At 70.8% G+C, this 230,686-nt stretch carries 187 protein-coding genes, 1 tRNA gene, 4 pseudogenes and 1 riboswitch (2 of these 193 cut by a window edge); of the genes and pseudogenes, 130 read left to right on the top strand and 62 right to left on the bottom strand.

Features of this window, described 5'->3' with window-relative positions; genetic code table 11:
- Positions 1 to 530, top strand: partial view of a threonine--tRNA ligase gene (gene thrS, locus OG842_RS06035; protein ID WP_266728130.1) — the 3' end only. The gene continues 685 nt to the left of window position 1, outside the view; only the last 530 of its 1,215 coding nucleotides appear in the window; its start codon lies beyond the left edge, outside the window; it ends in the stop codon at positions 528 to 530.
- A gap of 108 nt (positions 531 to 638) precedes the next feature.
- On the opposite strand, the gene OG842_RS06030 is transcribed toward thrS, so the two are convergent.
- Complete coding sequence (locus OG842_RS06030) at positions 639 to 1,394, bottom strand: IclR family transcriptional regulator (RefSeq protein WP_266728128.1); 756 nt, start codon at positions 1,392 to 1,394, stop codon at positions 639 to 641.
- Between the two features lie 493 nt (positions 1,395 to 1,887).
- On the opposite strand from OG842_RS06030, the gene OG842_RS06025 reads away from it, so the two are divergent.
- The 6 genes from OG842_RS06025 to OG842_RS06000 all read left to right on the top strand — a co-directional run bounded on the left by OG842_RS06025 (position 1,888) and on the right by OG842_RS06000 (position 8,022).
- The gene (locus OG842_RS06025) at positions 1,888 to 3,525 is read left to right on the top strand and encodes a sensor histidine kinase (RefSeq protein WP_266728126.1); all 1,638 of its coding nucleotides are present in this window, start codon (positions 1,888 to 1,890) and stop codon (positions 3,523 to 3,525) included.
- On the top strand, positions 3,522 to 3,929 hold the full coding sequence (locus OG842_RS06020) for a roadblock/LC7 domain-containing protein (protein WP_093896207.1): 408 nt from the start codon (positions 3,522 to 3,524) through the stop codon (positions 3,927 to 3,929). The genes OG842_RS06025 and OG842_RS06020 overlap by 4 nt, the downstream gene beginning before the upstream one ends.
- The gene (locus OG842_RS06015) at positions 3,926 to 4,297 is read left to right on the top strand and encodes a DUF742 domain-containing protein (RefSeq protein WP_266728124.1); all 372 of its coding nucleotides are present in this window, start codon (positions 3,926 to 3,928) and stop codon (positions 4,295 to 4,297) included. The genes OG842_RS06020 and OG842_RS06015 overlap by 4 nt, the downstream gene beginning before the upstream one ends.
- Entirely contained in the window at positions 4,278 to 4,892 is a 615-nt protein-coding gene (locus OG842_RS06010; RefSeq protein WP_266728122.1) for a GTP-binding protein, read from the top strand. The genes OG842_RS06015 and OG842_RS06010 overlap by 20 nt, the downstream gene beginning before the upstream one ends.
- A gap of 64 nt (positions 4,893 to 4,956) precedes the next feature.
- Positions 4,957 to 6,507 carry a cytochrome P450 gene (locus OG842_RS06005; protein WP_266728120.1) on the top strand — a complete coding sequence of 517 codons (1,551 nt, stop codon included), beginning with the start codon at positions 4,957 to 4,959 and terminating at the stop codon, positions 6,505 to 6,507.
- A gap of 168 nt (positions 6,508 to 6,675) precedes the next feature.
- Positions 6,676 to 8,022, top strand: coding sequence for a 6-phospho-beta-glucosidase (locus OG842_RS06000; RefSeq protein ID WP_266728118.1), 1,347 nt, complete (start codon positions 6,676 to 6,678; stop codon positions 8,020 to 8,022).
- Here the strand turns inward: OG842_RS06000 and OG842_RS05995 are convergent.
- The 7 genes from OG842_RS05995 to OG842_RS05965 form a co-directional block, all read right to left on the bottom strand.
- Positions 8,004 to 10,061 carry a hypothetical protein gene (locus OG842_RS05995; RefSeq protein ID WP_266728116.1) on the bottom strand — a complete coding sequence of 686 codons (2,058 nt, stop codon included), beginning with the start codon at positions 10,059 to 10,061 and terminating at the stop codon, positions 8,004 to 8,006. The genes OG842_RS06000 and OG842_RS05995 overlap by 19 nt on opposite strands.
- Positions 10,058 to 11,251: a VWA domain-containing protein gene (locus tag OG842_RS05990; protein ID WP_266728114.1), complete on the bottom strand. Its 1,194-nt coding sequence runs from the start codon at positions 11,249 to 11,251 to the stop codon at positions 10,058 to 10,060. Before OG842_RS05990 ends, OG842_RS05995 begins: the two co-directional genes overlap by 4 nt.
- Positions 11,248 to 13,617 carry a DUF5682 family protein gene (locus OG842_RS05985; protein ID WP_266728112.1) on the bottom strand — a complete coding sequence of 790 codons (2,370 nt, stop codon included), beginning with the start codon at positions 13,615 to 13,617 and terminating at the stop codon, positions 11,248 to 11,250. The genes OG842_RS05990 and OG842_RS05985 overlap by 4 nt, the downstream gene beginning before the upstream one ends.
- Positions 13,617 to 14,744, bottom strand: coding sequence for an ATP-binding protein (locus OG842_RS05980; protein ID WP_266733452.1), 1,128 nt, complete (start codon positions 14,742 to 14,744; stop codon positions 13,617 to 13,619). Before OG842_RS05980 ends, OG842_RS05985 begins: the two co-directional genes overlap by 1 nt.
- A gap of 2 nt (positions 14,745 to 14,746) precedes the next feature.
- Entirely contained in the window at positions 14,747 to 18,340 is a 3,594-nt protein-coding gene (locus OG842_RS05975) for a DUF4132 domain-containing protein (RefSeq protein ID WP_266728110.1), read from the bottom strand.
- A gap of 286 nt (positions 18,341 to 18,626) precedes the next feature.
- On the bottom strand, positions 18,627 to 19,070 hold the full coding sequence (locus tag OG842_RS05970) for a hypothetical protein (RefSeq protein WP_266728108.1): 444 nt from the start codon (positions 19,068 to 19,070) through the stop codon (positions 18,627 to 18,629).
- Positions 19,064 to 19,522 (bottom strand): ATP-binding protein, encoded by a 459-nt coding sequence (locus OG842_RS05965; protein ID WP_266728106.1) that lies wholly within the window; start codon positions 19,520 to 19,522, stop codon positions 19,064 to 19,066. The genes OG842_RS05970 and OG842_RS05965 overlap by 7 nt, the downstream gene beginning before the upstream one ends.
- Positions 19,523 to 19,729: 207 nt before the next feature.
- On the opposite strand from OG842_RS05965, the gene OG842_RS05960 reads away from it, so the two are divergent.
- From OG842_RS05960 to OG842_RS05945, 4 genes are all read left to right on the top strand, one after another.
- A complete protein-coding gene (locus OG842_RS05960) occupies positions 19,730 to 20,590 on the top strand; it encodes a helix-turn-helix domain-containing protein (RefSeq protein WP_266728104.1) in 861 nt (286 codons plus the stop codon).
- Complete coding sequence (locus OG842_RS05955; protein ID WP_266728102.1) at positions 20,590 to 20,826, top strand: DUF397 domain-containing protein; 237 nt, start codon at positions 20,590 to 20,592, stop codon at positions 20,824 to 20,826. Before OG842_RS05960 ends, OG842_RS05955 begins: the two co-directional genes overlap by 1 nt.
- Positions 20,827 to 20,947: 121 nt before the next feature.
- Positions 20,948 to 21,757 carry an SAM-dependent methyltransferase gene (locus tag OG842_RS05950; protein ID WP_266728100.1) on the top strand — a complete coding sequence of 270 codons (810 nt, stop codon included), beginning with the start codon at positions 20,948 to 20,950 and terminating at the stop codon, positions 21,755 to 21,757.
- Between the two features lie 177 nt (positions 21,758 to 21,934).
- The gene (locus OG842_RS05945) at positions 21,935 to 22,384 is read left to right on the top strand and encodes a YchJ family protein (protein ID WP_266728098.1); all 450 of its coding nucleotides are present in this window, start codon (positions 21,935 to 21,937) and stop codon (positions 22,382 to 22,384) included.
- Positions 22,385 to 22,411: 27 nt separating this feature from the next.
- Here OG842_RS05945 and OG842_RS05940 read toward each other — a convergent pair whose 3' ends face one another.
- Together OG842_RS05940 and OG842_RS05935 are read right to left on the bottom strand one after the other, a co-directional pair.
- Positions 22,412 to 24,487 carry an MDR family MFS transporter gene (locus OG842_RS05940; RefSeq protein ID WP_266728096.1) on the bottom strand — a complete coding sequence of 692 codons (2,076 nt, stop codon included), beginning with the start codon at positions 24,485 to 24,487 and terminating at the stop codon, positions 22,412 to 22,414.
- 58 nt (positions 24,488 to 24,545) lie between these two features.
- Positions 24,546 to 25,373: a hypothetical protein gene (locus OG842_RS05935; protein WP_328512108.1), complete on the bottom strand. Its 828-nt coding sequence runs from the start codon at positions 25,371 to 25,373 to the stop codon at positions 24,546 to 24,548.
- Positions 25,374 to 25,453: 80 nt separating this feature from the next.
- Between OG842_RS05935 and OG842_RS05930 the strand changes: the two genes are divergently transcribed.
- Positions 25,454 to 26,707 carry a cytochrome P450 gene (locus OG842_RS05930; protein WP_328512107.1) on the top strand — a complete coding sequence of 418 codons (1,254 nt, stop codon included), beginning with the start codon at positions 25,454 to 25,456 and terminating at the stop codon, positions 26,705 to 26,707.
- Between the two features lie 73 nt (positions 26,708 to 26,780).
- Here the strand turns inward: OG842_RS05930 and OG842_RS05925 are convergent, their stop codons facing one another.
- Together OG842_RS05925 and OG842_RS05920 are read right to left on the bottom strand one after the other, a co-directional pair.
- On the bottom strand, positions 26,781 to 27,044 hold the full coding sequence (locus OG842_RS05925) for a hypothetical protein (RefSeq protein ID WP_266728090.1): 264 nt from the start codon (positions 27,042 to 27,044) through the stop codon (positions 26,781 to 26,783).
- Positions 27,045 to 27,257: 213 nt separating this feature from the next.
- Positions 27,258 to 28,472 carry a helix-turn-helix domain-containing protein gene (locus OG842_RS05920; protein WP_266728088.1) on the bottom strand — a complete coding sequence of 405 codons (1,215 nt, stop codon included), beginning with the start codon at positions 28,470 to 28,472 and terminating at the stop codon, positions 27,258 to 27,260.
- An 830-nt stretch (positions 28,473 to 29,302) separates the two neighbouring features.
- On the opposite strand from OG842_RS05920, the gene OG842_RS05915 reads away from it, so the two are divergent.
- The 17 genes from OG842_RS05915 (at position 29,303) to OG842_RS05835 (ending at position 47,098) form a co-directional block, all read left to right on the top strand.
- Complete coding sequence (locus OG842_RS05915; protein WP_266728086.1) at positions 29,303 to 30,235, top strand: hypothetical protein; 933 nt, start codon at positions 29,303 to 29,305, stop codon at positions 30,233 to 30,235.
- Positions 30,236 to 30,599: 364 nt separating this feature from the next.
- On the top strand, positions 30,600 to 31,286 hold the full coding sequence (locus OG842_RS05910) for a hypothetical protein (RefSeq protein ID WP_266728084.1): 687 nt from the start codon (positions 30,600 to 30,602) through the stop codon (positions 31,284 to 31,286).
- 299 nt (positions 31,287 to 31,585) lie between these two features.
- A complete protein-coding gene (locus tag OG842_RS05905) occupies positions 31,586 to 33,037 on the top strand; it encodes a DUF6801 domain-containing protein (RefSeq protein ID WP_328512106.1) in 1,452 nt (483 codons plus the stop codon).
- A 601-nt stretch (positions 33,038 to 33,638) separates the two neighbouring features.
- Positions 33,639 to 34,634 (top strand): ABC transporter ATP-binding protein, encoded by a 996-nt coding sequence (locus OG842_RS05900; protein ID WP_266728080.1) that lies wholly within the window; start codon positions 33,639 to 33,641, stop codon positions 34,632 to 34,634.
- A complete protein-coding gene (locus tag OG842_RS05895) occupies positions 34,631 to 35,491 on the top strand; it encodes an MlaE family ABC transporter permease (protein WP_266728078.1) in 861 nt (286 codons plus the stop codon). Before OG842_RS05900 ends, OG842_RS05895 begins: the two co-directional genes overlap by 4 nt.
- Positions 35,492 to 35,494: 3 nt before the next feature.
- Entirely contained in the window at positions 35,495 to 36,298 is an 804-nt protein-coding gene (locus tag OG842_RS05890) for an MlaE family ABC transporter permease (RefSeq protein ID WP_266728076.1), read from the top strand.
- Positions 36,298 to 37,611: an MCE family protein gene (locus tag OG842_RS05885; RefSeq protein WP_266728074.1), complete on the top strand. Its 1,314-nt coding sequence runs from the start codon at positions 36,298 to 36,300 to the stop codon at positions 37,609 to 37,611. The genes OG842_RS05890 and OG842_RS05885 overlap by 1 nt, the downstream gene beginning before the upstream one ends.
- Positions 37,608 to 38,639, top strand: coding sequence for an MCE family protein (locus OG842_RS05880; RefSeq protein ID WP_266728072.1), 1,032 nt, complete (start codon positions 37,608 to 37,610; stop codon positions 38,637 to 38,639). Before OG842_RS05885 ends, OG842_RS05880 begins: the two co-directional genes overlap by 4 nt.
- On the top strand, positions 38,636 to 39,655 hold the full coding sequence (locus OG842_RS05875) for an MCE family protein (RefSeq protein WP_266728070.1): 1,020 nt from the start codon (positions 38,636 to 38,638) through the stop codon (positions 39,653 to 39,655). The genes OG842_RS05880 and OG842_RS05875 overlap by 4 nt, the downstream gene beginning before the upstream one ends.
- A gap of 1 nt (position 39,656) precedes the next feature.
- Entirely contained in the window at positions 39,657 to 40,766 is a 1,110-nt protein-coding gene (locus OG842_RS05870) for an MCE family protein (protein ID WP_266728068.1), read from the top strand.
- Positions 40,763 to 41,914, top strand: a complete 1,152-nt coding sequence (locus OG842_RS05865) for an MCE family protein (protein ID WP_266728066.1) — start codon at positions 40,763 to 40,765, stop codon at positions 41,912 to 41,914. Before OG842_RS05870 ends, OG842_RS05865 begins: the two co-directional genes overlap by 4 nt.
- Positions 41,911 to 43,170: an MCE family protein gene (locus OG842_RS05860; RefSeq protein ID WP_266728064.1), complete on the top strand. Its 1,260-nt coding sequence runs from the start codon at positions 41,911 to 41,913 to the stop codon at positions 43,168 to 43,170. Before OG842_RS05865 ends, OG842_RS05860 begins: the two co-directional genes overlap by 4 nt.
- Complete coding sequence (locus OG842_RS05855) at positions 43,167 to 43,688, top strand: hypothetical protein (protein ID WP_266728062.1); 522 nt, start codon at positions 43,167 to 43,169, stop codon at positions 43,686 to 43,688. The genes OG842_RS05860 and OG842_RS05855 overlap by 4 nt, the downstream gene beginning before the upstream one ends.
- Positions 43,685 to 44,314, top strand: coding sequence for a hypothetical protein (locus OG842_RS05850; RefSeq protein ID WP_328512105.1), 630 nt, complete (start codon positions 43,685 to 43,687; stop codon positions 44,312 to 44,314). The genes OG842_RS05855 and OG842_RS05850 overlap by 4 nt, the downstream gene beginning before the upstream one ends.
- A gap of 88 nt (positions 44,315 to 44,402) precedes the next feature.
- A complete protein-coding gene (locus tag OG842_RS05845) occupies positions 44,403 to 44,900 on the top strand; it encodes a hypothetical protein (protein ID WP_328512653.1) in 498 nt (165 codons plus the stop codon).
- A gap of 208 nt (positions 44,901 to 45,108) precedes the next feature.
- Positions 45,109 to 45,861, top strand: a complete 753-nt coding sequence (locus OG842_RS05840) for a hypothetical protein (RefSeq protein WP_266728058.1) — start codon at positions 45,109 to 45,111, stop codon at positions 45,859 to 45,861.
- A 22-nt stretch (positions 45,862 to 45,883) separates the two neighbouring features.
- Positions 45,884 to 47,098, top strand: coding sequence for a lytic transglycosylase domain-containing protein (locus tag OG842_RS05835; RefSeq protein ID WP_266728056.1), 1,215 nt, complete (start codon positions 45,884 to 45,886; stop codon positions 47,096 to 47,098).
- Here OG842_RS05835 and OG842_RS05830 read toward each other — a convergent pair.
- Entirely contained in the window at positions 47,081 to 48,148 is a 1,068-nt protein-coding gene (locus tag OG842_RS05830) for an ATP-dependent DNA ligase (protein ID WP_266728054.1), read from the bottom strand. The genes OG842_RS05835 and OG842_RS05830 overlap by 18 nt on opposite strands.
- A 97-nt stretch (positions 48,149 to 48,245) precedes the next feature.
- Here OG842_RS05830 and ligD point away from each other — a divergent pair, with 97 nt between their 5' ends.
- The gene (gene ligD / locus OG842_RS05825; protein ID WP_401874962.1) at positions 48,246 to 49,256 is read left to right on the top strand and encodes a non-homologous end-joining DNA ligase; all 1,011 of its coding nucleotides are present in this window, start codon (positions 48,246 to 48,248) and stop codon (positions 49,254 to 49,256) included.
- The gene (locus tag OG842_RS05820; RefSeq protein WP_401874374.1) at positions 49,253 to 50,332 is read left to right on the top strand and encodes an ABC transporter permease; all 1,080 of its coding nucleotides are present in this window, start codon (positions 49,253 to 49,255) and stop codon (positions 50,330 to 50,332) included. The genes ligD and OG842_RS05820 overlap by 4 nt, the downstream gene beginning before the upstream one ends.
- A 12-nt stretch (positions 50,333 to 50,344) precedes the next feature.
- On the opposite strand, the gene OG842_RS05815 is transcribed toward OG842_RS05820, so the two are convergent.
- Both OG842_RS05815 and OG842_RS05810 read right to left on the bottom strand, forming a co-directional pair.
- Positions 50,345 to 52,579 (bottom strand): OmpL47-type beta-barrel domain-containing protein, encoded by a 2,235-nt coding sequence (locus OG842_RS05815; RefSeq protein ID WP_328512104.1) that lies wholly within the window; start codon positions 52,577 to 52,579, stop codon positions 50,345 to 50,347.
- Positions 52,576 to 55,068, bottom strand: a complete 2,493-nt coding sequence (locus OG842_RS05810) for a ThuA domain-containing protein (protein WP_328512103.1) — start codon at positions 55,066 to 55,068, stop codon at positions 52,576 to 52,578. The genes OG842_RS05815 and OG842_RS05810 overlap by 4 nt, the downstream gene beginning before the upstream one ends.
- Positions 55,069 to 55,262: 194 nt before the next feature.
- Between OG842_RS05810 and OG842_RS05805 the strand changes: the two genes are divergently transcribed.
- Positions 55,263 to 56,384 carry a multicopper oxidase domain-containing protein gene (locus OG842_RS05805; RefSeq protein ID WP_328512102.1) on the top strand — a complete coding sequence of 374 codons (1,122 nt, stop codon included), beginning with the start codon at positions 55,263 to 55,265 and terminating at the stop codon, positions 56,382 to 56,384.
- Positions 56,385 to 56,439: 55 nt separating this feature from the next.
- Here OG842_RS05805 and OG842_RS05800 read toward each other — a convergent pair whose 3' ends face one another.
- Complete coding sequence (locus tag OG842_RS05800; protein WP_266728044.1) at positions 56,440 to 58,716, bottom strand: DEAD/DEAH box helicase; 2,277 nt, start codon at positions 58,714 to 58,716, stop codon at positions 56,440 to 56,442.
- 96 nt (positions 58,717 to 58,812) lie between these two features.
- On the bottom strand, positions 58,813 to 59,595 hold the full coding sequence (locus tag OG842_RS05795; protein ID WP_266728042.1) for an IclR family transcriptional regulator: 783 nt from the start codon (positions 59,593 to 59,595) through the stop codon (positions 58,813 to 58,815).
- A 195-nt stretch (positions 59,596 to 59,790) separates the two neighbouring features.
- Here OG842_RS05795 and OG842_RS05790 point away from each other — a divergent pair, with 195 nt between their 5' ends.
- The 7 genes from OG842_RS05790 (at position 59,791) to OG842_RS05760 (ending at position 65,649) form a co-directional block, all read left to right on the top strand.
- Positions 59,791 to 59,901 (top strand): putative leader peptide, encoded by a 111-nt coding sequence (locus OG842_RS05790; RefSeq protein WP_323185704.1) that lies wholly within the window; start codon positions 59,791 to 59,793, stop codon positions 59,899 to 59,901.
- Between the two features lie 145 nt (positions 59,902 to 60,046).
- Entirely contained in the window at positions 60,047 to 61,054 is a 1,008-nt protein-coding gene (locus tag OG842_RS05785) for an ABC transporter substrate-binding protein (RefSeq protein WP_328512101.1), read from the top strand.
- A gap of 21 nt (positions 61,055 to 61,075) precedes the next feature.
- Positions 61,076 to 62,092, top strand: a complete 1,017-nt coding sequence (locus OG842_RS05780; protein ID WP_266728038.1) for an ABC transporter substrate-binding protein — start codon at positions 61,076 to 61,078, stop codon at positions 62,090 to 62,092.
- Entirely contained in the window at positions 62,089 to 62,919 is an 831-nt protein-coding gene (locus OG842_RS05775) for an ABC transporter permease (RefSeq protein ID WP_266728036.1), read from the top strand. Before OG842_RS05780 ends, OG842_RS05775 begins: the two co-directional genes overlap by 4 nt.
- Positions 62,916 to 63,671, top strand: coding sequence for an ABC transporter ATP-binding protein (locus OG842_RS05770; RefSeq protein WP_266728034.1), 756 nt, complete (start codon positions 62,916 to 62,918; stop codon positions 63,669 to 63,671). The genes OG842_RS05775 and OG842_RS05770 overlap by 4 nt, the downstream gene beginning before the upstream one ends.
- Positions 63,672 to 64,571, top strand: a complete 900-nt coding sequence (locus tag OG842_RS05765) for an ABC transporter substrate-binding protein (protein ID WP_266728032.1) — start codon at positions 63,672 to 63,674, stop codon at positions 64,569 to 64,571.
- A 4-nt stretch (positions 64,572 to 64,575) separates the two neighbouring features.
- Positions 64,576 to 65,649 carry an LLM class flavin-dependent oxidoreductase gene (locus OG842_RS05760; protein WP_266728030.1) on the top strand — a complete coding sequence of 358 codons (1,074 nt, stop codon included), beginning with the start codon at positions 64,576 to 64,578 and terminating at the stop codon, positions 65,647 to 65,649.
- Between the two features lie 110 nt (positions 65,650 to 65,759).
- Here the strand turns inward: OG842_RS05760 and OG842_RS05755 are convergent, their stop codons facing one another.
- Both OG842_RS05755 and OG842_RS05750 read right to left on the bottom strand, forming a co-directional pair.
- Positions 65,760 to 66,068, bottom strand: coding sequence for a hypothetical protein (locus OG842_RS05755; protein ID WP_266728028.1), 309 nt, complete (start codon positions 66,066 to 66,068; stop codon positions 65,760 to 65,762).
- Positions 66,053 to 66,631, bottom strand: a complete 579-nt coding sequence (locus OG842_RS05750; protein WP_328512100.1) for a hypothetical protein — start codon at positions 66,629 to 66,631, stop codon at positions 66,053 to 66,055. Before OG842_RS05750 ends, OG842_RS05755 begins: the two co-directional genes overlap by 16 nt.
- Positions 66,632 to 66,892: 261 nt before the next feature.
- On the opposite strand from OG842_RS05750, the gene OG842_RS05745 reads away from it, so the two are divergent.
- The 3 genes from OG842_RS05745 to OG842_RS05735 all read left to right on the top strand — a co-directional run bounded on the left by OG842_RS05745 (position 66,893) and on the right by OG842_RS05735 (position 68,560).
- Entirely contained in the window at positions 66,893 to 67,693 is an 801-nt protein-coding gene (locus OG842_RS05745; RefSeq protein ID WP_328512099.1) for a VOC family protein, read from the top strand.
- A 73-nt stretch (positions 67,694 to 67,766) separates the two neighbouring features.
- Entirely contained in the window at positions 67,767 to 68,015 is a 249-nt protein-coding gene (locus OG842_RS05740; protein ID WP_124720677.1) for a WhiB family transcriptional regulator, read from the top strand.
- Positions 68,016 to 68,059: 44 nt separating this feature from the next.
- Positions 68,060 to 68,560: a tetratricopeptide repeat protein gene (locus OG842_RS05735; RefSeq protein ID WP_328512098.1), complete on the top strand. Its 501-nt coding sequence runs from the start codon at positions 68,060 to 68,062 to the stop codon at positions 68,558 to 68,560.
- Between the two features lie 73 nt (positions 68,561 to 68,633).
- On the opposite strand, the gene OG842_RS05730 is transcribed toward OG842_RS05735, so the two are convergent.
- The 3 genes from OG842_RS05730 to OG842_RS05720 form a co-directional block, all read right to left on the bottom strand.
- A complete protein-coding gene (locus OG842_RS05730) occupies positions 68,634 to 69,608 on the bottom strand; it encodes an acyl-ACP desaturase (RefSeq protein ID WP_266728020.1) in 975 nt (324 codons plus the stop codon).
- A gap of 304 nt (positions 69,609 to 69,912) precedes the next feature.
- Positions 69,913 to 70,104: a hypothetical protein gene (locus tag OG842_RS05725; RefSeq protein ID WP_266728018.1), complete on the bottom strand. Its 192-nt coding sequence runs from the start codon at positions 70,102 to 70,104 to the stop codon at positions 69,913 to 69,915.
- Positions 70,105 to 70,113: 9 nt separating this feature from the next.
- Positions 70,114 to 70,965 (bottom strand): Scr1 family TA system antitoxin-like transcriptional regulator, encoded by an 852-nt coding sequence (locus OG842_RS05720; protein WP_328512097.1) that lies wholly within the window; start codon positions 70,963 to 70,965, stop codon positions 70,114 to 70,116.
- Positions 70,966 to 71,179: 214 nt separating this feature from the next.
- Here OG842_RS05720 and OG842_RS05715 point away from each other — a divergent pair, with 214 nt between their 5' ends.
- Positions 71,180 to 71,584, top strand: coding sequence for an ATP-binding protein (locus OG842_RS05715; protein WP_266728014.1), 405 nt, complete (start codon positions 71,180 to 71,182; stop codon positions 71,582 to 71,584).
- A 56-nt stretch (positions 71,585 to 71,640) separates the two neighbouring features.
- Here OG842_RS05715 and OG842_RS05710 read toward each other — a convergent pair whose 3' ends face one another.
- The gene (locus tag OG842_RS05710) at positions 71,641 to 72,057 is read right to left on the bottom strand and encodes an SsgA family sporulation/cell division regulator (RefSeq protein ID WP_328512096.1); all 417 of its coding nucleotides are present in this window, start codon (positions 72,055 to 72,057) and stop codon (positions 71,641 to 71,643) included.
- A 177-nt stretch (positions 72,058 to 72,234) separates the two neighbouring features.
- Here OG842_RS05710 and OG842_RS05705 point away from each other — a divergent pair, with 177 nt between their 5' ends.
- Entirely contained in the window at positions 72,235 to 73,335 is a 1,101-nt protein-coding gene (locus OG842_RS05705; RefSeq protein ID WP_328512095.1) for a WD40/YVTN/BNR-like repeat-containing protein, read from the top strand.
- 49 nt (positions 73,336 to 73,384) lie between these two features.
- On the opposite strand, the gene OG842_RS05700 is transcribed toward OG842_RS05705, so the two are convergent.
- Positions 73,385 to 73,684 carry a YciI family protein gene (locus OG842_RS05700; protein WP_266728008.1) on the bottom strand — a complete coding sequence of 100 codons (300 nt, stop codon included), beginning with the start codon at positions 73,682 to 73,684 and terminating at the stop codon, positions 73,385 to 73,387.
- Between the two features lie 140 nt (positions 73,685 to 73,824).
- Between OG842_RS05700 and OG842_RS05695 the strand changes: the two genes are divergently transcribed.
- Entirely contained in the window at positions 73,825 to 74,487 is a 663-nt protein-coding gene (locus OG842_RS05695; protein WP_376319820.1) for an endonuclease V, read from the top strand.
- A gap of 68 nt (positions 74,488 to 74,555) precedes the next feature.
- The gene (gene mmpA, locus OG842_RS05690; RefSeq protein ID WP_266728004.1) at positions 74,556 to 74,699 is read left to right on the top strand and encodes a morphogenic membrane protein MmpA; all 144 of its coding nucleotides are present in this window, start codon (positions 74,556 to 74,558) and stop codon (positions 74,697 to 74,699) included.
- Between the two features lie 37 nt (positions 74,700 to 74,736).
- Here the strand turns inward: mmpA and OG842_RS05685 are convergent, their stop codons facing one another.
- Positions 74,737 to 75,687: a peptidoglycan-binding protein gene (locus OG842_RS05685; protein ID WP_266728002.1), complete on the bottom strand. Its 951-nt coding sequence runs from the start codon at positions 75,685 to 75,687 to the stop codon at positions 74,737 to 74,739.
- 228 nt (positions 75,688 to 75,915) lie between these two features.
- Positions 75,916 to 77,106 carry a saccharopine dehydrogenase family protein gene (locus OG842_RS05680; protein ID WP_266728000.1) on the bottom strand — a complete coding sequence of 397 codons (1,191 nt, stop codon included), beginning with the start codon at positions 77,104 to 77,106 and terminating at the stop codon, positions 75,916 to 75,918.
- Positions 77,107 to 77,308: 202 nt separating this feature from the next.
- Here OG842_RS05680 and OG842_RS05675 point away from each other — a divergent pair, with 202 nt between their 5' ends.
- The 4 genes from OG842_RS05675 to OG842_RS05660 all read left to right on the top strand — a co-directional run bounded on the left by OG842_RS05675 (position 77,309) and on the right by OG842_RS05660 (position 83,111).
- Positions 77,309 to 78,442 carry a CaiB/BaiF CoA transferase family protein gene (locus OG842_RS05675; protein ID WP_266727998.1) on the top strand — a complete coding sequence of 378 codons (1,134 nt, stop codon included), beginning with the start codon at positions 77,309 to 77,311 and terminating at the stop codon, positions 78,440 to 78,442.
- A 64-nt stretch (positions 78,443 to 78,506) separates the two neighbouring features.
- Positions 78,507 to 79,649: an acyl-CoA dehydrogenase family protein gene (locus OG842_RS05670; RefSeq protein WP_328512094.1), complete on the top strand. Its 1,143-nt coding sequence runs from the start codon at positions 78,507 to 78,509 to the stop codon at positions 79,647 to 79,649.
- A gap of 35 nt (positions 79,650 to 79,684) precedes the next feature.
- On the top strand, positions 79,685 to 80,899 hold the full coding sequence (locus OG842_RS05665) for an acetyl-CoA C-acetyltransferase (protein ID WP_266727994.1): 1,215 nt from the start codon (positions 79,685 to 79,687) through the stop codon (positions 80,897 to 80,899).
- Between the two features lie 40 nt (positions 80,900 to 80,939).
- Positions 80,940 to 83,111 carry a 3-hydroxyacyl-CoA dehydrogenase NAD-binding domain-containing protein gene (locus OG842_RS05660; RefSeq protein ID WP_266727992.1) on the top strand — a complete coding sequence of 724 codons (2,172 nt, stop codon included), beginning with the start codon at positions 80,940 to 80,942 and terminating at the stop codon, positions 83,109 to 83,111.
- A 34-nt stretch (positions 83,112 to 83,145) separates the two neighbouring features.
- On the opposite strand, the gene OG842_RS05655 is transcribed toward OG842_RS05660, so the two are convergent.
- Positions 83,146 to 83,877: a MerR family transcriptional regulator gene (locus tag OG842_RS05655; protein ID WP_266727990.1), complete on the bottom strand. Its 732-nt coding sequence runs from the start codon at positions 83,875 to 83,877 to the stop codon at positions 83,146 to 83,148.
- A gap of 129 nt (positions 83,878 to 84,006) precedes the next feature.
- On the opposite strand from OG842_RS05655, the gene OG842_RS05650 reads away from it, so the two are divergent.
- From OG842_RS05650 to OG842_RS05635, 4 genes are all read left to right on the top strand, one after another.
- Entirely contained in the window at positions 84,007 to 84,483 is a 477-nt protein-coding gene (locus OG842_RS05650; protein WP_266727988.1) for a macro domain-containing protein, read from the top strand.
- 100 nt (positions 84,484 to 84,583) lie between these two features.
- Positions 84,584 to 85,690 (top strand): helix-turn-helix transcriptional regulator, encoded by a 1,107-nt coding sequence (locus OG842_RS05645; protein WP_266727986.1) that lies wholly within the window; start codon positions 84,584 to 84,586, stop codon positions 85,688 to 85,690.
- A gap of 131 nt (positions 85,691 to 85,821) precedes the next feature.
- The gene (locus tag OG842_RS05640; RefSeq protein WP_328512093.1) at positions 85,822 to 88,512 is read left to right on the top strand and encodes a M4 family metallopeptidase; all 2,691 of its coding nucleotides are present in this window, start codon (positions 85,822 to 85,824) and stop codon (positions 88,510 to 88,512) included.
- A gap of 161 nt (positions 88,513 to 88,673) precedes the next feature.
- The gene (locus OG842_RS05635) at positions 88,674 to 89,306 is read left to right on the top strand and encodes a TetR/AcrR family transcriptional regulator (RefSeq protein ID WP_266727982.1); all 633 of its coding nucleotides are present in this window, start codon (positions 88,674 to 88,676) and stop codon (positions 89,304 to 89,306) included.
- Here the strand turns inward: OG842_RS05635 and OG842_RS05630 are convergent.
- Positions 89,224 to 90,210, bottom strand: a complete 987-nt coding sequence (locus tag OG842_RS05630) for an oxygenase MpaB family protein (protein ID WP_266727980.1) — start codon at positions 90,208 to 90,210, stop codon at positions 89,224 to 89,226. The genes OG842_RS05635 and OG842_RS05630 overlap by 83 nt on opposite strands.
- A gap of 294 nt (positions 90,211 to 90,504) precedes the next feature.
- Between OG842_RS05630 and OG842_RS05625 the strand changes: the two genes are divergently transcribed.
- Positions 90,505 to 91,422 (top strand): oxygenase MpaB family protein, encoded by a 918-nt coding sequence (locus OG842_RS05625; protein WP_266727978.1) that lies wholly within the window; start codon positions 90,505 to 90,507, stop codon positions 91,420 to 91,422.
- Here OG842_RS05625 and OG842_RS05620 read toward each other — a convergent pair.
- A complete protein-coding gene (locus OG842_RS05620; protein ID WP_328512092.1) occupies positions 91,385 to 92,434 on the bottom strand; it encodes a LacI family DNA-binding transcriptional regulator in 1,050 nt (349 codons plus the stop codon). The two genes, OG842_RS05625 and OG842_RS05620, sit on opposite strands and share 38 nt — an antisense overlap.
- A 147-nt stretch (positions 92,435 to 92,581) precedes the next feature.
- Complete coding sequence (locus OG842_RS05615; RefSeq protein ID WP_266727974.1) at positions 92,582 to 94,075, bottom strand: M1 family metallopeptidase; 1,494 nt, start codon at positions 94,073 to 94,075, stop codon at positions 92,582 to 92,584.
- 448 nt (positions 94,076 to 94,523) lie between these two features.
- Between OG842_RS05615 and OG842_RS05610 the strand changes: the two genes are divergently transcribed.
- The 6 genes from OG842_RS05610 to OG842_RS05585 all read left to right on the top strand — a co-directional run bounded on the left by OG842_RS05610 (position 94,524) and on the right by OG842_RS05585 (position 103,775).
- A complete protein-coding gene (locus OG842_RS05610; protein ID WP_443063967.1) occupies positions 94,524 to 96,479 on the top strand; it encodes a Xaa-Pro dipeptidyl-peptidase in 1,956 nt (651 codons plus the stop codon).
- 132 nt (positions 96,480 to 96,611) lie between these two features.
- On the top strand, positions 96,612 to 98,375 hold the full coding sequence (locus OG842_RS05605; RefSeq protein ID WP_266727972.1) for a BCCT family transporter: 1,764 nt from the start codon (positions 96,612 to 96,614) through the stop codon (positions 98,373 to 98,375).
- A gap of 82 nt (positions 98,376 to 98,457) precedes the next feature.
- Positions 98,458 to 100,095, top strand: a complete 1,638-nt coding sequence (locus tag OG842_RS05600) for an ABC-F family ATP-binding cassette domain-containing protein (protein ID WP_328512091.1) — start codon at positions 98,458 to 98,460, stop codon at positions 100,093 to 100,095.
- A 257-nt stretch (positions 100,096 to 100,352) separates the two neighbouring features.
- Complete coding sequence (locus OG842_RS05595; protein WP_328512090.1) at positions 100,353 to 101,828, top strand: chlorohydrolase family protein; 1,476 nt, start codon at positions 100,353 to 100,355, stop codon at positions 101,826 to 101,828.
- Positions 101,825 to 102,484: a GntR family transcriptional regulator gene (locus tag OG842_RS05590; RefSeq protein ID WP_266727966.1), complete on the top strand. Its 660-nt coding sequence runs from the start codon at positions 101,825 to 101,827 to the stop codon at positions 102,482 to 102,484. The genes OG842_RS05595 and OG842_RS05590 overlap by 4 nt, the downstream gene beginning before the upstream one ends.
- A gap of 82 nt (positions 102,485 to 102,566) precedes the next feature.
- Positions 102,567 to 103,775, top strand: coding sequence for an amidohydrolase family protein (locus OG842_RS05585; protein WP_328512089.1), 1,209 nt, complete (start codon positions 102,567 to 102,569; stop codon positions 103,773 to 103,775).
- A 69-nt stretch (positions 103,776 to 103,844) separates the two neighbouring features.
- Here OG842_RS05585 and OG842_RS05580 read toward each other — a convergent pair.
- From OG842_RS05580 to OG842_RS05570, 3 genes and pseudogenes are all read right to left on the bottom strand, one after another.
- A pseudogene (locus OG842_RS05580) lies at positions 103,845 to 104,203 on the bottom strand (oligopeptide/dipeptide ABC transporter ATP-binding protein); the annotation flags it as partial.
- 14 nt (positions 104,204 to 104,217) lie between these two features.
- Entirely contained in the window at positions 104,218 to 106,626 is a 2,409-nt protein-coding gene (locus OG842_RS05575; RefSeq protein WP_328512088.1) for a Tex family protein, read from the bottom strand.
- A 146-nt stretch (positions 106,627 to 106,772) separates the two neighbouring features.
- Positions 106,773 to 107,636: an SCO6745 family protein gene (locus OG842_RS05570; RefSeq protein ID WP_328512087.1), complete on the bottom strand. Its 864-nt coding sequence runs from the start codon at positions 107,634 to 107,636 to the stop codon at positions 106,773 to 106,775.
- A gap of 134 nt (positions 107,637 to 107,770) precedes the next feature.
- Here OG842_RS05570 and OG842_RS05565 point away from each other — a divergent pair, with 134 nt between their 5' ends.
- Both OG842_RS05565 and OG842_RS05560 read left to right on the top strand, forming a co-directional pair.
- A complete protein-coding gene (locus OG842_RS05565) occupies positions 107,771 to 108,766 on the top strand; it encodes a GlxA family transcriptional regulator (RefSeq protein WP_266727956.1) in 996 nt (331 codons plus the stop codon).
- Positions 108,767 to 108,794: 28 nt separating this feature from the next.
- Positions 108,795 to 109,430 carry a DJ-1/PfpI family protein gene (locus OG842_RS05560; RefSeq protein WP_266727954.1) on the top strand — a complete coding sequence of 212 codons (636 nt, stop codon included), beginning with the start codon at positions 108,795 to 108,797 and terminating at the stop codon, positions 109,428 to 109,430.
- 17 nt (positions 109,431 to 109,447) lie between these two features.
- Here OG842_RS05560 and OG842_RS05555 read toward each other — a convergent pair whose 3' ends face one another.
- A complete protein-coding gene (locus tag OG842_RS05555; RefSeq protein WP_266727952.1) occupies positions 109,448 to 110,206 on the bottom strand; it encodes an enoyl-CoA hydratase/isomerase family protein in 759 nt (252 codons plus the stop codon).
- 80 nt (positions 110,207 to 110,286) lie between these two features.
- Here OG842_RS05555 and OG842_RS05550 point away from each other — a divergent pair, with 80 nt between their 5' ends.
- Complete coding sequence (locus OG842_RS05550) at positions 110,287 to 110,910, top strand: HdeD family acid-resistance protein (RefSeq protein ID WP_266727950.1); 624 nt, start codon at positions 110,287 to 110,289, stop codon at positions 110,908 to 110,910.
- 135 nt (positions 110,911 to 111,045) lie between these two features.
- Positions 111,046 to 111,501 (top strand): ATP-binding protein, encoded by a 456-nt coding sequence (locus OG842_RS05545; RefSeq protein WP_266727948.1) that lies wholly within the window; start codon positions 111,046 to 111,048, stop codon positions 111,499 to 111,501.
- Between the two features lie 39 nt (positions 111,502 to 111,540).
- On the opposite strand, the gene idi is transcribed toward OG842_RS05545, so the two are convergent.
- The 3 genes from idi to OG842_RS05530 all read right to left on the bottom strand — a co-directional run bounded on the left by idi (position 111,541) and on the right by OG842_RS05530 (position 114,715).
- The gene (gene idi / locus OG842_RS05540) at positions 111,541 to 112,134 is read right to left on the bottom strand and encodes an isopentenyl-diphosphate Delta-isomerase (RefSeq protein WP_266727946.1); all 594 of its coding nucleotides are present in this window, start codon (positions 112,132 to 112,134) and stop codon (positions 111,541 to 111,543) included.
- A 148-nt stretch (positions 112,135 to 112,282) separates the two neighbouring features.
- Complete coding sequence (locus OG842_RS05535) at positions 112,283 to 113,551, bottom strand: bifunctional class I SAM-dependent methyltransferase/N-acetyltransferase (RefSeq protein WP_266727944.1); 1,269 nt, start codon at positions 113,549 to 113,551, stop codon at positions 112,283 to 112,285.
- A 222-nt stretch (positions 113,552 to 113,773) separates the two neighbouring features.
- Positions 113,774 to 114,715, bottom strand: coding sequence for a cation diffusion facilitator family transporter (locus OG842_RS05530; protein ID WP_266727942.1), 942 nt, complete (start codon positions 114,713 to 114,715; stop codon positions 113,774 to 113,776).
- Between the two features lie 438 nt (positions 114,716 to 115,153).
- Here OG842_RS05530 and OG842_RS05525 point away from each other — a divergent pair, with 438 nt between their 5' ends.
- The 19 genes from OG842_RS05525 to OG842_RS05435 all read left to right on the top strand — a co-directional run bounded on the left by OG842_RS05525 (position 115,154) and on the right by OG842_RS05435 (position 136,266).
- Positions 115,154 to 116,923, top strand: a complete 1,770-nt coding sequence (locus tag OG842_RS05525; RefSeq protein ID WP_266733446.1) for a DUF5941 domain-containing protein — start codon at positions 115,154 to 115,156, stop codon at positions 116,921 to 116,923.
- Entirely contained in the window at positions 116,920 to 117,672 is a 753-nt protein-coding gene (locus tag OG842_RS05520; protein WP_266727940.1) for a phosphocholine cytidylyltransferase family protein, read from the top strand. The genes OG842_RS05525 and OG842_RS05520 overlap by 4 nt, the downstream gene beginning before the upstream one ends.
- The gene (locus OG842_RS05515; RefSeq protein WP_266727938.1) at positions 117,660 to 118,721 is read left to right on the top strand and encodes an iron-containing alcohol dehydrogenase family protein; all 1,062 of its coding nucleotides are present in this window, start codon (positions 117,660 to 117,662) and stop codon (positions 118,719 to 118,721) included. Before OG842_RS05520 ends, OG842_RS05515 begins: the two co-directional genes overlap by 13 nt.
- Entirely contained in the window at positions 118,699 to 119,478 is a 780-nt protein-coding gene (locus OG842_RS05510) for a CDP-alcohol phosphatidyltransferase family protein (protein ID WP_266727936.1), read from the top strand. The genes OG842_RS05515 and OG842_RS05510 overlap by 23 nt, the downstream gene beginning before the upstream one ends.
- A gap of 8 nt (positions 119,479 to 119,486) precedes the next feature.
- A complete protein-coding gene (locus tag OG842_RS05505) occupies positions 119,487 to 120,359 on the top strand; it encodes a glycosyltransferase family 2 protein (protein WP_266733445.1) in 873 nt (290 codons plus the stop codon).
- Between the two features lie 110 nt (positions 120,360 to 120,469).
- Positions 120,470 to 121,399 carry an ABC transporter permease gene (locus OG842_RS05500; RefSeq protein ID WP_266727934.1) on the top strand — a complete coding sequence of 310 codons (930 nt, stop codon included), beginning with the start codon at positions 120,470 to 120,472 and terminating at the stop codon, positions 121,397 to 121,399.
- Positions 121,392 to 122,177 (top strand): ABC transporter ATP-binding protein, encoded by a 786-nt coding sequence (locus OG842_RS05495; protein WP_266727932.1) that lies wholly within the window; start codon positions 121,392 to 121,394, stop codon positions 122,175 to 122,177. The genes OG842_RS05500 and OG842_RS05495 overlap by 8 nt, the downstream gene beginning before the upstream one ends.
- A gap of 447 nt (positions 122,178 to 122,624) precedes the next feature.
- Positions 122,625 to 123,545, top strand: coding sequence for a squalene synthase HpnC (gene hpnC, locus OG842_RS05490; RefSeq protein ID WP_266727930.1), 921 nt, complete (start codon positions 122,625 to 122,627; stop codon positions 123,543 to 123,545).
- Positions 123,546 to 123,574: 29 nt separating this feature from the next.
- Positions 123,575 to 124,495, top strand: coding sequence for a presqualene diphosphate synthase HpnD (gene hpnD, locus OG842_RS05485; protein ID WP_328512086.1), 921 nt, complete (start codon positions 123,575 to 123,577; stop codon positions 124,493 to 124,495).
- Between the two features lie 118 nt (positions 124,496 to 124,613).
- Positions 124,614 to 126,002: a hydroxysqualene dehydroxylase HpnE gene (gene hpnE / locus OG842_RS05480; protein ID WP_266727926.1), complete on the top strand. Its 1,389-nt coding sequence runs from the start codon at positions 124,614 to 124,616 to the stop codon at positions 126,000 to 126,002.
- The gene (locus tag OG842_RS05475; RefSeq protein ID WP_266727924.1) at positions 125,999 to 127,102 is read left to right on the top strand and encodes a polyprenyl synthetase family protein; all 1,104 of its coding nucleotides are present in this window, start codon (positions 125,999 to 126,001) and stop codon (positions 127,100 to 127,102) included. Before hpnE ends, OG842_RS05475 begins: the two co-directional genes overlap by 4 nt.
- A 109-nt stretch (positions 127,103 to 127,211) precedes the next feature.
- Positions 127,212 to 129,212 carry a squalene--hopene cyclase gene (gene shc / locus OG842_RS05470; protein WP_266727922.1) on the top strand — a complete coding sequence of 667 codons (2,001 nt, stop codon included), beginning with the start codon at positions 127,212 to 127,214 and terminating at the stop codon, positions 129,210 to 129,212.
- Entirely contained in the window at positions 129,212 to 129,871 is a 660-nt protein-coding gene (locus OG842_RS05465; RefSeq protein WP_266727920.1) for a phosphorylase family protein, read from the top strand. The genes shc and OG842_RS05465 overlap by 1 nt, the downstream gene beginning before the upstream one ends.
- 5 nt (positions 129,872 to 129,876) lie before the next feature.
- Positions 129,877 to 130,896 (top strand): adenosyl-hopene transferase HpnH, encoded by a 1,020-nt coding sequence (hpnH, locus tag OG842_RS05460; RefSeq protein WP_266727918.1) that lies wholly within the window; start codon positions 129,877 to 129,879, stop codon positions 130,894 to 130,896.
- Between the two features lie 4 nt (positions 130,897 to 130,900).
- The gene (gene ispG, locus OG842_RS05455) at positions 130,901 to 132,067 is read left to right on the top strand and encodes a flavodoxin-dependent (E)-4-hydroxy-3-methylbut-2-enyl-diphosphate synthase (RefSeq protein ID WP_266727916.1); all 1,167 of its coding nucleotides are present in this window, start codon (positions 130,901 to 130,903) and stop codon (positions 132,065 to 132,067) included.
- 26 nt (positions 132,068 to 132,093) lie between these two features.
- A complete protein-coding gene (gene dxs, locus OG842_RS05450; RefSeq protein ID WP_266727914.1) occupies positions 132,094 to 133,995 on the top strand; it encodes a 1-deoxy-D-xylulose-5-phosphate synthase in 1,902 nt (633 codons plus the stop codon).
- Entirely contained in the window at positions 133,992 to 135,389 is a 1,398-nt protein-coding gene (locus OG842_RS05445) for an aspartate aminotransferase family protein (protein ID WP_266727912.1), read from the top strand. Before dxs ends, OG842_RS05445 begins: the two co-directional genes overlap by 4 nt.
- A gap of 67 nt (positions 135,390 to 135,456) precedes the next feature.
- Positions 135,457 to 136,065 carry a helix-turn-helix domain-containing protein gene (locus OG842_RS05440; protein ID WP_266727911.1) on the top strand — a complete coding sequence of 203 codons (609 nt, stop codon included), beginning with the start codon at positions 135,457 to 135,459 and terminating at the stop codon, positions 136,063 to 136,065.
- Between the two features lie 33 nt (positions 136,066 to 136,098).
- Positions 136,099 to 136,266 (top strand): DUF6126 family protein, encoded by a 168-nt coding sequence (locus OG842_RS05435; RefSeq protein WP_266727909.1) that lies wholly within the window; start codon positions 136,099 to 136,101, stop codon positions 136,264 to 136,266.
- A 9-nt stretch (positions 136,267 to 136,275) separates the two neighbouring features.
- Here the strand turns inward: OG842_RS05435 and OG842_RS05430 are convergent, their stop codons facing one another.
- On the bottom strand, positions 136,276 to 137,091 hold the full coding sequence (locus tag OG842_RS05430; protein ID WP_266727907.1) for a tyrosine-protein phosphatase: 816 nt from the start codon (positions 137,089 to 137,091) through the stop codon (positions 136,276 to 136,278).
- Between the two features lie 225 nt (positions 137,092 to 137,316).
- On the opposite strand from OG842_RS05430, the gene OG842_RS05425 reads away from it, so the two are divergent.
- The 3 genes from OG842_RS05425 (at position 137,317) to OG842_RS05415 (ending at position 141,835) form a co-directional block, all read left to right on the top strand.
- The gene (locus OG842_RS05425; protein ID WP_266727905.1) at positions 137,317 to 139,413 is read left to right on the top strand and encodes an alpha-galactosidase; all 2,097 of its coding nucleotides are present in this window, start codon (positions 137,317 to 137,319) and stop codon (positions 139,411 to 139,413) included.
- A gap of 297 nt (positions 139,414 to 139,710) precedes the next feature.
- A riboswitch (cyclic di-AMP (ydaO/yuaA leader) is annotated at positions 139,711 to 139,867 on the top strand.
- Positions 139,868 to 139,870: 3 nt separating this feature from the next.
- Positions 139,871 to 140,803 (top strand): M23 family metallopeptidase, encoded by a 933-nt coding sequence (locus tag OG842_RS05420; RefSeq protein ID WP_266727903.1) that lies wholly within the window; start codon positions 139,871 to 139,873, stop codon positions 140,801 to 140,803.
- A 189-nt stretch (positions 140,804 to 140,992) separates the two neighbouring features.
- Positions 140,993 to 141,835 (top strand): SGNH/GDSL hydrolase family protein, encoded by an 843-nt coding sequence (locus OG842_RS05415; protein WP_266727901.1) that lies wholly within the window; start codon positions 140,993 to 140,995, stop codon positions 141,833 to 141,835.
- Between the two features lie 49 nt (positions 141,836 to 141,884).
- Here OG842_RS05415 and OG842_RS05410 read toward each other — a convergent pair whose 3' ends face one another.
- From OG842_RS05410 to OG842_RS05385, 6 genes are read right to left on the bottom strand one after another with little or no spacing between them, the layout of a single operon-like run.
- Entirely contained in the window at positions 141,885 to 142,763 is an 879-nt protein-coding gene (locus tag OG842_RS05410; protein ID WP_266727899.1) for an STM4011 family radical SAM protein, read from the bottom strand.
- Positions 142,764 to 142,771: 8 nt separating this feature from the next.
- A complete protein-coding gene (locus OG842_RS05405) occupies positions 142,772 to 144,136 on the bottom strand; it encodes an STM4012 family radical SAM protein (protein ID WP_266727897.1) in 1,365 nt (454 codons plus the stop codon).
- A complete protein-coding gene (locus OG842_RS05400; RefSeq protein ID WP_266727895.1) occupies positions 144,133 to 144,948 on the bottom strand; it encodes an STM4013/SEN3800 family hydrolase in 816 nt (271 codons plus the stop codon). Before OG842_RS05400 ends, OG842_RS05405 begins: the two co-directional genes overlap by 4 nt.
- A gap of 58 nt (positions 144,949 to 145,006) precedes the next feature.
- Entirely contained in the window at positions 145,007 to 146,161 is a 1,155-nt protein-coding gene (locus OG842_RS05395) for an STM4014 family protein (protein ID WP_266727893.1), read from the bottom strand.
- Positions 146,142 to 147,113 (bottom strand): STM4015 family protein, encoded by a 972-nt coding sequence (locus tag OG842_RS05390; RefSeq protein ID WP_266727891.1) that lies wholly within the window; start codon positions 147,111 to 147,113, stop codon positions 146,142 to 146,144. The genes OG842_RS05395 and OG842_RS05390 overlap by 20 nt, the downstream gene beginning before the upstream one ends.
- 6 nt (positions 147,114 to 147,119) lie before the next feature.
- A complete protein-coding gene (locus OG842_RS05385) occupies positions 147,120 to 148,076 on the bottom strand; it encodes an STM4015 family protein (protein WP_266727889.1) in 957 nt (318 codons plus the stop codon).
- A 191-nt stretch (positions 148,077 to 148,267) separates the two neighbouring features.
- Here OG842_RS05385 and OG842_RS05380 point away from each other — a divergent pair, with 191 nt between their 5' ends.
- Both OG842_RS05380 and OG842_RS05375 read left to right on the top strand, forming a co-directional pair.
- Positions 148,268 to 148,594, top strand: coding sequence for a hypothetical protein (locus tag OG842_RS05380; protein WP_266727887.1), 327 nt, complete (start codon positions 148,268 to 148,270; stop codon positions 148,592 to 148,594).
- A 132-nt stretch (positions 148,595 to 148,726) separates the two neighbouring features.
- Complete coding sequence (locus tag OG842_RS05375) at positions 148,727 to 149,728, top strand: DUF6745 domain-containing protein (protein WP_266727886.1); 1,002 nt, start codon at positions 148,727 to 148,729, stop codon at positions 149,726 to 149,728.
- A 77-nt stretch (positions 149,729 to 149,805) separates the two neighbouring features.
- Here OG842_RS05375 and OG842_RS05370 read toward each other — a convergent pair whose 3' ends face one another.
- The 3 genes from OG842_RS05370 to OG842_RS05360 all read right to left on the bottom strand — a co-directional run bounded on the left by OG842_RS05370 (position 149,806) and on the right by OG842_RS05360 (position 154,968).
- On the bottom strand, positions 149,806 to 150,396 hold the full coding sequence (locus tag OG842_RS05370) for a TetR/AcrR family transcriptional regulator (protein ID WP_266727884.1): 591 nt from the start codon (positions 150,394 to 150,396) through the stop codon (positions 149,806 to 149,808).
- A gap of 126 nt (positions 150,397 to 150,522) precedes the next feature.
- Positions 150,523 to 154,251, bottom strand: a complete 3,729-nt coding sequence (locus tag OG842_RS05365; RefSeq protein WP_266727882.1) for a S8 family serine peptidase — start codon at positions 154,249 to 154,251, stop codon at positions 150,523 to 150,525.
- Between the two features lie 153 nt (positions 154,252 to 154,404).
- Complete coding sequence (locus OG842_RS05360) at positions 154,405 to 154,968, bottom strand: carboxymuconolactone decarboxylase family protein (protein WP_266727880.1); 564 nt, start codon at positions 154,966 to 154,968, stop codon at positions 154,405 to 154,407.
- 148 nt (positions 154,969 to 155,116) lie between these two features.
- Between OG842_RS05360 and OG842_RS05355 the strand changes: the two genes are divergently transcribed.
- Together OG842_RS05355 and OG842_RS05350 are read left to right on the top strand one after the other, a co-directional pair.
- Positions 155,117 to 155,557 (top strand): PPOX class F420-dependent oxidoreductase, encoded by a 441-nt coding sequence (locus tag OG842_RS05355; RefSeq protein ID WP_266727878.1) that lies wholly within the window; start codon positions 155,117 to 155,119, stop codon positions 155,555 to 155,557.
- Positions 155,558 to 155,656: 99 nt separating this feature from the next.
- Positions 155,657 to 156,898: an MBL fold metallo-hydrolase gene (locus tag OG842_RS05350; RefSeq protein ID WP_266727877.1), complete on the top strand. Its 1,242-nt coding sequence runs from the start codon at positions 155,657 to 155,659 to the stop codon at positions 156,896 to 156,898.
- A gap of 167 nt (positions 156,899 to 157,065) precedes the next feature.
- On the opposite strand, the pseudogene OG842_RS05345 reads toward OG842_RS05350, so the two are convergent.
- Positions 157,066 to 160,835 (bottom strand): annotated as a pseudogene (locus tag OG842_RS05345) (S8 family serine peptidase).
- Positions 160,836 to 161,334: 499 nt separating this feature from the next.
- Here OG842_RS05345 and OG842_RS05340 point away from each other — a divergent pair.
- From OG842_RS05340 to OG842_RS05305, 8 genes are all read left to right on the top strand, one after another.
- A complete protein-coding gene (locus tag OG842_RS05340) occupies positions 161,335 to 164,736 on the top strand; it encodes an outer membrane protein assembly factor BamB family protein (protein ID WP_266727876.1) in 3,402 nt (1,133 codons plus the stop codon).
- 73 nt (positions 164,737 to 164,809) lie between these two features.
- The gene (locus OG842_RS05335; protein WP_266727875.1) at positions 164,810 to 166,099 is read left to right on the top strand and encodes a hypothetical protein; all 1,290 of its coding nucleotides are present in this window, start codon (positions 164,810 to 164,812) and stop codon (positions 166,097 to 166,099) included.
- Between the two features lie 19 nt (positions 166,100 to 166,118).
- Complete coding sequence (locus OG842_RS05330) at positions 166,119 to 166,385, top strand: hypothetical protein (protein ID WP_266727873.1); 267 nt, start codon at positions 166,119 to 166,121, stop codon at positions 166,383 to 166,385.
- Positions 166,386 to 166,785: 400 nt separating this feature from the next.
- The gene (locus tag OG842_RS05325) at positions 166,786 to 168,777 is read left to right on the top strand and encodes a sensor histidine kinase (RefSeq protein ID WP_266727871.1); all 1,992 of its coding nucleotides are present in this window, start codon (positions 166,786 to 166,788) and stop codon (positions 168,775 to 168,777) included.
- A gap of 7 nt (positions 168,778 to 168,784) precedes the next feature.
- Positions 168,785 to 169,219 (top strand): roadblock/LC7 domain-containing protein, encoded by a 435-nt coding sequence (locus OG842_RS05320; protein ID WP_266727870.1) that lies wholly within the window; start codon positions 168,785 to 168,787, stop codon positions 169,217 to 169,219.
- A gap of 2 nt (positions 169,220 to 169,221) precedes the next feature.
- Complete coding sequence (locus OG842_RS05315) at positions 169,222 to 169,593, top strand: DUF742 domain-containing protein (protein ID WP_124720608.1); 372 nt, start codon at positions 169,222 to 169,224, stop codon at positions 169,591 to 169,593.
- A gap of 256 nt (positions 169,594 to 169,849) precedes the next feature.
- Positions 169,850 to 170,509 carry a GTP-binding protein gene (locus tag OG842_RS05310; protein WP_443064055.1) on the top strand — a complete coding sequence of 220 codons (660 nt, stop codon included), beginning with the start codon at positions 169,850 to 169,852 and terminating at the stop codon, positions 170,507 to 170,509.
- 20 nt (positions 170,510 to 170,529) lie between these two features.
- A complete protein-coding gene (locus tag OG842_RS05305; protein WP_266733442.1) occupies positions 170,530 to 171,093 on the top strand; it encodes a GAF domain-containing protein in 564 nt (187 codons plus the stop codon).
- Between the two features lie 12 nt (positions 171,094 to 171,105).
- Here OG842_RS05305 and OG842_RS05300 read toward each other — a convergent pair whose 3' ends face one another.
- The 5 genes from OG842_RS05300 to OG842_RS05280 all read right to left on the bottom strand — a co-directional run bounded on the left by OG842_RS05300 (position 171,106) and on the right by OG842_RS05280 (position 179,200).
- On the bottom strand, positions 171,106 to 173,016 hold the full coding sequence (locus OG842_RS05300; protein ID WP_266727868.1) for a DUF2264 domain-containing protein: 1,911 nt from the start codon (positions 173,014 to 173,016) through the stop codon (positions 171,106 to 171,108).
- A 37-nt stretch (positions 173,017 to 173,053) separates the two neighbouring features.
- Positions 173,054 to 175,423, bottom strand: coding sequence for a polysaccharide lyase 8 family protein (locus tag OG842_RS05295; protein WP_443064054.1), 2,370 nt, complete (start codon positions 175,421 to 175,423; stop codon positions 173,054 to 173,056).
- Positions 175,424 to 175,503: 80 nt separating this feature from the next.
- Positions 175,504 to 176,904 carry a M60 family metallopeptidase gene (locus tag OG842_RS05290; protein ID WP_266727864.1) on the bottom strand — a complete coding sequence of 467 codons (1,401 nt, stop codon included), beginning with the start codon at positions 176,902 to 176,904 and terminating at the stop codon, positions 175,504 to 175,506.
- A 152-nt stretch (positions 176,905 to 177,056) separates the two neighbouring features.
- Positions 177,057 to 178,151: a LacI family DNA-binding transcriptional regulator gene (locus OG842_RS05285; RefSeq protein WP_266727862.1), complete on the bottom strand. Its 1,095-nt coding sequence runs from the start codon at positions 178,149 to 178,151 to the stop codon at positions 177,057 to 177,059.
- A 62-nt stretch (positions 178,152 to 178,213) separates the two neighbouring features.
- Complete coding sequence (locus OG842_RS05280; RefSeq protein ID WP_266727861.1) at positions 178,214 to 179,200, bottom strand: hydroxyacid dehydrogenase; 987 nt, start codon at positions 179,198 to 179,200, stop codon at positions 178,214 to 178,216.
- Between the two features lie 340 nt (positions 179,201 to 179,540).
- On the opposite strand from OG842_RS05280, the gene OG842_RS05275 reads away from it, so the two are divergent.
- The 5 genes from OG842_RS05275 to OG842_RS05255 all read left to right on the top strand — a co-directional run bounded on the left by OG842_RS05275 (position 179,541) and on the right by OG842_RS05255 (position 186,919).
- Positions 179,541 to 180,554: an ABC transporter permease gene (locus OG842_RS05275; RefSeq protein WP_266727859.1), complete on the top strand. Its 1,014-nt coding sequence runs from the start codon at positions 179,541 to 179,543 to the stop codon at positions 180,552 to 180,554.
- Positions 180,555 to 180,636: 82 nt separating this feature from the next.
- Positions 180,637 to 181,497: a carbohydrate ABC transporter permease gene (locus OG842_RS05270; protein WP_266733441.1), complete on the top strand. Its 861-nt coding sequence runs from the start codon at positions 180,637 to 180,639 to the stop codon at positions 181,495 to 181,497.
- Positions 181,498 to 181,569: 72 nt separating this feature from the next.
- Positions 181,570 to 183,243 (top strand): extracellular solute-binding protein, encoded by a 1,674-nt coding sequence (locus OG842_RS05265; protein WP_266727857.1) that lies wholly within the window; start codon positions 181,570 to 181,572, stop codon positions 183,241 to 183,243.
- On the top strand, positions 183,240 to 184,706 hold the full coding sequence (locus OG842_RS05260) for a M1 family metallopeptidase (protein ID WP_266727856.1): 1,467 nt from the start codon (positions 183,240 to 183,242) through the stop codon (positions 184,704 to 184,706). The genes OG842_RS05265 and OG842_RS05260 overlap by 4 nt, the downstream gene beginning before the upstream one ends.
- Complete coding sequence (locus OG842_RS05255) at positions 184,703 to 186,919, top strand: right-handed parallel beta-helix repeat-containing protein (RefSeq protein WP_266727854.1); 2,217 nt, start codon at positions 184,703 to 184,705, stop codon at positions 186,917 to 186,919. Before OG842_RS05260 ends, OG842_RS05255 begins: the two co-directional genes overlap by 4 nt.
- Before the next feature lie 48 nt (positions 186,920 to 186,967).
- Here the strand turns inward: OG842_RS05255 and OG842_RS05250 are convergent, their stop codons facing one another.
- Entirely contained in the window at positions 186,968 to 187,993 is a 1,026-nt protein-coding gene (locus OG842_RS05250) for a LacI family DNA-binding transcriptional regulator (protein ID WP_323185797.1), read from the bottom strand.
- Between the two features lie 247 nt (positions 187,994 to 188,240).
- On the opposite strand from OG842_RS05250, the gene OG842_RS05245 reads away from it, so the two are divergent.
- The 3 genes from OG842_RS05245 to OG842_RS05235 are packed head-to-tail and all read left to right on the top strand — an operon-like array spanning position 188,241 to position 191,013.
- Positions 188,241 to 189,104 carry an ABC transporter permease gene (locus OG842_RS05245; protein WP_266727850.1) on the top strand — a complete coding sequence of 288 codons (864 nt, stop codon included), beginning with the start codon at positions 188,241 to 188,243 and terminating at the stop codon, positions 189,102 to 189,104.
- Positions 189,105 to 189,142: 38 nt separating this feature from the next.
- Complete coding sequence (locus tag OG842_RS05240; RefSeq protein WP_266727848.1) at positions 189,143 to 190,159, top strand: ABC transporter substrate-binding protein; 1,017 nt, start codon at positions 189,143 to 189,145, stop codon at positions 190,157 to 190,159.
- Positions 190,156 to 191,013: an ABC transporter ATP-binding protein gene (locus OG842_RS05235; protein ID WP_266727846.1), complete on the top strand. Its 858-nt coding sequence runs from the start codon at positions 190,156 to 190,158 to the stop codon at positions 191,011 to 191,013. Before OG842_RS05240 ends, OG842_RS05235 begins: the two co-directional genes overlap by 4 nt.
- Positions 191,014 to 191,082: 69 nt before the next feature.
- Here OG842_RS05235 and OG842_RS05230 read toward each other — a convergent pair whose 3' ends face one another.
- The 4 genes from OG842_RS05230 to OG842_RS05215 form a co-directional block, all read right to left on the bottom strand.
- Positions 191,083 to 191,934, bottom strand: a complete 852-nt coding sequence (locus OG842_RS05230; RefSeq protein WP_266727844.1) for a sugar phosphate isomerase/epimerase family protein — start codon at positions 191,932 to 191,934, stop codon at positions 191,083 to 191,085.
- A gap of 15 nt (positions 191,935 to 191,949) precedes the next feature.
- Positions 191,950 to 195,432 (bottom strand): ThuA domain-containing protein, encoded by a 3,483-nt coding sequence (locus OG842_RS05225; protein ID WP_266727842.1) that lies wholly within the window; start codon positions 195,430 to 195,432, stop codon positions 191,950 to 191,952.
- Positions 195,433 to 195,667: 235 nt separating this feature from the next.
- Complete coding sequence (locus OG842_RS05220; RefSeq protein ID WP_266727840.1) at positions 195,668 to 196,570, bottom strand: transketolase family protein; 903 nt, start codon at positions 196,568 to 196,570, stop codon at positions 195,668 to 195,670.
- 37 nt (positions 196,571 to 196,607) lie between these two features.
- Entirely contained in the window at positions 196,608 to 197,318 is a 711-nt protein-coding gene (locus OG842_RS05215) for a transketolase (protein ID WP_266727839.1), read from the bottom strand.
- A 126-nt stretch (positions 197,319 to 197,444) separates the two neighbouring features.
- Between OG842_RS05215 and OG842_RS05210 the strand changes: the two genes are divergently transcribed.
- Positions 197,445 to 197,518 (top strand) — tRNA-Pro (locus OG842_RS05210).
- A gap of 277 nt (positions 197,519 to 197,795) precedes the next feature.
- Here the strand turns inward: OG842_RS05210 and OG842_RS05205 are convergent.
- Entirely contained in the window at positions 197,796 to 198,236 is a 441-nt protein-coding gene (locus tag OG842_RS05205) for a nucleotidyltransferase domain-containing protein (protein ID WP_266733439.1), read from the bottom strand.
- Between the two features lie 41 nt (positions 198,237 to 198,277).
- Here OG842_RS05205 and OG842_RS05200 point away from each other — a divergent pair.
- Positions 198,278 to 198,466: pseudogene (locus OG842_RS05200) on the top strand (hypothetical protein); the annotation flags it as partial.
- Here OG842_RS05200 and OG842_RS05195 read toward each other — a convergent pair.
- Positions 198,439 to 199,669: pseudogene (locus tag OG842_RS05195) on the bottom strand (ISAzo13 family transposase); the annotation flags it as partial. The pseudogenes OG842_RS05200 and OG842_RS05195 sit on opposite strands and share 28 nt — an antisense overlap.
- Before the next feature lie 193 nt (positions 199,670 to 199,862).
- Between OG842_RS05195 and OG842_RS05190 the strand changes: the two are divergent.
- Positions 199,863 to 199,994, top strand: a complete 132-nt coding sequence (locus OG842_RS05190; RefSeq protein WP_266727837.1) for a hypothetical protein — start codon at positions 199,863 to 199,865, stop codon at positions 199,992 to 199,994.
- A gap of 217 nt (positions 199,995 to 200,211) precedes the next feature.
- Here the strand turns inward: OG842_RS05190 and OG842_RS05185 are convergent, their stop codons facing one another.
- On the bottom strand, positions 200,212 to 200,556 hold the full coding sequence (locus OG842_RS05185; protein ID WP_266727835.1) for a GNAT family N-acetyltransferase: 345 nt from the start codon (positions 200,554 to 200,556) through the stop codon (positions 200,212 to 200,214).
- Between the two features lie 22 nt (positions 200,557 to 200,578).
- Positions 200,579 to 201,502: a pirin family protein gene (locus OG842_RS05180; protein WP_266727834.1), complete on the bottom strand. Its 924-nt coding sequence runs from the start codon at positions 201,500 to 201,502 to the stop codon at positions 200,579 to 200,581.
- Positions 201,503 to 201,599: 97 nt separating this feature from the next.
- Between OG842_RS05180 and OG842_RS05175 the strand changes: the two genes are divergently transcribed.
- The 20 genes from OG842_RS05175 to OG842_RS05080 all read left to right on the top strand — a co-directional run.
- Complete coding sequence (locus OG842_RS05175) at positions 201,600 to 202,091, top strand: carboxymuconolactone decarboxylase family protein (RefSeq protein WP_266733437.1); 492 nt, start codon at positions 201,600 to 201,602, stop codon at positions 202,089 to 202,091.
- Between the two features lie 585 nt (positions 202,092 to 202,676).
- Positions 202,677 to 204,542 (top strand): phage tail sheath family protein, encoded by a 1,866-nt coding sequence (locus OG842_RS05170; RefSeq protein ID WP_266727832.1) that lies wholly within the window; start codon positions 202,677 to 202,679, stop codon positions 204,540 to 204,542.
- Between the two features lie 55 nt (positions 204,543 to 204,597).
- Positions 204,598 to 205,122: a phage tail protein gene (locus OG842_RS05165; RefSeq protein WP_266727831.1), complete on the top strand. Its 525-nt coding sequence runs from the start codon at positions 204,598 to 204,600 to the stop codon at positions 205,120 to 205,122.
- Positions 205,123 to 205,256: 134 nt separating this feature from the next.
- Complete coding sequence (locus OG842_RS05160; RefSeq protein ID WP_266727829.1) at positions 205,257 to 206,012, top strand: T4 family baseplate hub assembly chaperone; 756 nt, start codon at positions 205,257 to 205,259, stop codon at positions 206,010 to 206,012.
- Complete coding sequence (locus tag OG842_RS05155; RefSeq protein ID WP_266727827.1) at positions 206,005 to 206,769, top strand: hypothetical protein; 765 nt, start codon at positions 206,005 to 206,007, stop codon at positions 206,767 to 206,769. Before OG842_RS05160 ends, OG842_RS05155 begins: the two co-directional genes overlap by 8 nt.
- Positions 206,770 to 206,856: 87 nt before the next feature.
- Positions 206,857 to 207,828, top strand: a complete 972-nt coding sequence (locus tag OG842_RS05150; RefSeq protein WP_266727825.1) for a DUF4255 domain-containing protein — start codon at positions 206,857 to 206,859, stop codon at positions 207,826 to 207,828.
- Between the two features lie 33 nt (positions 207,829 to 207,861).
- Positions 207,862 to 209,946, top strand: a complete 2,085-nt coding sequence (locus OG842_RS05145; RefSeq protein WP_266727823.1) for an ATP-binding protein — start codon at positions 207,862 to 207,864, stop codon at positions 209,944 to 209,946.
- The gene (locus OG842_RS05140) at positions 209,937 to 210,242 is read left to right on the top strand and encodes a hypothetical protein (protein WP_266727821.1); all 306 of its coding nucleotides are present in this window, start codon (positions 209,937 to 209,939) and stop codon (positions 210,240 to 210,242) included. The genes OG842_RS05145 and OG842_RS05140 overlap by 10 nt, the downstream gene beginning before the upstream one ends.
- Entirely contained in the window at positions 210,239 to 216,805 is a 6,567-nt protein-coding gene (locus tag OG842_RS05135; protein ID WP_328512085.1) for an eCIS core domain-containing protein, read from the top strand. Before OG842_RS05140 ends, OG842_RS05135 begins: the two co-directional genes overlap by 4 nt.
- A gap of 36 nt (positions 216,806 to 216,841) precedes the next feature.
- Entirely contained in the window at positions 216,842 to 217,546 is a 705-nt protein-coding gene (locus OG842_RS05130) for a hypothetical protein (protein ID WP_266727817.1), read from the top strand.
- The gene (locus OG842_RS05125) at positions 217,543 to 218,217 is read left to right on the top strand and encodes a hypothetical protein (protein WP_266727815.1); all 675 of its coding nucleotides are present in this window, start codon (positions 217,543 to 217,545) and stop codon (positions 218,215 to 218,217) included. Before OG842_RS05130 ends, OG842_RS05125 begins: the two co-directional genes overlap by 4 nt.
- Before the next feature lie 60 nt (positions 218,218 to 218,277).
- Positions 218,278 to 218,646, top strand: a complete 369-nt coding sequence (locus tag OG842_RS05120) for a hypothetical protein (protein WP_266727813.1) — start codon at positions 218,278 to 218,280, stop codon at positions 218,644 to 218,646.
- On the top strand, positions 218,639 to 219,778 hold the full coding sequence (locus tag OG842_RS05115; protein WP_266727811.1) for a hypothetical protein: 1,140 nt from the start codon (positions 218,639 to 218,641) through the stop codon (positions 219,776 to 219,778). Before OG842_RS05120 ends, OG842_RS05115 begins: the two co-directional genes overlap by 8 nt.
- A gap of 43 nt (positions 219,779 to 219,821) precedes the next feature.
- The gene (locus tag OG842_RS05110) at positions 219,822 to 220,355 is read left to right on the top strand and encodes a phage baseplate assembly protein V (protein WP_266727809.1); all 534 of its coding nucleotides are present in this window, start codon (positions 219,822 to 219,824) and stop codon (positions 220,353 to 220,355) included.
- A 22-nt stretch (positions 220,356 to 220,377) separates the two neighbouring features.
- Positions 220,378 to 220,731 (top strand): hypothetical protein, encoded by a 354-nt coding sequence (locus OG842_RS05105; RefSeq protein ID WP_266727807.1) that lies wholly within the window; start codon positions 220,378 to 220,380, stop codon positions 220,729 to 220,731.
- Positions 220,728 to 221,114: a GPW/gp25 family protein gene (locus tag OG842_RS05100; protein WP_266727805.1), complete on the top strand. Its 387-nt coding sequence runs from the start codon at positions 220,728 to 220,730 to the stop codon at positions 221,112 to 221,114. Before OG842_RS05105 ends, OG842_RS05100 begins: the two co-directional genes overlap by 4 nt.
- Positions 221,111 to 224,254, top strand: coding sequence for a putative baseplate assembly protein (locus OG842_RS05095; RefSeq protein ID WP_266727803.1), 3,144 nt, complete (start codon positions 221,111 to 221,113; stop codon positions 224,252 to 224,254). Before OG842_RS05100 ends, OG842_RS05095 begins: the two co-directional genes overlap by 4 nt.
- Positions 224,251 to 228,042: a putative baseplate assembly protein gene (locus OG842_RS05090; RefSeq protein ID WP_266727801.1), complete on the top strand. Its 3,792-nt coding sequence runs from the start codon at positions 224,251 to 224,253 to the stop codon at positions 228,040 to 228,042. Before OG842_RS05095 ends, OG842_RS05090 begins: the two co-directional genes overlap by 4 nt.
- Positions 228,042 to 230,183 carry a hypothetical protein gene (locus OG842_RS05085; protein WP_266727799.1) on the top strand — a complete coding sequence of 714 codons (2,142 nt, stop codon included), beginning with the start codon at positions 228,042 to 228,044 and terminating at the stop codon, positions 230,181 to 230,183. The genes OG842_RS05090 and OG842_RS05085 overlap by 1 nt, the downstream gene beginning before the upstream one ends.
- Before the next feature lie 86 nt (positions 230,184 to 230,269).
- On the top strand, positions 230,270 to 230,686 hold the beginning of the coding sequence (locus tag OG842_RS05080) for a DUF6519 domain-containing protein (RefSeq protein ID WP_266727798.1). The gene runs 1,200 nt beyond the window's last position; 417 of the gene's 1,617 nt are visible here — the first part of the coding sequence; it begins with the start codon at positions 230,270 to 230,272; the stop codon falls past the right edge of the window.

The following is a 230,686-nucleotide window of genomic DNA, read 5'->3' as shown; positions in this document are numbered from 1 at the left end:
AGATCGATGTCCAGGTCGTCGACGGGTCCGGCCGGGAGTTCACCCTCTCCACCGTCCAGATCGACTTCCATCAGCCGGGCCGGTTCGACCTGCACTACATCGGCGCCGACGGTGCGAAACACCGGCCGGTCATGATCCACCGCAGCATCATCGGCAGTGTGGAGCGAGCCGTCGCCCATCTGATCGAGGTGCACGGCGGGGCCTTCCCCGCCTGGCTCGCCCCCACCCAGCTGGCGATCCTCCCGATCTCGGACGCCGAACTGCCGGACGCCGAGGCGCTCGCCCGGCAATGCGCAGACCTGGGGTTGCGGGCCGAGATCGCCGGACCGGGACGCGGCACCCTCGGCGCCCGCATCCGGGAAGCCCGACTGGTGCCCTGCCAGGCGGTCATCGGGGCGAGGGAAGCCGCCGGGGGACAGGTGGCGCTGCGGCTGCGCGACGGGGCCCGGCTGGAGCCACGGCCCGCGGACGGCGTTCTCGCACGGATCGCCGCCCTGGTGGAGGCGCACGCCATCGAACTCCGGATGTAGCCACCCGGGCGGAAGGCGGGTCACCGCAGCGGACCGCCGGAGCGGGACGGCGCACTCCGGCGGTCCGCTCCGGCGCGCGCTCGCCCGTGGCCGAGCGGCCGGGACCGGTCAGACCTCGCCCAACAGTGCGGCGGACAGGTGGAGTTCTCCGGCGCGGCGGACGAGCGCCGTGTCGTCGCCGCGATCGGCGGGTGCCGATGCCATCAGGGCGAGCCGGTCACGCCGGCTCGCCCCGGTCAGCGGTACGGCCACGGTGTTCATGCCCCGGACCGACTCCCCGCGGCTGAGTGCGTATCCGGCGGAGCGGATCTCCTGGAGCTCGGCGAGCAGCGCGGAGCGCGAGGTGACGGTGGACGGCGTGGCCGCGGGCAGCTCCTCGTGCGGGTAGAGCGAGCAGACCTGTTCCGGCGCCATGCGGGAGAGCAGCAACTTCCCGCCCGACGTGGCGTGGGCGGGGTGCGTGCTGCCGGGTTCCGGCATCACCCGTACCGGCTGCGCGGACTCGCGGCCGTCGGTGACGATGATCCGGTCACCGATCAGCGCGGTGCACTGCACGGTCTCGCCGGTGCGCAGCGCCGCGTCGTCCAGCACCGCCGCGAGCCGTTCACGGTCGGCCGGGCCGAATCCCGCCGGGCTGCCGAGCCGGACCAGCTCCGGCCCGGCCGAGTAGCCGCGGCCGGAGAAGTCCCGCGTCGCGAAGCCCCGTCCTTCCAGGGTGCTGAGGACCCGGTGCGCGGTGGACCGGCCCACGGAGAGCAGTTCGGCGGCCTCGGAGACGGTGAGCGTGTCGTGGATGAGGAAGAGCTGCATCAACCGGAGCCCGGTGTCCAGCGATTCGATGGTGTAGCCGCGATTCGAGCCCATGGTGTGTCGGTTCCCCTTCGGTCCAGGTGCGCTCGGCGGTGCGCGGGATGCCGGTCCGTACCGTCCGTCAGTTCGGTGACCGCACCGTCCACCCGCCACCGAGTCATGAATGCGCTGCTTTCGATCCGGTTCGATCACATGTGCGTCTGTCCTGCATCAAGGGACGGATGCGCATGCACGGCAGGGTCAAAATCCCCGAACTCGCTTGAAGTAACCGTATGTTGTCCCGTTCTCCGGTACGAGCATCTTGTCCTGGTGTCGAATCACTTCTGCTGTAACTCCTTGTGCATGCATGACGGCGGTGCGTGCAAAAACTCGTGAGTGTATTACCGCTGGAGCGCTCGCGCAGGGGGTTGGGTGAATGTGCCGAAGCACTGATTCGATCTGACTAAGCTCACGCGCAGTGAAGTCGAGTTGATATGAATTCGAGCGCTTGTTCCCGACTGCCCCTGCAAGTGTGCATACCTCCCGAATCAACCGCCAGAGGTCTTAGATGGTTCGTGTTGAATCACCGCCGATCGACCGAGAACCCTCCGTCGCTCGCGCCGTGCTGCTGCCCGTGTTCCTGATGGGCGGCGCCACCGCCGCCGCGGCGGCACTGGTCTCCACGGCCGCGCGGATACCAGTCGTCTGGTGCGGTGCCGTCGCCACCGTCGTGGTAGCCGCCCTGAGCGTCCAACTCGCCCGCCGGGCACGCGAACTGCGTGCCCAGCGCGCGGTGTACGAACGGCGCTTCGCCGACCTGGAGCGGCGCATCGCCACCCATGACGACGAGACCGTGCGGATCAGCAAGGAGCTCCTGCCGGCCGCCATCCACCGTCTGCGCGTGGGCAATTCGCCCGAAGAGGTGCTCCGCGACGTCGTCGACGCGGACGAGCTGTACCGCGACCTGCCCGACGCCCAGCGCACCCTCGTCTACACGGTGCTGCACATCATCGACAACGAAGAGGCGATGCGTGACTCCGCGCAGCGCGCCTTCGTCAACGTCGCCCGGCGCGTCCAGGCGATCGTCCACCGCCAGGCGAGTGAACTGCGCGAGATGGAGGAGCACCACGGGCGCAACCCCGACGTCTTCGACGACCTGCTCCGCATCGACCACGGCACCGCGCTGATCGGCCGCCTCGCCGACTCCATCGCGGTACTCGGCGGCGCCCGTCCCAGCCGTCAGTGGCCCAAGCCCGTACCGCTGTTCAGCGTGCTGCGCGGCGCCATGTCGCGGATCCTGGAATACCCCCGCGTCGATCTGCACTCGATCGCCAAGGTCGCCATCATCGGCACCGCCGTCGAGCCGCTCATCCACGCCTGCGCCGAACTCCTCGACAACGCCACCCGTTACTCGCCCCCGCAGACCCGGGTGCACGTCACCGCCGTCGAGGTGCAGACCGGCATCGCCATCGAGATCGAGGACGGCGGCGTCTCGCTCAGCGAGGAGGCCCGCTCGCGGGCCGAGAACATGCTCGCCAGGGCCCAGGCCGGCTCCAACATGAACGACCTCGGCGAGTCCCCGCGCCTAGGCATGGCCGTCGTCGGCCGGCTCTCGCGGATGTACGACCTCCAGGTCTCGCTGCGGCAGTCCGCGTACGGCGGTGTCCGCGCCGTGCTCATCGTGCCCCGCGCCATGATCACCACCGGACCCGCTCCCGGCATCGCCCACGGCATCGGTGCCACGTCGAGGCCCACCAGCGACATCGACCAGGAGGCGATGAAGCACGTCGTGCCGGCCCGCCGCCGCAAGCCCCGTACCCCCGTGGCCCAGCGACCCGCCACCGGGCCGGTCGCACCCGCCACCCGGCCGGCCCTTCCCGCAGCCGCCATGGAGGACGACGTCCCCGTGGTGACCGAATGGACCGCGGGCGGGCTCCCGCAGCGCCGCAGCCGCGGCAGGGCGCCCCTCGGCTCGCACAACCTCCCGGCCCAGCCCGCCGACCCCACCGCGGGCCAGCGCAACGGCTACACCAACGGCCACGCCAACGGCCACACCAACGGTCACGGGCCCGGCGGATCCGGCGGCAAGGAACAGCCGCCCGGACTCTGGCTGGAGGCCTTCACCAACGCGGTCAACGGTGTGCCGCAGGACCCGAAGACCGACGAAGACTCTGACGATGCGTGGGACAAGGGAGACCTGAAGTGATCCAGCAGCGGGGAAACATGGACTGGATGCTCAAGGAACTGGCCGACGACGTACCGGACATCCACCAGATCGTGGTGCTCTCCGCCGACGGTCTGCGCATCGCCCGGCACGGCGGCGACCCCGATGTCGCCGACCGCCTCGCGGCGGCCTGCGCCGGACTGCAGAGCCTGGCCGCCGCCGTCGCCTCCGAGATCCCCTACAGCGACGGGCTCATGCGGCTGGTCGTCATCGAGGTCACCGGCGGCTTCTTCTACCTGATGGCCGCCGGAACGGGCGCCTACCTCGCGGTGCTCGCCGGTGAGACGGTCGACGCGGGCCTCGTCGGCTCGCGGATGCGGGACATGGTCGTCAGGATCGGTGCCCACCTGACGAGTCCGCCGCGCCATGACGGGCAGGCCGGATGAGCTCTCCCCGACGAGAACGCCGAAAGGCCGATCCGGCACTGAGCGATCCGGAACGGCTGTACGTGATCAGCGGCGATCCCGACGGCAGCGAGAGGGCGCAGCTCGACCTGGTCACGATGATCGTCGCCCAGGCAGAGCCGTCACCGACGGTCCAGCCCGAGCAGGCCGTGATCCTGCGGCTCTGTCAGGCACCGTTATCCGTCGCCGAGATCTCGGCATACCTCGGTCTGCCCTTCAGCGTGGTGACCTCGCTCCTCACCGAACTCCTCGCTGCCGAGCTCATCGAATCGCGCGCACCCATCGTCCGCGCCACTCTCCCGGACAGGTCCCTTCTCGAAGCGGTGATGCATGGACTTCAGAAGCTCTGACGCGATCACCGGCCCCCGGCACGAGGACGTCCTTCCCACCACGGCGACAGCCGCGGTGAAGGTCGTGATCGTCGGCGGGTTCGGGGTCGGCAAGACGACCATGGTCGGTTCCGTCAGCGAGATCCGGCCGCTGACCACCGAGGAGACCATGACCCAGGCCGGTGTCGGCGTGGACGACAACTTCGGCGTGGAGAGCAAGACCGCCACCACCGTCGCCATGGACTTCGGCCGGATCTCCATCAGTGAGGAGCTGATCCTCTATCTGTTCGGCACCCCGGGCCAGGAACGGTTCTGGTTCCTGTGGAACGGGCTGTTCGAAGGTGCCCTCGGGGCGGTGGTCCTCGTCGACACCCGGCGCCTCGAAGTCAGCTTCGACGTCATCGGGAGACTGGAGGAGCGCGGCGTGCCGTTCGTCGTCGCCATCAACACCTTCCCCGGTGCCCCGAAGCACCCCGTCGAGGCGCTGCGGAGCGCCCTGGACCTCCCCGACGAGGTCCCGATGATCGACTGCGACGCCCGACTGCGCGGCTCCAGCCGCGATGTGCTGATGACCCTGATGCGCTATCTGCACAGTCTGGCCCTCCCGCTCGCCTGACCGTAGCACCACCCCCTCGCGCATCCCCGTCCGTCCGGTACTTGGCCTGATCCCTGGAGCGATCGTGACAACCCCATTCCACTACGAGCCCGGAGCGGCCCCCGGGCCGGTTCCGCCCCCCGAATGCCCGGCCCACGGCCTAGGCATCGGCCCCGGCGGAGTGCGCCGGTTCTACGGCCCGGAGGCCGAACGGGACCCCCACGGGCTCTACGACAAGCTGCGCGCCGAACACGGCACCGTGGCCCCCGTGTTGCTGCACGGGGACGTACCCGCCTGGCTGGTCCTCGGGCACAGCGAGAACCTGCACATGACCCGCACCCCCTCGCAGTTCTCCCGCGACTCCCGGCGGTGGCGGGCCCTGCAGGACGGCAGCGTCGCCCCGGACCACCCGCTGGCCCCGATCTTCACCTGGCAGCCGGTGTGCGTGTTCGCCGACGGGTCCACCCATGAGCGTCTGCGCGGCGCGGTCACCGACAGCATGGGCCGGATCGACACCCGCGGCGTCCGCCGCCACGTCAACCGCTACAGCAACCGGCTCGTCAACGACTTCTGCCAGCAGGGCCGCGTCGACCTGGTCGCCCAGTTCGCCGACCGGCTGCCGATGATGGTGATGTGCGCGATCATCGGCATGCCCGAGGAGTACAACGACCGGATGGTCCAGGCCGCCCGCGACATGACCCGCGGCACGGCGACCGCCGTCGCGAGCAACGCCTATGTGCTCGACGCGCTGACCCGGCTCGTCCAGCGCCGCCGGCGCGAACCCGCGGACGACTTCGCCACCTGGCTCACCGAGCATCCCGCCGGGCTGAACGACACGGAGGTCAGCGAGCATCTCCGGCTGATCCTCATCGCCTCCTACGAGGCGACCGCCAACCTGATCGCCAACGTCCTGCGGATGGTGCTCACCGATCCGCGATTCCGGGCCAGGCTCAGCGGCGGTCACATGACGGTCCCCGAGGCGGTCGAGCAGACGCTGTGGGACGAGCCGCCGTTCACCGCGGTCTTCGGCCGCTGGGCGGTCGGTGACACCGAACTCGGCGGCAAGCAGATCAAGGCCGGCGACGCGCTGATCGTCGGCATCGCACCGGCCAACTCCGACCCGGTGGTCCGGCCCGATCCGGGCTCCGACATGGCAGGCAACCGCGCCCACCTCGCGTTCAGCGGCGGCCCCCACGAATGCCCCGGACAGGACATCGGACGGGCCATCGCGGACGTCGGCGTGGACGCCCTGCTGATGCGGCTGCCCGACCTCGAACTCGCCGTCGAGGAGAGCGAGCTGAGCTGGGTCGGCAACATCATGGGCCGGCACCTGGTGGAACTGCCGGCCGACTTCGCCTCCCGCCCGCCGCAGGACGACAAGGAACCGCCGTCCATGGGCAGGCCCAACCTGCCGCGCCAGGACTGGGAGGTCCAGTCGACGGTCCGGCACACCGCACCCACACCCGGACGTGTCTCGGCCACCGCCCCGATGAGTACGACATCCACGGCCACCGCCGTCGACGACTCCGGGAGCCCCGCCGCCGCGTCCGCCGTCGGCGGGATCCCGCAGCAGCGCGGCGAGTCCGCGCCGGCGAGGCTGTGGCGGGCCGTCTCCCGGTGGTGGGGCGGCAACTGACCCGACACGCCCTCCGGGAGTGAAGGCGGCACCGGCGTACGGCCCGGTGGCGGAGGACCTCCGGGTCCGCGGCCACCGGGCCGTACGCCGTACCCGGCCACCGGGTGAACGCCGCCGCCCGAGGTCGCTCGGCCCGGGACCGGGCCCGCCCCCGTACCATGCACAAGCGTGAAGCTGACAATTCTGGGCGGCGGCGGATTCCGGGTTCCACTCGTGTACGGGGCGCTGCTCGCCGATCACGCCGAAGGCCGTGTGTCCGCGGTCACCCTCTACGACACCGACGCCGACCGGCTCACCGCCGTGGCCCGGGTGCTCGGCGAACAGGCCGCCGGCGTCCCGGACGCACCCGCCGTCACCGCCACCACCGAGCTCGACGAGGCGCTGCGCGGCGCCGACTTCGTCTTCTCGGCGATCCGCGTCGGCGGCCTCGAAGGCCGGGCGGCCGACGAACGGGTCGCTCTCGACGAGGGCGTACTCGGCCAGGAGACCGTCGGCGCGGGCGGCATCGCGTACGGACTGCGCACCGTGCCCGTCGCCGTCGACCTCGCCCAGCGCATCGCGCGGATCGCCCCCGAGGCCTGGGTCATCAACTTCACCAACCCGGCGGGCCTGGTCACCGAGGCCATGTCCCACTACCTGGGCGACCGGGTCATCGGCATCTGCGACTCGCCGGTGGGGCTCGGCCGCCGCATCGCCCGGGTGCTCGGCGCCGACCCCGACCGGGCCCGGATCGACTACGTCGGGCTCAACCATCTGGGCTGGGTCCGCGGACTGTACGTCGACGGCCGGGACGAACTCCCGAGGCTGCTCGCGGACCCGGAACTCCTCGGCTCCTTCGAGGAGGGCAGGCTCTTCGGCACCGACTGGCTGCGGTTGCTGGGCGCCGTCCCGAACGAGTACCTGCACTACTACTACTTCAACCGGGAAGCGGTCCGCGCCTACCAGGACGCCGAGCAGACCCGCGGCGCCTTCCTCCGCGAGCAGCAGGAGGGTTTCTACACCCGGATGAAGGACCCCGCCACCCCCGCCCTGTCCGCCTGGGACCGCACCCGCGCCGAGCGCGAAGCCACCTACATGTCGGAGAACAGGGAGGTCGCCGGGGTCGGCGAGCGGGACGAGAGCGATCTGGAGTCCGGCGGCTACGAGCAGGTGGCGCTCGCCCTCATGCGGGCCGTCGCCCGCAACGAACGGACCTCGCTCATCCTCAACGTCCGCAACCGCACCACGCTCCCGGTGCTCGACGCGGACGCCGTCATCGAGGTGCCGTGCCTGGTCGACGCCAATGGCGCCCACCCCGTTGCCGTCGACCCGCTGCCCTACCACGCCGTCGGGCTGGTCACCGCGGTCAAGGCCGTAGAGCGCGCGGTGCTGGACGCGGCGGCGAGCGGCTCCCGCAGCACCGCCGTGAAGGCCTTCGCCCTGCACCCGCTGGTCGACTCGGTGACCGTGGCGGGACGCCTCGTCGACGGCTACATCAAGGTCCATCCCCAACTCGCCTATCTGAACCGTCCGTAGCGGCTCCGGAGCTGTTGCGGTGTCGTGGACTCCGTTCCCGAGGAGCGGAGCTCGCTGCTGACCAGGAGGTGGAGCTGGGCGTCCAGCCACGCCCCGGAACGGGTCGCGAGGGCCTCCTCGGCCGGCCGGGCCCCGTCGTCCAGTGCCGCGACGAAGGCGCGCAGCAGCATCGCGGCGCGCGTCAGGCCGGTGCGGGACAGTGCGGTCGCCGCTTCGTCGATCCGGGCGCGGGCGGGGACGTTCAGATGACGCAGCCCGCTGTGCGGCACCGCCGACATGGCGGATATCGCCTCCTCCAGCGCCGCCGTCAGCGGATCGGACGGCCGTCGTACGACCGCCGCCAGGGCCGTGGCGCCGTCACCGGCGGCGAGATCGGGCACGACCGTCCCCGCCGGGGTGAGCACCCCGAGCGGATCGATCCGCACGCCACCACCGGAGCGGTGCAGCGAACCGCTGATGTGCGTGGCGCCGCCCTCCAGCGCATCGGCCAGGGCGTCCAGCGCGCCGGGGCACTCCGGGCGGTACTCCGACACCACCAGCGCCCGGCTGCCCGACGCGTCGCGCACCACGGCTTCGAGCCGCTGCTCGGCGGGGTCGTAACCGACGCTCTCCACCTCGGACAGCGCGACGACATGGACGGCCTCCGCCTCGACCCGCGGCCGGATCAGCCGCGGCGGCCTGCTGCTCCAGCCTTCCGTCAGGGCGGTCAGATCCCGTACCAGCAACGGCTCGGGAAGTTCCGTCCAGGCGGCGCCGACCGGGGTGATGGTCGTCGTGCCGAGCCGGCCCCTGGAGACCGTCAGCGCATGGCTCGGGGTGCGCCGGACGCTCTCGCTGACCAGGCTCCCGGTGGCCAGCGAGGCCAGCGGGGTGGCGAGGACCCGACGGGTGGCCAGCCGGTGCGCGGAGAGCTCCTTGCCATCGGGGGCCGTCCAGGTCTTGCGCAGTACGAGGACGGTGCCCGCGCCGGGGTGGGCGAAGTACACCTCGGAGACCAGGGACTGACCGCTGCCGTGGACGCGGCAGCCGAGCGAGATCAGCCGGACCCGGCGCAGCGGGGTGTCCCCGGCCTCGCGGCTGCCGAGCACGCCGGGATGCGCGGCCGCCCGCCGCCGGGCGTGCACCTCGGTGAGCAGGGCGGCGACCGACTCGGGGCGGTACTGGGCGGTGCGGTCGGCGTACGCCGTGAGCTGGTCGGTCAGCTCGGCGATCGCACCCGCCGGCCAGTGCATCGACCCGGCGGTCAGCGCGGCACCGGCACGCGCGAGGGCTCCGCCGTGCACGGGTCCGACGTGGGCCACGCCCTCCGCCAGCAACTCGTCCACCAGTGCGAGTGCCGCGTCGAGCGCGGGCAGCGCAGTGGACGGCGCGGCGGCACGGCCGCCGACCTGGACGGGTACGGAACGCTCGTCGGTCCGAGTGGCGTCGGCGGCCCGGAACGCCCACACCGCGAGCGCCAGCACCTCACCGCGCAGCGCGGCGGCCGCGTCCGTCAACGCGTAGGCGATCTCGCCGGGGACCGGGAAACGCACCGTGCAGGTGGGGAGTTCGACCCGGGGCTCGGGGTGATCGGGGGACGGGCGGTGCACGACGGCGGCATAACCCCGGTCGAAGGTGCGCCGGGCCGAGGCGACCGGACGGGTGCCGACGGCGTCGGTGAGCGCGTCGTCGTCGGTGCTGCCCGGGGACCAGTCGGTGAACGCGGCGGGGGCGCTGTCCGGATCGGCCTCGGCACCGCGCTGATGGGCCAGGACCAGGGCGATGAGATGGCGGCACACGCCCGGTGCGGCGCAGCTGCAGTCGCCCTCGTCCAGACCGGTGCCGGGCGGCAGCGACGTGGTGGTGCCGTCGTCGAACCTGGCTCGCACCGTGGTGTCCGGATCGGTCGTGAGCACGGGCACCGTCCCCGCGTCCAGCTCCTTCGTGGCACGTTTGACCAGGCCGCGGTTGGCGAGTGCCGCGAGCGTATCCGGGGTGAGGGCGAGCAGATCGGGGCGCACGGCGGCGCCGTTCCCCGCAGCGGTCACCGGCCCGGTCATCGGCCCAGCCTCTCGGCGACGAACTCGGCGAGCCGGCCCGGCGTCATCGCCCCGACGTGGGCCCCCGCCGCGGCGAGCTTCCCGGCCGTCACCCGGTCGTACTCCGGGTCGGCGTCCTCGTCGAGCGCGGCCAGCCCCAGCACGGTCGAGCCCTGCTCCACCAGCCCCCGCACCGCCCGCACCAGCCGGTACGGGTCGCCGCCCTCGTAGAAGTCGGTGATCAGCGCGACGACGGTGCGACGCGGGTTCTCCACGAGACCCGCGCCGTACTCCACGGCCCGTGCGATGTCGGTGCCGCCGCCCAGCTGGACCCGCATCAGCAGCTCCACCGGATCGGTCACGTCGGAGGTCAGGTCCACCACCTGGGTGTCGAAGGCGACCAGATGCGTCTTGAGACCGGGCAGGCCCCACAGACACGCGGCGGTCACCGCGGAATGGATGACCGATCCGGCCATCGAGCCCGACTGGTCGACCAGCAGGATCAGCTGCCACTGCGTCACATGGCGTCGGGTACGGGAGTGGAAGTGGGCGCGCTCGATGAGCAGGCGCCGTTCGTCCGGCTGGTAGTGGGCGAGGTTGGCCTTCACCGTCTGCCGGAAGTCGAAGTCCCTCGCCAGCGGGACCCGGCTGGGCTTGCGGGAGCGGGTGCCGTGGAACGCCCGGCGGATCTCCGGCCGGAGCCTGTCCAGGAGCTGTTTCACCACCGACTCGACGATGCGCCGGGCCAGTCGCAGCACCTGTGGGTTCATCAGATGCTTGGTCCGCAGCACGGCGCGCAGCAGCGTCTGGCTCGGCTCGACCCGCTCCAGCACCGCGGGGTCGGTGACGATCTCCTGGATGCCGTACTTCTCGACGGCGTCCCGTTCCAGGCGTTCGATGGTCTCCTTCGGGAAGAGCCGGTGGATGTCGTCGAGCCAGTCGACAGCGGTCACCGGTGACGGTCCGTCGCCGCCCGTCCGGGGAGCCGAACCGGAACGGCGCACCCCGCGGCGGGTGAGCTCGGGGTCGCGGCCGTAGAGCCAGTCGAGTGCGGCGTCCCGGCCGGCGTCGGCCGGACCCAGCTGTCCGGTGTGCCGCTCGGCGGCGGCGCCGAGGACCAGGCGCCAGCGCTCCAGCCCCGCGTCGGGAGCCGTGCCGGACCCCTCCTCGGGCCCGGGTGCCCGGCCGGGTGCCTGTTCGGGCGTGGTCATGGGGTGGCTTCCAGTTCGTAGCGGGCCAGCAGTCGGGACACGGACTCCTCCAGAGCGCGGGCCCGGGCGATCAGCAGGGGATCCGCGGTGGTCCGCAGCAGGGAACGCGAGGAGCCGCGCACCCCGCGCCGTTCCAGCAGACGGGCGGCGATCCGGTCCCGCTCGCGCGGCGGGAAGAACGCGAACGCCTGACGCAGCGCGGGCAGTCCGGACAGGAACTCGTCGTCGGACAACGCACCGACCAGGCCGTCCAGCACATCGATCAGCGACTCGGCCCCACCGCCCGGCCCATCGCCGTCGTCGTCGCCCACCACGCCCGTCACCTCGTCGCGGGCGAGTGCGAACAGTCCGGCCAGCCAGTCGCCGAGCGCATCCGCACCGGCCCTCGCCACCGCACGCACCGCCTCGGCCGGATCCCCGGACACGCCCGGGGATCCCGGGACCCGGCCGAGGGACCGGGCCAGCCCGAACGAGGCCCCGCGCAGATCGACCGGCGCCTGCGGATCCTCGGAGATCCGCCGCGCGACCCCGGTCGCGACCTCCCGGGTGACGGAGAGCGACTCCGGTGCGTGCAGCACCGCGTCACGCACCGCGACCACGGCCCGAAGCCGGGGGAAGTCCACCCCCGACGAGCCTCGCGCACCCTCCAGCAGCCACAGCAGCCGCACCGTCGCCCCGTCGACCACTGCCGCGAGCAGCGGACCGCGCGCCATGCCGAACACCCGGTCGTGGCGCCACAGACCGAGAGCCGTGGCGAGTATCTCCCCGAGCGGGCCGCTGGCCTGCAACTCGCGTACGCAGGAGGAAAGTTCGCCGAGCAGCTGCTCCGAGAAACCGCCCATCCCGCACAGCACGGCGTCGAACAGTGCCCCCGCAAGACCGTCGGCCTCCGCCGCGCCGCCCCGCGTCCGCCCGGTGAGGGCGACGGCTGCCGCCTCGGCCAGAGTCGCTCCGTACGCCCCGGCTTCCACCAGCGCGGCCTCGCGCCCCAGGACGGGCCGCGCCTCCCAGCGTTCGGTGAACACCGGGTCGACACCGTGCGTGGGACCGGCGGTCCGCTCCAGGCCGGGGATGCCCAGCACCCGCAGCCGGTGGAGCACCCGGCTCCGTTCCAGCTCGGCGGCGTCCGTCAGATCGAGGCGGTACGTCGCCTCCGGGCCGCCGTCCAGCCCCAGCGCGGCCAGCTGCGCCGCCACGTCGTGCACCAGGGGCGGCGCCGGGGTGTCCGGATGGAGCCGCCCGATGCGGTCGCCGCCGCAGGCCGCGACCATCTCGACGACCGCGGGATGCGCCCCCGCCGTCAGCGTGCCCCGGCCCGTCCATGGCAGCGGCTGGTCCAGGTCATCCGTGATCAGGGCGCCCGCCAGACCGTCCAGCACATCGATCCGGGCCGGGCTCGGATGGCCGCGCAGGGCCGTGAGCCCTTCGGCCAGGCTCCGGGCGGCGATCAGATCGGCGGTGGACACCGGGTACTTCCGTGCCCGCAGCCGCTCGACGACCACCCGGAGCAGGCCGTCCGCCGCGGCCTCGGGGCCCGCCTCCCACACCTGCTGGTAGTAGCCGGGCGACGGCATCCCCGACTGGTACCCGGCGAACGCGTCCAGCTTCCGGAAGGAGTACGGCACCAGGAAGCTCCCGGCCATGGCGTCGTCCGGCGGGGCCGGCACCACCGGCCACCCGTCCGCGCCGTGCTCCCAGCCGTCGCCGTCCGCCCCGTCGCGTGCACCGGGCCCGGTCAGCGCACGGAGCGCCGGCTGGTGGAAGCCACCGGTGACCACCAGGACCGGCCGGTCACCGGCCGCCTCCACCGCCGCCCGCACCCACGCGGCCATGTACGTCTCCCGCGCCCGGTCGCCCGCGTCGGCCTCCGCGTCACCGCGCACCAGCGCGAAGTACGCGTCGAGCCGTTCGGCGAGACCGCCGTCCGGCTCGACCTCGAACAGGCGGTCCCACAGGGCGTCGGAGGAATCCACCGCGAACTGCCGGCACAGCCGCTCCGTCGCCTCCGCGTAACGGGCCTCCGCGTCGGCGTAGCGGTTGGTGCGCTCGGCGAACGCCGGATGCCAGGCCGGCAGATCGATGAACCGGACCTCCGCCCCGGCCGCCCGCCCCGCCCGCAGCGCGACCCACTCCGGCGAGTAGTCGCACAGCGGGGCCCAGGACGTCGCGGCCCGCTGCCCGTCGCGGTAGTGGCTGAACACCGCGACCGGCAGCTCGTGCCCGAGCAGCAGCTCGTCCAGTCGGCCGTTCATCTCGGCGGGCCCCTCGATCAGCACCTGGGCGGGCCGGAGCTCCGCGACGGTCCGCTCGACGAGCCGTGCGCAGGCGGGGGAGTGGTGACGCACCCCCAGGAACACCGCGGACATCAGTCGGCCAGCAGATGGCGTGCGTCGTGCAGGGCCTTCCACTGCGGTCCGCGACGGCGCGGCACCTGCTGCTCCAGATAGCGGCGCAGCCGGGCCAGGTCCTCCGGGCTGTCCTTCGCCGCGGTACCCGCCAGGCATGCCACCACATCCGCGGCACTGCCCGGCTCACCGCGCAGGAACCAGCCGCGCACCCCCACGGCGTGGGCGACGGACACGGCCTCCGCCGTGCTCATCACCGCCGACGGGCGGTCCGAACCGGCGCCGCCCTTCTCACCGGCCCCCGCACGCAGCTCCCGGAACGTTCCGACCAGGACCTCCAGCACATCCCGGTCCGGCGGCGGCTCCACCCCCGAGCGCCGCAGCAGGGTCGTCACCTCGGCCTCGACCAGGGCCAGTTCGGTGTCCAGGTCGGGGATCGGGAAGACCGTCTCGAAGTTGAACCGCCGCTTGAGCGCCGCACTCATCTCGTTGACGCCCCGGTCCCGGGTGTTGGCGGTGGCGATCACATTGAAGCCCTGCCGGGCGAAGACCATGCCGTCCGGCCCCGTCAGCTCGGGGATGGCCACCACCCGCTCGGAGAGCAGCGACAGCAGCGAGTCCTGCACCTCCAGCGGACAGCGGGTGATCTCCTCGAACCGGACGAGCCTGCCCTCCGCCATGCCGCGCAGCATCGGGGCCGGGACGAGCGACCGGGGCGAGGGCCCCTCGGCGACCAGCAGCGCGTAGTTCCAGCCGTACTTGATCTGGTCCTCGGTGGTGGCCGCACCGCCCTGCACCGTCAGCGTCGAGTCGCCGCTGACCGCGGCCGCGATCAGCTCGGAGAGCAGCGACTTGGCGGTGCCCGGCTCGCCGACCAGCATCAGCCCACGGCTCGTCGCCAGCGTCACCAGGGCCCGGTCCACCAGCGAGGGATTGCCGACGAACTTCCGGCCGATACCCGTGTCCGCGTCACCGATGATGAACCGGCGGGCCGCACGCAGGCTCAGCTCCCAGCCCGGCGGACGCGGATCACGGTCGTCCGCCCGCAGCGCCGCCAGCTCGTCGGCGTACCGCACCTCGGCCGGAGGCCGCTGCACCGGCTCCTCCGCCCCGCTACCCGGCGCACCGGCACGGGTCTCCTCCCTCATGGTCACGGCGCGACGCCCTCGGTGAGTTCGGCCAGGTCGCTCAGGAACTCGGACACGGCCACCGCGTCCAGCCCGGTGAAGCGGAGCCGGTATTCGCCGCGGTTCCAGTGATCGTCGGGCCGGCTGTCGAGCCAGACCGTCTCCAGGGTCTGGTCGGGGAACATGTCGACCACGCCGACCGCGATGCCCGGGTCCAACGCGATCACGAGATAGCAGTCGTCGCTCAGGCGCTTGGAGATCCAGCGCTCCACCCCGGCGTCCTGCGGCACCCCGCGCTCCCAGCCGCGCCGCTGCAGTCCGAGAACCTTCCCGACCGGAACCTTGAGTCCCTCGAACCGGGTGAGCCGATACCCGTCGGTCTCCTCCTCGGAGAGCGCGAGCACGCTCCGCCCGAGCTGCGGGAACGGCTGCAGGATCTCGTAGTCGGCGAACAGCTCGGACCAGGCGGCCAGTTCGTCGCCGAGGTGCAACGGGTGCGCGAGCCGCACCGTCGCGTCATCGGCCAGGACGAAGACGTCGTCCTCCGCGTCGGCGAACGTACGGTCCTCCGCGACCCGGAACGCGGTGCCCGTCCCGTCCTCCGGGCCGCTCAGCCACACCAGCCGGCGCACCAGGTGCCACAGCAGCGGATGACCGACGAACAGCTCCTGGAACTCCTGGGCTGTCCAGGAACGCCCGGTCACCATCGCGGCCTCCAGGCGCCGCACCTGCTCGGAGGAGATCGTCCGGACGTCCTTCTTGAGCGCCATGAACCGCTTGCGCTCCGCCGGCGCGAGCTCCTCGTCGTCGCGGGCACCCGGCTTCGGCAGGTCCTTGCGGCGCTTGCCGTCACCGTCCAGCACGTACGGCCGCAACTGCTCGTCGAAGCCGACCGTGAACGAACGGGTGCCGTAGTCGATGACCGTCGATCCGTCCGCGTCCAGCCCGAGGTCGGGCACGAGACGGTCGGAGAGCTGTTCCCCGGTCAGCCCCAGCCCTGCGGCCACCTCTGCGATCTTCTCCCCGGCCCGTACCTTGAGCCCCTTGAACTTCACCCGCTGGGAGATGCCGTGGAGATGCAGCAGCGCCACGTCGGTGCCGATGGCGGCCAGCACGTCGAGCCCTTCGACGGCCCGGTGGTGCGCCGACTCACCAGGCCAGGACCGGATCACCGGAGTGAGCCGGCGGACCGTCTCGTCGTCGCCCAGCAGCCCCAGCGCGTGCAGCGCCCACGACTCCTTCGCGGGCATGTTCGCCAGCCGCCACTGCTCGAACACGGCCCAGGCGAACTCGGCGAGCGAAGCGGCTTCGGCCGTTTCGGTCAGCGAGGCGATTCCCGGGTACACCTCACCGGGCTTCGACAGAGCCAGCATCATCAGGGTGTGGCGCACCGCCGCCGCCGGCAGCGCACCTCCGGACCGGACCATGATCTGCGGCAGCACCGAGGGCTCCGCCCAGCCCGGCAGCACCGGCATCCTGGCGGGCAGCGCACGCTCCAGCGGGTCGGCGGCCAGCAGTTCGTCCACCACTGCCGCGGCCTCAGCGCCGTACGCCCGGGCGGCCTCGCGCACCACGTCGTCGCCGTGCGTCGTGGCGATCGACGTCAGAGCCTGCTCGGCGGCGTTCCGCGCGGCGCCCGCCTTGCCCACGGCGGCCGGCACCAGGAGCGGGGCGGCCGCCACGCCGTGCCGGGCGAACCAGGCACGGGCGGTCGCCGAGGTGGACTTGAGCCGGACCGACCAGTCCGCCATGTGCCGGGCGACATCCGCATCGACGAACGGGAGCAGCAGCGGGGCGAGCGTGCTCGGCTGCCTGGGCACGGCGCGCAGCAGCAGCGGCAGCGCGGTCAGACCGAAACGCGCGGCGACCGGCTTGAGCGTGTCCTCGGCGTCCCAGAGATCGGTCGGGTTCCAGTTGGCGAGCAGGGGGGTGACCACTTCCTCGTCGCCGTGGACGAACACCCACGCCGGTCGCAGATCATCCGCGGCCGTGCCGTGACGCAGGACGTCGATGTACTCGTTCATGTCGCCTTGGTTGCGATCACGGGTGTACCAGGAGGAGGCGGCCGCCCAGGCCGCCCGCTCCTCGGGCAGCCACTCCAGCTTGGGCTCGGACACCGGGACCAGCCCGGTCACGGGCTTGGCCCTGACCGTGGTGCGGGGCCGGGACCACGGCGGAACCGTCAGCACGGCCGGCAGTGCGTCTACCGGTGCGTCGGCGACCAGATCCACCGGATCGAGCAACGGCTGGACGATCTCCACGACCTCGGGGCCGAGCTCGCCGAGCGCCAGTGACACCACCTCGTGGTGGGCACCGACATGACCTCGGAGCAGCTGCAAGGACAGGGAAGCCGCTGCCGAACCGCCGCCCGTCCCGGCGGCCAGCAGCCGCAGCGCCCGCACCGGATAGCGGCGCATGGCTTCGAGGAGCGAGGGGCGGACGTGCTTGGAGTCCGCATGCGCCAGCAGGCCGAGGAAGGCCTCGTCCGTGGGCAGCTCCACCAGGGCTTCGGCGGCGAGCTTCAGGCTGTCCGAGTAGTAGTGGTTGGCGTCGAGCGCGTCGGCCAGCGACGGGGCGATGGCCGGGCCGACGCCCTCGGCGACCGTGGCGATGGTCGCGACACCGAGGGTGTGGTCCGGGCCGTACGGCAGCAGCGGCAGCTGGTCGGGCGAGTACAGAGAGCTGAACACCATGGCACGCAGCGTGCGGTCCTGCTCCGCGTGCACCGCCGGATCGGCGACGAGGTCGTCGACCCAGTCCGTCTCGCTCGGGGCCAGATAGGAGACGATGATCCTGCGCAGGGTGTCGGTGCGGCACACCGCCAGCGCCTCGACCGCCGCCCGGTACGTGGCTTCGTCGGCCGCGGCGAGCAGCGCGCGGACCCGGTCGATCGGCGACCGGTGGTGGTGGGCCCAGTACGAGTGGCGCGGGCCCGCGAGTGCCAACAGCCGGGGCGCGCCCCGCTTGAGACCGCTCTGCTGCCAGGTGGCGTCGACGGAGAACACCTCGGTCGCGGCCCGTGCGGCGAACGGGAGGCCGTAACGCTCCGACCAGAAGTCTGCCCACCCCGGAATGTCGGCGATCGCGGTCAGCGCGGCCGCACCGGCCGGTGTGGGGGCTCCGTCGAGGTGTGCGCGCAGTGCCTCGGCCGCCGCCGTGTCCGAATGCGGCGAGTCCGCGAACTCCTCCATCCAGGATGCGTCTTCGGTGAGCTTGGTCTCGATCGCGACGATCGCCTCCCGCCGCAGCTTGGACGGCCCGCGGCGCACTCCGCCCCGCCGCGGGTGGAGCACCCGCTTCCAGTTGTCGGGCAGGGTGAAGGTGTCCTCGTCGGGGAGAACGGGCGCGCCCGCGTCCGCGACCACGTCAGGGGAGGCCGCAGCGGCCGGGGCTGCGGGTGCCGAGGCGGACGCCTCGACCTCGCGGTACCCCTTCTTCTCCTTCTCCGCGATCGTCTTCACGACCTGGGCGGCGGCGGACTCGGCCGACGCGTACTCCTTGGTCTGCGTACGTCCGTCGCTTCCGCACCGCCCGTAGCGCACCGTCACCACGGCGCCTTCGGCCTCGGTCTCCCAGAACTTCGACGCAGTGCCCTCGACATACTCCCAGCGGCGCACAGCTCCGCCCCCTTCCCGCCCACAGCCCGCTCCGCCGCGGGCTTTTCGATCAGTGGTGCCACAGTAGAACGGAGCACTGACAACGCAGCGTGACCAAGGCGTCCTGACGGTGAATCCGCAGGTCAACCACTGGATCGCAGGCTTGCGCGGGCCACGCGGCTCCGGACGGTGACGAGTGGCGCGTCACCCCGGGCCGCACTGGAGAAGGAGCATCGCCTCAGGCCGCACCGGGGAAGCCGCATCACCCCGCGCCGCACCGGAGGACCTGAAACCGCGCCCGGCCGTGTCAGGGCGCGGAGACGGCGCGCTCGCCGCCGGACGGCGCCCAGGACGGCGCCACACCGGTGACCTGGCACACCATCAGGAAGAGCGGGATGGGCGGGGTGTAGGGCGTGCGGTTGTCGGGCTGGTGGATCAACCGGGGCCGGACGGCGGGGACGTATGCCCCCTGCGCGTAGAAGGCCTGCGCGGGCCAGTCCAGATCCAGGTCGGAGCCCGCGGGCACGATCCACCACCAGCGCTCGGCGTCCGCGAAGACGCAACCGGTGCGCGGCAGGTGGGACATCAGCCGGAAACCGTACCGGGCCGGCACCCCCACCGCGTCGCAGCCCAGGCTCGCCGACAGCGCGGGCGGCAACGGCAACGGCACCGTGCCTGCCGCACCGGAGGGGGGTCGCAGCTCACGGGGGCGGCGCGTGCCGAGCAGGTGGGACATCGCGTTCTTCAGCATGACCGCTCCGAGCCGTGCGGCAGTTCCGCCCAGACGATGCGGCCCGAGCCGTTGCACGCGTCGCGGGAACCCCACGAACTGGACATCGCGTCGACGAGCAGCAGGCCGCGTCCGTGCTCGTCGTCGGCGGTACGGCACAGCTGCGGCCCGCCGGGCTGGTGTCCCTGGTCCTGCACGGCTATCCGCAGCCGTCTGTCGAGGCAGCGCAGCTCGCACACGACGCGAGCGCTCATGGTGTGCACGATCGCGTTGGTGACCAGCTCGGAAACGATCAGGATCGCCGATTCGTGGGCGTCCGCGTCGAGCTGCCACAGATCGAGCCGGGCCCGGGTCAGCCGCCGTGCGCCGGCCACCGATTCGGGGTGCGCGGGCAGGGCGAAGCAGTACCGGAGCGCCTCCGTCCCGGGACTGAGATCCATGAGCCGGGGGATGAGCGCACTGCCAGGTGCCACAACCGATTCCTCACAGTGGGGGCTGCGTCACGCTCCGCGCACTCACCTGAATGAGGGCGGTCGCGACATCGTGAACTGGTTCACTCACCAACTCTCCCCCTGTCGCGAACACTTGGCAAGGGGCACTCTGAAAATTTCAGAGTGGCTGTGTTCTGGGCGGCCCGCGCATGGCACACTGCTCAAAAACAGCGCATGGGGAGGTCTGAAGTGAGCGAACCGCGGTCCGCCCCGACCGTGGGTCAGGTCGTTCTCGGCAAGCGCCTGCAGGATCTGCGGGAGCGCGTCGGCCTGAGCCGTGACCAGGCTGCAAAGGTGCTGCGGGTCGCCCCTGCGACGATACGCAGGATGGAGACCGCCGAGGTCGCTCTCAAGATCCCCTATGTACAGATGCTGCTGAAGGCCTATGGGGTCTCCGACGACGAGGCTGACGCCTTCGTGGAGCTCGCCGAGGAGGCCAACAAGCCCGGCTGGTGGCAGCGGTTCCACGATGTGCTGCCCGACTGGTTCAGCATGTACGTCAGCCTTGAGGGCGCCGCGAGCCTGCTGCGCATGTACGAACCGCACTTCGTCCCCGGACTGCTGCAGACCGAGGACTACGCGCGCTCGGTGATGCGCACCGGAGCCGTGGGCCAGACCAGACCCGAGGACATAGAGCGCCACGTGGCGCTGCGGATGGAGCGCCAGTCCCTGCTGACGCGGCCGGATGCCCCGAAGCTGTGGGTGGTGATGGACGAGACGGTGCTGCGCCGTCCCGTCGGCAGCGTCGACGCCATGCGGGAGCAGATCGACCGGCTGCTCGAAGCGACCGAGATGCCGCATGTGACACTGCAGATCGCGGAATTCTCGACGGGACACCACCCGGGTACCTACGGCCCGTTCGTACTCTTCCGCTTCGGTGTCCCCGAACTCCCCGACATGGTCTACAGCGAGTACCTGACCGGTGCCGTCTACTTCGACGCGCGCCCCGAGGTGGCCTCCTACCTCGAAGTCATGGACCGCATGGCGGCTCAGGCCGCGACTGCACAACGCACGAAGGAAATCCTCCGGGACTTCCGCAAGGAGCTGTGATGGATCCCATATACAACGGCATGCCGGCCGCCGAACTCGGCTCCGAGGGCTGGCACAAGCCGTGGAGTGGTGGGAACGGGGGAAATTGCGTCGAAGCGATGAAGCTGTCCGACGGCAGGGTCGCCGTGCGCCAGTCCGCCGACCCGGACGGCCCGGCCCTGATCTACACTCCGCGCGAGATCGCCGCGTTCATCCAGGGCGCCAAGTCCGGTAAGGCGGACTTTCTGCTCACCTGATCCGCGGCCTTCGGCCGGGCCCCGCATCCGGCCCGGCTTTCTTGCCCGAATCACCGGCGCCGGAGCCGTCCCGGCCGCACACTCTTGTTGTTCGCCGACCTCTGGACCCATGGAGCGCGCTATGACCGGGCACGACCCCCGAGCCATCGAGATCGACACCACCAAGCCTCATCCCGCCCGGATGTACGACTGGTTCCTCGGCGGCAAGGACAACTACCCGGTCGACGAAGAGATGGCCCGGCAGCTGCTCGCCCTGGACGCACGGGGGCGTGACATGGCCCGGGTGAACCGAGCCTTCATGCACCGGGCCACCCGATGGCTCACCGAGAACGGCATCCGTCAGTTCCTCGACATCGGCACCGGCATACCGACCGAGCCGAACCTCCATCAGATCGCCCAGCGGACCGCCCCGGACGCGCGCATCGTCTACTGCGACAACGACCCGATCGTCCTCGCGCACGCGGCGGCCCTGCTGCGCTCCACCCCGCAGGGCGCCACCGAGTACATCCAGGCCGACGCCCGCAAGCCGGAAGCCATTCTCGAAGAGGCCGGCAGGGTGCTCGACTTCGACAAGCCGATCGCCCTGTCGCTCCTGGCCCTGCTGCACTTCCTGGACGACGAGGACGGCGCGGCCGAACTCGTCGACCGTCTCGTCGAGCGGCTCGCCCCCGGCAGCTACCTGGTGCTCTCGCACACCACCGGGGACTTCGACCCCGAGCGCGCGGCGCAGGCGTCCGAGATGTACCGGGCCCGGGGGATGACGCTGTGCCTGCGCTCGCACGCCGAGGTCTCCACGTTCTTCGACGGACTCGAACTCGTCGAGCCGGGGGTGTCGCTCTCCGCGGACTGGCACCCGGAGCTCGGCGAAGTGGTCGAGGTCTCCGGCGACGAGCCGATCCCGGGCTACGCGGGCGTCGCCCGCAAGCCCTGACCTCGTTCTCCTGGCCTGGTCCGGCCTGGTCCGGACCAGGAGGTCCGGACCAGGAGGCCCCGGCCCCTGAGCCGGGCCCGCCGCAGGTCCCAGGGCCCCGGCTCCTGAGCCGACCACGCCGCAGGTCACAGGGGACCGGCGCTCTGAGCCGGCCCTGCCGCAGGTCACAATGGACACATGTCACGACGCACGAAACGACCGGGACGAGCCGCCCCTGCCGAAGCACGGCCCCCCGTGGTCACCGCGGACTCGCCGTGCCCGTGCGGCCTGCCCGCCACGTACGCGGACTGCTGTGGCCGGCTGCACGCCGGGACCGCCGCCGCGCCGACCTGCGAATCGCTGATGCGTTCCCGGTATGCCGCCTTCGTCGTCCGGGACGAGGCATACCTGCTGCGCACCTGGCACCCCGACACCCGGCCGCCCGCCGTCGACTTCGACCCCGGGATGCGATGGGTGCGTCTGGAGGTGCTGGAGACGACCGACGGCAGCCCGTTCCACACCACGGGTACGGTTACCTTCCGCGCGCACTACACGGACAACGGGCGGCCGGACTCGCTCCACGAGAAGAGCCGCTTCGTCCGGCACGACGGTGCCTGGGTGTACGCGACCGCGGTCTTCGTCGACTGACACCCGCGGTGCCGCGGCCCGGCCCGTTCAGGCCGCCGTCCCGGCCAGGGCCCTCTCCGGCTGCAGCTCCTGCGCCAGGTCCTCCGCCAGCAGCCGCTTGGCGATCACGTCCACCGCGGCCCTCAGCTGCCGGTCGTCCGGGCGTGCCCCGTGCTCGTCCAGGCGCTCGTTGAGCCACCGCGCCCACGCGTCGGTGATCGCGGCGGCCTCCCGGCTCCCGGCGGCGGTGTGCGTGAACACACGGCCGTCGCCGGTGAGATAGCCCTCCTCGATCATCCGGTCGAAGACCGGCACCAGCACCTCGGGCGGCAGCCGGTGCCGGGTCGCGATCAGCCGCAGACCCGCGTGGCCCACCATGCGGGTGAACAGCTCGACCTGCATCACCGCCCAGGCGCCCGCCATGTCCAGCCGGGTGTCCGAGTCCGCGACGATCCGCCGTGCCGTGTCCGGGCCCACCCCGTGCAGGATCTTGGCCACGGCGAACTCGAGGAGCTTGGCCGAGTCGCCGGTGCCCGGCTGCGCGAAGCCCTCGCCCATGTCCGTGGAGCCGACCCGGGCCGTGTCCCGCAGCTTCACCTGCTTCAGGAAGAGAGCGACGAGGAACCCGAGCACCGCGACCGGCACCGTCCACAGGAACACGGTGTGCAGCGTGTCCGCGTACGCCTGGGCCAGTGGCGCGGACTGCGCGGGGGGCAGCCCGTGCAGTCCCGCCGGGCTCTGCGCGGCCTTCGCCAGCGTCGCGGGGTCGCCGCCGGCCCGCGCCGCCGCGGCGACGCCGTCGGTCAGATTGGGCTTCAGGGCGTTGGCGTAGATCGTGCCGAATACAGCCGTGCCGAAAGAGCTGCCGAGCGTACGGAAGAACGTCACGCCCGATGTCGCCGTACCCAGGTCCGCGTAGTCGACCGTGTTCTGCACGGCGATCGTCAGTACCTGCATGGCCAGACCGATGCCGACGCCGAGCACCAGCATGTACAGCGACTCCAGCCACACCCCGGTGCCCGGACCCATCCGGGAGAGCAGATACAGCCCCACCGCCATGATCAGCGAGCCGACGATGGGGAAGATCCGGTACCGGCCCGTCTTGGAGACCACGTTGCCGCTGAAGATCGAGGCGACGAGCAGCCCGAGGACCATCGGCAGTGTCCGTACGCCCGACAGGGTCGCCGAATCCCCGTCCACGTACTGCAGATAGGTCGGCAGGAAGATCATCGCGCCGAGCATCGCGAAGCCCACGATGAAGCTCAGGATCGAGCAGACGGTGAACACCGGATTCCGGAAGAGCCGCATCGGCAGCATCGGCTCCTGCGCCCGGAACTCCACGAGGCAGAAGAGCGCCAGTGCGACCAGGCCGCCCGCGAAGAGACCGAGGATGACGGGGGAGCCCCACGCGTACTCGTTGCCGCCCCAGCTCGTCGCCAGGATCAGCGCGCTCGCGCCGACCGTGACCATCGCGATGCCCAGGTAGTCGATGACGGGCCGGCCGGCGGCCTTGACCGAAGGGATCGTCCGGGCCGCGGCGATGACCACCGCGATCGCGATCGGCACATTGACGTAGAACGCCCAGCGCCAGCTCAGATGGTCGGTGAAGAGTCCGCCGAGCAGCGGCCCGATCACCGTCGAAACCCCGAAGACCGCGCCGATCGCTCCCTGGTACTTGCCGCGTTCACGCAACGGGATCACATCGGCGATCAGCGCCATCGAGGTGACCATCAGTCCGCCGGCTCCGATGCCCTGCAGCCCGCGCCAGACGATCAGCAGCGTCATGTTGGTCGCGAGGCCGCAGAGGAACGAGCCGGTGATGAAGATGACCGCCGACAGCTGGAAAATGATCTTCCGGCCGAACAGGTCGCCGAACTTGCCCACCAGGACCGTGGCCACCGTCTCCGCGAGCAGATACGCGGTCACCACCCAGGACATATGGGCGGCGCCGCCGAGGTCCGAGACGATCGTCGGCAGCGCGGTGCCGACGATCGTCTGGTCCAGGGCGGCCAGCAGAATTCCCAGCACGATCGTCGCGAAGACGATGTTCCGGCGGCGCGGATCGAGTACGGGCGGCGCGGCGGCACTCTGCGCGACGGGGGCGGTCTCGCTGGCAGTGGTCACGCTTGCACCATCACACCGGCCCGCGCTTCGCGCATGTGGGGGACGGCCGGACGGGTCGTCAGGCCGGCAGATCCCGCAGAGAAGCCTTAAGCCGGGTCACGAACGCCTCCCGTACGGGCCCCGCCACCCGGTCCAGCGAGAGATACGGATTGAGGTCCTCCAGCTCGACGAGCAGCAGCTCGCCCCGCGCGGTCCGGCAGGCGTCGACCCGCTGGATGCCGTGGTCGAGGGTGTTCCACTCCACGAAGCCGCGGGCGAACGCCAGGTCCGCCGCGTCCGGCGCGTACGGCTCCAGCACCCACCGCTGCTCCGGGTCCGGTGCGTACAGCGCGTACTGGAAGTCGTGGTCGATGAAGTAGAAGGACACCTCGTAGCGGAAGTCGATCCGGGGCTGGACGAGCATCGTGCCGTCCTCGCCCGCCGGCAGCGCGGCCTCCCGCACGAACCGCAGCCCGGCCGAGTCCGCCCCCAGCTTAGGCTTGACCACGTACTCGGGTGCCTCGGGCAGCGCACCCAGGTCGGCCGCCCGGTCCACCGTGGGGATCACCGGGTGCCCGGCCCGGCTCAGATCGACCAGGTACTGCTTGCCCGCCATGTCCCCGCGGCCGTGCAACGGGTTGTAGACCCGGGTGCCCAGCTCCCGCGCCCGTGCCCGGAACGCGTCGTACGCCTCCTGGTAGTGCAGCACCGGACCGCTGTTGCGTATGACGACCGTGTCGAAGCCGTCCAGCAGCGCGGCGGCGTCCCGGGGGTGACAGAGCGCGACGTCGAACTCCTCCCGCAGCCGCGCGGTCAGCTGGATGTCCTCGTCGCAGTAGCGGCGGCCACGCGCCTGGTAGGCGAGGTCGGTGACGAACAGGACGGACGCTCGCGGGCCGGCTGGCATGGCGTTCCCCCAGGGGGTGTGTCGGTGGAGAGCTGATCAATAACCTTGACGGCGTTGCCCGTTCACGACCCTGGAGCGTCATGACGTCTGCCCCGCACGAGCCGGCCGCATCGCAATCGCTGTCGCTGCCCGACATTCTCTCGCCCGCCTTCGCGGCCGATCCCTACGGGGCGTACCGGATCATGCGCGAGAGCGCGCCGCTGATCCGGCACGAGGCCACGAACAGTTACATCGTCTCCCGGTACGAGGACGTCGAGCGGGTCTTCAAGGACCGGGCGGGGGAGTTCACCACCGACAACTACGACTGGCAGATCGAACCCGTCCACGGCCGGACGATCCTCCAGCTCAGCGGCCGCGAGCACGCCGTCCGCCGGGCCCTGGTCGCCCCCGCCTTCCGGGGTACGGACCTCCAGGAGAAGTTCCTGCCGGTCGTCGAGCGCAACGCACGCGAGCTGATCGACGCCTTCCGGCACACCGGTGAAGCCGATCTCGTCTCCGCCTTCGCGACCCGCTTCCCGGTCCTCGTCATCGCCGACATGCTCGGCCTGGACCGGGCGGACCACGAGCGCTTCCACGGCTGGTACACCACCGTCATCGCCTTCCTCGGCAATCTGGCGGGCGACCCGGAGGTGGCCGCGGCCGGTGAGCGGACCCGCAGGGAGTTCGCCGAGTACATGATCCCGGTTATCCGGCGGCGCCGGGACGAGCCGGGCGACGACCTGCTCTCCGCGCTCTGCGCCGCCGAGGTCGACGGGGTGCGGATGAGCGACGAGGACATCAAGGCCTTCTGCAGCCTGCTGCTCGCGGCGGGCGGCGAGACCACCGACAAGGCCATCGCCTCCGTCTTCGCCAATCTGCTTACCCACCCCGAGCAGCTCGCCGCGGTGAGGGAGGACCGCGGCCTCGTCGACCGGGCCTTCGCCGAGACCCTGCGCCACACCCCGCCGGTCCACATGATCATGCGCCAGACGGCGAAGGAGGTGGAGCTCAGCGGCGGGACGGTCCCGGCGGGGGCCACCGTCACCTGCCTGATCGGCTCCGCCAACCGCGACGAGTCGCGCTACCGGGAGCCCGACCGGTTCGACATCTTCCGCTCCGACCTGACCAGCACCACCGCCTTCTCGGCGGCCGCCGACCACCTGGCGTTCGCGCTCGGCAGGCACTTCTGCGTCGGCGCGCTGCTGGCCAGGGCGGAGGTGGAGACGGGGGTGAACCAACTGCTGGACGCGATGCCCGACCTGCGGCTGGCGGACGGCTTCACCCCCACCGAGCACGGCGTCTTCACCCGGGGCCCGCGCTCGCTGCCGGTGCGGTTCACCCCGGTCACCGGCTGAGACCGGGGCAGCCGGGGGATCAGGGCCGTGAGCCGCCCCGTCTCCCTGCTGCGAGACGGATGTGGCGAAGGGGTCACCAGGAGCTGCCGGGGCGCACCGCGAGCCGGGGGTGGTGGGCGGCGAGGACCTTGTTGGCGCGGGCCAGTTCGGAGAGTGCCTGCTCGCGGTCGGCCCGGTCCTCGTCACAGAGCCGCGGACCGCGGAACCTGCGCACCTCGCGCGCGGCGCAGTCGGCGTCGAATTCCGCCTGGAGGATGTGCGGCGGGATGCAGGACCCGATCAGCGCGGCAACCCGGTCCGGGATCGGCACGGGGACGAGGAGGTGTGAGGCGGTCATGGGGGGTCCCTCTCGCAATGGTCGGCCAGGAGGCTGGTTCTCGGCTCGGCCGCCGGGTGCGGCGGCCGATATCTCCATGTGTACGGGACGCGGTTCCGGGTTTCTTGCTGAGAACGTCTCCGTGTGGCAACCGTTTGAGAGTGACCGTCTATTTCGCCTTACCCGTAAGTAAGTTGACTCATGGTGAGGACCGTGATCCGGCTGATGACCGACTCAGAGCGCTGTTTCTTCGCCACGGGCCCGTAACTGGAGTGCCCGCAGCACGGCCTCGGTGGAGAACCGGCTCTCGGGATCGGTCAGTTGCTCGCCGAAGATGGACTCCAGATTGCGCATCCGGTAGCGGACGGTCTGCGGGTGGACGTCCAGCAGCTCGCCCATGTGGGCTGCGGTGCCACGGGTGTCCAGCCAGATCCGCAGGGTCTCGACCAGCCGCTCCCGGCGGGTGGCGCTGATCCCGGAGATCGGGGCCAGTTCGCGCTGGGCGAGCTGGTCGACCAGTACCGGGTCGGAGAGCAGCCACAGGGTGATGAGGTGGTCCTCGCAGAGGATTACGGGCGCGTCGTCGATGATGTTCGTGTCGACGAGTTCGAGCACGCGCCGTGCCCAGCGGATCGAGTCCGAGGCCAGGGCGGTGGGCACGGTCAGGCCGATGGCGGCGTGGGTGCCGAGGAGCGCCTCGTCCAGCATGCGTCTTCGGGCTTCGTCAAAGACTCCGGGGATCAGTAAGTGAGGTTGGGGGGCGCTGAGATCGGCCAGGACGTCGCGGCCTGCCACGGCCCGGTCCAGGGTGGCGGGGGAGCGGACGGCGACCAGGGTGACTTCCTCGGGAAGCGTCCATCCGGTCTGTTCGCAGAGCTCGGCGATGGCGGTACGGGGGGCGGGGCGGCCGGCGAGGATCAGGTGCAGCAGCCGGCGGCGCATGGCCTCGGTCTGTTCGCCGGTCTGTGACTGCACCTCCAGGAAGCCTTCCCGGGACAGGGATTCGAGCTCGTCGATGTAGGCGAAGAGCGCGTCGGCGAAGCTGAGCATGAGGGTCGGCGAGAAGTTGTAGCTGCGGCCGACCTTCTTCGCCCGGCGCAGCGCGACCCGGGCCCCGAGCCGGTAGGCGCCCTGGAGCGTCTCCATCGTGCGCCCCTCGTACGCCTCGAAGCGCCCGAACCGCCGGCACATGTCGTCGCGCAGCGAGGTCGAGGCGGACGGCTCGGCGACCAGGTCCACGAACGAGGAGAGGCTCTGCTCGACACCGACGCGGATGGCCTGTCCGTTGGGGCCGCTGAGCAGCCGGGCGTACTCCGGATAGGCCCGGGTGACCTCGACGCCGATCTCCTTGATCAGGCTCGGCAGTTCGGGCCGCATGATGGCGGCGAATTCCTGGGGGAGCGGCCCGAGTGGATCCCCCGTGTCCCACGGCTGAATGAGTTCTGGCATGACTGTCCCCTTGCTCTCCGGCGCCCGGTGGGGGGTCAGGCGGTGGGGAAAGCGCTCCCACGGACCGACAGGTGCGTACCAAGTCCGCGATGAAGATAGACCAAGTGAGCTGCACTGCCCACTACTTCTGCAAGGTCGAAGTGCAGGGGACACACATTATCGGCCGCATTGTGGACGTCGGCGCAGGTGGGCGGCAGTGCTCACTTTCGGACAATGTATTTTGGCCGCTTGTTGCTCTACGACAAAGCCCGACGCCGCACAACTCGGGGTGGGGGTCAGGCGGGTGGCGGGCAGCGGGTGGCGGGTGCAGGAATCGGCGGTCGGCGGAAGTGGCGGCGACGGTGTCCACTGTGTGCTCGCGCCGCCTCGTGCCGGACTCCCCGGTTCCCTGCGACCGGGCATCGCCGCCGGTCGGGCTTCCTGCCGCAGGACGGTGTCCATGGCCGGCGAGCACGCTCTCCGCCCCTCGGCATACGCATCCGTTGACAAGCTCCAGGCGTACTTCTGCTCATTTCTGGATCAAAAAACGAGTATCGCAAAAGATCTTATCCGGCAGGATTGTGTCGCCGTGTTTCTCGCAAGTAACATCACGGCTCGACCAATTGAGGCATGCAATTCGTCGGTAAATCACTGCTCGACCTTCCGGCTCCGGATCCACCCGCGAAGTAACTCCGAGACGGTGCCGTCAGCGTTCCACCGGCGCAGCTGAGCCCCAGAAAGTCCCGTCCGCAACACACGCAGTCACTCCTGGCGTCGATGCCGCCTGCGTTGAAACCGGCCAACTCCATGTACGACGCCGCCCAATGGGGTGGCAGCCAAGAGGGGATGACATGAGAATCGCTTCGACCGGAGCGCGTGCGGGGCTGCTGGCAGCCTGTACCGCGTTCGTCGCCGTGCTCTCCACCGGAACGGCCACCGCGGCCACTCAACTGAACGGGCACTGGGGGCCGTTCAGCCGGTGCCCGGTGGACGCGCCCGCCATGCTGGCGGCCGACGGCGTGACGGACATCGCGACCTGTATCTCCTCGCATTCGGCCGGCGGGTCGATCAAACTCGGCAATACGCAGGTGGTGACCGGCAACACCGACCTCCAACTCGGTGTGATCCAGCACAGCGACGGCACCACGTCGCTGATCGCTCCCCCGGAGGGCGCGCTCGTCGCAGATTCCGCGGACCTGCCGGGTGGCCTGCTCGGTCTCATGTGCCCGAGCGGCATCCCCGTCGTCTCGGGAATCTGCAACCAGATCACCAACAGCACTCTCAACAAGGTGACCGCCACGATCGAACCGGCCGGGGCCCCGAGCGACTTCAATATGGCCGCGAGTTTCGGCACCGGCCAGCCGATCCTGTCGATTCCGGTCCGCATACATCTGCGGAACCCGTTCCTCGGCGACAAGTGCTACATCGGGACCACGTCCAAACCCATCGTGCTGAAGCCGCAGAACACGACGGCCCCCTCCCTCTCGCTCCAGCAGTTCGCCGGGGACGGGACGCCCAGTGACACCGGCGAGATGGGGCGTTACGTCTTCGAAGGCGCGGACCAGGGCGACTTCGGCTATGCGGTTCCGGGCGCAAGCGGCTGTGGTGCGGGCCTGCTGGACTGGGCGGTCAACCTGAAGACCAGCCTGCCTTCGGCGGCGGGCAAGAACAACGTCGTGCTGAACAGTGCCGAGACGTACTTCGCGAGCCCGTACGACCCGGCGTCCCTGGCCCCGGACGAGGGCAAGGCGCTCTCACGGTACTGGCACTCCGCGGCGCGGTAGAGCCCGCATTCCTCGGCCATGCGTGCGCCGTACTGCCGGAATACAGAGCGAAAGAAAGAAAGAGTCGCATCTCTTCTCAACTCCGAATAGGTGGAGTAACGTACTGCCGGGTAGTCGGGAAGAAATCGCACATCGATCAATGGCATCGCCTGAATTCGCGCAAAGCGATCCGGCGGAATATCGGTTACTCCGGAATCAGTCGCACGCATGATGCGGCCGAAGATTTTCCGGTGAATCAGCAAACCGCCTGCCACATCGGCGGGAGCACCTCCCCAAGAAAATTCCACGGTGGGTCGTGACTGTCCTTTCCTTCTGTGTCGCACCCCACTGATTCAGCAACGGGACAGGAAAAGGGAGAAGTTCTATGCGGAAGAAGACGAGCATCCTGGCGGCGGCCGCTGCCGCTGCCGCCGCGGTCGCCCTGACCGCTCCTTCGGCGATGGCCGGGCCCACCGCGGCCTGGAACATCGCGCCGACGGGCAGCTTCACCGGTGCCGCCGGCCAGACCATCCTCACCGACAACGTCGGCAACCAGATCAAGTGCGCCACCGCCACGGCCAACGGCACCGCCCCGGCCTCGCCCGTCGCCGGGCCCGTGCTCGCCCAGATCACCACGGCCACGTTCAACGCGCCGTGCACCGGTCCGTTCAGCAGTACGTGGACCGTCACCAGCGAGACCTCCGGCACCAACGGTCCGTGGCGGATCAACGGCAACACGCCGGGCGGCTACACGGCGGGCGCCGGTACCAACGCGACCGGTCTGACCACGGGCTACATCGACAACATCAAGGCCACGGTCACGGGTTCCAGCGTCCTCGGCCCCTGCACCTTCACGGTGACGGGCTCGGTGGACGGCCAGTACAACAACCCGACTGCCGGGGGAGCCAACGGCACCCTCGCCGTCGCGCCCGCCGCGACCAGCCCGCGCACACTGACCATCAGCAACAAGGTGGGCGGCGGCTGCGGGATCGTCGGTGCGACGGCGACCTTCAAGGGCACCTACACCGTCAAGAGCGCTTCCGGCCTCTCGCCCGTCATCACCTACAGCTGACGGACCACTCGCTCGGAGCGGATGGCCCGGCCATGGCAGTGATGGCCGGGCCATCCGGTGTGGCGCCGGTGCTCCGGGACGCATGCGGGACACTCAAGAACTGACAATTTCCCGTTCGTCGATTGTCACGGATCGTCAAGAATGACAGCGGTCGTCGGGCCTCATGAACCGTTCAAGATTCACTGCTTCCCCTCAGTTGCCACGGCGCGTACCGTACCGCTCGGTAAGTCTGGCGGTGCTGCCGGTGGATCAAAAATCCACACGTAGTTCTGAACGCGAGTTCCCGGAGGTATCGAGACATGGCAAGCAACGTGCGCTGGACAACTCGCCAGCCCGCGCGAATTGCCGCCGGTGGCCTCCTGGTCGTCGCGGCCACCTTTCTTCCGGGCGCGGATTCGATGGCCGATGCGCCGCGAACGGAGATATCCCTCGACTACAACTGCCGGTCCCCGCAAGGTACGTATTCGATAGCGGCGGTCGTCGCGGGGCGATTCCCGGCAGGCGGCGCGGTGGGCCGACCGGTGGAGTCCCGCGATGTGACGGTGCGGGTCGATCTGCCGAAGGCCGCGCTGGACGAGCTGGCAGAGCTCGACGCCACCGCCGTGTCGGCCGTCGCGCAACTGAAGGTCCTGCACGCCATGTCGAAGAAGTCCGTCATAGCCGAGTGGTCCGGGCTCCAGGCTCCCGCGCAGGACATCGCCGGGCAGGACAGTCTCGGGCTCGAAGCCGCGGGCGCGGTCCCGACGGCCACGTTCGGCTCGCCCGGCACCGCCACCCTGTCCGCCTCGGACCTGACGCTGGCTCTGAACCCGTTGAAAGAGGACGGCTCGGCCGCCGTACCGGACGTCATCGAAGTCGCGTGCCGGCCCGTGGACGGAGCGGACGCCACACTCGCTTCCTTCACCATCGACGGCCCGGTGTCGGAGAAGCCCGTCGAGCCCACCCCCGACCTGCCCGACCTGCCCGACCTCGCCGGGAAGCTCCCGCCCAGCCAGCGGGAGAAGCTGAACGACGCCCGCCGCGCGGCCAGGGCGGAGGGCGACCCCGATCCCGAACCGTGCCCCTTTCCGCCGATTTCCATTCCCACGCCGGCCGAGACATACGTGGCAGGGTTCACGAACGTCAAGAAGCTCAAATCGGCGGCGCTGCTCGGGCCCGCACATCTGAATGTCATTCTGATGAAGACGTACACCGCAGATCCGTGCACGGACACCTTCACGGTGCTCAGTGAAGCAGAATTCGACTACAAGGGGCGTCGGCAAATGCCTCCGGCGCAGGGGACATTCCTCACCTACGGATTCATGCCGACGACCGCGACCATGGTGATGACCCAGGTGGGTCCGCCCGCCCTCATCAAGTCCGTCAGCCACAACGCCGACCCCAGGATCCCGGAGGACACGACCGTCACCGCCGAGTTCCAACTCACCATCAGCAATGTCCGCGTCAATGGCGAACCCCTCGACGTGGGCTCCAACTGCCGGACGGTCAAACCGATCAAGCAGACGCTCTACGCATTCGGTACGGGCAATCCGCCCTCGGGATACACGGTCAACCGCGGCGGCACGATGAGTGGGGATACCGATATCCCGGCATTCACGGGCTGCGGTGTCGACGAGGACGTGTCACCACTGCTGACGGCGTCCATCTCCGGTAGCGGAAACTACATCAAGATGACGCAGTCCCCCCTGTGCGTGGGCAGCAACCCGGACAGCCCGGACTGTCCCCCGAAGAAGCCCGTTCCGGAACGCTGAGCCCGTTCGACGCCGGCCGCCGGCCCCGACCCCGTCAAGGGTCGGGGCCGGCGGCCGTGCCGTTGTCGCGGCCGGGTGTGTGCTTCTTCGTGGACGCCGAACGTGCGGCAGGTGCCAATCCCCGGGTGGACGATCTCCCGCGTCCTTCGGAATTCATCACTCCCGGACAGGTTTTTCCCGGCGATCACTCACTCGTTTACAAGTGATCGCCGCCCCTCGGGCATCGTGGAGAAAGTTCGGCTTTCGGTATTGCGGAGTCAGGTTACTCAGTCGTAGCGTCCCGTATGGCCAGCACAGGAATGCGCCGGCATCCGCTTGCCGGTGCCCCGCGGCTCCGGCTCGTCGGGCCGTGGGCCCCCACCTCTCCACCGAGTGCTTGCGCATGTTTCAACAAAGCCGGGCGGCTGATTTGTCAATGAGTGACAAGTGATCCACTCCCGGCACCTGGTTCGTCGATTTCCGCTGCTCAACGGCTTGCCCTGACGGTTTCGGCGGACATAGCGTGCGCCTCCTGGTGCATGTGTGACGAGCCGCCATTGCATTTATCGGAGCCGGAGCGCTGACAGATGACTTCGTTCACAACAACTTCGAAGGAGGGCCGATGGGAATCGAAGTAGTAGTCGAGGGCCTCACGAAGTCCTTCGGCAAGCAGAACATCTGGCAGGACGTCACCCTCACACTGCCCGCCGGAGAAGTGAGCGTGATGCTCGGGCCTTCCGGCACCGGAAAGACCGTCTTCCTGAAATCCATCATCGGTCTGCTGAAGCCGGAACAGGGTCGCGTCCTCATCAATGGCGTCGACATGGTGAACAGCCCGGAACGCGAGATCATGGAGACCCGGAAACTCTTCGGGCTCATGTTCCAGGACGGCGCCCTCTTCGGATCGATGTCGCTCTTCGACAACATCGCCTTCCCCTTGCGTGAACACACCCGCAAGAAGGAATCCGAGATCCGGCGGATCGTCATGGAGCGGATCGACATCGTCGGCCTCCTCGGGGCCGAGGACAAACTGCCGGGCGAGATCTCCGGCGGAATGCGCAAGAGGGCCGGCCTGGCCCGCGCCCTCGTCCTGGATCCGCAGATCATCCTCTGCGACGAACCGGACTCCGGACTCGACCCGGTCCGCACCGCGTACATCTCCCAGCTGCTCATCGATCTCAACGCGCAGATCGACGCGACGATGCTGATCGTCACCCACAACCTCGACATCGCGGCCACCGTCCCGGACAACATGGGGATGCTCTTCTGCCGCAACCTCGTCACTTTCGGACCGCGCGAGGTGCTGCTCACCAGCGACATGCCGGTCGTCTCCCAGTTCCTCGCGGGACGCCGCGAAGGGCCCATCGGGATGGCGGAGGAGAAGGACGCCGCCACCCTCGCCGAGGAGGAGATGAACGGCTACGGGGTCGGCATCAGCTCCGCCAACGCGCCCCGCACCGTCGTACCCCAGCTGGAGCCCTCGCCCGGCATGCCCGTCCGGCAGGCCGCGTTGCGCCGCCGGGAACGGGTCCTGTCGATGATGGGCCAGCTGCCCGAGGCCGCCCGCACGGCCATCATGAAGAGCTACACCCCGGCCGTGGGCGGTGAACGCCTGTGACGGCCCCCATGCCGGTGCGGCCCCCCGAGCCGCCTCCGGCCGAGGCGGCCGGCGCGACGGCGTCCCAGCGGCCGGAGCAGAAGGCCCCGAACCGGCTGCTCTCCCCGCTGCGCGAGACCGGGAAGCTTTTCTCGCTCGCTGCGACCGTGAGCCGGGAGGTCTTCCGACGTCCATTTCAGGTACGGGAGTTCATCGAGCAGTTCTGGTTCGTCGCCAGCGTCACCATCCTGCCCGCCGCACTCGTCTCGATCCCGTTCGGCGCGGTCATCGCCCTCCAGGTCGGCTCGCTGACCCAGCAGCTCGGCGCGCAGTCGTTCACCGGCGGCGCCAGCGTACTCGCCGTCATCCAGCAGGCCAGCCCCATCATCGTGGCCCTGCTGATCTCCGGCGCTGCGGGCTCCGCCATCTGCGCGGACCTCGGATCGCGGAAGATCCGCGAGGAACTCGACGCGATGGAGGTCATGGGCGTCTCGCCCATCCAGCGCCTCGTCGTCCCCCGCGTCCTGGCCACCATGCTGGTCGCCGTACTGCTGAACGGGCTCGTCTCCGTCGTCGGCACGCTCGGCGGCTACTTCTTCAACGTGATCCTCCAGCACGGCACCCCCGGCGCCTACCTGGCCAGCTTCTCCGCCCTCGCCCAGCTCCCCGACCTGTACATCAGCGAGGTCAAGGCGCTGATCTTCGGCTTCATCGCGGGCATCGTCGCCGCCTACCGGGGACTCAACCCGCGCGGCGGCCCCAAGGGTGTCGGTGATGCGGTGAACCAGTCCGTCGTCATCACCTTCATGCTGCTGTTCTTCGTGAACACGGTCCTCACGGCGATCTACCTCCAGATCGTCCCCGCGAAGGGGAGCTGACCGATGTCGATGCTCAGCTGGCTCGACCGATCCGGTGAACAACTCACCTTCTACGTACGTGCGTTGATCTGGGTTCCCCGCACCCTGCGCCGCTATCTGCGCGAGGTCCAGCGGCTGCTGGCCGAAGTGGCCTTCGGCAGCGGCGGACTCGGTGTCATCGGCGGCACCATCGGCGTGATGGTCGCGATGACGCTCTTCACCGGCACCGTCGTCGGTCTCCAGGGGTATGCGGCCCTCAACCAGATCGGCACCTCAGCCTTCACCGGCTTCATCTCCGCCTACTTCAACACCCGCGAGATCGCCCCGCTTGTCGCCGGACTCGCACTCTCCGCGACCGTCGGCGCGGGCTTCACCGCCCAGCTCGGCGCGATGCGGATCAACGAGGAGGTCGACGCCCTGGAGGCGATGGGGGTGCGGTCCATGCCGTACCTCGTCTCCACCCGGATCATCGCCGGGGTCGTCGCGATCATCCCGCTGTACGCGATCGGGCTGCTCTCCTCGTACCTGGCGTCCCGGTACATCACGGTCCTGTTCAACGGCCAGTCCGAGGGCACGTACGACCACTACTTCAATCTCTTCCTCTCCCCGGACGACGTGCTGCTGTCGGTGCTCAAGGTGCTGATCTTCAGTGTGATGGTGATCCTCGCCCACTGCTACTACGGCTTCCACGCCACAGGCGGGCCCGCCGGAGTGGGCGTCGCGGTCGGGCGGTCGGTGCGCAACGCCATCGTGCTCATCAGCGTCACCGACTTCTTCCTCTCCCTCGCCATCTGGGGCGCGACCACGACGGTGAAGGTGGCCGGCTGATGAACTCCCACCGGACGCAGACCGTCCGCCGCAGACTCGCCGGAGTCACCTTCCTCCTCGTACCCGCCGTACTCGTCTGGGTGTCGGTCTCGGTGTACCGGAAGGACTTCACCGACGACGCCACCGTGACCGTACGCACCTCCAGCGTCGGCAACGAGATGCACGACAACGCCGATGTGAAGCTGCGCGGCGTCGTCGTCGGCCAGGTCCGCGACATCTCCGCGGACGGGAAAGGGGCCCGGCTCACCCTGGCCATCGACCCCGACAAGCTCGACCGGATCCCGGCCGACGTGACGGCCCAGATGCTGCCCACCACGCTCTTCGGGGAACGGTTCGTCGCCCTCGTACCGCCCGAACTGCCCTCCACGCAGCCGCTGCGGGCCGGCTCCGTCATTCCGCAGGACCGCTCCAGCAACGCCATCGAGCTGGAGGAAGTCCTCGACAACGTCCTGCCGCTGCTGACCGCGGTCAAGCCGGAGAAGCTCGCCGCCACCCTGGGCGCGGTCTCCCAGGCCCTCCAGGGGCGCGGCGAGAAGCTCGGCGACACCCTCGCCACGCTCGACGCCCACCTGGCGAAGTTCAACCCCCAGCTGCCCACGCTCAACGCCGACATCAAGGAACTCGTCAAGGTGAGCAAGGTGTACGGGGACGCCGCCCCCGACATCCTCGACGCACTCACCGACTTCACCACCACCAGCGGCACCATCGCCGAACAGCAGGCGCAGCTCGCCGGGCTCTACGGGTCCACGACCGCCTCCGCCCAGGACCTCACCTCGTTCCTGCGGGAGAACAAGGACAACCTGATCCGGCTCTCCGCCGAGAGCAGGCCGACGCTGGAACTGCTGGCGAAGTACTCCGCCGAATTCCCCTGCACCCTGCGGACCCTGGCCGGTTTCGTCCCGGCCATGGACAAGGCGCTCGGGAAGGGCACCGACCGGCCCGGACTCCACGTCACCGTCAAGTCCGTGAAGTCCAAGGGCAAGTACGTGCCCGGCAAGGACACCCCGGTCTACGACGCGACCGGCGGACCGCACTGCTACTCCGTGCCGTACGTGGGCAAGGCCGTACCGACCGCGGACACCCGCGCGGCGGTGCCGGTCACCGCACCCGGCGGCACACCCGCCGAAGACCCGGCCGGCACCGCACCGTCGGACCCGAAGTCCGGTCTCGGCATGCCCAATTCCCCGCAGGAGAGCCGGCTCGTCAACGAGCTGGTCGCTCCCTCACTGAAGGTACAGCCGCAGACCCTGCCCGACTGGAGCAGCGTGCTCATCGGTCCGGCCTTCCGCGGTGCGGAGGTGAAGCTCAAGTGAAGCGCCGCTCTCTCGCCGCTCCGCTCGCGAAATCCATCGTCTTCATCCTGGTGACCGTGCTGGCCACCAGTGTGCTGGCGCTGTCCATCGCCAATACGGGTATCGGCGACACCACCACGTACAAGGCCAGGTTCACCGATGCCACCGGACTGGTCGTCGGCGACAGCGTCCGGATAGCCGGGGTCAAGGTCGGACAGGTCGAGTCCATCCGGGTGGCCGACAAGAGGCTGGCAGAGGTCGGCTTCGCCGTCCGCAAGGGGCGCAAGCTCCCCGCGTCGGTGACCGCCTCGATCAAGTACCTCAACATGGTCGGCCAGCGCTACATCGACCTCGACCAGGGGGCCGGGCCGGTAGGACGGAGCTTCGCCGCCGGAGCGACCATCCCGGTCTCCCGCACCACCCCGGCGCTCGACCTCACCCAGCTCTTCAACGGCTTCCAGCCGCTCTTCGAAGGGCTCTCCCCGCCCGACGTCAACCAGCTGGCCGGCTCCATCGTCCAGGTGCTCCAGGGCGAGGGCGGCACCGTGGACAGCATCCTCTCGCACGTCGGCTCGCTGACCGGCACGGTCGCCGCCAAGGACAAGGTGATCGGCGAGGTGATCAAGAACCTCAACACGGTCCTGAAGACCGTCAACGACCGCGAGGCCGGCTTCGACGACCTCGTCGTCACCCTGCAGAAGCTCGTCACCGGATTCGCCGGTGACCGCAAACCGCTCGGCAAGGCGGTCACCGCCATGGGCGCGCTCACCACCGTCACCGCGGACCTCCTCGAGGACGGCCGGGCACCGCTCAAGAGTGACATCAAGCAACTCGGCCGTCTCTCCGACCAGTTGGGCAAGGGCACCCCGCAGATCGAGAACTTCCTGCAGAAGACCCCGGCCAAGATGGCGGCGATCAGCAGGCTCACCTCGTACGGCTCGTGGCTCAACCTCTACCTCTGCGAGGCCAAGGTCAGCGGAGTGACGACCGAGGACGGCAGCACCCCGCCCACCGGCATCGAGGTCAGGAAGCCGAGGTGCCAGTCATGAGGATCAAACCCGTACGGGAACGCAACCCCGTCGCCGTGGCCGTCGTGGGGCTGGTCGTGCTCGCCCTCATCGGCCTGGGCGCCTACCGCGTCGACTCGCTGCCCTTCATCGGCGGCGGCACCACCTACAGCGCCGACTTCACCGAGTCCGCCGGACTGAGCGAGGGCGACGAGGTACGCGTCGCCGGAGTGAAGGTCGGCGAGGTCACCAGCGTCTCGCTCGACGGCCCCAAGGTGAAGGTCGGCTTCAAGGTCAAGGACGTCTGGATCGGCAACTCCTCCACCGTGGGCATCGCCATCAAGACCCTGCTCGGCGAGAAGTACCTCGCCGTCGACCCGCTGGGCGACGCCCCGCAGGACCCGGACGAGCGCATCGGGGCGAGCCGCACCACCTCCCCGTACGACGTCACCCAGGCGTTCAACGGACTCGGCGAGACCATCGGCGAGATCGACACCGCACAGCTCGCCAAGAGCTTCGAGACGATCTCCGCCACCTTCAAGGACTCCCCGCCGGACGTGAAGAGCGCGGCCGAAGGGCTGTCCGCCCTCTCGAAGACCGTCTCCGAACGGGACGCCCAGCTCGCCACCCTCCTCAAGGGCAGCAAGCAACTCACCAAGACCCTGGCCGACAAGAAGAGCAGCTTCGAAACCCTGCTGGAGGACGGCAACCTGCTCCTCGGCGAGATCCAGGCCCGCCGCGACTCCATCCACCAGCTGCTCACCGGCACCAAGAACCTGGGCACCCAGCTCACCGGCCTGGTGAAGGACAACAACAAACAGCTGAAGCCCACCCTGGACTCGCTCGGCCGGGTCACCGCCGTACTGGTGAAGAACCGCAAGAGCCTCGACAAGGTGCTCTCGCTCGCCGGCTCGTACAGCCGGCTCGTCGGCAACACCCTCGGCAGCGGCCGCTGGTTCGACAACTACGTCTGCGGAGTCGTCCCGAAGGAGTACGTGCCCGCGGGCACCCCCGCCGGGGCCGAGTGCAAGCCACCCAAGCAGCAAGGCGGCCGCTGACATGAGAATGAAGCGCATCGTCGGCATCGGCGCCGGACTCGCCGTGGTGGCCGTCGCGGCCACCACCGGCGTGATGGCCATGGACGACGAGGGAACGACGACCGTCACCGCCTACTTCGACCAGGCCACCGGCGTCTACGCCGGATCGGACCTGCGGATCCTCGGCGTCAGGGTCGGCCGGGTCGAATCGGTCACGCCCCGGGGCAAGGAGGTCGAGGTGACCCTCCGCGTCGACAAGGGCGTCAAGGTCCCCAAGGAGGCGCACGCCGTGGTCGTCGCCCCCAGCCTCGTCGCCGACCGCTACATCCAGCTCGCCCCCGCCTACGACGGCGGACCGGAGCTCGCGTCGGGCGCCGTACTGCCGGCCGCGAACAACGCCACACCCGTCGAGGTGGACCAGCTGTACGACTCCATCACGGAGCTGTCCAAGGCGCTCGGCCCGGAAGGAGCCAACGCCGACGGCGCACTGTCCGGACTCCTCGACACCGGCGCCAAGAACCTCGACGGCAACGGCAAGGCCATCGGGGACTCCATCGAGCAGTTCGGCAAGGCCACCAGGACGCTCGACAACAGCAGCGGGAACCTCTTCGACACGCTGTCCTACCTCCAGACCTTCACCACCATGCTGAAGGACAACGACGGCAACGTGCGGGCCGCCGAACAGCAGCTCAACTCGGTCACCGGCTTCCTCGCCGACGACAAGGAGAACCTCGGTGCCGCACTGAAGGAACTCGGCACCGCACTCGCGCAGGTCAAGGGCTTCATCCAGAAGAACCGCGGCGCCCTGAAGGCGAACGTGGACGCACTGGTGCCGCTCACCCAGACCCTGGTCGACCAGCGGGCCTCGCTCGCCGAGTCGATGGACACCCTGCCGCTCGCCGCGGGCAACGTCGTCAACGCCTACGACCCGGTCAACCGCACCCTCAACGGCCGCACCAACCTCAACGAGCTCTCCATGGGACCGCTCACCGGTGCCACCGGAATCGCCGGCCTCACCCCGGTGGACAGCGCACGGCGCAAGACGCTGCCCACCCTGCCGCTCCCGGCCGTAGGCACCGTCTACGGCACCCCGGCGAAGACCGCCACGGAGAAGAAGGGGGCGAACCGATGAGCCGTACGCTGCGCAGACCCGGGCCCCGCACGACCGGCATCGCCGCGGTGCTGGCCGTGGGCGTCGGCCTGGCCCTCGTCGTCACCTCGTCCGGCCTGCCCTCGTTCACCGGGATCGACCAGGTGCCGCTGCCCGGCGGCGCCGACCTCGGCGACCACCCGTACGAGATCACCGCGGAATTCGCCGACGTACTCAGCCTCGCCCCGCAGGCATCGGTCAAGGTAAACGATGTCGCCGTCGGCCGGGTCACCAAGGTCTCCCTGGGCTCGGGCAGCTGGAACGCCAAGGTCACCATGCGGGTCAACGGCAAGGTCGAACTGCCCGCCAACGCCTACGCCCATCTGGAACAGTCCAGCCTCCTCGGCGAGAAGTACATCCAGCTCGCCGCCCCGGCACGCGGCACCGCGCAGGGCAGACTCGCCGACGGGGACCGGATCCCGCTGACCCGGACCAACCGGAACCCCGAGGTCGAAGAGGTCTTCGGCGCCCTGTCGATGCTGCTCAACGGCGGTGGCGTCAACCAGCTCAAGACCATCACCACCGAGCTCAACAAGGCGCTCGCCGGACGCGAACCCCAGATGCGCTCCATGCTCGGCCGGGTCAACACCCTCGTGACCAACCTGGACGGCCACAAGAAGGACATCACCGACGCCCTCGACGGGGTGAACCGGCTCTCCGCCACCCTCGCCACCCGCAAACAGGACGTCGGCACGGTCCTCACCGGGCTCAGCCCCGGCCTGAAGGTCCTGGAGAAGCAGCGCGGCTCGCTCCTCACCATGCTGCGCTCGCTCGACACCCTCTCCACCGTGGCAGTCGACACGGTCAACAGGAGCAAGGCCGACATGATCGCCGACCTCAAGGCCCTCGCCCCCAGCCTCAAGGCGCTCGCCGACTCCGGACGCGACCTGCCCGACTCCCTCCAGGTGCTGCTCACCTACCCGTTCACCGACGAGGTGCTGCGCGGGGTGAAGGGCGACTACCTCAACGTCTACCTGGATCTGACGGCCGTGCCCGGCACCCGGATCATCCCGTCGATCGTCCCGGAGGAAACTCCGGAGACCGGCGCCGCTTCGAGCCGGTCCGGGCAGGCACTGCCGCTGCCCCTTCCCCAGGTCCCGACGGCGGGCACGAACGGGAGCAGCCGATGATCACCCTCGCCATCCGGCTCAAGAACATCTCCTTCCTGATCATCGCGGTGCTCGTGCTGGGCTTCCTCGGAGTGCGCTACGCCGACCTCGGCCACTACGTCGGGCTGCGCAGCTACTACACCGTCACGGTCCAACTCCCGCGCACCGGAGGGCTGTACACCCACTCCAACGTCACCTACCGCGGTGTCTCGGTGGGCCGGGTCGGGCCGATCGAGCTCACCGACGACGGGGTCGAGGCCGAACTGCGCATCGAGAAGGACGCCCCGAAGATCCCGGACGGCCTCGAGGCCGTCGTCGCCAGTCTCTCCTCGGTCGGCGAGCAGTACGTCGACCTGCGGCCCACCCGCACCGAGGGCCCGTACCTGGCGAACGGCTCCGTCATCGACCAGGCCGACACCACCGTCCCCGCGCCCGTCACCGATGTCCTCACCAGCGTCAACGACCTGGCGGGCTCCGTCGACCTGGAGTCCCTGCGCACGGTGGTCGACGAGTTCGGCACCGCGTTCGAGGGGCGCGGCGACGACCTCCAGGTGCTGCTGGACACCGGGAGCGAGTTCGTCCAGGCCGCCGACGACGCACTGCCCGTCAACACCCGGCTGATGGCCGACGGCCGGACCGTGCTGCGCACCCAGGCCGAACAGGGTGAAGCGCTCAAAGGCTTCGCCAACGGGGCCGAGGAACTGGCCGCCCAGCTCAAGAGCTCCGACACCGATCTGCGCAAGCTGATCGCGGTCGCCCCCGACGCGACCGGACAGATCAGCGGACTGCTGCGGGACCTCGACCCGAGCTTCGGTGTCGTCGTCGCCAACCTCCTCACCACCTCCGAGGTCGCCGTCACCCGGCAGCGCGGCATCGAGGAACTTCTGGTGAAACTGCCCGCGGTGGCGGCCGCGGGGGCCAGCGCGATCGACGAGAACGGCGCCCGGTTCGGCATGTCGGTCACCTTCTTCGAACCCCTGCCCTGCACCGCCGGATACGGCGGCACCGTCTACCGCAGCGGGCTGGACACCTCGGCCGGGCCGCCGGTCAACACCAAGGCCCGCTGCACCTCCTCGCCCGGCACCGGCATCAACGTCCGGGGCAGCGCCAACGCTCCGAAGGGCGGCGCAGTGCCCGAGCCCGCCAAGCCCGGCTCGATGCTGCTGGGCGGCGACGCGGACCGGCTCCCGGGCGCGCTCGGTGTCACCGGCCGCAGCCCGGCGGCCGGTGACGGCATGGCCGGACTGCTGGGCCTCGGACAGGAAGGCGGCCGATGACATCCCGGACCAGGACCCTGACCGGCTGGGCGGTGCTGCTCGTCGCGGCGCTCGTCTGCGCCCTCGGCGGCTGGTCGTACGCGCAGGCGCGCGGCGACGACAGCCTGGCGTACGCGAAGAGCCGCGATGCCGCGCTGGCCGACGGGAAGCACCACCTCGCCCGGCTGAACAGCCTCGACGCCAAGGACGCCAGGAGCGTGGACGCCGGCCTCGGCGCCTGGCTCGACGCCTCGACCGGGCCGCTCCACGACCAGCTGGGACGGACCCGGAGCAAGGACGCGAAGGAACTGACCAAGTCCGGTGCCACCGCACGCGGGAAGGTCACCGACGCGGCGCTCACCGCGCTCGACGAGCGGACCGGGACGGCGGAACTGATCGCGACCGTCGACGTCGAGGTCACCCCGCGCACCGGAAAGGGCGGCACCGAGCGCAAGCGCTTCGAGGCCACGCTGTCCCGGACCGCGGACGGCTGGAAGGTCAAGGCGCTCACGGCGATCCCGGTCGGGAGCGGCGCATGAAACAGCGGGGAGGGACGGCGGTCGTGAGCACGGACGTGGACGCGCGGGACGTCGAGGAACGAGCAGAGGCCGCGGCGGGGCCCGGCACGGCCACCGACGAGGGGCAGCCCGGCCCGCCCGCCCCGGTCCGGCGGTGGCCGCGCGTCGTGGCGGCGGTCCTGGCCGTCGTACTGCTCGCGGCGGGCGGCGTGCTCTTCGCCCAGGGCAGGGCGCTGCGCGACACCCCCGCCACCTCGAACCGCGCGCTGACCGACAGCGAGGCGACCACCCGGGTCGCGGGCGATGTCAGCAACGCACTGGGCAAGGTCTTCTCCTACAGCCCCCAGGCCACCGCCGTCACCAAGGAATCGGCGAAGCAGCTCCTGGCCGGCAAGGCGCTCCAGCAGTACGCCGCCCTGTTCGGCCAGGTCGAGAAGCAGGCCGCCGACCAGAAGCTGACCCTCACCACCCATGTCGTGCGGGCCGGAGTGACCCGGCTGACGGAGAACAGCGCCCACTTGCTGGTCTTCCTCGACCAGATCTACGAGCGGGAGGGCAAGCCGGCCACCACGGCGGCTGCGCAGCTCTCCGTCACCGCCCAACTCCGGGACGGCCACTGGGTCGTGGCCGAGATCACCTCCAGATAGCAGTGCCCACACTCGCGCAACTCGGTACGGATCGGCCGGCAGGGGAGAGACAGCAATGGCACGGGTACGGATCACGAGGAACCCGCTGATGGCGGCGGCGGTCGTACTGACGGTCGTGGCGGCCGGTGCGGCGGCCTGGGGCGGCGTCTCCCGCTACGAGGCCGCGCACGACGAGTCGGCGGCGTACGCGCAGGCGCGCGACGAGGCGCTGGCCGCGGGCGAGCAGGCCGTGCAGAACATGAACACGCTGGACCACCGGAAGCTGGCGAAGGGCCTCGACAGCTGGGAGGACTCCACCACCGGCGATCTGCACCAGCAGCTCGTGGACGGGCGGGACGCGTTCGTGAAGCAGATCCAGGAGGCGAAGACGGTCAGCACGGCCCAGATCCTGTCCGGGGCGGTGACCGAACTCGACGACCGGGCCGGGAAGGCCGGAGTGATGGTGGCGCTGCGGGTCACCGTGACCGCGCCCAAGGGCAAGCCCGCGGTGAAGGAGAGCCGGATGCTCGGCCGGCTCAGCCGTACCTCCGAGGGGTGGAAGCTCAGCGCCCTCGGCCAGGCACCCGTCGGCAACACGGCCGGCTGAGAGGCGGTCGGGTGACCTCTGACCGGGCGGACGCGGCCTGGCACGCACGCTTCCCGCGTTGTCGTCGGTCGACGACGCTCCGCGTCGCCTCCCTCCTCCGCCTTGGAATCGCACGCACCGGGCCGCGTCCGCTTTCCGATCCGAGGTCACCCGACCGCCTCTGAGCCACCGACTCCCACCCCGCCCCGCCACCGAGAGGACCCCGGACATGTCGACGACCCGTCACCTCGTCAACCGTCAGCGCCGCCTGGCCACCGCCGCCGCGGAACGCGCCGCCGCCCCGGCGCGCGGGCACGCGACCCCGGCCCTCGACGAGCCGGTACCGGACCCGTCCGCGAAGGACACCGTCACTGACGACGAGGCCTCGGACGACGCCGACCCGGCAGCGGGCGATGAGAAGGCGGAGGTCCGGGAGAAGACGGAACCGGGAGGCACGGCGCCCTCCCGCCTCCGCGTCCGGCTGCCCGCCGTCCTCTGCGCCCTCACCGTGCTGCTCGGGGCCTTCGCCGCCTGGGCGTTCACCTCGGCCGGCAGTCTGCGCGACGACCCGTCCCGGCAGAACACCGCCCTCACCGACATCGGCCGCACCAGCGAGGTGAAGGGCCAGATCGCCGACGCCGTCGGCGCGGTCTTCTCGTACAACTACGCCTCGCCCGCCAACTCCGAGGAGGCGGCCAGGACCCACCTGGTCGGCAAGGCGGTGCAGCAGCACAAGGACATGCTCGCCCAGGTCCGGGCCCAGGGGCAGAAACAGAAGCTCGTGCTCACCACCACCGTCACCGACAGCGGCGTGGAGCTCCTGGACGGCGACCGGGCGCGGCTGCTGATCTTCGCCGACCAGAGCAACACCCGTACCGGCAAGTCGGACGAGACGACCTACGCGGCGGCCATGTTCGCCGTGGACGCCGTTCGCCGCGGCGACACCTGGCGGATCTCGGCCATCGATACGTTCACCCGGTGACCCGGGGGAGAGGGGAGCACGCATGAGGTTCAACGGCACGATGCGCCGCGGACTCGGCGGCACGGCGGCCGCGGTCGTCGCGATGGCCGCGCTCACCGCGTCCCAGGCACCGGGAATCGCCGCTCACGAAGCGCCGCCGAAGGAACGCCCCAAGACCGACGAGGTCAAGTGGTCGCACGTGCCCAACGACGACTCGTACCACACCGAACTGCCGCCGCTGCAGTCGCCGAAGCCGCCGAAGGCCGGGAAGAAGCAGAGCTTGGCCGCCGCCCGGTCGTGGGCCGAGGCGGGCATCCCGGCCACGGTTCTCGCCGCGTACCGCAAGGCGGAGAACGCACTCGGGAAGACCGACCCCGGCTGCCGGCTGCCGTGGCAGTTGCTCGCGGCGATCGGCAAGGTCGAGTCCGGCCAGGCGGGCGGAGGACGGGTCGACGCCCGCGGCACGACGCTCACCCCGATCCTCGGACCGGTCCTCGACGGTGCGGGATTCGCCAACATCCCGGACACCGACGGCGGTGCGTACGACGGCGACCGGAACTACGACCGGGCGGTCGGCCCGATGCAGTTCATCCCCTCGACCTGGGCCCACTGGGGGCAGGACGGGAACGGTGACGGGCGCCGCGACCCGAACAACATCTACGACGCCGCACTCGCCGCCGGGCACTACCTCTGTGCCGGGCCGCGCGATCTGTCGGTGAAGGCCGATCTGGACCGGGCGATCCTCAGCTACAACCACTCGGACACCTATCTGCGCACCGTGCTGTCCTGGCTGGAGTTCTACCGCAAGGGAATCCACCCGGTGGCCGACGGCAAGGGCACCGTCCCGAAGAGCCCCGGCGCGGGCGGACCGAACAAGCCGAAGCATCCGGTCGGCGGCCCCGGCGCCCCGGACGGCGACATCATCGTGGGCCCGCAGCCCGGCGGCTCGCACCAGCCCTCGCCGTCCACCACCCCGAAGCCCTCCGGATCGCCCACCGGTTCCCCGGACCCCACCCTCTCCCCGGACCCCACCGACCCGGGCACCGGCTCACCCGATCCCACCGACAGCGGATCGACCACCCCGGACCCCGGTACGAGCCCCGACCCCAGCACCTCCGAGCCGGGCCCCGGCTGCCCGACGGACTCGGCGTCACCCGACCCGTCCGGCACGGCCGGAACCACCGAGTCCCCGGAACCCGACCCGACGACGAGCGAAGACCCGTGCGCCACGCCGTCCGGCTCAGCCTCCACCGGCTGACAGCACCTCGGCCAGGTCGTACCGCACCACCTCCTCCAGCTGCGCGTAGGTGCAGCCGGCCGGGGTGCGGTCCGGCCGCCAGCGGCGGAACCGGGCGGTGTGCCGGAAGCGGTCGCCCTCCATGTGGTCGTACGCCACCTCGCAGACCCGCTCCGGGCGCACCGCCACCCATGACTGGTCCTTCTTCCCGGACCAGCGGCTCTGCGTCCCGGGCAGCCGGGCCCGCTCGTGCGCCTCGGTATCGGCCCAGGCCGCCCACGGGTGGCCGGCGAAATCGACGCGCAGCGGCTCCAGCTCCGTGACCAGCTCCTCGCGGCGCTTCATCGAGAAGGCCGCGCAGACACCGACGTGCTGGAGCACGCCATCGGAGTCGTACAGGCCCAGCAGCAGCGAGCCGACGACCGGGCCGCTCTTGTGGAAGCGGTACCCCGCCACCACGCAGTCCGCGGTCCGCTCGTGCTTGATCTTGTACATCACCCGGGTGTCCGGGCGGTAGGGCAGGTCGAGCGGCTTGGCCACCACACCGTCGAGCCCCGCGCCCTCGTAGTGCTCGAACCACTCCTGGGCGAGGGCCGGGTCCGTGGTCGCCGGGGCGAGGTGGACGGGAGGCGACGCACCGGACAGCGCCGCCTCAAGCACGGCGCGGCGGTCGGACTGCCGGGTGGAGAGCAGCGAATCGTCCCCCACCGCCAGGATGTCGAAGGCGATCAGGCTGGCCGGGGTCTGCTCGGAGAGCAGCCGCACCCGTGAATCGGCGGGGTGGATGCGCTCGCTGAGCCGGTCGAAGTCGAGCCGCCCGTCGTGCACGATCACGATCTCGCCGTCGATCACACAGCGCGGCGGCAGATTGTCCCGGACGGCGGTGACCAGTTCGGGGAAGTAGCGGGTGAGCGGCTTCCCGGTGCGGCTGCCGATCACCACCTCCTCGCCGTCGCGGTGCACGATCGCCCGGAAGCCGTCCCACTTGGCCTCGTACTGCATGCCGGGCGGGATCCTGGACACGGACTTGGCGAGCATCGGCTTCACAGGAGGCATCACCGGCAGATCCATGGCCCGATTCTCACCCACCAGCGGGCGCAAGTCTCTCGATATGCGGCATATGTGAGCCCGGCCTACCGTGACCGTCATGGGTGCAGCGGTGAAAGCAGTGGAGCTCGAAGCCGGTGGACGGGCCGTACGGCTCTCCAATCCGGACAAGGTCTACTTCCCGGAGAAGGGCTACACCAAGAGGGACGTGGCCGAGTACTTCCTGGCCGTGGGGCCCGGCATCACCCGCGCCCTGCGCGACAGGCCCACCACCCTCCAGCGCTTCGTGGACGGTGTCGAGGGCGAGTTCTTCTACCAGAAGCGGGCCCCGAAGAACCTCCCCGACTGGATCCCCACGGCCCGGATCGCCTTCCCGAGCGGCCGGCCCGCCGACGAGATCTGCCCCACCGAGCTCGCCGCCGTCATCTGGGCCGCCAACCTCGGCACCCTCACCTTCCACCCCTGGCCGGTCCGCAGCGCCGACACCGACCACCCCGACGAACTGCGCATCGACCTCGACCCGCAGCCCGGCACCGACTACGCCGACGCGGTGCGCGCCGCCCACGAACTGCGGTCCGTGCTCGACGCCCACGGGCTGCGCGGCTGGCCCAAGACCTCCGGCGGCCGGGGCATCCACGTCTTCGTCCCGATCGTCCCGGAGTGGACGTTCACCGAGGTCAGACGGGCCACCATCGCCGCCGGACGGGAACTGGAACGCCGCATGCCGGACCGGGTGACCACGGCCTGGTGGAAGGAGGAACGCGGCGAGCGGATCTTCGTCGACTTCAACCAGACCGCCCGCGACCGCACGATCGCCTCCGCCTACTCCGTACGCCCCCGCCCGCACGCCCCGGTCTCCGCCCCGCTGCGCTGGGAGGAGACCGACGACGCCGAACCGGGCGACTTCGACATCAGGACCATGCCGAAGCGCTACGCCGACGTGGGCGATGTGCACGCGGACATGGACGACCACGCCTTCCGGCTCGACTCGCTCCTGGAGCTGGCGGACCGGGACGAGCGGGAACGCGGACTCGGCGACATGCCGTACCCGCCGGAGTACCCGAAGATGCCCGGCGAACCGAAACGGGTCCAGCCGAGCCGGGCCCGGCACGACCAGGACGCCGAGGGGTGAGCGCGCCCGACCTGGAGCCCGCCGCACCGCACGGGGAACATGCCCGGCCCCCGGCCCGCGGTGACCGATGGTCGGAGTTCAAGGCGTCCCCGTATCTGCCCGCCGTCGTGCTTCTGTTCATCATCGCGGCCGCGGCCGGTCTCTTCGCGGGCTCCTACACGTACGCGATGGCCAACCCGACCCCGCGCAATATCCCGGCCGCTGTGGTCGGCGAGCTCGACACCGCGCGCGACAAGGTCTTCCTCGACCGGCTGGAGGGCGCACTCGACACCTCGCTGGTGCTGCACGAGTACGCCACCGAAGCCGGAGCCCGCCTCGCGCTGGAGGAGCAGAAGGTCTTCGCCGTCCTGCGGTCCGAGAACGGCGGGGTCGGCCTGGACGTCGCGAGCGCTTCCGGGGCCTCGGTCGCCCAGTTGCTCGCCGAGTCCACGCTGAAGGTGGGGGAGGCGGCCCATGTGCCGGTGAAGGTCACGGACGTGAAGCCCCTGCAGCGGGGCGACCCGCGCGGCCTCGCTCTGTTCTACATCTCGCTCGCCGCGGTGATCGTCGGGTTCATCGGCGCGATCCAGCTGAGTGTGCACGCCAAGGCGCTGGAGCCCCTGGAGCGGGTCGGGTTCACCGTCGCCTACGCCCTGCTCGGCGGGTTCTCCATCGCCGCCGTGGTGGACTGGCTGCTCGGCTCCGTCGACCTGCCGTTCGTCCAGTCGTGGTTGATCCTCGCCTTCACCATGTTCACCACGGGCATGGTCTTCACCATGTTCAACGCCCTGATGGGGCGCTGGGCGATGATCCCCACCTGGGGACTGATGGTGATGCTCGGAAACCCGTCCTCCGGTGGCGCGGTGTCCTGGCCGCTGCTGCCGTCGGTGCTCGGCTTCATCGGCCGCTGGCTCCCCCCGGGCGCCTCGGTCAACGCCCAGCACGCCGCCGTCTACTACCAGGGACACCAGCGGGTCTTCCCGTACCTGGTCCTCGCCGGCTGGGCGCTGGTCTCCTGCACGGTGTTCTGGGTGTGGCGCCACCGGCACCCGGGTGGCCGTGACCGCATGCCTCAGCATGCGGCCACGGCCACCTGATCCGGGTCCGGGCTACAGCTCCTTGATACGGATGTCGCGGTACGAGACCACGTCCGTGGCGCTGTGGACCTGGAGTCCGATGTAGCCGGAGGCGTACCGCCGGCCGTCGGTTCCCGGGTCGTCGCCGCGCGGCGGCTCGAAGACCTGACCGCCGTTGTTGTCGAACTCGTTCAGCAGGACACCGTTGCGGTAGACCGAGTAGTGCTGGTCCACCACCCGGATCTCGTAGTCGTTCCAGGTGCCCTTGGGGGTGACCCCGGCGCCGGCCAGACCGACCCGGTCGAAGCCGTAGACCGAGCCGGTCTTGTACATGTCGCCGTCCGGCCGGTCGAGGATCTGCACCTCATGGCCGTACTTGATGGCGACCCACTCCGGACGTGACTCCTCCGGGTTGTCGTGGACGTTCGGGAAGCGGACGAACACACCGCTGTTGGCGTTGCCGGCGCCCGGGGCGTCGTCGCGCCACTGGAGCTTGAGCGAGAAGTCGCCGTACTGCCGGCCCGGGAACCAGAGCATGCCCATGCCGTCGACGGCGGTGGAGCTGGTGATCGTGCCGTCCGGGTTCAGCCCGAACTTCCCGCCGCCGACCTGCTGCCACTTGGCGAAGGACTCCGCCGTGCCGTCGAAGAGCTTCTTGTAGCCCTCGTCCTGGCCCGGCATGCCGATCCCCGACTGCTTGGCCGCCCGATAGATCTTCTTGTGCTCACGGGCGTCGATCACACCGGCGGCGAGCAGCTTGTCGAGGACACCGTCGACGTGCTTGAGGAACAGCGCGTGCGACGACCAGTCCTTCTCGTCCTCGATCAGCTCGTTGATGGTGCAGCGGTTGCCCGTGATGCGGTTGGGGACCCCGGTGTCGACCGTGCCCACGATGACGGTGAGCCGCTCGTCGAACTCCGGGCAGTTCGGCGCCGGTACGCCGCCGCTCTCCGCGACGGTGAACGACACCTGCTTCGCCACGGAGGTGTTGCCGGCCTTGTCCGTGGCCCGGTGGGCGACGGTGTGATAGCCGACGCGGTCGACGATGACGGTGGTGGTGTACGCGAGGTACGGGCCGCCGTCGAGCGAGTACTCGACCTTGTCCACGCCCGATTCGGCATCGGTCGCGGTGATGGTCACCTTGGCGCTGGTGATGTAGGCGTTGTCGGAGTTCTTGGCGCCCTCGACCTTCGCGGAGGTCTCCGGCGGGGTCTTGTCCTGCGTCGGCGGTGCGACGACGGTGAAGTCGGCCGACTTCTCGGCCGCCGTGTTGCCCGCCCGGTCGGTGGCCCGGTAGCGGACCGTGTGCGTACCGGTCTCGTGCACCATCACGGGCGCGGTGTACGGCTGCCAGGCGCCGTCCGCCCCGACCGCGTACTCGATGGTGTTGACGCCGGACCCGGTGTCGGAGGCGGTCACGGTGACCGTCGCCATGCCCAGGTAGCGCCCCTGGTCGTCCTTCTCGCCGGACACGGTCGCCGAGGTCTCCGGCGGCGTCTTGTCGTCCGTCGGCGGTGCGGCGACCGCGAAGTCGACCGATTTCTCCGCTGCCGTGTTGCCCGACTTGTCGGTGGCCCGGTAGCGGATGGTGTGCGTACCGACTTCGGTCACCACGACCGGCGCGGTGTACGGCTGCCAGGCGCCGTCCGCCCCGACCGCGTACTCGACGGTGTCCACGCCGGAGCCGTCGTCGGTCGCCGAGACGGTGACCGTCGCCTGACCGATGTACGCGCCGTCGGTGTTCTTGTCACCGTCCACCTTCGCCGAGGTCCCGGGCGCCGTGGTGTCCTCGCCGCCACCGCCGTCGGTCACGGTGAGGATGCCCTGCATCGACTCGTGCCCCGGCATGGTGCAGTGGTAGAAGTACCGGCCGGGCGTGAGCGTGACCTCGGCGGTGTGCCTGCCGCCCTGGTCGTCGGCCGGGTTGGCCAGGATGTTCAGTGTGACGTCGTTGTTGAACTCCGGGTCCGAGACGCTGAAGGTGAGGGTGTGCGGCATCCCGGTGGTGTTGCCGGTCGCCGCGCTGTTCTCGAAGACGATGGTCGCCTTGCCGGCCACCGCGGTCTTCGGGGCGGACAGATAGTGGTCGATGGGGTCGCCCGCGGTCCAGGTGAGGACCTGGTCGGCCGCCGCGTCGGCGGAAGCGGCCGTACGGCCGTACGCCGCCGTCGAGGTCAGCCCCAGCACCATCAGGAACGAACCCAGCAGCGCGAGCCACAACCGGGCCGGACGGTACCGCCTTCGTGAGAGGACCGGACGATGTCTCACTGCGTTGCCGCCTTCCTGGCCAGATCGCCGGCGGCCGGGGTCGGACCGCCGCCCTTGTACGTCACACGCCACAGCGCGGACTTGGAGTCGGAGGTGAAGAAGCCGCGCCCGTAGTCCAGGACGTACAGCGAACCGTCCGGGGCGAACTTCCAGTCCATCAGGTTGCGGATGCCGTCCGCGCCGACCGGGATGATCTTCTTCAGGGACTCGGCGTGCGTGGGCAGCCCGCCCTTGCCGACCGTCTTCGGGTCGGTGAGCACGGCGTGCCGCGGCTGGGTGTCGTCGTAGAAGTCACCGACGAACCACTTGCCGTCCCAGTAGGAGGGCCACTTGTCGGCGCTGGTGCTCGCCGCGTCGTACCGGTAGACCGGGCCGTTCATCGTGGCCTGACCGCCGCCCTTGAGCCACGGCAGCAACTGCTTCTGCTCCTCCACCTTGTAGCTCGGGATGCCGTTCGCGTCGCGCGGGTAGTCCACGCCACCACCCTGCGGCGAGTACCAGATGGTGTTGGACGTGATAGGCGGCAGGTTCACCAGGCCGTCGTTGTTCGGAGACTCGTTCTTGGGGTGGTCGCAGTCGTACCAGCCGAGCGGCTTGCTCGGGTCGGGCAGATTGCGGTCCCGGTAGGGCTGCTTGTTGCCCATGCAGTACGGCCAGCCGTGATTGCCCGCCTTGGTGATCGCGGCGAACGTGTCGTACTTGGCCGGACCCCAGGTGGTGCTCGGCGAGCCCGCGTCGGGGCCGACCCAGCCCGCGTACAGCGTGTCGGTGGTCTTGTCGACGGAGATCCGGGCCGGGTTGCGCACCCCCATCACATAGATCTCGCCGCGGGTCTTGCCGCCGCCTTCATCGGGCTCCTTGCCGGTGAAGAGATTGCCCTCGGGCAGTGTGTAGGTGCCGTCGTCCTCGGGGTGGATCCGCAGGATCTTCCCGTTGAGGTTGTTCGTGTTGCCAGCGGTGCGCCGGGCATCGGCGAAGGAGACGCCCTTGTAGCTCGGCTGCGGGTTGTTTCCGGAGTAACCCTCGCTGAAACCGGATGAGTTGTTGTCACCGGTGGCGATGTACAGATTGCCCTTGGAATCCCAGGCCATCCCGCCGCCCGCATGGCAGCAGCTGTGGATCTGGACGGGCCAGTGCAACAGCACCTTCTCGGAGGACAGATCCAGCTTGTTGGTGGCCGGATCGAGGGTGAAGCGGGAGACCTGACGTACCGCCATCTGCTTGTCGCGGTCCAGCTTCGAGTGCGGGGTGTAGTGCAGATACACCCAGCCGTTCTTCTCGAAGTCCGGGTCCAGCTCGATGCCGAGCAGCCCCTCCTCGACCTTGATCAGCTCGTCGCCGCCGCCCTTGTTGCCGAAGATCGTCAACTCACCCGCGAGGGTGACCTTCTTGGTCTTCGGGTCGTAGACGTGGATCTGCCCGAGGCCCTTGCCGATGTCGGGGTCGTTCCAGTCGGTGACGACCGGCCTGCTGCTGTCGGCACCGCCGCGCCCGATGTACAGCACGCGTCCGTCGGGGGCGGTGACCAGGCCGTGCGGCTCGCCGATCTGGTCGTTCTGCCCCGGCTGGTTGGGCTGGGTGACCCGTTCGGCCTTGTAGTTGGAGTCGATCGTCGCCTTGCAGTCGGCCTGCGAGATCCGGGTCGTCCAGTCCAGCGCGCCGCGCAGATGGTCGCGGAAGTCGGTCTCCGCGAAGCTGTCGGCCGTACCGCCCATCGCCGTGTAGAAGGACCGGCCGCCGTCGTAGTCGCGGCACCAGGAGACCGGGTGGTCCCAGCCGTTGGCACTCGCACCCGGCTTGTACGTGATCTCGCGGACCCGGGCCACGGTGTGCACCGAGCCGGACGGGTTCTTCGTCCAGTTCAGCCACTTGTCGGGACGCTTCCACTCCAGCGGGAGGTTCTTGGTCGCCGGATGCTGCCGGTCACCGATCTCGACCGTGGCGCGCTGCACGGCGGCCGGGCTGTCCGCCGCCGGGCGGGCACCGACCAGTCCGGTGAACCAGTCCGAGTACGGCTCCGTGCGCGCGGCGTCGTGGATGCCGAGGAAGCCGCCGCCGGCCTCCATGTACGCCTCCAGGCCGGCCTCCTGCTCCGGGTCGAGGACGTCGCCGCCGCCGGTCAGGAAGACCACGGCGTTGAACTTGCCGAGCCTCTTGCCGTTGGTGAAGACCGCGGGGTCGTCGGTGGCGACGGTCCTGAACCGGCCGGATTCCGGGCCGCTCAGGCCGATCTTCTCGATCGCCGCGATCCCGGCGTCGACCGTCGGGGACTCCTCGGTGGCCGAGGCGTGGAACACCAGCACCTTGACGTCGGCGCCGCCCGGCGGCGACGGCAGGGACAACGTTGTCGCCAGGGAGCCGGGCGGCTCCGGATAGGGCCTGGCCTCGGCCGCGTTGGCGCCGAGCAGGGAAGCGGTCAGTGCGCCGGCCGCGAGGCCCGCCGCGAGTCCGCGTCGCGATCTGGACCTGTGATGTGGTGCGCGCTGCATGTGGTCACCCACCCCTCTTTGGTCACTGCAACAGCGCATGAAGCTAGACCTCTTTTCGTGGTCCGCCAATAGCTATGGCGGCAATTGCACGAACTTTGTCCTGGCTGTGGATAAACGGAGATCCTCCGGCTACGGTGTGGGCCGTCCGGGGCGAGTCGGCGCTCCAAATTCCTTGGATCGGTGGGGAGTTCGGCATGGACAGAAGGAGCTTCAACCGGCGGATGCTGGTCGGCGGCGGGGTGGCGGCCGCGACCGGCCTGACATCGTTGTCCCTCGGCGCGATCGAGGCCAGCTCGGCGGAACCCGCGGTGGGGACCGCCCCGGCGGGCGGTGTGGTCCGCCATCTCAAGCTGTACGCGGAGAAGCTGGCGGACGGTCAGCTGGGGTACGGCCTGGAGAAGGGGAAGGCGTCGGTCCCGGGGCCGCTCATCGAGATCAACGAGGGCGACACCCTGCACATCGAGTTCGAGAACACGACGGATACGGCGGCCAGCCTCCACGCGCACGGCGTCGACTACGACATCGCGAGCGACGGCACCCGGATGAACAGGAGCATCGTCGAACCGGGCGGTACCCGGACCTACACCTGGCGCACCCATGCCCCGGGCCGGCGCAAGGACGGCACCTGGCAGCCGGGCAGCGCGGGCTACTGGCACTACCACGACCATGTCGTGGGCACGGACCACGGCACCGGTGGCATCCGGAAGGGCCTCTACGGTCCGCTGATCGTCCGGCGCCAGGGCGACATCCTGCCGGACAAGACGATCACGATCGTCTTCAACGACATGACGATCAACAACAAGCCCGCCCACGAGAGTCCGAACTTCGAGGCCACGGTGGGGGACCGGCTCGAAGTCGTCATGATCACGCACGGCGAGTACTACCACACGTTCCACATCCACGGTCATCGCTGGGCGGACAACCGGACCGGTCTGCTCACCGGTCCCGACGACCCGAGCCGGGTCATCGACACGAAGATCGTCGGCCCGGCGGACTCCTTCGGCTTCCAGATCATCGCGGGCGAACGCGTGGGCGCGGGCGCCTGGATGTACCACTGCCATGTGCAGAGCCACTCCGACATGGGCATGGCCGGACTGCTGCTGGTCGCCAAGCCGGACGGCACCGTGCCGGGGTACGAACCGCACCACATGGCGGCGCATGGCGAGGCGGCGCCGGACAAGGCCGCGTCCGGAAGCGCGCAGCCGGACGCGGCAAAGGACATGCCGAAGGGCGCGGCACAGGACATGCCGAAGGGCGCGGCACAGGAATCACCGAAGGGCGCGGCCGCGCACGACCCGGCGGCGCACGGCTCCTGACCTGGCCCGGCCGCGGGACTTGGCACCGTCGGGGCGTACCCACGTCCTGACGGCGTCAGCCCTCCGGCAATCCCCGCGTCGCCCCGTCCGCTTCGGCTGCCACGGCCGCCTCCTCGGCCGCGGCGGTCGGGGGCGGGCCGGCCGATCCGGTCGTTCCTGTCGACAGGCGCAGCTGCTCCTCCTCGACGATGCGCCGGGCCAGCGCCCCGTCCGACACATCCACGGCGTCCGGCGTCGTCTCGGCGACGTCGCTGCGCCGCGCGTACAGGTCGAACAGCCGTTCCTTGCGGGCCAGGATGTCAAGCATCCGCTCGTCGACGCTGTCGGCCGCGAGGAGCCGGTGCACCTGGACGGTCCGTATCTGTCCCATCCGGTGGGCGCGGGCCACCGCCTGGTGCTCCATCGTCGGCTTGATCTGCGGTTCGCAGATGATGACTACCGAGGCCGACTGCATGTTCAGCCCGACTCCGCCCGCCTGGATCTGGCTGAGCAGTACGGCATGACCGTCCACGGCGGCGAAGTCGTCGATCAGCCGCTGGCGGCGGTCGGCCGGCACGCTCCCCGACAACGGGCCGAACACGGGCGAATCCAGGGCCTGTCCGACCGTGTGGAGCACTTCGCGGAAGTAGGAGAACACCACGACCTTCAGGCCGTTGTCCGCGGCCTCGGCCACCAGTTCGCGCAGCCGGTTCAGCTTCGCGGACGTGGCGGGCCGGGCGTACGCCGCCCGGCGCATCCGCATGAAGTGCCCGGCGCCCACCGCCTCGCGGTAGGCGTCGAGATCGCCGGGGCTGAAGTCCTCCCACTCGTCGACCTGCACCAGAGCCGGGAGTTCGGTCAGCACGTCCACCTGGTTGCGCCGCAGATAGGCCGGGGCGACGGCCCTGCGGAAGGCGAGCGAACCGGCGGCTCCATGGGTGGTGTGTATCGAGGGGGCCAGCTCCGGCTGGAGGTGGCGGACCAGGCTGCGGAACTCCTCGACGCGGTTCTCCATGGGCGTACCGGTCAGGAACAGCACCCGTTCGGTGTGCCGTGTCCATCCGGAGACGGCCTGGGACCGGCGGGTGGCGGGGTTCTTGACGTAGTGGGCCTCGTCGACCACCAGCATGCCGGGCCGGGTGCCGCAGTCCGCGGCGGCCGGGAGGGTGTGCAGGGCGTCGAAAGTGGTGAGGGCGACCCCGCCGCCGCGCCGCCATTCGTCGAAGGCGGACTGCCGCTCGGGGCCGTGCACCGGCAGGGTGCGCAGAGTGGAGCGGGCGCGGATCTCGCGCGCCCAGTTGATCAGCACGCTGGCCGGGCAGACCACCAGGAAGTGCGTCTCGCCCCGCGCCGAGAGGTGCGCGAGCGCGGCGATGGCCTGCACGGTCTTGCCGAGCCCCATCTCGTCACCGAGGATGACCCGTTTCTGCGCGAGCGCGAACCGCGCGCCGAACGACTGGTAGCCGCGCAGCGAGACCCGCAGATGGGCGTCGTCCAGCCGCAGACCGCGCACCCGGTCCGCCATCCCGGACGGCAGGAACCCCTCGGCCGCGTCCTGGTCCGGCCCGGCGCCGGACATCTCGGCGAGCAGGCTGTAGTACTCGGCGGACCGCAGCTCGAAATCCACCCAGGCCGCGACGTCCGACTCCGCGCCCCGCAGCAGGTCGACGCAGACCTGCCCGAACAACAGGGGCAGCTCGCGCTCGTCCGCCTCGGCGACGGCGGCCCGCACCTCGGCGACGGCCTCCAGCGCCCGGGAGCGGGCCTGCCGCCCGGCGAACACCATGCGCAGCCGTCCCCGCGCCGGCCCCGCGGCGGCCAGCAGGGGCTCCAGGCGCCCGGACAGCCGGTCCGCCGCGGCCACCGCCCGCCGGACGTCGGGACCGGCCTCCACCAGCCGGTGCAGTGCGACGACCAGCGCGGTCGTGGCGTCGTCCGGGGCGTCCACGTCTATCCGGACCGCGACCGTGTCCCGCACCGCGTGGGCGATCTGCCCGGCCGCGGCCAGCACCTGGTCGGCGGTCTGCGCGCCGACCCCGGGGATCTGGCGCAGCTCGTAGCGATTGGCCTCGTGGACCTGGCCGACGGTGGTGAAACCGGCCTGCTCGACCGCGCCGAGCCGCAGCCTGCCCTCCGTGACGTCCTTGAGCCTGGCGGCCGGGATGGCGGCGAGCTCCCGGCGGACGAGGGAGTCGAGCAGCGGCTTCAGCGCGGTGTGCACGGCTTCGACGGCGCGGGTGTGATCGGCCAGCACCGTGCGCGCGGACTCCAGCAGCCGCTCGGCGTGGGTCAGCAGCTCCCGGGCGGCCCTTCCCGTGGGCGCTCCGCCCTCCGTCGCTCCGGCCTGTGTCATGTACGTCCCTCTGTCCGCGCAGCCCGGCTGCCGTCCCGCCCGGCACCTGCCCGGACGGCTCCTATCGTGCCACGCGGCACCGACAGCCCAGGCTGGTCAGGGAGCGGGCGGGCGGCGCTCGGCCGGGGAGAGCAGCAGGACCTCCAGGGCCCGTGCGCAGGAGCGGGCCTGCGCCAGGAACCAGTCGGTGCGCGCGTCCGTGATGACCGACGGGGTGGCCCGGACCGCCAGGGCGAAGCGGGCATGACCGGTGCCGTCCAGGACCGGGACCGCCAGGGTCCGCACCCCGTGGGCCGACTCGCCGTCGTTGAGCGCGTAGGCGTCGGACCTTACCTTCGCCAACTCGGCCTCCAGCGCGGCCGGTTCGATGATCGTCCGATCGGTGAACGCGGGCAGCGGCGGCAGTGAGGAGGGTCCGCCCTCACCCGGCCGGGCCCAGGCCAGCAGGACCTTGCCGAGCGCCGTGGAGTGCAGCGGCCTGCGCAGCCCCACCTTCGGTGTCACCGAACCGCCCGCCACGATCACCGCATGGGGGCCGCTGCGCAGCGCCAGGTCGGCGGTGGCGCCGGTGCGTTCGGCGAGATCGGTCAGCTCGGGGGCGGCCAGATGCAGACCGCGCTGGTGGTACGAGAGCCTGCCCAGCTCGGTCACGGCGGGGCCCAGCCGGTAGCGGGACGTACGGGCGTCCTGTTCCAGGAAGCCCGCGCCGAGCAGGGTGCGGGCCAGGCGGTGCGCCGTGGAGACGGAGAGCCCGAGACGGCGGGCGAGGTCGGAGGCGCTGAGGTCGGGGCCGTTGTCGTGGAAGCAGTGCAGTACGTCCAGGGCGCGCTGCACGGCCTGCGCGCCGCCGGGAGCGCGCACTGCCGCGGCCTCGGTCATATCGGTTCACTCTCCGCTCGTGGGGGCTGAGGGGCATGTAGTTGCCACATTACGGGAGTTGGAGACCCGGAAATCCGGGTGGTGAAACACTGTGTTCACACCGAATCCCACATCATGGGAAGCGAGTTGTGGGACTGCCCGGGCGCGTGGCAGTCTGCGACACGTCATCACCGACGAGCAGGAGGGAGCAGTGCCATGGCCGGTCGCCGAACCGCGACTCCCGCCCATGCCGCTCCGGTCCTCCTCGCCCTGACGCTGCGCCGTCACATCGACCTGGCGCGGGTCGCCAGCGCAGCCTGTCGCTGACCCCCCCTTCGCGCTTCTCCTGCGCGATCCCCTCCATCCTCCGCCGCGCCCCGGCGCGGCCGGGGCCTTCGGCCGTACCCGGTGTCCGCTTCCCGGCGTACGAGCCATGCCACCCGCCGCTTCGCCGACCCCTCGGGAAGATCCCATGACGCATGCCGTCCCGCCCCGGACGCTCTGGTTCACCCGCTGTCCCGTCCCCACCGCGACCGGCATCGCCGCCGACCGCCGGTGGCTCACCGAAGAGTTCGCCCCCGACGGCATCGAGGTGAGGTCCCTCCAGGACGCCTCCCCCGGTGCCGACCCGGCCGCCCACTTCACCCACGCCCTGCCGGGCCTGTTCCGCGAAGGCGGCAACGTGCCCGCCCTGTGGGCCCGTTCCCGCGGGGAGCGGACCCGGCTGATCGGCCTCACCTGGATCGAGGAACGGCAGACCGTACTGGTCCGTCCCGGCTCCGGGATCCGTGGCGTCGAGGCGCTGCGCGGGCTGCGGCTCGCCGTACCCGTGCACGACATCGCCATCGACTTCTGGCGGGCCATGGCCCTGCGCGGCTTCGAGGGCGCGCTCGCGGCGGCCGGACTCGGCCCGGACGACGCCGAATTCGTCGACGTACCCGCCGCCGGACACCGGGGCCAGTGGGCCGCCGAGCTGGCGGCGCTGCGGCGCGGCGACGTCGACGCCGTGTACGTGAAGGGCGCGCTGGCCGTCGAGGCCGCCCGGCGGGAGGGCGCGGAGGTCGCCGTCGAACTCGACGAGCTGGCCGACCGCCGGTTCCGGATCAACAACGGCACCCCGCGCCCCATCACCGTTCACCAGCAGCTCCTCGACGAACACCCCGGCCTCGTCGACCGCTTCCTCGCCGTCCTGCTCAGGGCCGCCGACTGGGCCACCGAACAGCCCGCCGAGGTCGCCCGGATCCTCGGCGCCGAGACCGGCGCGGGCGCCGAGGGCGTCGCCGGAGCCTACCGGCCGGGCACCCATCTCGCCCTCCACCCCGACCTCTCCCCGGACCGCCTGACCCTGCTCGCCGAGCAGGAGGCCGGGCTGCGCGCCCACGGCTTCCTGCCCGAACCCGTCGACATCACGGCCTGGGCCGACCCCGAGCCGCTGCGCCGCGCCACCGAACTGGCCGCCTCCCGCCCCGTCCGTCCCTGAGTTGTGAGGACCCCCGACACCATGAACCTCCCCCGACCACTGCGCACCGCCGTCGCCCCCGCGCTCCTCACGGCCACCGCCCTGATCGCCCTCACCGCCTGCGGCTCGTCCGCGGCCGACAGCGGCGGCTCCGGCGCCGAGGGCACGGTGGACATCCGCATCCCCGACCCCGGCAACTCCGGTGTGCTCGCCCTCGGCAAGAAGGACGGCAGCCTCGACAAGGCGCTCGCCGAGGTCGGCGCCAAGGTGCGCTGGACCGGCAGCGCGGGCCCCTTCGCCCCGGCCGCCCAGGCGATGAACGCCGACCAGCTCGACATCGCCACCGGCTCCATCACCTCCGGCATCACCTCGCTCGCCCAGCGCCCCGGCTTCAAGTTCTTCACCGCGGTCGACCCGGACGCCGCCGGCGAGGGCATCCTCGTCAAGAACGGTTCCGGCATCGGCTCGGTCGCCGACCTGGTCGGCAGGAAGGTCGCCGTCAACCAGGGCGGCACCGGCGAGTACCTGCTGCTGAAGGCCCTCGCCAAGGCCGGTATCCCCGCCGACAAGGTCAAGCGCGTCTATCTGCGCCCCGACCAGACGGCCGCCGTCTTCAACGCGGGCAAGGTCGACGCCTGGGCGGTCTGGGCGACCTACGCCGTGGCCGAGATCGGCAGCGGCAAGGCGCACTTCGTCGCCGACGGCGCCGCGATCGGCTCCGACAACTACAGCCTCAACGCCGTGCGCACCGGCTTCGCCGAGCAGCACCCCGAGATCGTCAAGGCGCTCTACCGGTACCTCCATGACGCCAGCGCCAAGGAGAAGCAGAACCCGGCCGCGTACCTCAACGTCTTCACCGACGTCGGACCGACCGCCGTCACCGGCAAGGCGAAGGAGGTCCAGACCGGATTCACCCGCGAGGGCGGCACCGTCGACCCCATCGGACCCGAGGACGTCGAGCGCTTCGAGGACGTCGCCGGCTTCTACGCCGAGCAGAAGGTCACCACCGAGAAGGTCGACGTCGCCGCCCACCTCCTCGACATCGAGAAGCTGAAATGAGTGGCACCGGCCTGCACCCGGGCCTCGTCCGGCCCCGCCCCCAGCGGCACAGGGCCCGCAGCCGCACCTACTCCGCCACCGTCCGGACACTCGGCCCCATCGCCCTCCTCGTCCTGTGGTGGGCGGCATCCGCCACCGGCGTCCTCACCCCCGACGTGCTCGCCTCGCCCGCCGAAGTACTCAGTGCCATAGGGGAGTTGTGGGGTAACGGGCAGCTGCCCGACGCGCTCACCACCTCCCTCACCCGCTCCGGCCTCGGCCTCCTCATCGGGCTCGCCGCCGGGCTGGTGCTCGGCATCACCACCGGATTCACCCGCCTCGGCGACGAACTCCTCGACTCCTCCATCCAGACCCTGCGCACCATCCCGTTCCTCTCCCTGGTGCCCCTGTTCATGGTCTGGTTCGGGATCAACGAGACGGCGAAGATCCTCCTCATCGCCGTCGCCACCACCTTCCCGATGTACGTGTCGACATCGAGCGGAGTGCGCAACACCGACCCCAAACTCATCGAGGCGATGCGCAGCTTCGGCATGGGCCGGTTCGCCCTCGTCCGCGAAGTCGTCCTCCCCGGAGCCCTGCCGTCGCTGCTCGCCGGGCTGCGGCTCTCCATGACCCTCAGCGTCATCGCCCTGATCGCCGCCGAGGAGATCAACGCCACGGCAGGCATCGGCTATCTGATGTCCCAGGCGCAGAGCTACGCCCGTACCGACATCCTCGCCGTCTGCATCCTCGTCTACGGGCTGCTCGGACTCACCGCCGACATCGTCGTACGGCTGCTGGAACGTGTACTGATGCCCTGGCGCACCCCTCAGGGAGCCACCCGATGACCGACCGCACTCCGCAGCCGGCCGTACGGGTACGGGAACTGCGGCGCGTCTTCGGCGACCGCGCGGTGCTCGACGGACTCGAACTAGACATCGCACGGGGCGAGTTCGTCGCCCTGCTCGGTGCGAGCGGCAGCGGCAAGACGACCCTGCTGCGCATCCTGGGCGCACTCGACGGGGTCGACGGGGGAGAGGTCCTCGTCCCCGAGGCCCGCACCGTCGTCTTCCAGGAGCCCCGCCTCGTACCGTCGAAGAAGGTCCTCGCCAATGTGACGGTGGCCCTGCCGCGCGGGAGCTCAGGACACGGGCTGCGGGCCCTGGCCGAGGTCGGGCTCGAACGGCACGCCGACGCCTGGCCCGCCACCCTCTCCGGCGGCGAGGCACAGCGCGTCGCCCTCGCCCGCGCCCTGGTCCGCGAACCCGAACTGCTGCTGCTCGACGAGCCGTTCGCCGCACTCGACGCCCTGACCCGGCTCAGGATGCAGGACCTGGTGGGGGAGCTGTGCCGCAAGCACCGGCCCGCCGTCCTCCTCGTCACCCACGACGTGGACGAAGCCGTACGGCTCGCCGACCGGGTCGCCGTACTGCGCGACGGCCGGCTGATCACCGACGAGCCGGTCACCGTCGACCGGCCGCGCGACCCCGGCGACCCCGCCTTCGCGGCCCTGCGCCGACGGCTCCTCGACGACCTCGGCGTCGAGACGGCCACGCAGCCCTCAACCACCCCCGAACGTACCGAAGTCGGAGTGATCTGAATGACCATCACCATCGGTGTGCACAGCAGCAACCCGTCCCTCTTCCACCTGTACCACCTCTCCCGGCTCGGCCTCGCCCAGGAGGAGCTCGCCCCGCTCGGCGAGAGCGTCGTCTTCCACCCGTACACCAACGGCGTCCGCACCGGCGAACTCCTCAGCCGGGGCGTCATCGACTTCGGCGGCACCGGCTCCACCCCGCCGGTCACCGGCCAGGCCGCCGGCCACGACATCGTCTACACCGCCGTCTCCGCCCCGCGCCCCGAGCACGGCGCACTCCTGGTCCCCGAGGACAGCCCCGTGCGCACGGTCGCCGACCTCAAGGGCACCGTCGTCCACCTCGCGATCGGCTCCTGGCAGACCCACCTCATCGCCAAGGCGCTGGACGACGCCGGGCTCTCCTACGCCGACGACATCACCGCCGTCCGCAGCACCGACGACAGCGAGGAACTGTTGCGCACCGGAGCCATCGCCGCCTGGGTGGCCCAGGGCGCCCAGCTCGCCGCAGCCCGCCGCACCGGCGGGCTGCGCACCCTGATCCGCACCGGCGACGTCATCACCGACCGCTCCGTCTTCTTCGCCCGCCGGGACCTGGCCGAGAGTCGCCCCGAGGTCATCGAGGCGCTCACCCGCGCTCTCCAGCGGGCCGACGACTGGGCGGCGGCCCACCCCCGCGAGGCGGCCGAGATCGCCGCCGCGGACCTCGGCGGATCCGCCGACGACTGGGAGACCGCGCTGCGCGCCCTGCCGTGGAAGATCGAGCCCGTCACCGATGCCTTCCTCGCCGAGCAGCAGGAAGCGGCCGACATCTTCCACCGCACCGGATTCATCGACCGCCCGGTCATCGTCGCCCACGCCCTCGCCGGTGCGGGCTCCGGCACCGGCGCGGACCGGGAGGTGTGACGACATGGCGACCGAAGTCCTCTGGTACGTCATCCCGCGCGAAGGCGCCTACCCCTGGGAGCCCGAAGGCCGTCGCCCGGTCGACCTCGGCTACCTCGCCCAGCTCGCCGGCACGGTCGAACGCCTCGGCTACAGCGGCGCGCTGCTCGCCACCGACCTGTACGACGTCTGGCCGCTAGGCAGCGCGCTGGCCGCCTCCACCAGCACCGCTTTCAAGCCCCTGCTGGCCGTCCACCCCGGCCTCGTCTCGCCCACCCTGCTCGCCAAGATGGCCCTCAGCTTCGACAACCTCTTCGGCGGCAGGCTCCGCTTCAACGTGGTCAACGGCTCGACGAAGTCGCTCCAGGAGTACGGACTCCACGTGGAGCACGACGAACGGTACGAACTGAGCGCCGAGTACTGGTCGATCGTGAAGCGGCTCACCGCCGGTGAGGTCTTCGACCACAAGGGCCGCTTCTACGACCTGAAGAACGCGGGCGCGTCCTTCAGGGAGCTGAGACCGGTCCAGGAATCACACATCCCGCTCTGGTTCGGCGGCTCGTCCGACCCGGGTATCGAGATGGCGGCCGAGCACGTCGACGTCTTCCTCACCTGGGGCGAACCCCCGCACCTGCTCAAGGAGAAGCTGGCGAAGGTCAGGGCGCGGGCCGCCGCGTACGGCCGCACGCTCAGGATCGGGCTCCGCCTCCACCTCATCGTCCGGGACACGGAGGACGAGGCATGGGCCGCGGCCGACCGGCTCCTCGACGTGACGAGCGAGGCTACGTACGCCCGGCAGCTCGGCGACCGGGCGGGAGAGGACGGCGTGGGCTGGCAGCGTCAGTTCCGCCAGCACGGCGGCAAGGTCCCGGCGCACGCCCGGGAGCTGGAGACGCACCCCAACATGTGGCCGGGCATGAGCCTGTTCCGCCCGGGGCCGGGCACGGCGGTCGTCGGTTCGACGGCCCAGGTCGTCGAGCGCCTCAAGGAATTCGAGGAGCTGGGCGTCGACACCTTCATCCTCTCCGGCAACCCGTTGCTGGAGGAGGCCTACCGGGTGGCGGAGACGGTGCTTCCGGCACTGGGCATCACCCGCTGACCGGCCGGTGGCGGGAGCACCGGAACGTGCCCCGCCCCTCCCGCCTCCCGTTCCAGTGGCCGTCTTCCCGTGGTCGTCGCAACACTCCCGAGCCGTGCCGACGACACGTCTCACCGATCGCCGCGCGCCATGTCGAACACCGACCAGTCCGTCCTGCCGCGCTCACGGACATGGATGCGCGGACCACGACAGACCATGTTCCGGCGCGCCAGGGCGCGCCCGTCGGGCCGCACCAGCCGCGCGGCCCCCGGTTCCGGCTCGACCGTGTGCTCCGTGATCCGGCCGTACGTCAGCACGTCGTCGAAGTCCACGAAGGCCACGCGCCCACCGTCCACCGCCACGCCCCCGACGCGGCTCACCCGCGTGGTGCGGACCCGTACGGAGCCGTCGGCCCGGACCTCGATCAGCGGGTGGTGCATGTACGGGCAGGCCCAGGCCGTCGTCCCGTGGACGTTGAGGGCGAGGCAGTCCGACATGTCCAGCGGGCCGGGCCGGGGCTGAACGACCACAGCGGTTCGCCCGTGCTGCTCCACCGCCGCAGACCGGGGTGGCTCAGCGGGTCGTCGCCGTACACCCCCTCGTCGAAGTAGCCGACCCAGAGGGCGCCCGACGTGTCGGTCAGCAGATGCTCGATCGCGTCGCCCACCCGGAACGTCCACGACGGACGCCCGAGCGCGTCGAAGACCTGCACATGGTCGGCGTCCACCTTGCTGCGGGCCTCCGCGAGCACGAAACCGCCGTCGGGCAGGGCGTCGAGCCAGGGACTGTACAGCGTGACGGCGCTGAGATGCGTCTCGTCCACCTCGCCCCGGTCCGCGGTGACGACCAGGGCCTCGTACGGACCGGCCGGTCCCGGCGCGGGGGCGCGTTCGGTGAGCAGCCAGTGCACCCGGCCGTGCACGTCGACGGTGCTGTGCATCAGGTGCAGCCGGCCGTATGCGCGCGGCAGGCGGGCGTACTCGGTCAGGCGGACGGACTCCATGGTGCTCCTCGGCGTGGTGCGTGAACGGTCGGCTGCGGGCATGCGCAGGACCGGTGGCGCGTTCGCCGGGTGCCGGAGCGGGGGGCGCTTACGCGGCATGGGCCTTTCTGGTGGTCATGGCGGAGATCATCCACGAGGGCGGTTCACGTGTGCAATGCCCGGCCGTCGGCGGGCTGCGGTCGCCGGTGCCCGGTGCGAGACTCGGAACGTCGGGGAGGACCCCCGTGCCGCACGGCACGGGCACCGCCGAAGGAGCCGGCCATGCTCACCACCCGTTACGTCGACGGAGCGCCCGACTGGATCGACCTGGGCACACCCGATCTCGACGGGGCCGTCGATTTCTACACCGGTCTCTTCGGCTGGGAGTACGTGGCCGGCGGCCCGGAGACCGGCGGCTACGGCATGTTCACGCTGGACGGGAAGACGGTAGCCGGCGCGATGACGGTCACCGAGGAGCAGGCGGCGCCGTCCTGGTCGGTGTATTTCCGGTCGTCGGACGCCGACGCCACGGCGCGGGCGGTCGAGCAGGCCGGCGGCACCGTACCGTTCGCCCCGATGGATGTCCTGGACTTCGGCAGAATGGCCGGATTCAAGGACCGGGCGGGTGCCTACTTCGGTATCTGGCAGCCGGGCGGGAACCCTGGGCTGGGCGCCGTGGGCGTCCCCGGCAGTCTGTGCTGGGCGGAGCTGTACACCCCGGACGTGCCCGCGGCCGCCGCGTTCTACGGCGCGGTCTTCGGATGGGAGAGCGCGCGGGCACCGTTCCCCGGGGGCGGCGGGTCCTACACGGTGATCCGGACCGGCGGCGGTGGCGAGGAGGCGGCCTTCGGCGGCTTCGTACCGCTGAACGCGGTGCCGGCACGGGCGGTGGCCGGATCGCACTGGCTGCCCTACTTCGAGGTCGCCGACTGCGACGAGGCGGTCGCGGACGTGGAACGGCTGGGCGGCAGACCGACCCTGGAGCCCACGGAGATGGAGGGTGTGGGAAAGTTCGCCAACGTGGCCGATCCGGACGGCGCCGAATTCGCTCTGATCAAGAGCGCGTCCACGCCACAGAGCTGACCGGAAGTCATCGGCGCGCCGCATTGATGAGGCGTTGATCGGTCGTTTATCGCGACCGGGCACTGTGGACCGCATGCTGATCAACACCGCGGCCGACCCCGCACTCGCCTGGCAGGAGACAGCGCTGTGCGCCCAGGCGGGGCCCGAGTTCTTCTTTCCCGCCCCTGGCAGCTCCACCCGTGAGGCCAAGCAGCTCTGCAACGCCTGCGAGGGGCGCGAGGCCTGCCTGGAGTACGCCCTCGCCAACGACGAGCGCTTCGGCGTATGGGGCGGGCTGTCCGAGAAGGAGCGGGACCGGCTGCGCAGAACCGGCCGCGACTGAGGGGCCGTGGCCGGACCGCCTCTCGGGCCTGGGACGATGCCCGTATGAATGATCACGACCGGGACAGTTCCCTCGCGGCGGCCGTACGGCTGCGCACCGAAGGCCACCAGGAGGAGGCCAGGCAGCGCCTGCTGGCCCTGTCCGCCGAGTTCCCCGCGGACGCGGAGATCGCCTATCAGGCCGCCTGGGCCCACGACGTGCTCGGGCTGGAGGCGGAGGCGGTGCCGTTCTACGAACGCGGCCTCGGCGGCACCGGGCTGTCGGAGGAGGACCGCAGAGGCGCGCTCCTCGGCCTGGGGAGCACGCACCGGGTGCTCGGGCAGTACGAGAAGGCCGTCGAGGTTCTCCGCGGCGGTGTCGAGCAGTTCCCCGACGACGGGGCGCTGCGGACGTTTCTCGCCATGGCCCTGTTCAACACCGGCGAGCACCACGAAGCCATGCGGTTGCTGCTGGAACTCCTCGCCACCAGCAGCACGGACCCGCAGGTGCGCCAGTACCGGGCAGCGATCGAGCACTACGCGCGGGACCTGCACGAAACGGTCTGAGTGCCGGCACGGGCGTCGACCCGCCGGCCACCGGACCGGCGGCGGACGGGTCGACGGGCCGGGCCCGGAACGGTCAGGCGCCGGCGCGCGCGACCATCCGCGCCTTGCGGGCGGCCAGCTTCTCGTCGAACTTCGCCGCCTCGCTGTCCAGGCCGCCCATGTACAGGCCCAGCTCCTCCTGCGCCTTCAGGCCGTCGGGGCCCAGGCCGTCGATGGAGAGCACCTTCAGGTAACGCAGCACGGGCTGGATCACGTCGTCGTGGTGGATGCGCATGTTGTAGATCTCGCCGATCGCCATCTGCGCGGCGGCCCGCTCGAAGCCCGGCATGCCGTGACCGGGCATCCGGAAGTTGACGACGACGTCGCGCACGGCCTGCATCGTCAGGTCGGGGGCGAGCTCGAAGGCCGCACCGAGGAGGTTGCGGTAGAAGACCATGTGCAGGTTCTCGTCGGTCGCGATCCGCGCGAGCATCCGGTCGCAGACCGGGTCGCCCGACTGGTGGCCGGTGTTGCGGTGCGAGACGCGGGTGGCCAGCTCCTGGAACGCGACGTACGCCACCGAGTGCAGCATCGAGTGGCGGTTGTCCGACTCGAAGCCCTCCGCCATGTGCGCCATCCGGAACTGCTCCAGCTTGTCCGGGTCGACGGCCCGTGAGGTGAGCAGGTAGTCACGCATCACGATGCCGTGTCGGCCCTCCTCCGCGGTCCAGCGGTGCACCCAGGTGCCCCAGGCACCGTCGCGGCCGAAGAGCGAGGCGATCTCGTGGTGGTAGCTCGGGAGGTTGTCCTCGGTCAGCAGGTTCACCACCAGGGCGATCTTGCCGATGTCGGTGACCTTGGACTGGTCGGCCTGCCAGGCCTCACCGTCCTCGAAGACCCCGGGGAAGTTCCGCCCGTCGGAGAACGGCACGTACTCGTGGGGCATCCAGTCCTTGGCGACCTTGAGATGGCGGTTGAGCTCCTTCTCCACCACCTCTTCCAGGGCGTACAGCAGCTGGGCGTCGGTCCACGCCTTCGGGCTGCCGAGGTGGGGAGCGGTGATCGTCACGGGGGACTCCTGGGGACGGGAGAATTACCTACGGATACGTAGGTTACGAGACCGTAGGTTAAAGCGGCGGTAAGGCCACCGCCAAGCCCGCTCTCACGATGCCCGGTTACGTAACGTTATGTACGCAGGTCCCGGGGCGGTTGGGTGCCCGTGGACGAGGTTCGGCGCGGTGCGCTGCGATCCATCCGTACCGGCGGCGCGCCGGTGACCGGGACCGGCCGGCCCCCGGCTGCGGGGCGCTCGGAGCTGTCGGCGTACTCGGAGCGGACCTTCACGGGGGCGCGGGCGCGGTCGGGGCGTGCGGTCAGAGCAGGTGGTCCGCCGCGCCGGCCTTCACTGCGGAGATGAGCGCCCGCAGCGCCTCCATGGAGTCGCTGACGTAGGCGGTGGTGTCCGTGGTGGAGCCGATGTACGCCCGGCCCTGGTCGTCGAGTCCGAAGCGGAAGCAGTTGGCGCCCTCGCTGCAGAAGGCTTCGTCCCAGCAGATATCGGTCATGGTCGCTCCTCAGAGGTCCTGGGCTATGGATCGGATGAAGTCGCGCGACTCCTCGACGGGCAGTGAGAGTGTGCGCAGACGCTCCAACAGGCCGCGATAGCGGCGCAGTTGCATGCCGGAGTCCAGCAGCATCGAACCATGCGAGGAGTCGAGCTGCACGGTGTCGAGCTGCGGTACCGCGGCGCCCACATAGGTGAACGACTGTCCGGCGCCCGGGAAACCGCCGGCCGCGAACGGGATCACCCGTACCGTGATCCGGTCCCGCTCGGACTGTTCGAGGATGTGGTCCAGCTGGGCCCTCGCCACCTTCGGGCCGCCGAACTGCATGCGCAGCGCCGCCTCGTGGATCACCGACTCGTACATCGGTGGACGGTCCCGCTCCAATATCTCCCGGCGGCGCAGTCGCAGCGACAGCCGGGCCATCAGATCGGGTCCGGGCAACTGTGGATCGGCCGTGTCGAAGACAGCCCGTGCATGCTCCTCGGTCTGCAGGAGGCCGGGGATGTGCGTGGTGGTGGAGGTCGTCAACTCCGCCGCGTGGTGCTCGAGTTCGGCGATGTCGAGCAGTCCCGGCAGCAGTAGCCCGCGGTGCTCCTCCCACCAGCCCCGGGCGCGCTCCTGGGCCATCTCGGCGAGCAGGTCGACCAGCCCGGTGTCCGGGCAGCCGTAGTTGAAGGCGAGGGTGCGGACCCGTTCGGCGCTGATGCCGAACCGTCCCGATTCGATGTTCGGGATGCGGGTGCGGTCGACGCCGAGCAGTGCGGCGGCCTGCTGCACCGGCATGCCCGACTGCTCGCGCAGTTTGCGGAGTTCGTACCCGAGTCGCTGCTGCCGGGCGGTCGGGGTGCTTCTGGGGGGCAAGGTGCGGTCCCTTTCGGGGTGGGAGTGAAATGACCGGAACCGCACAAGTAGTAGCACTGTGCTCCTCGGTGCGCTACGGTCGGTAGCGCAAGTCTCACACGGGGCGACCGCGCCCGCGTGTGATCGTCACCACAATTACCGAAATGTGAGCATCTTGATGAAAGGCGCGCTGCGTTGTCTGCCGGCCCCCGCACCTGCCGGACCCCACCCACCGGTGGCGGACAACCTGAGTTATTCGTTCGCACTGCCCGGCGGCGCCTTCTGCGCCGGCCTCGCACGCGGTGCCGTGGGTGACCTTCTCACCCGGCACGGCCTCACGGGACTCCGGGAGACTGCCGTACTCGCCGCATCCGAACTGGTCGCCACCGCCTACCGGTTCACCCCGGAGCGGGAGATGCTGCTGCGGGTGCACTGGCAGTTCGACGCGCTCCGCATCACGCTCTACGACCAGCACCCCCCGCACAACTCGGCCCTGAAGTCCGAGGAATGCCGCGAGCGCCGCAGCGACAGCATGTGGCTGCTGGCCGCCGTGGTCGACGCGTACGGCGGGGACTGGGGGCTGGCGCCCGCGCTGACCCCGTCCGGCGGCTGCAAGGCCTGGGCCTTACTCCACAGCTGACGCCCATACCGTCCCGGCCCTCCCCGCCCGGCGATCGGCCCGCCGGACGCGAGCTCTCAGCAGGGGCCGCCGAGCAGATCGGTCAGGCCGCGGTCGAGATCCAGGAACCGGTGCTCGTCGCCGACGGGCACCATTTCCTGCGCCCGCCCCAGAAAACGGCGCAGCTCCGCCGTGCGGACGTGCACCATCGCGATGCCCTCGGCGGCGTGGAACTCCAGGACCGTACGGTCGTAACCGAACGGCCTGACGCGTACGTCCCCGACACCGGCCGCCCCGTCCATCCCCGCCGCCAGCAGCTCACGGGAGAACTCCCAGGCGACCTCGGTGCCCTCCAGGGTCGCGGGGGCGGGAAACGCCATACGCACGGCGAACGGATCCTTGGGGTCGTAATGCAGGGTGGCGGGAAGGGTCTCCATCCGCGGTGCGGATGCGACCATGCGGGCCTGCACGGACTGCTCGATAGCGGTGGACAAGACCTGCTCCCTTTCTCGGCCAGATGAACGGTTCCCGGCACTGATACAGACGAAGGAAGTCCCTCATCCGTGCACCGGAAGGTGGCGTGAGCTGTATCACCGCCCACTGCCGCGCCCGGTCACTTTCCGGCTGCGCACCCTGGACCGGGCTGGGCTCGTGGGCTAGCTTCCAGCGCCATGAGGGTCAAGGGGAAGACGAGACGACTGATGTCATGGGGACTCTGTGCGGCGGCGCTGACCGCGGCACTGGCCACACCGGCAGCCGCGGCGACACCGTGGGAACGACACCGGCCCGGCGAACGACCGGCCTGGACGCTCACCGACACCGGAACCGATGCCCGCTTCCGCGGCCTCGCCGCCGTCAGCCGCCGCACCGCCTGGGTCGCGGGCAGCAAGGGCACGGTGCTGCGCACGTCCGACGGGGGCAGGCGCTGGCGCGACGTCTCACCGCCGGGCGCGGCCGCGGAGGCGCTGGAGTTCCGCGACATCGAGGCGTTCGACGGCCGGCGCGCGGTGGCCCTGGCCATCGGTGAGGGCGAGGCGTCCCGGGTGTTCCGCACGGACGACGGGGGAGCGACCTGGACGGAGTCGTTCCGCAACACCGACGCACGCGCCTTCTACGACTGCCTCACCTTCTTCGACAGCCGGCACGGGCTGGCGATGAGCGATCCCGTGGACGGCAAGTACCGCATCCTGTCCACCGCGGACGGCGGCCGGAGCTGGCGGGTGCTGCCCGACGCGGGCATGCCGGACGCCCAGCCCGGCGAGGCGGGATTCGCCGCCGGCGGCCAGTGCCTGGTCTCCTCGGGCCCCAGGGACGTATGGCTCGCGACCGGAGGCGCCGCCACCGCGCGGGTGCTGCACTCCGCCGACCGCGGGCTGACCTGGACCGCGACCGAATCCACGATCCCGGCCGGCGACCCGGCCCGCGGCGTCTTCGCACTGGCCTTCCGCGACCGCCACCACGGCATCGCGGTCGGCGGCGACTACCGGGCCGGAGAGCCGTCGCCGGACGCCGCGGCCGTGACGGACGACGCCGGCCGCACCTGGCAGCAGGCCGTCACCCCGACGGCCGCCTACCGCTCGGGCGTCGCCTGGCTGCCGCACAGCAGGTCCGGAGCCCTGGCGGTCGGCCCGACCGGCACCGACCTCACGACGGACGGCGGACGCACCTGGCGCACGGTCGACACCGGCTCGTACGACACCGTCGACTGCACCCCGGACGGCGGCTGTTGGGCCGCGGGAGAGAAGGGACGCGTGGCACGCACGGGGCGCTGAGCCTGTTCCGCTTCCCCCGGAGCGAGGCCGCTCCGGGGGAAGGGCTCCACTATCCGGGCAGCTGCCGACGGTAGGGAGCGAGCTCGTCCGCGGTCTTCGTCGCGATGAACTCGGTGATGCGGTAGGCACACACGCCCCGCACCGAGAACGGATCCTCCGAAACGATCTCCTCGATCCGTGCACGGTCGTCGCCGACGGCCAGGATCACCCCGCCGTCGCGCGGGTTCTTGCGGCCCGACGCGATGAACACCCCCGCCGCGTACTGTGCGTCCAGCCAGACGACATGGTCCTGCATCAGCTCGTCGACGCGCTCGACAGGGGCGGTGTAGGTCAGTTCGAGTACAAACATGATCGCCAGGCTACGGGTAGGGCCGGGACGGGCCCACGCGGACTCCGGGCCCATTCCTCGGGGAGCCCCCAGGGCCCGTCCGGCCCTGAGCCGCCGGACGGGCCCTGGCTAGACTCGGCCGCACCATGACAAGCGTTCCGATGCCCGCCGACGAGGCCGAAGCCCGAGCCGTCCAGGACACCTTGCGTTCCCGGGTGGTGCTCGACGAAGTCGGCCCGCCGCCCGGTTCCGGCCGGGTCACGGGGGTCGACGTCGCCTACGACGACGAGCGCGACGTCGTCGTCGCGGCGGCGGTGGTCCTCGACGGGGCGACGTTCGAAGTGGTTGCCGAGACCACCGCCGTCGGCCGGGTCACCTTCCCGTACATCCCCGGCCTCCTGGCCTTCCGCGAGATCCCGACCGTGCTGGCCGCGCTCGAATCCCTGCCGGTCGACCCCGGACTCGTCGTCTGCGACGGATACGGCCGGGCGCACCCGCGCCGCTTCGGACTCGCCAGCCACCTCGGGGTGCTCACCGGCCTCCCGGTGATCGGCGTCGCCAAGAACCCGTTCACTTTCACGTACGAGCAACCAGGGCCCCGCCGTGGTGACTGGTCGCCGCTGCTCGACGGCGAGGAGGAGGTGGGCCGGGCGCTGCGTACCCAGGACGGCGTCAAACCCGTCTTCGTCTCCGTCGGGCACCGGACCGGTCTGGACAACGCCTGCGCCCACACCCTGCTGCTGACCCGCGACTTCCGTCAGCCGGAGACCACCCGCAGGGCCGACTCGCTCTGCCGCCGGGCCCTGCGGGAGGCGACCGCCTGAGAGCGGGCAGGGCGCGTGAGTACGCGCACGGATACCTTTTGCCGATCATCACCGGCAAGCTTGTACCCATGAACGAACATAGAACGTCCACACGACCCGGCACCGTCTATCTCGCTCAGCGCCGGGTCGCTATAGGGATGACCCTCGGGATGATCGCGGGAGTGGCCTGGGCCGTCTCGATGGTCTGCACGCTGGTTTCCTGGGCACTCTGAGTGCCCGGCGCAAGGCCGCCCCGGCCCCGGCCCGCGGCTACTTGTGCTGATCCGGCCCCTGGGCGTTGAGCAGCGCGCGCCAGGTGGCCTCGTCCCCGACCCCCGTCACCGGCAGATTCCGGGACTCCTGGAACTCCTTGAGCGACCGCCTGGTCGAGGGCGTGTACGTACCGGTGCTGTCGGTCGGCGCCCCGGCGTGGTGCAGCAGGTACTGCACCGCCGTGATGGCATCGGGCTCGGTCGTGCGCGAGTCGACCGTGATGACCAGCAACGGCCAGGTGTCCTTCCCGACCTTGCCGTCCGGGGTCAGACCATGTGCCGCCTGGAACTTCTTCACGGCCTGGGCCGTCGCCGGACCGTAGTCGGCGTCGACCTTCACGTCGAAGCCGTTCGCCCGCAGCAGCAGCCGCACCGTACGCGCCTTCCAGAACACATCGCCCTTGCGGGCCAGCGGCCAGTCCGTGCCTTCCGACGGCCGGTCCGAGACACCCGCCCTGCCCTTGGCATCGCTCTGTCCCGTGGTGGTGGGCACCAGCCACCACACGAAGCCGCCGAGCACGAGCAGGAGCAGCGATGCGACGGCCAGGGCCGGGTACGCGACGGGGGAGCGGCCCCGCCGGCGGGCCGCCGCGTCGCGGTCGTCGGACGGACCGGTGGGCGCGGCTGCCGGGCCGGGCGCGGCCGCGGCCGCCGGGCGCTTCCCGGCCGCCGCCGCGCGCGCGAGGGCGAGCGCCCGGTCCAGGTCGTCGGCCGGTGCCCGCAGCGCCGTGTGCAGCTGCTCGACGATCCGGCTCGGGGCGTTGGAGGCATGAGCGGGATTCAGATAGCGCGACAGGGTGGTCTGGTCGATCCCCAGCCGCTTGGCGAGCGACTGCTGAGTGGGTTTCTCGCGGCCGTCGCGCGCCGACGACTCCCACCAGTTCCTCAGCAACCCGGCGAGCGCCCGCCCCGGCTGTTCCTCGTGACCCGCCACAGTGTTGTCCGTCATGGTTCTTCCCCGACTCTCTGTGTGCATAGCCGCAGGTCAGGGCTGTGCATCGGGAGCATGCCCGGGTGCGCCGACCTGCGGGACGCAGATCGTAGTGAAAGCGCCGATCCGTGCCGCGCGGCCGAGGAGCCCGCGAAGCGGTGCCACGGCCCGCTCACCCGGGGAACGAGGAGGCGGGGGCATGGGGCGACATCACCCGAACGAGTGCGTGCCGCCCCGGGCGTCGGCTCAGCGGGCCGCCGCGACCCGGAAGCGCAGGCCGGCCGAGCGCAGCCGCTCCAGCAGCGCGTCACCCATCGCGGCGGCGGTGGTGACCTGCCCCGATGCCGGCGGGAGTTCGTCCAGGGCGAGGCAGAGCGCGGACTCGGCGAGCATCTTCGCCGTCTCGTCGTAGCCGGGGTCGCCGCCCGAGACCTCGGTGAACACCCGGTGCCCGCCGCCCTCACCGACGAAGCGCACGGTGAACCAGCTGCGCCGACGGCGCTCCGCGTCCGGCCCCTTGCCCGGCTCGTACCGGTTCATCAGCCACGACCGGGCCGCCGGAACCTGCGCGGCGCCCAGGAGTGCGCCGACCGCGGCCGTGCCGCCGAGGGCCACGGGCAGATGACGGACCGAGGCGAAGTGGCGGTAACGGAAGTCGGGGCCGTACCGGGCCAGCGCCCGCGCCGAGCGTTCGACGATCTGCGGGTCCAGCGTGGGCAGCGGGAGCGCCCAGGTGCCGGTCTCCGCGCTGAAGTGCGGGGTGCCGAGGGGGGCGCGGGCCCGGCGGGCGACCAGCCGCGGCTCGTGCAGCCGGCGTTCCCGGGCGGCGCTCAGCATTCGCGGGCCGCGGCCCATCGCGGTGAGCGCCGAGGCGAACGTACCGCCGGAGAAGACGGCGTTGCTGCGTACGAAGCCGTCGACGCTCAGCGGTACGTCCGGCGGCAGCTGCTGGACGGTGAAGTACACCCCGAGGTCGTGCGGTACGGAGTCGAAACCGCAGGCGTGCACGATCCGGGCCCCCGTCTCGCGGGCCCGCGCGTCGTGCTTCAGATACATCCGGTCCACGAACTCCGCCTCACCGGTGAGGTCCGCGTAGTCCGTCCCCGCCTCGGCGCAGGCCGCGACCAGCTTCTCGCCGTACCAGAGATAGGGGCCCACCGTCGTGGCCACCACATGGGCGGACTCGGCGAGCTCGCGCAGCGAGTGCTCGTCCCCGGCGTCGGCGTGCAGCAGCGGGAGCTGCGCGCAGCGCGGCTCGATCGCGGCGAGACGGTCGCGCAGGCGCTCCAGCTTGGCCCGGTCGCGTCCGGCCACGGCCCAGCGGCAGCCGGCGGGCGCGTGGGCGGCGAGATATTCGGCGGTGAGGGCACCCACGAAGCCGGTGGCGCCGAAGAGGATCACGTCATAAGGGCGTTCTGCCCCGTTCTGCCCGTTCATGAGTACCTCCGCGGAGCCGGCGCCGATGTGGCAGGCAGAGGCTAGCGGAGGGGTCGTGGCGGTGTGCGGCCGGGCGGTCCCCATGGGGGAGGATCCCGAGGACGGAACTAAGCGCTTGCTCGGCCAAAGGGGTTGTGCGGAGCGCGGTGCGTTCTTAGCATCATCGCTGTTACATCAGTTGTGTCATACCGCAGGGGGCTCGATGGCAACGACAGAGCACGGCTCGCACGGCCCGCTGACAGGGGTGCGGGTGGTCGAACTGGCAGGCATCGGACCCGGTCCGTTCGCCGCGATGCTCCTGGCCGACCTCGGCGCCGACGTCGTCAGGGTCGACCGGCCCGGCGGTGCGGGGCTGGGCATCGATCCCGCGTACGACCTCACCAACCGCAACAAGCGCTCCGTGCTCGTCGACCTCAAGGCCGAGGACGGAGCCGCCAAGGTGCTCGATCTGGTCGAGCGCGCCGACATCCTGATCGAGGGCTACCGGCCGGGCGTCGCCGAACGCCTCGGCGTCGGTCCCGACGCCGCTCTGGCCCGCAACCCGCGCCTCGTGTACGGGCGGATGACCGGCTGGGGCCAGGACGGACCGCTCGCCGAACGGGCCGGGCACGACATCGCCTACATCGCGCTCACCGGCACCCTCTCCATGATCGGCAAGCCCGGCGAGCCGCCCACCGTCCCGGCCAATCTCGTCGGCGACTACGCGGGCGGCTCGCTCTATCTCGTCGTCGGCGTGCTCGCCGCCCTCCAGCACGCCCGCACCCCCGGCGGCCGGGGCCAGGTCGTGGACGCGGCGATCGTCGACGGCGCCAGCCATCTCGCCATGATGATCCACGGAATGCTGGCGGCCGGCGGCTGGCAGGACCGGCGCGGCTCCAACCTCCTGGACGGCGGCTGCCCGTTCTACGGCACGTACGAGACCGCCGACGGCCAGTACATGGCGGTCGGGCCGCTGGAGCAGCGGTTCTACGAGGAGTTCGGCCGGCTCCTCGGGATCGGGGACGAAGCCCCGGACCGGGGCGACATCGGCCGGTGGGAGGAGCTGCGCACCGTCGTCGCCGACCGGTTCCGCACCCGTACGCGTGCCGAGTGGACCGAGGTGTTCGAGGGATCGGACGCCTGCGTCGCCCCCGTCCTCTCGCTCCGCGAGGCGCCGCACCACCCGCACCTCGCCGCCCGCGCCACCTTCGTCGAGCACGACGGGCTCGTCCAGCCCGCGCCCGCACCGCGCTTCTCCGTGACCCCCGCCTCGGTGCGCGGCGGGCCCGCTCGACCCGGCGCGGACACCGAGGCCGTCGCCGCCGACTGGGACGTACCCGGCCTCGCCGGGCCGTGACCCCCACCGGGCCCGACCGGCCCGGCCCATCCCCCCGTCAAGAACCGGCCCCAGGAGGACCCCAGTGCAGCGGCAGATCTTCACCGAAGAGCACGAAGCGTTCCGCGAGACCGTGCGTACCTTCCTCACCAAGGAGGTACTCCCGCACTACGAGCAGTGGGAGAAGGACGGCATCGTCTCGCGCGAGGCATGGCTCGCGGCCGGCCGGCAGGGGCTGCTGGGCCTCGCCGTGCCCGAGGAGTACGGAGGCGGCGGGAACACCGACTTCCGTTACAGCGCCGTCCTCGCCGAGGAGTTCACCCGGGCCGGCACCCCCGGCCTCGCGCTCGGGCTGCACAACGACATCATCGGCCCCTACCTCACCGGCCTCGGCACCGACGAGCAGAAGCGGCGCTGGCTGCCCGGATTCTGCAGCGGCGAGACCATCACCGCCATCGCCATGACCGAACCCGGCGCGGGCTCCGACCTCCAGGGCATCCGCACCACCGCCGAGGACAAGGGCGACCACTGGCTGCTCAACGGCTCCAAGACCTTCATCTCCAACGGCATCCTCGCCGACCTGGTCGTCGTCGTGGCGAAGACCACCCCCGAGGGCGGTGCGAAGGGGCTCTCGCTGATCGTCGTCGAACGCGGCGCGGAGGGCTTCGAGCGCGGCCGCAACCTCGACAAGATCGGCCAGAAGTCCCAGGACACCGCGGAGCTGTTCTTCAACGACGTCCGCGTGCCCAAGGAGAACCTGCTGGGCGAGCGGGACGGCGCCTTCATCCACCTGATGACCAACCTGGCGCAGGAGCGGATGGGCATAGCGGTCGCCGGGATCGCCGCGGCGGAACATCTGCTGGAGATCACCACGAAGTACGTCAAGGAGCGCGAGGCCTTCGGCAGGCCGCTCTCCAAGCTCCAGCACATCCGGTTCGAGATCGCCGAGATGGCCACCGAGTGCGCCGTCACCCGCACCTTCGTCGACCGCTGCATCGTCGACCACTCCGACGGCACGCTCGACGCCGTGCACGCCTCGATGGCCAAGTGGTGGGCCACCGAACTGCAGAAGCGCGCCGCCGACCGCTGTCTCCAACTGCACGGCGGATACGGCTACATGGCGGAGTACCCGGTCGCCAAGGCGTTCACCGACGGCCGCATCCAGACCATCTACGGCGGCACGACCGAGATCATGAAGGAGATCATCGGCCGCTCGCTGCTCGCCTGACCCCGTCGCACAACCACCCTCGAAAGGCTGCTGTCTTGAGTACCGAAGCGTTCGTCTACGACGCGATCCGCACCCCGCGCGGCCGCGGCAAGGCCAATGGCGCCCTGCACGGCACCAAGCCGATCGACCTCGTCGTCGGCCTCATCCACGAAATCCGCAGCCGCTTCCCCGGCCTCGACCCGGCGGCCATCGACGACATCGTCCTCGGCGTGGTCAGCCCGCTCGGCGACCAGGGCTCCGACATCGCCCGGATCGCCGCCATCGCGGCCGGCCTCCCGGACACCGTCGCGGGCGTCCAGGAGAACCGCTTCTGTGCCTCGGGTCTGGAGGCCGTCAACCTGGCTGCCGCCAAGGTCCGTTCGGGGTGGGAGGACCTCGTCCTCGCGGGCGGCGTCGAGTCGATGTCCCGGGTCCCGATGGGCTCCGACGGCGGCGCCTGGGCGATGGACCCGATGACCAACTTCGAGACCGGCTTCGCCCCGCAGGGCGTCGGCGCCGACCTCATCGCCACCATCGAGGGCTTCTCCCGCCGCGACGTCGACGAGTTCGCCGCACTCTCCCAGGAGCGCGCCGCCGAAGCGTGGAAGGACGGCCGCTTCGCCCGCTCCGTCGTCCCCGTCAAGGACCGCAACGGCCTCGTCGTGCTCGACCGCGACGAGCACATGCGGCCCGGCACCACCGCCGACTCGCTCGCCGCGCTCAAGCCCTCCTTCGCCGCGATCGGCGAGATGGGCGGCTTCGACGCGGTGGCGCTGCAGAAGTACCACTGGGTCGAGAAGATCGACCACGTCCACCACGCGGGCAACTCCTCCGGCATCGTCGACGGCGCCGCGCTCGTCGCGATCGGCAACAAGGAGGTCGGCGAGCGCTACGGACTCACGCCGCGCGCCCGGATCGTCTCCGCCGCGGTCTCCGGCTCCGAGCCGACCATCATGCTCACCGGCCCCGCGCCCGCGACCCGCAAGGCCCTCGCCAAGGCCGGGCTGACCATCGACGACATCGACCTCGTCGAGATCAACGAGGCGTTCGCCGGGGTCGTGCTCCGCTTCGCCAGGGACATGGGCCTCCCGCTCGACAAGATCAACGTCAACGGCGGCGCCATCGCCCTCGGCCACCCGCTCGGCGCCACCGGCGCGATGATCCTCGGCACCCTCATCGACGAACTGGAGCGCCGCGACCAGCGGTACGGCCTCGCCACCCTCTGCGTCGGCGGCGGCATGGGCATCGCCACCGTCATCGAGCGTCTCTGACCGTCCCCCCGGCCATCCCTGCTTACGGAGAAGAACAGCAATGACCGAGAGCACGACCATCCGCTGGGAACAGGACGAGACGGGCGTCGTCACCCTCGTACTCGACGACCCGAACCAGTCCGCCAACACGATGAACCAGGCGTTCAAGGACTCCATCGCGGCCGTCGCCGACCGCGCCGAGGCCGAGAAGGACGCCATCCGCGGCATCATCTACACCTCCGCAAAGAAGACCTTCTTCGCGGGCGGCGACCTCAAGGACATGATCAGGATCGGTCCGGAGAACGCCCAGCTGGCCTTCGACACCGGCACCGCCATCAAGAACTCGCTGCGCCGCATCGAGACCCTCGGCATCCCCGTCGTCGCCGCCATCAACGGCGCCGCGCTCGGCGGCGGTTACGAGATCGCGCTCGCCTCGCACCACCGCGTCGCCCTCGACGCCCCCGGCTCCCGGATCGGCCTGCCCGAGGTCACTCTCGGCCTGCTGCCCGCCGGTGGCGGCGTCACCCGCACCGTACGCCTCATGGGCATCGCCGACGCACTGCTGAAGGTTCTCCTGCAGGGCACCCAGTACACCCCGCGGCGCGCCCTGGAGAACGGCCTGGTCCACGAAGTGGCCGCCACCCGTGAGGAGATGCTCGAAAAGGCCCGTGCCTTCATCGACGCCAACCCCGAGTCCCAGCAGCCCTGGGACGTCAAGGGGTACAGGATCCCCGGCGGCACCCCGTCCAACCCGAAGTTCGCAGCCAACCTGCCGGCCTTCCCGTCCAACCTGAAGAAGCAGCTCGCGGGCGCCCCGATGCCCGCGCCCCGCAACATCCTCGCCGCCGCCGTCGAGGGCTCGCAGGTCGACTTCGAGACCGCGCTGACCATCGAGGCCCGGTACTTCACCGAGCTGGTCACCGGCCAGGTCGCGAAGAACATGATCCAGGCGTTCTTCTTCGACCTCCAGGCCGTCAACTCCGGTGCCAGCCGCCCCAAGGGCATCGAGGAGCGCCAGGTCAACAAGGTCGCCGTGCTCGGCGCCGGGATGATGGGCGCCGGCATCGCGTACTCCTGCGCCCGCGCCGGAATCGAGGTCGTCCTCAAGGACGTCTCCACCGAGGCCGCGGCCAAGGGCAAGGCGTACAGCGAGAAGCTGCTCGACAAGGCGCTCTCCCGGGGCCGCACCACCGAGGCCCAGCGCGACGAACTGCTGGCCCGGATCACCCCGACCGGCGACCCGGCCGATCTGGCGGGCTGCGACGCCGTCATCGAGGCCGTCTTCGAGGACACCGCGCTCAAGCACAAGGTGTTCCAGGAGATCCAGGGCATCATCGAGCCGGACGCGCTGCTCTGCTCCAACACCTCGACCCTGCCGATCACCGTCCTCGCCGAAGGTGTGGAGCGCCCGGCCGACTTCATCGGGCTGCACTTCTTCTCGCCCGTGGACAAGATGCCGCTGGTCGAGATCATCAAGGGTGAGCAGACCGGCGACGAGGCCCTGGCCCGCGCCTTCGACCTGGTCCGCCGGATCAAGAAGACCCCGATCGTCGTCAACGACTCGCGCGGCTTCTTCACCTCGCGCGTCATCGGCCAGTTCATCAACGAGGGCGTCGCCATGGTCGGCGAGGGCGTCGAGCCCGCCTCCGTCGAGCAGGCCGCCGCACAGGCCGGGTACCCGGCCAAGGTGCTCTCGCTGATGGACGAGCTGACGCTCACCCTGCCCCGCAAGATCCGCAACGAGACGAAGCGGGCCGTCGAGGAGGCCGGCGGCACCTGGCCCGGACACCCGTCGGACGCGGTCATCGACCGGATGGTCGACGAGTTCGGCCGGCCGGGACGCAGCGGTGGCGCGGGATTCTACGAGTACGACGAGAGCGGCAAGCGCACCCGCCTCTGGCCGGGCCTGCGGGAGCACTTCGCGAAGCCCGACACGGACATCCCCTTCATCGACATGAAGGAGCGGATGCTGTTCTCCGAGGCGCTGGACAGCGTCCGCTGCCTGGAGGAGAACGTCCTGATCACCGTCGCCGACGCCAACATCGGCTCCATCATGGGCATCGGCTTCCCGCCGTGGACCGGCGGCGTGCTCCAGTACATCAACGGATACGAGGGCGGTCTGCCCGGCTTCGTCGCCCGCGCCCGGGAACTCGCCGAGCGGTACGGCGACCGCTTCCTGCCGCCCGCGCTGCTCGTGGGCAAGGCCGAGAAGGGCGAGACCTTCCACGACTGAGCCCCATGGCCGGCGCCCGCCCCGCGGGCCGCGTTCACTCCGCCGTGAACGCGGCCCGCAGCTCTTCCTTCAACGACCGCTGGAACGCGGTCACCAGCGCCTGGATCACCATCGGCTGCATATGTGCCGACAGCGACTTCATCGCCGCCACGTGCTCGGGGTCCGACTCCCGCTCCCGGTACGGCCCCCACACCTCGTCCCGGAACAACCGGGTCAGCTCCTGCGCGGCGGACCGGGAGTGCTCCAGCAGCACCGTGCGGGCGGCCAGGATCGTCTCGTGGGCGATAGGCACGCCGAGCAGTTCGACCCCGAGCCGCAGCAGCCCCGGATCCACCCGGTAGCTGCCGTCGACCGGCTCCGCGTGCTCCAGCACACCCATCGCGGCCAGCCGCGCGATGTCCTGCTCGGTCAGCGCCCGGCCGGCCCGCCGCTCCAGCTCCGCCCGCGTCGCGTGCTCCGCCGAGTCCGGTGCCCAGGAGGCCACCAGCGCACGGTGGATCGCCAGGTCGTGGGCGCTCAGATCCGGCGGGAGCTGCTCCAGATAGCGTTCGATGGCGGCCAGCGTCATGCCCTGGTGCTGGAGCTCCTCGATGAGCGCGAGCCGGGACAGGTGCTCGTGGCCGTAGTGCCCGACCCGTCGCGGCCCGATCACCGGGGGCGGCAGCAGACCCCGGGTGCTGTAGAAACGCACGGTGCGTACGGTGACACCGGCGCGCGCCGCCAGCTCGTCGACGGTGAGCGTCGGCTCCTCGGTCCCGGTCGCCATCTCTGCTCCTCGTGTCCGGCCCTGCGGGCGAGCGGCTGAACGCGTGACCCACCCCGGTGCAACAGTATTGCTGTCTCACCAGTGATGTGAAAGTGCCCGGTTGTCAGAGGTGCCGCCTAGCCTGGTGCCATGTCCGAGATCATGTACGTACAGGGGGACGCGACGGCGCCCCACGGCCAGGGCATCAAGCTGATCGTCCACGTCTGCAACGACCTGGGCGGCTGGGGCAAGGGATTCGTCCTGGCGCTCTCGCGCCGCTGGCCCGAACCCGAAGCGGCCTACCGCCGATGGCACCGGGAGCGCGCGGGCAATGACTTCGCCCTCGGCGCGGTGCAGTTCGTACAGGTGAGCCCGTACATCTGGGTGGCGAACATGGTGGGCCAGCGGGGGATGCGCAGGGGCAGCAACGGGGTCCCGGTGCGTTACGAGGCGATCGACACGGGGCTGGACGCGGTGGCCGGCCGGGCCCGCGAGCTGGGGGCCTCGGTCCACATGCCGAGGATCGGCTGCGGGCTCGCGGGCGGGAAGTGGTCCCGGATAGAGCCTCTGATCGAGGAGCGGCTGACCGGCCGGGGCATACCGGTGACGGTGTACGACTTCGACTAGTGGTCTGCCCGGCCAGTGGTGTGTACGGGCCCCCGGGGGCCTCGGCCTGCGGAAATCCGCCGGATAGCCTGACCCCGGCCGACGGACGGCAGGAAGAGGGGTGGGTCCGGTGGAGGGTGCCGAGGCGGGGCGCGAAGAGCCCGGACGTCCCGATTCCGTCGCGCCGGGCGACCCGGTGGACGGGTCCTTGCTGACCCTGCTCGGCCTCGGACCGGACGAGGACGCGGTCTACCGCCTGCTGGTGGACCGTCCGGACAGTGAACCGGACGCGCTCACGGGCCCGTTGGACGGCTCGGCGGTGACGCGTGTGCTGAACTCGCTCGTCGATCGCGGTCTCGCCAGTGCCGCGCTGCAGGAAGGGGACGGCACCGTCCGGTACCGGGCCGCCTCGCCCGTCCTCGCGCTCGGGCCGCTCCTGGAAGCCCGCCGGTCCGCGCTGCACCGGGTCGAGTCGCTGGTGGGGGACCTCACCGAACGGCACCGCGCCGCGCAGTCGCACGCGTCGGGCGCGCCGGTGGAGGTGCTGTCCGGTCCGGCGGCGATCCGGCGACGCCTGCTGACCATGCAGCGTCAGGCCAGGAGCGAGGTGTGCACCCTGGTGCCGGCCAGACATGTGCCCGCGGTGCTCAGTTTCGAGGACAACCACGAAGAGGTCGACTCCGAGATGATGCTGCGCGGGGTGGCCGTGCGCAGTGTCGTCGAACGCGAATGGCTGGAACATCCGGCGACCGCGGCCGTGCTGGCCTCCTGCGTCGCCCAGGGCCAGCACATATCCGTCACGGACCGGCTACCGATCAAGCTCGCCATCGTGGACCGCCGTGTCGCCCTGCTGCCCCTGTACCCCGAGCGCGAGACGGAACCGGTGGCGCTCGTCGTGCACCGGACGGGTCTGCTCACCGCTCTGGTCTCGCTCTTCGAGGAGCACTTCGGCAAGGGCTGGCGGCTGAATGCCTCCGGTACCGAGGAGCAACACGAGGCCCCGGTCGCGGCGATCGACCGGCAGATCGTGGCCCTCCTCCACGTCGGCCTGACCGACGCGGCCATAGCCCGCCAGCTGGGCATGGGCCACCGCACCGTCCAGCGGCGGCTGCACGCGCTGATGGACGAAGTGGGCGCGGCGACCCGCTTCCAGCTCGGCTGGTACGCCGCACGCGCCGGATGGTTGCCCGATGTTCCGGACAACTCGCCTACCGCTGAGTACTCCTGAGGCGTAATTGCGCCACGGCACTTTCGCGCCAGCTCCATCCCTTGTTCACACAACCGCCCATGGCGAACGATCAGCACGTCAACGCCCGGGGCCCCAATGGTCCGGGCGCAGGTGTGCGATGGGGAGGTCCCGTGAGACGAACGAGCGTGCTGCGGATGCTGGCGACCGGCGTGGTCGCCGCCGCGACCGGCGCGACGCTGCTGGCCGCGCCGGCCTGGGCGGACGACACCGCCGCGGCGCAGACGACGGACCCGGTGGGTGTCGCCCCGGCGATGACGCAGGGCCTGGACAAGACCGCCCGCGAGGGCACCCCGGCCGAGGCCGCGCGGGCCCACATCAAGGCCCATGAGGACACGTACAAGGTTCCGGTCTCCGACCTCAAGACGGTGAAGACCACCAAGGACGGCAAGCAGTCCTCGGTGCGCTTCCAGCAGAAGCACGACGGCGTTCCGGTCTTCGGCGCCGAGTACGCGGTGCAGACCCAGGCCGCGGACGGCGGCCAGCAGGTCACCTCCGCGACCGGCACGCTCTACACGGACCTCACCGTCTCCACCACGCCGAAGGTGAGCGAAGCCACCGCGAAGCAGCGGATGTTCACGCTCGACCGAGGCCTGTCCGGCGTGCAGGGCGCGAAGACCGAGGCGCACGGCCTGTCCGTGCTGCCCGACGCCCACGGCGGCAGGCTCGCCTGGCACTTCACCGTCACCGGCGGCAAGGCGAACGGCAGCCCGGTGCGCCAGGAGGTGTACGTCGACGCACGGGTGGGCGGCATCGCGCTCTCGTACAACAACATCGACGCGGCCGACGCGTTGCCCGCGCAGGGGACAGGCGTACGCGTCGACGGCACCGAGGCGAAGCTGGACGTCAACAAGGAGGCGGACGGCTCGTACACGCTCGTCGACTCCACGCGCGCCATGTACCCGCAGACCGGCGGCCAGATCCGTACGTACGACGCGAACCGCAAGCAGTACACGGACGTCGCGGGCGGTCCGGTCACCGACGACATCCGGCTCGGCACATCGGCGAGCGACCGCTTCGACGGCGCCAACACCTCCTCGGGCGCGGTCGACGCGCACCTGAACGCGGCGAAGGTGTACGAGTACTACAAGAACCAGATCGGCCGCGACGGTGTCGACGGCAAGGGCGGCACGATCTACTCCGTCGTCAACGTCGCCGCGAACGGCAAGGACTACGCCAACGCCTTCTGGGACGGCTCCAAGATGGTCTATGGCCACATGGACGGAGTCCCGCTCTCCGTCGGCCTGGACGTCGTCGGCCACGAGATGACGCACGGTGTCACCGAGCACTCCGCCGGGCTCGTCTACCTCAACCAGTCGGGCGCCCTCAACGAGGCGATATCCGACTACTTCGGCAACGCCATGGAGACCGCCGACAAGGGCGTCGCGATGAGCGACCCGACTTCCGGCCTCATCGGGGAGTACCTCTGCAACGGCACCAAGCCGCTGGAGGAGTGCGCCCTGCGCGACCTGAACGACGGGCGCAACGCGCAGAAGGACTACGAGCCCATCACGCTCGACATCGACAACGGCGGGGTGCACTACAACTCCACCATCGTCGGCGGCGCGCTGTGGGACATGCGCAAGAACCTCGACAGCAAGCTCGCCGACCAGATCGTCTACCGGTCCGCGCAGAACTACCTCACCCCGCTGTCCGGCTTCACCGACATGCGTAACGCGGTCCTCCTCGCGGCCAAGTCCCTGAACGTCTCGAAGGCCGATCTCGCAGCCATTACCAAGGCCTTCGACGACCACGGCATCGAGACCGGCTGGGAGCAGAAGGGCGGCACGCACGACGGCACCACCATCGGCGCCGACATCCTGCCCGCCTACGAGCTCACGGGCGGCGTCGACGAGCAGGCCGCCCAGATCAACGGCGACGTCTACGCCATCAGCCACGGCGACGCCATCGCCTGGGACCAGGGCAGCGCCGCCTTCGGCATCACCGTGGGCCGCTTCAGCAAGAAGCCGAAGCACGAACTGGCCCAGAAGGACGCCTATCTGCTCGACCCCTCCCTGGACGACGACCGCATCGCCTTCACCCGGATCACCGCCGACGGCATCGGCATCTACCAGGCGGGCGAGAAGGGACAGGGCGCGATCAAGAAGCTGGTTGACCGCGCGGACGCCGACGAGACCGAGCCGGTGACCGAGAACGGCGCGCTCGCCTACATCAGCACCACCGCTGACGGCGAGCAGGACGTCATGCTCCGCGAGGCCGACGGCACCACGGTCAACGTGACCCCGGAGGCAGGAACCAAGGCCAGTCACCTCGCCATGAAGAACGGCCGGATCGCCTGGGCCGGCGAGGACGGAACCTGGGTGTACGTGTACGACATCGCGAAGGACAGCACGCAGAAGAAGCGGATCAGTGGCTTCCTCTTCAACTATGTCTCGGACATCCAGCTGACCTCGGACCGCGTGTTCTGGCGGGAGACGAGCGGCTTCCTGGTTCCGTCCTCGAAGTTCGTGTCGGCTCCGCTCGACGACCTGTCGAAGGCGGCGACGCTGCGCTACCCGTCGAGCACCTACCTCGCCCAGTTCTCGGTCAACGACGAGTACTTCGCCTACTCCACGTACGACTTCTGGGGTGCGCTCGGCTCCTGGAACGGGCCGACCAAGGTGAAGGTCTCCGAGACCGCCGATGTGGTCGCGGGACTCAACAACTTCTCCCGCGTCTCCTGCTCCTCCGGCTCCCAGCTGGCCCCGTCGCTCGGTGACGGCCAGCGCGTCGCCTGGCTGGACACGACCGCGGCGGCCACCGACGTGGTGACCCGCGAGACGTTCGCCGGGACCTGCGAGTAGTACCCGCCGCACAGTCGCACCGAAGGCAGGGCGCCCACCGGACTCCGGTGGGCGCCCTGCCCGCTCAGGGTCTTTCGTTTGGATCAGGCCCCGTGAGCCCGGCGTGATCCAAACGAGAGGCCCTAGGGTGGGGGCGGACGCGGCGGAACGGGAGAGGGCCGATGACGGCACGGAGCACCGACGAGACAGGGCTGGCCCTGGCGCTGCGCACGGCGCCGCCCTCCGACGCGCTGAGCGAGCAGATCCTGGACGCCGCGCGCGAGCAGTTCATGACCTTCGGGCTGCGCCGCTCCACCGTCGACGACGTCGCCAAGCGTGCCGGGGTCTCGCGGGTGACCGTGTACCGGCGGATCGGCAACAAGGACAGCCTGGTCTCCGCCTGTCTGCTGCGCGAGTACCGCCGCTTCGTCGTGGAGGTGGACGGCGCCGTGGCCGCGCTGCCGACCACGGAGGACCGGCTCGTCGAAGGTTTCGCCGCGGTTCTCCGGCACATCCGCGAGCACCCGCTCGTCGGCGGTCTGCTGAGGCTGGAGCCCGAGACGATGCTGCCGTTCCTGACCCTGGAGAGCGGACCGGCCCTCCTCGCCATCCGTGACTACCTGGCCGACCGGCTGCGGGACGCCCGGCGCGCGGAGGGGAGGCCGGCCAGCGATCCGGCCCCGGTCGCCGAACTGATGGTGCGGATAACCGTCTCCTTCCTCCTCAACCCCGTCAGCTGTTTCGAGCTGGACGACGACACCCAGGTGCGGGAGTTCGCCCGCCGCTATCTGGTGCCGCTGCTCGCTGCCGGGTAGCGCCACCGGCGTGACCGCCCCTCTCACCGTCCCTCTCGTCGGGCAGGGGTTCCACGGGACGGTTGCGGGCCCAGTGCGGTCCCAGGTCGTCGAGCCGCCAGCCGAAGGGGTACGAACGGGGCTGCGGGCGCGCGGGAAACCTGCGTGGCCGGGCCGGCAGTCTGCGGACACAACGGGCGCGCAGCCGCAGGGCCGCCGACGCCGAGGCCCGCACCCACCGCGGCTGCGGCCGGAAGCCCAGTGCCGCGAGCAGCGGCTCGTCCAGCACCCCGAGCGCGATCCTCGCCACCAGGGGCCGCAGCGGTCGCGGATACCAGCTCGCGATCACGCGGAACGTGGCGTTCGCGACCCGCCGGTTCGCCGGGTCGTACGCGAACATCCGCTCCTCGTAGGAGTCGAGGAGCCGCTCGAACCCCTCGTACGTGTCGGGCACCCCCTCGATGCCCATCATCGCCCCCGTCTTCCGGCCGGCCTCCACCAGCGCCTGGACCTCCTGGGCGCACAGGGGGCGCCAGCCGAACCGGTCGATCCAGCGTTTCGGCCCCACGACCGTGGTCGCCAGGACGTAGCGGAAGTCGTCGTTCGGGATCCTGTACCTTCCGTGGATCCGGTTGAGGTGACGCGCGGCCGCCCGCCCGCGCTCCGAGTCGAAGCCGTCGGCGGCCATCTCGTACCCGATCAGCACCGTGTCGTCGTACCGCTTCTGCCCGGCCCGTTCGAACTCCTGGGTCCGGTCGAGGAGCACGGAGATCCGGGGAACGCCGTAGTCCCGGAGGAAGGCGACGCTCACTCCCTGCCGGTAGTCCCAGGGGAACTCGTACTGGGACATCAGCCGAAGGATCTCGGCGTAGTCGCGCGCCGGGTCCATCCGGCGTATCTCGTGCAGGCGGCTGTATCGGCCCATGGTGCGCCCTCCTGTCCGTGTGCCGACTCCCTGTGCGGCCTCTTTCGCGGGTTGTCACTGCGCCACGGACCAACTCACCTTCTTCTCAAGGGATATGACGCATCGTCGGGCACGGGAGTCAAAGTTACAAATACTATCGACTTGTTTCACAAGTCCCGTCAACACCGCCGACGGCCGGGGATGCGGCGGGGTGGGGCGGGGGGCCGGTGCGCATGGCTCCCGGGACGCTCGCATACTGGATCACGCAGGGACCGGGCGCCGAGCCGTGCGCCCGCCGACCGTCGGGAGCACCGCATGAACAGCGAACCGGCCAGGGGCAACGACCCCGCACCGCCCCCGCCCGGCGGTGTGCTCTGGAGCCTCTCGGGCGACATCCGGGCCCTGCTGATGCTGCCCGCCGCGCTCACCCTCCAGGTGGCCCACCCGGCGGTCGGCGCCGGAGTCGACGAACACTCCGTCTTCCGCACCGACCCCTGGGGGCGCGGCGAGAGGTCCCTGCGCTCGCTCCAGCTCTGGGTGTACGGGGGCGAGGCGGCGGCCGAGGAGGGGCACAGGCTGCGCGTACTGCACCGCACCATCCAGGGCACCGACACCCGGGGGCGCCGCTACCACGCGCTGTCGCCGGAGAACTACGCATGGGTGCATGCCACCGGCTTCCCGGTCTACCAGCACGCCGCGCGCTATCTCGTCCGGCCGCTCACCGCGGCGCAGGAACGCGCCCTGTACCGGGAGTGGCTCCAGGTCGGCAGGATCCTCGGCATCCACGACCGGGACATGCCGCAGACGATCGAGGAGTTCTGGCCGTACTACCGGAAGGTACTCGCCGAGGAGATCGAGGCGACCGCGGTCGTCGAGGACCTGGTCGCCACCGATCGCCCCGTACCGCCGCCGGACCGCGGGCCGCTGCCGCTCAGGCTGCTGCTGAGGGCGCTGTGGCCGGTGCTGTTCCCGCCGCTGGCCCGGTTCCGGCGCTTCGTCACCATCGGGCTGATGCCGCCGGACGCCCGGGAGGCCATCGGGCTGGAGTGGACGGACGGGCAGGAGCGCGCACTGCGGCGGTTCTGCGCGGTGGTGCGGCGCGTCGTGCCCGTGCTCCCCGAGCGGCTGCGCTATCTGCCGTACGCGCGCAGGGCACGGGCGGCCCACCGGCACAGCCTTCAGGGCCGGGGAGGGCTCAGGCGGAAGCCCGGCGCACCAGCGCGGTCGGCGTGATCACCGACTCCCGCTCGTCGCCCCCGGCCTCGCCGTCGAGCCGGCTCATCAGCATCCGCACCATCAACCGGCCCATTCCCTCCACGTCCTGACGGACCGTCGTCAACGGCGGATCGGTGGCCTCGGCTATCGAAGCCATGTCGTCGAAGCCGACCAGGGCCACGTCCTCGGGCACCCTGCGGCCGCGCTCGCACAGCACCCGCAGGGCGCCCGAGGCCATCAGGTCGTTGGCGGCGAAGACCGCGTCCAGGCCGGGCCGGCGGTCGAGCAGTTCCGCCATCGCCCGCGCACCGCCCTCGACGGTGAAGTCGCCGTCCACCAGCAGGGCCGGATCGCCGTCGGGCAGCACGTCGCGGTAGCCGTCGACCCGGTCCAGGGCCGAGGTCTGGTCGCGCGGTCCGGCGATGTGCGCGATCCGCCGACGCCCGAGGCCGACGAGATGGCGTACGGCCGCGGCCGCGCCGCCGCGGTTGTCGCAGTCGACGTACGGGACGGCCAGCTCGGACCCGGCGCCCGGCCGGCCCGGACGACCGCCGTAGACCGTGGGCACCTTGAACCTGCGGATGATCGCGGGGAGTTCGTCGTCGGTGTGCAGCGAGAACGCCAGTACGCCGTCCACATGGCCACCGGCCAGATAGCGGGCGACCCGGTCGAAGTCCCCGCTCCCCTCCACCAGGAGCAGCACCAACTGGGAGTCGTGCAGGGTCAGTTCGCGGCTGATGCCGCGGATCTGCTGGGAGAAGAAGGGGTCGGAGAAGATCCGGAACTCCGGCTCGTCGATGATCACGGCGACCGCGCCGTTGCGTCGGGTGACCAGGGTCCGGGCGGCGTGGTTCGGTACGTATCCGAGCTCCTCGACCGCCTTGCGCACCCGGTCCACCAGCGGCTTGCGCACCCCGGCCCCGCCGTTCACCACCCGGGAGACCGTCGCCCGGGAGACCCCGGCGCTGGCCGCCACGGCTTCCAGGGTGGGGCGGGCGTCGCGATCGGCATCGTGGGACGGACCGGGCAAGGGACGCTCCTCGTACACGCGGGATCGGGCCGGAAACGGCCGGGGCCGGCCGGACAGCGCCGACGCCGCCAGCCTAACCGGCGCCCCGGCCCGCCGCCGGGCATCACCGCCCCCACCAGGAGGAAGGGGCGGCGGCGCCCGGACCGGTCAGCGGTGCTCGTGCACGGAGTTCGTCGCCTCGATCTTCTTCCACGAGGCGGGCGGGGCCTGCTTCCCGGAGGCGTTCAGGGCGTGCGTCCCGGCCGCTGCCGGGGCCTCGGGCCGCGTCGGCCGGAACAGCCAGGTGTCGAAGAAGGCGGCGAGTGGCTTGCCCGAGACCCGTTCCGCGTACGCGACGAAGTCGCTCACGCTCGCGTTCCCGTACGCGTGCTCCGCGGGCCAGCCCTTCAGCAGCGCGAAGAACGTCTCGTCGCCCAGCTTCTCGCGCAGCGCCTGGAGCGCCAGCGCGCCCCGGTCGTAGACGGCCGCGTCGAACTGGTCGTCGGGGCCCGGGTCGCCCGGCTTCACCTTCCAGAAGGGGTCGTCGGCCGGGTGCAGGGAGTAGGCGTAGTCCGCCAGTTCCTGTGCGGTTCCCTCGCCCTCCTTCTCCGACCACAGCCACTGGCTGTAGCGGGCGAAGCCCTCGTTGATCCAGATGTCCTTCCAGCCCTTGAGGGACACGCTGTCGCCGTACCACTGGTGCGCCAGCTCATGGACGACGACCGAGACATTGGCACCGTTGGCGAACTGCTTCGGGCTGTAGAACGGCCTGGTCTGGGTCTCCAGGGCGAATCCGCTCGTCACATTGGGGGAGTAGCCGCCGAGCGCCTCGAAGGGGTACGGCCCGAAGACCTCGGTCAGCCACTCGGCGACCTCGGTGGTCCGCTCGATGCTGGCGCGGGCCGCACCGGCGTTGGCGCCGAGGTCCTCGCTGTACGCGTTGACGACCGGCAGCCCGTCCGAGGTGGTGTCCGTGGTGATGTCGAACCTGCCGACCGCCAGTGTGGTCAGATACGTCGCCTGCGGCCGGGCGGAGCGCCAGTTGAAGCGGGTCCAGCCGAGCCTCGAACTCTGCGACTGGAGCGTGCCGTTGCTGATCGCCTGGGTGCCGTCCGGGACGGAGACGGAGATGTCGTACGTCGCCTTGTCCAGCGGGTGGTCGTTGCTGGGGAACCACCACGCGGCCGACTCCGGTTCCTGGGCGGCCACCGCGCCGTCCGGGGTGCGGACCCAGGACGTCCAGCCGTTGATCTTCACCTCGGAGGGCTTCCCGGCGTACCGCACGACCACCGAGACGGCCTTGCCCTTCGCCAGCGGGGCGGCCGGGGTGATCTCCAGCTCCTGCTCGCCGTTCTTCACATGGCCGGCCTTCTTGCCGTTCACCCGCACCTCGGAGACGTCCAGCCCGAAGTCCAGGTTGAAACGGGAGAGTTCCTGGGTGGTCGTGGCGAGGATCGTGGCCGTGCCCTCCAGCAGATCGGTCGAGGGCTGGTACTTCAGCCGCAGGTCGTAGTGGGACACGTCGTAGCCGCCGTTGCCACTGGCCGGGTAGTAGGCGTCGCCGATGCCCGGGGCGCCCACGGTGCCTTCGGCGGCCGAAGCCGGGATCGCCAGCAGCAGGGAGGCCGCGATTGCGCTCGGGACGATGAATCTGCGGTGCACGGAATGCTCCAAGTCGTCGGGCGAGTGATCTTTCGAACCGTCGTGGTGATCTTTCGAACCGTCGTGCCGAGACTATTCAGCGACTGCCGCAACAGTCATGTCCATGGCCGCAGCTGTCACACGATCGCCATTCGGCCGCCACCCCGGACCGTCTTGTTTGCGCCATGATCATGCTATTCAAGCCGCTGATCGCCCTCTGTCGTACGGGAGTTGACCGGAGTACCTTCCGCCCATGCCGATTCGTGTGCTGGGCCGTGTCCGTGAAGTCCCGTCGTACGCCCGCAGGGCGTGGCTCGCGGCATCTGGTGCGTGCGATCGCAAGGCGGAGGATCGCCCTCGTACTGGGTGTACGAGGGCGATTCCGACAACGCCGCGAGCGTGCGTGCCAGGCGTCGCGAGCCAGACGGGACTTCACGGACACGGCCCAGTCCTCCGTTCGAGTTGTCGATTGCTGGTGGTGGCGGCCGTCGCCGCACTGATGGCCGTCCTGCTCCCACCCGCAGGCGCCCAGGGGGCGAGCCCCGGGAAGGCCCGGCCGCCGCGGAGCGAACCCGTCTACTCCTACGGGGACGCCGTCCGCGAATCGGTCTGGGTCGACACCGGGCTGGACGGCGACGGGGACGGGCGGAGCGACCGCGTCGCCGCCGACATCGTCCGGCCGCGCGAGCCCGCCCGGCAGGGCCGGAAGATCCCCGTGATCATGGACGCCAGCCCGTACTACTCCTGCTGCGGACGCGGCAACGAGAGCCAGCTCAAGACGTACGACGCCGACGGCCGGCCCGTGCAGTTCCCGCTCCACTACGACAACTACTTCGTGCCGCGCGGCTACGCCTTCGTCGCCGTCGATCTGGCCGGAACCAACCGCTCCGACGGCTGCGTCGATGTCGGCGGCCGCTCGGACGTGCAGTCCGCCAAGGCTGTCATCGACTGGCTCAACGGCCGCGCCCGCGGCTACACCACCCGCACCGGCGACGCCCGTGCCTCGGCCGGCTGGTCCAACGGCCGCACCGGCATGATCGGCAAGAGCTACGACGGCACCGTCGCCAACGGGGTCGCGGCGACCGGTGTGGAAGGGCTGCGCACCATCGTGCCGATCGGTGCCATCTCCTCCTGGTACGACTACTACTTCTCCCAGGGCGCACCGCTCTACGACAGCGGCCCCGACTGGCTCTCCGGCTACGTGGAGAGCCCCGGGGCACGCGACCGCTGCGCCGCCGTCCAGCAGCGGCTCGTCGACGGGGCGCCGCGCACCGGTGACTGGACGGGGCTGTGGACCGGGCGCGACTACGTGAAGGACGCCGGCAAGGTGCGCGCCAGCGTCTTCGCCGTGCACGGCATGCAGGACCTCAACGTCCGTACCAAGCACCTCGGACAGTGGTGGGACGCGCTCGCGGAGCGGGGCGTGGAGCGCAAGATCTGGCTCTCCCAGACCGGACACGTCGACCCGTTCGACTTCCGGCGCGCCGAATGGGTCGACACGCTGCACCGCTGGTTCGACCACTACCTCCTGGGCTACGACAACGGCATCGACCGCGAACCGATGGCCGACATCGAACGCCACCCCGACCAGTGGTCCACCGACCGCGTCTGGCCGCCCCGCACCACCCGGGCCACCACCGTGCGCCCCGGTACCGGCGACGCGCCGGGCGTCGGCACCCTGGCCCTGAAGCCCGCCCGCCCCGGCGCCACCGAGACGTTCACCGACGATCCGGCACAGGACGAGACCCGGTGGGCCGCCGACCTGGACCGGGCCACCGGAGCCAAGGCCGGGTTCCGCACCGCCCCGCTCACCACCGATCTGAGGCTCTCCGGCTCCTCCACGGTGACCGTCACCGCCACCCCGACCACGACGAGCGCCCATATTTCCGCGGTCCTCGTGGACCTCGGCCCCGACACCATCCGCGACTACGGCTCCTCCGGCGAGGGCATCGGCACCCTCACCACCCGCAGCTGCTGGGGCGCGAGCACCACCGGGGACAGCTCCTGCTTCAAGGAGACCGAGGCCCGGACCGCCACCGTCGACCGGACCGTGGTCAGCCGCGGCTGGGCCGACCTCGGTACGTACGCCGACGCGCACCGGGGCCGCCCCCTCACTCCCGGCAGGGCCGTCACCCTCACCATCGACCTGGCGGCAACCGACCACGTCGTCCCGGCCGGACACCGCCTCGGCCTGATCGTCGCCGGCACCGACCGGGACCTCATCGACCCGCCGGACTCCACGCCCACCCTCACCCTCGACCTGGCCCGCACCTCCGCGAAGCTGCCGTTCGTCGGCGGCACCGGCGCCTTCGTACGCGCCACCGCCGGCTCCGCGGCCGCCACGGCCACGCCGCGGGCGGACGACGTCCGGGGCGTCACACCGCCGCGTCCCTCCGCCCGTGTCCCGGGCGGCGGCCACCCGTGACGGACCGCCCGGCCGTGAAGGGCCCTTCCCGAGAGGGGCCCTTCGCACCGCTTGTTGGTCCACGGGAGTGAGCGCTGTGTGTGGTACTGCCTACGGAGAGCGAACAAGTTGCTTCCGTGAAAGGCGCCAACCGTGTCGCAGGACGAACAGAGAACGGGCGACCGGGGGGACCTGCCGGTGACGGCGGACCTCCCCGGCGACCCGGCCCAGAACCGGCACCCCACGACGGACCGGGTGGTGTTCGGCGTCACCGCCGTCTTCACCCTCGCCTTCGTGGTCTGGGGAGCCACCGCCACCGACTCGCTGCAGAACATCTCCAGCGCCATGCTCGACGGGCTCATCCACAACGGCGGTTGGGCCTTCATGCTCGCCGCGTCCGGCTTCGTGGTCTTCGCCCTCTGGCTCGCCATCAGCCGCTACGGCAAGATCGCCCTCGGCCAGGAGGGGGAGGAGCCCGAATTCCGGACCGTGTCCTGGGTCGCCATGATGTTCAGCGCGGGCATGGGCATCGGCCTGATGTTCTACGGGGTGAGCGAGCCGCTCGCGCACTTCATCAGCCCGCCGCCCGGCACCCATCCCGCCGACGCCGCCGAAGCGATGCAGACGGCGATGGCCACCACCCTCTTCCACTGGACGCTCCACCCCTGGGCGATCTACGCCGTGGTCGGTCTGGCCATCGCGTACAGCACCTTCCGCAGGCGCCGCCGGCAGACGATCAGCGCCGTGTTCGAGCCGCTCATCGGAGCCCGGCACGCCCACGGCGGTCTCGGCCGGCTGATCGACATCCTCGCCATCTTCGCGACCCTCTTCGGCTCCGCCGCGTCACTGGGCCTGGGCGCCCTCCAGATCGGCAGCGGCTTCCACGAACTGCACTGGAGGGAGAAGACCGGCACCGGGCTCCTGGTCCTGATCATCGCCGTGCTGACCGTGGCCTTCGTCGCCTCGGCGGTCTCCGGTGTCGAAAAGGGCATCCAGTGGCTCTCCAACATCAATATGGTCCTCGCCCTGATCCTCGCCGCCTTCGTCTTCATCGCGGGCCCCACCATCATCGTGCTCGACCTGCTGCCCACCTCGATCGCCGCCTACTTCGGCAATCTGGCACAGCTCGCCGGACGCACCGAGGCGACCGGCAAGGGCGACGTCGCCGAGTGGCTCGGCAACTGGACCGTCTTCTACTGGGCCTGGTGGATCTCCTGGACGCCCTTCGTCGGCATGTTCATCGCCCGGATCAGCCGCGGCCGGACGATCCGCCAGTTCATCGGCGGCGTCATCCTGGTGCCCAGCGCCGTCAGCCTGGTGTGGTTCGCGGTCTTCGGCGGTACGGCGATCAACCTCCAGGAGGCAGGCGAGCTCGGCGGCGCCGTCACCCAGGAGGCACAGCTCTTCGGAGTGCTCCAGCAGTTCCCGCTCGCCACGGTGATGAGCCTGGTGGTGATGATCCTGGTCGGCATCTTCTTCGTCTCGGGAGCCGACGCCGCCTCCATCGTGATGGGCACGCTCTCCCAGAAGGGCATCCTCGAACCCGCCAAGTGGGTCGTCGTCTTCTGGGGCGTGGTCACCGGAGCCGTGGCCGCGATCATGCTGCTCATCGGCAACGGGAAGGGCGACGCGCTCGCCGGACTCCAGAACCTGACGATCCTGGTCGCCGCGCCGTTCACCGTCGTCATGGTCGGCATGTGCGTGGCGCTGATGCGGGACCTGCGCCAGGACCCGCTGATCGTGCGGCGCGAATTCGGTGTGGAGGCCGTCGAATCCGCGGTCATCGCAGGGCACGCGAAGTACGCCGGTGACTTCGAGATCCGGATCGGTCCGGGCGGCAGCCAGGTCACCACCGGGCTCCACGAGGACCACGGACCGGAACCGGACTCCTCCGGCGCGGACGATCCGGCCGGCTGACGGCCGGTGGCACCCGGCGCCCGGCCGGAGCGCGACCGGCCGGGCGGTCCGGCCCCCGGAGCCGATTAGGATCGACACCCTGATGACTGCCACCCTCGTCGCCAAGGACCTCGCCGCCGGACACGGCGACCGCACACTTTTCGCCGGACTCGACCTCGTCGTCGCGCCCGGTGACGTGATCGGTCTCGTCGGAGTCAACGGCGCCGGAAAATCGTCCCTGCTCCGGCTCCTCGCCGGGCTCGACCGGCCGGAGGAGGGCGAGCTGCGGCTCTCCCCGCCGACCGCCACCGTCGGCCACCTCCCGCAGGAGCCGGAACGGCGGGCCGGCGAGACCGTGCGGGAGTTCCTGGCCCGCCGCACCGGCGTCGCCGAGGCCCAGGCCGCCATGGACGAGGCCACGCAGGGCCTCGTCGACGGGACTCCGGGTGCGGACGACGCGTACTCCGAGACGCTGGAACGCTGGCTGGCCCTCGGCGGCGCCGACCTGGACGAGCGCGCCGAGGAGGTCGCCGCCGAGCTCGGGCTGACCGTCGGCCTCGACCTGCCGATGACCGCGCTCTCCGGCGGCCAGGCCGCCCGCGCGGGCCTCGCCTCCCTGCTGCTCTCCCGCTACGACGTCTTCCTGCTCGACGAGCCCACCAACGACCTCGACCTGGACGGCCTGGAGCGGCTGGAGCGCTATGTCTCGGGGCTCCGCGCGGGCACCGTGGTCATCAGCCACGACCGCGAATTCCTGATGCGCACGGTCACCAAGGTCCTCGAACTGGATCTGGCCCAGCAGCAGATCAATCTGTACGGCGGCGGCTACGCGGCCTACCTGGAGGAGCGCGAGCGCGCCCGCATGCACGCCCGCGAGGAGTTCGAGGAGTACGCCGACAAGCGCGCCGCCCTCGAAGGGCGCGCCCAGATGCAGCGCTCCTGGATGGACAAGGGCGTCAAGAACGCCCGCCGCAAGGCCACCGACTCCGACAAGCTCGGCCGCAAGTTCCGCAGCGAGTCGAGCGAGAAGCAGGCCGCGAAGGCCCGGCAGACCCAGCGCATGATCGAACGGCTCGATGTCGTCGAGGAACCGCGCAAGGAATGGGAACTGCGGATGGAGATCGCCGCCGCACCCCGCTCCGGCTCGGTCGTGGCCACCCTGCGCGAAGCGCAGGCCGTACGCGGTGACTTCGCCTTCGGCCCGGCGTCGCTGCAGATCGACTGGGCGGACCGGGTCGCCATCACCGGCGCCAACGGAGCGGGCAAGTCCACCCTGCTCGCCGCCCTGCTCGGCCGCCTCCCGCTGGACTCCGGCCACGCCGCGCTCGGCTCGGGCGTGGTGGTCGGTGAGGTCGACCAGGCGCGCAAGCTCTTCCACGGCTCGGAATCGCTCCTGGAGGCGTTCTGCGCCGCCGTGCCCGACACCGAACCGGCCGAAGTGCGCACGCTGCTCGCCAAGTTCGGCCTGCGCGCCGACCATGTGATGCGCCCCGCCACGACGCTCTCCCCCGGGGAGCGCACCCGGTCGGCGCTCGCCCTGCTCCAGGGCAGGGGCGTCAACCTCCTGGTGCTCGACGAGCCCACGAACCACCTCGATCTGCCCGCGATCGAGCAGCTGGAATCCGCGCTCGACTCGTACACCGGAACGCTGCTGCTGGTCACGCACGACCGACGGATGCTGGAAGCGGTACGGACCACCCGGCGGGTCGAAGTGGCGGCGGGAAGGGTGACGGAGCTCTGAGCCCCGCACCGGGCCGTCGCCGACGGCCCGGTGCCCGGGGTCCGGGGTCCGGGGTCCGGACGGAATAGCCACCCTTCATGGTATCCCAAAGGGGTCGCATTTCCCGATTCCGAACCTCTGTCCGCCGGGTCATTTCCGGCAGGGTGTCCGCGCTCCTCGGTGGTGGCGGAATTTGGTATGCCAAGTGCTAGTGTCGGCGCAGCCAAGGACCGCCGTCCGGCCTCTACGGCCCCGACACCGCATCCGCAGGAGGCCCCGTGCGTACCCGCTGGCGCGCCATCCACATCCTCGCCCACCGCGACGGCGGGCACGCGCTGCTGCGCGACGGCGAGATCGTCTGGGACGGCGACACGATCGTGTACGTCGGCAGGCGGTACCACGGCCAGGTGGACGAGGAACTGGACCTCGGCGAGGCACTGGTGATGCCGGGCCTCATCGACCTGGACGCCCTCACCGACATCGACCACCTCGTCCTGGACTCCTGGGCGTCGCAGGAGACCGGCGGCGGACTCCTCTGGTCGCAGGAGTACTTCACCGACCGGCGGCATGACGTCTTCACACCGGCGGAGCGGGCCACCGTCCGCGAGTACGCGCTCGTCCAGCTCGCGCTGCACGGCATCACCACCTACATGCCCATCGCCTCGGAGGTCCACAGTGCCTGGGCCGAGCCGTACGACGAGCTCGTCGACATGGCGGAGACCTCCAGGCGGATCGGCCTGCGAGGCTATCTGGGGCCCGCCTACCGCTCAGGCGTCAATGTGACGCTGCCCGACGGCAGCCGCGGCGTGGAGTTCGACGAGGAGCGCGGCCGGGACGGGCTCCGGGACGCCGTGCGCTTCCTCGATCACGCGGCCGCACTGGACGACCCGCTGGTCAACGGTGTGCTGCTGCCGTGCCGCATCGAGACCCTCACCGAAGAGCTCATGCGGAAGACCGCCGACGTCGCGCTCCGCCGGGACGTCCTCGTACGGCTCCACTGCCTGCAGGGGACGACCGAACGGAACCTGGTGCGGGAGCTGCACGGCACCACCCCGCTCCAACTGCTCGAACGCACCGGGCTGCTGGACACCCGGCTCCTCGTACCGCACGGCATCGTGATCGACCGGCATCCCGAGGTGCACGGCGAGGACCGCGGCGACCTGGCGACGCTCGCGGCGGCGGACGTCTCGGTCGTCCACTGTCCGCAGACCTCCCTGCGCTACGGCCAGGTGCTGCACTCCTTCGGCACGTACCGGCGGGCAGGCGTCAACCTCTGCCTGGGCACCGACTCCTTCCCGCCGGACCTGATCCGGGGCATGGACCTCGGCGTCCACCTCGCCAAGGTCGCCGACGGACGCGCGGACGCGGCGCCCGCCGAGCACTACGTCGAGGCGGCCACCCTCGGCGGCGCCCGCGCGCTGGGCCGCACCGACCTGGGCCGGCTGGAGCCGGGAGCCCAGGCGGACCTGGTCGCGTTCCGGCTGGACGACATCCGCGACGGCGTCCAGGACGACCCCGTCCGGACCTTCCTGCTGAACGGCACCGCCCGGCAGGCCACCCACTCCGTCGTGGCGGGAAGCCCGGTCATGACCGACGGCCGGATCCCCGGCATCGACCCGGTGAACCTGCGTCGGCGCGCGCAGGGCCTGTTCGACCGGATGCGCGAGGCGTACAGCGAGCGCGACGTGCTCCGGCGCGGCGCCCGGGAGCTGTTCCCGCCGACGTTCCCGCTCTTCGAGGCGGGCCGCTCGTGACCGGAGCCGGTACGTCCCACGTCGCGCACGCCGAGCGGACGATCCGCTCCCGCATCCTCGGCGGGGAGTACCCGCCGGGCTCGCGGCTGCGCGAACGCGAACTCTCCGACGCCCTGGGAGTGTCCCGCATTCCGGTCCGCGAAGCGCTCACCCGGCTGACGGGGGAGGGGCTCGTGCTGATCTCGCCACGACGCGGCGCTTCCGTACGCAACCTCTCGCTCCGCGACGTGGCCGAACTCTTCGACCTCCGGCTGAGCCTGGAGGTGTTCGCCGCGCGCAGGGCCGCGGAGGCATGCGCCGCCGGCCGCGGCGGTGAGCGGCTGCGGGAACTCATGGAAGCGGCCGAGGACGCCACCCGGCGCGGCGACACGCTGGAGATCCCCGCCGCCAACACCGCCCTGCACGCGGAGATCGTCGCGATGACCGGGAACCGGCTGCTGCAGGACGCCCTGCAGCCGTCGCTCGGCCTGGTGCAGTGGCTGTTCACCCTCACCGGCGGCCTCGAACCGCGCGTCCAGTGCACCGAGCACCAGGACATCTGCGCCGCGATCCACGCGGGCAAGCCCGACCTGGCCGATGCCCTCGCCTACGCACACATCGAGAGGGGCCGCGGCCCCTCCCTGACGGCCCTGGCCGAGGTGCTTCCGGCCGAGTGACGGGCGGCGGCCGGACGACCGCCGCCGGACGACCCCCGCCGGAGAACCGCGCACCGGTGTCCGAGACAAGGAGATCCACCACATGCTGATCACGAATGTCCGCCCCTGGGGCGGCGAGCCGTGCGACATCGAGATCGAGAACGGCACGATAACGGCGCTCACCCCGCACGATCCGGACCGTGCCGTGACCGGCGACACCGTGGCCGGACGGGGACGGCTCGCCCTGCCGTCGTTCTCCGACGTCCACTGCCACCTGGACTCCACCCGCATCGGGCTGCCCTTCCGCCCGCACACCGGCGCCCCCGGCGTCTGGGCCATGACCATGAACGACCGCGCCCACTGGCGCGAGGACGAGTGGAGCGTCGCGGAGCGGGCCACGTACACCCTGGGCCGCATGATCGAGCGCGGCACGACACGGGTCCGCAGCTACGCGCAGATCGACGCGGACTGCGGCCTGGAGCGGTTCGAGGGCGTGCTCGCCGCCAAGGAGGCGCACGCCGACCGGTGCGAGGTCGAGATCATGGCCTTCCCGCAGGCCGGCCTGCTCAAGGAGAAGGGCGTGCCGGAGCTGATGGACCGGGCGCTGACCGCGGGCGCGGCCGTCGTCGGCGGCATCGACCCCTGCACCCTCGACCGGGACCCGGTGCGCCACCTGGACATCATCTTCGACCTCGCCGAGCGCCATCGGTCGCCGGTCGACATCCACCTCCACGAGCCCGGTGCGCTGGGAGTGTTCAGCGTCGACCTCATCCTGGAGCGGGTGCGCGCCCTCGACATGGCCGGGCAGGTGACGCTCTCGCACGCGTACGACCTCGGCGGTGTCGACGAGGCGACGACGCGCCGGCTGATCGAGGAGTTCGCCGAGCTGGACATCGCGATGGCGACCGTCGCCCCCTCGCAGCACCGGGCGCTGCCGCTGGCCGATCTGACGGCCGCCGGGGTGCGGGTCGGCCTCGGCGAGGACGGCCAGCGCGACTTCTGGTCGCCGTACGGCAACGGGGACATGCTGGACCGCACCTGGCAGCTGGCCTTCACCAACCGCTACCGCGCCGACGAACTGATCGAGCACTGCATGGCCGTCGCGAGCCGTGGCGGCGCCTCGATCCTGCACCCCGAGCTGCCGCGCCTGACCTCGATGGCCGACCGGCCGGGCGTATCGATGGGCGACAGCGCCGACCTGCTGCTGGTCGACGGCGACACCGTGACGTCCGCCGTTATGGACCGCAGCGGCGACCGTACGGTGCTGCACGCCGGCCGCGTCGTCGCGGACGGCCTGGAGCTGGTGGGCTGACCTCGGGGCACACGCGCCGGAGCCCGTCCACCACGCGGTGGACGGGCTCCGGCGTATCTGCCCCCGGTGTTACGCGGCTGCCTTCGCGGCATCCGGCACGGTGCCGTCGTCCGCCACGAGGTGGCACGCCACCTGGCGCGGGGCCGCGTCCGGACCGGCCTCCCCGGGCAGCGTGCGCAGCTCGGGCGACTGGGTACGGCACCGGTCGGTGGCCGGCGGGTACCGGGTGTGGAAGTGGCAGCCGGGCGGCGGGTCCAGCGGGCTGGGCAGGTCACCGCCGAGCACGATCCGGCAGCAGCGCCTGGGTGTACGGGTGCTTCGGCGCGGCGAACAGCTCGGCCGCCGGGGCCTGCTTCGACGATCCGGCCCAGGTACATCACCGCGATCCGGTCCGCCAGATACTCCACCGCCGCCAGGTCGTGCGTGACTGCTGCCGCTACAGCTACCGCTTCCGGCCGCCCCGGTCCGGGTCCGTCAGCCCGGCCCGGCGCAGCGCGTCCGCCATCGCGCTGTTCACCGGCGCCGGCGCCTGCCGGGCGGAGCCGCCACCGCTGCCACCGCGCCGGTCGCGGTCCTGGCCGCCCTGACCCTGGCGCTGCCTCGGCGGCCGGCCGCCCTGGCTGCCGCGCTCACCCCGCTCGCGCCGCTGGCCGCCGCCCTGGGAGCCCGCACCGGCCGCGGCCTCGTCGTCCAGCCGCAGCGTCAGCGAGATCCGCTTCCGAGGCACGTCGACGTCCATGACCTTGACCTTCACGATGTCGCCCGGCTTCACGACGTCCCTCGGGTCCTTCACGAACGTCCGCGACATCGCCGACACGTGCACCAGGCCGTCCTGGTGCACACCGATGTCCACGAACGCACCGAACGCCGCGACATTGGTGACGACGCCCTCCAGCACCATGCCGGACGCCAGATCACCGATCTTCTCGACGCCCTCCTTGAAGGTGGCCGTCTTGAACGCGGGCCGCGGGTCGCGCCCCGGCTTCTCCAGCTCCCTCAGGATGTCGGAGACCGTCGGCAGACCGAACTTCTCGTCCACGAAGTCGTCCGCCCGCAGCGAGCGCAGCACCCCCGTGTTGCCGATCAGCGAGGCGACGTCGCCGCCGGTCCGCTTCACCATCGCCCGCACCACCGGATACGCCTCCGGGTGCACGCTCGACGCGTCCAGCGGATCGTCGCCCCGGATGCGCAGGAAGCCCGCGCACTGCTCGTACGCCTTCGGGCCCAGCCGCGCCACGTCCTTGAGCGCCTTGCGGGACCGGAAGGGGCCGTTGGCGTCGCGGTGCGCGACGATGTTCTCCGCAAGCCCCGAGCCGATCCCCGAAACCCGCGAAAGCAGCGGTGCGGACGCGGTGTTGACGTCGACGCCGACACCGTTCACACAGTCCTCGACGACCGCGTCCAGCGAGCGCGACAGCTTCACCTCGGACAGGTCGTGCTGGTACTGGCCGACCCCGATCGACTTCGGATCGATCTTCACCAGCTCGGCGAGCGGGTCCTGCAGCCGCCGCGCGATGGAGACCGCCCCGCGCAACGACACGTCCATGTCGGGGAGTTCCTGCGAGGCGAAGGCCGAAGCCGAGTACACCGAGGCGCCGGCCTCGGAAACCATCACCTTGGTGAGCTTCAACTCCGGATGCTTGTCGATGAGTTCACCGGCCAGCTTGTCCGTCTCGCGGGAAGCCGTGCCGTTGCCGATCGCGATCAGGTCGACGTCGTGGGCCTTCGCCAGCCGCTCCAGCGTGGCCAGCGACTGGTCCCACTTGTTGGCCGGGACGTGCGGGTGGATGACGTCCGTCGCGACGACCTTGCCGGTCGCGTCGACGACGGCGACCTTCACACCGGTACGGAAACCGGGGTCGAGCCCCAGCGTGGCCCGCGTCCCGGCCGGCGCGGCGAGCAGCAGATCGCGCAGGTTCGACGCGAAGACGCGTACCGCCTCGTCCTCCGCCGCGGTGCGCAGCCGCAGCCGCAGATCGATGCCGAGGTGCACCAGGATCCGGGTCCGCCACGCCCACCGCACGGTGTCGCCGAGCCACTTGTCGCCGGGGCGGCCGCGGTCGGCCACGCCGAAGCGCCGGGCGACCATGTTCTCGTACGTCGACGGCCCCGGGGTCTCGGAAGGCCCCTCCGGCTCCATGACCAGGTCGAGCACGTCCTCCTTCTCGCCCCGGAGCATCGCGAGCACCCGGTGCGAGGGCAGCGCGGTGAACGGCTCGGCGAAGTCGAAGTAGTCGGCGAACTTCGCGCCCGCCTCCTCCTTGCCGTCCCGCACCTTGGCCGCCAGCCGCCCGCGCGTCCACATGCGCTCACGCAGCTCACCGATCAGATCGGCGTCCTCGGAGAACCGCTCGGTGAGGATGGCACGGGCCCCCTCCAGCGCCGCCGCACCGTCCGCGACGCCCTTGTCGGCGTCGACGAAGGCGGCGGCAGCGGCGAGCGGCTCCACCGACGGGTCCCCGAGCAGGCCGTCGGCGAGCGGTTCGAGCCCTGCCTCCCGGGCGATCTGCGCCTTGGTGCGCCGCTTGGGCTTGAACGGCAGATAGATGTCCTCAAGGCGCGCCTTGGTGTCGGCGGCCCGGATCTGCGCCTCCAGCGCCTCGTCCAGCTTGCCCTGCTCGCGCACCGAGTCGAGGATCGCCGTCCGGCGGTCCTCCAGCTCCCGCAGATACCGCAGCCGCTCCTCCAACGTGCGCAGCTGCGCGTCGTCGAGCATCTCGGTCGCTTCCTTGCGGTAGCGCGCGATGAACGGCACGGTCGACCCGCCGTCGAGCAGCTCGACGGCCGCCTTCACCTGCCGTTCGCGTACGCCGAGCTCCTCGGCGATCCTGCCTTCGATGGACGTCGTCACGGTTCTACCGACTCGCCTTCTCGTACTGGCTCTACTGGCTGTGCTTGCCGGGGCTGGGCCCCTTCGCCTGCATTGTGCCGGGTGGCCGGGCGCCGTGTCGCCCGACCACCCCAGGGCCTGTCGTACGGATCGGGCGGGGCGGCGGTTCAGTCCTTGCCCATCAGGCCGTCCGGGAACGCGCCCGCCGACGCCGCCGTGAACAGGAACCCGCGCGCCAGCTCGGTCAGCCGCTCCACACCCTCGGCGCCCAGGTGCTCGTACGGCGCCGCGTCCATCCGGTCCGTGGCCTCCTCCAGCTCCGAGCGGAGCACGACGCCGGCCTCCGTCAACTCGCCGTCGGCGTCCAGGAGTCCGCGCCCGCGCAGCCGCTCGCGCGCCGCGTCCCAGTCGTCGCGGTGCCAGCCGCGGGTGGCGAGCACCCAGCGCGGGGACATCCCCTTGCCGCTCGCGGTGTGGCTGACCAATGCCTCGAGCGGGTCGAGCCCGGCGGTCAGCAGTGCGGCGAGATGGCCGTCGCCGCGGTGCTCCCGCAGCAGTGTGCCGGCGTGCCAGTACGCCAGGTGCGGCTGCTCGGGCACCGGGAGATCGGCGTGGGCGGCGTAGAGCGGCCGGGCGTGTCGGGTGCACCCCTCGGCGGCGCGCAGTGCGAGCTCCGCCGCCTCGGCCAGTTCCGGGGAAGCGATGATCTCCTCGCCCAGCAGCCGGCGAAGGGTGGTGTCGGCGGCGCGCAGCCGGGCGTCCAGGACCGCCTGCGGTGAGGCGACGGACCACACGGCGGGCAGGTGCCGGGCGACGAGGTCGTGATTGAAGTTGTAGAACGCGGCGGTGACCGAGCCCGGCCCGACGGCACCCATCGCCGCCGAACGCGCGGCGAAGTAGGCGGCGTTCGAGTCGTCGATGCCGAGCTCCCCGAGCTCCTTGCCGAGGTCGGGGGAGAAGTAGACCGTCGAGTGCAGCGGGTTGATGGCGTTGTGGCAGCGGCGTCCGGCGCGCGGCGGCAGAGTACTCATGCGGGCACATTACCGACTGGTCGGTACGCGCGGTAACCCCGGTGCGGCGCCCAGTTCCCGACCACCGCGCGATGGCAGGAAAGGTGGGTTCTTCGTCATTGCGGCCATGGTCGGGGCCGACCAGGATGGCGGTCATGACGCAGCGATCCGTACTCGTCGTCCTCTACGACGGCGTGCAGAGCCTCGATGTCACCGGGCCGGTGGAGGTCTTCGCCGGGGCCTCCCGTTTTCCCGGGGCCGGGTACGGACTGCGCACCGCCTCGCTCGACGGCGCCCCGGTCCGCACCTGCAGCGGCCTCGTCCTCGTCCCGGACAGCAGCCTCGCCGACGCCGGGCCGCCCCACACCCTGCTCGTCCCGGGCGGCGAGGGCACCCGCGACCCCGCCCCGGCACTCGTCGACTGGCTGCGCGAACACGCCCCGCACGCCGAACGGCTCGTCTCCGTCTGCACCGGCGCGCTGCTGCTCGCCGGGGCCGGACTGCTGGACGGGCACCGGGTGACCACGCACTGGACGGTCTGCGACCACCTCGCGCGCAACCACCCGGCCGTCGAGGTCGACCCGGATCCGATCTTCGTACGCGACGGCAGGCTCGCCACCTCCGCCGGGGTCACCGCCGGAATCGACCTGGCCCTCGCGCTGGTCGAGGAGGACCACGGCAGGGACATCGCGCTCACCGTCGCACGGCACCTGGTGGTCTTTCTGCGCAGACCGGGCAACCAGGCCCAGTTCAGCGCCCAGCTCTCCGCCCAGACCGCCCGGCGCGAACCCCTGCGCGAGGTCCAGCACTGGATCACCGAGAACCCCGGCGAGGACCTCTGCGTCGAGGCGCTCGCCGCCCGCGCCCGCCTCTCGCCCCGGCACTTCGCGCGCGCCTTCCAGGCGGAGACGGGCCTCACGCCGGGCCGTTACGTCGACCGCGTACGCCTGGAACAGGCCCGCAGGCTGCTGGAGGACACCACCGACGGTGTCACCGGCATCTCGCGTGCCTGCGGCTACGGCACCCCGGAGGCCATGCGCCGCGCGTTCATCAAGGCCCTGGGCACCGCGCCCGCCGAATACCGCCGACGCTTCCGCACCCATCCGTGGCCGGCTGACCGCCGACCCGCACTCGATCGACCGCGAACGTGAGATCGACCGCGAACGTGAAAGGGAACCCATGCAGATCGCCATCGTCCTCTTCGACCGCTTCACCGCACTCGACGCGGTGGGCCCGCACGAAATGCTCGCCCGCACCCCCGGCGCCGAGACCGTGTTCGTCGCCGAACGGACCGGCCCCGTGCGCAACGACACCGACAGCCTCACGCTCGTCGCCGACAAGGCCTTCGCCGATGTGCCCGCGCCCGACGTGGTGGTGGTGCCCGGCGGCCCCGGCCAGCGCGACCAGATGGAGAACGAGGCGCTGCTCGGCTGGCTGCGCGCCGCCGATGCCACCAGCACCTGGACCACCTCCGTCTGTACCGGCTCGCTGCTGCTCGCCGCGGCCGGACTGCTGACCGGCCGCCGGGCCACCTCGCACTGGCTCATGCTGGACGTACTGGAGGAGCTCGGCGCCGAGCCGACCGGTGAGCGGGTCGTCATCGACGGCAAGTACGTCACCGCGGCGGGCGTCTCCTCCGGCATCGACATGGGGCTCACCCTGGCCGGCCGGATCGCGGGCGACGAGCACGCCCTGGCCGTACAGCTGCTGACCGAGTACGACCCGCAGCCGCCGTACGACGCGGGTTCGCCGGAGAAGGCCCCGGCGGCGATGGTCGAGAAGTTCCGTGCCCAGCGCCACTACCTCCTCCAGTAGCGCGCGGGCGCGGGCCGTCAGGCCCCGGTCGTCCAGGTGAAGCGGGGCTCGCGCCGCTCCAGGAAGGCGGCGACACCCTCGGCGGTGTCGCCGCTGAGGCGTGCCTGCCGCGACCAGTGCGCGTCCCGGTCGCGGCGCCCGTCGGCGAACTCCTTCGCCGCCGCCTGCGTCAGCCGCGAGCGGGCCGTCAGGGTCCGCGTGTACGCCTCGACCCGCTTCTCCAGCTCGCCGGCCGGCAGCACCTCGTCGACCAGGCCGGTACGCAGCGCCCGCGCGGTGTCGATCAGCTCGCCGGAGAACAGCAGGTGCTTCGCGGTGGCCGGGCCGGTCAGCGCCACCAGCCGCCGGGTCGACGACGCGGCGTACACGATGCCGAGCTTGGCCGGCGTGACACCGAAGGAGGCCCCCTCCTCGGCGAACCGCAGGTCGCAGGCGGCCGCCAACTGGCTGCCACCGCCCACGCAGTAGCCCCGGATCACCGCGAGCGTCGGCCCGGGAAACGCGGCCAGCGCCTCCTCGGCCGCCACCGCGAGCGCCTGCGGGTCGCCCACCGGGTCCCGGAGCGAGGAGATGTCCGCGCCGGCGCAGAAGGTGTCCCCGGCGCCCGTCAGCACCAGCACCCGGACCTCGGGGTCGGCGGCGAGCCGCTCCAGCAGACCGGGCAGCGCGCTCCACATCGTGGCCGTCATCGCGTTGCGCTTGGCGGGATTGCTGATCACGACGGTGGCTACGCCGTCCGCGACGGTGTGCTCCAGCCCGGGTTCCGTACGGTCCATGTGCCGGATGCTATCCGTACGGTTCGAACCTATGATCAAGAAGGGGTCTGGGACCAGGCACGCACCGTGAGGAGCTTCCCGTGGCAGATCCCGCAACCGAGGGCAGGAGACTGAGCCGCAGCTTCGGCTGGCTCGCCCTGCTCGGCACCCTGCTCGTCGTGGCCGGTCTGGTCGGTCTCGTCTACACCGGCGTCGCGACGCTGACCTCGATGATCCTGTTCGGCTGGCTGCTGCTGATCGGCGGCATCGTCGGGCTGCTGCACGCCATCGACTCCCGTGGCAGCGACTACTTCTGGCTGGGCGTCGTGGTGGCCGCGCTGAACATCGCCGCCGGGGTCGTCGTCATCCGCCACCCGCACGGCACCGCCGAGGCGCTGACCATGTTCGCTGCGCTGCTCTTCCTGACCGGCGGGGTGTTCCGCCTGGTGGGCAGCGTCGTGGTGCGCGGCCCGCAGTTCGGCTGGACGCTGCTGCAAGGCGCCTTCGGCCTGCTGCTGGGGCTGCTGGTGCTCTTCGACTGGCCGCACAGCAGCCTCTACGTGCTGGGTCTCTTCTTCTCGCTGGCACTGCTCTTCGACGGCCTCGGCCTGATCGCCATGGGGGTGGGCGGCCGCCGCATCGTCTCGATGGTCTCGGAACAGAGGGTGACCGACGAGCTGCCCGGCCAACCCCGAGGAGACGAACAGAAACGGTCCAAAGGCTGAGCCTTCAGCGTTCTGTCCGGCCAAAATCCGTCGATAGAGGTCGAATTCTGTTCAGTGGCACGGTCCGGACCAACTACGCCCCGCACTCTGTACTCGACGTGCAGTCACCATCGAGTGGAGAGCGGGTACCGGACTATGGAGAGCCGCGGGAGTGTCCCCGCCCGGCCCGTCCCGTACGAGGGAGTCTGGCGGTTCACCGCTCCGGCCGTGGACGTATCCGTACCGCAGGCCCGGCACGCGGTGCGCGATCTGCTGAAGCGCCAGGGCGTGCCGCTGGACGACGACGTCGCCGAGGGCCTGTTGCTCATCGTCTCCGAGCTGGTCACCAACGCGGTGAAGCATGCCGCGCTGCTCTCGCCGGAGCTGGCCGTCGAGGTGGCCGTCGGCGAGGAGTGGATCAGGGTGTCCGTCGAGGACAACCACCCCTACCGGCCGACGGCCCTGGAGACGGACTATGCGCAGACCGGCGGACGCGGTCTGCTGCTGGTCCGGGAGATCACCCGGGAAGCGGGCGGGGCCTGCGATGTGGAGCACACCGCAGGCGGCGGAAAGATCATCTGGGCGGCGCTGCCGCTGACCCCGCGCCCCTGACCGCCCGTACCCGACGGCGCCCCCGGTGCCGTCCGCCCGTCACCAGCCGGCGGACGGTCCCGTCAGCTCCCTGATCGCCGGACGCGCGGCGTCCAGCACCGTCATGAACCAGGCCGAGAACGGCGACCGGGCGTGCCGCTCGGCGAGCTCGTCGGCCGTCACGAACGCCGTCTCACCGACCTCCTCCGGGTCCGGGTCGAGCCGGTCCTGCGCCATGCCCACGAAGAGATGGTTGAACTCCTGCTCCACCAGGCCCGAGGCCGGGTCCGGGTGGTTGTAGCGGACCGTGCCCGCCTCGGCCAGCAGGGAGGGCGAGACCCCGAGCTCCTCGTACGTACGCCGGGCGGCGGCGGCGAAGGGCGCCTCACCGGGGTAGGGGTGGCCGCAGCAGGTGTTCGACCAGACACCGGGGGAGTGGTACTTGCCGAGCGCACGGCGCTGGAGCAGCAGCCTGCCCTGCTCGTCGAAGAGGAACACGGAGAAGGCACGGTGCAGCTGACCGGGTGGCTGATGGGCGGCGAGCTTCTCCGCCGTACCGATGGTGGTGCCGTCCTCGTCGACCAGTTCGAGCATGATCATTTCTGCTGTGCCGTTCGACGAGCTGTGCGCCGCGGTGGCTGGTGTGGTCGGCATACCCATCCTTCGCTATGGTCCCGGCCCGGTGCGCCGGTCCCGTCGATTCCGGTCAAGTCTGCCGTACAAAAGCCGCTTGTCCGCACCGCGGGGGTCTGGCATGTCCGGTCCCGCCACGCCGTGACGCGCGGCGGGACCGGACGGTGCGTCAGACGCCGAAGGCGGCCGGATAACGGATCGTGCCCTGTGGCACCGGCACGGATTCGTCCAGTACCAGGGCCATCATCGCCTCGTCCGGGACGTCGAAGCCCGGCCGGATCCCGTACCGCGACGCCGGTACGAAGCCGAACTTCGGGTAGTACTCGGGGTGACCGAGCACCAGGACGAGTGACTCGCCGCGCAGCCTCGCCGCGTCGAGCGCCGCGCGCACCACCGCCTGCCCCGCCCCCCGGCGCCGGCGCTCCGGGACTGTGGCCACCGGGGCCAGCGCGAGCGCCGGTGCGTCCCCGACCCGGCACCGGGTCAGCAGCGCGTAGGCCGCGATGTCCCCGTCCGGGCCGTCCGTCGCCACCTGGGCGAGGCCGGGCAGCCAGGCCGCCGGATCGGCGCGCAGCGCGTCGACGAGAGCCGCTTCGTCCGGCGTCGGGAACGCGGCGGCGTTGACGGCGTGCACGGCCGCCGTGTCCGCCGCCGTCTCCGCCCGGGTCGCCCAGCGAGGGTCGGCGGGGCGCAGCACATAGCCGGCGTAGCCGTACTCCGTGCCGTGGTCGCGCCGCATGGCCAGCTCCTCGCGGGTCGCCGCGAGCGCCCACGCCATGCCGGGAGCGGACACCTCGGCGGTCTCGACGCGCTCGGCGAGCGGGACGTAGTACTCGTCCCAGTCGCTGTCGGGCTGCACCCGTGCCCCGAGGACGTGGTAGCCGGCCGCGACGGCCGCCGCGGCGTTGCCCGCCACGGGACGCATCGACGTCTCCTGTTCCCAGAAGGCGCGCGCCTCGGCCGTCGGAGCGTCCGTCGTCCAGACGCACTCGCTGACGACCAGGCAGCCGCCCGGGGCGAGCAGCCGCTTCCAGTCACGCAGCGCGGTGTCGAAACCGATGATGTACGCCGACCCCTCGGCCCAGACGAGGTCGAACGACCCGTCGGGGAAATCGGGGCCGGTCAGCTCCGCCATGTCGGCCCGGACCGTACGGATGCGGTCGCCGAGCCCGCGGGCCCCGGCCGCCTCGCGCAGTTCGTCGAGGAACGGCTGGTGGAGGTCGACGGCGGTCACCTCGGCACCGGCCTCGGCGGCGAGTAGCAGCGCGGCACGGCCGGGCCCGCAGCCCAGATCCAGGACGCGCGGACGGCGCGGCAGCGGGCCGGTGAGCTCCAGCAGCCGCCGGGTGGTGGCATCGGAGCCGGGGCACTGCCGGGGCAGACCGTGATGCAGGGAGAAGAACGCCTCGGTACGGACGGCGTGATCGTTGTCGCTCAACGTGGGAACCCTTGGTGTACGAGGGCTCCGGCCAACGGGTCGACCCGTTGCGAGTCGTGGTGCTAGCCGAGAACCCGGGAGATGAGGAAGGACCGGATGCTGCGCCGGACGGGCGCCTTCGCGACGGTCATCAACCTCAGCTCCTCTCTCGCACATGGGGAGGCCGAACGCCTCTGCGAATACCCTACACGGCCCCGCGCACGGGGCCGTCGGACCGGCCGCTCAGTGGCAGAGCTTCGCCTCGTGCTCGGCATGGCCGCTCGGCTCCAGCTGGAAGGTGCAGTGCTCCACGTCGAAATGGTCACCGAGGCAGCCCTGCAGCTCATGGAGGAGCTTCTCGTGCCCGATCGAGTCGAGCATGTCCTGGCGCACCACCACATGGGCGGAGAGCACCGGCATGCCCGAGGTGATCGTCCAGGCATGCAGGTCGTGGACGTCCAGCACGCCGGGCAGGGCGGTGATGTGGGCGCGCACCTCCCCCATGTCGACCCCCTTGGGCGCCGACTCCAGCAGCACGTTGAGTGTCTCCCTGAGCAGCTTCACGGTGCGCGGGACGATCATCAGGCCGATGACCAGCGAGGCGATAGGGTCGGCGGCCTGCCAGCCGGTGGCCAGGATGATCCCCGCCGAGACCAGCACCGCGAACGAGCCGAGCGTGTCCGCGAGCACCTCCAGATAGGCGCCGCGCACGTTGAGGCTGTCCTTCTGCCCGCGCATCAGCAGCGACAGCGAGACCATGTTGGCGGCCATGCCGACCAGGGCGAAGGCGATCGTCAGCCCGCCCCTGGTCTCGGCCGGGGTGATGAAGCGCTCGACGGCCTCGAAGAGCAGGAAGCCGCCCACCCCGAGCAGCAGCAGACAGTTGGCCAGTGCCGCCAGGATCTCGGCACGGGCGTAGCCGAAGGTGCGGTTCACCCCGGCCGGGCGGTTGGCGAAGTGGATCGCCAGCAGCGCCATGCCCAGGCCGAGGGCGTCGGTCGCCATGTGGGCCGCGTCGGCGATCAGCGCGAGCGAGTCGGCGAGCACCCCGCCGACGATCTCCACGACCATCACGGTGAGCGTGATGCAGAGCGCGATGCGCAGCTGCCCCCGGTACGCGGCGGCCGCAGTGCCGGTGGGCGGCGGCCCGCCGTGTGTGTGCCCGTGGTCGTGCCCTGCCCCCATGGGGAACGCCTCCCGGTCGTCTCGCGGTCCCGGACGCGGTCGGCCCGGGCACTGCCAGTGAACTACGGGTGGGGGGTATCCGGCAACACGGCACTGAACACCGTTGTCATATGCTCTGACCTGCGGAAATGCTTGCAGGTCAGGAAGGTGGCGCGGCAGGACGGGCCGGGGCCGTACCGACGCGTTTTGTCAGGCGGGGCGGCGATCGACGATGATGATCGCGGGCGGCGCCGGATGATGCCGGTCCACCCCGAACGGGGCGCAAACGGTCGGTGAACTCGCGCTTCCGTTCATCCGATAGCCTCTGCCGACGTGCCGCCGGCCCGCATCCGGGCCGCACAGTCGCGCGCCGACCCCGTCAGCACCAAGGAGTGAGTTCGTCTGTCGACCGCCATCCTCACCGGTGCACCGGTACCCGGGTCGTCGCTCGCGGACGACCTGCGTTCACTGGGCTTCGACGTACAGGTCGCTGCCGATGTGACCGAGGCAGCACGGCTGCTCTCGGCCGTCCCCGCCGACCGCCGGGTCGCACTGGTCGACCCCCGTTTCGTCGGCCATGTCCACGCCCTCCGGCTCGGACTGACCGACCCCCGCTTCCCCGCGGCCACCGTCCCGGGCGCGCTCACCGCGCAGCCCGAGGCGCGCCCCGCGCTCGTCCGGGCCCTGGATACCACGGCCGAGGCCGTTGGCGCAGGCCTGCCCACGGGCCCGTCCACCGCACCGGTCACAGACCGCACCGTGCCGGGCCGCCTCGCCGTCACCATGGACGCCGAGGGCACCGCGGTGCAGCGCCCCGAGCTGGGCTCGCTGGTCGCCGCCGTGCCGACGGACGCACCCGCGCGCGCCGAGGCGGAGAGCGCCCTCGCCTCGGTCGACGACGAGGCGGTGCGGCTGCGCAGCGCGGTGAAGGCCCACGACGGCTTCTTCACCACGTTCTTCATCAGCCCGTACTCCCGCTACATCGCCCGCTGGTGCGCCCGCCGCGGCCTCACGCCGAACCAGGTCACCACCGCGTCCCTGCTGACCGCGCTGATCGCGGCCGGCAGTGCGGCGACCGGCACCCGCGGCGGTTACATCGCGGCCGGCGTGCTGCTGCTGTTCTCCTTCGTCCTGGACTGCACCGACGGGCAGCTCGCCCGCTACTCGCTCCAGTACTCGACGATGGGCGCCTGGCTGGACGCGACCTTCGACCGGGCCAAGGAGTACGCCTACTACGCGGGCCTCGCGCTCGGCGCCGCCCGCGGCGGTGACGACGTATGGGCGCTGGCCCTGGGCGCGATGGTGCTCCAGGCCTGCCGGCATGTCATCGACTTCTCGTTCAACGAGGCCAACCACGACGCGGTGGCCAACTCGAGCCCCACGGCGGCGCTCTCCGACCGGCTCGACAGCGTCGGCTGGACCGTCTGGGCGCGCCGGATGATAGTGCTGCCGATCGGTGAGCGCTGGGCGATGATCGCGGTGCTGACCGCGGTGACCACGCCCCGGATCGTCTTCTACGCACTGCTCGTCGGCTGCGCCTTCGCCGCCTGCTACACCACCGCCGGCCGGCTGCTGCGCTCGCTGACCCGCAAGGCCGAGCGCACCGACCGCGCCGCCCAGGCCCTCGCGGACCTCGCCGACTCCGGCCCGCTGGCCGAGGCCGCCGCCGCCTTCGGGCCCCGGCTCGGCGGCAGCTGGAGCGCCCCGATCACGGCCCTGCTCGCCGGGGTGCTCATGATCGCCTCCGCGTTCTCGCAGCCCTTCGGCAGCTGGCACACCATCCTGGCGGCGGTGGTCTACGCGATGCTCTCGGGCATGGCCGTCTCCCGGCCCCTCAAGGGTGCGCTGGACTGGCTCGTGCCCCCGATATTCAGGGCGGCCGAGTACTGCACGGTCCTGGTCCTCGCGGCCCGCAGCGATGTCCCGGGCGCCCTTCCGGCGGCATTCGGGCTGGTCTCGGCCGTCGCCTACCATCACTACGACACGGTGTACCGCATTCGCGGCGGCACCGGCGCGCCGCCCCGGTGGCTGGTACGCACGATCGGTGGGCACGAGGGCCGCACCCTGGTGGTGGCCGTACTCGCCGCCGTATTCACTCAGCATTCGGCTTTCACCGTGGCACTCACCGCACTCGCGGTGGCGGTGGCACTGGTGGTGCTCGTGGAGTCCATCCGCTTCTGGGTGTCCTCCGGAGCACCCGCCGTTCACGACGAAGGAGAACCCGCATGATCGGCCTCGTACTGGCAGCCGGTGCAGGACGGCGTCTGCGCCCCTACACCGACACGCTTCCGAAGGCCCTCGTGCCTGTGGGCCCTGAACAGGACGGCGCTGCGAAGACGGTCCTGGACCTCACGCTGGCCAACTTCGCGGAGATAGGCCTCACCGAGGTCGCCGTCGTCGTCGGCTACCGCAAGGAAGCCGTGTACGACCGCAAGGCCGAGCTCGAGGCCAAGTACGGCGTGACCCTCACCCTGATCGACAACGACAAGGCCGAGGAGTGGAACAACGCCTACTCCCTGTGGTGCGCCCGTGAGGTTCTGAAGCGCGGCGTGATCCTGGCCAACGGCGACACCGTCCACCCGGTCTCCGTCGAGAAGACCCTGCTCGCCGCCCGGGGCGACGGCCAGAAGATCATCCTCGCCCTCGACACGGTGAAGCACCTCGCCGACGAGGAGATGAAGGTCATCACCGAGGACGGCAAGGGTGTGCGGCGCATCACCAAGCTGATGGACCCGGCCACCGCGACCGGCGAGTACATCGGCGTCACCCTCATCGAGCCCGAGGCCGCCGAGGAGCTCGCGGACGCCCTGAAGGCGACCTTCGAGCGCGACCCCGACCTCTACTACGAGGACGGCTACCAGGAGCTCGTGAACCGCGGCTTCACCGTCGACGTGGCCCCCATCGGCGAAGTCACGTGGGTGGAGATCGACAACCACGACGACCTCGCGAAGGGCCGTGAGATCGCGTGCCAGTACTGACCCGGCTCATCCCGTCCCCGGTCGTCGTCGACATCCGTGGCGGCGCCCTGGACGATCTGGCCGGCCTCCTCGCGGACCAGCGGATCTCCGCCTCCGGCAAGCTCGCCGTCGCGATAAGCGACGGCTCGGGACGGGCCCTGCGCGAGCGGCTGACCCCCGCGCTGCCCGGCGCTCACTGGTACTCCGTGAGCGACGGCACCCTCGATTCGGCGGTCAAGCTGGCCGACGACATCAAGGGCAACCGGTACGACGCCGTGGTCGGCCTCGGCGGCGGCAAGATCGTCGACGTGGCGAAGTACGCGGCGGCGCGGGTCGGGCTGCCCATGGTCGCGGTGGCGACGAACCTCGCCCACGACGGCCTCTGCTCACCCGTCGCGACGCTCGACAACGACAACGGCCGGGGCTCTTACGGGGTACCCACCCCGATCGCCGTGGTCATCGACCTCGACATCGTCCGCCAGGCACCGGCCCGCTTCGTGCGCTCCGGCATCGGCGACGCGGTCTCCAACATTTCCTGCGTGGCCGACTGGGAGCTCGCCCACGAGGTCAAGGGCGAGGAGATCGACGGACTCGCGGCGGCCATGGCCCGGCAGGCGGGCGAGGCGGTGCTGCGCCACCCCGGTGGGATCGCCGACGACGCCTTCCTCAAGGTGCTGGCCGAGGGCCTCGTGCTCACCGGCATCTCGATGTCCGTGGCCGGGGACTCCCGGCCGGCCTCCGGCGCCTGCCACGAGATCAACCACGCCTTCGACCTGCTGTACCCCAGGCGGGCGGCCAGCCACGGCGAGCAGGTCGGCCTCGGCGCCTGCTTCGCCATGTATCTGCGCGGCGCCCGCGAGGAGTCGCTGCACATGGCGGCCACCCTGCGCCGCCACGGGCTGCCGGTCGTGCCCGAAGAGATCGGCTTCACCGCCGACGAGTTCGTCCAGGCCGTCGACTACGCCCCGCAGACCCGTCCGGGGCGCTTCACGATCCTGGAACACCTCAACCTGTCCACCGACCAGATCAGGGACGCGTACGCCGACTATGCAAAAGCCATCCATAGCTGAACTCCGTCCGGTCGTGCACCCCCCGGGTGTGAAGGACCGGCGCAGCGGTGAGCACTGGGCGGGTCGGCTCTACATGCGCGAGATCTCGCTGCGCATCGACCGGCACCTGGTGAACACCAGGATCACGCCCAACCAGCTGACCTACGTGATGACGGTCGCGGGCGTGCTCGCCGCACCGGCCCTGCTCGTCCCCGGCATTCCCGGCGCGCTGCTCGGAGTGCTCGCGGTCCAGCTCTACCTGCTGCTCGACTGCGTCGACGGCGAGGTGGCCCGCTGGAAGAAGCAGTTCTCGCTGGGCGGGGTCTACCTGGACCGGGTCGGCGCGTACCTCTGCGACGCGGCCGTGCTGGTCGGCTTCGGCCTGCGCGCCGCCGACCTGTGGGGCACCGGGCGGATCGACTGGCTCTGGGCCTTCCTCGGCACGCTCGCGGCGCTCGGCGCCATCCTGATCAAGGCCGAGACCGACCTCGTCGGCGTCGCACGCCACCAGGGCGGCCTGCCGCCGGTCAAGGAGGCCGCCTCGGAGCCGCGCTCGTCCGGCATGGCGTTCGCCCGCCGGGCCGCCGGCGCGCTCAAGTTCCACCGGCTCATCCTCGGGGTCGAGGCGTCCCTGGTCGTCCTGGTGGCGGCCGTCCTCGACGCGGTCCGCGACGACCTGTTCTTCAGCCGTCTCATGGTCGCGGTGCTGGCCGGCATCGCGCTGCTCCAGACGCTCCTGCACCTCGTGTCGATCCTGGCGTCGAGCAGGCTGAAGTGAGCACGCCCATGAAGCTCGGCGCGGTCGTCATCACGATGGGCAACCGCCCCGACGAGCTCCGCGCCCTGCTCGACTCGGTCGCCCGGCAGGACGGCGACCGGATCGAGGTGGTGGTCGTCGGCAACGGCGCCCCCGTGCCGGCCGTCCCCGCGGGAGTGCGGACCGTCGAGCTGCCCGAGAACCTGGGCATCCCAGGCGGCCGCAATGTCGGGATCGAGGCGTTCGGCCCGTCCGGTGCCGACGTGGACGCCCTGCTCTTCCTCGACGACGACGGACTGCTGCCGCTCGGCGACACCGCCGAGCTGTGCCGGCAGGCATTCGAGGCCGATCCCGGTCTCGGCATCATCAGCTTCCGCATCGCCGACCCGGACACCGGGGTCACGCAGCGCCGCCACGTGCCGCGCCTGCGCGCCTCCGATCCGATGCGCTCCTCACGCGTGACGACCTTCCTGGGCGGCGCCAACGCCGTACGGACCAAGGTCATCGCCGAGGTCGGGCCGCTGCCCGGCCAGTTCTTCTACGCGCACGAGGAGACCGACCTCGCCTGGCGGGCACTGGACGCCGGCTGGATGATCGACTACCGCGCGGACATGGTCCTCAACCACCCGACGACCGCCCCCTCGCGGCACGCGGTGTACCACCGCATGGTGGCCCGCAACCGGGTCTGGCTGGCCCGTCGCAATCTGCCCGCACCGCTGGTCCCCGTCTACCTCGGGGTGTGGCTGCTGCTCACCCTGGTCCGCAGGCCCTCGGGCCCGGCGCTCAAGGCGTGGCTCGGCGGTTTCCGGGAGGGCTGGGCGACGCCGTGCGGAACCCGCCGTCCGATGAGATGGCGCACGGTGTGGCGGCTGACCAGACTCGGCCGACCTCCGGTGATCTGAGAGGCTCTCCTCTGAGAGCATGGGACGTACGTTTTCTTCTCCACGGGACCTGTCCGCTCCGAGCCGCGCCCGCGACCGGCTGCGCATCTTGAATACGAGAGTTTCATCTGGTGAGTGACACAACCCATGATGGTGCGGTGGCATTGAGCACCCCACCATCCGCCGACGACGGCCTGACCTCGGCCGCCCTGGCCGCCAAGTACGGCCTGACGGTGAGCGGCGCCCGGCCAGGGCTCTTCGAGTACATCCGGCAGCTCTGGGGCCGGCGCCACTTCATCATGGCGTTCTCCAGGGCGAAGCTGACCGCCCAGTACAGCCAGGCGAAGCTGGGCCAGCTGTGGCAGGTGGCCACACCGCTGCTCAACGCCCTGGTCTACTACTTGATCTTCGGGCTGATCCTGGGCACCCGGAAGGGGATGACCCAGGATGTCTTCATCCCGTTCCTGGTGACCGGCGTCTTCGTCTTCACCTTCACCCAGAGTTCGGTGATGGCGGGCGTGCGGGCGATCTCCGGGAATCTGGGACTGGTCCGGGCGCTGCACTTCCCGCGCGCCTCGCTGCCCATCTCGTTCTCGCTCCAGCAGCTCCAGCAGCTGCTGTTCTCGATGATCGTGCTCGGGGCCGTGGCCGTCGCCTTCGGCAGCTACCCGAGCCTGTCGTGGCTGCTGATCATTCCGGCGCTGGTCATGCAGTTCGTCTTCAACACCGGCCTGGCGCTGATCATGGCCAGGCTCGGCAGCAAGACCCCGGACCTCGCACAGCTGATGCCGTTCGTGATGCGGACCTGGATGTACGCCTCGGGCGTCATGTTCTCCATCCCGGTGATGCTCAAGGACAAGCCGGCCTGGATCGCCGACGTGCTGCAGTACAACCCGGCGGCCGTCTACATGGACCTGATCCGCTTCGCGCTGATCGACGGCTACGGCTCGGAGAACCTGCCGGCGCACGTCTGGGTCGTGGCGCTCGGCTGGGCGGTCCTGATCGGTCTGGTGGGCTTCGTGTACTTCTGGAAGGCAGAGGAACGGTACGGCCGTGGCTGACGACAAGACTCCGGGGCGCGTCCCCACCGTCATCGCCGACGATGTGCACATCGTGTACCGCGTCAACGGCGCCGGCGGCGGCAAGGGCAGCGCCACCGCGGCGCTGAGCCGGATCATGCGCCGCGGCAAGGGCGAATCGCGCGGGGTGCGCAAGGTGCACGCCGTCCGCGGTGTCTCCTTCACCGCCTACCGAGGCGAGGCGATCGGCCTCATCGGCACCAACGGCTCCGGCAAGTCGACGCTGCTGCGGGCCATCGCCGGTCTGCTCCCGACCGAGCACGGCAAGGTCTACACCGACGGGCAGCCCTCGCTGCTCGGGGTGAACGCGGCGCTGATGAGCGATCTGACCGGCGAGCGCAACGTGGTGCTCGGCGGCCTCGCGATGGGCATGTCGCGCGAGGAGATCCGCGAGCGTTACCAGGGGATCGTCGACTTCTCCGGGATCAACGAGAAGGGCGACTTCATCACCCTGCCGATGCGTACGTACTCCTCCGGCATGGCCGCGCGGCTGCGCTTCTCCATCGCCGCCGCCAAGAACCACGACGTCCTCATGATCGACGAGGCGCTGGCGACCGGTGACCGCAAGTTCCAGATCCGCTCCGAGAAGCGCATCAGGGAGCTCCGCAAGGAGGCCGGCACCGTCTTCCTGGTCAGCCACAGCAACAAGTCCATCCGCGACACCTGCGACCGGGTGCTGTGGCTGGAAAAGGGCGAGTTGCTGATGGACGGTCCGACGGACGAGGTGCTCAAGGCGTACGAGCGCGAGACCGGAAAGTAGCGGTCCGTCCGGTTCCGCGCCACCGAGGCGGCCTCCGTCGGAGCTCTCCGGCGGAGGCCGCCTCGGCGTCCGGATCGTGGACCTCCGCCGGTGCTCTTCGCGCCCGGCAGTATGTCCCGGGCAGGATCTCGTCCCGTCGGATGACGTCAACCGGCTTGTGTGCGGGGAAGGTTGGCGGGGCGGACGGCGTTGCCGCAACGCGCCCAACACCCCGCCGTATGGATGAGCGTTGTACAACGTAAGCTGTAGCGGTGCTGATTCGAGGCAAGTGGGGCGATAGTGCCTGGCTGTACGGCCCGTAGGCAGTGCTCCGCACTCGGCAGAGCGGGCGGCGTGTCCGGAATGGGATGTTTTGGGTCAGCAGTGTAGAACGGGAGATGTGACGGCAATGACGGAAAATCTCCAGCTCCGAGGTGCTCACGCCGTCCCAGCGCCGGGCGGTCCGTGGTGACCCGTACCCGGCAGACGCACCCCGACGACGTCGTGCCCAGCACTCTCGACAAGGCCGCGGACGAGAATTTCCCCGTAGCCCCCTTCTTCCTGCCCCGCGCCTGGCGTGACGACCTGATGGCCGTCTACGGCTACGCACGCCTGGTCGACGACATCGGCGACGGCGATCTCGCCCCCGGCGGCGCGGACGCCCGCCATCTCGGCCTCGATCCCGCGCAGGCCGACGACCGGCTCGCCATGCTCGACGCCTTCGAGGCCGATCTGCACCGGGTCTTCGACACCTCGGGCGACGGTCCCGGCCACCCCCTGCTGCGCGCCCTGGTCCCCACCGTGCGGCGCTGCGCGCTCACCCCGGAACCCTTCCTCGGCCTCGTCGAGGCGAACCGGCAGGACCAGAAGGTCCGCCGCTACGGGACGTACGAGGAGCTCCTGGCCTACTGCGAGCTCTCCGCCAACCCGGTGGGCCGGTTGGTCCTGCAGATCACCGGCACCGCCAGCCCCGAGCGCATCCGCCGCTCCGACGCCGTCTGCACCGCCCTGCAGATCGTCGAGCACCTCCAGGACGTCACCGAGGACCTCGGCCGCGACCGGATCTATCTCCCCGCCGACGACATGGCGCGGTTCCATGTCGGCGAAACCGATCTCGCCGCCCCCTCGGGGAGCGCATCGGTGCGTTCACTGGTCGCGTACGAAGCGGAACGCGCTCGGGAACTGCTGAATGAAGGCACCCCCCTGGTGGGTAGCGTCCACGGCAGGCTCAAGCTGCTTCTCGCCGGATTCGTGGGAGGGGGGCGCGCCGCCCTCACCGCGATCGCGGCTGCCGGGTTCGACGTACTGCCCGGACCGCCCAAGCCCACCAAGCCCAGCCTGCTGCGCGAGGTGGGAGTTGTCTTGCGAAGAGCGCGTAGAGAGGGGTGAGCCGGACCGTGGAGGGACAGACGACGTACATGTCGGCACCGGTACAGGCCGCATACAGTTACTGCGAGGCGGTCACCGGACAGCAGGCGCGTAACTTCGCGTACGGCATCAGGCTGCTGCCGGCCGAGAAGCGGCAGGCCATGTCGGCGCTGTACGCCTTCTCCCGTCGGGTCGACGACATCGGCGACGGCGAGCTGGACGCGGACACCAAGCGGTCCCGCCTGGAGAGCACCCGCGGCATCCTGGACCGGATCCGGGACGGAGCGGTCGACGAGGACGACACCGACCCGGTGGCCGTCGCGCTCGCCGACGCCGCGCGCAGGTTCCCGCTCCCGCTCGGCGGGCTCGACGAGCTCATCGACGGCGTGCTGATGGACGTGCGTGGTGCGACGTACGAGACCTGGGACGACCTCAAGGTCTACTGCCGCTGTGTCGCGGGTGCCATCGGCCGCCTCAGCCTGGGCGTCTTCGGTACCGAGCCCGGCGCCCCGGGCGCCGACCGGGCCGCGGAGTACGCCGACACCCTCGGCCTCGCGCTCCAGCTGACCAACATCCTGCGCGATGTCCGCGAGGACGCGGGCAACGGACGTACGTATCTGCCCGCCGACGACCTCGCCAAGTTCGGCTGCTCGGCCGGCTTCCACCGGGCCACCCCGCCGCCCGGCGCCGACTTCGCGGGCCTCGTCCACTTCGAGGTGCGGCGCGCCCGCGCCCTGTTCGCCGAGGGTTACCGGCTGCTGCCCATGCTGGACCGGCGCAGCGGCGCGTGTGTCGCGGCCATGGCGGGCATCTACCGGCGGCTGCTCGACCGGATCGAGCGCGACCCCGAGGCGGTGCTGCGCGGCCGGGTCTCGCTGCCGGGCCACGAGAAGGCCTACGTAGCGGTGCGCGGGCTGTCCGGGCTCGACGCCCGGTACATCTCCCGGCGCACGACCAGGGGGCGTGTCTGATGCGACGTGCGGACATCTCGCGCACCATGTGCAGCACGGAGACCCGAACCGCCCGGCGGTCAACCCTCCGCTGCGCTGATGCGTCCCTGACTGAAGTGACCTGGCGAAAGGAGGACGCATGACGGACGACGCCCCGCGCTCCTCCCGCGCGGTCGTGATCGGTGGCGGGCTCGCCGGAATCACCTCGGCCCTGCGTCTCGCCGACGCCGGGCTTGACGTGACCCTGCTCGAAGGCCGGCCCCGGCTCGGCGGCCTCGCCTTCTCCTTCCGGCGCGGCGAGCTGACGGTCGACAACGGGCAGCATGTCTATCTGCGCTGCTGCACCGCCTACCGCTGGTTTCTCGACCGGATCGACGGGACGAGCCTGGCACCGCTGCAGAACCGATTGGACGTGCCGGTCCTCGACGTCGGACGGCCCTCGGGCCCCCGGCTGGGACGGCTGCGCCGCAACGCACTGCCGGTGCCCTTCCACCTCGCCGCCGGACTGGCCGGCTATCCGCACCTCTCGCTCGCCGAACGGGCCGGAGTCGGCCGCGCCGCGCTGGCGCTCGGCCGCCTGGACCCCGACGACCCCGCGCTTGACACCGTCGACTTCGGCAGCTGGCTCGCCCGGCACGGCCAGTCGCCGCGCACCATCGAGGCACTCTGGGACCTGGTCGGCGTCGCCACGCTGAACGCCACCGCACCGAACTCCTCGCTGGCCCTGGCCGCGAAGGTCTTCAAGACCGGACTCCTCTCCGAACCCGGCGCCGCCGACATCGGCTGGGCGAGCGTGCCCCTCGGCGAGGTGCACGACACGCTGGCCCGGAAGGCCCTCGACTCCGCATCGGTCCGCACCGAACTCCGCACGAAGGCCTCAGCCATCACCCGTACGGGGGATGGCGGCTGGATCGTGGACACCGGCGGCGAACGGATCGAGGCGGACACCGTCGTCCTCGCCGTCCCGCAGCGCGAGACCTACGACCTGCTGCCCGAAGGCGCACTCGACGCGCCGGAGCGGCTGCTCGACATCGGCACCTCGCCGATCCTCAACGTGCACGTCGTCTACGACCGCAAGGTGCTGCGCCGCCCGTTCTTCGCCGCGCTCGGCTCCCCGGTCCAGTGGGTCTTCGACCGCACCGACGCCTCCGGGCTCACCGGCCCCGGGCAGTACCTCGCCGTGTCCCAGTCCGCCGCCGACGAGGAGATCGACCTCCCCGTCGCCGAGCTGCGCACCCGCTACCTGCCCGAGCTGGAGCGGCTCCTGCCGGCCGCCCGCGGGGCAGGGATCAGGGACTTCTTCGTCACCCGGGAGCGCACGGCGACCTTCGCCCCCGCCCCCGGAGTCGGCCGGCTGCGGCCCGGTGCCCGCACCCGTGCGCCCGGCCTCAGCCTGGCCGGGGCATGGACGGCCACCGGCTGGCCCGCGACGATGGAGGGCGCCGTCCGCAGCGGGTTCAGCGCGGCCGAAGCCGCCCTCCGGGCGCTCGGCCGCCCCCATGAACATCCGCTGCAGGAGGCGGCATGAGCAGTACCACCGGAACAAGAGGAGAGTCAGTGACCCCGGCGAATCCGGCTTTCGACACCGTGGCCGACACCACGGACGTCACCGCGCTTCTGGAGCGCGGACGGGCCCTTTCCACGCCGGTGCTCCGGGCCGCCGTTGACCGGCTCGCACCGCCCATGGACACCGTCGCCGCCTACCACTTCGGCTGGATCGACGCCCAGGGACAGCCCGCCGACGGCGACGGGGGCAAGGCCGTCCGCCCGGCCCTCGCCCTGCTGTCCGCGGAGGCCGCAGGCGCCCCGGCGGAGGCCGGCGTACCCGGCGCAGTGGCCGTCGAACTCGTGCACAACTTCTCGCTGCTGCACGACGACCTGATGGACGGCGACGAACAGCGCCGCCACCGCGACACCGTCTGGAAGGTGCACGGCCCCGCCCAGGCGATCCTGGTCGGCGACGCGCTCTTCGCCCTCGCCAACGAGGTCCTGCTGGAGCTCGGCACCGTCGAGGCGGGCCGCGCGACCCGCCGGCTGACCGCGGCCAGCCGCAAGCTCATCGACGGGCAGGCCCAGGACATCTCCTACGAGCACCGCGAGCGGGTCACCGTCGAGGAGTGCCTGGAGATGGAGGGCAACAAGACCGGCGCCCTGCTCGCCTGCGCCTGTTCCATCGGCGCGGTGCTCGGCGGCGCCGACGACCGGACCGCCGACACCCTGGAGGCGTACGGATACCACCTCGGTCTTGCCTTCCAGGCTGTCGACGATCTGCTCGGCATCTGGGGCGACCCCGAGTCCACCGGCAAGCAGACCTGGAGCGACCTGCGCCAGCGCAAGAAGTCCCTGCCGGTCGTCGCCGCGCTCGCCGCGGGCGGTCCGGCATCGGAGCGCCTGGGCGAACTGCTCGCCGCCGACGCCAAGAGCAGCGATTTCGAGAGCTTCTCCGAGGAGGAGTTCGCCGCCCGTGCGGCACTCATCGAGGAGGCGGGCGGCCGCGAGTGGACCGCCCAGGAGGCCCGTCGACAGCATGCGGTCGCCATCGAGGCGCTGCACCGCATCGACATGCCGCAGACCGTGCGGGCGCAGCTCACAGCGCTCGCGGACTTCGTCGTCGTACGAAAGAGATGATCACTATCTGCTCCATATGACTCGCAGTCGCCGGCCGGCGCCCTTGCCGGGGCGCCGGCCGACGGAGACCCCAGCACAGCAGAGGAACTGACTGCACGAAGGGGAAGCCATGACAGCGACGACCGACGGAAGCACCGGGGCCGTGAACCCCCGCGCAGCCTCGGCCAGCAAACCGACCGACACAACCATCGCCGCGGACGACGTGTTCACCGCCGCGCGGCGGGCCGCGGAACGCTCGGTGGAGCACCTCCTCGGCAGGCAGGACGAGCAGGGCTGGTGGAAGGGCGACCTCGCCACCAACGTCACGATGGACGCCGAGGACCTGCTGCTCCGTCAATTCCTCGGCATCCAGGACCCGGACACCGTCCGGGCGGCCGGCCGCTTCATCCGCGGCGAACAGCTGGGCGACGGCACGTGGGCGACATTCCACGGCGGCCCCGGTGAACTCTCCACCACCATCGAGGCGTACGTGGCCCTGCGGCTGGCCGGGGACCGGCCGGACGAACCGCACATGGCCCGCGCGTCCGGATGGATCCGGGAACAGGGCGGCATCGCCTCCGCCCGGGTCTTCACCCGGATCTGGCTCGCTCTGTTCGGCTGGTGGAAATGGGACGACCTGCCGGAACTCCCGCCCGAGCTGATGTTCTTTCCCAAATGGGCCCCGCTCAACATCTACGACTTCGGCTGCTGGGCCCGCCAGACCATCGTGCCGCTCACCATCGTCTCGGCGAAGCGGCCGGTACGCCCGGCCCCCTTCCCGCTCGACGAACTCCACACCGATCGGAGCAACCCGAACCCGCCCAGGCGGCTCGCACCGGCCGCCAGCTGGGACGGTGTCTTCCAGCGCCTGGACAAGGCGCTGCACGTCTATCACCGGATCGCTCCGCGCGGGCTGCGCCGGACCGCGATGAACGCCGCGGCCCGCTGGATCATCGAACGCCAGGAGAACGACGGCTGCTGGGGCGGCATCCAGCCGCCCGCCGTGTACTCCGTCATCGCCCTGCATCTGCTCGGCTACGACCTGGACCACCCGGTGATGCGCGCCGGACTCGAATCGCTCGACCGGTTCGCCGTGTGGCGAGAGGACGGCGCCCGCATGATCGAGGCATGCCAGTCCCCGGTCTGGGACACCTGCCTCGCCACCATCGCGCTCGCCGACGCCGGGGTCCGCCCCGACCACCCGGCGCTGGTGAAGGCCGCCGACTGGATGCTCGGCGAGGAGATCGTCCGGCCCGGCGACTGGTCCGTACGCCGCCCCCGGCTCAACCCGGGCGGCTGGGCCTTCGAGTTCCACAACGACAACTACCCGGACATCGACGACACCGCCGAGGTGGTCCTCGCACTGCGCCGGGTCCGCCACCCCGACCGGGCCCGCATCGAGGCCGCCATCAGGCGCGGCGTCCGCTGGAACATCGGCATGCAGTCCCGCAACGGTGCCTGGGGCGCCTTCGACGCCGACAACACCAGCGCCTTCCCCAACCGGCTGCCCTTCTGCGACTTCGGCGAGGTCATCGACCCGCCGTCCGCCGACGTCACCGGGCACGTGGTGGAGATGCTCGCCGTCGAAGGACGGGCCGGCCACCGGGTCACCCGGCGGGGCATCGAGTGGCTGCTCGCCGAACAGGAGGCGAGCGGCGCCTGGTTCGGCCGCTGGGGCGTCAACTACGTATACGGAACAGGGTCGGTGGTGCCCGCGCTGGTGGCCGCCGGGCTGCCCGTGACGCACCCGGCGATCCGTCGCGCGGTCGGCTGGCTGGAGTCCGTGCAGAACGACGACGGCGGCTGGGGCGAGGACCTGCGCTCCTACCGGGAGGAGAAGTGGATCGGGCACGGCGCCTCGACCGCTTCCCAGACCGCCTGGGCCCTGCTCGCGCTGCTCGCCGCGGGAGCCCGGGACAGCGTTGCCGTGCGGCGCGGGGTCGCCTGGCTCACCGCCACCCAGCAGGCCGACGGCTCCTGGGACGAGCCGTACTTCACCGGCACCGGATTCCCGTGGGACTTCTCCATCAACTACCACCTCTACCGCCAGGTGTTCCCGCTCACCGCACTCGGGCGGTACGTGTACGGCGAGCCGTTCGCCGACCGCACGGCCGCCCGCAAGGGGGCCTGATGGCCGACGGCCCGGGGACGGCCGGCCCCGCCGCGCCGCTGCTGATCGCCTGCGCGCTCGGCATCGAGCAGTTCGCCCTGCGCAGCGGCCGGGGCAGGGCCGGCGTCACTCCCGGCCCGGTGACCGTACTCCGTACGGGCATGGGCCCCAGGGCCGCCGAGGCGGCCGTCGCACGGGCGCTCGGTCAGGACCGGGCGCCCGGCACGGCGGTCCTCGCCTCCGGCTTCTGCGCCGGGCTGCTGCCCGGCATGCACCCCGGGGACCTGGTGGTCGCCGACGAGACCCGGGAGGGCGGCGACCGTACGGTCTGCACCGGTCCGGGCCTGCTCGCCGAGGCCCTGGCCGGGGCGGTACCCGGCCGCGCCGTCCACACCGGTCCGCTGACCGGCTCCGACCATGTCGTACGCGGACATGAGCGGGCCGGGCTGCGGGCCACCGGAGCCATCGCGGTGGACATGGAGTCCGCCGCCACGCTGCGCACCGCTCTGCGGTCCGGGCCGCGCCCGGTTGCCGCCGTACGGGTGGTCGTGGATGCTCCGGAGCATGAGCTCGTCCGCATCGGCACGATACGCGGTGGAATATCGGCTTTCCGAGTTCTCCGTGCCGTCCTGCCTGCTTTCTACGAATGGCACCGATCTTTGCTGCTCCCCAGGAGGTGAGCCAGATGGCCATGCCGCTCCGTCAGTCCATCAAGGTTGCGACGTACCTCATCGAACAGAAGCTCCGCAGGCGGGAGAAATTCCCGCTCATCGTGGAACTGGAGCCCTTGTACGCCTGCAATCTCGCGTGCGAGGGCTGCGGGAAGATCCAGCATCCGGCCGGCGTGCTCAAGCAGCGCATGCCGGTGGCCCAGGCCGTGGGCGCCGTCCTCGAATCGGGTGCACCGATGGTTTCCATCGCGGGCGGCGAACCATTGATGCACCCGCAGATCGATGAGATCGTCCGGCAGCTGGTGGCGCGCAAGAAATACGTCTTCCTGTGCACCAACGCGGTGCTGCTGCGGAAGAAGATCGAGAAGTTCACGCCCTCGCCGTTCTTCGCCTTCGCCGTGCACATCGACGGGCTGCGGGAACGGCACGACGAATCGGTCGCCAAGGAAGGGGTTTTCGACGAGGCCGTGGCGGCGATCAAGGAGGCCAAGCGGCGCGGCTTCCGGGTCACCACGAACTCCACCTTCTTCAACACCGACACCCCGCAGACCATCATCGAGGTCCTCAATTACCTCAATGACGACCTGAAGGTCGACGAGATGATGATCTCGCCCGCCTACGCCTACGAGAAGGCACCCGACCAGGAGCACTTCCTGGGCGTCGAGCAGACCCGCGAACTGTTCAAGAAGACCTTCGCGGGCGGCAACCGGGCCCGCTGGCGGCTGAACCACTCGCCGCTCTTCCTCGACTTCCTGGAGGGCAAGGCGGACTTCCCGTGCACGGCGTGGGCCATTCCCAACTACTCGCTCTTCGGCTGGCAGCGGCCCTGCTACCTGATGAGCGACGGCTACGTTCCGACGTACCGTCAGCTCATCGAGGAGACCGACTGGGACAAGTACGGCCGCGGCAAGGACCCGCGCTGCGCCAACTGCATGGCGCACTGCGGCTACGAACCCACCGCCGTGCTCGCCACCATGGGATCGCTGAAGGAATCCCTGCGCGCCGCGCGCGAGACCATCTCCGGGAACCGGTGACGTCATGACCGCTGGAGAACCGGTCGCACTGGGTCTCCCCGGGCTGCCGGCCCGTCCGCTCGCGATGCGCCGCCCCTCGCGGCGCATCCGGGTCGGGTCGGTTGCGGTGGGCGGGGACGCGCCGGTGTCGGTGCAGTCGATGACGACGACGCGTACGTCGGACATCGGTGCGACGTTGCAGCAGATCGCGGAGCTGACGGCGTCGGGCTGTCAGATCGTGCGGGTGGCGTGTCCGACGCAGGACGACGCGGACGCGCTGGCGACGATCGCGAAGAAGTCGCAGATCCCGGTGATCGCGGATATTCATTTCCAGCCGAAGTACGTGTTCGCGGCGATCGACGCGGGTTGTGCGGCGGTGCGGGTGAATCCGGGGAACATCAAGCAGTTCGACGACAAGGTCAAGGAGATCGCGCGGGCGGCGGGGGACGCGGGTACGCCGATCCGGATCGGTGTGAACGCGGGTTCGCTGGACGCGCGGCTGCTGGCGAAGTACGGGAAGGCGACGCCGGAGGCGTTGGTGGAGTCGGCGTTGTGGGAGGCGTCGCTCTTCGAGGAGCACGGTTTCCGTGACATCAAGATCTCGGTGAAGCACAACGATCCGGTGGTGATGGTCAATGCGTACCGTCAGCTGGCGGCTCGTTGTGACTATCCGCTGCATCTGGGTGTGACGGAGGCGGGTCCTGCGTTCCAGGGGACGATCAAGTCGGCGGTGGCGTTCGGTGCGTTGCTGTCGGAGGGGATCGGGGACACGATCCGGGTGTCGTTGTCGGCGCCGCCGGCCGAGGAGGTCAAGGTCGGCATCCAGATCCTGGAGTCGTTGAACCTGCGGCAGCGGCGGCTGGAGATCGTGTCGTGTCCGTCGTGCGGCCGGGCGCAGGTGGATGTGTACAAGCTGGCGGATCAGGTGTCGGCGGGCCTTGAGGGCATGGAGGTGCCGTTGCGGGTGGCCGTGATGGGCTGTGTCGTCAACGGTCCGGGCGAGGCCCGTGAGGCGGACCTGGGTGTCGCGTCCGGCAACGGCAAGGGGCAGATCTTCGTGAAGGGCGAGGTCATCAAGACGGTGCCCGAGTCGAAGATCGTAGAGACGCTCATCGAGGAAGCCCTGAAGATCGCCGAGTCCATGGACGGGGCGGGGAAGCCGTCGGGGGCTCCCGCCGTCACCGTGAGCTGAAACAGAACCAGAGAGGGGGCCCGAGCGTGACGATTCTGGAGAGCATCCGGGGGCCGCACGATCTCAAGGCGCTGAACGAAGCACAACTCGACGAACTCGCCCAGGACATCAGGCGGTTTCTCATCCAGGCGGTGGCCCGGACCGGCGGTCACCTGGGGCCCAACCTCGGGGTGGTGGAGCTCTCGATCGCCCTGCACCGGGCCTTCGACTCGCCCGCCGACCGCATCCTCTGGGACACCGGGCACCAGAGCTACGTGCACAAACTGCTCACCGGACGGCAGGACTTCTCCAAGCTGCGCGGCAAGGGAGGCCTGTCCGGCTACCCGTCCCGCGAGGAGTCCGCGCACGACGTCATCGAGAACTCGCACGCCTCGACCGTGCTCGGCTGGGCCGACGGCATCGCCAAGGCCCATCAGGTGCTGGGGCGGAGCGACCACGTCGTGGCCGTCATCGGTGACGGCGCCCTCACCGGCGGGATGGCCTGGGAGGCGCTCAACAACATCGCCGCCGCCAAGGACCGCCCGCTGATCATCGTGGTGAACGACAACGAGCGCTCCTACGGCCCCACGATCGGCGGCCTCGCCGACCACCTCGCCACCCTCCGTACCACCGACGGCTACGAGCGCTTCCTCTCCTGGGGCAAGGACGTGCTCCGGCAGACGCCCGTCATCGGACAGCCGCTCTACGAGTCGCTGCACGGCGCGAAGAAGGGGTTCAAGGACGCCTTCGCCCCGCAGGGCATGTTCGAGGACCTCGGGCTCAAGTACGTCGGCCCCATCGACGGCCATGACATCGCGGCCGTCGAATCCGCCCTGCACCGGGCGAAACGCTTCCACGGCCCGGTGCTGGTGCACTGCCTCACCGAGAAGGGCCGCGGCTACCCGCCCGCGCTCCTGGACGACGCCGACCGCTTCCACGCCGTCGGTGCGATGGACCCGCTGACCTGCGCACCGCTCGCTCCCGTCGGCGGGCCCTCCTGGACCTCGGTGTTCGGGGACGAGATCGCCGCGATCGGAGCGGAGCGGCCGGACGTCGTGGCCATCACGGCGGCGATGCTGCACCCCGTCGGGCTGACGAAGTTCGCCGAGGCGTTCCCCGACCGGGTCTGGGACGTCGGCATCGCCGAGCAGCATGCCGCCGTGTCCGCGGCCGGACTGGCCACCGGCGGCCTGCACCCGGTCGTCGCCGTCTACGCCACCTTCCTCAACCGGGCCTTCGACCAGCTCCTGATGGACGTCGCGCTGCACCGGTGCGGGGTGACCTTCGTCCTCGACCGGGCCGGAGTCACCGGCCCCGACGGGCCCTCGCACAACGGCATGTGGGACATGTCCGTCCTCCAGGTCGTCCCCGGGCTGCGGATCGCCGCCCCCCGCGACGCCGGCGAACTGCGCGCCCAGCTCCGTGAGGCCGTCGCCGTCGACGACGCCCCCACCGTGATCCGGTTCCCCAAGGAGTCGGTGGGGGAGCCGGTCCCGGCGGTCGGCCGGATCGGCGGTATGGACGTGCTGCACCGGGCGGACGACCCCGACGTACTGCTCGTGGCCGTCGGCGTACTCGCCCCGGTCTGCCTGAAGGCCGCCGATCTGCTGGCCGGGGCCGGCATCCGCTGCACCGTCGTCGACCCGCGCTGGGTCAAACCGGTCGACGGGGAACTGCCCCCGCTCGCCGCCCGGCACCGGCTGGTCGCCGTAGTCGAGGACAACAGCCGGGCCGGGGGCGTCGGCTCGGCGGTGGGGCAGGCGCTGCGGGACGCCGGGGTCGACGTACCGCTGCGCACGTTCGGCATCCCCGAGCAGTTCCTGGCGCACGGCAAACGTGCCGAGGTGCTGGCCGACATCGGGCTCACCCCGGTCGAGATCGCCGGCCGGATCAGCGCCGCACTGGCCGCCAAGGAGGCGGCGACGAGGACCGAGGGGAGCGGGGAATGAAGGACGACGGGCCCAAGGGCTTCGACCTGGCGCGGCTCCTCGCCGAGCGCGGCGCCGAGCGCTACGAGCTGCACACCAGGTACCTCAATCACCAGCTGCCCCGGATGCTCCACACCATCGGCTTCGACAAGGTCTACGAACGGGCCGAGGGCGCACACTTCTGGGACGCGGACGGCAACGACTACCTCGACATGCTCGCCGGATTCGGGGTGATGGGCCTGGGCCGGCACCATCCCGTCGTGCGCAAGGCCCTGCACGACGTCCTGGACGCCTCGCTCGCCGACCTCACCCGCTTCGACTGCCAGCCGCTGCCCGGACTGCTGGCCGAGAAGCTGCTCGCGCACAGCCCGCACCTGGACCGGGTCTTCTTCGGCAACAGCGGCACGGAAGCGGTCGAGACGGCCCTGAAGTTCGCCCGCTACGCCACCGGCAGGCCCAGGATCCTCTACTGCACCCACGCCTTCCACGGGCTGACGACCGGCTCCCTCTCGGTCAACGGGGAGGACGGCTTCCGGGACGGCTTCGCGCCCCTGCTGCCGGACACCGCCATCCCGCTCGGCGATCTCGACGCCCTGCGGCGCGAGCTGAAGCGCGGCGACGTGGCGGCCCTGGTCGTCGAGCCGATCCAGGGCAAGGGCGTCCACGCCGCGCCGCCCGGCTTCCTGCGGGAGGCGCAGGAGCTGCTGCACAAGCACAAGGCCCTGCTCATCGCCGACGAGGTGCAGACCGGCCTCGGCCGGACCGGCGACTTCTACGCGTACCAGCACGAGGAGGGCGTCGAGCCCGATCTGGTCTGTGTCGCCAAGGCCCTCTCCGGCGGCTATGTGCCGGTCGGGGCGACCCTGGGCAAGGACTGGATCTTCCGCCGCGTCTACTCGTCGATGGACCGGGTCCTGGTGCACTCCGCGAGCTTCGGCTCCAACGCCCAGGCGATGGCGGCCGGGCTCGCGGTACTCGCGGTGATGGAGGACGAGCAGATCGTCGCCCGTGCGCGCCGCACCGGTGATCTGCTGCGCGACCGGCTGACCGCACTGGTCGACCGCTACGAGCTGCTGCACGAGGTGCGCGGGCGCGGGCTGATGACCGGCATCGAGTTCGGCCGGCCGTCCTCGCTCAAATTGCGCAGCCGCTGGACCATGCTGCAGGCGGCCCGCAAGGGTCTCTTCGCGCAGATGGTGGTGGTGCCGCTGCTCCAGAAGCACCGCATCCTCACCCAGGTCTCGGGGGACCACCTGGAAGTGATCAAGCTGATTCCGCCGCTGGTGATCGACGAGGCGGACGTCGACCGGTTCGTCACGGCGTTCACCGCTGTGATGGATGACGCACACAGCGGAGGTGGGCTGATGTGGGACTTCGGCAGGACACTGGTGAAGCAGGCGGTCGCCAACCGCTGATCCCGGAGATCTTTGCCTGAGAGGCAAGAAATTTGCCTCTCAGGCAGGCTCCTGGCCCAATGGGTACATGAATCCTCCAGACGGAGGGGCGGCCGACGAGCTGCCCGGAGTCGCACCACGCCTGCGCGATCTGCGTCGGAGCCGTGGTCTCACCCTGGAGACCGCCGCTCAGCGGGCCGGGCTCTCGCCCGCCCATCTCTCCCGGCTCGAAACGGGCCGCCGCCAGCCCTCGCTGCCGATGCTGCTCGGTCTTGCCAGGATCTACGGTACGACGGTCTCCGAACTGCTCGGCGAGAAGCCCCCGGAACGTGACGCGATCATCCGCGGCGGGAAGTTCGAGGGGGCCGAGGCGGACGGCTGGATGTACCGGCAGGCCGGCGGTTCCGGCCGGGCGATGCAAGCGCTCCGCGTCCGGGTCCCGCAGGCCGCGCAGAGCGATCTCGTCCGCGTCCATCCCGGCGAGGAATGGCTGTACGTGCTCACCGGACACCTGAGGGTCTGGCTCGGGGAGACCGTGCACGACCTCGCCCCCGGCGACAGCGCGCACTTCGACTCGCTCACCCCGCACCGGATCACGGCCGTCGACCGCGACGGTGCCGAGCTGCTCTTCGTCCACACCCTGCTGCAGAGCCCCGCCGCCGAGCTGTGCCTCGGCAGCGGTATCCACCGTCGCTGAGACCGGCTCCCCCGGTCGCCAGAGAGGACCGTCATGTCCGATTCAGAGAACTTCGACCCGCTGGGGTCCAGCAAGAACTACGAGGCCCAGGAGCGGAAGTTTCCGCGCGGCGTCGTGATCCGGCTGTTCGCCTACCTCATCGCCGGACACATCGTCGCGGCCTTCCTCTACATGCTCTTCGCGGTGGCCGGCAAGGGCTGACCGGGCCCGCTACCGTGCCTCGTCCAGGAGCCGGTCGCGCAGCCGGTCCCGGGTCGCGGGGGTGAGCTTCAGACCCTCGGAGAAGTAGCGGTCCGTGCTGCCCCAGGTCTCCTCGATGGTGGCGAACGCCGCCTCCAGATACTCGGCATGGGCGCCGAAGAGCGGGTTCAGCAGTTCCATCACCTCGGCCGACATGCCGTCCGCCGAGGTGTCGCTGCGCCGCACCTTGTAGCGGCGGTGGGCGTCGTTGGACTTCAGGTAGTCGGCCTCGATGGCCTCGCGCTCGACGCCGACGGCGAGCAGTGACACCGCGATCGACAGCCCCGCCCGGTCCTTGCCCGCCGCGCAGTGCATCAGGGCGGGCACGCTGTCCTCGGCCAGAGCGTGCAGCACCCGGCTGTGCTCGGCGGTGCGGTCCCGGATGATCGAGCGGTACGAGGCGATCATCCGGTTCGTCCCCTTGCCGTCGCCGAGGATCGAGCGCAGCTGCTCGACATCGCCGTCGCGGACCATGTGCCAGAACTGCGAGCCGTCCGCCGGGTCGGAGAGCGGGATGCTCACATTCCGTACGCCCGGCAGCTCGACGTCCAGCCCGTCGAGCCGGCGGTCGGCCGCGTTGCGGAAGTCGAAGACCGTGTGCAGGCCGAGGCCGCCGAGGAACGAGGCGTCCTCGGCGGTGGCGTGCGCGAGGTGACCGCTGCGGAAGAGCCGCCCGTGCCGCACCCGACGCCCGTCCACGGTGGGCAGCCCGCCCACGTCGCGGAAGTTGCGGACACCCGCCAGTTCGGGTTCCGTCGACGGGATCTGCGGCAACTGCTGCGTCACGGTGACTCCTGGAGTGTCTGATGCCGGCGCGAGTCGCAGGCAAGGCCACTCCCGCGACGATACGACATTGATTCTTCAGGCAATCATCTCGGCCTTTCCCTGTCGATACCCGGGCGAACTCCGGTTCTCCCGCATTGAATCCGCCCGGCCAATTCCTCGCCGGGCCGTTGCCCGCACCCGACCGATGGTCGATGATGTGCGGAACTGTTCGAATGTGGGGATGCGATGATCGAGACGGGCAAAACCGGCCGGACCTGGCTGCTCACCGGGGCGAGCAGCAGCTACGCACTGCGACTGACCGAGCAGGACGAGTTGGTCCATCTGCACTGGGGGCCGAGGATCGGCCTCGCGGCGGCCGAGGCGCTGGCCGCCGCACCGGAGCTGCCCTTCAGGGCCTTCGAGTCCCACCTCGACGGCCGGGAGGAGTATCCGGTGGAGGGCGGGCCCAGGTTCGTCCGCCCGGCCCTCTCGGTGCGTACCCCCGAGGTCCGGGGTACCGAGTGGGCCTTCGGCGCGGCCGAGGCGGACGGGGACGAGCTGCGGATCGGTTTCATCGACTCGGTGCACCGGCTCGCCCTGACCCTGCACTACCGGATGCGGGACGACTCCGACGTCGTGGAGCGGTGGGCCACCGTCGCCCACGCCGGCCCGGACGGCCCGCCGCTGGAACTGCTGCGCGCCGACGCGGCCGCCTGGTCGCTGCCCGCCCGCGACGGCTGGCGGCTGAGCCGGCTGCACGGGCGCTGGGCGGCGGAATCACGGCTCGAACGGGCGGAGCTGATCCATGGCGAGAGCGTCATCTCCAGCAGGCGGGGCCACACCGGCCACCAGTTCCTGCCCTGGGTCGCGCTGGACGCCGACGGCGCCGCGACCGAGGAGAGCGGCGAGGTGTACGGCTGCGCACTCGGCTGGTCCGGGTCGTGGCGGATCTCCGTGCAGCGGCTGCCCGACGGGCTCGTACAGATCACCGGAGGCGCCGGCTACGACGACTCCGGACTGCTGCGGATGGCGCCGGGGGAGTCGTACACCACGCCCGTCTTCGCCGGTCTGTGGAGCGGGCAGGGGTTCGGCGGGGCGAGCCGCGCCTGGCACGCCTGGCAGCTGGCCCATGTGATCCCGGACGCGGCGAACCTGCGGCCGGTGCTCTACAACTCCTGGGAGGCGACGGGCTTCGACATCTCGCTGGACCAGCAGCGGGCCCTTGCCGAGCGGGCCGCGGCGATGGGCGTCGAGCTGTTCGTCGTGGACGACGCGTGGTTCGGGCAGCGGACCAGCGACCGGGCCGGGCTCGGTGACTGGACACCGAATCCGGACCGCTTCCCCGGCGGGCTGAAGCCGCTCGCCGACGAAGTGCACGGGCTCGGTATGCAGTTCGGTATCTGGGTCGAGCCGGAAATGGTCAATGCCGACAGTGATCTCTATCGCGCGCATCCCGACTGGGTTCAGCACTTCCCCGGGCGGGTGCGGACGGAGTACCGCAACCAGCTGGTGCTCAATCTGGCCCGCCCCGATGTGCAGGCATATCTCTGGGAACAGCTGGACACACTGCTCACCGAAACTCCGGTCGACTATGTGAAATGGGATTTCAACCGCTGCTTCACCGACGCGGGCTGGCCGGGCGAGGGGTACCCGCAGAAGCTGTGGATCGAGCATGTGGACGCCCTGTACGCGCTGATCGACCGGCTCAGGGCCGCGCATCCCGCGGTCGCGTTCGAGTCCTGCTCGGGCGGCGGGGGCCGGATCGACCTGGGGATCCTGTCCCGTACGGACCAGGTGTGGACCTCCGACAACACCGACCCGCTCGACCGTCTCGCCATCCAGGAGGGCTTCGGGCACCTCCACCCGGCCCGGGTGATGGCCGCCTGGGTCACCGACAGCCCGAACGACCAGCTCAACGGCAGGGTCAGCTCGCTGCGCTTCCGTTTCGTGAGCGCGATGGCCGGTGTGCTCGGGGTCGGTGGGGACCTCACCGAGTGGAGCGAGGCGGAGCTGGCGGAGGCGCGGACCTGGGTGGACCTCTACAAGGAGATCCGGCCGGTCGTGCAGCAGGGCGAGCAGTACCGGCTGCGTGCGCCGCGCGGCTCACTGAGCGCGGTCCAGTACGTCCATGGGGACGACGCAGTGGTCCTGATGTGGTTGGAGGCGCAGCGGTACGGGGAGCGGCCCCCGGTACTGCGGCTGCGCGGGCTCGACCCCGCGGCGACGTACACCTGCCTGGACACGGGGGCGGTGCACCACGGTTCGGCACTGCTGCACCAGGGGCTGCACACCGGGCTCCGGGGTGATCTCGACGCCCGGGTGCTGAGGCTCCGACGGGGATGATGAGAGGCATATGTCCGTAATAGGGGCATATGCCCGAACATGGCCTGCTTATAAGGGACATGGGGGATGCCTCGTGAGCGGGATCATATCCGTGACGGTGTGTGGCGACGGGAGAGTCGGGTAATCCGTGCGCCGCGCGGAAAGCCAAGATCCTTAATCCACGGAGTGTGACCGGAATTCCGCGCCGATTTCCCCGGCGCGGATTCCCGTGTGGAACCCGTGGCTTGTTCTCGTCATCCCGACTCGCTTACGGTCACCGTCAATCCGGTCGGACCGCCTAATCCTGCCGCCGTCCGGAATTCACATCCACTCATCGCGTGGCAGGAGCGGGGGAACCAGGTAAGCCGCCGACCGGAGAAATCCGGCCGGCTCGGGGTGAAGTCGCGCTCAGCGCGGCCGGGCATCTCCAGCCCGAACCCGACAGCTCACCTCGCAGGCGCCGGAGAGGAAACACGCCATGCCCATATCGGGTAAGCACCGTCGTTCGAAGATCAGCACGATCGCCCGTGGCGTCGCCGCGGTGAGCGCCGGCGGCGCCGTCGTCGCACTGCCGCTGCTCGGCGCCACCGGTGCCCAGGCCGCGGAGCAGGCCGCCCCGGCCGCCGCGCCGCAGTCGGCTGCCGCCACGCACGCCGCCCCGGCCGCGCAGAAGCAGGCCGCCACCACGACGTACTCCGTCGTCTCCGGCGACTACCTGTCGAAGATCGCCGCCGAGCACCAGATCAAGGGCGGCTGGCAGAAGCTGTACCAGGACAACCGCACGGTCGTCGGCGAGGACCCCAGCCTGATCTTCCCTGGCATGAAGCTGACCCTCGGCGTCAAGGCCTCCGGCAACGCCGCGCCCACCGGCGCCGGCACCGGCTCGGCCCTCCCGTCGAAGGCGCCCTCGGTGGTCGTCGAGAAGTCCGCCCCGGCCAAGTCCTCCGCCGCCGCCCCGGAGTCCAAGGCCCCGGCCTCCGCCCCGGCCGTCACCCAGAACACCGGCTCCGGTTACGTCCACCCGGTCCCCGGCAATCACACCACCAACTACCGCGCCTCCGGCTCCAACTGGTCCAGCGGCAGCCACACCGGCATCGACTTCCCCGTCGGCACCGGCACGAGCGTCAAGTCCATCACCTCCGGCACCGTCGTCGCCGCGGGCTGGGGCGGCGCGTACGGCAACCAGGTCGTCGTCAAGCACGCCGACGGCCACTACTCGCAGTACGGCCACCTGTCCTCCATCTCCGTCTCGGCGGGCCAGGCCGTGAGCACCGGCCAGCAGGTCGGCCTCTCCGGCGCCACCGGCAACGTCACCGGCCCGCACCTGCACTTCGAGGTCCGCACGGGCCCGGCGTACGGCTCGGACATCGACCCGATCGCCTTCCTGGCCTCGCACGGCATCTACGTCTGAGCCGAACGGCCGGGCAGCTGAGCGACAAAGCATGACCTGAGCAACACGGAAGGGGCGGTGCGCGGCGGCGCACCGCCCCTTCTGCTTATTCCCCCTTTACCAAAAACTGACCGGGTGGTCTATCTCACCACCCGTCAACCCTTTATTACGGTCGCGTAGGTCACATTCGGCGGTGCAGGATAAGCGTTTGTGGCAGACGATTCGAGAAAAAACCAACGTGGCGTCAACAACCGACAGGGCGTCATCGGGTCGTACGCGGCGATCGGCGACAGCTTCACCGAGGGAGTCGGCGACCCCGGCCCGGACGGGACCTTCGTCGGCTGGGCGGACCGATTCGCGGTACTTCTCGCGGACCAGCTCCCGGACCCCGATACGACGGGCGCGGAAGGCTCCGCGCACGGGAATTTCAGATACGCCAATCTCGCCGTACGCGGACGCCTCCTCGACCAGATCGTCGAGGAGCAGGTGCCGCGCGCCAAGGAGCTCGCACCCGACCTGGTGAGCTTCTGCGCGGGCGGCAACGACATCATCCGGCCGGGCACCGACCCCGACGACGTGGCCGAGCGCTTCGAGCGCGCGGTCGCCGAGCTGACCGGGGCGGTCGGCACGGTCATGGTCACCACCGGCTTCGACACCCGCGGCGTTCCCGTGCTGCGCCATCTGCGCGGCAAGATCGCCACCTACACCGCCCATGTGCGGGCCATCGCCGACCGCTACGACTGCCCGGTCCTGGACCTGTGGTCGCTGCGGTCCGTCCAGGACCGGCGTGCCTGGGACGACGACCGGCTCCACCTGTCGCCCGAGGGACACACCAGGGTCGCGCTGCGCGCCGCCCAGGTCCTCGGCATCGACGTACCGGCCGACCCCGACCAGGAATGGCCCCCGCAGGCACAGCGCGGCACCCTCGAAGTACGGCGCGACGACATCCACTGGGCGCGTGAGTACCTGGTTCCGTGGATCGGCCGGCGGCTGCGCGGCGAGTCCTCCGGCGACCACGTCGAAGCGAAGCGCCCGGACCTCCTGCCGCTCTAGACGGCGGTCCGGGTCCGTGGTGCCGTCGCCCGCCGGACCCGCCTGAGCCTCAGGCGGGTCCGGCGAGCGACGGCACCACAGCCGCCGGGATCCGCTCCAGCACACCGCCCGCGAAGACGTCGTACAGCGGAAGCGTCTCCAGGTGCACGTACCCGATGTGGCAGTCGCAGACCGCCAGCGGACAGGCCCGCGGACCGAGCGCCCGCCGGTAGCTCCCGTCGTAGAGATTGCCCAGCTCCGCCGGTACGAAATGACAGCGGCGCACGGTGCCGTCACCGTCCACCGAGATGACCGACTCACCGGTCCGGCAGGGCAGCCCGGCCGACCGGTGCGGATGCCGGCTGTACGGGAAGAGCGGGTCGATGGCCGTCCAGCGGTCCGCCTCCTCGTCCGTGTACGTGTGCCCCTCCGCGGCGTTCACCCAGAGATAGACCTCGTCCGGCAGCTCTGCGCGCAGCCGTCGCGCCTCGTCGAGGTGGTCGTCGAGCCCGACCACACCGACGCTGTGGCGGATGCCGAGCGCGGTCAGCTCCCGGCATTTGTCGAGGAACCGCTCGTGCGGCGTCTGCCCCGGGTGGTACGTGCACCACAGCGCGATCTTCTCGCGGCCCGCCCCACCGGCCTCGGCCAGCCACCCCGTACGGCTGCTGATGTTGGTCTGGATCGCGACCCGGCGAATGTGCGGCAGCTGCGCCAGCTCGACCAGGGCACGGCGGTACCAGGAGCGGACCAGGCCCTCGCCCCACGGCGTGAACAGGACCGAGATCCGGTCACCGGTCTGCGCCGCGGCCCACGCCGTGAACCGCTCCAGTGCGGCCCGGTCGGCGCGCAGCTGCTCCCGGCTGTCGCGCCGCTTGGCGAACGGGCAGTACGGACAGTCGTAGTCGCACGAGGAGAGCGGCCCGCGGTAGAGGATCGTCAGGTCCATCGACGCGCTCACTTCAGTTCGTACGCGGCCATCGCGGCGCGCACCTCGGGGGAGAAGAGTTCCGGGCCCAGTGCGTCGGAGTGGGCCAGGCCCTCGGGGGAGAGCCGCAGCCGTCCGGACGCCACGGCCGACGCGTCGAGCCAGCCGCGCGCCTCGAACCGGGCCAGCTCGAGCGGGAAGTCGTCGGCCGGTGAGGTGCCGAACCGCTCCCGGTAGTCGGCCAGTGGCAGCCCCTCGGCCTGGAGCACCGACTGAAGCAGGTGGCGCCGGCGTGCCTCGTCGCCGTCGACGTACCGTCCGACCTCCGCGTGCGAGAAGTCCTCGGCGGCGGTGTAGCCGTCGATGATCGCCCGCACCTCCCGCATCTCCACCGCGTAGTCGAAGGAGTAGTGCAGCTTCGTGGTGTACGAACGGGCGCCGCACCCCAGGCCGATCATGCCGTCGGTCTGGCAGGCGTAGTCGTCGGGCCCGTCCGTCCGCGGGGCGTCGGCGCGTCGGAACATCCGCATCGACACCTGCTCGTAGCCATGGGCCAGGACGTGGTCCCGGCCCGCGCGGTACAGCCGCAGCCGCAGCTCGTCCCAGGCCGCGTCCGCCGCGGCCTCGCTGTCGGCACCGAGCCGGCCCAGTCCGGTCAGGGGGCGCACGTACAGCGGATAGAGGTACAGCTCCTCCGGCCGCCAGCCGAGCGCCGCGTCCAGCGAGGTGCGCCAGCTCTCCTCGGTCTGCCCGTCGATGCCGTAGATCAGGTCGATGTTGAGGACCGGGATGCGGGCTTCACGTATCCGGTCCAGCGCCGCCTCCACATCGGCACGGCGCTGCGGGCGCACGGCGGCCCGCGCCTCGGCCTCGACGAAGCTCTGCACCCCGATGCTGATCCTGGTCGTCCCGCGGTCGGCGAGGACGCCCAGCCGGTCGGCCGTCGCGGTCGACGGCGACGTCTCGACCGAGAGCGGAACGGACCGCAGGTCGGCGCCCATCCGTTTCTCCGCGATGTCGCAGAGCCGCTCCAGCTCCGCCGCGGTCAGGAACGTGGGCGTACCCCCGCCGAACGCCGCCGCGGCGAACCGCACCGGACCGTCGTCGCCCAGCGCGTCCCGGACCGCGGCGGCCTGCCGGTCCAGCGCGTCGAGGTACCGGGTCGTCAGCTCGCCGGGGGCACCGATCCGGGTGAACAGATTGCAGAAGCCGCAGCGGACCTCGCAGAACGGGATGTGCAGGTAGAGCGAGAGCGCGTCCTTGCGCTCGGCCGCCCACAGCTCGCGCAGCCCCGGCCGGTCGGCGAGCGGCCGGTATGCGGTCTTGTGCGGGTAGGCGTACACATAGCTCTGGTACGGCCGGACGGCCGGTGCGGCGGTCGTGGTGCGGCTCATGGTGCGGTGGCCCCCGGTTCCAGGAAGAAGTGCGCGTACGGAACGGTCCAGACGGACTCGTGACCGAGCCGGTGCCCGGTGTATCCATCGTCCCCGTACGCCGTGCCGTGATCCGAGCAGACGATGGCGAAGCAGCGGCGGCGACTGCTCGCGGCGGCGAAGAGCCTGCCGATGTGGGCGTCGACGTACTCCAGGGCGGCGGCGTGGGTGGCGCGGGAGTCGCCCGCCTCGCGGGTGGCCCCCGGTCGGTGGAACCAGTTGGGCTGGTGCAGAGCGGACACATTGACGAAGAGGAACAGCCGCTGCTCCGCCGGGAGTCCGGCGACGACCTTCTCGGCACGGGTCACCTGGGCCTCGAAGGAGGTGGGGGACGCCACGCCGAACTCCGGCTCCCAGTGGCTCTCCTGGAACATGTCCGGCAGTACGGAACCGAGCGGCGGCTGCCGGTTGAAGAAGCCGACACCGCCGATGCACACCGTGCGGTAGCCCACCTCGGCGAGGCCGGAGAGCAGATCCGGCGTGTCGTAGACGAAGGTGCCGGAGGCGGTGGACTCACTGCCCGCGAAACGCGCCGCGAACAGCCGGGGGTGCGGTCCGGGGCCGGCCGGCGTCGGCAGGAATCCCGCGAAGATCGCCTGGTGGGAGGCGTAGGTGAAGCTTCCCGGCGCATGCCGCTTCTCCCAGACACCGCCCGGCAGATGACGCGCCAGATGCGGAATGCGTCCTTCGGCGGCGAGCTCCACCGCCACGTCGTGGCGCAGTGTGTCGAGGGTGACGAGCAGCAGATCGTGGCTGCCCACGATCCCGCTCATGTCCGGTTCATTCGTGTCCGGGTTCAGGGCGTCCGCGGGAGCGGTGTCAGGGGTGGTGTCAGGCGGTGGCGGTTGCACGGTGGTTCCTTGCTCTGTTCTGTACGGCGGCGACCTGCGCCGCGTACGTGTCCAGTCCCTCGGCGCCGCTGCCGGGGAGCCCGGTCAGGCGCGGCAGCAGATCGCCGAAGGCGTTGACCTCGCCGACGGCGAAGCGCCGCCAGCCGGTCGCGGGCAGCAGATCGACTCCCACGCACAGGGTGTCCGGGAAGCACGCCGCGGCCCGTTCGCACACGGCCAGGGCCTTGCTCCAACTGCCGCCCGCCGCCTCGACGGCCGCGCGGACGGCGTCGAGATCTCCACGCTCGCCGCCGAGATGAAGATTGGTCATGGGGGAGTGGCTGGTGCGCACCACGGCGTGGGTGGCCCGGCCGTCCACCACCACGACCCGAAGGTCCGTCGCCCGGCCGTGCCGGGTGGCCTTGGGCAGCCAGCGCTCGATGTGCAGCCCGTCGGGTGCGAGCGCGTCGACGACCGCCGCGATCTCCGGCTCCGTCGTGATGCGGCGTACCCGCAGGGAGTTGAAGAGCCGGCCGGATGCGTCGCGCTCCACCGAGGTGGTGGCCCTGATGCGGCCCGGCCCGGCCGTCTCCACGGCCAGGACCCCCGAGGCGGACGAGCCGTGCGCGAGCTTCACGAAGACCCTGGACATGCCGCGGTCCGCCATCCGCTCGCGTACGTCCGCCCAGTCCCGCACCTCGGGTGCCGCGGCCCCCGAGGTCGGTGACGCCGGGACCGGCACCCCGGCCCCGTCCAGTACCCCATGGCAGAGCCGCTTGTCGAAGAGGACCGCGACATCACCGGGGTCGTCGAGCAGTTCGGCACCGGCAGCGGACGCCGCCCGCGTCACCGTCCGTACGGCCTCGGTGAACCGGCCGTACCAGAGGGCGGATCCCTCGACCCTGGTCGGATCGTCGACGCTCCGCAGAAGCCGTTCCACCTCGGCGTCCTCACCCGGCGAGTCCAGCCGTACGGTCTCGCCGGGCAGGAAGGCGGCTTCGCCGCGCAGGACCGCCGACCAGGGCACGACGCGCGCCGCCGGCAGCCCGGCGGCGCGCACGGCGTCCTGGAAGAACGTGACCCGGCGATTGCCGGGCACACCCACGACGGCGAAGCGCGGCGCCCGGCCCGCCGTACTACTCGCTGACGGCGACATAGCGGTCGACGTCCTCTTCCGGATCCCAGTACTCGACATCGTCGATCTCGCCGTTCACCCGCTCGGTTCCGAGCAGGTTCCGCAGGCGTTCCACCATCGCGTCGCTCATGTAGTGGTGGTGCAGATCCAGCGACTTCAGATGGGTGATCGGCTGACCCGAGAGCAGCGCCTCGGCGCCCTCGTCGCCCAGGGTCCCCATCGACAGCGAGAGCGATTCCAGCTGGGCGACCACCGGAGCGGAGGCCACGGCGGCCGCGATTTCGTCCTGGATCTCACTGTTCTGCAGCCCCAGATGGCGCAGGGCGGGGAACGTCGCACCCGAGAGCAGCGGAGCGAGGTCCTCGACCGTGGCGTCCCCGCCGTACTCGGTGACGCCGAGCCAGAGTTCGAGCCGTTCCAGCGCGGGAAGTTCGCAGGCGCCGATCGCGCGCACGACGTCGGACGGGAGCCCACCGGACTCGAACCGCAGTGACTTGAGCGACCTGTGCCGCACCGGCCGCAGCCCGATCACCGGCCGGTCGCCGACCTCTTCGCCGGAGCCGCGCACCGTCAGCTCCTCCAGCTCCCCGAACGCCTCGACCACCGGGGTGATGTCGCACATCTCCAGCCACGACAATTCGCATTCCTCGCTGACGACATCGGCGAGGAACAGCGCCCGCAGGGCGGGAAAACGGTCGGCGTGCGCGACCAGCAGATCGACGACCGGGGCGAACGGCTCGTACTCCTCCTGCCACCAGGCGCCGATCACCAGGGCCCGCACCTGTGTCGTGTCTACCGTGTCGAGGAAGTGCTGCCACAGCGGGCCGAACGTCAGATCGCCCTGCCAGGCGCTCTCCAGCCGCCACGCGACCGAACCGGCGTCCGGGAGCGGGGCATCGGTGGCCCGGCCGGGCCCGGGAAGGGTGTGGACGGGCAGGCCGTGGAACGATTCGGGGTGTTCGATGTCAGTCATCGCACGTCACTCCGAGGCCGAGGTGTAGCGGCCCTCGATGCCGCGGTCGCCCCAGGGCTTCTCGCGCTCCGACACATCGACCCGCACACCGTGCGGCTCCAGCGCCTGCACGATCCGGCGCTCCATCGGCTCGGTCATGAAGTGGTGGTGCAGATCGAGCTGTTCGAGATGGGTCAGTGGCTGGCCGTCCAGCAGCGCCGCCGCGCCCTCGTCGCCCATGGTGCCGTTGGACAGATCGAGGACACGCAGCTGGGCGATGACGGGGGCGGAGGCCACGGCCGCCGCGATCTCGTTCTGCAGCTCGCTGTTGCGCAGACCGAGATGGGTGAGCCGGGGGAAGCGGGTGCCGGAGAGCAGCGGGGCCAGGTCGGCCACATCGGCGTCGCCCCCGTACGCGGAGACACCGAGCCAGAGGTCGAGCCGCTCCAGCGCGGGCAACTCGCTCTCCAGAATGCCCCGGATCACCCCGACCGGCAGACCGCCGGTCTCGATGGTCAGCGAACGCAGCCGCTCGTGCTTCGTGGCGGAGAATTCCAGGCCGGTGCCGCCGCGCACACCCAGTTCCAGCATTCCGGGGAAGGCCTTCAGCAGCGCCGTGACATCCGTCTGCTCGATCCAGGAGATCTCGTTCTCCTCCGAGATCATGTCGCCGACGAAGACGGCCTCCAGCGAGGTCAGCCGGTCGGCGGCGGCGATGATCAGATCGATCGGGTAGGACGAGTCCTCCTCGTACGACTCGCCCCACTGACCGACGATCAGGGCCCGCACCCCGGCCGGGTCGACCGCCTTCAGGAACGCCTGGAAGGCCTCCTCCCAGGTCGTCTCGGATTCGTCTTCGTACGGATCGACCGAGATGCGCCAGGCTGCCGCATCGGCGGCCTGCACGGGCGCCTCACCCGTCGTGTACTGGAAGTCGACAGTGGGAAGGCCGAGCAACTCGTGCAGATGGTCCACACCGGACATGACCCTGAGCTCCTGGTACTGGGGGACGGGCTGATGTCCACAAGGTTTATCAAGCCGCACTGACAACGGCGCGACCGGGACCGCCGCGACGGTCCGCCGGTTCGGGCCGGTGCCGGTCGATTGTCAGACCCTCCCCGTAGCGTTTTCTTCGTGGCCGGCACAGCGGGTGCGGCCATCGAGGGGAGACGTCTGTGTACCGGCAGGGCGATGTACTGATCGTGTCGTTGGACGAGTCGGCGGTGCCCGCGCATCTCGTGGACGCGCCGGGTGAGCCGAGGGACGGCAAGGGACGCATGGTCCTCGCGCTGGGCGAGGTCACCGGCCATGCCCACGCGGTCCAGGGGCCGGGCCGGCTGATGCGCGAGGCGGGGGTGTTCGGGCCGATGCTGCTCCATCTCCCCGAGGGCGGACGGGTGGTGCACGAGGAGCACGCGGTGATCCCGCTGTCGAAGGGCTGGTACCGCGTGGTGCGCCAGCGGGAGTACACACCGGGCGCGTTCCGCGTCGTCGCGGACTGACGGCCTCCGGGCAAGGGGCCCGGAGACCTCGCGTCGCACGACGCGCAGCGCGTCACGCACAACACAGCACACAAAACGCAGCACACAACACACAGAACACCGATCGCAGAACACAGGGGACGGGGAAGACCGATGCAGTACGTGGACTCATGGCGGGCCGTGGCAGCGGCGACCGGCGCGGCCGACCGGTCCGCGGCCGAGGACGGGCTGCGGCTCGCCTACCGCAGCGCCGGACTCGCCGAGCCGGAGCGGATCGTCTGGGTCGATTCGCCCAGGGCCGCGGTGGAGGCCGTCGAGAAGCTCGTCGACGCCGGGCGCTCGGTGCGCGACGAGATACGGACCCGGCCCTGGGCGCAGGAGCGCCGCCGGATGTATGACGAACTGGGTCCGGCGGGCTGGTCCGCGCTGTGGTCCGCCACGGGCGCGCAGCTCTGGGAGACCACCGCGGCGCTCGCCGAGCGGATCAGGGCCGGTGTGGTCGCGGATCTCGCCCAGCGCCCCGAGGACGAGTCCGACGTCCGGCTGGTGCTGCTCGACGCGGTCCTCGGCCAGCACGACGCGGCCTGGCTCGCCGCTTTCGACGGCCGGGGCGACCGGCTCGACGGTCTGGCCGAGGTGGCCAGGCACGCGGGCTGGTGGTGGCCCTACGAGCGCGCAGTGGTGATCAGCGAGCGGCCTGAGGTGCTGCACCGGGACGAGGCGGGCCGGCTCGACCGCGGGGACGGCCCGGCGCTCGCCTTCCGTGACGGCTTCGCCCTCCACGCCTGGCGCGGCATGCCCGTGCCCGCCGAGTTCCTGGAAGAGCTGAATTCCCTCACCCCGAAGCGGATACGTGAGGAGGAGAACGCGGAACTGCGACGCGTGATGCTGGAGTTCTACGGATACGACCGCTACCTCACCGAATCCGGCGCCGAGCCGGTGCACCGCGACGAGACGGGCGTGCTCTGGCGCATCGCGATGGACGGCGACGAGGACGTGGTGATGGTCGAGGTGGTCAATTCCACCCCGGAGCCGGACGGCACGCACCGCGTCTACTGGCTTCGGGTGCCGCCGAGTACGAGGACCGCGAAGGACGGTGTGGCGTGGACGTTCGGACTTCAGGGCGAGGCGTACGCACCGGTGCGCCAGACCTGACCACCGCCGGCCGCCCGGACCGCGCGGCCCGACCACGGCCCGGACTGCTGCCCGGAGCGCCGACGGGGCGGGCGGGCTCAGGCCGTCAGTGCCTCGTGGTCGATGCCGAGTTCGCGGGCGAGTGCCTCGTCGGTCCAGGCCAGCATCGTGGCCCTGGAGAGCGGGCCCGCGTACGAAGTCGTCTGGACGGCCAGGCCGTCCAGCAGGGCGGTCAGCCGCCAGGCCGCGGACATCGGGTCGTCGCAGTGGAACTCACCGGCGGCGGCACCCTCTTCGATGACCTCCGCCAGTTCGGCCTTCCACTGCTGGTCGAGGTCGCCGGCCACATTGCGCAGCGCCGGGTCGCGCAGCGAGGCGGCCCAGCCCTCGATCCACAGCCGCCACCCCTTGGCCTGCCCCGTCGGCGCGTACCAGCGGACGGCGGCGCGCAGCCGCCGCACCGCACTGGTGCGGCGGCCCAGCACCTTGCGCAGCTGGGCGAGGTCGGCCTCGGCGGCATGCGCGAAAGCCGCCGCGACCAGTTTCTCCTTGGTCGAGAAGTGATAGAGCACGAGCGCGTTGCTCACTCCGAGCACGGCGGCCACATCGGCGATCCGGACCGCCGAGACGCCCCGGACCTCGATCTGTTCGATGGCAGCGCGCAGCAGCTCCTCACGTCGCTCCGCCACGCTCAACCGCACTCTCGCCACGGCGTCACCCTAGCGAATATGCCAGGCGCGGGAAGCGCGGGGGCGGAGCCGTCCACGCCCCCGCCCCCCTTCCTCAACCGGCGCCCCCGGCGCCGGCCCGCGCCGTCAGCACCAGATGTCGGCGCAGCCGGAGTTGTACGCGTCGATCAGCGTCTCCGTCAGCGAGGCACCCGAGGCGTCCGTGACGGTGGATCTCAGATCGACCTTGGCGGTCCCGAGCGCCGGCACGGTGACCTTCCAGCGGCCGTCGGAGCCACGGGCCGCCGTGGCCGGCTTCCAGTCGGTGCCGTCCGTGGCGTACCAGACCTTCAACGAGGCGATGGGCAGCGCCTTCGGGTCGCCCTGCGCGGTGAGACCGACCGTGTAGTCGAGCGGCTTTCCGGGGTCGGCCGCGTTCTCGCCGGTGAGCGGGAGCTGGTAGTCGAGGTCCAGCAGCCGGGCCGGGGCGGCCGACTTCTCGTACCCGGAGCGCAGCCGCCATTCGCTGGTGACCCTGGTCCCGAGCATCCACGTCACCGGGTCCGGCGACGTACGGGTGGCATCGACGGTCAGCCGGTACCAGTCCTTCTCGCGCGGCAGGTCGAACGTGGCGCGTCCCGGTGCGGCATTGCGGGCCAGCACTTTTCCGCTGTCGTCCGCGAGGACCGTGCTCCCGCTGTCCGCGCCCGGTGCCGTCTCGGCCCGGTGCCCGGCCGCGTCGGAGAACGCAGGCAGGGCCACCTTCAGTTTGTCGCCCTCCCTGACGACCTGGGCGGCACCGGCCCGTTCACCGAGTGCCGGGTTGAAGGGGGCGGACATCCAGTCGTCCCGGTAGTCACCGCCCGCGCGGTACACCGTGGGTGCGCCGACCAGCGTGCCCAGCGGATAGACCTGGTCGCGGACGTCGTACTGGTAGTGGAAGGTCGCCGTCGTCCACGCCACGCCGGGGGAGAAGTGGAGCGTCTGCTCCGACGGCGGCCGGTAGCGGGTCGCCTGCTGGTAGAGCGTCAGCCCGTGCCAGGTCGTCCAGGCGTACATGTCCTTGGGGTCGGACGGGTAGCCGTGGGTGCGCTGCGTGGTGCGTACCTCGGCCAGTGCGGACCGCCGGTCGAACCAGTCTGCTCCGGCCGGGACCCGGCCGTCGACCGAGTGGTGCAGATAGTAGGCGTCCGCCCCGGTGCTGACGCCGTTCAGGGTCAGCATCAGCGGCCCCTGGGCCAGCCGGTCCCGCAGCGCGGGCACACCGGACTCGTCCAGCCGGAGCACCGGAGTGGGCCGGTAGACGGAGAGCCCGTAGCCGACGTACAGGATGGCGGCCGTACCGGCGTCGGTCAGCTTCCGGTAGAGCCCGTTGTTGAACGAGGTGTTGCTGGTCGCCGGTGTCCACAGCACGATCCTGCCCTTGAGGTCCATCGCCGCCGGGTCGGTGTCCGCCCCGGTGCCGATGTCGACGACCTCGCCGGTCGCCGTGCCCAGCCAGCTGTAGATGCTGTACTGCGACAGCAGCAGCTTCAGGGCCTGCGGGGAGGAGCCGGGCTCGTGCGCGTCGACCTCCCGCTGCTGCCAGCTCAGTCCGCCGAAGAAGGTGAGCCCGTCCAGTGCCCCGCCGGTGCTGGGCACGGCCTCGACGCGGTACTGACCGGCGGAGCTCGGCGCGACGAGCCCGCTGTCCCCGGTGCCGGAGCCGGTGTCGATCCGCGAGGCGATGCCGGTCGCCGACTGGAGGGCGATCCGGGCGGATCCGTCGTCCACCCCGATCCGCACCGGCCGCGCGCCCCCGGTGTCCAGTGCGAGCGAGGTGTCCCCGTCCACCGCCACCCGCCGGGCGAAGTGGATCGCGGTGTTGCCGACGACGGTGCCGTCCACCGTGTCGTACTCCCAGGTGTGTCCGAGGGCCCGGTAGCTGCCGCGCGGCAGCGTCACCTTCCTCGGCGTGGTTCCGGTCAGCCCGATCAGCTGGGACGCGCCGGTCCGCTCGTTCTGCAGGACCACACCCGTCGAGGTGGCCTCGCTGCCCGCACGCGGCGCGGGGCCGGTCAGGGTGAGGGTGCACGTCTCCGGGTCGGCCTGGATGGAGACGGGCACGGTAGCCCGTCCGTGCCCGGCCCAGGTCGCGGTGACGGCACCGTCGTACGTCGTCCCCGCCTCGACCTCGGAGGGTTCGAGGGTGACCTTCGAGACCGCCGAGGAACGCGCGGGCACGGTCAGTGTCCGCGCGTCGACCCGCACCGCAGAGCCCTGCCCCGCGAAGAGCGTGAGCCGTACCGGCTTGTCGGTGGTGTTCGTCCAGGTCAGCTCGCGATTCTGGGGTTCGGCGGAGGAGTTCGGGTACGTGGCGTCGGCGGCCAGCGTGGCGGGTTCGGCGAGTACCGCGGTGGCCAGCGCGGCCGGCACGTCGGCCAGGCCCGAACCGGTGTCGGAGACGGTCGCACCGTCCACCCGTGCTGCACTGCCGACCAGTGCCGCCTTCAGCCGGGCACCGGACCAGTCGGGGTGGCGCTGCGCCAGCAGGGCGGCGGCGCCCGCCACATGGGGGCTCGCCATCGACGTACCGGAGAGCGAGGCGTACTGCTCGGTGACGGCGGCGTCGTCCAGGGTGCCCGCGGCGCGGGCGGCGACGATGTCGCTGCCGGGGCCCGAGATCTCCGGCTTGACGGCGGGCCGGCCCTCGCGCGGCCCGCGTGAGGAGAACGGCGACATCGCGCCGGACTTGGTGACCGATCCCACGGTCAGCGCGGCGTCGGCGGCGCCGGGCGCGCTGATGGTGTGGTCGCCGCTGTTGCCGGCGGCGATGACGAAGAGCGTGCCGTGCTCGGCGGAGAGCTTGTCGACGGCGGCGGACAACGGGTCGGTGCCGTCGGACCCCACGGTCTTGCCGAGGCTCATGTTGACGACCTTGGCGCCCTGGTCCACGGCCCACTGCATGCCGGCCAGGATCCAGGAGTCGTAGCCGTAGCCGTCGTTGTCGAGCACCTTCCCCTCGACGAGTTCCGCGCCCGGTGCGACCCCCGCGTAACGGCCCGCGGAGGCGGCCCCGGAACCGGCGATGATCGAGGACACATGAGTGCCGTGGCCCTGCATGTCCTGGACGTCGCCGTCGCCGGTGAAGTCCTGCGAGGCGACGACGGCGCTCTTCAGATCGGGATGATTCCGGTCGTAACCGGTGTCGAGAACGGCGACCCTCGTGCCCTTCCCGGTGATTCCGGCCCGGTGCGCCCGGTCGGCGCCGATCTGCGGGACGGACTTGTCGAGCGTGGCCCGCACCCGGCCGTCGAGCCACACCTTCCCGATGCCCCGGGCGCGGGCCCGCGACGCCGTGCCGAGCTGTTCCCAGACGGTCCCGGCCGACTTCTTGGGCACGTCGAGCGCGGTGGTCCGGGCGGTCGGGAAGGCCGCGGCGACCCGTGCCCCCTTCGGGGCACCGGGGCTCCGCGAAGCCTCCGTGGCACCGCCGACGAGGATGCGCAGCGAGTCCGTATCGGCATCCGCGTAGCCCGAGGCGGCGAGCTCGGTCACGTCGAACAGCCGCTGGTCCACCCGGCCGCGGGAGATCTGGCCGACGGCGTCGATCGGGACGGCGTACTCGTGGCCGCCCGCACGGAAGCGGGTGAAGCCCATGCCCTCACGCCCCGCGCCGGGCACGATCGAGCTGATCTGTACGCCGTTGCCGTGGCCGGAGTACGTCACCACGTCGCCGGTCAGCAGGGTGACGGTGCTGCCCCGGCCGGCCATGGCCGGGGATGTGGACGGGTCGGCGAAGGCGGGGGTGCTGTCGGCGGTGGCGGGCAGTGTTCCACCGGCAAGGGCGGCGGCTAGCGCGGTGGCGCAGACCGCCATCCATCTGGTCCGTCTCATTCTCACCTCGTGAACTCGTGGGTTCTCAGGGGGTGGCGAGGTGAGAGTGTCAGGAACATGGCGGAACGGAGCCGGGTGCGCGATGGCGGGTAGCTGCCATGGCAGCTACCCGCCGCACGGGCCGGGGGAACCCGGACGGAAGTACCGGCCGGGTCAGCGGTTCGCGGGGCGTTCCACCTCGCACCGGTCCTTGAAGCCCTGACTGGTCAGGCCGAGAGCGGAATTCGTCCGGGAGCGCATGTTCTCCACCGCGACCATCGTCGTGAGCTCCACGAACGCCGCATCGCCGAGCGCGGCCCGCAGCCGCTGCGCCAGCTCGTCGCCGACCTCCGGCGGAGTGACGCTCATCGCCTCCGCGTACTCCATGACGTCACGCTCCAGCGGGGTGTACACCTCGCTCTCCCGCCACACCGGCACATCGCGCAGCTTGCGCGGGTCCATGCCGTGGCGGTGGTTCTCCCAGTAGCCGAAGTCCATGCACCAGCTGCAGCCGATGGTGGCCGCCGACGCCATCACGGCCAGCGCCTTGAGCTGCGCGTCCAGCTTCTTCCAGCGGCCCGCCGACAGCTCGAACCGGGCAGTGGCCCACAGCACCCCGGTGTGATGGGCGGCGGCCCGAAGCGGATCGATGACCTTGCCGTACGTCCGGTTCGAGTACCACGACACGGCGCGGAACAGCAGGCTACGGGGCGGGTCGAGCGGGATTCGGACGGTCATGGCCGGTCTCCTTCGGTACGGCTCCGGTGCCCCGGGGCGTTGCCACGGGGCCGATTGCACCGATGAGACGGACGAGGGGTACCCGGATGTGACATCGCTGTCCGGGCGAATGCGGAATCCTGCGGCGGGTACGCACGTTGGACCCGGCATGACGGGATTCGACGCAAAGCAGGAAGCGCTGCTCGGGCTGTTCGCCGAGGAGAGCGGCGGAGTGCTCGTGACACTCAAGCGGGACGGCAGGCCCCAGCTGTCCAATGTCAACCACTTCTACTACCCCCAGGAGCGGATCGTCCGCGTCTCGATCACCGACGACCGGGCGAAGACGAGGAACCTGCGCCGCGACCCCCGGGCGAGCTACCACGTCACCAGCGCCGACCGCTGGGCATGGACGGTCGCGGACGCCACTGCCGAGCTGTCCCCGGTCGCCGCCGATCCGCACGACGCGACGGTGGAGGAGCTCGTCGCGCTATACCGCGACGTCCAGGGCGAACACCCCGACTGGGACGACTACCGCAGTGCCATGGTCCGGGACCGGCGCATCGTGCTGCGGCTGCGCATCGAGCACGTGTACGGGCAGCCGCGTGGCTGACGCGGCCCGGTCCGGCCGGCGTTCCCCCGGAATCTCCGCTCTCGCACCGTCGTACCCCCCGCCCATAATGAGACGACACCGACTCCCCCAGGAGATGCTGTGACCGGCGCCGACCCCTTGCCTCCGCTCCGCACCCGGCTGCGCTCGCTGCGCCCCGCCGCATTCGGCGCGGACCCGGACGGTGCCCGCATGGAGCGCATCCGCCGCTCGCCCAACTTCGCCGACGGGGTCTTCCAGAACCCGGTGGGGGCGCGGACCAGGCCGTCCGGATCGGCCCTGGAGTTCGCCAAGGTCTACTTCCGCAAGGAGGAGCGGGCACGCAGGGCACCGGCCGGCACCGTGCCCGTCCACGCCACCACCTACGCTGACCTCGCCGAGCCGCCCGCCACAGGGTTGCGGCTCACCTGGATGGGCCATTCCAGTGTGCTCGCCGAGATCGACGGCCGACGGGTGCTCTTCGACCCGGTCTGGGGCGAGCGCTGTTCCCCCTTCGCCTTCGCCGGGCCCAAGCGGCTGCACCCCGTCCCGCTGCCGCTCGCCGCGCTCGGGCCGGTGGACGCGGTGGTGATCTCGCACGACCACTACGACCACCTCGACCTTCCGACGATCCGGGCCCTCGCCGGCACGGACACGGTGTTCGCCGTCCCGCTGGGCGTCGGAGCCCACCTGGAGCGGTGGGGCGTGTCCACCGACCGGATGCGCGAACTGGACTGGAACGAGACCACGAACATCGCAGGGATCAGGCTGACCGCCACCCCGGCGCGCCATTTCTGTGGCCGAGGGCTGCGCAACCAGCAGCACACGCTCTGGGCGTCCTGGGTCGTCACCGGCCCCGAGCACCGGATCTACCACAGCGGCGACACCGGCTATTTCCCCGGTTTCAAGGACATCGGCGCCGAGCACGGCCCGTTCGACGCGACGATGATCCAGATCGGTGCGTACTCCCAGTACTGGCCCGAGAACCACACCGACACCACACCGCTCCCCGGAGCGTGGCCGGACATCCACATGACGCCTGCCGAGGGCGTGGAAGCCCACCTCGACCTGCAAGGACGCAAGCCCCACGGCGTGCTGCTGCCGATCCACTGGGGAACGTTCAGCCTGGCCTTCCACGCCTGGGCCGAACCGGGCGAGTGGACGATGGACGCCGCCGCCGGGGCGGGGCAGCCGATCGCCGTCCCCCGGCCCGGCGAACCCTTCGAGCCCGCGGGAACGCTTCCCCTCGATCCCTGGTGGCGGTCGGTGGCCGCTCCGCTCCGGCACCCCTGGCGCCGCGGTGGGACAACGGGCGTTTCCCGGGGTCAGGACGAACGCGATCTCGATCTCGCGGGTGAGCGGTGACCCGGGGCAGGACGAGAGCCAGAACGCGATGACGCAGTCGTCCGCCGAGCCGGCGGAGGCCGAATCGACGAGCGGCGCCGTCTCCCGGTACAGGGGAGACGGCGCCGTCCTGTCATTCGGGGCAGCGCCGCGTACGGCTCACCCCATGGCCCGGTGGCCGGAGCGCGTCACTTCACGCCGACCGCCCGGATGATCTCCTGGGTGACCTGGCCGCCCCGGTCGTCGCCGGCGGACGCGCGCAGCGAGACGAACTGCGCGTCGGCGGGCACCTTCAGGGTGCCGCGCCAGGAGGCCTTGTGCCCGTCGCGGTCCAGGCCCACGGACGTCCAGGTCCGGCCGTCGTCGTACGACACCTGGAGGGTGCCGTCGCCGATGGGCCCGGTATCCGGTGCGCCCTTGACGTACTCGGAGTAGATCCCGACGGGCAGGCGCTGCCCGGCGCGGATGTTGCCCGCGAGGTCGGTGTCGACATCGAAGCCGAGGTTGAGCAGCGGAAGCACCGTCCACTTGTCGGCGGGCGTCGCGGCGGACTTGAAGGTCCACTCGGAGTGGCCCTTCGTGGACAGCTTCCAGCGCTCGGGGTCGAGCGCGGTGTCGGTGACGACCTTGTAGGTGTGCTCGGCCGGATCGGCATTCCATGCGTACCCGGCCGAGCCGGTGCGCCGGTCGACGCGCGCCCCGTCGACGTAGACCTCGGTGGTCTGCTTGACGGACGTGTCGTTCCACACGTCGCCGAAACCGGTGTGGTCGGGGCCGGAGTCGCCCCAGCCGGGGGTGTTGAACTGGAGGTCGTTCCCGGCCCGCTGCTGGCCCCAGCCGAGCCCGGTGCCGAGCCAGGGGTGCCAGACCGGCTTGAACCAGTCGACCTCACTGCGGGTGCTGCCCCGGTAGGGGACCAGTCCGCTGCGCTCCTCGATGCCGAGGGGCACGGTGATCACGGACTCGTGCCACTTCTGGCCGGGGCCGGTGGAGACGTAGGCGGTGCGCTCGGCCGGGTAGTCGATGCGCTCCAGGAAGCCGACGCCGATACGGAAGGTGTCGGTGATGGAGTAGCGGAACTCACCGCCCCGGGTGGGCTTCACCGCGTGGAACTTGTCGTCCAGACGGGCGAGTTCGCTCTTCTTCGGGGTGTACGCCAGGTGGTCCGGGATGGCGCCGGGGTGGCCGTCGGACAGGTCGTAGACGTAGGGCGTGTTGCGGGTGCTCGTGAGCTTGACGCGCTTGCCGGACTTGGCCGCGGCCATCAGCCGGGCGCCGTCCGCGGCGTTGACCGTGGCGATGAGCATCGACCGGTCGGTGCGGTCGGCGTTGCCGAACCAGTTCATCAGCCGGCCCGGCTTGTCGTCCGTGACGAACAGGGTCCTGGCACCCGCGTCCTGGGCCGCCTGAGCCAGCTCGACCGGCGAGATCGCGCCGGTGGCGCGGACGACGACGGCCTTGCCGCGCACGTCCTTGCCGGTGTAGTCGGCCGGTGCCCCGCTGCCCGCGTCGACGACGGGCACAGTGCTGCGGCTGTCGGTGACGGTGCTGCCGGCCTGGACGGTGGCACCGTCCAGCGGCCTGCCGCCCGCCTCGACCTCCAGGAGCGGCTTGCCGAGCCGCCAGACCGTGCGGTACTCGAAGGTGCCGTCGGTGACCTTGTCGGTGGGGGCGGCGAAGATGCTGTCGTAGGTCAGCGGCACCTGGACCGCGCCGAGCAGGTCGGCGCCGTTCGCCTTGCGGCTGTACTCCATGACCAGCTGCCGGGTCTCGGTGCGCCGGTCGACCTTGGCGCTGATCTCCTTCAGCTGCCGCCCGTCCAAGGTGACCTCGCGGTCCTGGTCGAGGGCGATCTGGGGAGCGGCGAGGAAGCCGAGGCCGAGCGAGTCGGCGCCGTGGCTGCCGCGCACGTCGAGGTAGGAAGCCAGGCTGTACGCGCCCGGCTTCAGCCGCAGCTTCAGGGTGCCGGAGTCGCCGACATGCGCCGGCAACGGGTCGCTGCCCTCGACGAGTTGCTGCAGCGCGACGTATGCGGCGGTCGGGGCGCCGTCGCGGTCCTTGACGTTGATGGTGAGCGTGTAGCGCTCCTCCTCCTTCACCAGGCCGAAGGCGGTGTGCGCGACGGGGGCACCGCCGGCGCTCGCCACGATCTGTCCGCTGGTGTTGCCGACAGTGGCCTTCGCGCCGTCACCGGTCACCGTGGTGGACGCGGTGCCGTGCGCGGGCACGGTCAGCGACGTGTCGGCGAGCGAAACGACGCCGTCGGGAGCGCCCTGCGCCGCCAGGCTCAGCTCGACCGGCTGGTCCGAGGAGTTGGAGTAGGTGAGCGTCCTGGTCACCGGCTTGTCGTCCGCGTAGGGCCAGCTGTGGAAGCCCAGGTCGGCGCTTCCGGTCGCGGTGATCCGCGCGTCGATCGCGGCGGGCACGGAGACCCGGCCCGCACCCAGTGCGTACGCGGACGCGCCGAGCTGCTTCGAGGTCGACATCAGCGCGTCCTTGAGCTGCGCACCGGTCCAGTCGGGGTGCTTCTGTGCGAGCAGCGCGGCGACGCCCGCGACATGCGGCGTCGCCATCGACGTACCGCTCAGCGTGGTGTAGTAGCCGCTGCCGCTGATCAGCTGGGAGCGGGCGGCGAGGATGCTCACGCCGGGCGCGGACACGTCGGGCTTGAGGGCGTTGTCGCCGGTGCGAGGGCCCTTGCTGGTGAAGGACGCGGCCCGGTCCGCGGAGTCGACGGCGCCCACGGTGAGCGCGGAGTCGGCGGCGCCGGGCGAGCCGATCGTGCCGGGAGCGCCGGCGTTCCCGGCGGCGATGACGAAGAGGGCGCCGGTCTCCTTGGAGAGCGTGTTCACGGCCTGCGCCATCGGGTCGGTGCCGTCGCTGCCCTCCGATGAGCCGAGGCTCATCGAGACGACCTTGGCGTGCACGTCCTGCGCGGCCCACTCCATCCCGGCGATGATCTGCGACTCGCTGCCGAAACCCTGGTCGGTGAGGACCTTGCCGACGGCGAGGGTGGCGTCGGGCGCGACACCCTTCTCCTTGCCGTCCGACGCGGCGCCGGTACCGCCGACGGTGGAGGTGACATGGGTGCCGTGTCCGTTGCGGTCGGCGACCTGCTGCCCCTCGATGAAGCTCTTCGACTGGGAGACGCGTCCCGCGAGATCCGGGTGCCCGGCGTCGACGCCGGTGTCCAGCACGGCGACCGTCACGCCCTTGCCGGTGAGTCCGGACTCCCAGGCCTGCGGCGTGCCGATCTGCGCGTTGGACTCGGCCATGTCGCCCTTGACGCGCCCGTCGAGCCAGACCTTCTCGATGCCGTCGGCGAAGCGCCCCTCGTCCGAAGTCGCTTTGCGTGCACCTGACGTGGTGGCGTGCGGGGCCACGGACCGCCAGAATTCGCGCTCCTGGCCGGCGCGGACCGCAGCCCCGTCGAGGCTGGGCAGGGACCGCACCTTCTCGGCGCCCTGCGGCACACTCGGAGCCGTCCGCGCGTTCCTGCCGTAGGTGACGATCAACGGCAGCCCGTCCGCCGCGCCTTCGTCTCCGTCGGCGAAGCCCTGGCGTATCAGCTCGGTCACGTCGAAGAGCCGGGCGTCGAGGGTGCCGGCGCGCAGGTACGGCAGCGCCTCGTCAGGGATGACGGTGACGTGGCCGTTCGCTTCGCCGTCTCGGTGCGGACGGCTCCGCTGGCGTCCTTCGGGCGGTCCACGCTGACCGTACTGCTGCCCCGGCCGAGGTCGGTGACGGTGACCTTGTCGCCGGTGACGAGAGTGACGGTGTGGGTGGCGTGGGCGGTGGCCGTGAGACGTGCGGCTTCGGCGCTGGTGTGCGCAGCTGCGTGGCTGCCGCCGTCCGGTCCGGCTGCGGCTGCCTGCCCTGCCATGCCGGCCGGCAGCAGGATGAGTGCGAGCCCGGCCGACAGCAGCCCGGCTCTGCGTTTCGGGGGAACTCTTGTCATGGATCCCTCTCTTCATCGGACTCGGGAGGGGGTGATTCCCGAGTGCTGCGAAGAGTGTGGTTGGTCGGTGTCGCCCGGTCCAGGGCAGATCTTGGCGGGGAGGGCTCATGTCGGCTTGCCGCCAGCACTCGTTGCGATGCGTGGCCGCACGTGGATCGCGAACCGGATGGGCGGCACAAGTGCCTTACAGGCCAATGTACTTGGCGGGCGGGCCGGTGGAATGCGGGAGTTCCGCCCGATGGGCGGCCTGTTGGTGGAGTTGTGGACGCGGAAGGTGGCCGCACCCGGCCGGTGGCGGTCGTGGGACCACTTCACGGAGCGGCCGCCACCGGGCGGCACGCACAGGCTCTTGCGCTGGGCGTGGTCGAGCCCGTGTTCCCGATGCCGGGCAGCGCCGCCATGGGGCCCGTGCGCCCTCGCATGAATTTCCGTGGGTCCTTCGATGAAGATCGCTCTTTCCCGATTGGCAAGCTGTCCGGCCGAACTAGCCTCCTGGACCATGAGATTCCTAAGCAAAGCAGCTGGTCTAGGCCTTGCGCTGCTTTACCTCGTCCTGGGCATCTGTGCGCAACCCGCTGCGGCGCATGTGTCGCCGCAGCACGGCGAACTCGTCATCTCCACCAAGAACGACGTCACGAGCGGGCGTCTGATCATCCACCGTGACGTGGCGTCACCGCAGAATGCGGGCGCCTGGGCCTCGAATCTGCTGAGCGCCTCCGGTTGCCCCGCCACCGGCTCCGGCGTCGCCGGGGACTCGGGCGGCGTCCCCGGCGGGGTCGTGGTCGAGCTCGCGTGGAACTGCCACGTCGACAAGCTCGACCTGAGCGCGATGCTGAAGGACGGCGGGCTGACCCAGGTCGTCGCCGAGTTCGACGGCACCACGGCCAATGCCAACGCACAGACCCCCGTCGTCGACGCGACGGGCGCCCACGCGCTCCCTGCCTTCCCGTGGGCGGCGGTGTCACTCGGCGTCGCGCTGGCCGTCGCGCTGCTGCTCGCGGTGTGGCAGATCCGCACCGGACGACTCCGGCCCGCCCGACCGGCCGCCGGGGCCGGAGTCAACCGCAAGCCGGTGAAGCTGGCCACCATCGGCGTGGTGGCGCTGTCCTGCCTGGCCCCTCAGGTGGCAACAGCCGCGCCGCTCGCGCAGGCGCCGGCGGCGACAGCGAACACGGTCACTGGCACGGTCTTCAAGGACACCAACGGCAACGGCCGGCACGACGCGGGCGAGACTCCGATGTCCGGGGTCGATGTCACGGACGGCTCCGTCTGGACGACGACCGGCCCCGACGGCTCGTACAGCCTGCAGATGGACCCGACCCGCCGGGAGACCGACCTCGTCAGCGTCGTCTCTCCGAACGGCTACACCCCGGCACTGCGTGACGACTACGTCCCGCAGTTCTTCCACAGGGTTCCGGAGGACGGCGGCTCCGGCATCGACTTCGCCCTCGTGCCGGACGAGAACGCTGCCGACCCCCGCGAGAAGTGGGTGATGAACTCCGACATCGAGGTGTCCAACACCTCGGACGGCGCAGCGCGTTCCACCCTGCCGCAGTGGACGGGGCAGGTCGAGACGATGTCCGAGGTCGACGGCGCCACCATGGCCATCGCGACCGGTGACAACACCGTGACCGACTACGCGGACGAGCCGCGCCGCCAGGCCGGCTACGACATCCTGCGCAAGGGCCTGGCCGACGGCGGGCTCGGCATGCCCTTCTACCCCGTCGTCGGCAACCACGACGTCGGCGGCACCGCCACCTCGCAGGGCTACGGCGGCAGCCTGGAGTACTACCGCCGCAACCTCGGTCCCGAGTGGTACAGCTTCGACCGCAACGGCCGGCACATCGTCGTCCTCGAGGACAACTACGACTCCAGCGGCCTGAAGCCGCAGCTGGAGTGGTTGCGCGAGGACCTCAGGCGCCACGCGGCCGGCAAGCAGGTGCTCGTCTTCGCACACCGGTCCCTGTTCACCGTGTGGGGACCCGGCGCCGGCATGCAGCCTACTGTCGACGAGCTGTCCAAGTACGATGTGCGGCTCTTCGCCGCGGGCCACAACCAGCAGGCCGAGTACCGCCGTGGTGCTTTCGACCGCTCGGTCGAGGTCAACAACCAGGGCACCTACGGCATCGACGGTTCCCACCCGGACTTCAAGATCCTCGACTTCAAGGCCATCTACGACGACCCGAGGACAGGGCGGAACGAGGACACCGGCTATGTCATGGGCACCCACCGCCAGTTCGACGTCCACGACGCGGTCGCGCTGGTCAGTCCCGCCCAGGGCAGTGTGCACGGCAACAGCGCCGGAATCCCGATCGAGCTGTACGCCGAGGACGCCGGGCGCGCCCCTGCCACGGCCTCGCTGACCATTCGCGACTCCCGCGGCCACATCCGCTGGCACAAGGACCGGATGGGGTTCGGCGCCAAGGCCCGCAGGACCGGTGTCGAGAACTGCTACAAGGCCCCCGGTGGTGCCACCGAGCCCTGCCCGGCTGCCCGGACCTCCTGGACCCGGGCCGGCGGCAGCCTCCCCGGGATGAAGCCGGGCACCTACACGGCCGCGATGACCGCGGTCGACACTCGCGGCAAGGCATGGCCCACCATCACCAACACCTTCACGGTGAAGCCCGAAGGCAAGATCGCCGCGCCGAGGACCGGCCAGGACTGGCTGCGTCAGGGCCGCGACGAGGCGGGCCGCTCCGACAGCGGCGACAACCCCGGCACCGAGCTCGACCTGCAGTGGGCGGCCAACACCGGCGAGCAGTTCAACCTCAACGGTTCGGTCGTCGTGGACGGCAAGGTGATCGTCTCCTCCAGGGCGTTCGACTCGCCGCACCACATGATGCTGGCCTACGACATCGAGTCCGGCCGCGAGATCTGGCGCACCTATCTGGACGGTGACGCCGAGTCGGTACCGGCCTACCACGACGGCAAGGTCTACATGACGACCGCCGTCGGCCGGATCTACGCCCTGGACGCCGAGGACGGCCATGTCGTCTGGCAGAAGATCGAGGACGAACAGCAGCACGGCGAGACCGTGCGCCGGTACGGCCGGGCCGGTGGCCCGGTCACCGTCTTCGACCTGAAGGCCGAACCGCGCACGGTCGCCGTCCACCAGAACTGGGACAGGATCGAGTGCCGTGACGCCAGGACCGGCGACCTGCTGGGCGGCTTCGGGGGAGCGGCGAGCTGGGGCCAGTTCCACAGCACGGCTGTCCGGCAGCCCGGCTCCGACATCGCCTACCTGCACAGCGGATCCAGCAACACGGTGGTCGCCATGGACCTCGTCGGATGCCGCCAGCTGTGGGCGAAGGACACCAACGGCGACATCGCCAGTCACTCCTCCCCGGCCCTGACCGACCCGGCCACGGGCACCCCGCAGCTGGTGACGATGACGAACAGCGGCGTCCGCGGGCACGAACTCAGCACCGGTGAGGTGCTGTGGCAGGCCCCGCTGGGCGGCGGCAGCGCGTGCGAGCCCGGCCCGCCCCCGCTGACCAGCCCCGCGATCTGGGGCAGCACCGCCTACGTCGCCGGCCGTGACGGCGTCATCCGCGCCTACGACACCGGCGCGGCCGACCCGGCCGAGCCGATCTGGGAGACCGAGGTCGGCTACCAGCCCGGCAGGAGTCCGCTGGACGACAAGTGGAACGTCGCCAAGGGGTGCACCGAGGGCCCCGGATCGCCCACCGCGCACGCTCTGGTCACCAAGGACCTGGTGTACGCGGGTACCCGCGACGGCCGCCTGGTCGTCCTGGAACGCACCACCGGCAAGCTGCTGACCGAGTACAACCTGGGCGCCGGCGTGGCCTCGGCGCTCTCCGTCAGCGGTGACTACGTCTTCGCTCTCACCGACGACGGCACGCTCCACGCCCTGGCCGCCCGCCACCCGCGCGAGCACTGATCCACCGTCCGCGAGTCGCCTCCCCGCCAGGGGAGGCGACTCGCGGCGCTCCACTCCCGACGGGACCATCACAGTGCAGACCCTCCGCACCACACGCGCCCACGCCGCCCGTTTCCTGCTGATCGGCCTGGCCGCCGCACTGACACTGCTCGGCGCAGCAGGCGCGGCCGAGGCACACCCCTTCGGCACACCGCCGGTCGCCCAGGTCAGGGCCGACGGCCGTAGCGTCGAGATCACCTGGTCCGCCCAGCAGAACGACCTGGACGTCCTGCATCAGGCGGCCGAGGGGGACGAGGCGGCCTATCTCGGCTCGCACATCACCGTGCGCCAGGACGGACGTGAGTGCCGACCGGGGAAGGCGGACACCCTGCAGCTTGCGAGCAGGGGCGCCGTGGTGCGCTACCGCTGCCCCGAACCCGTGGACACGGTCGACCTCACCATCACCGTGCTGACCGACGTCAACCGCGCCTACCGCACCATCTCGGTGACGGAGAAGGGCGGCGGCGGCCTGCACACGGCGAGCGCCCCCACCCATACCCTGACCCTCGGCGGAGCCGACAGCTCCGCCACCGCGTCCGCGGCGACGACGACCGTGTGGACCACAGACCTTGCGGCACTGCTCGACCACGGAGCCGTACTGCCACTGGCCCTTCTCGTCTCGGCGGCGGTGGGCGCCTTCCACGCCTGTGCTCCCGGTCACGGGAAGTCACTCGTGGCCGGGTACCTCGTAGGCGGCCGGGGCAGCGCACGGGACGCACTGTGGCTCGGCGCCATCGTGGCAGTCATGCACACGGCATCGGTCACCGCACTCGCCCTGGGCTGGTGGCTCGCCGCCCAACACGCGCCTGACGTCGCCGCGGTGACGAACTGGCTGCAGTTGATCGCGGCCCTGGTAGTGGTCGCCGTGGGCGTCGGCCTGCTCCGGCGTCACCTGATCAACCGGAAGCACGGCCACAGCCATGGTCACCACCACGGGCACGGCCGTGATCACCACCACGATCACAGCCACCACATCCCGACGTCCACGTCCTTGCTCACCTGGCGCGGCATCCTGCTGCTCGGCACGTCCGGCGGCCTGCTCCCCTCCCCGTCGGCATTCCTCGTGCTCCTCGGCGGACTGCTGACGGGCCGGGTCGGCGCGGCCGTCGCGATGGTGGTGGCGTTCGGGGCCGGCATGGCGCTGACCCTGACCGGCGTCGGCCTTGCGGTACTACGCGGCCGCGACGTGTTCCTGGCCCGCGCGGCGGCCTCGTCCGCGCTGCGCGCCTGGAGCGCCCGCGTCCCGTTCGTCGCTGCCTGGGCCGTCGTCATCGGCGGCACCGTGGCAGCGGCCGTCGCCACCGGAGAAGTCCTCGCATCGTGATCCGGGGCAAAGGGCGGCGATGAGCGTCCACGACGAACTGGTGGTGGCCCCGGCCGCCGCGAACACGACGCACTGCGCCACCGGATCGCTCGGCTACCTCGACCACGAGCCGGACCCGCCGATCCTCACGTCCGGGATCACCGCCCCGCTCAGCAGGACGGGCCCGCACACCGCGGTGTTCGGTGCGGCGCGGCCCAGCCGCGGCGCGCGTACCTCCTCCAGCGTCATGACGCTCACGGCCGAGGACCTGGAGCCGGGAGATGCGGCGCCGCTGCGGTCGGCCTGAGGGCCGCCGTCGTCCGCGGGAGCCTTGCTCGCGCGGGGCGATCGCACGGGACGGCATGACATCAGACGGCCCGGCCCGTCCGGCACGACCGGACGGGCCGGGCTGTTTCGTGTGCTCATGGGCTCATTCCGATCGGCCATTCGGGTGCCGGTCGACCAGGTGTCAATGCGGAGTAATCGGCCTCTTGTGCGAGCGGTCATACCAGAGCGGGACGGATGGCGGGCAAGTTCGACAACTGCCCGCCGCACCCGCTTGTTTGACGACTACCGTGTGTTGCCGGTGATCAACGGTGGGCTCATGACTTTCGAGCCTTCCCGACCGATGAACCGAGCCTGACCGACCACCGTAGGTGCCACCGCATGAACGCCGATTCCTGGTGCCCCACGTACCGAGGACACTGATGTCTCAACTTCGCGCACCCGAAGCGCGACCGGAACGCCGAGAGGGCGGACGGCACGGCCGACCGGGTGCCCGTTCCCACTCGGCCACGGGCAGGCCGCGCGCCGCCCAGCCGTCCCCCGAAGCGCGTATACGCCCCCAACTCCTGCGCACGGCGGTGCTGCCGACCGTCGTGGCGGTACTGAGCGGAGCCGCAGCGGTCATCTTCACCGCCCGCTCCACCGGAGCCCGTCTCTCCGGCGAACTCTGGATCGCGCTGGGCTCCGCCGGAACCCTGGCGCTCGCCGCAGTGCTGGCCGCGTACCTCGCCGCCAACCGCGTCGCCACCACCGTCTTCGGCCGCTGTCTGGCGCTCCGCCGCGCCAGCGCCCAGGGCCAGGCCGAACTGCAACGGGTGCTGGAACAGCTCCGCAACGGCGAACCGGTGCCCGCCCGCAAGCCCGCACAGCCCTCCGCTCCGGGCAGCGACGGCTTCGAGCTGCTCGCCCAGGAACTCGGCCGCCAGCAGGAAGCCGCCGTGGCCGCGGTCGTCCAGGCGTCCCGGCTCTTCGACCACTCCGGCGAGGACCAGAAGGTCGAGGTCTTCGTCAATCTCGCCCGCCGGCTGCAGTCGCTGGTGCACCGCGAGATCCAGCTGCTCGACGAGCTGGAACACGAGGTCGAGGACCCCGACCTGCTCAAGGGCCTCTTCCACGTCGACCATCTCGCCACCCGCATCCGCAGGCACGCCGAGAACCTCGCCGTCCTCGGCGGCGCCGTCTCCCGGCGCCAGTGGAGCAACCCCGTCACCATGACCGAGGTCCTGCGCTCGGCGATCGCCGAGGTCGAGCAGTATCCACGGGTCAAGCTCGTGCCGCCGATCGCCGGCACCCTGCGCGGCCACGCCGTGGCGGACGTGATCCACCTGCTGGCCGAACTGGTGGAGAACGCGACCGTGTTCTCCGCCCCGCACACCCAAGTGCTGCTGCGCGCCCAGCAGGTCACCGCCGGACTGGCCCTGGAGGTGGAGGACCGGGGGCTCGGCATGCCGGGCAACGAGCAGAAGCGGATGAACGCCCTGCTCGCCGACCCCGACCAGGTCAATGTGGCCCATCTGCTCCAGGACGGCCGGATCGGGCTGTTCGTCGTCGCCTCGCTGGCCCGACGGCACGGCATCGCGGTCCGGCTGCAGAGCAACATCTACGGCGGCACACAGGCCGTACTCGTCCTCCCGCAGTCCCTGCTGGGCGCGGACGGGGACGCCCCGGCCGAGGGCGGCGCCGCCCCGGTCCCGCCCCCCGGCCCCGTACACCGTCCACCGGCCGAGCACGACAGCAGGTCCGGCCACCACGGGCCGGCCCCGGGGCTGAACCCGAACCCGGCGCCGGGCGTGAGCCTGAACCCCGGTACGGGCACCGCACCGGGCCCGCAGGCGAACACCGTCCGCCAGCCCTACGTGCCCAGCCAGCCGCTGCGTCTGCACCAACCGCCCCAGCAGGCACAGGGCGACCAGGGCCAGGGCGAGGCCCCGCCGCTCCCGCGGCGCGCCGAACGTCTGGACCGTACCGCCCCGGACGGGTCCGCCCCCGCGATCCGGACCACGGACGACGCCCCCGACGCCCGCCACGCCGAGCCCGGAGTGGTGCGCGGCACCATGGGCCGGCCCCAACTGCCCAGGCGCGCCAACCAGGAGCACCTGGTCCCGCAGCTGAGGGAGGCACCGGCCCCGCGCAGCGAGGACGAACAGGCACTGCACGATCCGGGACTCATGGCGGCCTTCCGGCGGGGCATCGAACTCGCCGAGGCCCGCAGCGAATCCGAGGCCGACACCGTCCCGGAGCCGGAAACGGGCCCCGGGACGGCGCCCGACCCGCAGACCTGGCAGCCCCGGGCCCCGCTCGAACCGCTGCCGGTACGCGGAGCCACCGCGACCGTCGCCCCGTACGCCTCGGGGCCCGCTCCGGACGCCGCCCCGGTCAACGACCCTCTCGAAACGAACACCTCCAAGGAGTAGATGCACCATGGCGACCGATATGCCGTCCGGTCAGGCCTCGGACCTCGACTGGCTGCTGAGCGGCCTGGTCCAGCGCGTTCCGTACACACGCAGCGCGGTCCTCCTCTCCGCCGACGGACTGGTGAAATCCCTTCATGGCATGGACGCCGACAGCGCCGACCACATGGCGGCGCTGGCCGCCGGCCTGTACTCGCTCGGCCGCAGCGCGGGAGCGCGTTTCGGCGACAGCGGCGAAGTACGGCAGGTGGTGGTCGAGCTCGACTCGACCCTGCTGTTCGTCTCCACCGCCGGGTCCGGCACCTGCCTCGCCGTCCTCGCCGGACGCGAGGCGGACGCGGCGGTGCTCGGCTACGAGATGACCATGCTGGTCAAGAGCGTCCGGCCCTATCTGATGACCCCTGTCAGACAAGCGGCCGGGTCACCGGGCGCCACGGGGCTGTGAGGGTGTCGGTCCCGCAGGACGGGCCGCTGCTCGACGACGCGGCCGGCCGGCTGATTCGCCCGTACACCGTGAGCAACGGCCGGACCCGTCCCACGACCGTGCTCGACCTGCTCTCCCTGATCATGGCCACGGGGACCGAGCCGCAGACGCATCTCGGTCCCGAGCACTCCGTCGCGCTGGGGCTGTGCGGCGGCCCCACATCGGTGGCCGAGATCGCCGCCCATCTGCGGCTGCCCGCAGTCGTCACCAAGGTGCTCGTCTCCGACCTGGTCGACTGCGGGGCAGTGACCGCGCACCCACCCGCCTTCCATGACATGCCCACCGACCGATCTCTGCTGGAGGCAGTGCTCGATGGCTTACGACGACAGCTCTGAGGGCTTCGGCAGCTTTGCCGCGTACGAGAACAACGCAAGCCCCGAAGGCTTCGGAAGCCACGGAAGCCACGGAAGCCACGGAAGCCACGGAAGTCACAGCGGCTACGGCCAGTCCGAGGGCTATGGCAGCCCGGAGAACCACGGACACCCGGTGAACCACGGGGATGCGCGCAGCTACGGGGATGCGCAGGGTCACGGAGACGCGCTGAGCCACAGTGGCACGCAGGGCTACGGAGACGCGCTGAGCCACAGTGGCATGCAGGGCTACGCGGATGCTCCGGGCCACGATGCCGAGCCGGGCCCCGGCGACCCCGGTGGCCCCACGGGCTCCGAGGGGTTTCCCGTCGCGCTCAAGGTGCTGGTGGCGGGCGGGTTCGGGGTCGGCAAGACGACGTTCGTCGGCGCGGTCAGCGAAATCGCACCGCTCAGCACGGAAGAGCTGCTGACCCAGGTCAGCGCCGCCACCGACAGCCTCGAAGGCATCGAGTCCAAGACCGCGACCACCGTGGCGATGGACTTCGGCCGCATCACCCTCGACGAGCAGCATGTGCTCTACCTGTTCGGCACCCCCGGCCAGGAACGCTTCTGGTTCATGTGGGACGAACTCTCCCAGGGAGCGCTGGGAGCGGTCGTGATCGCGGACACCCGCAGGCTCGCGGAGTGCTTCGCCGCCGTCGACTTCTTCGAGCGGCGCGGCATCGGATTCATCGTCGCGGTGAACGAGTTCGACGGCGCCTACCGCTACGCGCCCGAGGAGATCCGGGCCGCACTCGACCTGGGCCCGAACGTACCGGTGGTGCTCTGCGACGCCAGGATCGCCAGCTCGGGCACCGGAGCCCTGGTCACACTGGTCCAGCACCTGATCAACGCCACCTCGGCCCCGGCCCCGTTGACCGGCTTCGGAGCCCACCCGTGATCCGGGACACCACCGGCCGCATGCTGCTCACGCCCGTCGACGGCGACGCCCTCGTCCGTACCCAGCGGCTGAGGACGCTCGGGCTCGGCGAGCGCCCCGACGCGTCGTTCGACAACTTCGACGCCTTTGCCGACCGGGTGGCCGAGGTGACCGAAGTGCCCTTCTCGATGGTCAACTTCATCGACGGCAACCGGCAGTTCTTCGCCGGGCTGCACACTCCGGGCGGCGCCCACAAGGGCTCCGACCTGGGCGCCGCGGCCGCGCGCAGCAGCCGCAGCGGCCGGTACGTGGCGCTCGACCGCGGCTACTGCCCGCATGTCGTCGTACGGCGCAAGGCGCTCGTCCTGGAGGACGTCTGCGACTACCCGCGCTTCGCCGGCAATCCGGTGGTCGACGAGATAGGCATCCGTTCCTATCTGGGCGCACCCCTGATCGACCGCACGGGGGTCGCCCTGGGTGCAGTCTGCGCGGTCGACACCGTGCCCCGCCCGTGGGGCAGGGCGGGGCTCGACACGATCAAGTCCCTGGCCATGGAACTCGTAGTCCACATCGACCAGCGGGAGGGCAACGGCATCGGAATCTGACTCCGGCAGCGGTCAGACCTCGACCGTCGTACCGTCCAGGAACGTCAGCACCACCGAGTCCGCACCCGCACGCACCCGAACCGCGTCGCGCAGCGCCTCCGGATGCACGGCGTCCCGGGACAGGGCGACCAGCGAGACATGGATGCTCCGCCCGCCCGGGTGCGGCCCGCTGCGGAGGTACGGAATCGCCGAGTGCGGGCCGTACGCGTTCGACTGGACATCACGTGCCACGGCTGCCCCTTCGATGCCGCCGTCCCAGCCGTGCAGCCCGATCAGGACACTGCTCAGACCCTCGGCCGTACGGGCGAGTGCCCAGTCGGGACCCGACAGGGCGAACGGGCGCTCCGCATGGGCGACCGCGTGACCGCCCTCCCGCACCACCACGCCCTCGGGCGCCTCGACCCGGTGCACCCGGAACTCCCACGGGCCGTGCAGCACACTCGTCGTCTCGATCCGGTACGGGTGATCGTCACCGGGCAGCCGGGCCGCGTACCACGAGGCGGCGACGCGATCCTCGCAGCGCAACGGATGGATCCGGCGGCGCAGTGACGGGGTGCCGTCCGGTGCCAGGAGCGCCAGATGGCCGTCGATGGAGCGGGCCACGGCGTGCGGGGCGGCCTCGGGCGCCGTCGCCGTCGAGTAGGCGAACCGGGCGTAGTGCGGATCTCCGGTGCCCTCGGACGGGTCGGCCGACTCGTCGTACGGCGGGTTGTGGTCGCTGCCGTGGTTGATCAGCCGGACGACGCCGTCGTCACGGGTGCCGTGCAGCAGCCAGCCGACGGCGGGCAACGCGGTGTACTGGTCCGACTCCTCGACGGGCAGCGGGAGTTCGCGCGCCGTCCACACGTCGTGGTCGGCCGGCATCAGCAGCCCGAGGAAGCCCTTGCTCGCCCAGTACGGCGAAGCGGGGCCGGAGTACGGCTGGGTGCTCGGCAGGAACGTGTCGTACCAGCCGAGCGTCAGCAGCCCCCGCTCGTCCGGCACACCGCGCTCCGCGAAGTGCCGCATCGTGCCCGAGGCGAGCCGGCGGGTGAGCCCCGGCGCCAGCGGGGTGCAGTCGGCCAGCGCCCCCATCCACACCGGTGCCAGCGCGGCGAACCGGTAGGTCAGCGAACGGCCCTGGTGGACCGGCGCGCCGTCGGAGCCGAAGAAGTGCTGATAGTCCTCCAGGAACCGGCTCAGCCGCTGCCGGTAGACCTCGGTCCTGCCGCCGTCGTCGGCACCTGCCATCCGCGACCACAGCAGCGGGTACAGATGCATCGCCCAGCCGATGTAGTAGTCGAAGTTCCGGCCGTCCCCGTCGGTGTACCAGCCGTCACCGACGTACCAGTCCTCGATCCTGTCCAGGTTCGACTCGATGTCGGAGCGGCTGTACGGCGCGCCGACCGAGGCGAGGAACTGCTCGGACACCACCTGGAAGAGCCGCCAGTTGTTGTCCCAGGTCCGCCCGCCGACGAACCCGGAGAACCAGTCGACGACCCGCTCCTGCACCCGGGCATCGAGCCGGTCCCAGATCCACGGCCGGGTCTCGTGCAGCGCCACCGCGACCGACGCCGCCTCCACCATCTGCTGCGAACAGTCCGTCAGCCTCGGCCACGCCTCCCCGCTCCCGGGGTCCGTGCCCGCGGCCAGCCCCGCCGTGTACCGCTCGATCAGCGCGGGGTCCACCGCCCCGCCCGCGCCCGCGATCCGGCAGGCGGCGAGCAGGAACGACCGGGCGAACCCTTCGAGACCGTCCGAGACGACCCCCGACCAGCTGCCGCGGCCGGGCAGCCGGTACTGGGCGAAGCCGGGCGTCGCGTACGGCACCAGCGCATCCAGCATCCGGTCGGCGGTCGCCTCCCAGTGCGCCCGGGTCCAGCCGGTTCGTGACGACAGGAGCCGGTCGGGCGGCGGCAGTTGCAGATGCGGTGCGACGGACATGGTGGTGCTGCTCCTCGGGGGTGATGCTCGGGGTGGGTTACTGGACGAGTTCGGCTCGGTGGGTGTGGCCGCGTGAGCCGCCGACGGCGACGGTGAGCACGGGCCTGCGGCCCGGGACAAGAGTCACCGAACCATCGGCCCGCGCCACCGACCGCACGGGGAAGGGGAGTTCGACCGTGAGCGTGGTGAGAGTCCGGCCCGGGTCGGCGACCGCGACCCGGACCTGTCCGCCCTGGCGCAGCACCAGCACCGACGCCGGGCCCGAAGCGGTGATCCCGGCGGTCGTTCCGGCGCCCCAGAAGTTCACCGCGGTCAGCCCGGCCCGGCGCACCTCCACGGCCTGCGCGGTGGTGTCGTTGGCCACGATCCGGACCGGCCGGGACCGCGACCACACCGCGGTCGTCGCGGCCGACGCGCCCGGCAGCAGCACATAGGCGTAGTGGGCGTCGGCGGGGGAAGGGCCGTGGTCCGTCCAGAGCGTCAGGTAGCGGCGGGTGACGGGGTCGGTGCTGCCGCCCGTGTCCGCACCCGTGTCGATGGCCCGCCAGGTGCCGGTGCGCTCCTCACGCAGGGCACGCAGGGCGGTTCCATCCGGGAACACATAGCTGCCCACCGAGTCGACATGCGCCCACCGGGCCCGGCCGAACTCGCCGCTCCAGCCCTGCTCGACGGGGAGGCGGACGCCGTCGACCAGCAGCCGGTGGCGTCCGTCCGTACCCAGGTTGCGGTTCTCGACGATCGTCTCGACCGGCCGGCCGTCGCTCGCCGTGATGCCCGCGCCGAGCGCGATCACCGCGTTGTCGAGCAGGAACCACGACTTCCTGGACCGCAGGGTGGTGCCCTGGGCGCCGATCACCTCCATCGCGGCGGCCCCGTACCGGCCGTCCAGCACGGCACCGCCCGCGACGGTGTTGGCCGGTCGGTAGGTGGACGTACCCGCGCCGGTGCCGAGGTCGGTCCGCGGCCGGGTATCGACCGTGGTGCCGGGGAGGCGGTACGGATCGACGGTGGGCCAGAAGCCGTCGTTGAACTGCCCGAGGTCGTCGCCGTCGTACAGATACGTCATGCCGTCGCCGGTGTACCAGCCGTGCAGGTTCTCGCCGTTGCCCGCCTCGTACGCCGAGATCCGCTTCGACGACAGCGAGAGCGCGCAGGCCCAGCCGGGGCGGCGGTGCACGACGCGGTCCATGTCCGCGAAGACATGGCTGCCCGTGGAGCGCGGTCCGGCCGGCACGGAGTCGTCGTTCAGGACGGCCTTGGCCAGAGCGAGTTGGGGGATGGCCGCGAGCCCCTCGAAGGGGGTGGTGCGGTTGCGGGTCAGCCATCCCTTGACCAGTGGCCGCCAGCGCGTCGCGTACTCGGCGGGCGCGCCGGACGCCAGCAGCAGGATCGCCGCCAGGGCCGTCGCACCGTCGCGGTGGTCACCGGCGCGCTCCCGGGAGATCGCCCGGCCGCGCACCGAATCCATCATCAGCCCGTCGAAGATCACCGGGGCGAAGGTCCGCTCCACGGCGTCGTACATCACCGACACCTTCGGGTCGGCCACCGTCCACTCGGAGCCCGCCAGCAGAGCGAGCAGATACGCCGTGCCGCCCAGCAGTACGACGCCGTACGAACCGGTGTAGGCCACCACGTCGTGCTGGACGAACGAGCCGTCCTCGTAGAAGCCGTCACCCGAACTCGTGTACCGGAAAAGGCTGTTGCGGCCCGAGTCGCGTACGTCGGAGAGCGCGTCGCGGGCCGAGAAGAGCTTGGCGGGGTCCTGCCCCAGGAGCCCGCGCAGCGCGACGATGACCGCCTTGTCGGTGCGGTTCGCCCCGGTCTCGGAGAGCGTGGGGGAGTTGGTGCGGCGGTCCGCGTCCGGGCAGAACCGGTCGACGACCGCCAGATAGTCGGCCAGGTCGGCTGGCGGAAGCCGGTCGCGCAGGATGACGGAGCAGTCCATCAGCGCACGCGGGGCGCCGATCTCCCAGAACCACCAGTTGCCGGTCTCGCGCCTGGCCGGGTTGTACGCGGTGTCGTGGGTGAAGCGCAGCGCGGCGACGAGGGCGTCCGCCACCTGAGTGGACCCGGCGAGGGAGGTGCCCGTGGTGGCCCAGGCGGTCGCGACGGTGCGCAGCCGGGTGTAGCTCTGGCCGAAGTTGCCCGGGTCGGTGAGCGGTGCGAGGTCCGGCCAGAGCGCGGTGCGGCCCGCGCTGCGGTCGAGGCTGTCCCACAGTTCCGCGGCCGTGGTGTCCAGGGCCGCGACGGCGGTGGAGAAGTCGGGGTCGGCCGGGTCGAATCCGCTGCCCGTGAGCAGGGATTCGGCCCGCTGGAGCAGTGTGACGAAGCCGGCGGTGGGTGCGGCTGCGGCTCCGCCGGATGCTTCCGCGACGGGCGAGGCGTGTGCCGCGCCGGCCGGGGTCATGAGGGCGACGGCGGTGGCGCTGCTCGCCGCGAGCAGAGTGCGTCTGCTCAGGTTCACGGTGAACTCCCTTGTTTCAGCGGTCAGTCGGCCAGCGTGGACGGGTCGACGGGCGGCTTCGGAAGGTTCAGTGCGGCCAGCTCGGCCCGGCCCGTGGCGTCGATCGGGAACGCCCAGGTGTTCACGAAGAAGTCCGTGAGGTCGTAGCCCGCGACACGGCTGGAGTAGGTGGCGAGGGCCCGGTAGCGCTTGTCGTTCTCGGTGTAGTCGGACTGCGGGTTCTCCTCGCGGACCAGCTTGTGCATCCGGGGCCAGAAGTCGTCGCCGAACGCCAGCTCCAGCTGACGCAGCGGGACGAGCTTCTCGTACGCGCCGAAGGACTTCTCGTACGTCAGCCCGGCCGTGCCGAACTTCAGCCGCGCCGACTCGAAGTAGGTGAGACCCGTCTTCGGGTCGACGGTGAGGAGGTTGGACGGCTGCTGCAGGGTGCGCTGCGCGGCCAGCGAGTAGATGTTGACCGTGACCTCGGTCAGGCCGCCGGGCTTGTACGCCATCTGCTGGTGGAGATGGCCGAGTTCGTGGTAGAGCCCCCAGCCCCGGGTCCGCAGCCCCTCCACGGTCGTGGCCCGGTCCAGGTAGGCGCGAGGGAAGCCGTTGTAGCCATGGGTGGCGTAGGCGCCGACACCGCTGGGCACCTTGCTGACCTCGGTGAAGTGGTACGGCCCGGCCTTGCGCCGGTGTACCGGCTTCGAGCCGTCGAGACCGCTGATCCGGGCGTGGGAGTCGATGATCGTCTCGACCAGCCCGAGCAGTGCGGAGTGGTCCTCGCCGCGGTACAGCAGCGCACCTTCGCGAGTGAGCGTCATGATGGTGTTCGGCGCGTGCAGTTCGACGTACGGCGAGGTGGTGAGGGTGTCCAGCTGGCGCTGGTAGTCGGCCTCGGAGGTGCGGCCCAGGCTGAAGACCGGCATGGGGACGGCACCGGAGCGGAACAGCACACCGGCCTGCTCGCCGCGGCCCGTCAGGGTGAGGTAGACCGGCCCGCCGTGCGGGTCCGTGACGGTGTTGGCCCCCGCGGTCAGCGGATAGCTGCGCGGCTCGGTGATCTCGCCGTAGTAGTCCCAGGCGCCGATCCAGAGGGTGGGCAGCAGATCGTCGTGCGGCTGGACGGTGAGGGAGAGCGGGGTGCCGGCCGGGACGTACAGGCCGGTGGGCTGGAACTCCGAGCCGCGCAGGGCCTGGCCGAGCCGCAGCCGCTCGGCCTCGGCGGCGGGCCGGGCGGTCAGGGTCAGCTTGACCGGTTGGCCGGCCGCCCGCTCCGTGGCGGTGCCGGACGTGGCGGCCCGAGCCGTTCCGGTCGCGGCGCCGAGTGCGAGGGCCGCCCCGGCCGCGGCGGCCGCGGCGAGAACGGAACGCCGGCCGACGGGGGAGGAGGCGGCGGAAGAAGTGGTGGCGGAGCCGGCGGGGTCTGTGGGCATGCGCATGCGGAACTCCCTGCGGAAACGAGTGAGGGCGGAAGCGTGCGGAACGGTGCTGCTCGGCGCCAGCATGTAAGCGGTTGCTATGGGAGGCAAGGGGTGACAAGAAGTTACTGTTATTTTCTATGGCCAACTGCGGACAGGCGGGAAGTAACCGGTCACATCCCGGCGGAACGGCCGGGCCTCGGCGCGACGGAATCTCGTACCACGATGTGGGTGCCGAGCCGCAGCGCGCCCGTGGTGGGTTCGCGCCAGTCGTCCTCGTCCCCGCTGTTCACGGCGAGCCGTACCGCCTGACGCCCCATCTCCTCCAGCGGGACATGGACGGTGGTCAGCCGCGGTCGCAGCTCCTGGGCCACCGGAATGTCGTCGTACCCCACCAGGGACACGTCCTTCGGTACTCGGATCCCGGCCTCCTCCAGTGCCTGGGCCGCGCCCGCCGCCACCATGTCGTTGGCGGCGAAGACAGCGGTGAAGTCGGGCCCGTCCCGCAGCGCTTCGGCCATCATCCGGTAGCCGAAGTTACGGCTGAAGGCGCCGGGCCGGACCAGGTCGGGGTCCGGTGCGATGCCGCGCAGCCGCAGCGCCCGCTGGTGACCGGCGAGCCGGTCGCGGGTGGTGGAGAGCTTGGGCGGGCCACCGAGGTAGAGGATCCGTTCGTGCCCCTGCATCAGCAGATGGTCGGTGATGGCGAAGGCGCCGCCCTCGTTGTCGTACTCGACCGCGACGGTCGGGGCCTGCTCGCTCAGCGGCGGCCTGCCGCACAGCACCAGCTTCGATCCGCCCGCGTCCAGCTCGCGCGCCCTGCGGGCCAGTTCGCTGGTGTAGCCGCGGTCCGCGATGGAGCCGCCGACCACGACCACCGCGTCCGCCCGGCGCTCGTGCATCAGATCGATGAAGGCCAGCTCCCGCTGCGGGTCGCCCTGGGTGCAGCAGACCAGACAGAGCCGTCCGCCGAGCGCGGCCTCCCGCTCCACACCGCGCGCGATGTACGCGTAGAACGGGTCGATGACCTCGTTGACGATGATCCCGACGGTGCGGTTGGAGACGCCGGCCAGGGCGCGGGCGTGGGCGTTGACGACATAGCCCAGCTCGCGCATCGCGGACTCGACCCGCTCCCGAGTCGCCTCGGCGACCGGGTAGTTGCGGTTCAGTACGCGGGAGACGGTGGCCGTCGAGACGCCTGCGCGCCGTGCGACGTCGGTGACCGTCGCCCGCCGTTGTCCGTCCCCGGCCGTGCTCTGCCGGCGCATCCGGCTCACCCCCTGGTGGCTGTTGTGTGACGACGAGCCTAGAGCCTGTGCGGGGGAGGGGCTCACGCGATCCTCCCCAGATCGGCCCGTTGCACAGGGTGGTCGAACGGTGTGCCTTGCGCGTACCGGACCAGTTCGTCGACCGCGAGTGCTCCCAGTCGGCCGACCTCGTTGCCCTGGGCGCCGGCCAGGTGCGGGGTGAGGAAGACGTTCGGCAGGTCCCACAGGGGGTGGCCGTCCGGCAGTGGCTCGGGCGAAGTCACGTCGAGGACCGCGTCCAGCCGCCCGCTGACCAGGTGCGCGGTCAGCGCCTCGGTGTCCACCAGCGGGCCGCGCGAGGTGTTGACGAGCAGGGTGCCGGGGCGCATCAGGCCGATCCTGCGGGCGTCGATGATGCCGCGGGTCTCCGGGGTGTCGGGGGCGTGGACGGTCACCACGTCGCTGGTCGCCACCAGGGTGTCGAGGTCGGTCGGGGTGACGCCGAGCAGTTCCGCCTCGGCCGCACTGACATAGGGGTCGTAGAGCAGCACCTCCACGTCGAGGACCCGCAGGAGTTCGATGACCCGCCGGCCGATCCGGGAGGCCCCGACGACGCCGATGGTCAGCCCGTGCGTGCCGAGCCAGTGCTGGCGGTCGAGGTCGGCGCCGGTGCGGTGGGTGCGCCGGGTGCGGAAGAGCCCGGCCAGCGGGAAGACCCGCTTGGCGCCCATGATGATCGCCGCCAGGGTGTACTCGGCGACGGGTACGGCGTTGGCGGCGGCGGCCGACGAGACGACGATCCCGCGATCGAACGCAACCGGGGACAGAAACGTTTTCACCGTGCCGGCCGCATGGATCACGGCCCGCAGCGCGGGCGCCCGGTCCAGCAGCGCGGCATCGACGGGCGGGCAGCCCCAGCCGGTGAGCAGGACCTCGGCGCCACGAAGTGCCGCCGAGGCCTCCGGGGAGTCGAACTCGCTGATCACGGAAGGATTTAGCAGCTCGGCGGTCTCCTCCAGACGGGCCCGCACCGGTGGCGGAAAGACATCGTCCAGCAGTCCGGGGCTCATGACCAGGAGCGTGCGCGGCCGTCGCGGGGACGGTGCCGCGGCATCGCTACCGGAATGCGCCGGTGCCTCTTCGGTGGTTCGCACCCTGCCTCCGGACAGTAATCGCGTTCTATGGAATGACCGGCACGCTAAGGAGCGTGATGGCCGACCGTCAAGCTCTCTCCAGCCTCAACTGTCCAATTCACTAGCATATTTACTGGTTCGAGGTGACGGATTCGGCCACCGGGGCATCGCGACTCAACGACTTTTTCCTGGATCTCTTGACGCTTGGGTTAACCGCTTACTAACTTGCGGCCCCAGAAGGCCCACCACGCGCCACACCAGCCGAACAGGACGCACCATGGCTGAAACAGCACCCCCGTTGCCGCGGGAAAAGCGGCGGCAGAAGGCTGAAGCACCCTCCCCGCCCGCTGCCGGGGCCGTTGTCGCACAGCGCCGGCTGAGCCTCTGGCAGCGGATCAAGCGGGACCGGGTGATGCTGCTGCTCACCCTGCCCGGCCTGCTGTACTTCATCGTCTTCCACTACGTACCGCTGCTCGGCTATGTCGTGGCGTTCCAGGACTACCAGCCGTACCTCGGCTACATGCACAGCGTCTGGGTGGGGTTCGCCAACTTCACCGCGGCGTTCAGCGAGCCGGCCTTCTGGTCCGCGACGTTCAACACCCTGGAGATCGCCCTCGTCCAGCTGGTGTTCTTCTTCCCGATCCCGATCGCCCTGGCGCTGCTGCTCAACAGCATCGCCAGCGACCGGATCAGGCGCTTCGTGCAGAGCGTCGTCTATCTGCCGCACTTCATCGGCTGGGTCATCATCGTCTCGATCTTCCAGCAGATCCTGGGCGGTGCCGGGCTCCTGCCCGACGTCCTGGGCGGAATGGGGCTGCCGCGCTACGACATGATGAGCGACCCCGACGCCTTCCCCTGGCTGCTGACCCTCCAGGTGGCCTGGAAGGACGCCGGCTGGGGCACGATCATCATCCTCGCCGCGCTGCTGAACATCGACAAGCAGCAGTACGAGGCCGCCGCCATCGACGGTGCCGGACCGCGCCGCCGCCTGTGGCACGTGACCCTGCCGGGCATCGCCCCCGTACTCATCCTGCTGCTGATCCTCAACCTCGGGCAGATCCTCTCCGTCGGCTTCGAGCAGATCCTGCTCCAGCGCGACGCGGTCGGCCCGGACGCCGGTGAGGTCCTCGACACCTACGTCTACTACCACGGCATCAAGGACAACGACTGGGGCGTAGCCGCCGCCGTCGGACTCGTCAAGGCGGTCATCGGCACCGCACTCGTCCTGGGCGCGAACAAGTTCGCCCACCGACTCGGCCACGAAGGGGTGTACCGCGGTGCTGACCGCTGAGAAGACGCGCGCCACGACGGAATCCACCGCACCGGCGCCCCGCCCCGCACCCGCCGGGAAGTCCGACGGCCGGCCCCCGTGGATGGAACGGCCGACCCGCATCGGGCAGACCGCCAAGGCGATAGCCATCGTCGTGGTCGTCCTCGCCGTCGCCTACCCGCTGGTCGGCGTCATCGGCACGAGCTTCGCCTCGCAGACCGACATCATCAAGAGCTCCGGTCTCGTCCTGTGGCCGGACCACCCCACCCTGGACGCCTACCGCACCATCTTCACCGGCGGAGTCGTCACCCGCGCGCTGATCGTCTCCGTGGGCATCACGGTCCTCGGCACCCTCGCCAGCCTCCTGGTCACCGTCGGCATGGCGTACGGACTCTCCCGCCGCGACGTCACCGGCTCCCGCTTCATCCTGATGACGGCCCTGTTCACGATGCTCTTCAACGCGGGCATCATCCCGAACTTCCTGCTGGTCAAGGGGCTCGGCCTGTACGACACCTACGCGGCGCTCGTCATGCCCACCCTGGTCAGCGCGTTCAACCTGGTCGTCCTGCGCTCCTTCTTCATGAACCTGCCCGAGGAGCTGTACGACGCGGCGAAGGTCGACGGCGCGGGCGACTTCCGAGTGCTGGTGCGGATCGTCCTGCCGCTGTCCAAGGCCGTCCTCGCCGTGATCAGCCTCTTCTACGCGGTGACGTACTGGAACGCCTTCTTCAACGCGCTCCTGTACCTCAACGACTCCGACAAATGGCCGCTGCCGATGGTGCTGCGCACCTACGTGCTCCAGGGCCAGAGCCTGAACGCCGCCTCCGCCGGCGAGGTGCTCGCCCCGCAGCAGGCCGTGCAGATGGCGGTCCTGGTGATCGCCGTCGTACCGATCCTCTGCGTCTACCCGTTCCTCCAGCGCTACTTCACCAAGGGCGTGCTCACCGGCGCCGTCAAGGGCTGAAAAACCGCCCGACGGCTCTGAGCACAACCGCCGCCCCCCACTCCTTCCTTCCCCTCTCTCAAGGAGATTCAGGTGTCGAGCTCCACCCCCATCAACCGCAGAGCGCTGTTCCGCATGGGTGCGGGCGTCGGTCTGGGACTGGCCGCCGCCCCGCTGCTCGCCGCCTGCGGCGACGGCGGCACGACCGCGAAGGCAGAGGCCAAGAGCGCCTCGTTGCTGCCCAGCACCGCGGTTCGCAACATCGGCCTCAACCCCGACCTGGCGGGCACCGCGGCCGGCGTTCCGCAGGGCTACTTCAGCTACCCGGCCAAGCCGCTGCGCGCCACGAAGGGCACCCCGCTCAAGGGGGCGAAGCCGATCAGCGCGACGATGGAGACCTTCTCCCCGCCGCCTCCCTCGCGCGGCAGCAACGCCGCCTGGCAGGAGATCGAGAAGCTTCTCGGCGGCCAGGTGAACATCACCGCCGTCCCCGCCGACGACTACGGCACCAAGTTCTCCACCATGGTCGCCAGCGACAGCCTGCCCGACATCTTCATGTATCCCGAGACCGGAGGCGTCGACAACAAGGCCGCCTTCCTCCAGGCCAAGTGTGCCGATCTGACCCCGTACCTCGCCGGGGACAAGGTCAAGAACTACCCGAACCTGGCGGCGATCCCGAAGGCCGCCTGGCAGGCCGCGATCTTCGGCGGGAAGCTCTACGGCATCCCGATCGCCAGGACCGGCACCGGTGGCGCGGGCTTCTACCGCCACGACCTGTTCGAGGAAGTCGGCGTCACCAGCCTGGACCAGATCACCGACCTCGACCGTCTCGTCGAGGTCTGCAAGGAACTGACCCGGCCCAAGAAGGACCAGTACGCCATCATCGCGGGCGCCACCAGCATGCTCGCCATGTCCGCGGGGGCGCCCAGCATCTGGCGGCTGGACGAGAAGACCGGCAAGTTCACCCTGGACCTGGAGACCCCGGAGTACCGCAAGGCGGTGGAGACCGCCCGGCTGCTGTACAAGGCCGGCTGCTACTACCCGGGCACCCTCCAGATGTCCGGGGCGCAGAAGGCCCAGTACACGGACATGTTCAAGAACGGCAAGGGCGCCTACGTCCTCGACGGCATGCCCAGCTACCTGGCGCCCGGAGTCGGTTACGTCGCCGCCATGAAGGCGATCGACAAGAAGTACGACCCGCGCCCGTTCGTGCCGGTCGGCAAGGACGCCGTCGCCTGGATGGACAACGTCTCGCTCCAGAACACCCACATCAAGAAGGCGTCCGGGGACCGCGTCAAGGAGATCCTGGCCCTCGCCGACTTCGCCGCGTCCCCGTTCGGCAGCCAGGAGTACACGCTCATCAACTACGGCGTGGAGGGCAAGGACTTCACCCGCGACGCCAAGGGCAACCCGGCGCTCACCAAGCAGGGCACCCAGGACGTCACCGTGCCCTGGAAGTTCATGGCCTCCGCCGTCCCGGCCATCTTCAGCGCCGACTCGGAGCAGGGTGTCCGGCACGTCCACGACACCTTCAGCAAGATGATCCCGATGCTGGTGCCGGACCCGGTGCTTCAGTACTCCTCGCCCACCTGGGACTCCAAGGGCACCGGCAGCCTCAACACGCTGAAGGGCGACGGGCTGAAGGACATCATCGCCGGCCGCAAGCCCATGTCCGCCTACGACCAGCTCCTCAAGGACTACCTGGCCAAGGGCGGCGAGCAGGCCCGCGGCGAGTTCGAGGAAGCCTTCCAGAAGGGGAAGAAGTGACGACGCGACGCTCGGCCCTGAAGCTCGGCGGTGCGGCGGTCGCCGCAGCCGTCGCCGTACCCGCACTCGGTTCGACCGCCCTCGCACAGCCGCACGGCTTCGACCCGAAGCCAGGCTCCGACGGCGTCGGCGACCCGCTCTTCCCGACCCTCGGCAACGGCGGCTACCAGGTCGTCCACTACGACCTGACCTTCGACTTCACCCCGGTCACCTACGACTTCACCGCCGTGGTGCGGATCAACGCCAAGGCCACCCAGGACCTCTCCGCGTTCAACCTGGACACCGACGGCCACACCATCGACTCCGTCACCGTCGCCGGCCGCCCCGCGACCTGGGCGCTCGCGCCCGGCAAGAGCGGGCAGGAACTCACCGTCACTCCCGACCGACCGCTCCACAACGGCCAGGCGTTCACCGCCGAGGTCCGCTACCGGGGCAACGGCAAGGCACCCCGACTCGGCCTGACCGGCTGGAAGTTCGGCACGGACGGCGGCTTCGCCTCCGCCGCCCAGTCCTCCCGTGCCGACACCTTCCTGCCCTGCAACGACACCCCGTCCGACAAGGCGACGTGGACCTTCCACATCAGCGCCCCGCAGGGCTATGTCGCCGCCGCCAACGGCGAGCTCCTCCACAAGACCCCGCGCAGCGACGGCTCCACCGTCTGGCACTTCGCCCTGCGCGAGCGCATGGCGACCGAACTCATCGGCATCGCCGTCGTCAAGGGCACCTACCTCTACGGCACCAGCCACCGCGGACTCCCGCTGCGCCACATCGTCCCCCAGGGCCAGGAGGACAAGTACGGGCCGATCGTCGCCCGTACCGCAGACCATCTGGCGTGGCTGGAGGCCAAGTTCGGCCGCTACCCGTTCTCCGTCTACGGCGTGCACATCTACGACGGCTACACCGACGCCCTGGAGAACCAGACCCTCTCCCTGTTCTCCACCAACTGGTTCAAGCTCAACGCCAACGGCCAGCCCGGCTACGAGACCACGATGGTCCACGAACTGGTCCACCAGTGGTTCGGCGACTCCGTCACCCCCGACGACTGGCAGCAGGCATGGCTCAACGAGGGCCCCGCCGTGTACTACGCCGGTCTGTACGGCGAGGAGCGCGGCTGGTCGGTCTTCGAGGACAAGATGAAGGCGACGTACGAGAAGCTCGACGCGGTCCGCGCCGCCGACGGCCCGCCCGGACTGCCCAAGGCGCTCGGCGGCACCAACATCTACGACGGCGGCGCCCTCGTCCTGTACGCCCTCAGCCTCCGGATCGGTCAACGGAAGTTCGACCGGGTCATGCGCGAGTGGGTGAAGCGCTTCAAGGACTCCACGTACACCAGCGAGGCCTTCATCCGGCACACCGTCGACGTCACCGGCGACAAGTCCCTCGACCCGTTCCTGCGCGACTGGCTCTTCGGAGCCGTGAACCCGCCCATGCCCGGCCACCCCGACTGGAAGGCCACCGCGTGAACCGCCACTCCCTGAACGTCGTACGAGGAATCGCCGCTGCCGCCTCCGCCGCCTTCCTGGCCGCACTGCTCGTCGCCCCCACCGCCCAGGCCGCACCCGGTGCCCGCACCCTGTACGCGGCCCCGGACGGACACGGCACCTCCTGTACGGTCGCCCGCCCCTGCACCCCCGAGGGCGCCCGCGACCGGGCCCGCACCGACGCCGGCCACGACGTCCGCGTACTCCTGAAGAACGGCACGTACCAGCTCGACCAGCCCCTGCGGCTCGGCGCCGCCGACTCCGGGAAGGACGGCCACACCGTCACCTGGAGCGCGGCGCCCGGCGCCCGCCCCGTCCTCTCCGGCGGACAGGACATCACCGGCTGGCAGCAGAACACCGACGGCACCTGGACCGCCGAGGTCCCGTCCGGCGTCACCCCGCGCCAGCTCTTCGTCGACGGCAGGCGTGCCACCCGCGCCCGCGGCGAGGCCTGCGCGGCGAGCACCTGCGACGCCACGAAGACCGGCATGACCGGTGCGGTCGCCACGGGCATCGCCGACTGGCAGCGTCCCACCGACGCCGAAGCCGTCATCCGGGTCCGCTGGCGCAACTACCACTGCCGGATCACGGCCGTGAACGGCGATGTCATGACCTTCGCCCGGCCCTGCTGGACCAACTCGGCGAGCGGCACGAACCGCACCGGCCCCGCCTGGGACTCCACCACGGTCGACTCCACCCGCTACAGCGGCGTCGCCTTCTTCGAGAACGCCCCCGAACTTCTCGACCAGCCTGGCGAGTTCGTCTGGAACTCGAAGGACCGCACCGTCACCTACCTGCCGCGCAAGGGCGAGAACATGCGCCACGCGCGGGCCGTCACCCCGCACACCGAACAGCTGCTCGTCGTCGACGGCGCCCATGACATCACCGTCAGCGGGATCGGCTTCGCGTACGCGGCGTACCGGCAGCCCGGGACCGACGAGGGCTACGCGGGCATGCAGGCCGGCCTCACCCTGACCGGAGCCACCGGCCCCGTCGACCACGCCGGCCGCTTCTACACCAAGCCGTCCGCCGCGGTGACGGTCCGCGGCGGACAGCGCGTCAGCATCGACAACGCCCGGTTCAACCGGCTCGGCGGGGCGGGCGCGATCCTCGAAGCGGGCACCAAGGACAGCTCCGTGACCCGCTCGTCCTTCACCGACCTGTCCTCCGGCGCCGTCTACGTGGGCGACACCGAGCCCATGCCGTCGGCGGCGCTCGCGGGGGAGCGGAACACCGTCGCGTACAACACCATCACCCGCTCCGGCGTCGAGTACACCGACTCGGTGGGCATCTGGGCCGGGTACGAGGCCGGGCTGACCGTCGACCACAACAGCCTGGACCACCTCCCGTACTCCGGGATCTCGGTCGGCTGGGGCTGGAACCAGCCCGAGTCGCAGAAGTCCGTCCTGCGTGACAACAAGGTGACGGACAACCGGATCACCGACGTCATGGAGGTCGCTCAGGCGCAGCACGACGGCGGGGCGATCTACACCCAGGGCTCGCAGCCGGGCACGGTCGTCTCCGGCAACTACATCAACCGTTCCGCCTTCGGGAACACCGAGCGCGACGGCAACGGCATCTACCTCGACGAACAGTCCTCGCACATCCTCGTCGAGAAGAACGTCATCACCCGCATCGGCTACAAGTGGGTGTCGAACTGGGCGGACTACGGCATCCAGAACACCGCCCGCGGCAACTGGACCGACACCGCCGCGCCCGCCCTCGGCGGCACCGGCTCGGTCATGACGGACAACCTCACCGGCCTGGACCGGCTGCCGGCCGAGGCGCTGGCCGTCGCGCGCCGGGCAGGAGCCCACGGCGGTCCGGTCGAGCAGCTGCGCGCCGACCTGGCCCGCACCGGCACCGCCACCCAGTCCTCCACCGAGGGCACGGCGGGGGCGACACTCGCCCTGGACGGCGACACCAACACGGACACCCGCACACTGTCCGAGGCGGGCGCCTGGTGGCAGGTCGACCTGGGCGGCGAGCGGCACATCCGCCAGATCGAGATCTGGAACAACTCCTCGTCCACGACCGCCGACTTCGACGTGGTCACGGACGACGGAACGATCCACGTCAGTGGGAAGGCACTGCGCCCGACCGTCCTGGACCTGGACAGCCGCACCCGCACGGTGAAGATCGTGACGTCCGGCACCGGACGCGTGGCACTGTCCCAGGTGCTCGTCCACCCGTAGGGCCCGTACGCCCCCGATCCACCGGGCGGTCCCCGGGGACGCCGCCGGTCACACCCCGACCGGCGGCGTCGCCGTGCTCGCCCGCACCACCACCTCGCCCGCCACCCGCACCACCCGGGCCCGCTGCCCCGCCGTCCGTTCCCGCAGGGCCAGCGCGATCACGTCCTCTCCCATCGCGGTCAGCGGCAGCGCCACCGTGGTGAGCGCTGGTGACAGCTCCCGCACCAGCGGAATGTCGTCGAACCCGGCCAGCGAGACATCCTCCGGCACGCGGAGTCCCGCCTCCTTCAGCGCGGCGAGAGCACCCACCGCCATCACATCGGTGACCGCGAACACACAGGTCGGCCGCGGCCCGCCGCAGGCCAGCAACCGGCGGGCCGCCGCGTACCCGCCGTCGCGGGTGAACGTCCCCTCCACGACCCGGCCGAGGCCGATCCCCGCCTCCGCGAGCCCCTGCCGGAATCCCGTGAGCCGGTCGGAGACCGTGGTGAGCTCGGGCGGCCCGGTGAGCACCGCGAACGAGCGATGCCCGAGCCCCGCCAGCGTCCGGGCCAGGGCCGCCGCACCCGCCCGGTTCTCCGGCTGCACGGTGTCCACCCGCAGACTGCGGTGCCGACTGACCACGGCCACCCGCCCGCCGAGGCGGACGTACGGCGCCAGCTCGGCGTCCAGGGCCCGCTCCCACGCCCGGTCCTGGATGCCGGAGCCGATGAGCAGGATCGCCCGTGCGCGCTGGGCCCGGAGCATCGACACATAGGCGATCTCCCGGGCCGGTTCCCGGAAGGTGGAGGCCAGCATCACCAGCAGGTCCCGCTCGGCCGCGGCCCGCATCACACCGCTCGACACGGCGGCGAAGTAGGGATCGCTGACGTCATGACAGATCAGGCCCACCGTACGGTTGTTGGTGGAACCGGCGAGCGCCTGGGCATGGGCGTTGGGGATGTACCCGAGTCTTCCGGCCGCCACTTGTACCCGCTCGCGCAGATCCTCCCGCACCCGTGCCGTGCCGTTGAGCGCACGTGAGGCGGTGGCGAGGGAGACGCCGGCCTCCCGGGCCACGGCGTCGAGCGTCACATGCCCGGTCGAGGGGTGGCCGTCGTGCGGCCCCGGGCGGCGCGATGCTCCGTGTTCATTCAACTCGACCCCCAAGGGCGCGGTGGTGGGAGGCCCCCGAAACTTGCCGACGACCTATTGACCGTGCGTGCAGGCAGTCATTAGCGTGGCGAAAACCCTATCAGAAAGCGCTTTCTGAAAGCGCCTTCTCGTCACCGCAGGATCGCACAGCTCTCCACAACTGCCCCCGAAGTGCAGGGAGTTCACAGTGAGCCAGAGCGCGTTGACCAAAAGTCCACCCGAGACGACGGGAGTTGTCCGGCGGGCCGGACCCTCGGTGGGGGAGCGGTTCGCGCGGGCGGCCGAGCAGAGCTGGCGCCCCGTAGCCCTGCTGCTCGCCTGTTTCGCCGTTTGGTGGGTGATCTCCGCGGCTGAGCTGGTGAAGCCCTATCTCGTACCTTCCCCCGGCGCGACCCTCGACGTCCTGACCGGCAAGGCCGACTACCTCTGGCAGCACACCTGGGTGACCACGTACGAGACACTCCTCGGATTCCTGATCGCCGTGGCAGTCGGCGTCCTGGCCGCGGTGGTCATGGTGTACTCCTCGACCGTCGAGCGCACCCTCTACCCAGTTCTGCTGTTCGCCCAGGTCGTGCCGAAGATCGCGATCGCACCGCTGTTCGTCGTCTGGCTCGGCTTCGGGATCGGACCGAAGATCCTCATCGCCGTGCTCATCGCCTTCTTCCCCGTGGTGATCTCCATGGTCACCGGTCTCAAGGCGGTCGACCCGGAGATGCTCCAGCTGTCGGCGACGATGGGTGCCAGGCCCTGGCAGACCTTCCTCAAGATCCGCTTCCCGGCCTCGCTCCCGCACCTGTTCTCCGGCCTCAAGGTCGCGGTCACCCTGGCCGTCACCGGCGCGGTCGTCGGTGAGTTCGTCGGCGCCAACGAAGGCCTGGGTTATGTGATCCTCCAGGCCAACGGCAACCTGGACACCCCGATGCTCTTCGCCGGACTGCTCGTGATGTCCCTCATCGGGGTCGCCCTCTTCGTAGCCGTGGAGATCGCCGAAACGCTGCTGCTCCCGTGGCACGCCAGCCGCCGGGACACCTCCGCCACCACCACGTACTGACTCCGCCGTACCGACTTCGTCGCGAGAAGGGCCAGCCCATGCATGCGCGCAGACTCCTGATCGGTGTCGTCCCCCTCGTCCTGGCGGCCACGGCCTGCGGTGGCAACGACGCGTCCACCACCAGCGAATCGGGCAAGAAGCTGGACGAGGTCACGCTGACCCTCAACTGGTACCCGTACGGCGAACACGCGCCGTTCTACTACGGCAGGCAACAGAAGATCTTCGAGAAGCACGGCATCGATCTGAACATCCAAGCGGGCCAGGGCTCGCAGAAGACGGTGCAGGCCACCGCCGCGGGGCAGACAGACTTCGGCTGGGCCGACACGCCCGCGCTGCTCGCCGGTGTGGACCAGGGCGTCCAGGTGAAGAGCCTCGGGGTCTTCCTCCAGACCACCCCGGCATCGGTGCAGTCCTTCGACGCCGAAGGGATCAGCTCCCCGGCCGGCCTCAAGGGGAAGACCATCGCAGGGACCGCCGGTGACGCGCTCTCCAAGACCTTCCCGATCTTCCTGAAGAAGAACGGCCTCGGCGAGTCCGACGTCCGGGTCCAGAACACCGACCCGGCGGGCAAGATCGCCGCAGTCATCTCCGGAAAGACCGACGGACTGCTCGGCTACGCCAGCGACCAGGGCCCCACCATGCAGGACAAGGCCGGGAAACAGGTCTCCTATCTGCGGTTCTCCGAGAACGGGCTGAACTTCTACTCCAACGGGCTGCTCGCCGGCCAGAAGATCCTCGCGTCCAGGTCCGAACTCGCCGGGCGCATGGTGAAGGCCGTCAGCGAGTCCTGGGCGGCCGCCGCGAAGGCCCCCGGGCCCGCGGTCGCGGCGATGGACGGGGCCTCGGAGCAACTGCCGCCGAAGACGGTCCTGGCCGAACAGTTCGCAACGACGCTCACCCTGCTGCACACCCCGTCGACCGAGGGGAAGGCACCCGGGGTGAACAACGAGGCGGACTGGCAGCAGACCATCGATGTCTTCGCCGAGGCCGGCATGGTGAGCAAGCCGAAGGCCGTCGCGGAGTACTGGGACGAGAGGACGGCGCTGAAGGGATGACGATGCCCGAGCAGTACGCGACGAAAGCCGGAGCACCGGCCCCCGACGCCGCGACGAAAGTCGGGACGCCGGCCCCCGCCGCCTCACCGGCGGTCGCCCTGTCCGACGTGGCGGTCCGGTTCCGCAGCAGGAAACGTGACGTCACCGCATTGCGCGGAGTGTCGCTGGACGTGGCGCCCGGCGAGTTCGTGGCCATCGTCGGGCCCTCCGGGTGCGGCAAGTCGACCCTGCTCAAGCTGGTCGCCGGACTGCTGAAACCGTCCTCGGGCGAGGTCCGGCTCGGTGGCGAACAGGTCCACGGGGTGCGGCACGACATCGGTTACGTGTTCCAGCGCGCCGCCCTCCTGGAGTGGCGCTCGGCGCGCCGGAACATCCTGCTCCAGGCCGAGATCCGGAAGATGCCCCCGGCGCAGGCGCGCGACCGGGTGGACGAGCTGATCCGGATGACGGGCCTGGGCGGTTTCGAGGACGCGTATCCGCACGAGCTCTCCGGCGGAATGCAGCAGCGGGTGGCACTGTGCCGGGCACTGCTGCACGAACCCCCGGTGCTCCTGATGGACGAGCCGTTCGGCGCCCTCGACGCGCTCACCCGAGAGCAGCTGAACATGGAGCTGAACCGCATCTGGCGGGAGACCCGCACCACCGTCCTGCTGGTCACGCACTCCATCTCGGAGGCCGTCTACCTGGCCGACCGGGTGGTCGTGATGAGCCCGCGCCCCGGCACGATCTCGGAGATCATCGAGGTGGGGCTGGGCGCGGAACGGGAGTACGGCGAAACGCTGGGCCGCCCGGAGTTCCGCGACGCGGCGGCCCGCGTCCGCGATCTGCTGGGGGCGGCCTCCGCACACGACTGACGCACTGCGTGACGCCCCCGTCCCCCGCGCGGTGCGCGGGGGACGGGGGCGTCACGTGTTCCCGACCGCTCAGTACCGCAGCCGGGACAGATACGTGTAGCTCGCGAGCGCCGAAGCGAACGGATCAGCCGGCGCGTCGTGCTCCACCAGCCACTGCTTCACCCCGCCCCGCCGGGCCGTGTCGAACATCGCCGGGAAGTCCAGCACCCCCGAACCGACATCCGCGAAGTCCCCGTTCGGCGCCATGTCCTTCACATGCAGGGCGGGGAAGCGGTGCGGATGCCGCACGAAGAGCTCACCCGGCGCCGAGGCGCCACCCTTGGCCGCCCAGTACAGATCCAGCTCGAAACCCACCAGCTCCGGGTCGGTCTCGGCGAGCAGGATGTCGTACAGACCGACGCCGTCGACCACCTGATGGTCCGTGCCGTGATTGTGGTAGAGCAGCTTCAGCCCGGACTCGCGCGCGGCGAGTCCTGCCCGGTTGAACTCCCTGGCCACTTCCCGGTATCCGGCCGGGCTGTGCAGCGAACCGGGCAGGCTGGGCACGACGATCCACTTGCCGCCCAGCGTATGGATGTCCTCCAGCGCCTGCGGAAGACCGGCCCCCTTCACGATGTCGTATCCGACGTGTTCGAGGACGGCCCGCAGCCCGGTCCCGTCGAGCATCCGCCGGATGTCTGCCACGCTGTGCCCGTGCCGGCCGCTCACCCCGACCGTGGCGTAGCCGATCGAGGCCAGCCGCTCCAGGGTGCCCCGGAAGTCGGTCGCCAGTGGCGTACGCATGGTGTAGAGGTGCATGCCGATCCCGGACGGCGGGATGTGCCGACGACGGGACCCGGCGGAGGCGGGGGTGGTGCCGAGCCCGGCGGCTGCGGCGGCACCCACCGCCGTGCCCAGGAAGGAGCGTCGCGTGCGGTACATGCGGGGTCTCCCCTCTCAACTCACGTCGATGCGTACGGAACCGGTGGTCGTGTCGCCCTTGTCGTCGGTGACCGTCAGATGCGCGGTGTACGCGCCCTTGCGTCCGAAGGTGTGCGTGGCTGTCGCCCCGTCCGCCGTGACCCCGTCGCCGAAGTCCCAGTGGTACGAGGCGATCGTGCGCCCGGCGCCCGGCTGGACGGCACTGCTCAGCGTCACGGAGAGCGGTGCGGCGCCGGCCGTCGCGCTCGCGGTCACCGCCACCTTCGTACCCGATGGCTTCTCGACCCCACGGCCGTTGAAGCGCAGCCAGTCGACGGCGAACAGATCGGCCTTCTCGCCGCTCCACTCAGGGTTGCTGAACACCGCGTACAGCTTCACGGTGCCGCCGGGATCCGTCAGCGCCGTCGTCGGCGAGACGAGATTGCCCCAGCCGCCGGTGTTCGGGACGGACACCTCGCCCAGCAGTGGGCCGGTGGGCGATCCGGCCCGGAACTCGACACTGCCGCCGATCCCGCCGGACGCCGCGCCGACGGTCACCGACCCGACGTGCTTCAGGTTCACCGGGTCGAAGGCGATCCAGTCCCCGTCCTCGATCTCGGTCAGCCGCTTCCCGCCGGAGGCGTCGGCCCTGCTCGCGGTCACCGCACCGCCGTGCGCTCCACCGGTAGCCGTGAAGTGCTCGGCCTCGCGGAAGGAGGTACGCAGGGTGAGCGAGGCGGAACCGGTGAGCGGGGGTGCGCCCGGGGCGCCCTTGTCCTCGTACCGGGCGGAGATGCCGTAGTACAGGTTCTGCCCGGGGCCATGACTGTCCCCGGCGTCCGTGACGATCTCCCCCGCGCAGCCGGTGTAGTTGTCGAGGGGATGCAGATGGGTGTCGTGCCCGAGCTGCGACTGCACCACCACCCGCGAGCAGTCGACCGGCGCGCCGCTCCCGTCCTCCTTGTCCTTGACCTTGACGGTGAACGGAATGGTGTCACCGAAGCTGAACATCCCGCCGTCCGGCGGCTGTTTGATGGTCACCTCCGGACGGGTGTTGCCGACGGTGATGTCCTGCACGGCCTGCCCGGTCAGCCCACCGGGCCCGGTGACCGTGAGCCGCGCGGTGAACAGTCCCTTCGTTCGGTAGGTGTACGAGGGGTTCGCTTCGGTCGAGTCGGTGGTGCCGTTCCCGTCGAAGTCCCAGGCGTACGACACGGGTCGGTCGCCGGGAAGTCCGGATCCGGAACTGGAGAAGGCGACGCTCAGCGGTGCGGTTCCGTTGTCCCGGTCCGCGGTGATCTTCGCGTCCGGCAGCCGTCCGTCGCCGACGTAGTCGATCCGGTAGATGCCCGCACCTTCGTTGCTGCCACCGCGCCCCGTACCGCTGCCGAGCCCGAAGTCGATGACGTACAGCGCCCCGTCGGGACCGAAGTCGGCATCGAAGGGCTGGTTCCACTGCATGTCCTGGAAGATGCCGTTGACGGACTGGAGGTCACCGGCCTTGACGGGAGCGAACCGCGGATCGTCGAACGTCTGGTCCTTCTGCTGGAAGGAGAACGTCTTGAACCACTTCCGGGTCAGCTCGTAATTGATCCACTTCCCTTCGAAGTACTCGGGGAACTTGGTGCGATAGGTGTTGTCCGGGTCGTAGTCGTAGACGGGACCGCTCATCGGACCGCCGCCTCCGGTGCCGAGCTCAGGGAACTCGGCGGAGGCCGAGTAGGCGTACCAGACGGTGGCGGGCCGGGCGGGCGGCAGCTCCCGCAGCCCGGTGTTGTTGGGCGAGTCATTGACGAGCGCCGCACAGTCGAACTTCGGGCCGGACTTCTTCGCCGCGAAGTCGTAGTCGTTGAAGGGGGTGTTGTCACCGATGCAGTACGGCCAGCCGAAGTTTCCCGCCCGCGTGATGCGGGTGTACTCGACCGTGCCCTCGGGCCCGCGGTCGGCGACCGCCGCCTTGGCGTCCGGACCGTAGTCGGCGACCAGCAGCGCACCGCTCAGCGGATCGGTGGTGATCCGGAAGGGATTGCGCATCCCCATCGCGTAGACCTCCGGGCGTGTCTTCTCCGTCCCGGGTGCGAAGAGATTCCCCTCGGGCACGGTGTAGGTGCCGTCGTCCTTCGGCGTGATGCGCAGAATCTTGCCGCGCAGATCGTTCGTGTTGCCCGCGGTGCCCTGCGCGTCCCAGGCGCGGCGGCCGGGGCTCTCGTCGATCGGGTTGAAGCCGTCCGAGGCGAACGGATCGGTGTTGTCACCGGTCGCCGCAAACAGGTTGCCGGCCTTGTCGAAGGCGAGTGAGCCGGCCATGTGGGAATTGGCCCGTCCCTCGCCCCGCCAGGTCGGAATGGTCAACAGCCGCTTCTCCGAAGCGGGATCGACCGAATTGCCGGTGACGGTGAACCGGGAGAGGTTCAGCCGTTTCTCGGTCTTGTCGGAATGCAGCAGATAGAGCCAGTTGTTCGTGGCGAAGCCCGGATCGAGGGCGAGACCGAGCAGTCCGTCGGACTGACTGGTCATCTCCGGTGTGTAGGCCAGGTCCAGCGCGGTCGACACCTTCATCGTCGTCTGGTCGATGACCTTCAGCTTTCCGGTGCGCTGGGCGAAGAACACCCGCCGGTCGGGGGCGACGGCGAGCTCGAACGGATCGGCGAGATCACTGGTCGCCAGCGCGGTCCGCTGGAACGAACCGGTCCGCGTCGCCGTGCAGTCACCGGGTTTCGCGCCCGCGGCCCACTCGATGCCGCCGAGCAGGTGCTGGACGAAGCCCTCCTCCTGGAACGCCGAGGACGCGTGTCCGCCGGCGGTGAACCAGGAGCGGCCGCCGTCGTAGTTCTGGCACCAGGACCACGGATGGTCCACCCCCTCGTCGAGTCCCGTGACGCCGTCGCGGACCTTGATCTGCGCGAGGGTGTGGACCTTGGAGGTCGGATTGGTGCGCCAGTTGTACCACTCCTCCGTACGCTCCCAGAGATCCGGAAGGCCCTTGGTGGACGGGTGGGCGTGGTCGAGAACCTTGACTCGGCCGGTCTGTACGGCGGGGTGCTGGTCGAAGATCGCCCCGACAAGACCCTCGTACCAGCCCCAGTCGCGCTCGCTCGCGGACGCGGCGTGCAGACCGACCCAGCCGCCCCCCGCGCGAATGTACTTCTGCAGGGCCGTCCGCTCGGCGGTGTTCAGCAAGTCACCTTTCTCCGGTGTGGAGTTGGTGTTGTTGAACACGACGGCTTGGAAGCGGGCCAGATCGGTGTCATTGAAGACGGCGGAGTCGTCGGTCGCCTCGACCTCGAAACCGTTCTCGGCGCCGAGCTTCTTGATCGCATCGATTCCGGCCGGAATCGAGTCGTGCCGGAAGTTGGTGACCTCGGAGTAGACCAGTACCCGGAAGGGCGCCGCGTGGGCCCGGGGCGGCGTGGCCAGGAGCAGACCGACGACCAACGCCAGGAGAGTGGTGAGGACGACGAGCGGCGACGGGAACCGGTGACCCCGTAACGGGCAGCTGTACGAGGGACGATGACTCATGGGCGCTCCCTGTGCGGTAGATGCCGACTGCGGGATTTAGAAAGCGCTTTCTGGAGTGCATCGTTCAGATTAGGTTGAGGTCTCCATGGGGTCAATGGGCCGGGACGGCATGTGATGGCCGCACGGTGCCTGCGGTACGGGCCGGCGGAGGGGACGGGCCCCGCCCCCGCCCCCTCGGCTCCGCCCCTCCGCTTCACCCCTCCGCGTCCTCGGCCCCTCCGCCTTCTCCGCCCCCTCAGCGACCGAGGAAGCCGCCGATCCGCTCCCGCAGCCCCCGCGCGTCCAGCCCGTGTGCGGCGAGGTGCTCGTCCATCTCCCCGTACTTGCGCAGCTCGGCCCGCCCGACGCCGAGCCCGAGCACCCGGTGCGGGAGATCCGCGAGCGCGTCATTGGCGGCGGCCGTCGAGGTGCCCGCCAGATACGGCTCGACGATCACCACGTCCGCGACCCCGTGACCACCGACCGACCGCCTCAGCCCGGCCCCGTCGAACGGGCGCACCGTCGTCGCGTACAGCACGGTCACATCGAGCCCGTCGGTCGCGGCGAGCACGTTGTCGAGCATCGGCCCGACCGCGATCACCACCCCGCCCGCCCCCTCCCGCACCGCGGTGAACCCGTCCCCCGGGCCGACCGGCCGCGCCCGCTCGTTGGACTGCAGGGACAACCGCACGTACACCCGACCGTCCCCGGCCGCGGCCCGCCGCAGCAGCTCCTCGGCCTCGTCCGGGTGGCCCGGCACATGGACCGTCCAGCCGTCGAGGGTGTCCAGGAGCGCGACATCGCCCGGCGACATATGGGTGAAGCCGCCGGCCGGCCAGTCGTACGAGGCTCCGGCGCTCACCAGCACCCCGCCCACCCCCTGATGGCCGAAGTCGAGTTTCACCTGCTCGAACGGCCGCTCCACCAGAAAGCTGGCGAAGGTGTGCACGATCGGCCGCATTCCGGTGAGCGCCATCCCGGCACCCGCTCCGACCAGTAGCTGCTCCCTGATTCCCACATTGACCACCCGGTCCGGATGGGCCCGCGCGGCGGGGCCGAAGCCGTCCCGGCTGATCTCGGCCAGGACCAGGGCGAGGCGCGGGTCCTCGTCCAGCAGCTGTGTCGTGGTGGTGATGAAGCGGTCACGCATCGTGTCCATCTGGAATGTCCCTCTCTTCGGTCTTCGAACGGTGCGTTCAGTGCTTCGGGTCGACGTGCACGACCACGGCCCTCGGCCGTCCGGGGTGCGGCGCGGTGAACGCCGCGTACAGCGCCTCGTGGTCCCGCCCGTCGACGGAGTCGACCGACCAGCCCGCCGCCTCGAACCGGGCCGCGATCCCGCCGGGCCGGGCGTACGAGGCCGAAGCGTTGTCGATCACCACGGTGTGCAGCTGATCCATCCCGGCCGGGCCCGCGTAGGCGAGCGCCTCGTGGTTGCTGCCCTCGTCCAGCTCGGCGTCGCCGATCAGCACCCACACCCGCGGATCGGTGAGCCCCTGCGCCCGCAGCCCGAGCACGCTGCCCACGGCCAGCGGCAGCCCGTGCCCCAGCGACCCGCTCCCGATCTCGGCCCCCGGCACCAGCATCCGGTCCGGGTGGTGCCCCAGCGGTGAGTCGTACGACCCGAACCCCGGCAGCAGCTCCTCCCCGAAGAATCCGCGCGCGGCCAGGACCGCGTAGTACGCCATCGGCCCGTGCCCCTTCGACAGCAGGAACCGGTCGCGGCCGGGCGCGTCGACGGTGCCGGGCGTCACCCGCAGTACCCGGTCGTACAGCACCCAGATGGCGTCCAGGGTGGAGGTCGCCGCAGGGCCGTGCTTCTCGTCCCCGGTCATCAGGCTCATCAGGTTCATCAGGCGGTGCATGGAGCGGTGGTCGCGCGCCGGTGCGGCGGTGGTGTTCGTCATGGGACCAGCGTTGAACATCAAGCTTGGTTGAGGTCAAGCGGTAAAGGCGTTCGTGACCACCCTCCCGAGTGCGGTATTGTTCTCATGCGCGTTCGGCCAGGAGGAAACCCCAGGTCAGGCGGGCATCGGGACGTGGCGCAGCTTGGTAGCGCACTTGACTGGGGGTCAAGGGGTCGCAGGTTCAAATCCTGTCGTCCCGACTCGTGAGAGTCGCAGGTCAGGGCCGGTTTCGGAGACATCCGAAACCGGCTCTTGGCCATTCTTGGGGACCAGTTGGGGACCTGCCCCCTTGACCGGTGTCAGCGAGTCATGACGATCGGGCCCGGCAGGGAGTGAGGTGCGCGAAGCATGCTGAGGTGCGCGGAGAGCGCTGCGCCGACAGCCGTGATCTTGTGTACGTCCGGGTGTAATGGTGAACTCGGGTATTGGAACTGCCCGAATGCCTCTGGCAGGGCGGTCACGGTCGGCATGTCTGGATCAAAGAGGCAAGGACTTCTGCTGGATCATGCAGAGGGCGGGCGCCGTCGGTGACGACACGGCGTGTGCCAGGGTCGACGGGGTCCGTCTGTGCCCACTCCGGAGACCCGATGCCGATCTCAACTTCCAAACCTGAGGCCGTGGCATGCGTCGTTCGGTGATGGGCCCCCATGCTTGCGTTCGGACGAACTCGCCGAGGGCGAGTTCGTAGGCCCAGGTGTTGTTGAGGTACTGGGACTGGTCCGTCGTGAGCAGGGCGATGTCGATATCAGAGTCGGGTCGCGCGGCGTTGCGGGCGTATGAACCGACAAGGAGTAGACCAACGATGTCCTGACGGTTTGCGGCCCAGCGTGTGATGCGGTCGATGATCTCCTGTACTTCGGCGACCCGCTCCTGCGAGGTCCCGGTCTGGTTCGCTGATTGTTCGGCGCGGTGTGTCACGTGGGCTCCTGGATCAGGTGTCAGCACGCACGCCAAGATTCCGGTGTCTCGGCGAGCAGGCCATGGCCACGTTGAAGGGCTGGCGCCTCCTGCGGAAGCTCCGCTGCAGCACCAACCGCATCACCGCGACTATCCAGGCCGTCCGCTTCCTTGTGCCGGGCTGCGGGGATGAGCCGGCTGATCGAGGGTTCTTGGCTGCATCGACTGTGGCTGTGGTGTCGCGAGGTTGAGGGTGGAGGGTGTAGTTCCAGTCGCCGTGGAAGCGGTGCCGGTGCATGGGAAGGGCATCGATGTCGCTGTCGGTGACCTTGATGCCGGTGTCGTAGGTGCCCGGGTCGAGTTCGGCGTGAACTTTCAGCCCGGTGCGGGTGGTGGTCGCCGCGATGCTGTTCACGATGACGTCGTGGCTGGTCAGCGGGCGGCCGCGCCAGTTCATGGAGATGTGGGAGAACAGCCGGTGCTCGATCTTGTTCCAATTCGAGGTGCCCGGCGGCATGTGGCAGACCGTGATCTCCAGGCCCGTCTCGGCGGCCAGGGCAGCGAGTTCAGTTTTCCAGGCGCGGGTGCGGTAGCCGTTGGAGCCGCCTGCGTCCGCAGTGATCAGCAGGCAGGTGGCGGTCGGATAGTCGTGCCGGCCTCGGGCCTGCCGCCAGCGACGGATCGAGGCAACGGCGAACGCGGCCGTGTCGTGATCGGTGCCGACACTGACCCAGCCGGTGTTCGCGGCGACGTCGTAGATCCCGTACGGGATAGCCTTGCCCGGTCCCTGCCGGTCAAGGAAGTCATGGGTCCTGACCTGGGCCGGCAGTCCTTTCGGATGCCACTCGCGGCCTCCGTTCTTGTACTGGCCGACCAGCTCCTTCTTCTTGGTGTCCACGCTGATCACCGGATCGCCGGCACCCATATGCTCCTTGGCCCGGTCGTTGATGTAGCGGAACTGGGCATCCCGGTCGGGATGCTGCCTGCCTTCGAGGGTCTTGGCGTTGGCCTGGAGACTGAACTCCTCCTCCCGCAGCAGGTCGGCGACGGTATCCGCCGATACACGGTGGCCCTGCCTGGTGAGCTCGTCGGCGAGTCTGCGGGTGGACTTCCTCGTCCATCGCAGCGGCGACATCGGATCCCCTCGCATATCCGGTTCGACCAGCGTCAACAGCGCGGGCCGCAGTCCTGGATCCACCTCGGTCGCCCGCTTGCGCCCGCCACCGGGACGGCGGACCCGGCCCAGCGGTTCCGCCCCCGCCTCCAACTCGTCCACGCCTTGCGCACGGTGGTCTCGCTGACCTCGGCTGCCTGGGCAACTGCCCGGATTCCGCCGTGGCCCAGGACCCTGGCCTCGGCCCCCTCAGCAGACGGCGCTGCCGCTCATCTAGATGCGGGAACAACACCGCGAACTTCAGGCCGAGTTGACCACGGACCTCGCCAGATATGCGCATACCACACCAACGAGCTGAACCTCGGGAAGCAACACCTTGATTCTCTGCGAGCCCTTACGAGCTCGTGCATGGTTGGCGGTGACGATGGCCCTGCCGGCTCGTTGGGCCGTGCGTGGTGGGGATGCGGGCACGTGGGTTGATCATGTCGGAGTGTCGGGTCACGGGCCTTTCAGCGGCTGTGATTGCTGATCCGGTGGCGGAGCTGAGGTCGGTCTGGCAGGCCCGCAGAGATGTCGCGCTGCTCGGCAGACCACGTCGGCGAGCGGTCGGAGCGGGCGCGAAGTACAAGCTGGTCTTCGTCGACCGGCTCCTTTCTTCGCTCTGATCGGCTTCACTCACCCACCTGCATAGCGTGTAGGCGAGTTCAGCAAGAGGAAACTAAGTCTCGCTGAAGATTTCTTGACCGCGATCAATGATCGTCAGGTCTGCCTCGATGCTGAGGAGTGTCTCTGCGCGAGTCGGGCCACTTGGGGTGTCTGCAGACAGGTTCTCGTAATGGATCTTCATCGGTGCGTGGTCCGCGAGGAACTCCGTCCGCGGTGTCAGCGTCCCAGCTGACCGTCGAGCCAGGTGAGGGTCTCGGGGGTCACGGGGTCGGTGATGTCCGCGAACTCCTGGTGCTTCTTGAGGAACTTGGCCACGTAGGGGCATACGGGCACGATCCGCATCCCGGAGGCGCGGACGTCGGTCAGGGCCTGCTCGACGACGATCGCGGCGAGTCCCTGGCCGGCGTACGCGTCGTCGATCTCGGTGTGGAAGAAGACCCGGCGGTCGTCGCGGTCGCGGTAGGCGGTCAGGCCGGCGCGGTTGTCGTCGACGAGGATCTCGTAGCGGTGGCGGGTGTCGACGTGGCGGACGACGGGGTCGGTGGTGGTCCGGTCGCTCATGATGGGCCTTTCGGTTCGGGGGTCAGCGGTGGGAGGGGTTCTTGCGGGGTGCGATGACGGCGTTCGGCAGGGCGGGGGCGGGCAGCCGGTGGCCCGGGTAGCCGTCGACGGTGCCGAAGCGGTCGGAGGCCCGTTCCCACTCCTCCCGCGCTTCGACGATGTCCTGGTGGCTGCGGCCGATGAAGTTCCACCACATCACGATCTCCTCCTCGAAGGGCGGGCCGCCCAGGAGCACCGTCCGGGCCGGGTGGTCGGACGCGTTGGCGAGGGTGAGGGTGGTGCGGCCGGGGGCGGCGTAGCCGAGTTCGGCGGGGCGCAGGCGGGTGCCGTCGAAGTGGACGTCGCCCTCGTCGACGAGCAGGCCGTGTTCGAAGTCCGGGTCGACGTCGAGGGTGACGGTGGCACCTGCGTCGATCAGGACCTCGGCGCCGAGGAGCGGGCTGTAGGTCCGGACGGGGGAGGTCTCGCCGGCGAGGGTGCCCAGGAAGACTCGCAGTTCCGCCCCGTCGACGTGGCGCGGCTCGGGTGCGTGGTGCTGGAAGGCGCGGGGGGCGTGGCGGTGTTCGCCGGGGAGGGCGACCCAGAGCTGGACGCCGTGGAGCACGGTGGTGCCGGGGGTGGAGACCTCCGTGTGGCTGATGCCGTGTCCGCCGGTCATGAGGTTGATCTCGCCGGGCCGTACGAAGGCGTGGGTGCCCAGGCTGTCGCGATGCTCGATCTCCCCGCTGAACAACCAGCTGACGGTCTGCAGTCCGGTGTGCGGATGGGGTGCGACGTCCATGCCGCCGGAGTCGGCGACCCGGTCGGGGCCGTAGTGGTCGGCGAAGCACCAGGCGCCGATGAGCGTACGGGCCCGCTGGGGCAGCGTGCGCCGTACGGTCATCGCTCGCGGTCCGCCCAGCGGGACGTCCCGGGCGGTGAGGATCTCGACCTCCGTGTGATCCATCTCGCGGCCCCTCTCAGTTCAAAGTAGTTTCGCTTTCAACAATTATGGGTGATCATAGTCGTGATGACAACGCGCGAAGGAGCACAGGGTGACGGAGATGGTGCAGGCCGCGGCGGTTCCCCGGACCGCAGGCCGGATCTACCTGGACAAGCAGAGCCCCGCCGCGTACCAGGCGCTGGTGAAGACCGCCGACGCCGCTCGCGCGACGGCTGCCGAGGCCGGGCTCGACCGGATCGTGGTCGAGCTGGTCAACCTTCGCGTGTCCCAGCTCAACGGCTGCGCCTTCTGCCTCGACGTCCACGCCCGGGCCGCGCTGCGCGCCGGGGAGACCACCCGGCGCCTCGGCGTGCTCGCGGCCTGGCGTGACACCGAACTCTTCACCGCCCGCGAACGCGCCGCCCTCGCCCTCGCGGAGGCCACCACCCACCCCGCCGACGCCCTCGCCCAGGAGCGGGCGTACGCGGAGGCGCGCGAGGTCCTGGGCGACGACGAGATCTCTGCCGTGATCTGGGTGGCGATCACGATCAATGCCTTCAACCGGGTCTCGATCCTCAGCAAGCACCCGGTGCGGGAGGCCCCCGCGCGCTGAGTCCCTGCGAAGCCGTCGCCCATTCCGGAAGGTGTACTCGCACCCGCCGTGCCGTAACCGCAGCCGCTCGCGCCACTCGACGGTGGTGGCCGCCGTCATCGCTCCCGCGGCGGCCGTCACCGCCGCGGGACCCGTCCACGCGCTGACGTTGTCGACGGCGACAAGCGGATGCCGGCGGCCCTGGGGTCCCTGTGGATTTGGTCAGGCTGTGTGGCTGGGTCGAGTCGATGGCGTGACCCTGCGTGGCTGAACGGTGTCCATTCCCCGAGGCGCGACGGGGCCCGCGCCCTGCAGTCAGGTGCTCCTTCGCTCTTCACAGAACCTCCTCGTGGTGTGACCGGAACGCGCCTTGCTCCTCAACTCGCCAGCATTCAATACTTCGTTGAGCACACAAACGCATCAGGAGTCACGAGCGCACAGCTTGGTCCGGTCGGCCACCCGCCCGGGCGTTGACGGGGGAACTTGATGAGGTGTACGTGACTCGCCGTGACCAACGGCGGTCCTTGCTCGCGTGCCTCGACGGAGCATTCCCTCTGCCATCTCTTGGTGCCTTCATCTGGTGCCTGAGCAGGGATAGGAGGGGGAATGCCGACGAATGCAGTGAGCACAGCAAAGCCGACATATCCCGGCGTATACGTCGAAGAGCTTCCCAGCAGTGTCCGCACCATCTCGACCGTCACGACCTCGGTGACCGCGTTCGTGGGGCACACCCGGCGCGGGCCGCTGAACCAGCCGGTGCGGGTCACCAGCTTCGCCGAGTTCGAGCGCCGCTTCGGAGGGCTCAGCTCGCAGAGTGCCGTCGGCTATGCGGTGCACCAGTTCTTCGGCAACGGCGGCACGGTCGCCGTGATCGTCCGCGTCACCAAGGCGGGCAGCGGAAAGGCCGCCTGCGCCACCCTGGAGTCCACCGAGGGCCACAGCGAGTGCCCGGTCCTGGAAGTGCACGCCAAGGAGCCCGGACACTGGGGCAACGGACTCCGGGTCGCCGTCGACTACGACACCACGCGCCCGGACGACGAGTTCAACCTGCGCGTGTACGACGCCCGAGGCGGCGCCCGCGAGGCCTTCACCGGCCTGTCCATGGACGTTTCGCACGGACGCTACGCGCCGGCCGTCATCAACTCGGGCTCCCGGCTCATCCGCGTCGACGTCGTCGGTGAGGGCCGCCCCGACCCCTCGGGCACCGTCTCCAAGAAGTTCGGGCACGAACTCCCCGACCTGGCCGTCGACCTGACGGTCAAGATCGGAGAGGTCGAGCGCCAGTTCACCCTCCACGACCCCGGGACCGACGGCGAAGCCCCTTGCAACGTCGCGGAGTTGGCGCTTCTCCTCGAACGCAAGCTCCGAGCCCTGCCCGACGCCCCCGGCAAACACGCCTTCGCGGGCGTCCAGGTCACCGCGTTCGGCCGGCGCATCCAGGTCGTGGCGGGCTCCACAGACCCCGAGGACGTCGTCCGCTTCGTCGGCGAATGCGCAAACGACCTGGGCCTGGAAGGCTCGGTCAACCCGCCGGTGTTCCCGCTCAAGGGCGGCGAGGACGGCGACCCGCCCGGAGCGCGCGATCTCATCGGCTCCGAGGCAGACAAGAGCGGCATCCAGGCGCTGCGCGACGAGGACGACGTCAATCTGCTGGTGCTTCCCGAGCTGGCGGCGTACGAGAACACCGACGACGCGATCACGGTGGTCTCGGCGGCACAGCGGCTGTGCGAGGAGCGGCGCGTCTTCCTCCTGGTCGACGCCCCGAACTCGTGGGGCAGCGTGGACGCGGCTCGCGCCGGCCTCGCCGCCTTCGACCAGGTGCGCGGCAACCACGCAGGCCTGTACTTCCCGCAGCTCCAGCTCACCGACCCGCTCACCGGACGGCTGCGTTCCTTCCCGCCGTCCGGAGCGGTCGCGGGTGTCTTCGCGCGTACGGACGCCGAGCGCGGTGTGTGGAAGGCGCCCGCGGGCACCGAGGCGCGGCTCGCCGGCGTGCACTCCCTCGCGGTCAAGCTCACCGACCGGGAGAGCGGCCTGCTCAACCCGCTCGGCGTGAACTGCCTGCGGGCCTTCCCGCTGGTCGGCCCGACCGTCTGGGGCGCGCGCACGCTGGAGGGTTCCGACGCCCTGGACAGCGAGTGGAAGTACGTGCCCGTCCGCCGGCTCGCCCTGCATGTCGAGGAGAGCCTGCAACGAGGTCTGCAGTGGGTCGTGTTCGAGCCCAACGACGAGAACCTGTGGCAGCAGATCCGCCTCAGCGCCTCCTCGTATCTGCACAACCTCTTCCGCCAGGGTGCCTTCAAGGGCGGCACTCCGCGCGAGGCGTACTTCGTCAAGTGCGACCACGACACGACGACGGACGAGGACATCGCGAACGGCGTCGTCAACGTCCTGGTCGGCATCGCGCCGGTCAAGCCCGCCGAGTTCGTGATCGTCAAGATCCAGCAGACGTCCGGCCAGTTCGAGCTCTGAGGTCCCCGAACCCGAGACGGACCGGAGAGCGAGAAGGAGAGCGTGAAGGAATCCGATGGCTGAGTTCAACGTCAACGCCCATCGCTTCGACCCCTACAAGAACTTCAAGTTCCTTGTCCTGTGGGACGGTCGTACGGTCGCGGGCATCAGCAAGATCAGTCCGCTGAAGCGGACCACCGAGGTCGTCAAGCACCGCAACGGCGGCGACCCGAGCTCCCCGCGCAAGTCGCCGGGCCGCTCCGAGTTCGAGGGCATCACACTGGAGCGAGGGGTCACCCACGACCCCGAGTTCGACCGCTGGGCCAACAAGGTGTGGCAGGTCGGCGCCGGTCTCGGCTCCGAGGTGTCCCTGGCCGACTTCCGCAAGGACATCGTGATCCAGGTCCTCAACGAGGCCGGGCAGGTCGCCGTCTCGCACAAGCTCTACCGGACCTGGCCCAGCGAGTATCAGGTCCTCGGCGAGCTGGACGCCAACGCCAACGCGGTGGCGATTCAGAGTCTCAAGCTCGAATGCGAGGGCTGGGAGCGCGACCACGAGGTGCCCGAGCCGGAGGAGCCCTCCTTCCTCAACCCGGCCTGAACGAAGCCGAGTCGGGCGAACGGCATCAACGGAAGCGGCGCCGGCGCCGGTGCCGGCACCGGCTGCGGCGCACGGCATCGGACGAACGGACTCCACCGCATGGGCGGCGGCGAGGGCACGGGACGGGGGCAGGTGTGACGGTCACTCAGGCCGACGACCTCCTGGCGACATGGGAGGCGGGAATCGGGCGCGACGGCCACGGCCGTGCGCTGCTCCTGCACCGCGCCGCCCGTCCCGATCTCGGCGGCGACAGCGAGGCCCTGCTGTCCCTCCCCGTCGGTGCCCGCGAGGCCGATCTCTTCGCTCTGCGCCGGGCACTGTTCGGTGAGCGCTTGCAGGTCAGAGTCGACTGCTCGGCCTGCGGCGCCGACATGGAATTCGAACTGGACGCGGGGGAGTTCGCACGCTCCCTGCGACCGCCGGACCAGCGTGTGGCGCACCTCGACGAGGATGGCTGGGACGTCGCGTTCCGGGTGCCGACCGTCGCCGACCTGACGGCGGCGGCCCGGCACCCGGACGCGGCACTCTCGGCCGACGGGGCGCGACGGGCGCTGTTCGCCCGCTGTGTCGTCTCGGCAGTCCACGACGGGGACACCGTCTCCGTCGATGCCCTGCCCGTATCCGTACAGCGCAAGATCGCGGAGGCCGCCGAGGCCGTCGACCCGGCCGCCGATGTGACGCTCAACATCAACTGTCCCGAGTGCTCCGCGGCCACCCGCGCCGAACTGGACATCGCCTCCTACCTGTGGACTGAGCTGGACGCCTGGGCGCGCGACGTCCTGCTCGACGTCCATCTGCTCGCGACCGCCTACGGCTGGAGCGAGCCGGAGATCCTGGCGCTCAGCCCGATGCGCCGCCGCTACTACCTGGAGCTGTGTGCGGATGCCTGAGCCCAAGGGCGTACCCGGCGCCGAGTCCCCGGACGCGGGCGTCCCGGACCATCTCGACCGGCTGCTCGCCCGGCACACCGGGGGAGCAGTGCCGCGTGCCGGCGTGACACGGGTGCGGCCGAGGCTCGCCGGACCCTTCGAGCGGGTCGAGGCCGTGCGCGCGACGGGGCTTCCGGAGCCGGACGACACCGAGCCCCTGTGGCCCACGAATGCTCAACCAGTTCTCCAGCAAGTGGAGTTGGGTCGGGAGGTGCGTGAGGTCCGTTCCCGCTCGGAGCACGACCACACCGTCGTACACACCGAGACGCAACCCGCACCGACACGGCTCACCCCGAGCACACCGACCCCGGCCCGTCCCGAGGTGCCACTGCTGCGACCCGCCTCCGCACCGGTGCCGCGCGCCCTTCCCGAGACCTCGCGCCGCGCCGCGGCGCGGGAGCGCCCCGCTGGGACGCCGTCCCAGGGGGCGGTGTCGGCGCCCGTTCTCCCAGGTGCGGACGTTGCGGCCGTCGCCGTACCCGCCCCCCTCAGGCCCAGCGCCATGGACACGGCGGCGGCACGGGACGCGGTGCGGCAGTCGCCGGGCCGGCGCGGGGCGCGCGGCGGCGAGCAGGTGGTGCATGTGCAGATCGGGCGGCTGGAGGTCACGGCGGCCGGTGCGCCGTCGCCCGACACGCAGCGTGCGGGGCCGTCCGCCCCCGTCAGACAGGGCGCGACGGTGAGCCTCCAGGACTACCTGGCGCGGGGGCGCGAGTGAGAGACAAACGCAGGGGACGTTTCGGCAGCGGACGCATCGACGAGACACCGAGCCATCGGGGCACCGAGGGACTGAGGAACTGACGCCATGAGCAACGCACTCGCACTCGCCCACGTCACCCAGGCCCTCGCCCTGCTGATCGAGGACAACCTGCAGCCGGAGATCGACATCGCCGTCAACGTCGAAGCGCGCAAGCCGCCGGCCGATCCGCCGACGGACCCCACCATCACCGTGTTCCTCTACCAGGTCACGCCCGACACCTCGCAGCGCAACAACGACCTGCCGAGCAGGACATCCGACGGCAGGCTCGTCAAACGCCCGGCCGCAGCCCTCGATCTGCACTTCGTGATCAGCGCGTACGGCGACGAGGTCACGCTCGTCGGACAGCGGCTCATCGGCTCCGTGGTGCGCACACTGCACGAGATACCCGTCCTGCCCAAGGAAATGATCGAACTGGCCGGTGAGAAGCCCTACTTGGCGGGCAGTGACCTGGCCGATGCCATCCAGAGGGTGCGGTTCACTCCGACCGTGATGGACATCGACGAGACGTCGAAGCTGTGGGGGATGCTGCACCAGACGCCTTACTCGCTGTCCGTGGTGTACCAGGCGGCGCTCGTCTTCATCGAGGGCCGCGAGCAGCCCGTTCCGGCCGAACCGGTGGACCGGCACACGGTGCGGGTGCTGCCGTTCGGGGCGCCGGGGGCGCCGCAGCGGCCGGGACCGGTGGGCGGGGACGGGGGCGGTACCGAACCGGCCACGGGGTCCGGCGCGGGCTCCGGTTCCGATACGGGTTCGGGCCCTGGTTCTGTCGCGGGTTCGGGCCGCGCTGTCGGGGTGGGCCCCGCCTCGGCCGAGGCCGCTGCGCCCACGCAGAGCGGTGCGCCCGGGAAGGCTCCGGCCAAGGCGGTGGCCAAGTCCTCCGCGAAAGCGCCGGTCAAGGCAGCCGCCGCCAGGACCCCGGCCCGGACGCGCAAGGCCACGTCACGGGGTGCGGCCAGGGGCGCGGGGGCCGCCGCCCCACAGACCAAGGGCGCGGGCGCCGAGGACGCGGAGAGCTGAGGCGGCGTGCGGACGACGGGGGCAGGTGACGACATGGCGGCGAACGGGCCGGGCACAGCCGGCGGGCGGGGTGGAGCCCTGTCGTTGACGGCGGAGATCCGGCGGGTCCTCGCCCTCGTGGACGCGCATGCGGCGCGGGCGGGCGGCGCCGGTGCCACAGCAGACGCCACCACGGCGGACGTCACCACTGCATCTCCCGTACCCCCGGCGTCCCCGGCAGGGGAGCCCACCGCACCCGCGGCGTCCCCGTCGCCCGACCGCACCGCACCTGCGGCGGACGCCCAGCCCGCCCACGTACCGGAGACAGCCCCCGCGACCGCCGCCCCGCTCACGGCCCTGACCTCCTGCTTCGGCCTCACGCCCTTCGAGCGCGACCTCGTCCTGCTCACCGCCGCCTACGAACTGGACCCCACCACGGCCGCCCGCTGCGCCGCCGCCAGCGGTGACCCGGAGCGGGCCCACCCCACCTTCTCCCTCGCCCTGGCCGCGCTGTCCGAGCCGCACTGGAGCGCGCTCACCCCGGTCGCCCCGTTGCGTCGCTGGCGCCTGGTGGAGCTGGACGACGAGTCGCGGCTGACCATGTCCAGGCTGCGGCTCGACGAGCGCATCCTGCATTTCCTGCTCGGCTCGCCCTACCTGGACGCCCGACTGCACGGCCAGTTGCGCCGCACCCCGGTCGCCGACGGCCTGCCGCCCTCGTACGACCTGGCCGCGAGCCGCGTCACCACGGGCTGGACGACAGGCAGGCGCCCGGACGCCCCGCTCCTCGTCGAGCTGGTCGGCGGCGATCTGCGCAGCCGCGCCGACATCGCCGCCGCCGCGGCCGCCCGCGCCGGGCTCGGGATCTACGCGATGAACGCCGAGGACATCCCGACCGACCCCGCCGCACGCGACGCCCTCGCCCGGCTCTGGCAGCGCGAGGCGATCCTGCTGCCGGCCGCGCTGCTCGTCGAGGTGGGCGAACTGGACCGGGACCAGCGGGCGGCGACCGAGGCGTTCCTGGCCGGAGCCGCCGTGCCCGTCGTCGTCTCCAGCGAGGACCCGCGGGCGTCGGAACGGGCGCACGGCGAGCGGGTGAGCGTCCCGCGCCTGGACGACGAGGAACAACTGGGCCTGTGGGCACGGGAGTTCGACGGCGTCGTCGAAATCGAGGAGAGGCAGCTGCGGTCCCTGGTGGCGCAGTTCCAGCTGCCCCCGCATGTCGTACGCTCCGCGGCTGCCGCCGTCCGGCGCGATCTGCCCGGTGAGGACGGGCTCGACGGGGCACAGCTCGCCTGGCGGGCCGGACTGGGCGAGGCCCGCGTCGGCATGGACGAGTTGGGGCGGCGCATCGAGCCCGAGGCGGGCTGGGACGACCTGGTGCTGCACGAGCGGCAGACCGGTGTGCTGCGCGAGATCGTCGCGCATGTGCGGCAGCGGGCGAAGGTCCACCAGGAATGGGGATTCGCGGGGACGCTGCGGCGGGGCCTCGGTGTCACCGCCCTCTTCGCGGGCGGCTCCGGCACCGGCAAGACCCTGGCCGCCGAGGTGATGGCCAAGGAGCTCGGCCTCGACCTCTTCGTCATCGACCTCTCCCAGGTGGTCAGCAAGTACATCGGCGAGACGGAGAAGAACCTCCGCAAGGTCTTCGACGCCGCCGAACGCGGCGGCGCGCTGCTCCTGTTCGACGAGGCCGACGCCCTGTTCGGCAAGCGCAGTGAGGTCAAGGACAGCCACGACCGGTACGCCAACCTCGAAGTCAGCTATCTCCTCATGCGCATGGAGGCCTACCGGGGCCTCGCCATCCTCACCACCAACATGAAGAAGGCCCTCGACACGGCCTTCATGCGGCGCATCCGCTTCGTCGTCGACTTCCCGTTCCCCGCAGAGCAGGAACGCGCCGAGATCTGGCGCCGCGTCCTGCCGCCCCGGACCCCGGTCAAGGGCATCGAGCCGGACCTGCTCGCCCAGCTCACCGTCGCCGGCGGCTCGATCCGCAACATCGCGCTCTCCGGGGCCTTCCTCGCCGCCGAGGAGGGCGACCGACTCCAGATGCGACACATGCTCGCGGCGGCCCGTACCGAATACCTCAAGCTGGAACGCTCCTTGACACCGACGGAGGTCCGCGGATGGGTGTGAAGCGCGACGACCTCCGGGTGCCTCTTGACCCTCGCGAGATTCGCATCGATGTCGGTGAACTCGTCCTCGACGGCTTCCGCGTCGACCCCGACCGGGTCTCGGCGTCCTTCGAGCGTGAACTGTCCCGTCTCGTACGCGAACACGGCGTGCCCCTGGCCGCGGACGGCGCCCTCGCGTTGGAGGCCCTGTCCGGCCTGCCGCCACTCCCGGCAGGCCTGTCCGCCCGCCGCCTCGGCCAGGAGCTCGCCCGCGCGGTGCACGCCGGCCTCTCCGGACGCGGGGAGGTGACCCGATGAGCGCTGCCTCGACTCAGGACTCGCGCTCGGAGCAGTCCGCCGAACAGCGCCGCAGGAAGCGCAAGGAACGCGCTGCCAAGAACCGCGCGCCCGAGCCGAAGGACATCGTCAGCGGCGCCGGACAGCCCCTCGACGTCGGCGTACGCCGGGAGCTGGAGGAACAGCTCGGACACGACTTCAGCCGCGTACGCCTGCACACCGACCGGAACGCGGGCGTCCTCACCGACCTGCTGGGCGCGGACGCGGTCGCGGTCGGCCAGGACATCTTCTTCCGCGAGGGCGCCTACCGACCGGGCACCATCGACGGCCAACGTCTGCTCGCCCACGAACTGTTGCACACGGTGCAGAACCCGGAGGGGCTCGGGGCGCTGCGGGCCGGGCGCGATCTCGGCGCGGTGAGCCTGCCGCAGCAGGCCGCGGAGCGGGAGGCGGAGGCGGGGGCGCAGCAGCTCGTACGCCCCGAGGAGCAGGCCCCGGCGGGGACCCCGGAGATCGAGGAGGGGCAGGCCACGCCCGGCTGGATGCGGTACGCCACCGTCGACGCCGACCGGAACCGCATCGAGCAGATCGACCCGGCGACCCTGGTGGACCGCCTGACCAACTCGGTGGTGCGCTCGCTGCGCGGCGACCCGGAGGACCTGTCGAAGCGTACCCGTATGCAACTGGCGCGACTGCCCGAGGAGTTACTGGACGGGGTGCTCGTCAGTCTGGAGAACCGCCTGCTCAGCTCGGAGCACGAGCGGGTGCTCGATCTGGTCGACGACATCGAGTACGTCGACGAGCTGGAGCAGAGCTCCCTCGACGCGCCGGGTGTGGAGAGCGACGCGGCGGCGGACCTGTTCCTGGAGCGGGAGACGGTGTGGCGGACGGCCGAGGAGGAGCGGGAGCGGGGGTCGTTGCCCGAGGCGGCGCCGGGGCCGGAGAAGGAGCAGGCCCAGGCGGAGGGCGCGCCCGGGAGCACACCGGAGAACGGCTGGGAGCGCACGGAGGACGGGCAGCCGGCGAACGGGGTCGCCGTGACCCCGCCCGGCAAGAATCCGAAGCCCCGGCCGAAGCAGGGCGCCGACTCGCAGCAGGACAGGCGAGGTTCGGGCGCGGGGGCCGGGGCCGGGGAGCAGCAGACGGCGGCTCCGGCTGCCGCCCCTCGGCAGGAGTCGTCCTCGGGAGACGGTGCCGCTTCGGGCGGCGGGAAGTCCGAGGGCGGCCGGCAGGGCAGCGACAAGAAGGAAGCCGGCGGCGCAGACGGCAAGGAGGGGCAGGACCAGCAGGGCGCCCCGGCCGCGAGCAAGGAGGAGTCCGCGGCGAGGAACCGTCCCGGCGCCGGCGATGCGCTGGCGGCGGGGAAGCAGCTCAAGCCGCAGGACAAGGCCGGGCAGGACAGGCCCGGCGGCTCGCCCACGGCGTTCGGCAAGGACACCCAGCTGTCCGGCGCGGTCAGCAGGCTGGACGGCGTACGCAATCAGGACGTCGACGGCCCTGAGGAGAAGGCCGAGGACGATCCGTTCGGGGCGGGCAGCGAGTCGGAGGTCGAGGTCGGGGACGCCGAGCCGAGCGCCTGGGACACCAAGCTCCAGCCGGAGGACTTTCTCCCGGCCGCCGACCTGGATGTGTCCGGTGTGCCGACCGTGGACAAGTCGGAACCCGGGGCTGCCGATGCCGCGCTGCCGTCATTCCCGGCGCCGCCGCCGACCAAGGCCGAAAAGGTGCAGGCCGAGCGGGACGCCGAAGATGCAGCGGACGCGGATCTGGCGGAGCCCGAGCAGGACGTGGCTGCGGGAGAGCCGGAGCCTTCCGCGGAGGCGGACGAATCGGGGGCCGCCGACGGCCAGTTGAGCGGCATCGATGTGGAGCGGGCCGAGGCCGCTCCGGTGGGCGCGGGCGCGGCGTCGAAGGACCCGAAGAGCGGCGACGATCCGAAGGCAGGTCCGGTCGCCGCGCAGACCACTGTGCAGGAGGCGCCGGGCAAGGCCGAACCGGGGGGCGCGGCCAAGGAAGGCGCGGCCAAGGAGGAGAAGGGAACGCCTGCCGCCGGGGACAAGGCGGGCAGTGCGCCGGAGAAGGGTTCCCAGCAGGCGGGTGGCAGCAAGTCGGCGGTTTCGGAGCCCGGGGCCAAGCCGTCGGGTTCACCTTCGGGGGCGACATCGGCATCCGGATCCGGGCCCGCAAGCGGGACGACGAGCGGGACCGGGACCGGAGCTTCGGGCAAGAGCGAGCCGGCGCCCGAGTCGAAGGCACCCTCCGCCGACGGACCCGGTGCCGGGAGCGGTCCGCAGCCGGAGGCCCTGGCGCCGAAGGCACCCGCGCCCGCCGCTCCGGAACCCACGAAGGCTCCCGAGGCCCCGGCCCCGGAGGCCGCACCCGCCCCCGAGACCGCTCCGGCACCCAAGTCGGCGGGCCGGAAACAGGGCTCGGCCACGACGACGCCGCGTGGAGGAGGAGGTGGCGGCAGCGCCGCCAAGGCGGCCCCCGGCAAGGGAAAGAAGGGCTCGGCCCCGGCCCCCAACCTCGCCACCGTGTCCCCCGAAGCGGGCCTGTCCACCGCCTCAAAGCTCAAACCCCACAAGGCACTTCAGGCAATGTCGGGAGTCGGCGGCGCGGCGGACCGCACAGTCGGCGACGAGCACAAGGCACTCGCGGCCGCCCCGCCCCAGATGCAGCGCCCGGCGGGTGCGCCGCAGACCCTGGAGGGCAAGCCGAAGAGTGACGCCCCGGCCACGTACTCGCAGGACCCGGCGCAGAAGTCCGAGGCCCCCGAGGACGAGAAGGCGGAGGTCAAGGGCGCCAAGGAGCCCGAGGGGCAGATCGAGGCGGAGAAGGCGGAGGAGCCCGGCGGCTGGGACACCTTCAAGATGGCCCTGGGCTTCATCGGCGGCAAGATCGTGAACGGGGTCGCGAGCTTCTTCGGCGCCGACAAACCCGTTGTGGACCCGCAGGAACTGGCCGCCAAGTTCGCCGGGCTGCCCACCAAGGACGAGGCGCTGAAGAAGGCCCAGGCGGGCAACGCGCCTGGTGTGCAGATGCAGGGCGCCGCCGAGCAGACGGCCGGCGAGCAGGGTTCCAGCGTCGACACCAAGGGCCAGGAGACCGTCGCGACGGGCCGCGACGACGCGGGCCGCGCGATGGGCGAGAACCAGGTCTACCCCAACGCCCCCAAGGAGCAGATGAAGGGGAAGGTGCCTGGCGCCGACGGCGGCAAGGGCGGAGTCCCCGAGGCCAGCGCGTCCACCGGGGCCGTACCTCCCGAGGCCGCTTCGGAAGTCGCGGAGCACGACCGCGGCCCGCAGTTCCAACAGGCCTTCAGCCAGGGCCAGAAGGGCATGTCCGACAGTCGGCAGACCAAGGACAAGGACTTCCGCGAGTCGCAGGCCAAGCACAAGGCGAAGGTCGACGCCGAGATCGCGACGAACACCAAGAGCCAGGCGGACGAGCGCGGCAAGGCGATGACCGACGTGACCGCGCAGCGTGCCGACTGGCGCACCGAACAGGACGGTGAGCTCAAGAAGCTCGGCACGAAGAAGACGGAGCGGCACGAGAAGGTCCGGAAGGACGTCAAGGACAAGGAGGAGAAGACAGACAAGGACGTCACCAAGGAAAAGGACGACGGCGACAAGAAGATAAAGGACGAGAACACCAAGGCGGAGAAGGACGCCGAGAAGCAGCGTGACGACAGCGTCAGGGAATCGGGCAACTGGGTCAGCAAGGCCTTCAACTGGATCAAAGACAAGGTCATCGAGATCAAGAAGGCGATCGTCCGTGTCATCAAGGAGGCACGGGACGCGGTCGTCGGCTTCATCAAGCACTTCAAGGAGACTGTGGAGCGCTGGATCAACGAGGCGCGCAAGTTCATCGTCGACACGATCAAGACGCTGATCAACGACCTGATCGAGTTCGCCAAGGCGATGGTGCGGGCCGTCATCGAACTGGCCAACCGCATCCGGAAGCTCATCACCTCGCTCATCGCGGCGGCGATCGCCTTCGTGAACCGCCTCGCGGCGACGCTCAAGAAGATCGTCAGCGACCTCCTCGACGCGATTGCCAAACTGCTCAGCGACATCCTGAACATCCTGAAGAAGATGCTCACGGACGTCATCAAAGCGGTCGTCGACGCGGTCAAGACAGTCCTCGACTACGCCTCCAAACTCCTCAGCGCCCTGGGCGACTTCATGCTCATAGCGGTCGACTTCCTGTCCGACCCGGGCGGCTGGCTGAGCGGGGCGAAGAACTCCGCGGTGGACGGCGCGAAGAACCACCTCTTCCGCGAGGTCGTCTCGGCAGTGAAGGCATGGTTCCAGTCGAAGATCGAGGAGATCATCGGCGTCCCGAAGGCGATCATCGAGCGGCTCATCAAGGGTGGCTTCACCCTGGAGAAGATCGTCAAGGAGACGTGGGACGCGGTCGTCCCCATGCTCCCGGTGATCATCGGCGAGATCATCATCACGAAGGTCATCGCCAAGCTGATCCCGGGCGCGGGCTGGGCCATGGCGGTCATCGACGCGATCCGCACGGCGATCGGCGCGCTGAGCGAGATCCTGCGGGCGATCGGCGCGGTCATCTCCTGGCTCAAGGTCGTCCGCATGGGCGGCGCGGGAATCCTCTTCGCGAAGGCGGTGGCAGCGGGGGTCGTCGCGCTCCTGGAGCTGGCTTACGAGGCGCTGATGAGCGGCATCGGCAAGTACGTCGCCAAGGTGGGCAAGCGGCTCAAGGGAATCGCGGCGAAGCTCGGGAAGGGCGGCAAGGGCGACGGGAAGGCCCCGGCGGGCGGGTCGGACGACAAGGGTGGCGGCAAGAACGACGACAAGGGGGCCCCGCCGAAGACGACGGCAGCCCCGACAACTTCCACGCCCAAGCCGGGCGCCGCCAAGCCCGAGACCGCCCAAGGGCCTGGCAAGGGCACCGGCCCTGACGGCAAGAGGCCCACGGGGAAGGGCGACAACAAGGGCGCTCCCGCCAAGCAGGACACGAGCCCGACGCCGGCGGCGAAGCCCAAGCCCAAGCCGGAGCCTCCGGCGAAGCCGAAGCCTGACCTGGACACGAAGGCCAAGCCCAAGCCGAAGGACGGCGCGACGGGGAAGCCCAAGGACGACAAGCCGGACCAGCCCAAGGACGACAAGCCGGACCAGCCCAAGGACGACAAGAACGCCAAGGACGACAAGGGCGGGGCGACGAGGCCCAAGGAGGGCGGCAAGGACGGGTCGAACAAGCCGAAGGGTGACGGCAAGGACGGTCAGGGCAGGCCCAAGGGCGACAAGGACGGGCCTGAACCGACAAAGCCGAAGCCGGACAAGGACCAGCCGACCAAGCCGAAGCCGGACAAGGACGGCCCAGGGCGCAAGCCCGGCAAGAACGGACCCGGACGCAAGCCCGGCAAGAACGGACCCGGACGCAAGCCCGGCAAGAACGGACCCGGACACAAGTCCGGCAGGCCCAAGAAAAAGGACGACAAGGACAAGCAGAAGCAACAAGAGGACGACAAGGCGCAGAGGCTGGCGAAGATCGTCGCCCGAATCCGGCCCATCATTCGCAAGCGACTGGCCAAGGGCATGGATCCGTCGGTGCACCGGGAACTTCTGGCGAACCTGCGGAGCTGGTATCGGCTCACCCGTCTGGTGAAGACGGGAAGCCCCGACTTCGGCGTTGCGGCGACGCTCAATCCGACCGCCCCGGTCACCACGGGATACACCGATGCCGAGGACTTGGACACGAACGACTACATAGAGCACACCGACTATCTTGAGAATGAGCCGGATCCGAAGCTTCCCGCGCCTCGCACCCCGAATTTCGTCAACGGCGAACTGGCGAAGAATTTCAAGGCGGAGTATCTGAATGCCAAGTTCGCCAAGGCGCACGGAGAGAAAGCGCACTCACGCCTCGTGCAGGAGCCCATCGGGTTCCGGCATCTCAACAAGTACGACCTCAACACGGACGCGAGTAAGCGATGGGTCCGGATGCACATGCTTCCGGAGAAGCTCGGGGGGCCGTTCCGCGGGTCGAACCTGGTGCCGGCCCGGAACAAGGTCAACAACCCTGAATTCTATCGTGGGATCGAACAGTATCCGGAGAAGGAGATGGAGCGGAAGGATGCAAGCCGCGCCGACGGTCTGCGCATGGTCTGGTACAAGATAGACCTGAGCTATTGGCAGAGCACGGCCGAGGGGTTCCCGCATACAATTTCCGCTGAGTGGGGCGCCTATCGATATGACCGGGACGACAAGAAATGGGTAGAGAAGACGCCTGTGAACCGGGGCCCTCTTCAGTACTCTACGGGAACCCTGGAGAAGCCGCCTGCGCCGAACGGTCAGAAGAGCCTGGTTCGTGTGAATAGGGATTCATTGAAGCGAATGAGCAGGATGCTGCACGTTTCGGAGCCTTTCGCGAAGGCCATTATTGATGTCCGCGATCACAATGGAGATGGCACGCCCGCCCCGGCCAAGCCGAGAAATACGGTGGAACTGACTCAACGTCTCAGTGAACTCCCGGACACGCGCAAGAACCGCATAACGGATTTCTCTGCAGGCCTCATGGCTCTGGGGGCAGCGGAAGGCGAACAACTACTCGTTTACTGACCATGGCAAGTGGAGTGGAGAGCGGAAGAGATGCGCGTGCCGACCGACATCGAACGAAGGCTGTTTCAGGCGCAAAAGGAGATCATCGACTGTGCGGCTCTCGTGGTGAACCGCTCGGTCACAGGAGAGCTTGGCCAGATTTTCGAGGCTGCCCCGGCGCTCTTCTCCTACCTGCCCGACTGGCAAGGGGTGACTTTCAGTCGTGACCTCTGCGTCAACAGTCCGCGAATCTCCGAGATCGCGAACTGCTGGTACAGCGAGCCTGTCGGCCCGGACAGCATCGGCGGCGAATTCAGGGTGACCGACTTGTTCACCGCAGTGCTCAAACATGCCCCAGACCTTGCCTGGTCCGGTTCCACGGCTGAGGAAGTGGAGTTCTTTGCGCGGCTACGGGTTGTCGATGACACACCGCTCGCCGCGACGGGACAGTTCGCGGCAGTCCGAGTTCAGCCGCACGCCGATCCCTGGGAGGTCTGGTACTACGACATGGAGCTGAACAAGGTGGGGGGATGGGACCGGCAGTATGTCCAGCTGGATCTCACCTATCCCGAGTACGTGGAACAACTCGCCGTCACCAAGGGCACGTTCGGGTGGCAGTACCTCTTCGCTGATGTGCTTTTGGGGCACCCGGACTTCGAGAGTGTCAAGAATCAGCTGACGACCATGCTGGAAGTGTTCCCCCGGCTTTTCCCTGCCTCGGACTACACCGATCTCTCACGCCGCTTGGAGGCCCGCCTGTGACCCGCTACACCGACATCCCCAAGCCCATCCGCTCCGGCATAGTCCTCATCGACCCTGACCGCGGCACCCCCCAGCGCATCATCGTCCTCCAGTTCAACCCCGACACCCTGGAACGCAGCCTCTCACCCCAGACCGCAGGCGCCGGCGGCGACTCCGGCGGCGGAGGCAGTGGAAACGGGGACCGGAACGAGGCTCTGCGCCTCAAAGGACCCGCTCAGGAGGCGTGGAAGTTCACCGCCGAGATCGACGCGACCGATCAGCTGGAGGTTGCCGCGCCCGACGGGATCCACCCCCAACTCGCCACTCTCGAAATGCTCGTGCAGCCCACCACCGCGCAGCTCCGCGAGGCGAGCCGGCTGGCCAAGAACGGCACTATCGAGATCAGCCCCATCGAGATGCCGCTGACGCTCTTCACCTGGGGGAGCAAGAGGGTCATGCCGGTGCGGCTCACCGAGCTGTCCATCAACGAGTCGGCCTTCGACGTGAACCTGAACCCCATCCGGGCCTCCCTCGGCATCGGCCTCAAGGTGCTCAGTGTCAGCGATCTGCCGGCCGGGCATCTGGGCGCCGATCTGTACATGGCGCACCTCGCGCAGAAGGAGCGGCTCGCGAGCGCCGCACGTCGCGGAAGCCTGGGTGCGCTCGGACTCAACGGGGTGCTGGGCGGATGAACGAGATGCCCAACGGATGGAAGCGCGGAAACACCGATCAGGAAGGGCTGAGTCATCCCCATGGCTGACATAGAGCCGTACGAGAACGCCATGGACGCGATACCGGGCGCGCACCCGTACCCGAGATCGAGTCGCTACCACGACGCCGAGATCGGGATCCACCGGCAGGTGGACGGCACCGAAGTCCGGTACACCAAGCGGCGGTTACTGCCCCCGCTCCCGGACGAGGGTGACACGCAGCAGCACACCGTCGGTGCCGGCGAGCGCCCCGATCTGCTCGGGCAGCGCTACTTCGGGGATCCGGGCCAGTGGTGGCAGATCGCCGATGCCAACCCCGTGCTGGATCCCGGGGAGCTGACCGACGAGGCCGGCAGCACCATCGACATCCCGCTCGCCGGCGGTTTCCCGCAGGGGAGCCGCCGTGTCTGAGCAGCCGGTGGGGAAGGGCCCAGTCCACATCACCCTGCACATGGGGACGCAGCTCACCAAGCCCGTGCCGCAGGAGGTCGCCGAGGCGCTGCTGTCCGCGCAGATCACCGCGACGGCGGGGGAACGGAGCGGATTCCAGCTTGCCTTCGACCTCACGAAGAACGGTCTGATCAGCAGGCACCTCCTTCCCGAGGGGGCCTTCGATCCGAAGACGCGCGTCATCGTCACCGTCAGCATCAAAGGCACGCCCGAGGTGCTGCTCGACGGGCTGATCGTGCGCCAGGAGGTGGGGGCCAGCAACCAGCCGGGTCATTCCACGCTCACCATCACCGGGGAGGACCTCACCCTCCTCATGGACCTGGAGGAGCGGACCGACCGCTATCCCAACCTCCCGCCCTCCGAGCGCGTCCTCGCCATCCTGCGCCGGTACTCCGAGTACGGGATCCGCCCGGACGTCTACCGCGAGCAGATCCCCCAGCCGCCCCAGCAGAACCTGCGGGTGCACTACCAGACCGGCACCGATCTGAGTTACGTCAACGAGCTGGCACGTGCCAACGGATACACCTTCTACCTGGAGCCGGGCCCCGCCATCGGCCAGTCGTCGGCCCGTTGGGGCCCGGAGGTCCGCCTCGGCATCCGCCAGCACGCCCTCAACGTCAACATGGACGCCAACTCGACCGTCGACCAGCTGACGTTCGCGTACGACGGCACCGCACGCCAGGAGCCGCAGGCCCGGGTACAGGATCCGGCGACCAGGTTCTCCGCCCTGCTGCCGCAGCCGGCGATCAGTCCGCTGCGGCCACCGCTCGGCAGGCGGCCCACCCCGGCGCTCAGGCGCAAGACGCTGTCCGGCACCGCCAAGCAGCTGCGCGCGCAGGCCGAGGCCCAACTCCTCGCGCAGGCCGCCGTATCGGCCGACGTCATCAGCGGATCCGGGTCGCTCGACGTGAACCGGCACGGGTATCTGCTGCAGCCCCGCCAACTGGTGGGTGTGCGCGGCTCGGGGCGGGCGTACGACGGCGACTACTACGTCAAGTCCGTCACGCACAATCTGCGGCCGGGTTCCTTCCAGCAGAACTTCACGCTCTCCAGGGAGGGCCTGGAGGCACAGAGCGACATCGTCCGACCCTGACCGCCCGAGCGAGCAACACCAAACACACCAGGAGCAGTTCAGCATGGCGGCACCCAGCAATCGCTTCCTCGGCAAGTTCCGTGGCCGGGTCATGGACAACAACGACCCACTGCACCTGGGCAGGGTCACCGTGGAGGTCCCCGACGTCCTCGGTGACGAGCCGTCGACCTGGGCGCTGCCCTGCCTGCCGTTCACCGGGCCCGAGGCCGGCCAGTTCGTGGTGCCGTCGAGGGGCACGGGCGTGTGGGTGGAGTTCGAGCAGGGTGACCCGAGCTTCCCGATCTGGACCGGCTGCTGGTACGGAGACGAGAAGGAACTGCCACCCGACGCAAAGAAGTTGGTGGAGCGTCCGTCCGAGTTCAAGCCGGTCGTGGTGCAGACACCCGGGGCGCACAAGATCGTGATGTCGGACGCGCCGGGCGCCGAACGGGGGATCAGGCTGCAGGCCGACGGCGGCTCGTACATCCACATCACCAAGGAAAAAATCACCATCGCGACCGGTGAGGGCGCGGAGATCGTCCTTGAGGGCAGGCGAGTGACCATCAGCAAGGGCCTGACCGTGGACGCCAAGCAGTAGACAGGACGGGGGAAGAATCGAAGTGTCCGGGACAACCGGAGCATCCGGGAATCTGCTCGGCGAGGACGCCGTGATCAGCTGCCCGCACGGCGGCCGTGTCACGACCGCCACGCCATCGAACGGACCGGTGCTCCTCAACGGGGTGCCGGTCCTCACCGGCGCGCACACCCATGTGGTCGCCGGCTGCCCGCACACCGTCGACGGTGTGCCCTCACCCTGTGTGGCCGTCCGCTTCACCGCGGAGGACACCGGCATCACCGTCGACGGCGCGCCCGTGCTGCTCGACACCTCCGCGGCCCAGTGCTTCTCGGCGGCGTCCGTCGCCCAGGGGCCGCCCTTCGTACAGGCCACGCAGCGAGAGGTGACCGTCCCATGAGCCGACGGACCAGGGTCCGCAGCGACATTGCCTTCCCGTTCCGGGTCGACCGGCGGGGGCGTACCGCGCACGCGGATCACGACGAGCACGTACGGGACCTGATCGAGCAGTTGCTGTTCACCAGCCCCGGTGAGCGCGTGATGCGCCCCGACTTCGGCTGCGGACTCCGCGACCTGGTGTTCTCGCCCAGCAGCCCCGAGCTGACCAGCACCCTTGAGCTGTCCGTACAGGCCGCTCTGCAGCGCTGGCTCGGCGACCTGATCGAGGTCGAGGCCCTTGACATGGAGAGCGACGAGAACGTCGTACGCGTCCACCTCGCCTACGCGGTGCGCGTCACCGGGACCCGCCGTGACGACGTCTTCGAAGGGAGGGCCCAGGCGTGAACAGCACCACGACAGGAACGACGACCGGCACCAGGCGGGCCAAGGTGAGAGCCGCACAGCTCAACGGAGTCGACTTCGTCGAGGTGAGCGACGACGGACTCACCCTCACCGTCACCTTCCTCGGCAAGGCCCCGCACGGCCTGTGCCCGGAGAACGTACGCATCGACGGCGGCCGCCGCATCACCGGCATCCGCGCCGAGGACGTGAGCGTCGAGCGCGAGGAGGACCCGGAGCTCGACGACCGCCTGTACGTCAACCTCGACAGGGCGGGCGACTCCTCCCGCTACCGGCTCTCGCTGGTGGAGGCCGATCCGTACGGGCGGCCCGGCGAGGTGCCCTTCCGCGGCTTCGACCAGTGCTATCACAGCGCCGGGTTCGTCTTCCGTCCCGACTGCCCGGCACCGTTCGACTGCGAGGAAGCGCCCCACCGGGGGGAGAGCTTCCCAGCGGCGCCGGTCATCGACTACACGGCCCGCGACTACGGGACGATCCGCAAGCTGCTCCTGGACCGGCTCGCGCTCACCACTCCCGACTGGGCCGAGCGCAGCCCCGCCGACCTCGGCACGACCCTGGTCGAGCTGCTCGCCCACACCGGCGACCGGATCAGCTACCAGCAGGATGCGGTCGCCACCGAGGCGTACCTGGACACCGCCCGCCGCCGGATATCCGTACGCCGCCACGTACGGCTCATCGACTACGCGATGCACGACGGCGTGGGCGCACGGGCCTACGTCGCCATCGAGACGGCCGGCGAACACACCCTGCTCCCGGGAACCTTCCGCTTCGCCTCCGTGGACATCCGCGCCCTCGACCCGCACGACACCCCCGGACCCGGCACCGTCATCGACGACGCGGACCTCGCCGACCTGGACGAACGCGGCGCGGTCGAGGTCTTCGAACCGGTCGCCGCCGACGAGCCGCTGCGACTGCTCGACGCCCACAACGCGATCCGCCTGTGGACCTGGGGCGGCGAAGCGACCGGCCTGCCCAAGGGTGCGACCGCCGCCACCCTGCGCGACGAGTGGCGCGATCCGGAGCTCTGCCAGGAGCGCCGGCTCGACCTCCGCCCCGGCGACGTACTGATCCTCGAAGAGGTGAAGGGCCCGCGCACCGGCACCCCGGGCGACGCCGACCCCACCCACCGCCAGGCCGTCCGCCTCACCTCCGTCACCCCCGGCGTCGACCGCATCGAGGACCAGCCCGTCCTCGACGTCACCTGGGCCGCCGAGGACGCCCTGCGCTTCCCGCTGTGCCTGGCCACACTCCAAGGCCGCGACTGCGCACCCGTCGAGGACGTCAGCCTGGCGCGCGGCAACGTCGTGCTCGTCGACCACGGACGCTCCCTGACCCGGCGCGGCGACGGCCTGCCCGAGACGGTGACCGTGCCGCACGCCCCGGCCGTGGCCGGCACCTGCGGCACTCCGTCCTTCGGCTGCGCCGACCGCGACGAGGGCAACGCACCGGCCCGGCTCATCAACTTCCTCGCCGACAAGGCGGAATGCGGTACGTCGCTGAGCGCGGACGACATCCGTGAGCTGTTCGACGTCGTCGGCGAGGCGGAGACCGACCGCGCCGGGCTCGGTCTCGAACTCGCCGGGCAGCACGGCCGCGAGCGGGTGGTCCCCGGTACCTCCTACGCCCAGGCCGCCGCACTCAGAACCCTCCTCGCCCAGTCCGTCTACCCGGGCATCGAGCCCCGATTCCACCCCAGGCCCGGCCGCTCACCCATCACCCAGGCCGTCCCCTTCCCGGACCCGGCCCAGGTCAGCAAGGGCCAGGCCGACCGGCTCGCGGCGATCCCCGAGCGGATCAGGCAGCGCCTGGTCGAGCTGTGGCGCAGCGCCCGTTCCCGCGACGGGCTCGACGAGGCGGAGATCGCCGAACTCACCGTCCTCTACGGACTGAAGACCCTGGAACACCTCGAACTCCACCTCCATCCGGTCCGCGCCCTGCGCGAACTCCTCCACCGGAGCGACCGGTTGATCGCGGGCAAACTGCGCCGCATCGAGGTCCTCACCGCCCGCGCCCGCGCCGGCACGGTCCTCGACGGACACATCGCCTGGGAGATCGCCCACAGCTGGGGCCCGGCGTACGCGGCCGGACTCCACCCCGACGAGCCCGTCCTGCGCGGCCCGGCCTCCGCCGCCCTCGCCCACGATCCGTGCCGTGCCCTGCCCGCCGTGCGCGTCCACGACGGCGAGCACATCTGGGAGCCACGCCGCGACCTGCTCGAAAGCGGTCCCCGCGACCGGCACTTCGTCGGTGAGCTCGACGACGACGGCCGCCTCGCCCTGCGCTTCGGCGACGGCCTGAACGGCGCCCGGCCCACCCCGGGCGCCCGCCTGGAGCTGCGTTACCGGCTCGGTGGCGGCACCGCCGGCAACGTCGGCGCCGAGGCCATCAACCACCTGGTGGTCTGCCGGGAGGACGACGCACCGGTCCCCGTCGCGGGCGTACGCAACCCGCTGCCCGCGCTCGGCGGAGTGGAACCCGAACCCCTCCAACAGGTACGGCAGTTGGCCCCGCTCGACCTGCGCCGAACCCGGCTGCGCGCCGTCACCGCCGAGGACTACGCGGCGCTCGCCTCGGCTCTGCCCGGGGTGCAGCGAGCCGCCGCCGAGATCCGGTGGACCGGCAGCGTCCAGGAGGTCCACGTCGTGATCGACGCGTACGGCACCGGCACCCCCGGGCCCGCCCTGCTCGACTCGGTCGCGCACGCCCTGGAGACGTACCGGCGCATCGGCCACGACCTGGTGGTGAGCCCCGCCCGGCCGACCCCGGTGGACATCGGGCTGTGCGTGACCGCGAAGCCGGGGCACCAGCACGGTCAGATCCTCGCCGAGCTGTACCGCGTCCTCGGCCGCGGCCGGCTGCCCGGCGGACGGCTCGGCTTCTTCCACCCGGACGCGCTGACCTTCGGCGAGCCGGTGCGGCTCAGCCGTCTCGTCGCGGTCGCGGCCGCCGTCCAGGGAGTGGAGAGCGTCCAGGTCACCCGGTTGCGGCGCCTGTTCGATGAGGACCGCGGAGAGAGGGAGGAAGGCGTGCTGCGGCTCGGCCCGCTGACGATCGCCACTTGCGACAACGATCCGGACCGGCCCGAGAACGGCCACCTGGAGATCACCCTGGGAGGTGCCCGATGAGTGACTCCGACGAGTGCACCTGCGGCGGCGCGTGCGGCGGCGGTCACGACGAGCGCCGGGCGCCGTCCGCCCCGCACAACCCGCCGGGCCGTACCGCACTCGACTACCGGGTCGGCGACTACGGCTCCTTCCTGGCAGCCCTCCACGACCGGCTCGCCTCACCCGCCTACCCGGCACTGGACCGGCTCACCGTCCGTACCCCCGACGACCCGGCGCTCGGCCTGCTGGACGCCACCGCCGTCCTCGGGGACCTGCTCACCTTCCACTCCGAGCGGATCGCCGACGAGGCCTATGTGCGCACCGCCAACGAGCACCGCTCGCTGGTGCTGCTGGGCCGGCTGGTCGGACACCGGCCACGCCCAGGCGTCGCAGCCTCCACCCACCTCGCGTACCGCCTCGACCGGGACCCGCGGGCCGAGGCGCTGCCCGTGCTCATCCAGCGCGGCGCGCGCAGCCACTCCGTGCCCGCCTCCGCCGACGAGGAGTCCCTGACCTTCGAGACGGGCCGGGACCTGATGGCCCGCTGGGACTGGAACGAGCTCGAGGTGCGCCGCCGCCGGGCCACGCTCATCACCCCGGACGACGTGGAGCGCCGCTCCGAGCTGTTCGTCGAGGGCGCCGACCACTCCCTGCACACGGGCGACCAGCTGCTGTTCGTCTTCGAGGAGAAGGCGGGCGGCGACCGGCGCCTCGCGCCCATCGCGAAGGTCCGCGTCGACCGGGACGAAGACATCACCGGTATCGGCCTGCCCATATCGGCGCCGCCGACCCTGACGGAGCTCGTCGACGAGGTGCGGCGCTGGGTCGCCGAACCGGAGGGACCGGGTGAGCCGGGCGAGGAGCCGCCCACGCCGCAGGTGCCCAACCCGCGGCCGGTCAGCCTGTTCATCGAGGAGTTCGACCAGCAGGTGCTCGCACCCCTGCGGGCCGACCTGCCGGGCATCAGGACGCCGGGGAAGCTCGCCGACCGGCTGTCCGAGCCGGTGGAGCGACTCGGTGAGGCGCAGGTCCTCGCCGAGGCGTACGAGGACGTCGCGGCCTGGTTCGAGCAGCTGGAGGCAGTCCTCGCCGAACTGGCCGACCGGGCGATGGATCTGGCGCCCGGCCGGCCGGTGGACGAGGACGAGCGGGCCGCGGTGCGGAAGTACACCGCGCAGCGGCAACAACCCCGGGCCGCCGCCTTCGACGCCCTGGCCGCCCTCGTGCCCGCCCTCACCACCGGCCGGGCCGCCCGCGCCGGCCTCACTCCCGCCGTCCCGGCCCCGGGTGCCGACACGGCCCGTCTCCTCACGGCCCTGCACCCCGGCCTGGCCCGCACCCTCCCGTCGGCCCTGCGCGAGGCCAAGGCGCCGAGTGCGCCCAAGCTGCTGCGCGAGCTCCTCGCCATGCGGGTACGGACCGCCCCGTTCGGAGCGACGGCCCCGCTCAAACCGGTCCAGGACGACCGCGGCCGGGTCGTCCGCACCGCCGACTGGCCGCTCACCGGCGCCGTACTGACCAGCATGCGCGTCGTCTTCGACACCTCGGGCAAGGTCCCGGAGAAGGCGGAGTTCCAGTACATCGAGGGCAGCGCGTCCGACCAGCGGTCGGAGAACCTGCTCGGCCAGTCGAACATCCCGACGTTCCCACTCGGCCCCGGCACCGTCGACCTGTCGACCCGCACCGCCCCGGACCGCGAACTGAGCTGGCTGGCCCGGCGCCCCACCGACTCCCAGGAGCCCGGCGTCACCGCCCGGCTGCACGCGGGGCTGCCCGAACTCGGCCTGTTCGTGTCCCGGCCCGACGACGCCAACCGCATCCAGGTCGTCGTCAGCAACGGCTCGTCCGAGCCGGTGATCCTGCTGCCCGGCGTGCCCCAGCAGGTCACGCGCGACGGGTACGAGGTGACGCTCAAGTACACGGCGGCCGGTACCCAGCCGGACGTGGAGATCGTCATCGCAGGCAGGCCCGAGCCGGTCGACCGCACGATCCTGCAACTGGACAGCGTGCAGGACGCCATCACCGTCGGCAGCTGGGTCGCGGTCCTGCGCCCCGGGAAGAGCCGGCAGACCCGCCCGCCCGGCGAACCGGACCTGGGATTCGTCACCACCAAGGTCATGGCGGTGCGCACGGCCGCGTACGCCAACTACGGGATCACCGGGCGCGGCACCGAACTCGTCCTCGCCGACCCGTGGTTGGACGAGAAGGACGTGCTGCTCTCGCACATCAGGGACACCACGGTGTACGCGGCAGGGGAGCCGCTGCGAATGGCGGACGAGCCGCTCGGCGAGGACGTCCACGGCAACGAGATCGAGCTGGCCGACCTGCACGAGGGCCTGCGGCGCGGCCGGACGCTCATCGTCAGCGGGGAGCGCAGCGACATCCCCGGCACGGCCGGCGTCGAGGACACCGAGGTCGTGGTGATCGCCGAGGCCGAGCGGGCCACCGACCCGACCGCCCCGGACGGGCCCTCCCACACCAGGCTCACGCTCACCGCCGACCTCGCCCACCGCTACCGCCGCGAGACGGTTCGGATCCTCGGCAACGTGGTGGAGGCGACCCACGGCGAGAGCCGCGACGAACCCATCGGCAGCGGCGACTCCGAGCGCACCGACCAGACCTTCGCGCTCTGGCAGTCCCCGCTCACCTGGATGGCCGCCGACACCCCTCTGGGCGCCACACCCGCCCTCGAGGTACGCGTCGACGGTCTGCTCTGGCACGCCGTCGACAGCCTCGCAGGACGCGGCCCCCGCGACCGCGTCTACATCACCGGCACCACCGCGGACGGCCGCACCACCGTGACCTTCGGCGACGGAGTGCACGGCGCCCGGCTGCCCAGCGGCCACGAGAACGTCCGCGCCCGCTACCGCTTCGGCACCGGCAAGGCCGCCAATGTCGACGCGGACCGCATCACCCAGGCCGTCACCCGCCCCCTCGGCGTCACCGCGGTCACCAATCCGCGGCCCGCCACCGGTGGCGCCGACGCGGACGCGCCGGCGCTCACCCGCCGCACCATTCCGTTGTCGGTCGCGGCCCTGGACCGCCTCGTCTCGGCCCCCGACTACGAGGACTTCGCCCGTTCCCGCGCCGGGATCGGCCGGGCCTCGGCCCGTGAACTCTTCGATGGCAGAAGGCGGTTGCTGCATGTCACGGTCGCCGGCACGGACGACGTCCCGATCGCCGATCACACCGGCGAGTCGGACCTGCTGCGCTCCCTGCGCGCCTCCCTCGCCGAGTACGGCGACCCGCGCCTGACCGTGCGGGTCGACGTACGCGAACTCGTGGTGCTGCTCCTCGCGGCCAGGGTCAAGGTGGCCCGCGACCACTCCTGGGAGAGCGTCGAGCCGCGGCTGCGCCAGGCGCTGCTTCGCCGACTCGGCTTCGAGGGACGGGAGCTGGCCCGGCCCGCCGCCCTGTCCGAGGTCCTCGCCACGGCGCACTCGGTGCCGGGCGTCGACTACCTGGACGTCGACGTGTTCACCGGAGTCCCCGCCTCGGCGACCCCCGGCGAGCTGGCCGATCTGGTCACCGACCCCGGTCCACCGCGCCCCGTCGTCCCGGCGCGCTCGGCGACGTACGACGAACGCGTCCACACCGTGCGCGACAAGGACGGCGAGACGCTGTCGGCCGTCAGCGCCCGCTACGGGCTGCCGCTCGCCGAACTGCTGCGCCTCAACCCCGACATCACCGACACCCGGCGTCTGGCCAGGGGGCGTTCGGTGTACGTCTTCCGCGGCATCCGCCCGGCACAGCTCGTCATGCTGTCGCCGAAGGCCGCGGACACGATCGTTCTCACGGAGGTCAAGTGATGTCCCGAGAGCCGGACGGCCTCGCCGATCTGCTGCCCCAGTGGCACCGACTGCGCGACGCCGAGGAGGGCGAGCCGCTGCGGGCTCTGCTCGCCGTCATGGCCGAACAGCTGGACCGGGTGCGCGACGGTGTCGAGCAGGGCTACGAGGACCTGTTCGTGGAGACGGCCGCGCCCTGGGTACTGCCCTACCTCGGCGACCTCGTGGGCTACCGGACCCTGCCCGGCTACGAGCGGGTCCTCGCCCCCGGCCTGCGCGGGGCCACTACGGCCGGACTGGAGCAGGCCATCGCGCCACGTCGCGATGTCGCCGCGACCGTCGCCAACCGGCGCCGCAAGGGCACCCTGCACCTCCTGGAGGAGATCTCCGAGCAGGTCGCGAACTGGCCCGCCCGCGCGGTCGAGCTGTCGCGGCTCGTCTCCCATCAACAGCCGGTCAAGCTGTACTCGGACGGGGCCGGGCACCGCATCGAGCGCGGGCGGACAGCCGACCTGCGCGACGGCGCGGCGCTCGACCTGGCCGGCGGGCCCTTCGGGGCGGTCTCCCGCGCGGTGGATGTGCGGCGCGCCGATTCCCGCTACCGGCAAGGGGGCTTGAGCCCGGCCGGGGTGGCGCTGTTCGTATGGCGGCTCAAGGCGTATCCGCTGACCACGTCACCCGCGTACTGCATCGACCGGGCCCGCAACCTGTACACCTTCTCCATCCTCGGCAACGACAGCCCGCTGGTCACCAAGCCGGAACCGGAGCCGTCCGCCACCCACATCGCGACGGTCGACAACGTTCCGGCGTTCATCCGGCGCCGCCAACTGCACGACCGGCTCGCCGACTACTACGGGCCCGGCAAGAGCTTCGTCATCCGCCGCGACGGCGAGGACGAGCCCGTGCCGCTGTCCGACATCGTGGTCGCCGACCTTTCGCAGTGGCGCTACCGGCCGCGGCGCGGACAGGTCGCCGTCGACCCCGAGCTGGGACGGATCGCGTTCGGCGCGCGGTCCGCGCCCCGGCAGGGCGTATGGGTCGACTACCACTACGCGTTCGGCGCCGACATGGGCGGCGGCCAGTACCCGCGCGACCGCGTCGAGCGGCCCGACGCCACCGTGTACCGGGTGGGCCCCGGCCAGACGTACCGGCAGATCATGGACGCCTACCGGGCCTGGCAGCACGACCGCCGGGCGGGCACCTGCGGGCCCGACGGCATCGTCGAGATCACCCACAGCGGCGCCTACCAGGAACAGCTGGACTTCGACCTCGACCCGGGCGACCGCTTCGAGCTCCGTGCCGCGGAGGGCGCACGTCCCGTCATCCGGCTCCTGGACTGGTACAGCAACCGGCCCGACGCCCTCAACGTCCGTGCCGTGCCGGAGGACTGCGCCCCCGGGGAGCGACCGCGCATCGTGCTCGACGGGCTGCTCGTGGCCGGGCGCGGCATCAACGTCACGGGCCCGATGGGCGCGGTCGTCGTCCGGCACTCGACGCTCGTTCCCGGCTGGTCCCTGGAGCCGGAGTGCGCTCCGCACTCACCCGACGAGCCCAGCATCGTCCTGGAACGCACCACCGCCTGCCTCCAGATCGAGGACAGCGTCCTCGGCACCATCGAGGTCATCGGCGACGAGGTGTCCGAGGAACCCCTCGACATCCACCTGCGCGACTCGATACTCGACGCAACAGGACCCGACCGGGAGGCGCTGTCCGCACCGGACTGCCGGCACGCGCATGCCGTACTGCACATCCACCGCTCCACCGTGATCGGCGAAGTGCACACGCACGCGGTGCGCATCGCCGAGAACTCGGTCTTCACGGGGCGGCTGCACGTCGCGCGGCGCGGTATCGGCTGCATGCGCTTCTCCTGCGTTCCCGCCGGGTCACGCACCCCGCGCCGCTACCGTTGCCTGCCCGACCTCACGGGCCCCGGCGGCGCCGCGAAGGTGCGGCCGCTGTTCACCTCCGAGCGCTACGGGACCCCCTGGTACGGGGAGCTGGCCGAACGGTGCGCCGAGGAGATCCGGCGCGGCGCCGAGGACGGGGCCGAGATGGGCGCCTTCCACGACCTGTACCGGCCGCAGCGCGAGGACAGCCTGCGGGCCCGTCTCGCGGAGTACGTGCCCGCCGGGACCGACGCCGGGATCTTCTTCGTGACCTGAGCCGAGCCGCACCCGAGGGCGTCTGCCGCGCCCTTCCCACCGACGACGTGCGACCCGCACACTTCCGAACCAGGGGGACACCCTTCATGCACGCAGACATCTCCCGCTCCACCTTCCGGCCCTCGCGGCACTACTCGGCGGTCATCGCCCAGCAGGGCCGGGTCCAGCTCGACGCGGACGCCAACGAGCAGGCCGCGATCCAGCTCCACCAGGCGCGCACGACCGCCGTCGACCTGATCGGTCAGCACGGCGGCCCGCTCGGCGCCGACGGCGACACGGGCTTCCGCATCGAGTACCACGGAGCCACCCCCGACCTCGACACCCTGGACATCCATGGCGGCCACTACTACGTCGACGGCATACTGTGCGACGCGACCCGCCCGGCCCCCGGCGACGCGGTGCCCGACGAGGACGCCGCCGCCTCCGACCCCGACGACGGGATGCCCACCGCCGAACCGCCCGCGTTCTGGGACTACTGGGACCAGCCCGACGGCTACCGCGAC

The organism is Streptomyces sp. NBC_00376, from assembly GCF_036077095.1.
Classification (GTDB): Bacteria; Actinomycetota; Actinomycetes; order Streptomycetales; family Streptomycetaceae; genus Streptomyces.
The sequence above is the reverse complement of the archived record's forward strand: the minus strand, read 5'-3'. Positions and strand labels throughout refer to the sequence as shown.

What these genes read in the sequence shown, in the direction of transcription:
- OG842_RS05510 (WP_266727936.1), top strand. Translation starts at nt 118,699, where the DNA reads ATGCAAAAGCCATCCATAGCTGAACTCCGTCCGGTCGTGCACCCCCCG.
- OG842_RS05355 (WP_266727878.1), top strand. Translation starts at nt 155,117, where the DNA reads ATGACGGGATTCGACGCAAAGCAGGAAGCGCTGCTCGGGCTGTTCGCC.
- OG842_RS05725 (WP_266728018.1), bottom strand. Translation starts at nt 70,104, where the DNA reads ATGACCGATATCTGCTGGGACGAAGCCTTCTGCAGCGAGGGCGCCAAC.
- OG842_RS05685 (WP_266728002.1), bottom strand. Translation starts at nt 75,687, where the DNA reads ATGACGGACAACACTGTGGCGGGTCACGAGGAACAGCCGGGGCGGGCG.
- OG842_RS05395 (WP_266727893.1), bottom strand. Translation starts at nt 146,161, where the DNA reads ATGTCGCCGTCAGCGAGTAGTACGGCGGGCCGGGCGCCGCGCTTCGCC.
- OG842_RS05120 (WP_266727813.1), top strand. Translation starts at nt 218,278, where the DNA reads ATGGCTGACATAGAGCCGTACGAGAACGCCATGGACGCGATACCGGGC.
- OG842_RS05270 (WP_266733441.1), top strand. Translation starts at nt 180,637, where the DNA reads ATGGAACGGCCGACCCGCATCGGGCAGACCGCCAAGGCGATAGCCATC.
- OG842_RS05915 (WP_266728086.1), top strand. Translation starts at nt 29,303, where the DNA reads ATGAGAATCGCTTCGACCGGAGCGCGTGCGGGGCTGCTGGCAGCCTGT.
- OG842_RS05945 (WP_266728098.1), top strand. Translation starts at nt 21,935, where the DNA reads ATGTCACGACGCACGAAACGACCGGGACGAGCCGCCCCTGCCGAAGCA.
- OG842_RS05375 (WP_266727886.1), top strand. Translation starts at nt 148,727, where the DNA reads ATGCAGTACGTGGACTCATGGCGGGCCGTGGCAGCGGCGACCGGCGCG.
- OG842_RS05600 (WP_328512091.1), top strand. Translation starts at nt 98,458, where the DNA reads ATGACTGCCACCCTCGTCGCCAAGGACCTCGCCGCCGGACACGGCGAC.
- OG842_RS05285 (WP_266727862.1), bottom strand. Translation starts at nt 178,151, where the DNA reads ATGCGCCGGCAGAGCACGGCCGGGGACGGACAACGGCGGGCGACGGTC.
- OG842_RS05775 (WP_266728036.1), top strand. Translation starts at nt 62,089, where the DNA reads ATGAGTGGCACCGGCCTGCACCCGGGCCTCGTCCGGCCCCGCCCCCAG.
- OG842_RS05150 (WP_266727825.1), top strand. Translation starts at nt 206,857, where the DNA reads ATGAGCAACGCACTCGCACTCGCCCACGTCACCCAGGCCCTCGCCCTG.
- hpnE (WP_266727926.1), top strand. Translation starts at nt 124,614, where the DNA reads ATGACGGACGACGCCCCGCGCTCCTCCCGCGCGGTCGTGATCGGTGGC.
- OG842_RS05845 (WP_328512653.1), top strand. Translation starts at nt 44,403, where the DNA reads ATGGCGGCGGCGGTCGTACTGACGGTCGTGGCGGCCGGTGCGGCGGCC.
- OG842_RS05225 (WP_266727842.1), bottom strand. Translation starts at nt 195,432, where the DNA reads ATGAGTCATCGTCCCTCGTACAGCTGCCCGTTACGGGGTCACCGGTTC.
- OG842_RS05530 (WP_266727942.1), bottom strand. Translation starts at nt 114,715, where the DNA reads ATGGGGGCAGGGCACGACCACGGGCACACACACGGCGGGCCGCCGCCC.
- OG842_RS05180 (WP_266727834.1), bottom strand. Translation starts at nt 201,502, where the DNA reads ATGGATCACACGGAGGTCGAGATCCTCACCGCCCGGGACGTCCCGCTG.
- OG842_RS05860 (WP_266728064.1), top strand. Translation starts at nt 41,911, where the DNA reads ATGATCACCCTCGCCATCCGGCTCAAGAACATCTCCTTCCTGATCATC.
- ispG (WP_266727916.1), top strand. Translation starts at nt 130,901, where the DNA reads ATGACCGCTGGAGAACCGGTCGCACTGGGTCTCCCCGGGCTGCCGGCC.
- OG842_RS05885 (WP_266728074.1), top strand. Translation starts at nt 36,298, where the DNA reads ATGAACTCCCACCGGACGCAGACCGTCCGCCGCAGACTCGCCGGAGTC.
- OG842_RS05185 (WP_266727835.1), bottom strand. Translation starts at nt 200,556, where the DNA reads ATGAGCGACCGGACCACCACCGACCCCGTCGTCCGCCACGTCGACACC.
- OG842_RS05135 (WP_328512085.1), top strand. Translation starts at nt 210,239, where the DNA reads ATGAGCGCTGCCTCGACTCAGGACTCGCGCTCGGAGCAGTCCGCCGAA.
- OG842_RS05700 (WP_266728008.1), bottom strand. Translation starts at nt 73,684, where the DNA reads ATGTTTGTACTCGAACTGACCTACACCGCCCCTGTCGAGCGCGTCGAC.
- OG842_RS05085 (WP_266727799.1), top strand. Translation starts at nt 228,042, where the DNA reads ATGTCCCGAGAGCCGGACGGCCTCGCCGATCTGCTGCCCCAGTGGCAC.
- OG842_RS05505 (WP_266733445.1), top strand. Translation starts at nt 119,487, where the DNA reads ATGAAGCTCGGCGCGGTCGTCATCACGATGGGCAACCGCCCCGACGAG.
- OG842_RS05790 (WP_323185704.1), top strand. Translation starts at nt 59,791, where the DNA reads ATGGCCGGTCGCCGAACCGCGACTCCCGCCCATGCCGCTCCGGTCCTC.
- OG842_RS05830 (WP_266728054.1), bottom strand. Translation starts at nt 48,148, where the DNA reads ATGGATCTGCCGGTGATGCCTCCTGTGAAGCCGATGCTCGCCAAGTCC.
- OG842_RS05140 (WP_266727821.1), top strand. Translation starts at nt 209,937, where the DNA reads ATGGGTGTGAAGCGCGACGACCTCCGGGTGCCTCTTGACCCTCGCGAG.
- OG842_RS05910 (WP_266728084.1), top strand. Translation starts at nt 30,600, where the DNA reads ATGCGGAAGAAGACGAGCATCCTGGCGGCGGCCGCTGCCGCTGCCGCC.
- OG842_RS05855 (WP_266728062.1), top strand. Translation starts at nt 43,167, where the DNA reads ATGACATCCCGGACCAGGACCCTGACCGGCTGGGCGGTGCTGCTCGTC.
- OG842_RS05585 (WP_328512089.1), top strand. Translation starts at nt 102,567, where the DNA reads ATGCTGATCACGAATGTCCGCCCCTGGGGCGGCGAGCCGTGCGACATC.
- OG842_RS05870 (WP_266728068.1), top strand. Translation starts at nt 39,657, where the DNA reads ATGAGAATGAAGCGCATCGTCGGCATCGGCGCCGGACTCGCCGTGGTG.
- OG842_RS05155 (WP_266727827.1), top strand. Translation starts at nt 206,005, where the DNA reads ATGCCTGAGCCCAAGGGCGTACCCGGCGCCGAGTCCCCGGACGCGGGC.
- OG842_RS05890 (WP_266728076.1), top strand. Translation starts at nt 35,495, where the DNA reads ATGTCGATGCTCAGCTGGCTCGACCGATCCGGTGAACAACTCACCTTC.
- OG842_RS05475 (WP_266727924.1), top strand. Translation starts at nt 125,999, where the DNA reads ATGAGCAGTACCACCGGAACAAGAGGAGAGTCAGTGACCCCGGCGAAT.
- OG842_RS06010 (WP_266728122.1), top strand. Translation starts at nt 4,278, where the DNA reads ATGGACTTCAGAAGCTCTGACGCGATCACCGGCCCCCGGCACGAGGAC.
- OG842_RS05795 (WP_266728042.1), bottom strand. Translation starts at nt 59,595, where the DNA reads ATGACCGAGGCCGCGGCAGTGCGCGCTCCCGGCGGCGCGCAGGCCGTG.
- OG842_RS05740 (WP_124720677.1), top strand. Translation starts at nt 67,767, where the DNA reads ATGCTGATCAACACCGCGGCCGACCCCGCACTCGCCTGGCAGGAGACA.
- OG842_RS05755 (WP_266728028.1), bottom strand. Translation starts at nt 66,068, where the DNA reads ATGCACCACCCGCTGATCGAGGTCCGGGCCGACGGCTCCGTACGGGTC.
- OG842_RS05930 (WP_328512107.1), top strand. Translation starts at nt 25,454, where the DNA reads ATGACGTCTGCCCCGCACGAGCCGGCCGCATCGCAATCGCTGTCGCTG.
- OG842_RS05445 (WP_266727912.1), top strand. Translation starts at nt 133,992, where the DNA reads ATGAAGGACGACGGGCCCAAGGGCTTCGACCTGGCGCGGCTCCTCGCC.
- OG842_RS06015 (WP_266728124.1), top strand. Translation starts at nt 3,926, where the DNA reads ATGAGCTCTCCCCGACGAGAACGCCGAAAGGCCGATCCGGCACTGAGC.
- OG842_RS05905 (WP_328512106.1), top strand. Translation starts at nt 31,586, where the DNA reads ATGGCAAGCAACGTGCGCTGGACAACTCGCCAGCCCGCGCGAATTGCC.
- OG842_RS05950 (WP_266728100.1), top strand. Translation starts at nt 20,948, where the DNA reads ATGACCGGGCACGACCCCCGAGCCATCGAGATCGACACCACCAAGCCT.
- OG842_RS05925 (WP_266728090.1), bottom strand. Translation starts at nt 27,044, where the DNA reads ATGACCGCCTCACACCTCCTCGTCCCCGTGCCGATCCCGGACCGGGTT.
- OG842_RS05850 (WP_328512105.1), top strand. Translation starts at nt 43,685, where the DNA reads ATGAAACAGCGGGGAGGGACGGCGGTCGTGAGCACGGACGTGGACGCG.
- OG842_RS05840 (WP_266728058.1), top strand. Translation starts at nt 45,109, where the DNA reads ATGTCGACGACCCGTCACCTCGTCAACCGTCAGCGCCGCCTGGCCACC.
- OG842_RS05760 (WP_266728030.1), top strand. Translation starts at nt 64,576, where the DNA reads ATGGCGACCGAAGTCCTCTGGTACGTCATCCCGCGCGAAGGCGCCTAC.
- OG842_RS05625 (WP_266727978.1), top strand. Translation starts at nt 90,505, where the DNA reads ATGAACAGCGAACCGGCCAGGGGCAACGACCCCGCACCGCCCCCGCCC.
- OG842_RS05290 (WP_266727864.1), bottom strand. Translation starts at nt 176,904, where the DNA reads ATGCGCATGCCCACAGACCCCGCCGGCTCCGCCACCACTTCTTCCGCC.
- OG842_RS05090 (WP_266727801.1), top strand. Translation starts at nt 224,251, where the DNA reads ATGAGTGACTCCGACGAGTGCACCTGCGGCGGCGCGTGCGGCGGCGGT.
- OG842_RS05420 (WP_266727903.1), top strand. Translation starts at nt 139,871, where the DNA reads ATGCCCATATCGGGTAAGCACCGTCGTTCGAAGATCAGCACGATCGCC.
- OG842_RS05110 (WP_266727809.1), top strand. Translation starts at nt 219,822, where the DNA reads ATGGCGGCACCCAGCAATCGCTTCCTCGGCAAGTTCCGTGGCCGGGTC.
- OG842_RS05425 (WP_266727905.1), top strand. Translation starts at nt 137,317, where the DNA reads ATGATCGAGACGGGCAAAACCGGCCGGACCTGGCTGCTCACCGGGGCG.
- OG842_RS05545 (WP_266727948.1), top strand. Translation starts at nt 111,046, where the DNA reads ATGGAGAGCCGCGGGAGTGTCCCCGCCCGGCCCGTCCCGTACGAGGGA.
- OG842_RS05805 (WP_328512102.1), top strand. Translation starts at nt 55,263, where the DNA reads ATGGACAGAAGGAGCTTCAACCGGCGGATGCTGGTCGGCGGCGGGGTG.
- OG842_RS05560 (WP_266727954.1), top strand. Translation starts at nt 108,795, where the DNA reads ATGCAGATCGCCATCGTCCTCTTCGACCGCTTCACCGCACTCGACGCG.
- OG842_RS05300 (WP_266727868.1), bottom strand. Translation starts at nt 173,016, where the DNA reads ATGTCCGTCGCACCGCATCTGCAACTGCCGCCGCCCGACCGGCTCCTG.
- OG842_RS05630 (WP_266727980.1), bottom strand. Translation starts at nt 90,210, where the DNA reads ATGGGCCGATACAGCCGCCTGCACGAGATACGCCGGATGGACCCGGCG.
- OG842_RS05900 (WP_266728080.1), top strand. Translation starts at nt 33,639, where the DNA reads ATGGGAATCGAAGTAGTAGTCGAGGGCCTCACGAAGTCCTTCGGCAAG.
- OG842_RS05240 (WP_266727848.1), top strand. Translation starts at nt 189,143, where the DNA reads ATGCATGCGCGCAGACTCCTGATCGGTGTCGTCCCCCTCGTCCTGGCG.
- OG842_RS05410 (WP_266727899.1), bottom strand. Translation starts at nt 142,763, where the DNA reads ATGGACCTGACGATCCTCTACCGCGGGCCGCTCTCCTCGTGCGACTAC.
- OG842_RS05295 (WP_443064054.1), bottom strand. Translation starts at nt 175,423, where the DNA reads ATGACCCCGGCCGGCGCGGCACACGCCTCGCCCGTCGCGGAAGCATCC.
- OG842_RS05935 (WP_328512108.1), bottom strand. Translation starts at nt 25,373, where the DNA reads ATGCCAGCCGGCCCGCGAGCGTCCGTCCTGTTCGTCACCGACCTCGCC.
- hpnH (WP_266727918.1), top strand. Translation starts at nt 129,877, where the DNA reads ATGGCCATGCCGCTCCGTCAGTCCATCAAGGTTGCGACGTACCTCATC.
- OG842_RS05565 (WP_266727956.1), top strand. Translation starts at nt 107,771, where the DNA reads ATGACGCAGCGATCCGTACTCGTCGTCCTCTACGACGGCGTGCAGAGC.
- OG842_RS05980 (WP_266733452.1), bottom strand. Translation starts at nt 14,744, where the DNA reads ATGAGGGAGGAGACCCGTGCCGGTGCGCCGGGTAGCGGGGCGGAGGAG.
- OG842_RS05680 (WP_266728000.1), bottom strand. Translation starts at nt 77,106, where the DNA reads ATGAACGGGCAGAACGGGGCAGAACGCCCTTATGACGTGATCCTCTTC.
- OG842_RS05400 (WP_266727895.1), bottom strand. Translation starts at nt 144,948, where the DNA reads ATGAGCGGGATCGTGGGCAGCCACGATCTGCTGCTCGTCACCCTCGAC.
- OG842_RS05785 (WP_328512101.1), top strand. Translation starts at nt 60,047, where the DNA reads ATGACGCATGCCGTCCCGCCCCGGACGCTCTGGTTCACCCGCTGTCCC.
- OG842_RS05675 (WP_266727998.1), top strand. Translation starts at nt 77,309, where the DNA reads ATGGCAACGACAGAGCACGGCTCGCACGGCCCGCTGACAGGGGTGCGG.
- OG842_RS05100 (WP_266727805.1), top strand. Translation starts at nt 220,728, where the DNA reads ATGAGCCGACGGACCAGGGTCCGCAGCGACATTGCCTTCCCGTTCCGG.
- OG842_RS05570 (WP_328512087.1), bottom strand. Translation starts at nt 107,636, where the DNA reads ATGAGTACTCTGCCGCCGCGCGCCGGACGCCGCTGCCACAACGCCATC.
- OG842_RS05650 (WP_266727988.1), top strand. Translation starts at nt 84,007, where the DNA reads ATGTCCGAGATCATGTACGTACAGGGGGACGCGACGGCGCCCCACGGC.
- OG842_RS05865 (WP_266728066.1), top strand. Translation starts at nt 40,763, where the DNA reads ATGAGCCGTACGCTGCGCAGACCCGGGCCCCGCACGACCGGCATCGCC.
- OG842_RS05635 (WP_266727982.1), top strand. Translation starts at nt 88,674, where the DNA reads ATGACGGCACGGAGCACCGACGAGACAGGGCTGGCCCTGGCGCTGCGC.
- OG842_RS05655 (WP_266727990.1), bottom strand. Translation starts at nt 83,877, where the DNA reads ATGGCGACCGGGACCGAGGAGCCGACGCTCACCGTCGACGAGCTGGCG.
- OG842_RS05800 (WP_266728044.1), bottom strand. Translation starts at nt 58,716, where the DNA reads ATGACACAGGCCGGAGCGACGGAGGGCGGAGCGCCCACGGGAAGGGCC.
- OG842_RS05465 (WP_266727920.1), top strand. Translation starts at nt 129,212, where the DNA reads ATGGCCGACGGCCCGGGGACGGCCGGCCCCGCCGCGCCGCTGCTGATC.
- OG842_RS05220 (WP_266727840.1), bottom strand. Translation starts at nt 196,570, where the DNA reads ATGGACACGATGCGTGACCGCTTCATCACCACCACGACACAGCTGCTG.
- OG842_RS05275 (WP_266727859.1), top strand. Translation starts at nt 179,541, where the DNA reads ATGGCTGAAACAGCACCCCCGTTGCCGCGGGAAAAGCGGCGGCAGAAG.
- OG842_RS05385 (WP_266727889.1), bottom strand. Translation starts at nt 148,076, where the DNA reads ATGTCCGGTGTGGACCATCTGCACGAGTTGCTCGGCCTTCCCACTGTC.
- idi (WP_266727946.1), bottom strand. Translation starts at nt 112,134, where the DNA reads ATGCCGACCACACCAGCCACCGCGGCGCACAGCTCGTCGAACGGCACA.
- OG842_RS05165 (WP_266727831.1), top strand. Translation starts at nt 204,598, where the DNA reads ATGGCTGAGTTCAACGTCAACGCCCATCGCTTCGACCCCTACAAGAAC.
- OG842_RS05390 (WP_266727891.1), bottom strand. Translation starts at nt 147,113, where the DNA reads ATGACTGACATCGAACACCCCGAATCGTTCCACGGCCTGCCCGTCCAC.
- OG842_RS05360 (WP_266727880.1), bottom strand. Translation starts at nt 154,968, where the DNA reads ATGACCGTCCGAATCCCGCTCGACCCGCCCCGTAGCCTGCTGTTCCGC.
- OG842_RS05170 (WP_266727832.1), top strand. Translation starts at nt 202,677, where the DNA reads ATGCCGACGAATGCAGTGAGCACAGCAAAGCCGACATATCCCGGCGTA.
- OG842_RS05770 (WP_266728034.1), top strand. Translation starts at nt 62,916, where the DNA reads ATGACCGACCGCACTCCGCAGCCGGCCGTACGGGTACGGGAACTGCGG.
- OG842_RS05280 (WP_266727861.1), bottom strand. Translation starts at nt 179,200, where the DNA reads ATGAGCCCCGGACTGCTGGACGATGTCTTTCCGCCACCGGTGCGGGCC.
- OG842_RS05435 (WP_266727909.1), top strand. Translation starts at nt 136,099, where the DNA reads ATGTCCGATTCAGAGAACTTCGACCCGCTGGGGTCCAGCAAGAACTAC.
- OG842_RS05175 (WP_266733437.1), top strand. Translation starts at nt 201,600, where the DNA reads ATGGTGCAGGCCGCGGCGGTTCCCCGGACCGCAGGCCGGATCTACCTG.
- OG842_RS05705 (WP_328512095.1), top strand. Translation starts at nt 72,235, where the DNA reads ATGAGGGTCAAGGGGAAGACGAGACGACTGATGTCATGGGGACTCTGT.
- OG842_RS05440 (WP_266727911.1), top strand. Translation starts at nt 135,457, where the DNA reads ATGAATCCTCCAGACGGAGGGGCGGCCGACGAGCTGCCCGGAGTCGCA.
- OG842_RS05780 (WP_266728038.1), top strand. Translation starts at nt 61,076, where the DNA reads ATGAACCTCCCCCGACCACTGCGCACCGCCGTCGCCCCCGCGCTCCTC.
- OG842_RS05365 (WP_266727882.1), bottom strand. Translation starts at nt 154,251, where the DNA reads ATGAGACGGACCAGATGGATGGCGGTCTGCGCCACCGCGCTAGCCGCC.
- OG842_RS05990 (WP_266728114.1), bottom strand. Translation starts at nt 11,251, where the DNA reads ATGACCACGCCCGAACAGGCACCCGGCCGGGCACCCGGGCCCGAGGAG.
- OG842_RS05145 (WP_266727823.1), top strand. Translation starts at nt 207,862, where the DNA reads ATGGCGGCGAACGGGCCGGGCACAGCCGGCGGGCGGGGTGGAGCCCTG.
- OG842_RS05955 (WP_266728102.1), top strand. Translation starts at nt 20,590, where the DNA reads ATGGATCCCATATACAACGGCATGCCGGCCGCCGAACTCGGCTCCGAG.
- OG842_RS06025 (WP_266728126.1), top strand. Translation starts at nt 1,888, where the DNA reads ATGGTTCGTGTTGAATCACCGCCGATCGACCGAGAACCCTCCGTCGCT.
- OG842_RS05810 (WP_328512103.1), bottom strand. Translation starts at nt 55,068, where the DNA reads ATGCAGCGCGCACCACATCACAGGTCCAGATCGCGACGCGGACTCGCG.
- OG842_RS05235 (WP_266727846.1), top strand. Translation starts at nt 190,156, where the DNA reads ATGACGATGCCCGAGCAGTACGCGACGAAAGCCGGAGCACCGGCCCCC.
- OG842_RS05305 (WP_266733442.1), top strand. Translation starts at nt 170,530, where the DNA reads ATGCTGCTCACGCCCGTCGACGGCGACGCCCTCGTCCGTACCCAGCGG.
- OG842_RS05920 (WP_266728088.1), bottom strand. Translation starts at nt 28,472, where the DNA reads ATGCCAGAACTCATTCAGCCGTGGGACACGGGGGATCCACTCGGGCCG.
- OG842_RS05660 (WP_266727992.1), top strand. Translation starts at nt 80,940, where the DNA reads ATGACCGAGAGCACGACCATCCGCTGGGAACAGGACGAGACGGGCGTC.
- OG842_RS05750 (WP_328512100.1), bottom strand. Translation starts at nt 66,631, where the DNA reads ATGGAGTCCGTCCGCCTGACCGAGTACGCCCGCCTGCCGCGCGCATAC.
- OG842_RS05320 (WP_266727870.1), top strand. Translation starts at nt 168,785, where the DNA reads ATGGCGACCGATATGCCGTCCGGTCAGGCCTCGGACCTCGACTGGCTG.
- hpnD (WP_328512086.1), top strand. Translation starts at nt 123,575, where the DNA reads ATGTCGGCACCGGTACAGGCCGCATACAGTTACTGCGAGGCGGTCACC.
- OG842_RS05745 (WP_328512099.1), top strand. Translation starts at nt 66,893, where the DNA reads ATGCTCACCACCCGTTACGTCGACGGAGCGCCCGACTGGATCGACCTG.
- OG842_RS05985 (WP_266728112.1), bottom strand. Translation starts at nt 13,617, where the DNA reads ATGTCCGCGGTGTTCCTGGGGGTGCGTCACCACTCCCCCGCCTGCGCA.
- OG842_RS05555 (WP_266727952.1), bottom strand. Translation starts at nt 110,206, where the DNA reads ATGGACCGTACGGAACCCGGGCTGGAGCACACCGTCGCGGACGGCGTA.
- OG842_RS05310 (WP_443064055.1), top strand. Translation starts at nt 169,850, where the DNA reads ATGCAGGGCTACGCGGATGCTCCGGGCCACGATGCCGAGCCGGGCCCC.
- OG842_RS05970 (WP_266728108.1), bottom strand. Translation starts at nt 19,070, where the DNA reads ATGCTGAAGAACGCGATGTCCCACCTGCTCGGCACGCGCCGCCCCCGT.
- shc (WP_266727922.1), top strand. Translation starts at nt 127,212, where the DNA reads ATGACAGCGACGACCGACGGAAGCACCGGGGCCGTGAACCCCCGCGCA.
- OG842_RS05765 (WP_266728032.1), top strand. Translation starts at nt 63,672, where the DNA reads ATGACCATCACCATCGGTGTGCACAGCAGCAACCCGTCCCTCTTCCAC.
- OG842_RS05230 (WP_266727844.1), bottom strand. Translation starts at nt 191,934, where the DNA reads ATGTACCGCACGCGACGCTCCTTCCTGGGCACGGCGGTGGGTGCCGCC.
- OG842_RS05835 (WP_266728056.1), top strand. Translation starts at nt 45,884, where the DNA reads ATGAGGTTCAACGGCACGATGCGCCGCGGACTCGGCGGCACGGCGGCC.
- OG842_RS05330 (WP_266727873.1), top strand. Translation starts at nt 166,119, where the DNA reads ATGAGCGTCCACGACGAACTGGTGGTGGCCCCGGCCGCCGCGAACACG.
- OG842_RS05735 (WP_328512098.1), top strand. Translation starts at nt 68,060, where the DNA reads ATGAATGATCACGACCGGGACAGTTCCCTCGCGGCGGCCGTACGGCTG.
- OG842_RS05215 (WP_266727839.1), bottom strand. Translation starts at nt 197,318, where the DNA reads ATGACGAACACCACCGCCGCACCGGCGCGCGACCACCGCTCCATGCAC.
- OG842_RS06030 (WP_266728128.1), bottom strand. Translation starts at nt 1,394, where the DNA reads ATGGGCTCGAATCGCGGCTACACCATCGAATCGCTGGACACCGGGCTC.
- OG842_RS05520 (WP_266727940.1), top strand. Translation starts at nt 116,920, where the DNA reads ATGATCGGCCTCGTACTGGCAGCCGGTGCAGGACGGCGTCTGCGCCCC.
- OG842_RS05695 (WP_376319820.1), top strand. Translation starts at nt 73,825, where the DNA reads ATGCCCGCCGACGAGGCCGAAGCCCGAGCCGTCCAGGACACCTTGCGT.
- OG842_RS05875 (WP_266728070.1), top strand. Translation starts at nt 38,636, where the DNA reads ATGAGGATCAAACCCGTACGGGAACGCAACCCCGTCGCCGTGGCCGTC.
- OG842_RS05405 (WP_266727897.1), bottom strand. Translation starts at nt 144,136, where the DNA reads ATGAGCCGCACCACGACCGCCGCACCGGCCGTCCGGCCGTACCAGAGC.
- OG842_RS05325 (WP_266727871.1), top strand. Translation starts at nt 166,786, where the DNA reads ATGTCTCAACTTCGCGCACCCGAAGCGCGACCGGAACGCCGAGAGGGC.
- mmpA (WP_266728004.1), top strand. Translation starts at nt 74,556, where the DNA reads ATGAACGAACATAGAACGTCCACACGACCCGGCACCGTCTATCTCGCT.
- OG842_RS05995 (WP_266728116.1), bottom strand. Translation starts at nt 10,061, where the DNA reads ATGACCGGGCCGGTGACCGCTGCGGGGAACGGCGCCGCCGTGCGCCCC.
- OG842_RS05340 (WP_266727876.1), top strand. Translation starts at nt 161,335, where the DNA reads ATGAGATTCCTAAGCAAAGCAGCTGGTCTAGGCCTTGCGCTGCTTTAC.